The organism is Arthrobacter koreensis (genome assembly GCF_035792275.1).
Taxonomy (GTDB): Bacteria; Actinomycetota; Actinomycetes; order Actinomycetales; family Micrococcaceae; genus Arthrobacter_B; species Arthrobacter_B koreensis_A.
This window is the reverse complement of the sequence record NZ_JAMWKK010000002.1, coordinates 1-230074: the sequence shown is the minus strand read 5'-3', so window position 1 is coordinate 230074 and position 230074 is coordinate 1. Positions and strand designations below refer to the sequence as shown.

The 230074-nt window shown below is 65.9% G+C and carries 211 protein-coding genes, 4 tRNA genes, 1 pseudogene and 1 riboswitch (1 of these 217 cut by a window edge); of the genes and pseudogenes, 67 read left to right on the top strand and 149 right to left on the bottom strand.

Annotation, left to right across the window (positions count from 1 at the left end; genetic code table 11):
• Window positions 1-600, top strand: the 3' portion of a protein-coding gene (locus NGB94_RS02995; protein ID WP_325788985.1) for an alpha/beta hydrolase. 456 nt of this gene lie to the left of the window's left edge; the window shows 600 of its 1056 coding nt (coding positions 457-1056); its start codon lies off the left edge, out of view; it ends in the stop codon at window positions 598-600.
• Here the strand turns inward: NGB94_RS02995 and NGB94_RS02990 are convergent.
• The 8 genes from NGB94_RS02990 to NGB94_RS02955 all read right to left on the bottom strand — a co-directional run bounded on the left by NGB94_RS02990 (window position 597) and on the right by NGB94_RS02955 (window position 9559).
• The gene (locus NGB94_RS02990; RefSeq protein ID WP_325788983.1) at window positions 597-1394 is read right to left on the bottom strand and encodes an isoprenyl transferase; all 798 of its coding nucleotides are present in this window, start codon (window positions 1392-1394) and stop codon (window positions 597-599) included. The two genes, NGB94_RS02995 and NGB94_RS02990, sit on opposite strands and share 4 nt — an antisense overlap.
• Before the next feature lie 2 nt (window positions 1395-1396).
• Entirely contained in the window at window positions 1397-2149 is a 753-nt protein-coding gene (gene recO, locus NGB94_RS02985) for a DNA repair protein RecO (RefSeq protein WP_325788981.1), read from the bottom strand.
• A gap of 85 nt (window positions 2150-2234) precedes the next feature.
• Window positions 2235-3983 carry a 2-isopropylmalate synthase gene (gene leuA / locus NGB94_RS02980; RefSeq protein ID WP_325788979.1) on the bottom strand — a complete coding sequence of 583 codons (1749 nt, stop codon included), beginning with the start codon at window positions 3981-3983 and terminating at the stop codon, window positions 2235-2237.
• 179 nt (window positions 3984-4162) lie between these two features.
• Entirely contained in the window at window positions 4163-5563 is a 1401-nt protein-coding gene (locus NGB94_RS02975) for an LCP family protein (RefSeq protein WP_325788977.1), read from the bottom strand.
• 238 nt (window positions 5564-5801) lie between these two features.
• Window positions 5802-6731 carry a GTPase Era gene (gene era / locus NGB94_RS02970; protein WP_325788976.1) on the bottom strand — a complete coding sequence of 310 codons (930 nt, stop codon included), beginning with the start codon at window positions 6729-6731 and terminating at the stop codon, window positions 5802-5804.
• The gene (locus NGB94_RS02965; protein WP_418910599.1) at window positions 6724-8031 is read right to left on the bottom strand and encodes a hemolysin family protein; all 1308 of its coding nucleotides are present in this window, start codon (window positions 8029-8031) and stop codon (window positions 6724-6726) included. Before NGB94_RS02965 ends, era begins: the two co-directional genes overlap by 8 nt.
• 20 nt (window positions 8032-8051) lie before the next feature.
• Complete coding sequence (gene ybeY / locus NGB94_RS02960; RefSeq protein WP_325788973.1) at window positions 8052-8525, bottom strand: rRNA maturation RNase YbeY; 474 nt, start codon at window positions 8523-8525, stop codon at window positions 8052-8054.
• Window positions 8522-9559, bottom strand: a complete 1038-nt coding sequence (locus NGB94_RS02955) for a PhoH family protein (RefSeq protein ID WP_325788972.1) — start codon at window positions 9557-9559, stop codon at window positions 8522-8524. The genes ybeY and NGB94_RS02955 overlap by 4 nt, the downstream gene beginning before the upstream one ends.
• Before the next feature lie 384 nt (window positions 9560-9943).
• Here NGB94_RS02955 and NGB94_RS02950 point away from each other — a divergent pair, with 384 nt between their 5' ends.
• Window positions 9944-10864 (top strand): GerMN domain-containing protein, encoded by a 921-nt coding sequence (locus NGB94_RS02950; RefSeq protein WP_325788970.1) that lies wholly within the window; start codon window positions 9944-9946, stop codon window positions 10862-10864.
• A gap of 21 nt (window positions 10865-10885) precedes the next feature.
• Here NGB94_RS02950 and NGB94_RS02945 read toward each other — a convergent pair whose 3' ends face one another.
• The 3 genes from NGB94_RS02945 to hrcA form a co-directional block, all read right to left on the bottom strand.
• The gene (locus tag NGB94_RS02945) at window positions 10886-11680 is read right to left on the bottom strand and encodes a 16S rRNA (uracil(1498)-N(3))-methyltransferase (protein WP_325788969.1); all 795 of its coding nucleotides are present in this window, start codon (window positions 11678-11680) and stop codon (window positions 10886-10888) included.
• Window positions 11681-11695: 15 nt separating this feature from the next.
• Window positions 11696-12835, bottom strand: coding sequence for a molecular chaperone DnaJ (gene dnaJ / locus NGB94_RS02940; RefSeq protein ID WP_325788967.1), 1140 nt, complete (start codon window positions 12833-12835; stop codon window positions 11696-11698).
• 91 nt (window positions 12836-12926) lie between these two features.
• On the bottom strand, window positions 12927-13940 hold the full coding sequence (gene hrcA / locus NGB94_RS02935; protein ID WP_325788966.1) for a heat-inducible transcriptional repressor HrcA: 1014 nt from the start codon (window positions 13938-13940) through the stop codon (window positions 12927-12929).
• Between the two features lie 174 nt (window positions 13941-14114).
• Here hrcA and NGB94_RS02930 point away from each other — a divergent pair, with 174 nt between their 5' ends.
• The gene (locus tag NGB94_RS02930) at window positions 14115-14957 is read left to right on the top strand and encodes a DUF3097 domain-containing protein (protein WP_325788965.1); all 843 of its coding nucleotides are present in this window, start codon (window positions 14115-14117) and stop codon (window positions 14955-14957) included.
• 198 nt (window positions 14958-15155) lie between these two features.
• Window positions 15156-15536 (top strand): DUF4870 domain-containing protein, encoded by a 381-nt coding sequence (locus NGB94_RS02925; RefSeq protein ID WP_325789119.1) that lies wholly within the window; start codon window positions 15156-15158, stop codon window positions 15534-15536.
• Between the two features lie 30 nt (window positions 15537-15566).
• Here NGB94_RS02925 and hemW read toward each other — a convergent pair whose 3' ends face one another.
• Entirely contained in the window at window positions 15567-16796 is a 1230-nt protein-coding gene (hemW, locus tag NGB94_RS02920; RefSeq protein WP_325788963.1) for a radical SAM family heme chaperone HemW, read from the bottom strand.
• On the bottom strand, window positions 16793-18646 hold the full coding sequence (gene lepA / locus NGB94_RS02915; protein WP_325788961.1) for a translation elongation factor 4: 1854 nt from the start codon (window positions 18644-18646) through the stop codon (window positions 16793-16795). The genes hemW and lepA overlap by 4 nt, the downstream gene beginning before the upstream one ends.
• A gap of 189 nt (window positions 18647-18835) precedes the next feature.
• On the opposite strand from lepA, the gene NGB94_RS02910 reads away from it, so the two are divergent.
• Window positions 18836-19405, top strand: a complete 570-nt coding sequence (locus NGB94_RS02910) for a type II toxin-antitoxin system PemK/MazF family toxin (protein ID WP_325788960.1) — start codon at window positions 18836-18838, stop codon at window positions 19403-19405.
• 224 nt (window positions 19406-19629) lie between these two features.
• Window positions 19630-19890 (top strand): 30S ribosomal protein S20, encoded by a 261-nt coding sequence (gene rpsT, locus NGB94_RS02905; RefSeq protein WP_055241021.1) that lies wholly within the window; start codon window positions 19630-19632, stop codon window positions 19888-19890.
• Between the two features lie 116 nt (window positions 19891-20006).
• Here the strand turns inward: rpsT and holA are convergent, their stop codons facing one another.
• Window positions 20007-21014, bottom strand: coding sequence for a DNA polymerase III subunit delta (holA, locus tag NGB94_RS02900; protein ID WP_325788958.1), 1008 nt, complete (start codon window positions 21012-21014; stop codon window positions 20007-20009).
• Between the two features lie 243 nt (window positions 21015-21257).
• Here holA and NGB94_RS02895 point away from each other — a divergent pair, with 243 nt between their 5' ends.
• Window positions 21258-22568 (top strand): TetR/AcrR family transcriptional regulator, encoded by a 1311-nt coding sequence (locus tag NGB94_RS02895; RefSeq protein WP_325788956.1) that lies wholly within the window; start codon window positions 21258-21260, stop codon window positions 22566-22568.
• Between the two features lie 42 nt (window positions 22569-22610).
• On the opposite strand, the gene NGB94_RS02890 is transcribed toward NGB94_RS02895, so the two are convergent.
• The 9 genes from NGB94_RS02890 to NGB94_RS02850 all read right to left on the bottom strand — a co-directional run bounded on the left by NGB94_RS02890 (window position 22611) and on the right by NGB94_RS02850 (window position 36028).
• A complete protein-coding gene (locus NGB94_RS02890; protein WP_325788955.1) occupies window positions 22611-25088 on the bottom strand; it encodes a ComEC/Rec2 family competence protein in 2478 nt (825 codons plus the stop codon).
• A 337-nt stretch (window positions 25089-25425) separates the two neighbouring features.
• On the bottom strand, window positions 25426-26382 hold the full coding sequence (locus NGB94_RS02885) for a helix-hairpin-helix domain-containing protein (protein ID WP_325788953.1): 957 nt from the start codon (window positions 26380-26382) through the stop codon (window positions 25426-25428).
• 106 nt (window positions 26383-26488) lie between these two features.
• Window positions 26489-27415, bottom strand: a complete 927-nt coding sequence (locus NGB94_RS02880; protein ID WP_325788952.1) for a DegV family protein — start codon at window positions 27413-27415, stop codon at window positions 26489-26491.
• Window positions 27416-27504: 89 nt separating this feature from the next.
• Window positions 27505-30006, bottom strand: a complete 2502-nt coding sequence (gene leuS / locus NGB94_RS02875; protein WP_418910598.1) for a leucine--tRNA ligase — start codon at window positions 30004-30006, stop codon at window positions 27505-27507.
• 263 nt (window positions 30007-30269) lie between these two features.
• Window positions 30270-31232, bottom strand: coding sequence for an SDR family oxidoreductase (locus NGB94_RS02870; protein ID WP_325788948.1), 963 nt, complete (start codon window positions 31230-31232; stop codon window positions 30270-30272).
• A complete protein-coding gene (locus NGB94_RS02865) occupies window positions 31229-32155 on the bottom strand; it encodes a bile acid:sodium symporter family protein (RefSeq protein ID WP_325788947.1) in 927 nt (308 codons plus the stop codon). Before NGB94_RS02865 ends, NGB94_RS02870 begins: the two co-directional genes overlap by 4 nt.
• A complete protein-coding gene (locus NGB94_RS02860; protein ID WP_325788945.1) occupies window positions 32155-33531 on the bottom strand; it encodes a flavin-containing monooxygenase in 1377 nt (458 codons plus the stop codon). Before NGB94_RS02860 ends, NGB94_RS02865 begins: the two co-directional genes overlap by 1 nt.
• 180 nt (window positions 33532-33711) lie before the next feature.
• Window positions 33712-35238, bottom strand: a complete 1527-nt coding sequence (glpK, locus tag NGB94_RS02855) for a glycerol kinase GlpK (protein ID WP_325788943.1) — start codon at window positions 35236-35238, stop codon at window positions 33712-33714.
• Window positions 35239-35284: 46 nt separating this feature from the next.
• Window positions 35285-36028 (bottom strand): MIP/aquaporin family protein, encoded by a 744-nt coding sequence (locus NGB94_RS02850; RefSeq protein ID WP_325789118.1) that lies wholly within the window; start codon window positions 36026-36028, stop codon window positions 35285-35287.
• A 270-nt stretch (window positions 36029-36298) separates the two neighbouring features.
• Here NGB94_RS02850 and NGB94_RS02845 point away from each other — a divergent pair, with 270 nt between their 5' ends.
• From NGB94_RS02845 to NGB94_RS02835, 3 genes are read left to right on the top strand one after another with little or no spacing between them, the layout of a single operon-like run.
• Window positions 36299-37135 (top strand): aldo/keto reductase, encoded by an 837-nt coding sequence (locus tag NGB94_RS02845; protein WP_325788942.1) that lies wholly within the window; start codon window positions 36299-36301, stop codon window positions 37133-37135.
• Window positions 37135-38055: an alpha/beta hydrolase gene (locus tag NGB94_RS02840; protein ID WP_325788941.1), complete on the top strand. Its 921-nt coding sequence runs from the start codon at window positions 37135-37137 to the stop codon at window positions 38053-38055. The genes NGB94_RS02845 and NGB94_RS02840 overlap by 1 nt, the downstream gene beginning before the upstream one ends.
• A gap of 2 nt (window positions 38056-38057) precedes the next feature.
• Window positions 38058-39152 (top strand): glycosyltransferase family 1 protein, encoded by a 1095-nt coding sequence (locus tag NGB94_RS02835; RefSeq protein ID WP_325788939.1) that lies wholly within the window; start codon window positions 38058-38060, stop codon window positions 39150-39152.
• Here NGB94_RS02835 and NGB94_RS02830 read toward each other — a convergent pair.
• Window positions 39149-40162, bottom strand: coding sequence for an NADP-dependent oxidoreductase (locus NGB94_RS02830; protein ID WP_325788937.1), 1014 nt, complete (start codon window positions 40160-40162; stop codon window positions 39149-39151). The two genes, NGB94_RS02835 and NGB94_RS02830, sit on opposite strands and share 4 nt — an antisense overlap.
• 89 nt (window positions 40163-40251) lie before the next feature.
• Window positions 40252-40773 (bottom strand): DinB family protein, encoded by a 522-nt coding sequence (locus tag NGB94_RS02825; protein WP_325788936.1) that lies wholly within the window; start codon window positions 40771-40773, stop codon window positions 40252-40254.
• Window positions 40774-40897: 124 nt separating this feature from the next.
• Here NGB94_RS02825 and NGB94_RS02820 point away from each other — a divergent pair, with 124 nt between their 5' ends.
• Window positions 40898-41254: an Hsp20/alpha crystallin family protein gene (locus NGB94_RS02820; RefSeq protein ID WP_325788935.1), complete on the top strand. Its 357-nt coding sequence runs from the start codon at window positions 40898-40900 to the stop codon at window positions 41252-41254.
• 30 nt (window positions 41255-41284) lie between these two features.
• Here the strand turns inward: NGB94_RS02820 and NGB94_RS02815 are convergent, their stop codons facing one another.
• The 13 genes from NGB94_RS02815 to pyrR all read right to left on the bottom strand — a co-directional run bounded on the left by NGB94_RS02815 (window position 41285) and on the right by pyrR (window position 56328).
• Window positions 41285-43438 (bottom strand): primosomal protein N', encoded by a 2154-nt coding sequence (locus NGB94_RS02815; protein WP_325788933.1) that lies wholly within the window; start codon window positions 43436-43438, stop codon window positions 41285-41287.
• Window positions 43439-43442: 4 nt separating this feature from the next.
• Complete coding sequence (metK, locus tag NGB94_RS02810) at window positions 43443-44669, bottom strand: methionine adenosyltransferase (RefSeq protein WP_325788931.1); 1227 nt, start codon at window positions 44667-44669, stop codon at window positions 43443-43445.
• Window positions 44670-44813: 144 nt separating this feature from the next.
• Entirely contained in the window at window positions 44814-46100 is a 1287-nt protein-coding gene (gene coaBC, locus NGB94_RS02805; protein ID WP_325788929.1) for a bifunctional phosphopantothenoylcysteine decarboxylase/phosphopantothenate--cysteine ligase CoaBC, read from the bottom strand.
• A 33-nt stretch (window positions 46101-46133) separates the two neighbouring features.
• The gene (gene rpoZ / locus NGB94_RS02800; protein ID WP_055241005.1) at window positions 46134-46394 is read right to left on the bottom strand and encodes a DNA-directed RNA polymerase subunit omega; all 261 of its coding nucleotides are present in this window, start codon (window positions 46392-46394) and stop codon (window positions 46134-46136) included.
• Window positions 46395-46433: 39 nt separating this feature from the next.
• Window positions 46434-47003 carry a guanylate kinase gene (gene gmk, locus NGB94_RS02795; protein ID WP_325788927.1) on the bottom strand — a complete coding sequence of 190 codons (570 nt, stop codon included), beginning with the start codon at window positions 47001-47003 and terminating at the stop codon, window positions 46434-46436.
• Window positions 47004-47067: 64 nt separating this feature from the next.
• Window positions 47068-47385, bottom strand: coding sequence for an integration host factor, actinobacterial type (gene mihF, locus NGB94_RS02790; protein ID WP_325788926.1), 318 nt, complete (start codon window positions 47383-47385; stop codon window positions 47068-47070).
• A 142-nt stretch (window positions 47386-47527) separates the two neighbouring features.
• Window positions 47528-48391 (bottom strand): orotidine-5'-phosphate decarboxylase, encoded by an 864-nt coding sequence (gene pyrF / locus NGB94_RS02785; protein WP_325788924.1) that lies wholly within the window; start codon window positions 48389-48391, stop codon window positions 47528-47530.
• On the bottom strand, window positions 48384-51680 hold the full coding sequence (gene carB, locus NGB94_RS02780) for a carbamoyl-phosphate synthase large subunit (protein WP_325788923.1): 3297 nt from the start codon (window positions 51678-51680) through the stop codon (window positions 48384-48386). Before carB ends, pyrF begins: the two co-directional genes overlap by 8 nt.
• On the bottom strand, window positions 51680-52816 hold the full coding sequence (gene carA / locus NGB94_RS02775) for a glutamine-hydrolyzing carbamoyl-phosphate synthase small subunit (protein ID WP_325789116.1): 1137 nt from the start codon (window positions 52814-52816) through the stop codon (window positions 51680-51682). The genes carB and carA overlap by 1 nt, the downstream gene beginning before the upstream one ends.
• A gap of 38 nt (window positions 52817-52854) precedes the next feature.
• The gene (locus NGB94_RS02770) at window positions 52855-53370 is read right to left on the bottom strand and encodes a hypothetical protein (protein ID WP_325788921.1); all 516 of its coding nucleotides are present in this window, start codon (window positions 53368-53370) and stop codon (window positions 52855-52857) included.
• On the bottom strand, window positions 53358-54701 hold the full coding sequence (locus tag NGB94_RS02765) for a dihydroorotase (RefSeq protein WP_325789115.1): 1344 nt from the start codon (window positions 54699-54701) through the stop codon (window positions 53358-53360). Before NGB94_RS02765 ends, NGB94_RS02770 begins: the two co-directional genes overlap by 13 nt.
• A gap of 50 nt (window positions 54702-54751) precedes the next feature.
• The gene (locus tag NGB94_RS02760; RefSeq protein WP_325788920.1) at window positions 54752-55750 is read right to left on the bottom strand and encodes an aspartate carbamoyltransferase catalytic subunit; all 999 of its coding nucleotides are present in this window, start codon (window positions 55748-55750) and stop codon (window positions 54752-54754) included.
• Window positions 55747-56328, bottom strand: coding sequence for a bifunctional pyr operon transcriptional regulator/uracil phosphoribosyltransferase PyrR (pyrR, locus tag NGB94_RS02755; protein ID WP_325788919.1), 582 nt, complete (start codon window positions 56326-56328; stop codon window positions 55747-55749). The genes NGB94_RS02760 and pyrR overlap by 4 nt, the downstream gene beginning before the upstream one ends.
• 112 nt (window positions 56329-56440) lie before the next feature.
• On the opposite strand from pyrR, the gene NGB94_RS02750 reads away from it, so the two are divergent.
• Window positions 56441-57634 carry a PrsW family intramembrane metalloprotease gene (locus NGB94_RS02750; protein ID WP_325788917.1) on the top strand — a complete coding sequence of 398 codons (1194 nt, stop codon included), beginning with the start codon at window positions 56441-56443 and terminating at the stop codon, window positions 57632-57634.
• Between the two features lie 79 nt (window positions 57635-57713).
• Here NGB94_RS02750 and nusB read toward each other — a convergent pair whose 3' ends face one another.
• The 14 genes from nusB to NGB94_RS02680 all read right to left on the bottom strand — a co-directional run bounded on the left by nusB (window position 57714) and on the right by NGB94_RS02680 (window position 71329).
• Complete coding sequence (gene nusB / locus NGB94_RS02745; RefSeq protein WP_325788916.1) at window positions 57714-58124, bottom strand: transcription antitermination factor NusB; 411 nt, start codon at window positions 58122-58124, stop codon at window positions 57714-57716.
• Complete coding sequence (efp, locus tag NGB94_RS02740) at window positions 58121-58684, bottom strand: elongation factor P (protein ID WP_055240995.1); 564 nt, start codon at window positions 58682-58684, stop codon at window positions 58121-58123. Before efp ends, nusB begins: the two co-directional genes overlap by 4 nt.
• 71 nt (window positions 58685-58755) lie before the next feature.
• Window positions 58756-59877: a 3-dehydroquinate synthase gene (gene aroB, locus NGB94_RS02735; protein WP_325788914.1), complete on the bottom strand. Its 1122-nt coding sequence runs from the start codon at window positions 59875-59877 to the stop codon at window positions 58756-58758.
• Complete coding sequence (locus NGB94_RS02730) at window positions 59878-60393, bottom strand: shikimate kinase (protein ID WP_325788912.1); 516 nt, start codon at window positions 60391-60393, stop codon at window positions 59878-59880.
• Complete coding sequence (gene aroC, locus NGB94_RS02725) at window positions 60386-61597, bottom strand: chorismate synthase (protein ID WP_325788910.1); 1212 nt, start codon at window positions 61595-61597, stop codon at window positions 60386-60388. Before aroC ends, NGB94_RS02730 begins: the two co-directional genes overlap by 8 nt.
• A gap of 32 nt (window positions 61598-61629) precedes the next feature.
• A complete protein-coding gene (locus NGB94_RS02720; protein WP_325788908.1) occupies window positions 61630-62511 on the bottom strand; it encodes a shikimate dehydrogenase in 882 nt (293 codons plus the stop codon).
• Window positions 62512-63873: an endolytic transglycosylase MltG gene (gene mltG, locus NGB94_RS02715; RefSeq protein ID WP_325788906.1), complete on the bottom strand. Its 1362-nt coding sequence runs from the start codon at window positions 63871-63873 to the stop codon at window positions 62512-62514.
• Window positions 63870-64481, bottom strand: coding sequence for a Holliday junction resolvase RuvX (ruvX, locus tag NGB94_RS02710; protein ID WP_325788904.1), 612 nt, complete (start codon window positions 64479-64481; stop codon window positions 63870-63872). The genes mltG and ruvX overlap by 4 nt, the downstream gene beginning before the upstream one ends.
• Window positions 64447-67140 carry an alanine--tRNA ligase gene (gene alaS, locus NGB94_RS02705; protein ID WP_325788903.1) on the bottom strand — a complete coding sequence of 898 codons (2694 nt, stop codon included), beginning with the start codon at window positions 67138-67140 and terminating at the stop codon, window positions 64447-64449. Before alaS ends, ruvX begins: the two co-directional genes overlap by 35 nt.
• A gap of 63 nt (window positions 67141-67203) precedes the next feature.
• On the bottom strand, window positions 67204-67458 hold the full coding sequence (locus tag NGB94_RS02700) for a hypothetical protein (protein WP_325788902.1): 255 nt from the start codon (window positions 67456-67458) through the stop codon (window positions 67204-67206).
• Between the two features lie 31 nt (window positions 67459-67489).
• Window positions 67490-67864, bottom strand: a complete 375-nt coding sequence (locus tag NGB94_RS02695) for a DUF948 domain-containing protein (RefSeq protein ID WP_325788901.1) — start codon at window positions 67862-67864, stop codon at window positions 67490-67492.
• Window positions 67865-68062: 198 nt separating this feature from the next.
• Window positions 68063-68689, bottom strand: a complete 627-nt coding sequence (gene rpsD, locus NGB94_RS02690; RefSeq protein WP_152227785.1) for a 30S ribosomal protein S4 — start codon at window positions 68687-68689, stop codon at window positions 68063-68065.
• A gap of 264 nt (window positions 68690-68953) precedes the next feature.
• Window positions 68954-70351, bottom strand: a complete 1398-nt coding sequence (locus NGB94_RS02685) for a replication-associated recombination protein A (RefSeq protein ID WP_418910596.1) — start codon at window positions 70349-70351, stop codon at window positions 68954-68956.
• A gap of 141 nt (window positions 70352-70492) precedes the next feature.
• Window positions 70493-71329, bottom strand: a complete 837-nt coding sequence (locus NGB94_RS02680) for a PhzF family phenazine biosynthesis protein (RefSeq protein WP_325788899.1) — start codon at window positions 71327-71329, stop codon at window positions 70493-70495.
• A gap of 132 nt (window positions 71330-71461) precedes the next feature.
• Here NGB94_RS02680 and NGB94_RS02675 point away from each other — a divergent pair, with 132 nt between their 5' ends.
• The 3 genes from NGB94_RS02675 (at window position 71462) to NGB94_RS02665 (ending at window position 73615) form a co-directional block, all read left to right on the top strand.
• Window positions 71462-71893 carry a hypothetical protein gene (locus NGB94_RS02675; RefSeq protein WP_325788897.1) on the top strand — a complete coding sequence of 144 codons (432 nt, stop codon included), beginning with the start codon at window positions 71462-71464 and terminating at the stop codon, window positions 71891-71893.
• 124 nt (window positions 71894-72017) lie between these two features.
• Window positions 72018-72137, top strand: a riboswitch (SAM riboswitch).
• A gap of 48 nt (window positions 72138-72185) precedes the next feature.
• Window positions 72186-72692 (top strand): flavin reductase family protein, encoded by a 507-nt coding sequence (locus tag NGB94_RS02670; RefSeq protein WP_325788895.1) that lies wholly within the window; start codon window positions 72186-72188, stop codon window positions 72690-72692.
• Between the two features lie 68 nt (window positions 72693-72760).
• Window positions 72761-73615 (top strand): PhzF family phenazine biosynthesis protein, encoded by an 855-nt coding sequence (locus NGB94_RS02665; RefSeq protein ID WP_325788893.1) that lies wholly within the window; start codon window positions 72761-72763, stop codon window positions 73613-73615.
• Between the two features lie 118 nt (window positions 73616-73733).
• On the opposite strand, the gene NGB94_RS02660 is transcribed toward NGB94_RS02665, so the two are convergent.
• Entirely contained in the window at window positions 73734-76952 is a 3219-nt protein-coding gene (locus NGB94_RS02660; RefSeq protein ID WP_325788892.1) for a M66 family metalloprotease, read from the bottom strand.
• Window positions 76953-77198: 246 nt separating this feature from the next.
• Window positions 77199-78992 (bottom strand): aspartate--tRNA ligase, encoded by a 1794-nt coding sequence (gene aspS, locus NGB94_RS02655; RefSeq protein WP_325788890.1) that lies wholly within the window; start codon window positions 78990-78992, stop codon window positions 77199-77201.
• A 128-nt stretch (window positions 78993-79120) separates the two neighbouring features.
• Here aspS and NGB94_RS02650 point away from each other — a divergent pair, with 128 nt between their 5' ends.
• Window positions 79121-80419, top strand: coding sequence for an APC family permease (locus NGB94_RS02650; RefSeq protein ID WP_325788889.1), 1299 nt, complete (start codon window positions 79121-79123; stop codon window positions 80417-80419).
• Here the strand turns inward: NGB94_RS02650 and NGB94_RS02645 are convergent, their stop codons facing one another.
• The 4 genes from NGB94_RS02645 to NGB94_RS02630 form a co-directional block, all read right to left on the bottom strand.
• A complete protein-coding gene (locus NGB94_RS02645; RefSeq protein WP_325788887.1) occupies window positions 80420-81421 on the bottom strand; it encodes an adenosine deaminase in 1002 nt (333 codons plus the stop codon).
• A 116-nt stretch (window positions 81422-81537) separates the two neighbouring features.
• The gene (locus NGB94_RS02640) at window positions 81538-82572 is read right to left on the bottom strand and encodes an NAD(P)H-dependent flavin oxidoreductase (RefSeq protein WP_325788886.1); all 1035 of its coding nucleotides are present in this window, start codon (window positions 82570-82572) and stop codon (window positions 81538-81540) included.
• A gap of 28 nt (window positions 82573-82600) precedes the next feature.
• Window positions 82601-82807 (bottom strand): helix-turn-helix transcriptional regulator, encoded by a 207-nt coding sequence (locus NGB94_RS02635; protein WP_325788884.1) that lies wholly within the window; start codon window positions 82805-82807, stop codon window positions 82601-82603.
• Window positions 82807-83268, bottom strand: coding sequence for a hypothetical protein (locus tag NGB94_RS02630; protein ID WP_325788883.1), 462 nt, complete (start codon window positions 83266-83268; stop codon window positions 82807-82809). Before NGB94_RS02630 ends, NGB94_RS02635 begins: the two co-directional genes overlap by 1 nt.
• A 404-nt stretch (window positions 83269-83672) precedes the next feature.
• On the opposite strand from NGB94_RS02630, the gene NGB94_RS02625 reads away from it, so the two are divergent.
• The 3 genes from NGB94_RS02625 to NGB94_RS02615 all read left to right on the top strand — a co-directional run bounded on the left by NGB94_RS02625 (window position 83673) and on the right by NGB94_RS02615 (window position 86010).
• Complete coding sequence (locus NGB94_RS02625; RefSeq protein ID WP_325788881.1) at window positions 83673-84059, top strand: GrpB family protein; 387 nt, start codon at window positions 83673-83675, stop codon at window positions 84057-84059.
• Between the two features lie 38 nt (window positions 84060-84097).
• Window positions 84098-85126, top strand: a complete 1029-nt coding sequence (locus tag NGB94_RS02620) for a phosphotransferase (protein WP_325788879.1) — start codon at window positions 84098-84100, stop codon at window positions 85124-85126.
• Window positions 85127-85197: 71 nt separating this feature from the next.
• Complete coding sequence (locus NGB94_RS02615; protein ID WP_325788878.1) at window positions 85198-86010, top strand: GNAT family N-acetyltransferase; 813 nt, start codon at window positions 85198-85200, stop codon at window positions 86008-86010.
• Between the two features lie 19 nt (window positions 86011-86029).
• Here NGB94_RS02615 and NGB94_RS02610 read toward each other — a convergent pair whose 3' ends face one another.
• Together NGB94_RS02610 and NGB94_RS02605 are read right to left on the bottom strand one after the other, a co-directional pair.
• Window positions 86030-86647 (bottom strand): hypothetical protein, encoded by a 618-nt coding sequence (locus NGB94_RS02610; RefSeq protein ID WP_325788876.1) that lies wholly within the window; start codon window positions 86645-86647, stop codon window positions 86030-86032.
• Between the two features lie 114 nt (window positions 86648-86761).
• Window positions 86762-87166 carry a hypothetical protein gene (locus NGB94_RS02605; RefSeq protein ID WP_325788875.1) on the bottom strand — a complete coding sequence of 135 codons (405 nt, stop codon included), beginning with the start codon at window positions 87164-87166 and terminating at the stop codon, window positions 86762-86764.
• A 195-nt stretch (window positions 87167-87361) separates the two neighbouring features.
• Here NGB94_RS02605 and NGB94_RS02600 point away from each other — a divergent pair, with 195 nt between their 5' ends.
• Both NGB94_RS02600 and NGB94_RS02595 read left to right on the top strand, forming a co-directional pair.
• Complete coding sequence (locus NGB94_RS02600; protein WP_325788873.1) at window positions 87362-88042, top strand: hypothetical protein; 681 nt, start codon at window positions 87362-87364, stop codon at window positions 88040-88042.
• A gap of 255 nt (window positions 88043-88297) precedes the next feature.
• Complete coding sequence (locus NGB94_RS02595; RefSeq protein WP_325788871.1) at window positions 88298-89179, top strand: EamA family transporter; 882 nt, start codon at window positions 88298-88300, stop codon at window positions 89177-89179.
• Between the two features lie 178 nt (window positions 89180-89357).
• Here the strand turns inward: NGB94_RS02595 and NGB94_RS02590 are convergent, their stop codons facing one another.
• The gene (locus NGB94_RS02590; RefSeq protein WP_325788869.1) at window positions 89358-89768 is read right to left on the bottom strand and encodes a RidA family protein; all 411 of its coding nucleotides are present in this window, start codon (window positions 89766-89768) and stop codon (window positions 89358-89360) included.
• Between the two features lie 465 nt (window positions 89769-90233).
• Here NGB94_RS02590 and NGB94_RS02585 point away from each other — a divergent pair, with 465 nt between their 5' ends.
• Window positions 90234-90560, top strand: a complete 327-nt coding sequence (locus NGB94_RS02585) for a GNAT family N-acetyltransferase (RefSeq protein ID WP_325789113.1) — start codon at window positions 90234-90236, stop codon at window positions 90558-90560.
• Between the two features lie 2026 nt (window positions 90561-92586).
• Here NGB94_RS02585 and NGB94_RS02580 read toward each other — a convergent pair.
• The 7 genes from NGB94_RS02580 to NGB94_RS02550 form a co-directional block, all read right to left on the bottom strand.
• A complete protein-coding gene (locus NGB94_RS02580) occupies window positions 92587-93729 on the bottom strand; it encodes an ABC transporter substrate-binding protein (RefSeq protein ID WP_325788868.1) in 1143 nt (380 codons plus the stop codon).
• Between the two features lie 74 nt (window positions 93730-93803).
• The gene (locus NGB94_RS02575) at window positions 93804-94655 is read right to left on the bottom strand and encodes an ABC transporter permease (RefSeq protein ID WP_325788867.1); all 852 of its coding nucleotides are present in this window, start codon (window positions 94653-94655) and stop codon (window positions 93804-93806) included.
• A complete protein-coding gene (locus NGB94_RS02570) occupies window positions 94652-95482 on the bottom strand; it encodes an ABC transporter ATP-binding protein (RefSeq protein WP_325788865.1) in 831 nt (276 codons plus the stop codon). The genes NGB94_RS02575 and NGB94_RS02570 overlap by 4 nt, the downstream gene beginning before the upstream one ends.
• On the bottom strand, window positions 95479-96369 hold the full coding sequence (locus tag NGB94_RS02565; RefSeq protein WP_325788863.1) for an ABC transporter permease: 891 nt from the start codon (window positions 96367-96369) through the stop codon (window positions 95479-95481). Before NGB94_RS02565 ends, NGB94_RS02570 begins: the two co-directional genes overlap by 4 nt.
• On the bottom strand, window positions 96366-97382 hold the full coding sequence (locus tag NGB94_RS02560; protein WP_325788861.1) for a TIGR03842 family LLM class F420-dependent oxidoreductase: 1017 nt from the start codon (window positions 97380-97382) through the stop codon (window positions 96366-96368). Before NGB94_RS02560 ends, NGB94_RS02565 begins: the two co-directional genes overlap by 4 nt.
• 9 nt (window positions 97383-97391) lie before the next feature.
• Window positions 97392-98813, bottom strand: a complete 1422-nt coding sequence (gene hydA / locus NGB94_RS02555) for a dihydropyrimidinase (protein ID WP_325788860.1) — start codon at window positions 98811-98813, stop codon at window positions 97392-97394.
• A 41-nt stretch (window positions 98814-98854) separates the two neighbouring features.
• Window positions 98855-99703, bottom strand: a complete 849-nt coding sequence (locus tag NGB94_RS02550; RefSeq protein ID WP_325788858.1) for a nitrilase-related carbon-nitrogen hydrolase — start codon at window positions 99701-99703, stop codon at window positions 98855-98857.
• Between the two features lie 337 nt (window positions 99704-100040).
• Here NGB94_RS02550 and NGB94_RS02545 point away from each other — a divergent pair, with 337 nt between their 5' ends.
• From NGB94_RS02545 to NGB94_RS02535, 3 genes are read left to right on the top strand one after another with little or no spacing between them, the layout of a single operon-like run.
• Window positions 100041-101069 carry a putative F420-0 ABC transporter substrate-binding protein gene (locus NGB94_RS02545; protein ID WP_325788856.1) on the top strand — a complete coding sequence of 343 codons (1029 nt, stop codon included), beginning with the start codon at window positions 100041-100043 and terminating at the stop codon, window positions 101067-101069.
• Complete coding sequence (locus tag NGB94_RS02540) at window positions 101062-102120, top strand: putative F420-0 ABC transporter permease subunit (protein ID WP_418910595.1); 1059 nt, start codon at window positions 101062-101064, stop codon at window positions 102118-102120. The genes NGB94_RS02545 and NGB94_RS02540 overlap by 8 nt, the downstream gene beginning before the upstream one ends.
• Window positions 102117-102917: an ABC transporter ATP-binding protein gene (locus NGB94_RS02535; protein ID WP_325788854.1), complete on the top strand. Its 801-nt coding sequence runs from the start codon at window positions 102117-102119 to the stop codon at window positions 102915-102917. Before NGB94_RS02540 ends, NGB94_RS02535 begins: the two co-directional genes overlap by 4 nt.
• A 217-nt stretch (window positions 102918-103134) precedes the next feature.
• Here NGB94_RS02535 and NGB94_RS02530 read toward each other — a convergent pair whose 3' ends face one another.
• From NGB94_RS02530 to hisS, 3 genes are all read right to left on the bottom strand, one after another.
• Window positions 103135-104073: a coenzyme F420-0:L-glutamate ligase gene (locus NGB94_RS02530; protein WP_325788852.1), complete on the bottom strand. Its 939-nt coding sequence runs from the start codon at window positions 104071-104073 to the stop codon at window positions 103135-103137.
• Window positions 104070-105074 (bottom strand): TIGR03557 family F420-dependent LLM class oxidoreductase, encoded by a 1005-nt coding sequence (locus tag NGB94_RS02525; protein ID WP_325788850.1) that lies wholly within the window; start codon window positions 105072-105074, stop codon window positions 104070-104072. Before NGB94_RS02525 ends, NGB94_RS02530 begins: the two co-directional genes overlap by 4 nt.
• 63 nt (window positions 105075-105137) lie before the next feature.
• Complete coding sequence (hisS, locus tag NGB94_RS02520; RefSeq protein ID WP_325788848.1) at window positions 105138-106481, bottom strand: histidine--tRNA ligase; 1344 nt, start codon at window positions 106479-106481, stop codon at window positions 105138-105140.
• A 193-nt stretch (window positions 106482-106674) separates the two neighbouring features.
• Between hisS and NGB94_RS02515 the strand changes: the two genes are divergently transcribed.
• From NGB94_RS02515 to NGB94_RS02505, 3 genes are all read left to right on the top strand, one after another.
• Window positions 106675-107439, top strand: a complete 765-nt coding sequence (locus NGB94_RS02515) for a peptidylprolyl isomerase (RefSeq protein ID WP_325788847.1) — start codon at window positions 106675-106677, stop codon at window positions 107437-107439.
• Complete coding sequence (locus NGB94_RS02510; protein WP_418910594.1) at window positions 107439-108920, top strand: DUF349 domain-containing protein; 1482 nt, start codon at window positions 107439-107441, stop codon at window positions 108918-108920. Before NGB94_RS02515 ends, NGB94_RS02510 begins: the two co-directional genes overlap by 1 nt.
• An 87-nt stretch (window positions 108921-109007) precedes the next feature.
• A complete protein-coding gene (locus NGB94_RS02505) occupies window positions 109008-109628 on the top strand; it encodes a hypothetical protein (RefSeq protein ID WP_325788844.1) in 621 nt (206 codons plus the stop codon).
• Here the strand turns inward: NGB94_RS02505 and NGB94_RS02500 are convergent.
• The 9 genes from NGB94_RS02500 to pdxT form a co-directional block, all read right to left on the bottom strand.
• On the bottom strand, window positions 109625-112051 hold the full coding sequence (locus tag NGB94_RS02500; RefSeq protein ID WP_418910593.1) for a RelA/SpoT family protein: 2427 nt from the start codon (window positions 112049-112051) through the stop codon (window positions 109625-109627). The genes NGB94_RS02505 and NGB94_RS02500 overlap by 4 nt on opposite strands.
• A 123-nt stretch (window positions 112052-112174) precedes the next feature.
• The gene (secF, locus tag NGB94_RS02495; RefSeq protein ID WP_325788843.1) at window positions 112175-113194 is read right to left on the bottom strand and encodes a protein translocase subunit SecF; all 1020 of its coding nucleotides are present in this window, start codon (window positions 113192-113194) and stop codon (window positions 112175-112177) included.
• Complete coding sequence (gene secD / locus NGB94_RS02490; RefSeq protein WP_325788841.1) at window positions 113194-115041, bottom strand: protein translocase subunit SecD; 1848 nt, start codon at window positions 115039-115041, stop codon at window positions 113194-113196. Before secD ends, secF begins: the two co-directional genes overlap by 1 nt.
• A gap of 88 nt (window positions 115042-115129) precedes the next feature.
• Entirely contained in the window at window positions 115130-115606 is a 477-nt protein-coding gene (yajC, locus tag NGB94_RS02485) for a preprotein translocase subunit YajC (RefSeq protein WP_325789110.1), read from the bottom strand.
• A 176-nt stretch (window positions 115607-115782) separates the two neighbouring features.
• Window positions 115783-116862, bottom strand: coding sequence for a Holliday junction branch migration DNA helicase RuvB (gene ruvB, locus NGB94_RS02480; RefSeq protein WP_325789109.1), 1080 nt, complete (start codon window positions 116860-116862; stop codon window positions 115783-115785).
• Window position 116863: 1 nt separating this feature from the next.
• The gene (ruvA, locus tag NGB94_RS02475) at window positions 116864-117493 is read right to left on the bottom strand and encodes a Holliday junction branch migration protein RuvA (protein ID WP_325788840.1); all 630 of its coding nucleotides are present in this window, start codon (window positions 117491-117493) and stop codon (window positions 116864-116866) included.
• A gap of 84 nt (window positions 117494-117577) precedes the next feature.
• Window positions 117578-118186, bottom strand: a complete 609-nt coding sequence (gene ruvC / locus NGB94_RS02470; protein WP_325788838.1) for a crossover junction endodeoxyribonuclease RuvC — start codon at window positions 118184-118186, stop codon at window positions 117578-117580.
• Window positions 118187-118193: 7 nt separating this feature from the next.
• Window positions 118194-118949 carry a YebC/PmpR family DNA-binding transcriptional regulator gene (locus NGB94_RS02465; protein WP_325788836.1) on the bottom strand — a complete coding sequence of 252 codons (756 nt, stop codon included), beginning with the start codon at window positions 118947-118949 and terminating at the stop codon, window positions 118194-118196.
• 3 nt (window positions 118950-118952) lie between these two features.
• Window positions 118953-119660: a pyridoxal 5'-phosphate synthase glutaminase subunit PdxT gene (gene pdxT, locus NGB94_RS02460; protein ID WP_325788835.1), complete on the bottom strand. Its 708-nt coding sequence runs from the start codon at window positions 119658-119660 to the stop codon at window positions 118953-118955.
• A gap of 66 nt (window positions 119661-119726) precedes the next feature.
• Here pdxT and NGB94_RS02455 point away from each other — a divergent pair, with 66 nt between their 5' ends.
• Both NGB94_RS02455 and NGB94_RS02450 read left to right on the top strand, forming a co-directional pair.
• Window positions 119727-120995: a MurT ligase domain-containing protein gene (locus NGB94_RS02455; RefSeq protein WP_325788834.1), complete on the top strand. Its 1269-nt coding sequence runs from the start codon at window positions 119727-119729 to the stop codon at window positions 120993-120995.
• Window positions 120992-121732 (top strand): glutamine amidotransferase, encoded by a 741-nt coding sequence (locus tag NGB94_RS02450; RefSeq protein WP_325788832.1) that lies wholly within the window; start codon window positions 120992-120994, stop codon window positions 121730-121732. The genes NGB94_RS02455 and NGB94_RS02450 overlap by 4 nt, the downstream gene beginning before the upstream one ends.
• 752 nt (window positions 121733-122484) lie before the next feature.
• On the opposite strand, the gene NGB94_RS02445 is transcribed toward NGB94_RS02450, so the two are convergent.
• Both NGB94_RS02445 and NGB94_RS02440 read right to left on the bottom strand, forming a co-directional pair.
• Complete coding sequence (locus NGB94_RS02445) at window positions 122485-123027, bottom strand: dihydrofolate reductase family protein (protein WP_325788830.1); 543 nt, start codon at window positions 123025-123027, stop codon at window positions 122485-122487.
• Window positions 123028-123283: 256 nt separating this feature from the next.
• Window positions 123284-124534 (bottom strand): CapA family protein, encoded by a 1251-nt coding sequence (locus NGB94_RS02440; protein WP_325788828.1) that lies wholly within the window; start codon window positions 124532-124534, stop codon window positions 123284-123286.
• Between the two features lie 111 nt (window positions 124535-124645).
• Here NGB94_RS02440 and NGB94_RS02435 point away from each other — a divergent pair, with 111 nt between their 5' ends.
• Window positions 124646-126670, top strand: a complete 2025-nt coding sequence (locus NGB94_RS02435) for a M3 family metallopeptidase (protein ID WP_325788827.1) — start codon at window positions 124646-124648, stop codon at window positions 126668-126670.
• Between the two features lie 5 nt (window positions 126671-126675).
• On the top strand, window positions 126676-127389 hold the full coding sequence (locus NGB94_RS02430; RefSeq protein WP_325788825.1) for a GNAT family N-acetyltransferase: 714 nt from the start codon (window positions 126676-126678) through the stop codon (window positions 127387-127389).
• Window positions 127390-127465: 76 nt separating this feature from the next.
• Here NGB94_RS02430 and pdxS read toward each other — a convergent pair whose 3' ends face one another.
• From pdxS to NGB94_RS02390, 8 genes are all read right to left on the bottom strand, one after another.
• Window positions 127466-128377 (bottom strand): pyridoxal 5'-phosphate synthase lyase subunit PdxS, encoded by a 912-nt coding sequence (gene pdxS / locus NGB94_RS02425; RefSeq protein ID WP_325788823.1) that lies wholly within the window; start codon window positions 128375-128377, stop codon window positions 127466-127468.
• 68 nt (window positions 128378-128445) lie between these two features.
• Complete coding sequence (gene pgsA, locus NGB94_RS02420) at window positions 128446-129096, bottom strand: phosphatidylinositol phosphate synthase (RefSeq protein ID WP_325788822.1); 651 nt, start codon at window positions 129094-129096, stop codon at window positions 128446-128448.
• Between the two features lie 3 nt (window positions 129097-129099).
• Window positions 129100-129717 carry an HIT domain-containing protein gene (locus tag NGB94_RS02415; RefSeq protein ID WP_325788820.1) on the bottom strand — a complete coding sequence of 206 codons (618 nt, stop codon included), beginning with the start codon at window positions 129715-129717 and terminating at the stop codon, window positions 129100-129102.
• Between the two features lie 18 nt (window positions 129718-129735).
• Window positions 129736-131748 carry a threonine--tRNA ligase gene (gene thrS / locus NGB94_RS02410; protein WP_325788819.1) on the bottom strand — a complete coding sequence of 671 codons (2013 nt, stop codon included), beginning with the start codon at window positions 131746-131748 and terminating at the stop codon, window positions 129736-129738.
• 77 nt (window positions 131749-131825) lie between these two features.
• On the bottom strand, window positions 131826-135308 hold the full coding sequence (locus NGB94_RS02405; RefSeq protein WP_325788817.1) for a DNA polymerase III subunit alpha: 3483 nt from the start codon (window positions 135306-135308) through the stop codon (window positions 131826-131828).
• 23 nt (window positions 135309-135331) lie between these two features.
• Window positions 135332-135643 (bottom strand): DUF6504 family protein, encoded by a 312-nt coding sequence (locus NGB94_RS02400; RefSeq protein ID WP_325788816.1) that lies wholly within the window; start codon window positions 135641-135643, stop codon window positions 135332-135334.
• A gap of 115 nt (window positions 135644-135758) precedes the next feature.
• The gene (locus NGB94_RS02395) at window positions 135759-137333 is read right to left on the bottom strand and encodes an MDR family MFS transporter (protein ID WP_325788814.1); all 1575 of its coding nucleotides are present in this window, start codon (window positions 137331-137333) and stop codon (window positions 135759-135761) included.
• A complete protein-coding gene (locus NGB94_RS02390; RefSeq protein WP_325788812.1) occupies window positions 137333-139021 on the bottom strand; it encodes an MDR family MFS transporter in 1689 nt (562 codons plus the stop codon). Before NGB94_RS02390 ends, NGB94_RS02395 begins: the two co-directional genes overlap by 1 nt.
• Window positions 139022-139322: 301 nt before the next feature.
• On the opposite strand from NGB94_RS02390, the gene NGB94_RS02385 reads away from it, so the two are divergent.
• Complete coding sequence (locus tag NGB94_RS02385) at window positions 139323-140363, top strand: DUF2776 family protein (protein WP_325788811.1); 1041 nt, start codon at window positions 139323-139325, stop codon at window positions 140361-140363.
• A 21-nt stretch (window positions 140364-140384) separates the two neighbouring features.
• Here the strand turns inward: NGB94_RS02385 and NGB94_RS02380 are convergent, their stop codons facing one another.
• A complete protein-coding gene (locus tag NGB94_RS02380; RefSeq protein ID WP_325788810.1) occupies window positions 140385-140981 on the bottom strand; it encodes a DUF2087 domain-containing protein in 597 nt (198 codons plus the stop codon).
• Between the two features lie 108 nt (window positions 140982-141089).
• Here NGB94_RS02380 and NGB94_RS02375 point away from each other — a divergent pair, with 108 nt between their 5' ends.
• Complete coding sequence (locus tag NGB94_RS02375; protein WP_325788808.1) at window positions 141090-142391, top strand: CoA transferase; 1302 nt, start codon at window positions 141090-141092, stop codon at window positions 142389-142391.
• Window positions 142392-142411: 20 nt separating this feature from the next.
• Here NGB94_RS02375 and NGB94_RS02370 read toward each other — a convergent pair whose 3' ends face one another.
• Both NGB94_RS02370 and NGB94_RS02365 read right to left on the bottom strand, forming a co-directional pair.
• Window positions 142412-142753 (bottom strand): chorismate mutase, encoded by a 342-nt coding sequence (locus tag NGB94_RS02370; protein WP_325788806.1) that lies wholly within the window; start codon window positions 142751-142753, stop codon window positions 142412-142414.
• A gap of 10 nt (window positions 142754-142763) precedes the next feature.
• A complete protein-coding gene (locus NGB94_RS02365; protein WP_325788804.1) occupies window positions 142764-145061 on the bottom strand; it encodes an MMPL family transporter in 2298 nt (765 codons plus the stop codon).
• A gap of 205 nt (window positions 145062-145266) precedes the next feature.
• Here NGB94_RS02365 and NGB94_RS02360 point away from each other — a divergent pair, with 205 nt between their 5' ends.
• A complete protein-coding gene (locus NGB94_RS02360) occupies window positions 145267-145731 on the top strand; it encodes a VOC family protein (RefSeq protein WP_325788803.1) in 465 nt (154 codons plus the stop codon).
• 34 nt (window positions 145732-145765) lie between these two features.
• Here NGB94_RS02360 and NGB94_RS02355 read toward each other — a convergent pair whose 3' ends face one another.
• Window positions 145766-146554, bottom strand: a complete 789-nt coding sequence (locus NGB94_RS02355) for an SOS response-associated peptidase (protein ID WP_325788801.1) — start codon at window positions 146552-146554, stop codon at window positions 145766-145768.
• A 110-nt stretch (window positions 146555-146664) separates the two neighbouring features.
• Here NGB94_RS02355 and NGB94_RS02350 point away from each other — a divergent pair, with 110 nt between their 5' ends.
• The 4 genes from NGB94_RS02350 (at window position 146665) to NGB94_RS02335 (ending at window position 149900) form a co-directional block, all read left to right on the top strand.
• Entirely contained in the window at window positions 146665-147678 is a 1014-nt protein-coding gene (locus NGB94_RS02350; protein WP_325788800.1) for a bile acid:sodium symporter, read from the top strand.
• A 92-nt stretch (window positions 147679-147770) separates the two neighbouring features.
• On the top strand, window positions 147771-148043 hold the full coding sequence (locus NGB94_RS02345; RefSeq protein ID WP_325788798.1) for a mycoredoxin: 273 nt from the start codon (window positions 147771-147773) through the stop codon (window positions 148041-148043).
• Window positions 148044-148173: 130 nt separating this feature from the next.
• A complete protein-coding gene (locus NGB94_RS02340) occupies window positions 148174-149259 on the top strand; it encodes an S-(hydroxymethyl)mycothiol dehydrogenase (protein ID WP_325788797.1) in 1086 nt (361 codons plus the stop codon).
• Entirely contained in the window at window positions 149259-149900 is a 642-nt protein-coding gene (locus tag NGB94_RS02335) for an MBL fold metallo-hydrolase (RefSeq protein WP_325788795.1), read from the top strand. Before NGB94_RS02340 ends, NGB94_RS02335 begins: the two co-directional genes overlap by 1 nt.
• 112 nt (window positions 149901-150012) lie before the next feature.
• On the opposite strand, the gene NGB94_RS02330 is transcribed toward NGB94_RS02335, so the two are convergent.
• From NGB94_RS02330 to NGB94_RS02305, 6 genes are all read right to left on the bottom strand, one after another.
• The gene (locus NGB94_RS02330) at window positions 150013-150825 is read right to left on the bottom strand and encodes a hypothetical protein (protein WP_325788794.1); all 813 of its coding nucleotides are present in this window, start codon (window positions 150823-150825) and stop codon (window positions 150013-150015) included.
• A 290-nt stretch (window positions 150826-151115) separates the two neighbouring features.
• Entirely contained in the window at window positions 151116-151769 is a 654-nt protein-coding gene (locus tag NGB94_RS02325; RefSeq protein ID WP_325788792.1) for a hypothetical protein, read from the bottom strand.
• 8 nt (window positions 151770-151777) lie between these two features.
• Window positions 151778-152140 carry a VOC family protein gene (locus NGB94_RS02320; protein ID WP_325788790.1) on the bottom strand — a complete coding sequence of 121 codons (363 nt, stop codon included), beginning with the start codon at window positions 152138-152140 and terminating at the stop codon, window positions 151778-151780.
• Window positions 152141-152210: 70 nt separating this feature from the next.
• Window positions 152211-153002, bottom strand: coding sequence for a winged helix-turn-helix domain-containing protein (locus NGB94_RS02315; RefSeq protein WP_325788788.1), 792 nt, complete (start codon window positions 153000-153002; stop codon window positions 152211-152213).
• A gap of 63 nt (window positions 153003-153065) precedes the next feature.
• Window positions 153066-153839, bottom strand: a complete 774-nt coding sequence (locus NGB94_RS02310; protein ID WP_325788787.1) for a lipoate--protein ligase family protein — start codon at window positions 153837-153839, stop codon at window positions 153066-153068.
• A 4-nt stretch (window positions 153840-153843) separates the two neighbouring features.
• On the bottom strand, window positions 153844-154629 hold the full coding sequence (locus NGB94_RS02305; RefSeq protein WP_325788786.1) for a thioesterase family protein: 786 nt from the start codon (window positions 154627-154629) through the stop codon (window positions 153844-153846).
• A gap of 167 nt (window positions 154630-154796) precedes the next feature.
• Here NGB94_RS02305 and NGB94_RS02300 point away from each other — a divergent pair, with 167 nt between their 5' ends.
• Window positions 154797-155765: an aldo/keto reductase gene (locus NGB94_RS02300; protein WP_325788785.1), complete on the top strand. Its 969-nt coding sequence runs from the start codon at window positions 154797-154799 to the stop codon at window positions 155763-155765.
• Window positions 155766-155788: 23 nt separating this feature from the next.
• Here the strand turns inward: NGB94_RS02300 and NGB94_RS02295 are convergent, their stop codons facing one another.
• Entirely contained in the window at window positions 155789-156502 is a 714-nt protein-coding gene (locus NGB94_RS02295) for an SOS response-associated peptidase (RefSeq protein WP_325788783.1), read from the bottom strand.
• A 94-nt stretch (window positions 156503-156596) separates the two neighbouring features.
• Between NGB94_RS02295 and NGB94_RS02290 the strand changes: the two genes are divergently transcribed.
• The gene (locus NGB94_RS02290; protein ID WP_325788782.1) at window positions 156597-156959 is read left to right on the top strand and encodes a hypothetical protein; all 363 of its coding nucleotides are present in this window, start codon (window positions 156597-156599) and stop codon (window positions 156957-156959) included.
• A gap of 158 nt (window positions 156960-157117) precedes the next feature.
• On the opposite strand, the gene NGB94_RS02285 is transcribed toward NGB94_RS02290, so the two are convergent.
• The 3 genes from NGB94_RS02285 to NGB94_RS02275 form a co-directional block, all read right to left on the bottom strand.
• Window positions 157118-157744, bottom strand: coding sequence for a TIGR00645 family protein (locus tag NGB94_RS02285; RefSeq protein ID WP_325788780.1), 627 nt, complete (start codon window positions 157742-157744; stop codon window positions 157118-157120).
• A 105-nt stretch (window positions 157745-157849) separates the two neighbouring features.
• Complete coding sequence (locus NGB94_RS02280) at window positions 157850-157999, bottom strand: hypothetical protein (protein ID WP_325788778.1); 150 nt, start codon at window positions 157997-157999, stop codon at window positions 157850-157852.
• Window positions 158000-158116: 117 nt separating this feature from the next.
• Window positions 158117-158782 (bottom strand): uridine kinase, encoded by a 666-nt coding sequence (locus tag NGB94_RS02275; RefSeq protein ID WP_325788777.1) that lies wholly within the window; start codon window positions 158780-158782, stop codon window positions 158117-158119.
• 90 nt (window positions 158783-158872) lie between these two features.
• Here NGB94_RS02275 and NGB94_RS02270 point away from each other — a divergent pair, with 90 nt between their 5' ends.
• The 5 genes from NGB94_RS02270 (at window position 158873) to NGB94_RS02250 (ending at window position 163825) form a co-directional block, all read left to right on the top strand.
• A complete protein-coding gene (locus tag NGB94_RS02270; protein WP_325788776.1) occupies window positions 158873-159286 on the top strand; it encodes a translesion error-prone DNA polymerase V autoproteolytic subunit in 414 nt (137 codons plus the stop codon).
• On the top strand, window positions 159279-160616 hold the full coding sequence (locus NGB94_RS02265) for a Y-family DNA polymerase (RefSeq protein WP_325788775.1): 1338 nt from the start codon (window positions 159279-159281) through the stop codon (window positions 160614-160616). The genes NGB94_RS02270 and NGB94_RS02265 overlap by 8 nt, the downstream gene beginning before the upstream one ends.
• Window positions 160617-160702: 86 nt before the next feature.
• Window positions 160703-161074 (top strand): DUF6507 family protein, encoded by a 372-nt coding sequence (locus NGB94_RS02260; RefSeq protein WP_325788773.1) that lies wholly within the window; start codon window positions 160703-160705, stop codon window positions 161072-161074.
• Window positions 161074-163257, top strand: coding sequence for an alpha/beta hydrolase (locus NGB94_RS02255; protein WP_325788772.1), 2184 nt, complete (start codon window positions 161074-161076; stop codon window positions 163255-163257). Before NGB94_RS02260 ends, NGB94_RS02255 begins: the two co-directional genes overlap by 1 nt.
• Before the next feature lie 52 nt (window positions 163258-163309).
• Entirely contained in the window at window positions 163310-163825 is a 516-nt protein-coding gene (locus tag NGB94_RS02250; RefSeq protein WP_325788771.1) for a hypothetical protein, read from the top strand.
• A 25-nt stretch (window positions 163826-163850) separates the two neighbouring features.
• On the opposite strand, the gene NGB94_RS02245 is transcribed toward NGB94_RS02250, so the two are convergent.
• The 7 genes from NGB94_RS02245 to NGB94_RS02215 form a co-directional block, all read right to left on the bottom strand.
• Window positions 163851-165446: a Na+/H+ antiporter gene (locus NGB94_RS02245; protein ID WP_325788770.1), complete on the bottom strand. Its 1596-nt coding sequence runs from the start codon at window positions 165444-165446 to the stop codon at window positions 163851-163853.
• Between the two features lie 99 nt (window positions 165447-165545).
• Window positions 165546-166139 (bottom strand): GNAT family N-acetyltransferase, encoded by a 594-nt coding sequence (locus NGB94_RS02240; RefSeq protein ID WP_325788768.1) that lies wholly within the window; start codon window positions 166137-166139, stop codon window positions 165546-165548.
• Between the two features lie 51 nt (window positions 166140-166190).
• A complete protein-coding gene (locus NGB94_RS02235; protein ID WP_325788767.1) occupies window positions 166191-166769 on the bottom strand; it encodes a DUF1992 domain-containing protein in 579 nt (192 codons plus the stop codon).
• A gap of 27 nt (window positions 166770-166796) precedes the next feature.
• The gene (locus tag NGB94_RS02230; RefSeq protein ID WP_325788765.1) at window positions 166797-167786 is read right to left on the bottom strand and encodes an aldo/keto reductase; all 990 of its coding nucleotides are present in this window, start codon (window positions 167784-167786) and stop codon (window positions 166797-166799) included.
• 139 nt (window positions 167787-167925) lie between these two features.
• A complete protein-coding gene (locus tag NGB94_RS02225) occupies window positions 167926-168405 on the bottom strand; it encodes a YbaK/EbsC family protein (protein ID WP_325788763.1) in 480 nt (159 codons plus the stop codon).
• A gap of 62 nt (window positions 168406-168467) precedes the next feature.
• On the bottom strand, window positions 168468-169343 hold the full coding sequence (locus NGB94_RS02220) for an aldo/keto reductase (RefSeq protein ID WP_325788762.1): 876 nt from the start codon (window positions 169341-169343) through the stop codon (window positions 168468-168470).
• A gap of 103 nt (window positions 169344-169446) precedes the next feature.
• Complete coding sequence (locus NGB94_RS02215; RefSeq protein WP_325788761.1) at window positions 169447-169980, bottom strand: CGNR zinc finger domain-containing protein; 534 nt, start codon at window positions 169978-169980, stop codon at window positions 169447-169449.
• 26 nt (window positions 169981-170006) lie between these two features.
• Between NGB94_RS02215 and NGB94_RS02210 the strand changes: the two genes are divergently transcribed.
• On the top strand, window positions 170007-170276 hold the full coding sequence (locus tag NGB94_RS02210) for a hypothetical protein (RefSeq protein ID WP_325788760.1): 270 nt from the start codon (window positions 170007-170009) through the stop codon (window positions 170274-170276).
• 81 nt (window positions 170277-170357) lie between these two features.
• Entirely contained in the window at window positions 170358-171191 is an 834-nt protein-coding gene (locus NGB94_RS02205; protein WP_325788759.1) for an SDR family oxidoreductase, read from the top strand.
• Window positions 171192-171413: 222 nt separating this feature from the next.
• Here NGB94_RS02205 and NGB94_RS02200 read toward each other — a convergent pair whose 3' ends face one another.
• The 3 genes from NGB94_RS02200 to NGB94_RS02190 all read right to left on the bottom strand — a co-directional run bounded on the left by NGB94_RS02200 (window position 171414) and on the right by NGB94_RS02190 (window position 174135).
• The gene (locus NGB94_RS02200; RefSeq protein ID WP_325788757.1) at window positions 171414-172103 is read right to left on the bottom strand and encodes a M15 family metallopeptidase; all 690 of its coding nucleotides are present in this window, start codon (window positions 172101-172103) and stop codon (window positions 171414-171416) included.
• 135 nt (window positions 172104-172238) lie between these two features.
• Window positions 172239-172694, bottom strand: coding sequence for a hypothetical protein (locus tag NGB94_RS02195; protein ID WP_325788755.1), 456 nt, complete (start codon window positions 172692-172694; stop codon window positions 172239-172241).
• Between the two features lie 73 nt (window positions 172695-172767).
• Window positions 172768-174135, bottom strand: coding sequence for an NAD(P)/FAD-dependent oxidoreductase (locus NGB94_RS02190; RefSeq protein ID WP_325788754.1), 1368 nt, complete (start codon window positions 174133-174135; stop codon window positions 172768-172770).
• Window positions 174136-174299: 164 nt separating this feature from the next.
• Here NGB94_RS02190 and NGB94_RS02185 point away from each other — a divergent pair, with 164 nt between their 5' ends.
• Both NGB94_RS02185 and arfB read left to right on the top strand, forming a co-directional pair.
• Window positions 174300-174581: a hypothetical protein gene (locus NGB94_RS02185; RefSeq protein WP_325788753.1), complete on the top strand. Its 282-nt coding sequence runs from the start codon at window positions 174300-174302 to the stop codon at window positions 174579-174581.
• A 64-nt stretch (window positions 174582-174645) separates the two neighbouring features.
• Window positions 174646-175068 carry an alternative ribosome rescue aminoacyl-tRNA hydrolase ArfB gene (gene arfB / locus NGB94_RS02180; protein WP_325788751.1) on the top strand — a complete coding sequence of 141 codons (423 nt, stop codon included), beginning with the start codon at window positions 174646-174648 and terminating at the stop codon, window positions 175066-175068.
• 83 nt (window positions 175069-175151) lie between these two features.
• On the opposite strand, the gene nrdF is transcribed toward arfB, so the two are convergent.
• The 4 genes from nrdF to nrdH form a co-directional block, all read right to left on the bottom strand.
• Window positions 175152-176126, bottom strand: coding sequence for a class 1b ribonucleoside-diphosphate reductase subunit beta (gene nrdF, locus NGB94_RS02175; RefSeq protein ID WP_091604277.1), 975 nt, complete (start codon window positions 176124-176126; stop codon window positions 175152-175154).
• A 39-nt stretch (window positions 176127-176165) separates the two neighbouring features.
• The gene (gene nrdE, locus NGB94_RS02170; protein WP_325789108.1) at window positions 176166-178304 is read right to left on the bottom strand and encodes a class 1b ribonucleoside-diphosphate reductase subunit alpha; all 2139 of its coding nucleotides are present in this window, start codon (window positions 178302-178304) and stop codon (window positions 176166-176168) included.
• Window positions 178301-178837, bottom strand: a complete 537-nt coding sequence (nrdI, locus tag NGB94_RS02165; protein WP_325788749.1) for a class Ib ribonucleoside-diphosphate reductase assembly flavoprotein NrdI — start codon at window positions 178835-178837, stop codon at window positions 178301-178303. The genes nrdE and nrdI overlap by 4 nt, the downstream gene beginning before the upstream one ends.
• Before the next feature lie 129 nt (window positions 178838-178966).
• On the bottom strand, window positions 178967-179212 hold the full coding sequence (gene nrdH, locus NGB94_RS02160) for a glutaredoxin-like protein NrdH (RefSeq protein ID WP_091605847.1): 246 nt from the start codon (window positions 179210-179212) through the stop codon (window positions 178967-178969).
• Window positions 179213-179557: 345 nt separating this feature from the next.
• On the opposite strand from nrdH, the gene NGB94_RS02155 reads away from it, so the two are divergent.
• Both NGB94_RS02155 and NGB94_RS02150 read left to right on the top strand, forming a co-directional pair.
• On the top strand, window positions 179558-180502 hold the full coding sequence (locus NGB94_RS02155) for a LysR family transcriptional regulator (RefSeq protein WP_325788747.1): 945 nt from the start codon (window positions 179558-179560) through the stop codon (window positions 180500-180502).
• Between the two features lie 71 nt (window positions 180503-180573).
• Window positions 180574-181668: an FUSC family protein gene (locus NGB94_RS02150; RefSeq protein ID WP_325788745.1), complete on the top strand. Its 1095-nt coding sequence runs from the start codon at window positions 180574-180576 to the stop codon at window positions 181666-181668.
• Here the strand turns inward: NGB94_RS02150 and NGB94_RS02145 are convergent.
• The gene (locus tag NGB94_RS02145) at window positions 181665-182756 is read right to left on the bottom strand and encodes an App1 family protein (protein ID WP_325788744.1); all 1092 of its coding nucleotides are present in this window, start codon (window positions 182754-182756) and stop codon (window positions 181665-181667) included. The two genes, NGB94_RS02150 and NGB94_RS02145, sit on opposite strands and share 4 nt — an antisense overlap.
• Before the next feature lie 151 nt (window positions 182757-182907).
• On the bottom strand, window positions 182908-183978 hold the full coding sequence (locus NGB94_RS02140) for an acyl-CoA desaturase (protein WP_325788742.1): 1071 nt from the start codon (window positions 183976-183978) through the stop codon (window positions 182908-182910).
• Window positions 183979-184205: 227 nt separating this feature from the next.
• On the opposite strand from NGB94_RS02140, the gene NGB94_RS02135 reads away from it, so the two are divergent.
• From NGB94_RS02135 to NGB94_RS02120, 4 genes are read left to right on the top strand one after another with little or no spacing between them, the layout of a single operon-like run.
• A complete protein-coding gene (locus NGB94_RS02135) occupies window positions 184206-185177 on the top strand; it encodes a patatin-like phospholipase family protein (protein ID WP_325788741.1) in 972 nt (323 codons plus the stop codon).
• Between the two features lie 33 nt (window positions 185178-185210).
• Window positions 185211-185996, top strand: a complete 786-nt coding sequence (locus NGB94_RS02130) for a MerR family transcriptional regulator (RefSeq protein WP_325788740.1) — start codon at window positions 185211-185213, stop codon at window positions 185994-185996.
• A gap of 28 nt (window positions 185997-186024) precedes the next feature.
• Complete coding sequence (locus NGB94_RS02125) at window positions 186025-187308, top strand: alanine racemase (RefSeq protein WP_325788739.1); 1284 nt, start codon at window positions 186025-186027, stop codon at window positions 187306-187308.
• The gene (locus tag NGB94_RS02120; protein ID WP_325788737.1) at window positions 187305-188651 is read left to right on the top strand and encodes a D-arabinono-1,4-lactone oxidase; all 1347 of its coding nucleotides are present in this window, start codon (window positions 187305-187307) and stop codon (window positions 188649-188651) included. Before NGB94_RS02125 ends, NGB94_RS02120 begins: the two co-directional genes overlap by 4 nt.
• A gap of 6 nt (window positions 188652-188657) precedes the next feature.
• On the opposite strand, the gene NGB94_RS02115 is transcribed toward NGB94_RS02120, so the two are convergent.
• On the bottom strand, window positions 188658-190307 hold the full coding sequence (locus tag NGB94_RS02115) for an MDR family MFS transporter (RefSeq protein WP_418910592.1): 1650 nt from the start codon (window positions 190305-190307) through the stop codon (window positions 188658-188660).
• A gap of 116 nt (window positions 190308-190423) precedes the next feature.
• Between NGB94_RS02115 and NGB94_RS02110 the strand changes: the two genes are divergently transcribed.
• Window positions 190424-191122: a lysoplasmalogenase gene (locus NGB94_RS02110; protein ID WP_325788736.1), complete on the top strand. Its 699-nt coding sequence runs from the start codon at window positions 190424-190426 to the stop codon at window positions 191120-191122.
• On the opposite strand, the gene NGB94_RS02105 is transcribed toward NGB94_RS02110, so the two are convergent.
• On the bottom strand, window positions 191119-192021 hold the full coding sequence (locus tag NGB94_RS02105; RefSeq protein ID WP_325788735.1) for an NUDIX domain-containing protein: 903 nt from the start codon (window positions 192019-192021) through the stop codon (window positions 191119-191121). The two genes, NGB94_RS02110 and NGB94_RS02105, sit on opposite strands and share 4 nt — an antisense overlap.
• A 141-nt stretch (window positions 192022-192162) precedes the next feature.
• Here NGB94_RS02105 and NGB94_RS02100 point away from each other — a divergent pair, with 141 nt between their 5' ends.
• Window positions 192163-193257 (top strand): saccharopine dehydrogenase family protein, encoded by a 1095-nt coding sequence (locus tag NGB94_RS02100; RefSeq protein WP_325788734.1) that lies wholly within the window; start codon window positions 192163-192165, stop codon window positions 193255-193257.
• A 66-nt stretch (window positions 193258-193323) separates the two neighbouring features.
• On the opposite strand, the gene NGB94_RS02095 is transcribed toward NGB94_RS02100, so the two are convergent.
• The 12 genes from NGB94_RS02095 to NGB94_RS02040 all read right to left on the bottom strand — a co-directional run bounded on the left by NGB94_RS02095 (window position 193324) and on the right by NGB94_RS02040 (window position 205205).
• Window positions 193324-193396 (bottom strand) — tRNA-Ala (locus NGB94_RS02095).
• Window positions 193397-193466: 70 nt separating this feature from the next.
• Window positions 193467-193539 (bottom strand) — tRNA-Ala (locus NGB94_RS02090).
• A gap of 181 nt (window positions 193540-193720) precedes the next feature.
• Window positions 193721-194107 carry a ribosome silencing factor gene (rsfS, locus tag NGB94_RS02085; protein ID WP_325788732.1) on the bottom strand — a complete coding sequence of 129 codons (387 nt, stop codon included), beginning with the start codon at window positions 194105-194107 and terminating at the stop codon, window positions 193721-193723.
• 18 nt (window positions 194108-194125) lie between these two features.
• On the bottom strand, window positions 194126-195463 hold the full coding sequence (locus NGB94_RS02080; protein WP_325788731.1) for a hypothetical protein: 1338 nt from the start codon (window positions 195461-195463) through the stop codon (window positions 194126-194128).
• Between the two features lie 25 nt (window positions 195464-195488).
• On the bottom strand, window positions 195489-196145 hold the full coding sequence (gene nadD / locus NGB94_RS02075) for a nicotinate-nucleotide adenylyltransferase (RefSeq protein ID WP_325788729.1): 657 nt from the start codon (window positions 196143-196145) through the stop codon (window positions 195489-195491).
• Between the two features lie 31 nt (window positions 196146-196176).
• Window positions 196177-196410, bottom strand: a complete 234-nt coding sequence (locus NGB94_RS02070; protein WP_091604235.1) for a hypothetical protein — start codon at window positions 196408-196410, stop codon at window positions 196177-196179.
• 106 nt (window positions 196411-196516) lie between these two features.
• Window positions 196517-197836 (bottom strand): glutamate-5-semialdehyde dehydrogenase, encoded by a 1320-nt coding sequence (locus NGB94_RS02065; RefSeq protein ID WP_325788727.1) that lies wholly within the window; start codon window positions 197834-197836, stop codon window positions 196517-196519.
• Complete coding sequence (gene proB / locus NGB94_RS02060; RefSeq protein WP_325788726.1) at window positions 197833-199074, bottom strand: glutamate 5-kinase; 1242 nt, start codon at window positions 199072-199074, stop codon at window positions 197833-197835. Before proB ends, NGB94_RS02065 begins: the two co-directional genes overlap by 4 nt.
• Before the next feature lie 52 nt (window positions 199075-199126).
• Window positions 199127-200698 (bottom strand): GTPase ObgE, encoded by a 1572-nt coding sequence (obgE, locus tag NGB94_RS02055; protein WP_325788725.1) that lies wholly within the window; start codon window positions 200696-200698, stop codon window positions 199127-199129.
• A gap of 105 nt (window positions 200699-200803) precedes the next feature.
• A complete protein-coding gene (gene rpmA, locus NGB94_RS02050; RefSeq protein WP_055240884.1) occupies window positions 200804-201061 on the bottom strand; it encodes a 50S ribosomal protein L27 in 258 nt (85 codons plus the stop codon).
• A gap of 93 nt (window positions 201062-201154) precedes the next feature.
• On the bottom strand, window positions 201155-201466 hold the full coding sequence (rplU, locus tag NGB94_RS02045; protein ID WP_055240883.1) for a 50S ribosomal protein L21: 312 nt from the start codon (window positions 201464-201466) through the stop codon (window positions 201155-201157).
• A 331-nt stretch (window positions 201467-201797) separates the two neighbouring features.
• On the bottom strand, window positions 201798-205205 hold the full coding sequence (locus NGB94_RS02040; RefSeq protein ID WP_325788724.1) for an Rne/Rng family ribonuclease: 3408 nt from the start codon (window positions 205203-205205) through the stop codon (window positions 201798-201800).
• 422 nt (window positions 205206-205627) lie between these two features.
• Between NGB94_RS02040 and NGB94_RS02035 the strand changes: the two genes are divergently transcribed.
• Window positions 205628-206278 carry a vitamin K epoxide reductase family protein gene (locus NGB94_RS02035; protein WP_418910591.1) on the top strand — a complete coding sequence of 217 codons (651 nt, stop codon included), beginning with the start codon at window positions 205628-205630 and terminating at the stop codon, window positions 206276-206278.
• A 22-nt stretch (window positions 206279-206300) separates the two neighbouring features.
• Here NGB94_RS02035 and NGB94_RS02030 read toward each other — a convergent pair whose 3' ends face one another.
• The 5 genes from NGB94_RS02030 to ileS all read right to left on the bottom strand — a co-directional run bounded on the left by NGB94_RS02030 (window position 206301) and on the right by ileS (window position 212644).
• Window positions 206301-206942, bottom strand: a complete 642-nt coding sequence (locus tag NGB94_RS02030) for a CG0192-related protein (protein WP_325788723.1) — start codon at window positions 206940-206942, stop codon at window positions 206301-206303.
• Between the two features lie 94 nt (window positions 206943-207036).
• Window positions 207037-207456, bottom strand: a complete 420-nt coding sequence (gene ndk / locus NGB94_RS02025; RefSeq protein ID WP_325788721.1) for a nucleoside-diphosphate kinase — start codon at window positions 207454-207456, stop codon at window positions 207037-207039.
• A 52-nt stretch (window positions 207457-207508) separates the two neighbouring features.
• Window positions 207509-207967 (bottom strand): DUF4233 domain-containing protein, encoded by a 459-nt coding sequence (locus NGB94_RS02020; RefSeq protein WP_325788720.1) that lies wholly within the window; start codon window positions 207965-207967, stop codon window positions 207509-207511.
• A gap of 4 nt (window positions 207968-207971) precedes the next feature.
• Window positions 207972-209351, bottom strand: coding sequence for a folylpolyglutamate synthase/dihydrofolate synthase family protein (locus NGB94_RS02015; RefSeq protein ID WP_325788719.1), 1380 nt, complete (start codon window positions 209349-209351; stop codon window positions 207972-207974).
• On the bottom strand, window positions 209351-212644 hold the full coding sequence (gene ileS / locus NGB94_RS02010; protein ID WP_325788718.1) for an isoleucine--tRNA ligase: 3294 nt from the start codon (window positions 212642-212644) through the stop codon (window positions 209351-209353). Before ileS ends, NGB94_RS02015 begins: the two co-directional genes overlap by 1 nt.
• A 499-nt stretch (window positions 212645-213143) precedes the next feature.
• On the opposite strand from ileS, the gene NGB94_RS02005 reads away from it, so the two are divergent.
• The 3 genes from NGB94_RS02005 (at window position 213144) to NGB94_RS01995 (ending at window position 214546) form a co-directional block, all read left to right on the top strand.
• Window positions 213144-213737 (top strand): amidase family protein, encoded by a 594-nt coding sequence (locus tag NGB94_RS02005; protein ID WP_325788716.1) that lies wholly within the window; start codon window positions 213144-213146, stop codon window positions 213735-213737.
• A complete protein-coding gene (locus NGB94_RS02000; protein ID WP_325788714.1) occupies window positions 213656-214066 on the top strand; it encodes an amidase family protein in 411 nt (136 codons plus the stop codon). Before NGB94_RS02005 ends, NGB94_RS02000 begins: the two co-directional genes overlap by 82 nt.
• A 78-nt stretch (window positions 214067-214144) precedes the next feature.
• Complete coding sequence (locus tag NGB94_RS01995; protein WP_325788712.1) at window positions 214145-214546, top strand: amidase family protein; 402 nt, start codon at window positions 214145-214147, stop codon at window positions 214544-214546.
• Window positions 214547-214583: 37 nt separating this feature from the next.
• Here the strand turns inward: NGB94_RS01995 and NGB94_RS01990 are convergent, their stop codons facing one another.
• Window positions 214584-215327, bottom strand: coding sequence for an SDR family oxidoreductase (locus tag NGB94_RS01990; protein ID WP_325788710.1), 744 nt, complete (start codon window positions 215325-215327; stop codon window positions 214584-214586).
• Between the two features lie 1128 nt (window positions 215328-216455).
• On the opposite strand from NGB94_RS01990, the gene NGB94_RS01985 reads away from it, so the two are divergent.
• Together NGB94_RS01985 and NGB94_RS01980 are read left to right on the top strand one after the other, a co-directional pair.
• Window positions 216456-216860, top strand: a complete 405-nt coding sequence (locus tag NGB94_RS01985) for an endonuclease domain-containing protein (protein WP_325788708.1) — start codon at window positions 216456-216458, stop codon at window positions 216858-216860.
• 419 nt (window positions 216861-217279) lie between these two features.
• The gene (locus tag NGB94_RS01980; protein ID WP_325788707.1) at window positions 217280-217723 is read left to right on the top strand and encodes a PGPGW domain-containing protein; all 444 of its coding nucleotides are present in this window, start codon (window positions 217280-217282) and stop codon (window positions 217721-217723) included.
• On the opposite strand, the gene NGB94_RS01975 is transcribed toward NGB94_RS01980, so the two are convergent.
• Window positions 217696-218064, bottom strand: coding sequence for a DUF488 domain-containing protein (locus NGB94_RS01975; protein ID WP_325788706.1), 369 nt, complete (start codon window positions 218062-218064; stop codon window positions 217696-217698). The genes NGB94_RS01980 and NGB94_RS01975 overlap by 28 nt on opposite strands.
• Window positions 218065-218176: 112 nt before the next feature.
• Here NGB94_RS01975 and valS point away from each other — a divergent pair, with 112 nt between their 5' ends.
• Window positions 218177-220792, top strand: coding sequence for a valine--tRNA ligase (valS, locus tag NGB94_RS01970; protein WP_325788705.1), 2616 nt, complete (start codon window positions 218177-218179; stop codon window positions 220790-220792).
• Window positions 220793-220857: 65 nt separating this feature from the next.
• Here the strand turns inward: valS and NGB94_RS01965 are convergent, their stop codons facing one another.
• From NGB94_RS01965 to NGB94_RS01940, 6 genes are all read right to left on the bottom strand, one after another.
• The gene (locus NGB94_RS01965) at window positions 220858-221469 is read right to left on the bottom strand and encodes a disulfide bond formation protein DsbA (protein ID WP_325788703.1); all 612 of its coding nucleotides are present in this window, start codon (window positions 221467-221469) and stop codon (window positions 220858-220860) included.
• A gap of 64 nt (window positions 221470-221533) precedes the next feature.
• Window positions 221534-222826, bottom strand: a complete 1293-nt coding sequence (gene clpX / locus NGB94_RS01960) for an ATP-dependent Clp protease ATP-binding subunit ClpX (protein ID WP_325788701.1) — start codon at window positions 222824-222826, stop codon at window positions 221534-221536.
• A 233-nt stretch (window positions 222827-223059) separates the two neighbouring features.
• Window positions 223060-223731: an ATP-dependent Clp protease proteolytic subunit gene (locus NGB94_RS01955; RefSeq protein ID WP_325788699.1), complete on the bottom strand. Its 672-nt coding sequence runs from the start codon at window positions 223729-223731 to the stop codon at window positions 223060-223062.
• Window positions 223732-223778: 47 nt separating this feature from the next.
• Window positions 223779-224393 carry an ATP-dependent Clp protease proteolytic subunit gene (locus NGB94_RS01950; RefSeq protein ID WP_325789105.1) on the bottom strand — a complete coding sequence of 205 codons (615 nt, stop codon included), beginning with the start codon at window positions 224391-224393 and terminating at the stop codon, window positions 223779-223781.
• 302 nt (window positions 224394-224695) lie between these two features.
• Window positions 224696-226042: a trigger factor gene (tig, locus tag NGB94_RS01945; RefSeq protein WP_325788697.1), complete on the bottom strand. Its 1347-nt coding sequence runs from the start codon at window positions 226040-226042 to the stop codon at window positions 224696-224698.
• Between the two features lie 55 nt (window positions 226043-226097).
• Window positions 226098-226171, bottom strand: a tRNA-Pro gene (locus NGB94_RS01940).
• A 150-nt stretch (window positions 226172-226321) separates the two neighbouring features.
• Between NGB94_RS01940 and NGB94_RS01935 the strand changes: the two genes are divergently transcribed.
• Window positions 226322-226395 (top strand) — tRNA-Gly (locus NGB94_RS01935).
• A gap of 83 nt (window positions 226396-226478) precedes the next feature.
• Here the strand turns inward: NGB94_RS01935 and NGB94_RS01930 are convergent.
• Both NGB94_RS01930 and NGB94_RS01925 read right to left on the bottom strand, forming a co-directional pair.
• The gene (locus tag NGB94_RS01930) at window positions 226479-227369 is read right to left on the bottom strand and encodes an Fpg/Nei family DNA glycosylase (protein WP_325788695.1); all 891 of its coding nucleotides are present in this window, start codon (window positions 227367-227369) and stop codon (window positions 226479-226481) included.
• Window positions 227369-227845: a ribose-5-phosphate isomerase gene (locus NGB94_RS01925; RefSeq protein WP_325788693.1), complete on the bottom strand. Its 477-nt coding sequence runs from the start codon at window positions 227843-227845 to the stop codon at window positions 227369-227371. The genes NGB94_RS01930 and NGB94_RS01925 overlap by 1 nt, the downstream gene beginning before the upstream one ends.
• 707 nt (window positions 227846-228552) lie before the next feature.
• On the opposite strand from NGB94_RS01925, the pseudogene NGB94_RS01920 reads away from it, so the two are divergent.
• A pseudogene (locus NGB94_RS01920) lies at window positions 228553-230074 on the top strand (zinc-dependent metalloprotease family protein); the annotation flags it as partial.

The window sequence follows — 230074 nt, the reverse complement described above, 5'->3', positions numbered from 1 at the left end:
GCGCATTCGACCGGCGGGCTGGTTGCCTCGCTCTGGGCCCACCGGAACCCCGGCAGGATCGCGGCGCTGATCCTGAACAGCCCCTGGCTTGAACTGCGCGGCAGTTCGCTGGCGCGCAATGCTGCCGCCGGCCTGCTGGAACCGCTGGCACGCACCCGCCCCAAGACACGCCTGAAGATCCCCGAGCTGGACTTTTACTGGCGGTCGCTAAGCGCGGAAGCCGACGGCGAGTGGGAGCTTGACCCGGTATGGAAGCCCCCGGGCAGCTGGCCGGTCCGTGCCGGCTGGATCACTGCCGTGCTGGCGGGGCATGCCCAGGTGGCCCGCGGGCTGGACATCACGTGCCCGGTCCTGGTGATGGCCTCGGCACGCTCAACTATCGGGGCCACATGGAATGAATCCATGAAGACCACGGACAGCGTGCTGGACGTCAACCTCATGGTCCAGCGCGCGCTGTTGCTGGGACCGGTGGTAACTGTGCTGCGTTTCGACGGCGCCCTGCATGACGTGCTGCTCTCGGCGAAGCCTGTCCGCCGCCAGGTATATGCCCGGCTGGGCAGATGGGCCGGCGGCTACCTGCTCGGGCAGGGGCGCGGCTAGGCTCCGGCTGCTGCCTGGTCCACCGCTCCCCCGTACCTGCGGTCACGCCGTGCGTAGGTTTCAACGGCCTCCCACAGTGTCCGGCGGTCGACGTCCGGCCAGAGCGTGTTCATAAAGACCATCTCTGCGTAGGCGGACTGCCACAGCATGAAGTTGGAGAGCCGCTGCTCCCCCGACGTACGCAGGAACAGGTCCACATCGGGCAGGTCCGGCTCGTCGAGGTAGCGCTGGATCGTCTTCTCGGAAATGCTGCCGGGGCGCAGCTTGCCGTCCTTTACGTCCTGCGCGATTGCGCTGACGGCGTCGGTGATTTCCGCCCTGCCGCCGTAGTTCACGCACATGTTCAGGGTGCAGGTGGCGTTGTCCTTCGTCTGCTCCTCGGCAACCTCGAGCTCCTTGATCACCGAACCCCAGAGCCGCGGACGGCGCCCGGACCAGCGGATGCGCACGCCCCATTCGTCGAGCTGGTCGCGCTGGCGGCGCAGCACGTCACGGCTGAAGCCCATCAGGAAACGTACCTCTTCCGGTGAGCGTTTCCAGTTCTCGGTGGAGAAGGCGTACACCGAAACGTGCTGGATACCGATTTCCACGGCACCGGCCATGACGTCGAGCAGAGCCGCCTCCCCTGCACGGTGCCCTTCAGTGCGCGGCAGCCCGCGCTGGTTGGCCCACCGGCCGTTGCCGTCCATCACAATCGCTACATGCGCGGGCACCAGGTCACGCGGAACGGGCGGCGGTACGGCACCGGAGGGGTGCGGCCAGGGAGCGGCCGGAGACTTGCGGGGAGGAACCAAAGCTAAACACGCTCCACATGTTGAAGGGACTTCACGACTCGTTCCAGGTGCCACTGGAGGTAGCTGGCCACCAGGCCCGCGGATTCACGCCGGGGCTGCGGCCCGGACGCATCTGCGTATTCCCAGTCACCGCTGAGCAGCGCCGCCAGGAGCAGCATGGTTTCAGCTGACGGGGACGCGGAACCCGGAGGACGGCACGCCGGACAGACTGCCCCTCCAAGCGGGGCCGAAAACGCACTGTGCGGACCTGGAGCCCCGCAGCGGGCACAGTCCGTGAAGGACGGCGCCCAGCCGGCAGTGGCCAGGGCACGCAGCAGGTACGAATCAAGAATAAGTTCCGGCGGATGCGCTCCCCGGCCGAGGGCCGCCATGGCACCGATGACCAGGTGGTAGTGCGCGTTCGCGGACTCGCCGTCGACGTCGGTAAGACGCTCCGCTGTCTCGGCGACGGCCGCTGCCGCCGTATAGCGCGCGTAATCGGCGGCGATTCCCGCACCGTACGCGCCCTTGGTCTGGACCTGGGTCACGATATCCAGGCTGCGGCCGTGGGAAAGCTGCAGGTCAACCACCATAAAGGGCTCCAGCCGGGCGCCGAACTTGCTGGAGGTGCGGCGGACGCCCTTGGCCACCGCGCGTACCTGGCCGTGGTTGCGCGTCAGGAGGATGACGATCCGGTCCGCTTCACCCAGCTTGTGGGTACGCAGGACCACTCCCTCGTCACGGTAGGTCCGTGAAGCGAATGATTTATTGGCCACGAATCCATTTTCCCACGCAGAAGGCGCGCCCGGTGCGCAGCTGCGTACCGGGCGCGCCTTCTGCCGGCCGGAGCCGGCGGGAGTGCTACTCGCCCGAAGCGTCGCGGATCGCCCGGTTCACGGCGGAGATGACGGCCTTCAGGGCCGAGAGCGTGGTGTTGGAATCGATGCCGACGCCCCACAGGACACGTTCACCGACCGCCAGTTCCACGTAAGCCGCTGCCATTGCCTTGCCGCTGGCGGACAGGGCGTGCTCTGAGTAGTCCAGCAGGCGCACGTCCACGCCGTCCTGGCTCAGGATCTGCAGGAGCGCATCAATGGGGCCGGTGCCGGAGGCCACGCGGCGCTGCTGCACTCCGCCGGCGCGCAGGCTGGCAGTGAGCAGGAAGGAGCCGTTCTCCGCGGTATCCGCCGTAACGGAGGTGAGGGCGTAGTGGCCCCAGGGCTCTGCACCGGTATCCGGGGTGGTGGGCAGGTACTCGTCCTGGAACACCCGCCACAGTTCGGCGCCGGTGACTTCGCCGCCCACGGTATCCGTGCGCCGCTGGATGACTCCGGAGAATTCGATCTGTGCGCGGCGCGGCAGGTCCAGGTTGTGTTCGTTCTTGAGCAGGTACGCCACACCGCCCTTGCCGGACTGGGAGTTCACCCGGATGACCGCTTCGTAGCTGCGGCCAATGTCCTTCGGGTCGATCGGCAGGTAGGGAACGCCCCATTCGAGGTCGTCCACCGTCTTGCCGGCTGCTGCGGCGTCCTTCTCCATGGACTCGAAGCCCTTCTTGATGGCGTCCTGGTGGGAGCCGGAGAAGGCAGTGAAGACAAGGTCGCCGCCGTACGGAGAGCGCTCGGGCACCGGCAGCTGGTTGCAGTATTCGACCGTCCGGCGGATTTCGTCCATGTTGGAGAAGTCGATCTGCGGGTCGATTCCCTGGCTGAACATGTTCATGCCCAGGGTGATCAGGTCTACGTTTCCGGTGCGCTCTCCGTTGCCGAAGAGGCAGCCTTCGATCCGGTCAGCGCCTGCGAGGTAACCCAGTTCCGCAGCGGCGACACCGGTGCCGCGGTCATTGTGGGGGTGCAGGGACAGGATGATGGCTTCGCGGTTGGCGAGGTTGCGGTGCATCCACTCAATCGAGTCTGCGTAGACGTTGGGCGTCGCCATTTCAACGGTGGCCGGGAGGTTCAGGATCATCTGCCGGTCGGTGGAGGCCTCGAGGACTTCGGCTACGGCATTGGAGATCCGCAGGGCAAAATCCAGCTCCGTACCGGTGTAGGACTCCGGCGAGTATTCGTAGGTAACGTCGATGCCGCGCAGCTGCTCCTCGTACTTCTTGCAGAGCCGCGCGCCGGTCAGTGCGATATCCACGATGCCGTCCTGGTCCGTGTTGAAGACGACCTTGCGCTGCAGCACGGAGGTGGAGTTGTACAGGTGGACGATCGCACGGTCCGCGCCTTCGAGCGCTTCATAGGTGCGCTCGATCAGGTGTTCCCGGGACTGGGTCAGGACCTGGATCGTCACGTCGTCGGGGATCCGGTCGCCTTCGATGAGCTGCCGGACAAAGTCGAAGTCGAGCCGGGATGCCGAGGGGAATCCAACTTCGATCTCCTTGTAGCCCATGTTGACCAGCAGGTCGAACATCTTGTGCTTGCGCTCGGGCGTCATGGGATCGATGAGGGCCTGGTTGCCGTCACGCAGGTCCACTGCGCACCAGCGGGGAGCCTTGGTGATGACCTTGTCGGGCCACGTGCGGTCTGGGAGATCCACGCTGATCTGGTCCTGGAACGGAACATATTTGTGGATCGGCATGCCGGAGGGCTGCTGTGCGTTTCGCATAATGTCTGGGGTGGCCTTTTCTTTTTAGATCTTTAGAAATGGTGGCCGGGCAACACAAACTCCGCAGCGAGGGTTCGGCCTAAACAGTGGTTTGCGTGGCCTCGCCGCGGCAGCTAAGAAGGAGGTTCTCTGCGCGCACGTGCCCAGACTAGCACGCACGTTCCGGGGTGTTTGAAAACTCAGTAACCGAAGGCCGACTGGCACGTAACCTGCGCCGCGGTCTGCCCGGTGAGGCCGCCAAGGCTTCCGGTGTCCTCCATCAGGTTCCCGTCAGTGAAGTCCGAACCGACCTGCACGACGACGCCGGTCACGGCCGAGCTCGCGGCCACCTGGGCTGCGGGAATGTTCAGGGCCTTGGCGACTTCAAGAGCCATGTCTTCGTAGCCGGGGGTGAAGAAGACCTGGGTTCCGGGGGTGGTGGCAGCTGACAGACCGCCGGCGATTGCCTGGGTGAAGCCCTCGCTGAGCAGGTACTCAGCCAGCTCCGCGTCGCGTCCGCTGTCAGTTCCGTTGATCCCGTCCAGGACGGTAACCGGAATGACGGCAGGGTCGATGGCCGGCTGGGAGGGCTCAGGGCTGGCGGTTCCGGGCGTGTCTGTGCCGGGGGTTTCCGCGGCAGGTTCTTCCGCTGCGGCACCGATCGGCTGGTCAGCGACCAGGGCGTCGAAGAGCGGCTGGGCTGCGTCCTCGTCCAGGACCAGCCGGTTGGGGTCTAGTTCGTAGGGCATGACGGGAACGGTCACGAACGCTACGTTGCCCAGATCCACGTCCTTCAGGCGCCCCGCCATCGCGATGAGGGTCGGAATGTCGGTGAGCCCCTCGTCCACGGTGAGGTTCTTCGTCACGGTGTCCGCAATGGAGTACAGGCGGGGAAGGTTGTTCAGCGTTCCTTCGCCCTGCACCTTGCGGACCATGGAGGCCAGGAAGCTCTGCTGGGCCTTGATGCGGCCTTCGTCGCCGCCGTTGCCGAATCCGTGCCGGGTACGAAGGAAGGCAAGCGCCTGGTCACCCTGGATGCTGGAGACTCCTGCGGGGATGTTCAGCCCGGACAGCGGGTCGTCCACAGGCTGGTTCACGCAGACCTCGACGCCGCCAAGGGTGTTGGACAGTTCCTTTACCGCGTTGAAGTCGGCCATCATGAAATGGTCAATGCTGAGCCCGGTGAGCTGGTTGATGGCAGCTACCGTGCAGCCGGGGCCGCCGTTGCCCAGCGCTCCGTTCAGCTGCGCGAGCCCCATCGCCTGGTATTGCAGGCCCGATTCAGGGTCCGTGCAGGCCGGGAGCGCGACCAGCAGGTCGCGCGGGAAGCTCACCACGGTGACGTGGGAGCGGTCAGCTGCCATGTTCACCAGCATCATGACGTCGGAGTTATTCGAATCCTGGCCTTCGCGGTTATCGGTGCCCAGGACCAGGATCTGCATTGAGTCGGTGTTGGTGTCCGCGGGGACCTCGGGCTGGTCCTGTCCGATGTTCAGCGGTTTGGTATCAAAGTTGCTCTGCAGCCGCAGAAGCTGCACGCCGGCAAAGACGAGTCCGGAAACCAGGGTCAGGGAAAGGAGCACCGCGATGGATGCCAGCACGGGGTGTCCACCGCGCGCTGTTCCGTTGCCAAGGTGACGGCCGCCGGGTACGGCGGCCGTGCGGCGTCGGCTGGTAGCGGCAGATCCGGAGGGACCATGACCTGTAGCGGCACGGCGTGATGGCATAGCCGTTCCCTCCCCTGGTTCTGATACTGATGGCTTGCGAAAATGGATGAACAAAGTGTACGGGCCGCTGCTGGAAAGAACCTTGGGATCCGCTGCGGTACGGCCTAAGCCGCTAGAATCCCAGCTTCACCAGCTGCTTTGGGTCCCGCTGCCAGTCCTTGGCGATCTTAACGTGCAGGTCCAGGTAAACCCGGGTACCCAGCAGCGCTTCGATGCCGCGGCGTGCATTTGTTCCCACTTCGCGCAGGCGTGAACCGCCCCGCCCAATGATAATCGCTTTCTGCGATGACCGTTCAACGTAAAGATTGACCCGCACATCCAGGAGCGGGTTCTCTTCGCTGCGACCCTCGCGCGGCACGATCTCTTCTACGACCACGGCCAGCGAGTGCGGCAGTTCGTCCCGCACGCCTTCCAGCGCAGCTTCGCGGACAAGTTCGGCAACCATGACCGCCTCGGGCTCGTCCGTGAGCTCGCCGTCGGGATACAGCGGCGGGGACGCCGGCATATGGGAGGCGAGGACATCCGCAACGGTGTCTACCTGGAAGCCGTCCGCGGCAGAAACGGGGACGACGTCGGCCCATCCGCCTTCGCCAAGAACCTCGTTGCCCAGCGCGGTTACCGACATCAGCTGCTTGGCCAGTGCCGCACGGTCAACGAGGTCGGTCTTGGTGACCAGGGCGATGACCGGCTTGCGCTTCAGCGCGGCCAGCTGGTTGGCGATGTAGCGGTCGCCCGGGCCCACTGCTTCGTTGGCCGGAAGGCAGAAACCGATCGCGTCCACTTCGGCCAGCGTGTCTGCCACCAGGTCATTAAGCCGCTGCCCCAGCAGGGTGCGCGGACGGTGCAGGCCAGGAGTGTCCACCAGGATGAGCTGCGAAGTTTCCCGGTGCACGATTCCGCGGATGGTGTGCCGGGTGGTCTGCGGCTTCGCCGAGGTGATGGCCACCTTTTGGCCCACCAGGGCGTTGGTCAGGGTGGACTTGCCGGCGTTGGGCCTGCCCACCAGGGACACGAATCCGGCGCGGAACGTGGGTTCAGTCATTTCGGGGTACCAATTCTGTCGTTTTGGGGCGGTCCGGATGGGCCGCCGCCGTAGTATTCGTTTCGCCGTCCTCCGGCTGCCGCCAGGCGAGGACGTGGGAGACACGGTTGCGGCGTCCCTCCAGCCGCTCGGCGTGGAGAACGATCGATTCGACAACCACTTCGCTGCCCACGATGGGAACGCGCCCGAGGGCCTTGGCCAGCAGGCCGCCCACGGTGTCCACCTCGTCGTCCTCGAGGCTGAGGTCGAATAGTTCGCCGAGGTCGTCGATGCCGGCTTTGGAACTGAGCCGGTAGCGGCCGTCTCCCAGGTCTTCGATGTCCGGGCGTTCGGAGTCGTACTCGTCAACGATTTCGCCGACGATTTCCTCGATCAGGTCTTCCAGGGTGACCAGTCCGGCTGTGCCGCCGTACTCGTCGATCACGATCGCGACGTGGGTGGATTCGCGCTGCAGCTCCTGCAGCAGCTCCCCCACGGCCTTTGATTCGGGCACGTAGCGGACTGTGCGGCACAACCCGTCCACGGCCTGGCTGCCGGCCTCCGGCGTGCGGCCGTGCATCTGGGCCGCCACGTCCTTGAGGTAGAGGATGCCGATGATCTGGTCGGCGCTGTCCTCAATGACGGGGACGCGTGAGTAGCCGGAGCGCAGGAACAGGGACATCGCCTGCCGGAGGGTGGATCCCGAATCGATGCAGACCATGTCCGTCCGAGGGACCATCACTGACCGGACCTTGGTGTCGCCCAGCTCGAAGACCGAATGGATCAGCTCGGCTTCCGTGTTTTCGATCATGTCCGCTTCGGAGGCACGGTCCAGCAGCTCCCGGAACTCTTCCTCCGTGAAGAACGCCGCGTCAGGTCCCTGGGTTCCGGGGGCCACGGCGGAGCCAATCTTCACCAGCCACCCGGGGATGGGGCCGAGGATAGTGCGCAGCACGCTCACGAGTCCGGCCGTGAGGACGACGACGCCGGTAACGTGCCGGCGTCCGATCTGCCGCGGGGACACTCCCACGAGGACAAACCCGACGCCGGCCATAGTCACCGTGGCAAGCAGGCCCGCGAGCCAGAGGTTCTCCACCACCAGCTGGAAGGCCATGGCAACGGACACCGCGGTGGCCATTTCAAACCAGACGCGCCAGAACCTGAGCGCGTGCATGTGCGCTACGGGGTGCTGGAGGATCCGCCGGAGCGGCTTGCCGGCACGGCCGCTGAGCAGCGCTTCGGCTTCGTGTCGCGGGAGGTAGCCGTAGGCTGCCTCGGCGGCGGTCAGGAGTCCGGCCAGCACCACAAAGGCGATGGCCATGACAACTAGGACGCCTACGCTCAACTGCGTGTCTCCTTCGGGGCTTCCCGGCCCGTGTAGTCCGACAGCAGGCGGCGCTGAAGCCCGAACATTTCAGCTTCTTCCTCGGGCTCAGCGTGGTCGTAGCCAAGCAGGTGAAGGATGCCGTGGGTCGTCAGCAGCAGCAGTTCGTCTTCCAGGCCATGGCCTGCCGTCTCAGCCTGCCGGGCGGCAACCTGCGGGCAGAGAACAATGTCCCCCAGGACTCCCGCCGGAGTCGGACGGCCAGGGGAACCCGGACGCAGCTCATCCATGGGGAAGGACAGCACGTCGGTGGGCCCGGGAAGGTCCATCCACTCAATGTGGAGCTTTTCGATAGCGTCCTCGTCCACCAGGATGATGGACAGTTCTGCCTCGGGGTGGACGTACATGGCGTCGAGGACAAAGCGGCCCAGGCGGGCCAGTGCTTCCTCGTCAGCCTGCACGGCGGACTCGTTGTTAACTTCGATGCTCATCGTTTCGTCTCCTGCCCGGCACTGCGGGAACCGGTGCGCGAACGGCGTTCTTCATCCCATTCGCTGTAGGCGGTCACGATGTCGCTGACCAGACGGTGCCGGACCACGTCGGTCGCGGTCAGTTCGGAGAAGTGGACGTCCTCGATTCCGTCGAGGATCTCGTGGACGATCCGCAGGCCCGAGGTGGTGCTTCCGGGCAGGTCCACCTGGGTGACGTCGCCGGTGACGACCATCTTCGATCCGAACCCCAGACGGGTCAGGAACATCTTCATCTGCTCCGGCGTCGTGTTCTGCGCTTCGTCCAGGATGATGAACGCATCGTTGAGCGTCCGGCCGCGCATATACGCCAGGGGGGCCACCTCAATGGTTCCGGCTGCCATCAGGCGGGGAATCGATTCCGGATCCATCATGTCGTGCAGCGCGTCATAGAGCGGGCGCAGGTAGGGATCGATCTTGTCGTTCAGCGTGCCTGGGAGGAACCCAAGCCGCTCACCCGCTTCGACCGCCGGCCGCGTCAGGATGATGCGGTTGACTTCCTTCTGCTGCAGGGCCTGCACGGCCTTGGCCATGGCGAGGTAGGTCTTTCCGGTGCCTGCCGGGCCAATGCCGAACACCACGGTGTTGCGGTCAATCGCATCAACGTAATTCTTCTGGTTCAGCGTCTTGGGCCGGATGGTCCGTCCGCGGGTGGAGAGGATGTTCTGCGTCAGCACCTCGGCCGGGCGCTCAGCGCTCTGGTCCCGCAGCATGGTGATCAGCTGTTCCAGGATCTGGGGAGTTACCCGCGTCTGGTGGCGTGCGAGTACCCGGACTTCGCTCACGAGGCGGACGGTCCGCTCCACAGCGGCGGCGGGACCGGAGACGGAGAGTTCATTGCCGCGGACGTGGAGATTCACTTCCGGGAAGGCGTTCTCGATGATTTTCAGGGCCTCATCGTTGGCGCCCAAAGACTGGACCATATGCTCGGTTGAGTCGAACACAATCGTCTGCTGGTCCTCACGGATGGTGCCGATTCCTGCTGAAGATTCGGTCATATATGCGGCCCCTCGGCCTCTCATCGCCCCTTATCGGAAATGTGGATGGAAAGTCTGCTGAAATTTATGGTGCACACAGCCTCCTTAATTCTACTGGATAGGCACACGCACGCGCCTACCTGATTCAGCGAGGACCGGAAGGGCTTCCGGCGTCCGGGACCGTTACGGGTGATGTGATCTGTATTACGGGATTTGTCTCGGCTTGGCATCGTCTGGGTCTCAATCAGGTTTCAGTCCCGCCACAGAACCGTGAACCCCCGGTTTTGGCCTGTTTCACTGTGCCAAGCTTGATCGAATGCTCCGACCGGGATTCCTTCCCCGCCGGACCCCCACAGCATCGCCCGGTCCACGGACCGGCACAGAAAACGGAAGGCAGGGACAGTCATGATCCGGCAGCACACTCGCCGCTCCGGCCGTGTCCGCCTCCTGATGGCAGCAGCAGCGGCTCCGCTGCTGCTTGGCTCGTGCGGCGTGGTCGCGGAACTGCCCACCACCAGCATGCCCAGCTCCTTCAGCGCGGCGACTTCGCCCGAGGGGCGTCCCATGGCGGTCTCGGCGCCGGCGGAAGCCACTGTTTCCAAGGTGGTAATGCCGGTCTACTGGCTGGGACTCAACGGTTCCGATGTGCAGCTCTACCGGGAGTTCCTGCCGTCGCAGAACACCGGGGACCCCATCGGCGAAGCAGTTCTGGCCATGACAACCCAGGCCCCCGCGGATGATGACTACTTCACTCCCTGGTCTCCGGCGTCCAAGGTCACCGCGTCCATCTCCAGCAAGAACGTCATCACGGTGGACGTCTCCTCGGATGCCTTCAAACCGTCCCTCGACGCCGGCATGGCCCACCGGGCCGTGCAGCAGCTCGTCTACACCGCCACCGCGGCCGCCGCGAATGCCGGCCTGACCACCGCCGGCTACAACGCGAGCGTGGTGGTGCTGGTTGACGGCAAGGCCGGCTACCGCGCCTTCGGACACGAGGATCTGGAACCGGCGCTGGAGCGGGACAAGACCATGCCGGCACCCATCTGGATTATCAGCCCGCAGGAAGGCGACGGCACTGAAACATCCCTGACGGTGACCGGATCCGCGGTGGAACGGGACGAGCAGCTGCTCTGGAGTGTTGAGCGCATAGTCAACGGCCGCCCCGAAACCACTGCCCTGAAGTCCGGTGAGATCCGGCTGGAGGCAGAGGCCGGCGAGACGTCGATGTTCGAAGTCGCCATTGAACTGGAACCCGGCGACTACAACGTCCGGGTCTTCCACGGCGAGGGCGAGAACGAGGACTCTAAGCGGTTCACGGTCTACTAGGACCGCTTCGCCGCTGCGGCGTCAGTCCCAGCGGCCCAGCAGGTGGTTCAGCAGCACCAGGGCGGCCGGACCCGCGCTTGAGGACCGCAGCACGTGCGGGCCAAGACGTACCGGTACAGCGCCGGCTGCACCCAGGGCCTGCAGCTCAGCAGGGCTGATGCCGCCTTCGGGGCCTACGACGACGGCGACAGACCGAATACCGGATGTCTCGCCGCCGGGACTCCCGGCAGCAGACCCCTGCAGCAGCGCCGCTTCCACGGCGCCGGCCAGGGCGGTGCCGGCCTCTTCATGCAGGACCAGGACCAGGTCAGTGCCTTCCAGCCGCCTGGACAGCGTCTTGCTGTCCGCTGCGTCGAGCACGTGCGGAATCCTCGACCGGCGTGACTGTTTTGCCGCCGACGTCACCACGGCACGCCACTTGGCCTGCCCCTTTGCCGCTTTTTCGGCCCGCCAGCGGACGATGCTGCGTTCGGACTGCCAGGGAAGCACTGCGTCCACCCCAAGTTCGGTGGCGGCCTCGATGGCCTGTTCGTCCCTGTCGCCCTTGGCCAGCGCCTGTACCAGCGTGATCTCGCAGTCCGGGGCGGGTTCGGCATCCACCTCGCGGACGTCGACTTCAAGCAGTGCCGGGTCAGCGCTGCGGACGGTGCCCCGCAGCCTCGTACCGGCGCCGTCGACGATATCCACGTCCTCCCCCGGCGCCAGCCGCTTGACCGCGACGGCGTGGCGCGCTTCGGGACCGGTCAGTGCGAAAACGCTGCCCGGGACTGCGTCCGCTACGAGTTCAGGGTCGCCAAAGAAGATGGGGCTGGTCACCGTACGCGTCCGCGGTTAGTGGTTGCCGAGGCGGTCGCGCAGTTTGGCGAAAACGCCGGGGCTGCTGGTTCCGCTGATCCGGCCCTCGGCGAATTCCTCGCCGCGCAGTTCGGCCAGGCGGCGGAGCAGTTCCTCCTGCCCCTGGTCCAGTTTCTGCGGGGTCTCCACCTGGACATGGACCATCAGGTCGCCGCGGCCGTAGCCCCGGAGGTGGGTAACGCCGAGGCCCTTGAGCGTGGTGACTTCGCCTGACTGGGTTCCGGCCTTGATCTGGATTTCGCGTTCCCCGTCGAAGGTCTCCATGGTGATCACGGTGCCCAGCGCGGCGGCCGTCATCGGAACCGTGAGTGTGGCGTGCAGGTCGTCCCCGTCCCGCATGAACACCGGGTCGGCGTTGACACGGATTTCGACGTACAGGTCGCCCTGCGGGCCGCCGGCCGTTCCGGCTTCGCCCTGTCCGCTGAGCTGGATGCGGGTGCCGGTTGCTACGCCGGCGGGCACCTTGATGGTGAGGGTGCGGCGGCTGCGGACGCGTCCTTCGCCGGCGCATTCGTGGCACGGGTCCGGGATAACGGTGCCGAAGCCCTGGCAGGAGCCGCAGGGTGCGGTGGTCATGACCTGGCCCAAGATGGAACGGACCGCGCGCTGGACCTGGCCGCTGCCGTGGCAGATGTCGCAGGTGCGCGGGGACGTTCCGGGCTGGCAGCAGGAACCTTCGCAGGTGGGGCAGAGAACCGCAGTTTCGACGTCGATCTTCTTGTTGGTGCCGAAGACAGCGTCCTTGAGATCGATCCGTACGTTGATCAGCGCGTCCTGGCCGCGCCGGGTGCGGGAGGCCGGTCCGCGTCCGCCACCGGGGGCCCCGCCGCCGAAGAAGGTGTCGAAGATGTCCTGGAACCCGAAGCCCTGGCCGCTGAAGCCGCCGCCGAACCCGTTGTCCGTGCCGTTCTCCTGGCCGGTGGTGTCGTACACCCTGCGCTTCTGCGGGTCGGAGAGGACCTCATAGGCGTGGGTCACGGCTTTGAACTCGTCGGCCGCTCCGGGGGCGGTGTTCACATCCGGATGGAGCTTGCGGGCAAGCTTGCGGTAGGCCTTCTTGATTTCCTCGCCGGTGGCATCCCGGCTTACGCCGAGTACCTGGTAGTGATCACTCACTCGTGCACATCGCTTCCTGTGTTGCGTCCCCCGCCTCGGGGGTGATTAGTCTTCCGCATGCCGCCGTTCGGAGCGGCTGCCGGTCAATGGGTCAGTTGTTCAGGACCCGGGAAAGGTAGCGGGCAACGGCTCGAACCGCTGCCATGGTGTTGGGATAGTCCATCCGGGTGGGACCAAGGATTCCTACCATAGCCGAAGCGTCCGGCCCGTACCCAGTGGCTACGACGGATGCCTCGGAGAGGGACCCGTACGGATTCTCGGATCCGATCCGCACCGAGACGCCCCTGGCGTCCTGCTCCATCTCGGAAAGCAGCCGCAGCATCACGACCTGCTCTTCGAGGGCTTCCAGGATGGGTCCAATGGTGAGCGGGAAGTCGCCGGTGGCCCGGGCCAGGTTAGCTGTGCCCGCCATGACCATCCGGTCTTCGCGGTTGATTCCGGCCAGCTGTTCCAGGGCCCGCACCAATGCTGCTGCCGTTCCGCGCAGGTGTGCCGGAACGGTGGCCAGGGTGTCGGTGAGGTGGGACGTGATGCGTGTCAGGGTGGTCCCGGCCAGGGCCTGGAGGAAATGCTGGCGGAGTTCGTGCAGGTCCTGCTCCGTCACCGGTGCGGGAACCGTGATGACGCGCTGCTCGACCCGGCCCGTGGTGGAGATCAGGACTACCAGGACCTGCGCCGGGGCCAGCAGGACAAATTCGATGTGGCGCACCTTCGCGTTCCCCAGGTGCGGATACTGCACGACGGCGACCTGGTTGGTCAGCTGGGACAGCAGCCGGACGGTGCGGTCCAGGATGTCATCGATATCCTCCGCGCCTTCAAGGAGGGTCTGGATGGCGCGGCGTTCGGCGGCGGAAAGCGGCCGAAGGTCCGAGAGCTGGTCCACGAAGAGGCGGTAACCCTTGTCCGTGGGGATGCGTCCGGCGGAGGTGTGCGGCGCAACAATCAGGCCCTCTTCTTCGAGTACGGCCATGTCGTTGCGGATGGTGGCGGAGGAAACCCCCAGGTGGTGGCGTTCGACCAGGGCCTTTGAGCCAACGGGTTCACGGGAGTGGACGTAGTCCTCAACAATGGCCCGGAGCACCTCGAGCCGGCGTGGTTCGCTCAATGGTTTCCTCCTTTGCTGACTGACTTTCGACTGGCACCGTCCTGCGGTCCGGTGTTAGCACTCGGTGTCCCTAAGTGCTAAGTCTAATACCATCCGCTCCCGTTGCTAGCATTGAATCTTCCGTGCCTGCGGCCACCGCGGGCGCTCCTCCGCGTCGTCCAGGAACGAGGTTTCATGCCCAGCTACGAGTGGGGCCCGCAGGACATCACCGCTCCGGCCCGGAAAGCCCTGCGGCAGGTCGGCGCAGAAAAGGGCCTGGTCCTGGAAGAGGTGCAGACAGGCTGGGTCGGAGCCGTGCTCCGCACGGAGAAGTCCGGCGGCATGCACCTGGTGGTGCTCGAGGACTACCGCGGACGGACCCGCTCCTTCGAACTGGGCTTCGGGTTCCTCCTGGAAGGCGAACCGGTAGAGGTGGTACCGGCGGTCAAGGCTTCAGCCCCGGCAACCCGGCGCACCGCGTCCGGGTCGGTCGCCGTCGAGAACGTCCGGGCCCGCACGGCCAGGGCAAGCCGGATCTGGGTCGAGGGCAAGCACGACGCCGAACTGGTTGAGAAAGTCTGGGGAGACGACCTCCGGATCGAAGGGATCGTCGTCGAGCCGCTCCACGGAGTAGACGACCTGGCCGGTGCGGTGCGGGACTTCTCCCCCGGTCCGGGGCGGCGCCTCGGCATCCTCGTGGACCATCTCGTAGCCGGCTCCAAGGAATCGCGAATTGCCGCGGAAGCCATGCGGGTGCCCGGAGCCGCCGGAAACGTGCTGATCGTGGGCCATCCCTACGTTGACGTCTGGCAGGCGATCAAGCCCCATGTCATTGGCCTGCAGGCCTGGCCCGTGGTGCCGCGCCACGAGGATTGGAAGACCGGGATACTCAAAGGCCTCGGCTGGCCGCACCGCGACCACACCGACGTCGCCATGGGCTGGAAGAAGCTCCTGGGTTCAGTCCGTACCTACGCCGACCTGGAGCCCTCGCTGCTGGGACGGGTCGAGGAGGTAATCGACTTCCTGACGGTGCCGTAAGGACCCGTCAACACACCCGTCAGCCTGATCGCAGGGCGGCGCGCTGGACCACCCGGTGCCTGTTCCTGCCGTTGAAGCCAGTACCCTTGTCTAACAACAGGTACCCGCGGGGGGCGAACCCTGCGTCATCTGAGAGTTAAAGGAAGAGCAACCGTGTCCAACCCACGCCCGAACCACCCGCAACCGGAAAACAACGGTTTGCCGGCGCGCCCGGACCTGCAGGGTGCCCCGGCCAATGCCCTCCCGCTGACCGCATCTGAAGACCGGCAGTGGGCAACCCTGTCCCATTTCGGCGGGATCCTCGGATTTGTTCCTTCGCTCATTATTTACCTGGTCTTCCGCGACCGCGGGCCTTTCACTGCCCAGGAATCCAAGGAAGCCCTGAACTTCACGCTGCCGCCCACCATCCTCGCGCTGGTGGCCTGGCTGCTCTCCTTCATCCCGGTGGTGGGCGGGTACTTCGCCATCCTCAACGCGCTCATTTGGATTGCGGTCGCCGTGTTCTCCGTTATGGCCGGCATCGAATGCAACCGCGGGCGGCCCTACCGCTACCGGTTCAACCTGCGCCGCATCCGGTAGTCCCCTGCCCGCGCCGCTTTCCCGGCCGGGCTAGGGCAGCAGCCGGCGCACAACGGCGTCGGCCAGCAGCCTGCCCTTGAGCGTGAGCAGTACGGTGCCGGAAATAGCCGCCCCCGGCTCCACCAGCCCGTCCGCGATCAGCCCGGCAATCTCGTGCCGTCCTTCCGGGCGCAGCAGCTCCCGCGGCAGCCCTTCGGCCAGACGCGTGCGGAGCATCACGTCTTCGAGGTAGCGGGTATCCGCGTCCAGGGTTTCGCGCCCGACGGCGGGTGACTCCTCCGCCGCGATCCGCTGGGCGTAAGCCGTGGGATGCTTGGCGTTCCACCAGCGGACGCCGCCCACATGCGAGTGTGCCCCCGGACCAATCCCCCACCAGTCATCACTGCGCCAGTAGGCGAGGTTGTGCCGGCAGGCGTCCTGCGGAGTGCGTGCCCAGTTGCTGACTTCGTACCAGTTCAGGCCGGCGGCGGTGAACAGTTCGTCGGCCAGCAGGTACTTGTCCGCGTGGTCATCGTCGTCAATCGGCGGCACTTCGCCGCGGCGCATGCGCGCGGCCAGCTTAGTGCCCTCCTCGACGATCAGTGCGTAGGCGGAAATGTGGTCGGGTTGGTAGCTCAGGGCTTCCTCGACCGAATGCTTCCAGTCCGCGAGGGATTCCCCCGGGGTGCCGTAGATCAGGTCGACGCTGACTTTCAGCCCGGCGTCGCGCGCCCACTGCACGGCCTGCGGCACGCGTGAAGGGGTGTGGGTCCGGTCAAGAACCGCCAGGACATGCGGCACCGCGGACTGCATGCCGAAGGAAACCCGGGTGAAACCCGCATCCTTCAGGAGCTGCAGGGATTCCGGGGTGACCGAGTCAGGGTTCGCCTCAGTGGTCACCTCTGCGCCGGGCGCCAGCCCCCACTGTTCGACGGCGGTGCCCAGGATGGCGGCCAGGTCTCCGGCGGGGAGCAGCGTCGGCGTACCGCCGCCGAAGAAGACGGTCTCGATGGGCCGCTCCGGGATGCCGGAGGCTGCCAGGGCCCTGGCGGCAAACCGGACTTCCTGCTGTGCGGTTGAGGCGTACGCGTCCTGCGACGCACCGCCGCCAAGCTCGGTGGCGGTGTAGGTGTTGAAGTCGCAGTAGCCGCAGCGTACGGCGCAGAACGGAATGTGGACGTAGAGTCCGAATTTCCGTTCCGCTGCCGCGGTGGCTGCGTCGGCCGGCAGGATTCCGTCCCTTGGGGCGGGATCCCCGAGCGGAAGCGCGCTTGGTGTCACTTCTTGGCTTTGTCCTTGGACTCGTCGGAAGACAGGGCCGCCACGAAGGCTTCCTGCGGTACTTCCACTCGGCCAACCATCTTCATGCGCTTCTTGCCTTCCTTCTGCTTTTCCAGCAGCTTGCGCTTACGGCTGATGTCGCCGCCGTAGCACTTGGCAAGCACGTCCTTGCGGATTGCGCGGATGGATTCGCGGGCAATGATGCGCGAGCCGATGGCGGCCTGGATCGGCACCTCGAACTGCTGCCGCGGAATAAGTTCGCGCAGCTTTCCGGTCATCATGACGCCGTAAGCGTAGGCCTTGTCCTTGTGGGTAATGGAGCTGAAGGCGTCCACCTGCTCGCCCTGGAGCAGGATGTCCACCTTGACCAGGTCGGATACCTGCTCCCCGTCGGCCTTCCAGTCCAGCGAGGCGTAGCCGCGGGTCTTGGACTTCAGCACATCGAAGAAGTCGAAGACAATCTCTGCCAGCGGCAGGCGGTAGCGGATTTCAACCCGGTCCTCGGAGAGGTAGTCCATGCCGCCCAGGACACCGCGGCGGGTCTGGCACAGCTCCATGATGGCGCCGACGAACTCGCTCGGCGCCAGGATCGTGGCTGCAACCATCGGCTCGCGGACTTCCTTGATCTTGCCTTCGGGGTACTCGCTGGGGTTGGTCACGGTGACCACCTTGTTGTCCTCGAGCGTCACCTCGTACTCCACGTTCGGTGCAGTGGAGATCAGGTCCAGGTTGTACTCGCGCTCGAGCCGCTCACGGGTGATTTCAAGGTGGAGCAGGCCCAGGAAGCCGACGCGGAAACCGAAGCCCAGCGCCGCCGACGTTTCCGGTTCGTACACCAGAGCGGCGTCGTTAAGCATCAGCTTCTCCAGCGCATCGCGAAGCACCGGGTAGTCGGCGCCGTCGATCGGGTAGAGGCCGGAGAACACCATGGGCTTGGCATCGGCGTAGCCCGGCAGCGATTCAGCGGCGGGCTTGGCCAGGTTGGTGACGGTGTCGCCGACCTTGGAGAGGCGGACGTCTTTCACGCCGGTGATCAGGTAGCCCACCTCGCCGACTCCCAGTCCCTTGGACGGAGTGGGTTCCGGGGAGCTGACGCCGATTTCCAGCAGTTCGTGGCTGGCGCGGGTGGACATCATCTGCACGCGTTCGCGGGGCGAAAGCTTGCCGTCCACCACTCGGACGTAGGTGACCACGCCGCGGTACGTGTCGTAGACGGAGTCGAAGATCATGGCCCGTGCGGGTGCGTCGGGGTCGCCGACGGGTGCGGGAATGTCACGGACAATCTTGTCCAGCAGGGCTTCAACGCCCACGCCGGTCTTGCCGGAGACCTTCAGGACGTCCTCGGGATCGCCGCCGATCAGCTTGGCCAGTTCCTCGGCATACTTCTCCGGCTGCGCTGCCGGAAGGTCGATCTTGTTGAGGACGGGAATGATGGTGAGGTCGTTCTCCATGGCCAGGTAAAGGTTGGCCAGGGTCTGGGCTTCGATGCCCTGGGCTGCGTCCACCAGGAGCACTGCGCCTTCGCAGGCGGCCAGGGAACGGGAGACTTCGTAGGTGAAGTCGACGTGGCCCGGGGTGTCGATCATGTTCAGCGCATAGGACGCGTCATCCAGCTCCCACGGCATGCGGACAGCCTGGGACTTGATGGTGATGCCGCGTTCGCGTTCGATGTCCATGCGGTCCAGGTACTGGGCCTTCATGTCGCGCTGCTGAACCACTCCGGTGAGCTGGAGCATGCGGTCGGCCAGGGTGGACTTGCCATGGTCGATATGGGCGATGATGCAGAAATTCCGAATGATCGCCGGATCCGTCGCGGCAGGCACCGGTGAGAAGCGGGCCAGAGGTGACACTGTGGCGGTTCCTTTACTGTTTGCATGGCTTCGGCGCTGTCCCCGGATGCATGCTCCGGGCAGGGCCGCTCGCACGCAGGGATTGTACGAAGTGGACTGGTGTTAACAGTCTCCCACGTTTACCCCGGCGGACCCGAACCGTTCACGGCGGGGAAGAGCGGCGGGGCCGCCCGCACCTAGGATGGCGGCATGGCTTTTTCTTCCCGGAACCTCCTCAGCCTTGCCCGGACCGCCCTTCGCGTTGCCCGCCAGCTGGCCCCGCCCCCTGCGAAGGTGCCCCGGCAGGCCCCCGCGGGGACCAACCGGACGCCGGGGCCGCAGCCATCTTCTCCGCGCCCGGTTCCAGCAGGCACGCCGCGGACCGCCGGATACGCCGGCGACTACACCGGACGCATCAAGCCCGTCTATGCCCCGAAGCCCGACGGCGCTCCCGACCCGGGCGAGGTCGTCTGGGCCTGGGTGCCCTACGAGGACGATCCCTCCCAGGGCAAGGACCGCCCCGTCCTGCTCATAGGACGCAGCGGGTCCCGCCTGCTGGGCCTGATGCTCACCACCCGCGACAGGAACCACGCCCGCGAAACCGATCCGGACTACCTGGATATTGGAACCGGCGCCTGGGACAGCAAGGGCCGGCCGAGTGAGGTCAAGCTGGACCGCATCATCACCCTGGATCCCGCCGATATCCGAAGGCAGGGTGCCGTCGTTGAGCGTTCCGTTTTCGACCGTGTTGCGCAGCGCCTCTCAGACCGCCGCAGCTGAGCCCCCTCCCCCGGACCGCCCAGGCGCCTGCCTGGACCTGGCGGAGGTTCCGTGCCGCGTTCCACACTGCCCCCGAAGTTCTGCTAACATTTATTGCTGTGTGTCCGCGCAGGTCGACGGGCACTTCAGGCCGGGCGCCATTACGGTATCCCCACGCCGCTCAGTCAATGTCTGGTCTGAAATTCCCTCACCGACCAAGTCCGCAATACAAAGAGAGTTTATAAGTGGCCAATATTAAGTCCCAGAAGAAGCGCATCCTCACCAACGAGAAGGCGCGTCAGCGCAACAACTCGGTGAAGTCCGAGCTGAAGACGCTTATCCGCAACGTGGATAACGCTGTCACCGCTGCTGACAAGGAAGCGGCTCAGGCAGCCCTGCAGGCTGCTACCCGCAAGCTGGACAAGGCTGTCAGCAAGGGCGTTATCCACAAGAACAACGCTGCTAACCGCAAGTCGGCCATCTCCAAGAAGGTCAACGCGCTCTAAGCGGGAGCAACACCCATAGCTTTACGAAAACGGCCGGTCCTTCGGGACCGGCCGTTTTTGCTTTGTCCGGGACACGGGCAGGCGGGATACGCGCACGCTCCCGGGGCGGGCCGGAACTACCGTCCGGAGGCCGCCAGGGCGATCACAGTCACCGCACGTTCCACCGCGTAGACCGGGTCGCGGCCGGCACCCTTGACCTGGGCATCCGCTTCGGCGAGGACCTGCACCGCTTTCACCAGCGATTCCGAGGAGAACCGCTGCGCATCGCGCCGTGCCTGGTCAACCTGCCACGGGGCCATTCCCAGATCCTTGGCCAGGGCCGCTGAGGATCCCCGCAGGTCGGCCACCCGGGCCACCGCACGCACCTTCATGGCCAGCGCGGCCACCAGGGGAACCGGATCCACGCCGGTGGCCAGCGCGTGGCGCAGCATGGACAGTGCGGCCCCTGCACGTCCGGCCAGAGCGGCGTCGGCCACCTTGAAGGCAGTCGCCTCTACGCGGCCGCCGTAGTACTTCTCGACCGTTTCCTCGGTGACTTCACCGGACGTATCGTTCATGAGCTGCTGGCAGGCAGACGCCAGTTCAGCCAGGCTCGAACCAACTGCGCTGACCAGCGCACGGACTGCCCCGCCGTCGATCCGGCGTTTTGCGGCCCTGAACTCCTGCGAAACGAAATCCGCCTTGTCGGCGTCCTTCTTGAAGGGCTGGCAGTCGACAACGGGGGCTTTGGCGGCCTTCACGGCGTCGAGCAGCTTCTTGCCCCGGTTTCCGCCCGAGTGATGCAGGACCAGCACTGTGTCCGGCGCGGGATCGGATAGGTAGGCGAGGGTGTCGTTCAGGAACTCCTCGCTCATGTGCGCAAGGTTCCCGGCTTCAATGAGCTTCGCTTCCCCGAAGAGCGACGGGCTGGCGATCAGGGTGAGTTCACCGGCGGTGTACGCGGCCGCATCAATCCGGATCACCTCCGTGTCCGGAGCCTGGCTTCGCTGCTGCAGGCGAATGGTCTCCATGGCGCGCCCGGCCAGGTACTCTTCCGGCCCGGTCAGGAGCACCACGGGAGCCGGAGCAGCCTGCCGCCACGACACGGTACCGGCGGCCGGCTTTGCGGAAGATTTCTTGGGCACGGCCGGATTCACGGATGCACTGCTCCTGGACTGGTAAAAGGGGATCAATCACCCCCAACATTGCCACGGGGCACCCCGCCCGCCAACTTCCGCCGTCGTCGTTTTTGCCACACCCCGCCCGCAGCGCAGGTTCCGGCGTTCCGCCGGGCGGACAAAGGCGCCGGCGACGGCGGAGTCAAGTTTGTCCGTGCCCGCGGGTACCGCTAATGTTGCGGAGGCATACGCCTAGAGGAGAGTGATTTAGTGGCCGCAGCTGACGGCACCCCCTCCCGCCGCAAGCCTTCACGCCGGCAGCCGCCTTCCGTTGTTGCGCGTGCCGCCGTGAGTGCGGCGCTGGAACAGGGCTTTGAACGTGTGACTGTGGAAATGATCTGCTCCCGGGCTGATATTTCCCGGAGCACGTTCTTCAACCATTTTCCTTCCCGCGACGCAGCGATCATCGGCAAACCCCTGACGGTGCCCGGGCCGGAGGTGACGCACCCGATTTTCTCGCAGTATCCGGACGACCTGGTCCGTGGGCTGCTGGAACTGCAGGTTCCCGGCCTTCTGAACCGGACCGCCGATGCCGATGTCCTGCGGGACCGGACCCGGCTGATCACCGAACAGCCAGCCGCCATGAGCCAGTATTCCACCGGACTCATTGGGGTCCAGAACAGCCTCAACGACGCCGTGGAAGGCTGGCTTCGTGCCAATCCGCAGCACGCGCGGCTTCCCGGCAAGCCCCGGACTGAAGCGGTTCTTGCGGTCACATCCGGGTATGCCGCACTGTTCGCGGCCTCCCAATGGTGGAGCATTCCGCTCCGTGACGTTCCCGAGCCGCTGGCAGCCTGCCTTGCAGCTGCCGATGCCCTGCGGGACGTTGTGGGCGTGCACGATCCCAACCGCCCCGAAAGCGTCCCCTGCGGACCGTTTTCCGGGCCCGCGGACGACTCTGGGCGCGTACCCGGACTGCGGGAACGGAAGCGGCGCGATACTGAGAAGCGCATTGAGCTGGCCGCGGTCCGAGGCGCCCTTGAACGCGGATTTGAGTCCGTCACGGTGGATGAAATCTGTGAAGAAGCAGTGATTTCGCGGAGCACGTTCTTCAACTACTTCCCTTCACGGAATGCCGCGATTGTCGGCCGGCCGTTGAAGGTACTGCCGCAGGAGAGCGCTGATGCGGTCCTTACCAAGCACGGCAAGGACACTGCAGCGGGCGCATTCGCGCTCATTTTTGCTTCACTTGCGCACACCGACGCCGAGGTTGCCCGGCTGCGGGCGGAACTGTCCAGCAAGCAGCCGGCGGCCCGTGACGCAGGAACCACAACCCTGGTCGATGCCGGCACGAGGATCATGGCCACCATCCGGAACTGGCTCGCCGCCAACCCGCAGTATTCCAGCATCGACGCTGACCCCGCTTATGAAGCGTCCCTCGCGTCCAACGCCACCTACGCCGCGATTTCGGTCATGGAAGATGGCTGGCTGGGCGCCGCTGCCGATGCACAGGCAAGTGCGAAGGCATTCACCGAAGCCATGGCCGACCTTCGGACACTGCTTTCCAGTCCGGCTGCCTGAGCGTACCTGCGAATTGCGCCGCTGGCCGGGCACACGGGTACGTCAGAATCCGGCGCCGAGTCCGCTGACCAGCAGTCTGCCGTCCTCAAGGTGCAGGAAAAAGCTGCCCAGCTGGTCCGTGCGGGCTATCCGGGAGCCGGCGAGCCCAAGGCTCTTTATGGTTTCAGGTGCGGGATGCCCGTAGGTGTTCTCTTTCCCCACGGAGATAAGCGCCAGCGGCGGCCGCAGCTCTGCCGGCAATAACCCGCCGGAGTTCCGCGCGCCGTGGTGCGCAACCTTGAGTACGTGCACGGTTCCAGTCCGGAGTTCCGGACTGGAACGCAGCATTTGCCTGGCTGCATCTTCCTCCAGGTCACCGGTGAAGAGCAGGTTCATTCCGGCTGCCCTGACCAGCAGGACGGCGCTTGCGTCATTTTCGGTAAGGCCGCCCGGGGTGTCGTTCCCGGATACCCCCGGGAAGCCCTCGGCCGGCGGCCAAAGCACGTTCCACCGCACGCCCCCGTGCTCGCCGTGCCCGCCCTTCACCAGGCGCTGGGGGTGGACGCCGAACCCGTCGGCAAGTTCCGAGATTTCCGCAGGCAGCCCCGGTTCTGAGGATGAGAAGGCCAGCGATTCCACCGTCCTGCCGTCGCCGGCCGCTGGGGCCCCGGCATAGTGGTCCGCATGGACATGCGTAATGACCAGCAGCTCGACGGTGCGGATACCCAGCCGGTCCAGACAGGCATCCAGTGCGGGAGGGTCCGGCCCGGCGTCGATCACGATGGCCGCCTCCGGGCCCGTCCGTACTGCCAGTGCGTCACCCTGGCCCACATCACACGCCGCGGCAATCCACTCCCGGTTCGTCGCATGCGGCTGAATGAGACGGACAGCGGACGCCGTCAGGACCACGGCAAGCACTAGGCCCGCCAGCGCTGCCCAGAAGGCTGTCCGGGACCCGCGTACCGCACCGAACCTTCGAGTGCCGCGGCCCGCCCTTGCGGACACGACGATTGAACGCCCTTCCTGGCCGCCGGGCACGGTTTTGCCATCCGGGCCGTGCCGCACGCGTCCAAGCCGCATTACTCCGAGTGTCAGCAGCGCCGCCGCCCCTGCCATGGCTGCTGCCCCGGCCGGTCCCGGGAGCCAGGGCAGCAGCGCGCCGGGTGCCTGGGCGAGGAACCGCGCGATGCCGGCTACCCATCCTGAACCGGCAGCCGCGCCAAACAGGAAGGGAAGATCCAAAGGCGGCACAAAGTAACCGAGAAGGACTGCCGCCATTCCGGCGATGGTCACGAACGGAACCACCGGGGCCGCAGCGATATTCGCGGGCAGTGAGTAGGCAGGAAGGTTCGGCTGCAGCAGGATGAGCACCGGTGCGCAGGCAACCTGTGCGGCGAGGGGCACGGCGGTGAGGACGGCCAGCGGCTGTGGCAGGAACCGGCCCAGCCCGGCCGTCAGCCGCGGTCCAAGGAAGATCAGTCCTGCCGTTGCGCAGACTGAGAGGATGAAGGCGTAGCTTCCGCTGAGCCAGGGATCCACGGCCAGCAGGACCGTGGCACATAGGCAGAGCAAGGCTGCCGGTACCTTGCCGCGGCCGGTGAGTACCGCTGCGGTTCCTATCGACCCCATCACAGCGGCCCGCAGCACGCTGGCGTCCGGCCGGACTACCAGCACAAAACCTGCCAGGACGAGGAGCGCGGCGGCGGCCGCGGCACCCCGTGGCAGCCGGATCAGACGAGACGTCAGGAATACAAAGGCCAGTAGGTAACTGCAGTTGGCACCGGAGACCGCAGTGAGATGGGTAAGCCCGGTGTCCTGCATGGCTTTCGTCAGATCGGGCGGGGCTGTCGACCTGTCCCCCAAGACCATGCCGGGCAGCAGGTTCGCCGCATCCGAGGCACCGAGTACTTGGGCGCGGCCGGCGAATCCCGTCCGGAGGTCCGTGGCGAGGGCCGGCAGCCCCTCAGCCGGCTGAACATCCGGTGTTCGTGCCGCACGAAGGACGGCTGCGGTGCGCTCACCCGGTTTCGAGGCGCTCAGGGTCCCCGCCGTGGTGAAGGTATCCCCCAGATGGATGTCAGCGTACGCCTCGCCGCCTATGACCAGGACCGGCAGCCGTGCCGAGTGGTGTTCTCCGGCGTGGGTGAAGCTGCGCAGCTGTGCTTCCAGGAGGTATCGGGGTTCGCCGCTGAACCGGTCGGCCGACGCTGGACGGGCATCCGTGCCGGCGACGAACTCCCCGGTGATCGAAGCGCCCGATGCGACTGCGTTCCCGGCCGGGCCCGAAGCTCGGGACACCACGGCGGCCCCCGCTGAACTGGCTACCAGGACCAGCACGGCGAGGGGAACCAGCGCTGCGGCCGCCGGACTGCGGACCCGCGGGGGTCTCTTCCGCCAGGACACCAGAAGAAGCAGCAGCAGGAGCACCCCGCCGGCGGCGGCGGCCAGCAGACTGGCCGTCCCAGGAAGACGGACCGCAGCGGCCGCGCTTGCCCAGGCGCAGACAGCAACGGGAACCAGGCGTAATTCAGTAGGCGGCACGGGGCCGGCCCCGGCAGCACCTCCGGAACGCCCTCGATCACGGGTGTCCCTCCGGGAAAAGGACGCGGCAAGCTGCCGGATCATGGCAGCCAAGACGGTTGACAGACCGTGGAAAGGCCTGCCGCGGCTCCGGTCCCGGGACCGGGCCCCACTGGGACCGTGCTTCTCTTCCACGGCCCCGTTCGCGCGCTGCCCTGCTGCAGTGCTACGGCCATCGGTCGCCGCCGCCGTGTAGCGGGCCCACCGGCTTTGCCGTGCCATCAGGTTCGTCCCCGCTGACAGGTTCCCGCAGCCGCTGCGTTCGTGCAGTCCTGCCCGGCGGCACGCGCCTGCCTGTTCACACGACGACCAGCGGAAGGAGCGCCGCGAGCATGGCCTCCCCGATCCCCGGAACTGCGTCCAGGTCCTCTGCGCGCTGGAACGGTCCGTGCTCGGTGCGCCAGGCGATGATCCTGGCGGCCAGTACCGGCCCGACCCGAGGCAGCGTCTGCAGTTCAGCCTCACCGGCAGTGTTGAGATTAACTGCTCCGGCACCCGTGCCGGCGCCCGCTGCAGATCCCGGCAGTTCCTGAACTGCAGTACCGGGCCCCGGCGCTGCAACCGGGCCGCCAGGATCTCCCTGTGCAGGGATCACGACCATGGATCCGTCGGTCATAGGCGCTGCGAGGTTCACCCGGGTCAGGTCGGCCTGCCCCGTGGCGCCGCCGGCTGCTGCCACCGCATCGGCAACCCGGCTTCCCTCCGGGACGCGCACCAGCCCCGGTGCTGAGACAGCCCCGGCCACGTGCACCACAAGCTCTGTCCCGGCCGGACTCCCCGGAGCGTTTTGTCCGCCGGGTGCGGCAGCTCCACCGGACGGCGCAGCCGTGCTGCCGGACTGCGGCGGATCGCCGTCAGCAGGCGCTGCTTCCTCCGGCCGCTCCCCAGCACTGGTGGCCGCGAAAGTGGATCCCAGCTCCACGCTCAGCACGTCGGAGGAGGCACGGTCGCGGAGCAAAGGCACCGTCGCGGCAACCGCCAGCATCAGGCAGGCTGCGAGGATTCCGGCACGCAGCGGAAAGCTCCAGCGCCGCTGGTTCTCCGCTGAGACGGACTGCTCCAGGCCGCTGGCTTCACGTTCCGGCCCGGCAGGAAGGTCCTTTTCCTCCTCGCCGCTCTCCGGGGCATCGCGGTTGCATTCCATCTGGCCGGGTTCCAGTCCGCCGGATGGGTCGAGGCCGGCAGCCCGGCGCCGCGCCGCAAGCCGGGAGGGCAGTGCTGCCGGCGGTTCGGTATCCCAGCGGTGGTTGGCCATGGCTGCACGCTATGGTCCCGGGGCCGCAGTCAGTGCGCCGGTTCAGGGTCCTGTGCGCATTGCCTTGGCGCGGAGCGGGGTGTGCAGGGAAACTGCGGCGGCGTGCTTAGTCGATGAACTGGTCAGGATCCGTGCCTGCGGGCGCTGCCGGAGAGCTGTCATCTTCTGCGGCCGCCGCTTCCCGAGCCAGAGCCGGGCTGGGCGCTATAGCCACCGCCAGCACTCCCAGGCCGGCATGCGCGGCAAGCACCGCGGGCAGCGGGCAGAGCGTTACCTCAGCTTCAGGCACTTCTCGAATGACTGCTGAGGCCAGGCGTTCAGCCTCCGCTTCGTTGCCAAAATGATGGACCGCAACGTGCACCGGACCGGAACGCCGGGAAAGCTCCTCGCGGGAAAGCTCCTCCAGCCGGGCCAGTGCCTTCGGCGCGGTCCGCACGCGTTCGAGCGGAACCACCAGGCCGTCGCGGATCGCCAGGATCGGCTTCACCGCCAGCAGGGTGCCGAACCAGCCGGCGGCAGCATTGATCCTTCCCCCGCGGCGCAGCTGGTCAAGGCTGGGAACGTAAAAGAGGATGTGGGCGGCTTCGGCACTCGCGCGGGCGGCAGCAGCGACGTCGGCCGCTTCCGCGCCCGCGAAAGCGGCACGGGCGGCGGCCTGCACCGCATAGCCCAGCCCCATCGCGACCGACTCGGTATCCACGACGAGCACGGGAAGCTCAGCGGACCGCGCGGCGAGCCGGGCCGAATCCACGGTGCCGGACAGTTTGGCGGAGAGATGCACTGAAACCACCGCCTCAAAACCTGCGGCAGCGAGCTCGGCGTAAACAGCCTCGAACTGGCCCGGAGCCGGACGTGAGGTGCGGACTTCCTGGCCCTGTGCAAGGGCCAGCGCGAGGGCGCCGATCATCCTGTCGGTGCCCTCGCCGTAAATCTGGTCCCCGATCATCACGGGCATCGAAACAACCCGCACCAGCGAGGCAGGCCCGGGTGTCTCCGCCCACTGTTCAGGCAGGGAAGACGATGAATCGGTCACGACGGCGACGCGCGGGCGGAGAGCGGGTCCACTCCCGGTTTCCCGGGATTTGAACCACCGCCCGCGCAGCGCCGCCCAGTCCATCATGGCTAGGCAGGCACGATGTTCACGAGCTTCGGTGCCTTCACGATGATGGTGCGGATGCCGGCGCCGTCGAGGGTGCGCTGCACCTGCTCCGAAGCAAGCGCCAGCTCACGCAGCGCGTCTTCAGTGATGTCTGCCGGAACCTCCAGGCGGTCGCGGACCTTGCCCTTGACCTGCACGATCGCGGTGACGGTGTCCTGTACCAGCAGGGACACGTCAACTGCCGGCCAGCCTGCATTGGCGACTGATGCCGGGTGGCCCAGCGCGTTCCAGAGATCCTCGGCCGTGTACGGCGCGAAGAGGCTCAGGATCACGGCCACCGTTTCAGCGGCTTCCCGGACGGCGGGATCAGCGGCACCGGCACCGGCGTCGATGGTCTTGCGGGTCGCGTTGACCAGTTCCATCAGCTTGGCGATGACCACGTTGAACTTGCCGGCGTCCAGCAGCTCGGTTGCGTCGGCGATGGTCCGGTGCGTTACCGAACGCAGCTTCTTGTCCCCGGCCGTGAAGTCCACGCCCGGCTCGGAGGCTACGTCCTGGCCCAGGCGCCAGGCGCGGGCCAGGAACTTCGCGGAGCCCGACGGCGAGACGTCCGCCCAGTCGACGTCGTCTTCCGGCGGGGAGGCGAAGACCATGGTCAGGCGCACGGCGTCAACGCCGTACTTGTCCAGCTGCTCGCCCAGGTCAACGCCGTTGCCCAGCGACTTGGACATTGCCTTGCCGCCGTTGAGGACCTGGCCCTGGTTCAGCAGCGCGGTGAAGGGTTCATCGGCCTCGATCAGGCCCATGTCCTTGACCACCTTGGTGAAGAACCGGGAGTAGAGCAGGTGCAGGATGGCGTGCTCCACGCCGCCCACGTACTGGCCCACGGGCATCCAGTTCCGGACTGCCTCGGGATCGAACGGACCCTCGGTGAAGTGCGGGGAAACGAAGCGCATGAAGTACCAGGACGAGTCCACGAACGTGTCCATGGTGTCGGTGTCCCGCTTGGCCGGACCGCCACAGGACGGGCAGGAAACGTTGACCCACTCTTCCACGGAAGCCAGCGGAGAAGTGCCCTTGGGAGCCAGGGCCTCACCCTTCAGCCCGGTGGGCAGGGTGACCGGCAGCTGGTCATCGGGAACCGGAACTTCGCCGCACTTTTCGCAGTGGATGATCGGGATCGGGGTACCCCAGAAACGCTGGCGGGAGAGCAGCCAGTCACGCAGGCGGAAGTTCACGAACTTCTCGCCCGTGCCCTTTTCCTCCAGGATGCGGATCGCTGCGGGAATGGCTTCGGACTTCGGCAGGCCGTCCAGGTCGCCGGAGTTCACCAGGGTGCCTTCGCCGGTGGTGGCGGTGCCGGAAACGGCGGGATCCTCTTCACCTGTGTCCAGGACTGCGCGGACGGGCAGGTCGAAGGTGCGGGCGAAGTCCAGGTCACGCTGGTCGTGTGCGGGCACCGCCATGATCGCACCGGTGCCGTAATCGGCCAGCACGTAGTCGGCAGCCCAGACCGGCAGCTTCTCACCGTTGAGCGGGTTGACGGCGTAGCGGCCGGTGAAGACACCGGTCTTGGTGCGGTCCGTGGCCTGGCGTTCGATGTCGGAGAGCGCCTTGACGTCCTCACGGTACTGCAGCAGTGCCTCGCGGTGCTCGTCGTCCACCAGCTCCAGGGCCAGCGGAGCGTCCGCAGCCACGACGAAGAAGGTTGCTCCGTACAGGGTGTCCGGGCGGGTGGTGAAGACGGTGACCTGCTCTTCGGGCTTGTTTCCGGCAGCCTCGATCGCGAACCGGACGTGTGCGCCCTCGGAACGGCCGATCCAGTTCTTCTGCATGGCCAGCACGCGCTCGGGCCAGTGGCCCTTCAGCTGCTCCATGTCATCGAGCAGCCGGTCGGCGTAGTCGGTGATCTTGAAGTACCACTGGTTCAGGGCCTTCTTGGTGACCTGGGTGCCGCAGCGTTCGCAGGCGCCGTTGACTACCTGCTCGTTGGCCAGCACGGTCTGGTCCTTCGGGCACCAGTTCACCGGGGAGTTCTTCCGGTAGGCCAGGCCCCGGTCGTAGAAGCGGGTGAACAGCCACTGGGTCCAGCGGTAGTACTCCGGATCGGAGGTGTGCAGGCGGCGGGACCAGTCAACGCTGATGGCGTACCGCTTGAAGGAACCGGCCTGGGTGTCGATGTTGCGGTAGGTCCACTCGCTGGGGTGGGCGTTGTGCTTGATCGCGGCGTTTTCCGCGGGCAGGCCAAAGGAGTCCCAGCCGATCGGGTGCAGCACGTCGAAGCCGAGCTGGCGCCAGTAGCGGGCAACGACGTCGCCCATTGCGAACGCTTCAGCGTGGCCCATGTGCAGGTCACCGGACGGGTACGGGAACATGTCCAGGACGTAGCGGCGTTCCTTCGAGCCGTCGTCGGCCGGGGTGAAAACGCCAAGGTCGTCCCAGACAGCCGGCCACTTCTTCTCCATGGCCGAGAAACTGTATACGGCCTCTTCCGACTGGTCAGTCTGTGACTGCGTGCTCACTATGCTTCGCCTCTGTCCTCAAGAAATCCTGGTGATCCGCGGCCTCCGGCGTGCCGCCGGTTCCGCCTGCGCTGTTAACTCTTCCCAGACACACAAAAGCCCCTCGTCAGATGCAAGGGGCTGCCGCGTTTGACTCAAACGCGGCTATCTAAGGAGGAGCAAAGCGGTCATTTCTCCACTTTACAACAGGCAGCGCCCGACGGCGGTGCCCGGAACGGGTGCGCCGCCGCCTCCGGGTGCCGGCCCGGTTCAGGCCGGCACCTCGTTCAGCCGCGTCCCGCTGCCTTCCGCGCCGCGCGGAATTCCAGGAACGCTTCCCGGCTGGTGCGCGTGGGCGTAAACCCGAACTCCTCCTTGAGCGCAGTGTTGTCCAGCACCGGACGGTAGCGGAGGAACCGCAGCTGCTCCGGCCCGTGGACGGTGAGCCTGAGCTTCCGGCCCAGCCAGAGACCGGCGGCAAGCAGCGGTGCCGGCACTGTGAGCGTCCGTTTGCCCATGAGTCCGGCGATCTCCCGGACGGTCAGGGCGCCGTCGCCGGCCACGTTGAAGATTCCGCTTCGTCCGGTGACCACGGCCCGGGCCATTGCGTCCGCGACGTCCTGCTCCCAGATGAAGACGAACGGGGACTCGCTGCCGGCAACCCGCAGCAGCCGGGGTGCGTCGAACAGCGCGGTGATCTGGTTCCGGACCCGCTCCCCCAGGATTGTGCCGATCCGGAAGACGGTCTGCCCCAGTTCCGGATGTTCACGGCGCAGCCTGGCCAGCTCCTCTTCGACCAGCCGCTTGTGCCGGGAGTAGGCGAACTCGTCATTGCCGCGCAGCGGATGGGACTCGTTCAGCCAGGGGGCGTTGTCGGCGTGGTAACCGTAGGCGGCACCGGAGGAGGAAATGATGACGTGCTTGACCCCGGCCTCAAGACAGGCGGCGAGGACATTCCGGGACCCGGTCACGTCCACCTGGAATTCCTGTTCCTGGGTGGTATCGCGGCCCGGATTCACGATTGCCGCCAGGTGGACAACGGTGTCGATCCGGTTATCCGCGAGGAGGGTGCCCAGATACGGCGCACCGATGTCCGCCAGCGCGTACTCGACCCCGTCGATTTCCCGGCCGGGCGCGGGCTCACGGATGTCCAGGCTGAGGACGTGGCTGATGCCGGGGTCCGCAGCCAGCCGCGACACGACGGCGGAGCCCAGGAAACCGTTGCCGCCGGTGACGCAGACCCGGGTCACGCTGCGGCCTCCGTCGGCTCGGATGCCCGCCGGGCATCGCGCCGGCGCCACCACGCGGCCAGCGCCAGGCCGGCCAGAATGTCCCAGATTCCCCACCAGGCGGCGACCATGGCCATGCCGCCCAGCCCGGAGAAGAAGGTCAGGGTCAGGCCGAGCCCCAGCCCGGTATTGCGGGCACCAACCTCGAAGGTCACCGCCCGGCGACTGGCTTCGTCCAGCCGGACGGCGGCTGCAGCCCAGTACCCCACGGCCAGCGCCACGGCGTCGTGCAGTGCAACCACCAGGAAAATGGTCCCGAGGTGTTCACGCAGCGGTCCCAGGTTGCTGGCCGTACCGGCCACGATGAACGCCAGCAGCGCCACCAGCCCAATCCGCTGCACCCACGGCCGCATCCGGTCCGTGATCCCGGGGAAGCGCCGGGCCAGCGGCATGCCGACCGCAAACGGAACACCGATAATCAGCAGGACCTGGACCAGCATGCCGCCCCGGTCCAGCGAGAAGTCGCGCATCAGGGCTGCCGTGGACGGGCTCAGTGCTGCCCAGAACGCCACGTTGAGCGGCATCACGATGATGGCCACGAGATTCGACACTGCGGTCATGGACGCGGAGAGCGCCACATCGCCGTGCGCCCGGTGGGTCAGCACGTTCGAGATTCCGCCCGGCGGGCAGCAGGCCACAAGGATCATTCCCAGTGCTATGGACGCCGGAACCTGCAGGGCCAGGGCAATGGCCACGGTAACTGCCGGCAGCAGCAGATACTGCGCGGCCAGGCCCAGCAGGATGGCCTTGGGGCTGCGGGCAACCGTGCGGAAGTCCGCGGGCCGGACTTCCAGCGCGATACCGAGGATGATCACGGCCAGAACGACGTTGAGGATCACCAGCGAACCGGGCGAGAAACTGAGTACGACGTCGTCAATCGGCATCAGCGGTTCACCTCCGCCGGTGCGGCAGCGGTCTTAGCGGCAGGTTCGGCCAGCCGGGCAAGGTGCGCGTCAAGCTCCGCCCGGTAGGCATCCTTGTTCACGTAGTAGCTCATCCGGTCCAGGCCGAGGTAGCGGTAGCCGCCTGTGACATCGGGAGACGGTCCGCTGACGGCGGCGTCGAACGCGGCTGCTGCCGACGGGTTCTCCTGCTGGGCACCGAGGTACGCCGCGACCAGCTCCGCCTGACGGTATCTGCCTTCCCAGCCCAGGCCGGAGGCTTCCACCATGCCCACGACCATCAGGTTCTTTGCCTGGCGGCTGAAAATATTCAGGTAAAGCTGGGGGGACGCTCCGCGCCAGCCCAGCAGCTCCGGAGCCAGGAACGGGTAGCTGAGCACGTAGCCCGTGGCGCAGAGCAGCAGGTCGTATTCCCCCGACGTTCCGTCCCGGAAATGCACGGTGGAACCCTCCAGCCTGTCGATGTCCGGCTTCACGGAAAGATCCCCGTGCCCCAGGTGGTGCAGGATCAGGGAGTTGACTACCGGATGGGATTCGTAGATGCGGTAATCGGGTTTGGGGAAACCGAAACGCACCGGATCTCCCGTGAACATGCGCAGCAGGCGTTTGTCCAGGAACTGCTTGAGCGGCCGCGGCAGGGGCTTGCCCTGGTTCAGCGTGTCCGTAGGCCGTCCGAAGACGTACTTCGGCACGAAGTAGTATCCGCGCCGGACGCTAATATCCACGGAGGCGGCGTGGTGGACGGCGTCCACGGCGATGTCGCAGCCGCTGTTTCCGGCACCGACGATCAGCACGCGTTTTCCGGCCAGGGCCGCGGCATCCTTGTACTGTGCCGAGTGGCGGATCTCCCCGGCAAAACCGCCCCGGAAAGCCGGAAGAAACGGGGTGTGCAGCGTTCCGGAAGCGACAACCACGGCACTGAACCTTCCGCCCCCGGTACCGCCGGGTCCTTCCCAGGCAAGGCTCCAGGCGCCGTCGGAGTCCTGCGCGGCACTGGTGACCCGCGTGCTGAACCTGATCAGTCCGACGAGTCCGAAGGAGCCGGCATAGCTGCGGAAATAGTCCAGCAGCTGCCGGTGGCCCGGGTAGTCCGGCGTTCCCTGCGGCATCGGGAACTCGGCGAACTCGGTGGTGGTCCGGGAGGAGATCAGGTGCGCCGATTCGTAGACCGTGCTGGCTGGATTCGCGATGTTCCAGAGCCCGCCGACGTCGCTGTGAGTCTCGAATCCGACGACGTCCAGTCCGCGTTTGGACAACGCCCGCATGGCGGCCAGGCCGCTGGGGCCCGCACCGATGACAGCCACCGGCAGCCGTCGTCCGCCCGTGCGGACATCTTCAGAACCTGCTGTTTGGAACACTGGGACCCGCTTTACGTGACGTGCATCACCATTGATGCTGACCGAACGCTACCGGCCGGCGTTCCCGCAGGTCAAACGCGACACCCTCGGAGTCCGGTCACAAAAAAGCAGCTCCCGGATCCGAAGATCCGGGAGCTGCAATGCTGCCTGCTGGAGCGGCTCGCCTGGGGCCGGCGGGCCCTAGATGACGTCCTTATCCACCCAGTCGAAAGTGCGTGTCACGGCCTTGTTCCACAGCCGCATCTGGCGCTCACGCTCGGCCTGGTCCATGTTCGGGGTCCAGCGCTTGCCTTCGTTCCAGTTCGCGGCCAGCTCATCGGTGTTGTTCCAGACACCGACAGCAAGGCCTGCCGCGTAGGCTGCCCCGAGGGCGGTGGTTTCAACTACCTCGGGACGGACCACGTCCACACCAAGGATGTCCGCCTGGAACTGCATCAGGGCATCGTTGGCTACCATTCCGCCGTCAACCCGAAGTTCGGTCAGCGGAACACCGGAGTCGGCGTTGACGGCGTCCAGGACTTCCCGGGTCTGGAAAGCGGTCGATTCAAGCGCCGCGCGGGCAATGTGGTTCTTGTTCACGAACCGGGTCAGGCCAACGATCACGCCGCGGGCATCGGAACGCCAGTGCGGTGCAAAGAGGCCGGAGAATGCCGGAACAATGTAGACGCCGCCGTTGTCTTCCACGGCGCTTGCCAGCGTCTCGATTTCCGGAGCGCTGTTGATGATGCCAAGGTTGTCGCGCAGCCACTGCACCAGCGACCCTGTGACGGCAATCGAGCCTTCCAGTGCGTATACCGGCGCGGCGTCCCCGATCTTGTAGGCGACGGTGGTCAGCAGGCCGTTCTCCGACATCACCTTTTCCTCGCCCGTGTTGAAGATGAGGAAGTTGCCCGTGCCGTAGGTGTTCTTCGCATCGCCGACACCGAAGGCAGCCTGGCCGAAAGTGGCGGCCTGCTGGTCGCCCAGGATGCCGGCAACCGGGGTTTCACGCAGCAGCTGGGACGTGTGAACGGTGCCGTAGACCTCGGACGAGGACCGAATCTCGGGGAGCATCGAGGCGGGAACCCCGAAGACGTCCAGGATCGACTGGTCCCAGGTGAGGGTATCCAGGTCCATGAACATGGTCCGGGAGGCATTGGTGACATCGGTGATGTGCACACCGCCGTCAGTTCCGCCCGTGAGGTTCCAGGTCACCCACGAATCGGTGTTGCCAAACATGAGGTCGCCGTTCTCGGCCTTCTCACGTGCGCCCTCCACGTTGTCCAGGATCCATTTGATCTTGGTTCCGGAGAAGTACGTGGCCAGCGGCAGCCCGACCTTGTCCTTGAAGCGGTCAAGCCCGCCTTCCTGCGCCAGTTCGTCAACGATCGGCTGGGTGCGGGTGTCCTGCCAGACAATGGCGTTGTAGACCGGCTGGCCCGTGTTGCGGTCCCAGACCACAGCGGTCTCACGCTGGTTGGTAATGCCGACGGCGGCGATGTCATGCCGGGTCAGGTTCGCCTTGGAGAGGGCGGTGCCAACGACCTCGCGGACGTTGGTCCAGATCTCCATCGGGTCGTGCTCCACCCAGCCGGCCCGGGGGAAGATCTGCTCGTGTTCTTTCTGGCCGGTCGAAACGATCCTGCCGTCGTGGTCGAACACAATGGCCCGGCTGCTGGTAGTGCCCTGGTCGATTGCGATCACGTACTGCGCTTTACTGTCTGTCACGTGGGTCTCTCCTTCGAGGTCTTGGGTCTTTGCGGACGTGGAACGGCTAGACGATTTCCGGGAGCGGGATGATGCCGCCTGCCCAGCCGCCCAGCGCCCCGCCGATCAGCGGCCCTACGACGGGTACCCAGGAGTAGGCCCAGTCGCTGTTGCCCTTGTTCCGGATCGGCAGAAGTGCGTGGACGATGCGGGGTCCGAGGTCACGGGCCGGGTTGATGGCGTACCCGGTGGGACCGCCGAGGGATGCGCCGATGCCAACCACCAGCAGGGCCACGGCCAGCGGGCCGAGTCCCGAAGGGGTTCCGGCGAAGGCGACGATCACGAATACCAGCATGAACGTACCGACTACCTCCGTGACGACGTTCCAGCCGTAGGAACGGATGGCGGGGCCGGTGGAGAACACACCGAGGATGTTCGCCGGATCCTGCTCTTCGTCGAACTGCTTCTTGTAGGCCAGCCAGGCGACGAAGGCGCCGATGATCGCACCGAGCATCTGCCCGCCGAAATAGGTGAGGGTGGAACCGATGGTTACCGCCACGCCGGGAACGAATTCCTCCGCACCGCCGGTGATGATGCCCACGGTGACGGCGGGGTTGATGTGTGCACCCGACATCACGGAGAGGTAGACGCCGGCAAACACGCCGAGCCCCCATCCCCAGTTGACCATCAGGAAGCCGCCGCCGTTGCCTTTGGTTTTACCCAGGGCAACGTTGGCGACTACACCGCAGCCCAGGACTATCAGCGCTGCCGTACCCAGCATTTCGCTGACAAAAACCTCTCCAAGAGTCACCATCGACTCCTCCGATCCGTTAGTTGTGCTTTTTTTGGGGGTAAAGAGGGATGAAGGACCTGCCACGGGCACCGGCGTGAAGCGGTGGAATCTAACCTGCCGCAAACCTGCCGCGACCTGTCGGCGCACTGTAAGGCCCTATGCAATCAATCTTTTTCAAGAAACGCCATGACTTTGGGAAAATCCTTGTCAGGGGGCGTTTGCAGGCTCTTCACGGTACACGCGGCACGGCAGGAGCGCACCTCCGGCGGACCTCGGTAGAGTTGCATCATGGATCCCGCACCAAAACTGACTTTGAACAACGGCGTGCTCATGGACCAGGCAGGCTACGGGACCTATAAGGTTCCCGCGCAGGACGCAGCGCCGCTGGTCAATGCCGCGCTCTCCCTGGGGTACCGGCATATTGACACTGCCGCGCTGTACGGAAACGAAGAAGGCGTGGGCCAGGCTGTCCGCAACTTCACCGAGGCCGGGCACGTGGTCCGCGAGGATCTCTTTGTCACCTCCAAGGTGTGGAACACGGACCACGGCTACGACGCCGCACTGCGGGCCTTTGAGACCTCGATGCAGAAGCTCGGTTTCGACTATCTGGACCTGTACCTGATCCACTGGCCCTGCCCGGATCGTGGACTTTTTGTCGAGACGTACAAGGCACTCGAGAAGCTGTATTCGGAGGGGCGGATCCGCGCGATCGGTGTCTCCAATTTCAACCGTGAGCACCTTGAGGAACTGCTCGACGCCGCCTCTGTGGTTCCAGCCGTCAACCAGGTTGAGCTGCACCCTTGGCTCCCCCAGCGGGACCTGCGCTCTTTCCACGAGGCCAACGGCATCCGCACGGTCGCCTGGAGCCCGCTCGGGCGCGGCGCCCTGCTGGAGGATCCTGTGGTCCGGGAGATCGCCGGAAGCGTTGGCCGCAGTCCGGCCCAGGTCCTGCTGCGCTGGCACGTCCAGGCCGGACACACCGTCATCCCCAAGGCCAGCAGCGAGGAGCGGATGGCAGAGAACCTGGACATCTTCTCCTTTGTGCTGGAACCCGCGCATGTGGCCGCGCTGGACGGCATGGATTCCGGGCGCAGGACCGGTTCAAACCCCAGTGAGGTGAACTGATGCTGCTGCGGCGCCGGGCTGCAGCGAAGGAAGGGGCACCGGCACCGTTCCAGCGGCGGGCCAGCGTACGGACTGCCGCCGTACACGGGTCCGCGCAGCGGTTCTGGGACTTCCCCGCCGCCAACCCGGACACCGCGGGACCTGCTGTCTTTATGGTCCATGGCTTCCGCGGGGACCACCACGGGCTGCTCCGCCTGGTGGAAGCCCTCCCCGCCAACCGGGTCATCCTGCCGGACCTTCCGGGGTTCGGCCAGGGCGCTCCGCTGCCCGGAACAAACGACGCCGCCGCCTACGCAGACTTTGTGCGCGCCGCCTTCGAGGAGCTGGACCTCGGCCCGGATACCGTCCTGCTGGGGCACTCCTTTGGATCAATCATCGCGGCCCGGACAGCCGCCGAGTATCCGCAGCTGATCAGCGAACTGGTGCTCATCAACCCGATCAGTGAACCTGCGCTGGAGGGTCCCAAGGGTTTCACGAGCAAGCTGGCCGAACTCTACTATCAGGCTGCAGCCAGGCTCCCGGAGAAACCCGGGCGGGCGCTGCTGGCGAACCCGGTAATCGTCCGCGGGATGAGCGTGCTCATGGCCAAGACCAGGGACCCCGGGCTGAGGCGCTGGATCCATGCCCAGCATGACGCGTATTTCAGCGCCTTCTCCTCGCGCGCCGTCGTGCTGGATGCGTTCCGTTCCTCCATCTCCGAAACCGTCCGCGATTTCGCCCCGCAGCTGCAGATGCCGGTGCTGCTGATTGCCGCCGACCGCGACGATCTGGGTTCCGTTCCCGCGCAGCGCCGTCTCGCGGCACTCATTCCGGATTCAGAACTTGACATCCTCGAAGGCGTGGGACACCTGGTTCACTATGAGGCGCCGGACTCCGCGGCAGCCCTGATTACTGATTTCCTGGGCCGGAGGCACCGCTGAGCATGAGAATCGTCTTTGACGCCCGCTTCACCCGCACCGACCAGCACGACGGCATCAGCCGCTACGGCGCGAGCCTCATCGAGGCTGTTTCCCGGCATGCCGACGTACGGATGCTGATCAGCGACGAACGCCAGCTGGCCCTGCTGCCGCCCGTGCCCTGGACCAAGATCAATTCCCCGCTCTCCCCTGCCGAGCTGTTCGTGTCCAGGCACGTTAACCGGCTCGGCGCCGACGTCGTGGTCTGCCCCATGCAGACCATGGGCAGCTGGGGGCGGCGCTATCCGCTGATCCTCACCCTGCATGACCTGATTTACTACCAGAACCCGACTCCCCCGGGATTCCTGCCGCTGCCTGTACGCCTGCTGTGGCGCCTCTACCACCTGGCCTACTGGCCGCAGCGGATGCTGCTGAACCGTGCCGACATCGTCGCCACTATCTCCAACACCACCCGTGCCCTGATGGAGCGGCACCGGCTGACCCGGCGCGGGGTGCGAATGGTGTCCAATGCCCCGCAGCCGGGCACAGTGCCGCGGGATCCGTCCCGGGCTCCGGAGAAGTCACTGCTCTACATGGGTTCTTTTATGCCGTACAAGAACGTGGAGACAATCGTCCGGGCCATGGATTCGCTGCCCGGCCATACCCTGCACCTGCTCAGCAGGATTTCCCCTGCCCGGCGCACTGAGCTGGAGGCACTGTGTGCCGATCCGTCCCGGGTCGTGTTCCACAACGGCGTCACCGATGAGGAGTATGACGCACTGCTGAGGCGCGCCACCGCCCTGGTGTCGCTGTCCAGGGCGGAAGGCTACGGACTTCCGATTATCGAATCGATGGCGGCCGGCACTCCGGTCGTCGCTGCGGATACCCCGATCTTCCGGGAAGTCTCCGGCGGTGCCGCGCTGCTTGTGGACCCGGAGAGCCCGGAGGATTTTGCCCGCGCCGTGGACAGCCTGTCGGATCCGGACCGCTGGAGCGAAGCCTCGAAGGCCGGCCTGGCCCGGGCCGCAGCGTACGACTGGGATGCCTCCGCGAAACAGCTCCTGGATGCGGCGGCGGAAGCGTCCCGGGTGTTTGCGGCCCGGACCGGAAAGAAGCGCTAGGCCAGCCGGACGACCATCTTTCCGGTGTTGGCGCCCTTCATCAGGTCGATGAATGCCTGCGGCGCGTTTTCGAGTCCGTCGACGAACGTCTCGTCGTACCGGACGCTGCCGTCGCGCAGCCAGCCGGCCATCAGGGCAGCGAACTCGCCGGCGTACTGGTTGTAGCTGTTGGCAATGAAGCCCTTCAGGGTCAGTTCCTTGCCGATGGCCTGGAACAGGTTGCGCGGGGCGCACTGCGGCTCGGTGGCGTTGTAGGACGAGATGGCGCCGCACATGGCGACGCGGCCGTACTTGTTCAGCACGGAGATCGCTGCCTCCAGGTGGTCGCCTCCCACGTTGTCGAAGTAGACGTCGATTCCGTCCTGCCCCGCGGCTTCCTTCAGCTGGTTTTTCACCGGACCGTCGTGGTAATTGAAGGCGGCATCAAAGCCGAGTTCCAGCAGCCGGTTTACTTTTTCCGCAGATCCGGCGCTGCCGATGACCCTGGCCGCTCCGAGTGCCTTGGCGATCTGCCCAGCCATGGAACCAACGGCCCCAGCGGCGCCGGAGACGAACACGGTGTCCCCTTCACGGAAGCCTGCCACCTTGGTGAGCCCCGCCCAGGCCGTGAGTCCCGTGAGCCCCATGGCGCCCAGGTAGGCGCTGGCCGGAGCGATTGATGTGTCGATCACCCGGACACGCTTCGCATCCAGGACCGCGTAGTCACGCCAGCCGAGATTGTGCAGGACCATATCCCCGGGCTTGTGCGTCCCTGCCCGTGACTCGATTACTTCACCGACTGCTCCGCCCTCGAGCGGAGCATCGAGCTGGAACGGCGGCACGTAGGATTTAACTTCGTTCATCCGGCCGCGCATGTAGGGATCCACGGACATCATGGTGTTGCGCACCAGCACCTGCCCGTCCTGCAGCTCCGGTACTTCCACCTCGGCCAGCCGGAAGTTCTCATCTGAGGGCCACCCCTCGGGACGTGCTGCCAGCTGGATTTCGCGGCTTGCGGATGGGTACGTCATGGATCTCCTTTCGCGCGCCGGCCCGTGCCAGGCGCAGATCAAACATAAGCAACCTGTCTATCATGCCTGCCTGGACGGAGTGCGGTGCCCTACCTGGGCCGGACGTCCCACAGGTGGTGGGCGGCGTCGTGCATGAAGTACCTGGCCAGCGACTCGACGGTAAAGGTGCTGCCGTCCGAGCGGAGGCCGCGGCGCGAGCGGTCCTGGACCTCGACGGCGGCAAAGGCGTCCGCTGTCGCCTGGGCTTCATCAAGCAGGTCTGCCGCAACCCGGGACGGGTCCTGCTCGCCGTAACGTTCAGCGACCGCCGTGGCGTCCTGGTCCCAGTCCGGGAACTCCGCGCCGTCAGTATCCACCATGAGCAGCAGGCGCATCCGGTAGACGCTGCACAGGTCCCGGACGTGGGCGGCGTATTCGAGCGGCGACCAGGTGCTCTCGTCCGGCCGCACCGCCGCGTCCGGACGGTCCAGGACGTCCTGCCAGGCCTCCGCGTTGTCCAGGAGCAGCTGGGGAACGTCGTCGTAGTCGGTTTCCGAGGCCGTGAAACCGCACTCGGGGCAGGTCCGTTCCAGGACCCAGGTCCAGTTCTTGGTGTCAGGGGTTATGGCCATTGCCACACTGTAGAGGATTCGGATTGCGGGACGCACCACTTCTAGAATTGCTACACCGGAAACCTATTTCTGCCAGGAGATGATCTTCATGTACATGGGGGTTCCGCCCCAGGACCACGAGCGGATGAGAGCAGCACTGGAAGCCCGGAGCCAGGCGCGCGGCGGCACCGCCGTGGACCTGTACCGCCACGGGGGTTTCCTGGTCCTCAACGCGGATCTTCCCGGGATTGATCCTGGTTCCCTCTCCGTGGAGCTGGATGGCAATGCCCTGCTGATCCGGGCCCACCGCAGCCTCCGCGGCCTGGACAGCACGACGCGCTGGGACGTGCGCGACAGGGAGGACGGTCCGATCCTGCGGCGGATTCCCGTAGGCGAGGGCGTGGACGCTGCCGGGATCGCGCCGCACTATGCCAACGGCGTCCTCAGCCTGCACATCCCCGTCCGCACCGGCACACGGCAGCGGAGTGTGCCGGTGCAGTAGGGGAAGCCCGCCGGCGAAGCCGCGTAGGCGCTACAGTCCGTCGGGAGCATCCACGCGGATGTATACCGGATCCCCGGTCCGCTTGGCTGACAGGGCAGCTTTGGCAGCGCGCATTGCCCGGGTGATGGCGGGTGCTTCGCTGTACGGGAAGAAACAGAGCGTCCGCCACCGCTGGCCGGGTTCTTCCGTGCCGTGTCCCATGGGCTCTTCCACGGGGGCCGGACCCACAAGGCGCGCCGTTTCCGGGAGGCCGAGCCGGGACACAAAACCGTCCAGGCCTTCGCGTGAGCCCGTGAGTTCCGCGTAACGGACCGCCGGCGGAAGCCCGAGCTCCCGGCGCAGGGCAAGTTCACGCTCGGCCGCGCCCGCTGGATCCCAGCGGAGCAGATGGCCCACCGTCGCGGCGTCGTCAGCGGTCACCACCACCACTCCCCCGTCCCCGGCCGGGCGGACCAGCGCGGCTGCGGTGAGCCAGCGGCGCAGGGTTTCTTCCTGGGCCCGGAGGGACTGCCGCGAAAGCATGGCCGTTCCATCCAGCAGCAGTGCGGCGGCATAGCCCGACGGCGCCACGGGTTCGGCTCCGGGTGTGGCCACCACCAGGGCCGGGGTGTCCGGGACTTCGGCACGGATGTGGTCTCCCGCGGAGGACACCACGGTCACTGACGGGAAGGCACGGCCGAGCTCCTCGGCGGTCCGTCCGGCGCCGGCAGTCGAGGCGCGCAGCCGGAAGCTGCCGCAGTGCTGGCAGTGCCAGCGCGGCTCAGGGCGTGCACACCAGCGGCAGGCCGGCGGGGAATTCCTCCCGGCCTGCGCCAGCGGACCCTGGCACTGCCGGCAGCGTGCGGGTTCCCGGCAGTCCTGGCAGGACAGGGCCGGAGAGAACCCGGTGCGCGCCACCTGCACCAGCACCGGGCCGCGCTTCAACCCGTCCTGTGCCGCTTTCCAGGCGGCGTGCGGAATCCGGGCGCGGGCAGCCAGCGGGTCCCGTTCCAGGTTGAAGGTGTCAGCAGTGCTCATGACCCGCGCCGTCGAGGCACGCACCAGAGCGCGCTCGGCGTTCAGCGGCGCGGCCCAGCCGGACTCGATCAGGCGCTGCGCTTCGGTGCTGCGGGTATGGGAAGCCACCAGCATCCCGGCGCCGGCGGCCTCGGCGCGCAGCAGCAGCACGTCGCGGGCATGCTGGTACGGGGCACGCTGCTCGGCATGGAGATCATCGGCGTCGTCCCAGATGCATACCAGCCCAAGGTTGCCCACCGGGGCGTAGGCCGCGGACCGGGTGCCCACGGCCACCGAAGCATCGCCGTAAAGCAGCTGCAGGAAACTGCGGTACCGGGGGGTGGGCCCGTCCTCGCCGGTGAGCCGCACCGCGGTGCCCTCCGGCACACGGTCCTGCAGGGCGTCCATGACACGGGCCAGGTCCTTCTGGTCCGGAACCACAACGACGGCGCCGCGGCCCGAAAGCACGGTAGCTTCCACAGCGGCTGCTATCTCCCGGGGCCAGGCGTCCGGACCGTAACCGCGCAGGGAACTCAGCACTGCACGCGGACTGTGGCCGGCCGCGAGGTGGCTGAGGAAGCGGGGTCCGTGCGGGTAGCGCCGGAACGGATTCTCCGCGGGCAGCGCTTGTTCCGGCACGGCGTCCGGCGTTCCTGCCGGGTCTGCTGCTCCGGCTGCTCCGTCCTGGGGCCCGGTGCCTGCCAGCCGGTCAGCAAACTCCTTCTCCACCCTGGCCACGCGCGGGGGAACTGCTACGCGCAGCACGTCATGCACGGATCCGGCGTACCGCGCGGCTACGGACTGCGCCAGGGAGAGCACGTCCCGGCTGAGCACCGGAACCGGAGAGACAACCTTGCCCAGGTTCACCAGCCGCGCGGTGGTGTCCGTGGATTCCAGCCGTTCGATGAGGAAACCAGCCAGTTCCTGCCCGCCAAAACGGACCTTCACGCGCACTCCGGGCACCGCCGCGTCGCTGAGCTCTGCGGGAACCAGGTAGTCGAAAGGCCGGTCAAGGTGCGGCAGGGGCGAATCCAGCAGCACCCGGGCTATGGGCAGCTCAGGTGCAGGCCGGGCCTTGCCCACCGGGGAAGCCGGCGGGCTGAAGCCATGCAGCAGGGACAGCTGCACGGCTTCCTCCGCCGAAGCGCGCTGTCCCTGGGGCGCGCGCTGCGGCGGATGCTCTCCCATGGACCTAGGCGTTGAACCAGCGGCGCAGTTCCTCGACCTTGTCGAGGCGCTCCCAGGTGAATCCCTCGTCCTCGCGGCCGAAGTGCCCGTGCGCGGCAGTCTTCTGGTAGATCGGACGCTTGAGGTCCAGGGCGTTGATGATGCCGAGGGGACGCAGGTCGAAGACCTCGTTGATGGCCTTGGAGATCAGCATCGGGTCGACGGTTTCCGTGCCGAAAGTTTCAACGTAAATGCCAACGGGGCGTGCCATGCCGATCGCGTAGGCGATCTGGATCTCGGCCCGGCGGGCCAGGCCGGCGGCAACAACGTTCTTGGCGACCCAGCGCATGGCGTAGGCGGCGGAGCGGTCAACCTTGCTCGGGTCCTTGCCGGAGAAGGCGCCGCCGCCGTGGCGGGAGAATCCGCCGTAGGTGTCCACGATGATCTTGCGTCCGGTCAGGCCGGCGTCGCCCACGGGGCCGCCGATGACGAACGGTCCGCCGGGGTTGATGATGTGGCGGACGCCGGAGGTGTCCAGCTCAGTTCCCTCAAGCACCGGATTCACCACGTATTCCACCATGTCCCGGTGCAGCTGGCCCTGGTCCAGGTCGGCGGCGTGCTGGGTGGAGACAACCACGGAATCCACGGAGACCGGCCGGTCGCCGTCGTAGCCGATGGTGACCTGGGTCTTGCCGTCGGGGCGCAGGTACGGAAGGGAACCGTCCTTGCGGACCTTGGTCAGCCGCTCGGAGAGGCGGTGGGCCAGCCAGATGGGCGTGGGCATCAGGACGGAAGTCTCGTCGCTGGCAAAGCCGAACATGATGCCCTGGTCGCCGGCGCCCTGTGCGTCGAGCGGGTCCACGGTATCCCCTGAGCGGTTCTCCACCGAGTTAAAGACGCGGGAGGCAATTTCCGGGGACTGCTGGCCAATGGAGACGGAAACGCCGCAGCGTGCGCCGTCGAATCCGTTGGCCGAGGAGTCGTAGCCGATTTCGAGGATGGTGTCCCGGACAAGCTGCGGAATCTCAACGTAGCCTTCAGTGGTGACTTCACCTGCCACATGGACCAGGCCCGTGGTGACCAAGGTCTCCACGGCAACACGGGATTCGGGGTCGGCCTTGAGCAGGCCGTCCAGGATCGCGTCGCTGATCTGGTCACAGATCTTGTCCGGGTGGCCTTCGGTCACGGACTCGGAGGTGAACAGCCGCAGGGCGCTGGAATCGGCGGGGGAAGTCGTATTGCTGGAAGTCACGGGTTTACTCTACTTCGTTCCGGGGACAGTCCCCGTCTGGGCTCATTCCGTGCCACGCACGGTTATCTGGGGTCTTATTGCTGCACGGGAAGAAACATAGCCTCATCCGCACGGTATCCAGGCAGGAAACAGCTGGAGGAGGGCTTACCCGGGCGGTACGGGAGCCGCGGCAGGATCGGGCGCCTGTGCGCCTGCCAGCTCAGCGGCAATCCGCTTCACCAGGTGCCGGGCGATCTCGGTTTTGCTGCCGGTCAGCGCCGGCGGCTCAGCGGCGGGATCTTCATGCGGAGAGAGGATGCGCACCTCGGTGCTGTCCTGCCCAAACACCAGGGACCGTCCCACCTGGTTCAGGACCAGCAGGTCACAGCCCTTGCGTTCGAGTTTGCGCCGGCCGTACTCAAGCACCGAGCCGCCGCCGTCGCCGGTCTCCGCGGCGAACCCGACAATCAGCGCCGGTCCAATACCGCTGGCGGAGCGGTTCTGCACGGCTTCCGCCAGGATGTCAGGGTTGCGCACCAGCGTGATCACCGGGTCGGTGCCGTCGTCGCGCTTTTTGATCTTGGTGTCTGCGTTTTCTCCGGGCCGGAAGTCCGCGACGGCGGCGGACATGACCAGCACGTCCGTGGAGCGGGCCGCTTCATGGACGGCGTCGCGGAGTTCCAGTGCGGTTTCCACCTGGACCAGTTCCACACCCTCCGGGACGGGAACTTCGAGGTGGGCTGCGATGAAGCGGACCTCGGCGCCCTCGGCGAGGGCTGCGGCCGCGACGGCCGCTCCCTGCTTGCCGGAGGAGCGGTTGCCCAGGAAGCGGACGGGATCCAGTGGTTCGCGGGTGCCGCCTGCGGTCACGGTGACGCGGCGGCCGGCCAGGAGGCCCCCCGCCGGAGCGGCGGCAGCGGCCGGAGCTTCGCCGGCAGCGGCCAGCGCCGCGGCAAAGATGTCTTCCGGTTCGGGAAGCCGTCCCGGGCCGGAGTCCTTGCCGGTGAGGCGGCCGGTGGCCGGTTCCATGACGACGGCGCCGCGGGAACGCAGCGTGGCAACGTTGGCCCGGGTGGCCGGATGGTTCCACATTTCGGTGTGCATCGCCGGGGCGAAGAACACCGGTCCGCGTGCCATCAGCAGTGTGTTGGTGAGCAGGTCCGAGGCGAGCCCGGCGGCTGCCCTGGCCAGGAGGTCGGCGGTTGCCGGCGCCACCACGATCAGGTCGGCTTCGTGGCCGAGCCGGACGTGGTTGACGGTGTCCACGGCGTCGAAGACCGTGGTGCTTACCGGGTGGCCGGAGAGGGCCTCCCAGGTGGCTATGCCCACGAACCGGGTGGATGCCTCGGTGGGCACCACCTGGACGCTGTGGCCGGCTTCGGTGAACAGGCGCAGCAGTGACGCTGCCTTGTAGGCAGCGATACCGCCGCCCACCCCCAGGACAATGCGCACGCCTGTCCTACCTCCTAGCCGTGGGTATGTGCCTTATTCGGCGGTTTCGTTGGCGCGGACTACCAGCATGCCGTCGTTGATCTCGCGCAGGGCGATGGACAGCGGCTTTTCGTTGAGCTTGGTTTCAACGAGCGGGCCAACGTACTCGAACAGGCCTTCGTGCAGCTGGGAGTAGTAGGCGTTGATCTGCCGGGCACGCTTGGCACCGTAGATGACCAGGGCGTACTTGGAATCAGCGGCCGTCAGCAGGTCGTCGATCGGCGGGTTGATGATGCCTTCAGGCTGGGTAGACAAAAGATCTCCAAAGTTTTCGTGCGGATCAAGAACAGCAGCTCAGCGTTGGCGAGGGCTGATCCCCATGAGTGAAACGAGCTCTGCTGCAGCCCGCTGAACGTCATCATTGATGACAGTGTGATCGAACTCGGGCTCGGCAGCAAGTTCCAGTTTAGCGGTTTCCAGCCGCCGCTGCTGCTCTTCGGGTGTTTCCGTGCCCCGGCCCACCAGACGGCGGACCATTTCGTCCCACGACGGCGGAGCCAGGAACACGAAATTGGCTTCCGGCATGGACTCCTTGACCTGGCGGGCGCCCTGCAGGTCAATCTCCAGCAGCACTGAACGGCCGTCGGCCATTGCTGCCTCCACGGTGCGGCGCAGGGTGCCGTACCGGTTGTGCCCGTGGACCACGGCCCACTCGAGCATCTGTCCCTCGGAAACGAGGCCGTCGAACTCCTCCGGGGTCACGAAGAAGTAGTGCACTCCGTTTTCCTCACCCGGGCGCGGAGCACGGGTAGTGGCGGACACGGAAAGCCAGACCTCGGGATAGTTATCCCTGATATAGGTGGACACAGTGCCTTTGCCAACGGCGGTGGGACCTGCCAGAACTGTCAGCCGCGGTTGCGACACGTAGACCTCACTTGTTTAGGGAACAGGTCCGACGCCGCCGCAGCCGCGCTGTGCGGCGGCAGGCTTAGTCGGACTCCAGTAATTCGATCAGCGCCTTGCGCTGGTGGACACCAAGACCCCTCACCCGGCGGGTTGGGGCGATACCCACGGTAGCCATTATTCCAGCTGCGCGGCGTTCCCCCACACCGGGCAGTGCACGCAGCAGGTCCACGACCTTCAGCCGCCCCACCGCTTCCTCGGAAGCACGGGAGACGATGACCTCTTCTACCGAGAGTTCACCGGACTTGATCTTGGACTTGATATCGGCCCGCACGGTGCGGGCGGCGGTGGCCTTTTCCCGCGCCCTGGTGCGCTCGGCTTCAGTCAGTGGTTTGAGGTTCAATTGGCTCTCCCGGGCGAAGACTGACCACCCGTCAAACTGGTTGTGACCGGCGGCTTTGCGGTTTCTTGGGCTAGGGTCCGAACCTATCCGCACTATGCGGGCAATGCAATGGAAACCGGTACGGAAGCCGTACCGGTTTCCACTATGGCTTCGGGAGGCCGTCCAGCGTGCGGATCGCGGCCTGCCGCAGCGCCGCGGGTTCCGGCCCGGCCTTGAGGATGTCCCGGCTGGAAGTCGCAAGCACATTGGCGTACGCGGAGCCGAAGGTTCTCCTCAGGTCCTCCCCGGTAGCCCCCTGGGCACCAAGGCCCGGCGCCAGGATGGCTGCGTTGGCCGCCGCCAGGTCGATGTCCAGGTCGGCAAGGGCCGAGCCGACGGTCGCACCGATAACCAGCCCCGTGGATCCGAGTGTTCCGGACTCAGCATTTTCCGCCGCCGTGGCATCAACGATCCGTGCCGCCACGGACCGTTCCGCTCCGACGTGCTGCACGGAGGCGCCTTCAGGGTTGGAGGTCAGGCCAAGGACAAAGACTCCCCTGCCGGTCGCGGCAGCGAGGTCCAGGGCCGGGCGCAGGGATTCGAAACCCAGGTACGGGCTAAGGGTGACCGAGTCCGCAGCCAGCGGCGACCCGTCCCGAAGCCAAGCATCAGCGTAGGCGGCCATGGTGGAACCAATGTCCCCGCGCTTGGCGTCAGCGATGGAGAGAACTCCAGCTTCAGCGCAGGCAGCCAGGAGGCGCTCCAGCACGGCCATGCCGGCGGAGCCGTGGCGCTCAAAGAGCGCCACCTGCGGCTTGACGGCAGCAGCCTGCTCCCCCACCGCTTCCAGGACGGTATGCGAGAAGCGTTCCAGCCCGGCGGCGTCGTCCTTCAGTCCCCAGGCGGCCAGCAGGCCGGGGTGGGGATCGATGCCGACGCAGAGCGGTCCGCGGGTGTCCATGGCTGCCCGCAGGCGCGCACCGAAGGGTGCGCGCCTGCCGGCAGCTTCAGTGCTGTGCTCAGGCAAGGCTGGAAGCCCGGAGCTTGGCCGCGTACTCCTGCAGGGAGCAGACGTCCCACTCGTAGGAGCGCATGGCCTCGATAGCCTGCACTGCTGCGGTGAATTCGGACACGGTGGTGATGACCGGGCAGCCGATCGACGTGGCGGCGGCGCGGATTTCGTAGCCGTCGCCGCGGGCCTGGCCGCCGGACGGCGTGTTGATCACCATGTTGATGTCACCGGCGGTGATGAGGTCCACCACTGTGCCTTCGCCGTCGGGTCCCACGCCCTCGCCGACCTTGCGGACGGTGGTGGCCTGGATGCCGTTGCGGCGCAGGACGTCGGCGGTGCCGCCGGTGGAGAGGATCTCGAAGCCGAGGTCGCTCATCAGCTTGACCGGCATGATGATTGAGCGCTTGTCCCGGTTGGCGACGGAAACGAAGATCTTCCCGGCCGTGGGCAGCGCCGAGTTGGCGGCCGCCTGGGACTTGGCGAAGGCGGTGTCGAAGTACTTGTCGATGCCCATGACTTCGCCGGTGGAACGCATTTCCGGGCCGAGCAGGGAATCCACCACGGTGCCTTCCGGGGTGCGGAAGCGGCTGAAGGGCAGCACGGCTTCCTTCACGGCCACCGGGGCGTCCAGCGGAAGCGCCGAGCCGTCGCCGGTTGCCTTGAGCTTTCCGGCGGCACGCAGTGCCGCGATGGTGGTTCCGGTGCCGATCAGCGCCGCTGCCTTGGCCAGCTGCACGCCGGTGGCCTTGGAGACGAAGGGCACGGTGCGGGAGGCACGCGGGTTGGCTTCGATCACGTAGAGCACATCCGAGGCCAGGGCGAACTGGATGTTGATCAGGCCGCGGACGCCGACGCCGGAGGCGATGGCGCGGGTGGCTTCGACCACGCGGCCGATGACGTCGGTGCCCAGCGTGATGGGGGGCAGCACGCAGGCCGAGTCGCCGGAGTGGATGCCGGCTTCTTCGATGTGTTCCATGATGCCGCCCACGTACAGGTCGGTGCCGTCGAAGAGCGCGTCGACGTCGATCTCAATCGCGTCTTCCAGGAACCGGTCAACCAGCACGGGATGGTCCGGGGTGATTTCCGTGGCATTGGCGATGTACCGGGAGAGATTGGCTTCGTCATAGACAATTTCCATGCCTCGGCCGCCCAGCACGTAGGACGGCCGGACCAGGACGGGGTAGCCGATCTCATCGGCGATCTTCTTGGCATCCTCGAAGGACACAGCGGTGCCGTTCTTCGGAGCGATCAGGCCGCCCTCGTCCAGGACTCGCTGGAAGGCACCGCGGTGCTCGGCCAGGTCAATCGCCTCGGGCGAGGTGCCCAGGATGGGGATGCCGGCGTCGGCCAGTTCCTGGGCCAGCTTCAGCGGGGTCTGGCCGCCGAGCTGGACGAAGACGCCCAGCACGCCGCCGGTGCGCTGTTCGGCGTGGATGACTTCCAGCACGTCCTCAAGGGTGAGCGGCTCGAAGTAGAGGCGGTCGGAGATGTCGTAGTCCGTGGACACGGTCTCCGGGTTGCAGTTGATCATCACGGTCTCGTGGCCGGCTTCGCGCAGCGCCATGGTTGCGTGGACGCAGGAGTAGTCGAACTCAATGCCCTGGCCGATGCGGTTCGGGCCGGAGCCGAGGATGATCACCGAAGGCTTCGCGTGCTGCCCAACCTCATCCTCCTCGTCGTAGGAGGAGTAGTGGTACGGGGTGTACGCGGCGAATTCGGCGGCGCAGGTGTCCACCGTCTTGTAGACCGGGCGGATGCCCAGGACGTGCCGCACGCCGCGGACAACTGCCTCGGACTGGTTGGTGAGCCTGCCGATCTGCTCATCGGAGAAGCCGTGCCGCTTGGCCAGCCGCAGGACGTCCTCGGTGATCTGGGCGGCGCCGCGGATTTCCGCGGCGACCTCGTTGATCAGTTCGAGCTGGTCCAGGTACCACGGGTCGATTCCGGTGGCCTCGTAGAGCTGCTCGGCGGTGGCACCGCCCAGCAGTGCCTGCTGCACCTGGGCCAGGCGGCCGGTGGTGGGCCGCTTCGCGGCTTCGATCAGGGCCGGTACGTCTGCCGGGTCCACCGGGTCGAAGCTGAGCTGGGAACCCTTCTGCTCCAGGGAACGCAGGGCCTTCTGCAGCGCTTCGGTGAAGTTGCGGCCAATGGCCATCGCTTCGCCGACGGACTTCATGGTGGTGGTCAGCGTGGGATCCGCAGCCGGGAACTTCTCGAAGGCGAAGCGCGGAACCTTCACGACAACGTAGTCCAGCGTCGGTTCGAAGGACGCCGGGGTCTTCTTGGTGATGTCGTTGGGGATCTCATCCAGCGTGTAGCCCAGGGAAAGCTTCGTGGCGATCTTGGCGATCGCGAAGCCGGTGGCCTTGGACGCCAGCGCCGAGGAGCGGGAGACACGCGGGTTCATTTCAATGACGACGACGCGCCCGGTGTCCGGTTCGATGGCGAACTGGATGTTGCAGCCGCCGGTGTCAACGCCGACTTCACGGATGACGGCGATCGCGATGTCCCGCAGCTTCTGGTACTCACGGTCGGTCAGGGTCATGGCCGGTGCCACGGTGATGGAGTCACCGGTGTGGACGCCCACGGGATCGAAGTTCTCGATGGAGCAGACAACAACGACGTTGTCGTTCTTGTCCCGCATCATCTCGAGTTCGTATTCCTTCCACCCCAGGATGCTCTCTTCGAGCAGCACCTCGGAGGTGGGGCTGTACTGGATGCCGGCGCCGGCAATGCGGCGCAGGTCCTCGGCGTTGTAGGCCAGGCCGGAGCCCAGGCCGCCCATGGTGAAGGAGGGGCGGACCACCATCGGGTAGCCCAGTTCATCGGCGGCGGCGAAGGCTTCGTCCATGCTGTGCACGATGATCGACTTGGCCGACTCGGCACCGCAGCGTTCGACGACGCCCTTGAACTTCTCGCGGTCTTCGCCGAGTTCAATGGCTTCGATGTTGGCGCCGATGAGCTCTACGTTGTACTTCTCCAGCACGCCGTTCTTGTCCAGCGCGATGGCGGTGTTCAGTGCGGTCTGGCCGCCCAGGGTGGGCAGCACGGCGTCGGGACGTTCCTTGGCGATGATCTTCTCGACCACCTCCGGAGTGATCGGCTCGACGTACGTGGCGTCGGCGAACTCCGGGTCGGTCATGATCGTTGCCGGGTTGGAGTTGACCAGGATGACCCGCAGGCCTTCCTCCTTCAGCACGCGCAGTGCCTGCGTGCCGGAGTAGTCGAATTCGGCGGCCTGGCCAATGACGATCGGGCCGGAGCCGATCACCAGGACGGACTTGAGATCGGTTCTGCGGGGCATTAGCGGGATTCCTTGTTCTTGCTGGAGGCCATCAGGTCGACGAAGCGGTCGAAGAGGTAGGCGGAGTCGTGCGGGCCGGCGGCGGCTTCGGGGTGGTACTGGACGGAGAACGCGGGGATGTCCAGGCAGGCGAGGCCTTCCACCACGTTGTCGTTGAGGCTGATGTGGCTGACTTCCACCTTGCCGAACCGGGCTTCGGGCGCGGTGACGGGACCGTCCAGCGGCGCGTCAACGGCGAAGCCGTGGTTCTGGGAGGTGATTTCAACCTTGCCGGTGCGCCGGTCCAGGACGGGCTGGTTGATGCCGCGGTGTCCATAGGGCAGCTTGTACGTGCCGAAGCCCAGGGCGCGGCCCAGGATCTGGTTGCCGAAGCAGATGCCGAAGAACGGGGTGCCGGTGTCCAGCACGTCGCGCAGCAGCTTGACCTGGTTGTCGGCAGTGGCGGGGTCGCCGGGGCCGTTGGACATAAAGACGCCGTCCGGGTTCAGTGCCTGGACATCTTCGAGGGTGGCGGAGGCGGGCAGCACGTGCACGCGCACGCCGCGTTCGGCGAAGCGGACCGGGGTCATGGACTTGATGCCCAGGTCCAGTGCCGCAACGGTGAAGAGCGGTTCGCCCTCCCAGCCGTGGGCGGAGGGTTCGACGACGTAGCTCGCTTCGATGCTGACTTCCTCGGCCAGGCGGGAGCCTGCCATGGATTCCTGGGCACGGACCTCGGCCAGCAGTTCGGCGTCGCTGCGCAGTGCAGCCTCGCCGGAGAAGATGCCGGCCTTCATGGCGCCGCGCTCACGCAGGTGGCGGGTGATGGCACGGGTGTCCACGCCGGAGATGCCGACGACGCCCTGGGCTGCAAGGTCCTCGTCCAGGGTGCGCTCGGAGCGCCAGTTGGAAGGCTTGCGGGCCGCGTCGCGGACGATGTAGCCGGCCACCCAGATGCGGCGGGACTCGGCGTCGTCGCTGTTCACGCCGGTGTTGCCGATGTGCGGGGCGGTCTGGACAACCAGCTGGCGGGCGTAGGAGGGGTCCGTGATGGTCTCCTGGTAGCCCGTCATTCCGGTGGCGAAGACTGCCTCGCCAAGGGCGGTGCCGGTGGCACCGTAGCTGCGGCCGCGGAAGCTGCGGCCGTCCTCCAGCATGAGGACAGCTGTTCTCGGGGCGGGGGTTTGGTTCACTGTCACAGTTGTTCCTCGCTAGATGTTGCAGATTCCGGCAGCAGCGCCTTGATCGCCGAAACCAGGGGGGTCTTGTGGTCGGCCGCCCGGGTGCGGAACCCGGTGTCGACACTCTTGGGTCCGAGCTGCCAGGTCACCAGGACCAGGCCCTCTTTCTCCACGAACTTTCCGGCCATTCCGCGTTCCAGGCGGACGCCGCGCAGATCCGCACGCGGGATCCAGACGTCCGGTGCACCCTTGCGGGCGAAGAGCAGGCCTTCGCTGAAGACTGCGGCGGTTGCAACGGACTTCACGCCCATTCCGTACACCGCCACGCGGTCGAGCCAGTCTCCTGCGGTGGTGGTGGCTACGTACTGGCCGTCGGCTTCAAACCGGGGCAGGTCCAGGTCTTCGGGCATGGGCCGGGGCCGGGGAATGTCTGCCTGGCGCTGTCGGCGTCCGCGCCAGCCGACAGCAAACAGCGTCAGCACGATGGCCGCGGCCGCGGCGAGTCCGATAAAGAAAATCACCCGATCCACGGTGTCTCCTCTGCAGCTGCGGCGCGGGGACCGTTCAGCGCTCCGTCCAGGACGGTGGGGTGTCCGGCGAAGAAGGCGGCTCGGACCATTCCGGGCAGTTCAAGCCCTGCATAAGGACTGTTCTTGCCCATGGTTGCCATCTTATGGGGGTCCACGGCGCGCCGCGCAGCCGGGTCAACCAATATGACGTTGGCCGGTTCACCGGTTTCAAGCGGTCTTCCCTGTGTTCCCACGCGTCCGATACGTGCCGGCGTGGTGGAAGTCACGCGGGCAAAGCCGGCCCAGTCCATCAGGCCGGTCTCAATCATGGTTGCCTGCACCACGGAGAGGGCAGTCTCCAGCCCGGTCATGCCCATGGCAGCCTGCGCCCACTCGCACTCCTTGTGCTCGCTGGGATGCGGGGCATGGTCGGTGCCGACGATGTCGATCGTGCCGTCGGCCAGGCCGCGGCGCAGTGCCTCGACGTCGGACTCCGTACGCAGCGGCGGGTTCACCTTGTACACCGGGTCGTAGCTGCGGACGGCTTCATCCGTGAGCAGCAGGTGGTGCGGGGTGACCTCGGCGGTGACGTTGATGCCGCGTTCCTTGGCCCAGCGGATGATCTCCACTGAGCCGGCGGTGGAAACGTGGCAGACGTGCAGCCGGGAACCGGTGTGCTGGGCCAGCAGGACGTCGCGGGCGATGATGGATTCCTCCGCCACCGCGGGCCAGCCGGGCAGGCCCAGGACGGCGCTCACGTCACCCTCGTGCATCTGCGCACCCTCGGTCATGCGGGGCTCCTGCGCGTGCTGGGCCACAACGCCGTCGAACGCTTTGACGTATTCGAGCGCTCGGCGCATCAGCACCGGATCATGGACGCACATGCCGTCATCCGAGAAGACACGGACGCGGGCCCGTGAGTCGGCCATGGCGCCGAGTTCAGCAAGCCGTTCGCCCTTCAGCCCGACGGTCACTGCGCCCACCGGACGGACATCGACCCAGCCGGACTTCAGGCCCAGGCTGTAGACCTGCTCCACCACGCCGGCGGTGTCCGCTACGGGGTTGGAGTTGGCCATGGCGTGCACGGCGGTGAAACCGCCAAGGGCCGCAGCACGGGTGCCGGTTTCGACCGTCTCGGCGTCTTCCCGGCCGGGTTCACGCAGGTGGGTGTGCAGGTCCACCATGCCCGGCAGCGCGATGAGGCCTTCAGCCTCGATCACCAGGGCGCCTTCGGGTGCGTCGAGTTCCTGGCCCACGGCGGCGATGATGCCGTCGCGGATCAGCAGGTCGGCGCGCTCGGCGCCCAGCAGCGAGGCACCGCGGAGCAGGTAGGTTCCGGTGGGAGAGAGCACCGGTGAGGCGGCGGGAGCGGGTTTGGCTGGTGTTGCGGGGTGTGCGGTAGTCACTGTGCGGATACTTCCTGTGGTGTGCGCTGGGAGCTGCCTTCACCGGAGAGCAGCAGGTAGAGGGCGGCCATGCGGACCGAGACGCCGTTGCTGACCTGGGCCAGGACGGTGGCCCGGGGCGAGTCGGCCGCGCGTGAGGAGATTTCGAGGCCGCGGTTCATGGGGCCGGGGTGGAGCAGGATCGTGTTGTCCATGCCGAGCGTGTCCAGCCGGTCCAGCCGGACGTCGTCGAAGCCCCACCGGCGGGAGTATTCCCGCACCGTGGGGAAAAAGGCGGAGTGCATGCGTTCGGCCTGGACCCGGAGCATCATGACGGCGTCCGGTTTGGTTTCAAGGGTCTCGTCCAGCGAGTAGCTGACCTTGCAGGGCCAGGATTCGACGCCGAAAGGCAGCAGCGTGGGCGGTGCCACCAGCGTGACTTCCGCGCCGAGGGTCTTCAGCAGCCAGAGGTCGGAGCGGGCGACCCGGGAATGCAGGATGTCTCCCACGATTGCCACGTGCATGCCGGAGAGATCGGTCCCCTGCGAGGGAACCCCGTGCAGCTGCGCCCAGTGCCGGCGCATGGTGAACGCGTCCAGCAGGGCCTGGGTCGGGTGTTCGTGCGTGCCGTCGCCTGCGTTCAGGACGGCGGCGTCGATCCAGCCGGAGTTTGCCAGCCGGGCCGGGGCGCCGGACGCTCCATGGCGGATGACGACGGCATCGGCACCGATGGCGGCCAGCGTCTGCGCGGTGTCCTTCAGCGACTCGCCCTTGGAAACCGAGGAACCCTTGGCGGAGAAGTTGATCACGTCTGCGGAGAGCCGCTTGGCAGCGGCTTCAAAGGAGATGCGGGTACGTGTCGAGTCCTCGAAGAAGAGGTTGACTACCGTCCGGCCGCGCAGGGCGGGGAGCTTCTTGACCTCCCGCTCCCCCACGGCAGCCATGGCCTCTGCCGTGTCCAGGATGGAAATGGCGTCCTGGTAAGAGAGATCCAGGGTGGAGAGCAGGTGTTTCATGCGGCGCCTTCGATCACGACTTCGTCCAGGGCCGGCAGGTCAGTCTCTGCCAGCCTCACCCGGACCTTTTCCACGGCCGCAGTCGGCAGGTTTTTGCCCACATGGTCAGCACGGATCGGCAGCTCGCGGTGCCCCCGGTCAACCAGGACGGCCAGACGCACTGCACGGGGACGGCCAAGGTCGATCAGGGCGTCCAGCGCAGCCCGGATGGTGCGTCCGGAGTAAAGCACATCGTCCACCAGGACAACGACTTTTCCGTCGATGCCGCTGGCCGGAAGCTGCGTGGGATGCGGCGGACGGGTGGGCTGGTGCGCCAGGTCGTCACGGAACATCGTGACGTCAAGCTGCCCGGTGATGTCGTCTGCGGAAACCGTGGGGTCAGCGGCTGCGATCTTGGCAGCCAGCCTGCGGGCCAGTGGATAGCCCCGGCGGGGAATGCCCATCAGCACCAGATCGGTGCCGCCCTTGTTTGCTTCAAGGATCTCGTGGGCAATGCGTGTCAGCACGCGGTCAATGTCAGCTGAAGTCAGAACGGTACGGGCAGGCACGGCGGCCTGCTGGCGATCATTAAGATCCATATTCTGCTTCCTCCTTCCCCGCCTCACAGGACGGATTTAAAGGTTGAATGCCATCCAAAACTATCACAGCAGGTCCCGCGTATATTGTTGGGTCCATGACAGGCATGCGCGCATGACACCGGCCCCCGGCAGCGGGCAGTCCCGGCTCCCCGGACATCCGGAAGAACCGGTGCCCGAACTCAGTGTCCCTGCTTCCCGGCGAGGGGCCTCCGGCATCCTGAACGTGCTGCTGATTGCCGCCGCCGGTGTGGTGCTGGTGCTCGTGGGCCTGTTCTTTTTTGCAGCCCTGGGCAGTGAAGCCTTCATCCTGTGCGGGTTCCTGGCACTGATTCCGCTGGGTATCTGCCTGCTGGGCCTCCACTGGATCGACCGCTGGGAGCCCGAGCCCCGCGGGGCGCTGGTCTTCGCGTTCCTTTGGGGTGCCGGAGTCTCGGTGGCCCTCACGCTGCTGCTGGGCGGAACGGTCAACGAAATCCTGGCCATGCTGCTGCCGCTGACGCCGGCAGAAGTGCTGACCACGGTGATCCAGGCGCCGCTGGTGGAAGAGACCGCCAAGGGTCTGGGGGTCCTGATGCTGGTCTTCGTTCGGCGCAGCCACTTTGACGGTCCGCTGGACGGGATTGTCTATGCGGGCACGGTCGGAGCGGGCTTCGCCTTCACCGAGAACATCCTCTACTTCAGCGCCGCCCTGGCCGAAGCAGGCGGGGTGGGCCTGCAGCTTGGTTTTGTCTTTGTGCTGCGCGGCCTTTTCTCCCCCTTCGCGCATGTGCTGTTCACCGCGGCGATCGGCGTGGCCCTCGGCATCGCCGTCCGCAGGCCCGGCGCCGTACGGATCGCCGGCGGGTTCGCGGCCGGCCTGGCAGCGGCGGTGGCCGGACACATGTTCTGGAACGGCGGCATGGCCCTGGTGGCGGACGACTTCTTCCTTTTCTACTTCCTGCTCCAGGTTCCGCTCTTCGCCCTCGCGGTGGGCGGCGTCACGTGGCTGCGCCGCCAGGAGCAGCGCCTCACCCGGCAGCGGCTGGGTGAATACGCAGCCGCCGGCTGGTTCACCCCTGCGGAGGTGAATCTGCTGTCCACGCCCGCGGGGCGGCGCCAGGCCCTGCACTGGGCGGGAGCATTTGGAGCCAAGGCCCCCATGCGCACCTTCATCCGCGAGGCAACGCACCTCGCCCTCACCCGGCAGCAGCTGGTCAACGGCCGGGAGCCGGAAAAGAACACGGCACGTGAACGCCGGCTGCTTTCGGAGCTGACACAGACCCGCACCGGCCTGCTGGGCGTCGCTGCCGCCGGGCGCCGCTACTAGGCGTGCCAGCCACGCGGGCACGCAAAAGCCCGGCAGGGAAGTCCCTGCCGGGCTTTGTGGCGTACAGTTTCCTGCCGGACTAGGCCAGCAGTGAATCCTTGAGCTGGTGCAGACGGCTCAGCAGTCCGTTAATGAACGCCGGCGACTCATCCGTGGAGAGCGACTTTGCCAGTTCAACGGCTTCGCTGATGGCTACCTTGTCCGGTACGTCATCGTTGTAGAGCAGTTCCCAGCTGCCCAGCCGGAGGATGATGCGGTCAACCGCGGGCATCCGGTCCAGCGGCCAGCCCTGGGAATAGGTGCTCAGGAATTCGTCGATCTGTTCCTGCTTGGCGATCACGCCCTCCACCAGGTCCATGGTGTAGGGGTTGATTACCTGGTCCGTCTTTTCCCGGCGGGAACGGAGGGACTCAAGCGGAGACATGGATCGCTGCTCCGCTTCAAAGAGCACCTCAAGTGCCCGTGTTCTTGCTTTACTGCGGGCACTCACTCGTTAACGCGTCCCAGGTAGTCACCGGTGCGGGTATCAACCTTCACCTTCGTGCCGGTTTCCAGGAACAGCGGAACCTGGATTTCGTAGCCGGTTTCAACGGTGGCGGGCTTGGTTCCGCCGGTGGAGCGGTCGCCCTGCAGGCCCGGCTCGGTGTACGTGATTTCCAGGACCACGGAGGCCGGAAGCTCGATGTAGAGCGGGGCACCTTCATGCATGGCGATGGTGACCATCATGGACTCAAGCATGAAGTTGGCGTAGTCGCCAACGATCGAGCCGGGGACCGTGAGCTGGTCATAGTCCGAGGTGTCCATGAAGACGTAGTCTTCGCCGTCCTTGTACAGGTACTGGTAATCGCGGCGGTCAACCGTGGCGGTTTCGATCTTGATGCCCGCGTTGAACGTCTTGTCTACGACTTTGCCTGAGCGGACGTTGCGCATCTTGGTACGGACAAACGCACCACCCTTGCCCGGCTTTACGTGCTGGAACTCAATGATGCTCCAGAGGTTGCCTTCAAGCTTCAGCACGGTGCCGTTCTTGATGTCGTTGGTCGTTGCCACAGTTTCTCTTTCGTCGTTTCGCTTCTGCTTCGTGTCTGGTCCGTCGACCATTCTACCTGTTCGGCGATTCCCTACAGGCTGAGCCGGATCCCGGTCTCAGGCTCGGAGGCGATCTCCTGGTACGCAGCGAAGAGCAGCGAGGTATCCGGCACCTCCAGGATGGAGGGTTTGGCCAGCCCGTCCAGGACCACAAAGCGCAGCAGGTCGCCGCGGGACTTCTTGTCCCGCCGCATGCCGTCCAGCAGCGCGCTCCAGCGGTCCCGCCGGTAGGTCACCGGAAGTCCAAGCGAGGTCAGGATCTCCTTGTGGCGGTCCGCCGTGGCGTCGTCGAGCCGGCCGACCATACGTCCCAGCTCGGCGGCAAAGACCATGCCCACGGACACCGCGGCGCCGTGGCGCCACTGGTACCGCTCGGCCAGTTCGATTGAGTGTCCCAGGGTGTGGCCGTAGTTCAGGAACTCCCGGCGGCCCGCTTCGTGCAGGTCCGCGGAAACAACTTCGGCTTTAACCCGGACCGCGCGCTCAACCAGTTCACGCACGGTGTCCGAAGCGCCGTCGGCTACCGCTTCAGGGTTGGCTTCGATCAGGTCCAGGATCGCCGGGTCGGCAATGAAACCGCATTTGACCACCTCGGCCATGCCGCTGAGCAGTTCGTTCTTCGGCAGGGAGCCCAGCGCGTCGAGGTCTGCCAGGACTCCGGCCGGCGGGTGGAAGGCGCCCACGAGGTTCTTGCCTTCGGCGGTGTTGATTCCGGTCTTGCCGCCCACTGCGGCATCGACCATGCCCAGGAGGCTGGTCGGGATGTGCACCACCTTGATTCCGCGCAGCCAGGTGGCCGCGACAAAACCCGCCACGTCGGTAACCGCTCCCCCGCCGACAGCCACAACGGCGTCGGACCTGGTGAAGTCGTTCTGGCCCAGGACCTGCCAGCAGAAGGAGGCGACCTGGATGTGCTTGCCTTCTTCGGCGTCGGGGATCTCCGCGGTGAGCGCGGTCAGTCCGGCTGCTGCCAGCTCGTCGCGGACGGTGTCTCCGGTGGTGCGCAGGGCCCGGGGATGGATAACGAGCACACGGCGCACGCGCTCCCCCAGCATGGCCGGAAGCCGTCCCAGCAGTCCGTTGCCGATGACGACGTCGTAATTCTCTGCGGGCTTCTCACCGGTCACCGGGATGATGGTGGCTTCAGCGGGCATTTAGTTCTCTCCTTTGTCCAGGGCTGCGGTGATGCGTTCCACCACCTCGGCGACTGCCAGTCCCCTGGTATCTATGACTATGTCTGCCAGCGATTCGTAAATTGGTCTGCGGAGCTCTGCCAGTGCGCTCCAGCGCTGCGCCGGATCGCCGGCCAGCAGCGGACGGTGGGCCGTACGGGAAATCCGCGGCAGCACCGTGGCGAGGTCGGTATCCAGGAATACAACCGTAGCGTGCTCCAGCAGCTGCTGGGTCCCGGTATCCAGGACTGCGCCGCCGCCCAGGGAGATGACTGAGCGTACGGGTGAGTCCAGCGCTCCGGCGACGGCGCGTGCCTCGGCCTCCCGGAAGAACCGTTCACTGTGGCGCGCGAAGATTTCCGGGATGGGTCCGTGTTCGTCCACTACCAGCTGGTCGGTATCGACGTAGGGCAGGTTGTGGCGGGCAGCCAGGGAGCGGCCGACGACGGACTTGCCGGCGGCCATCAGCCCGATCAGGACCAGGTGCTGCTCAGGCACCTGTACCGGTACCGGTCGAGGAGAGCGATTCGGGAATGCTCTCCAGGTACGTGCGCAGGTTGCGGACCGTCTCGGTGACCGAGTCGCCGCCGAACTTCTCCACCATTGCTTCGGCCAGGACCAGGGCCACCATGGCCTCGGCAACGACGCCGGCAGCCGGGACGGCGCAGACATCCGAACGCTGGTGGTGGGCGCGGGCCGGTTCACCGGTGGATACGTCCACGGTCTTCAGGGCGCGCGGCACGGTGGCGATGGGCTTCATGGCGGCGCGGACGCGCAGCACTTCGCCAATGCTCATGCCGCCTTCGATGCCGCCGGCACGGTTGCCGGAGCGGATGACGCGGCCGGTTTCGTCCTGCAGGATTTCGTCGTGCGCGGCCGAACCGCGGCGGGATGCGGTCAGGAATCCGTCTCCGACTTCAACGCCCTTGATGGCCTGGATGCCCATCAGGGCACCGGCCAGGCGTGCGTCAAGGCGGCGGTCCCAGTGGACGTAGCTTCCCAGTCCCGGCGGCAGTCCGTAGGCGAGGACTTCAACGACCCCGCCCAGGGTTTCGCCTTCCTTGTGCGCAGCGTCCACCTCGGCAACCATCGCTTCGGTGACGGCCGGATCGAAGCAGCGCATCGGGTTTTCATCCAGCGCGGCAACGTCCGAGGGCAGCGGCAGCGCCGACCCTTCCGGTGAAGAGACGCCGGCGATCCCCACAGTGTGGCTGACCAGTTCAACGCCAAGCTGGTTCAGGAAGGCCGAGGCGACGGCGCCCAGCGCCACCCGGGCTGCGGTCTCGCGGGCGCTGGCGCGCTCCAGGACCGGACGGGCTTCGCTGAAGCCGTACTTCTGCATTCCGGTAAAGTCTGCGTGGCCGGGCCGCGGGCGGGTCAGGGGTGCATTGCGGGCCTGGCCGTCGAGGATCTCCGCAGGCACGGGATCCGAGGCCATGATCTGTTCCCACTTGGGCCATTCGGTGTTGCCCACCTCGATGGCTACCGGGCCGCCCTGGGTCAGTCCGTGGCGCACGCCGCCGAGGATGCGGACCTCGTCCTGTTCGAACTTCATCCGGGCACCGCGGCCGTAGCCGAGGCGGCGGCGAGCCAGTGCTTCCTGGATCGACGGGGTGCTTACTTCGACGCCCGCGGGGACGCCCTCAATAATTCCGACCAGTGCAGGCCCATGGGACTCACCGGCGGTCAACCAACGCAACATGGCTTCAATACTGCCACGTTCGGAAGGGCCCTTCAGCGCCTGGGCAGTCCCACTGCGTCACACATCACGTTTATGACGGCGGGCTCGTCGCGGAACGCGCTGCCGGTGAACAGGCGCACCTGTTCCACCGCCTGGTAGAGGAGCATTTCAAGTCCGGGCACAATCGTTCCCCCGGCGCTTTCCCAGACCGCCGCGATCCGGCTGGGCCAGGGATCGTAGGCAGCATCAAGGAGGACTGCTCCGCTGCGGTCAGCAGCCAGGGCATTGAACTGCTCCGCCAGGGCGTCGGCGCCGCGCGGCGGCAGGGTGCAGATAACGACGTCGGCGGCGGCACAGGCGGCTGCGGCATCTTCCCAGGGATTCAGGTTTACCTGCACGCCCAGCCGGCGTCCCACCAGCTGGACGTCTGCCTCCGCTCCGGCGGCGCCCGAGCCGCGGAAGCTGCGGGCATGAACGTCGACGGCGGTGCAGCCCATCCGGGACAGTGCGGCAACTGCTGCGCACGCCGTTCCGCCGGCACCCAGGATGACGCCGCGGGGCGCGTCCCGGGCCCCGGCGTGGCGCAGGGCGTTCACCAGGCCCTGGACATCGGTATTCCAGCCGGTCAGCACGGTGCCGCCGGGCCCGTGCTCAAAGGTGACCGTGTTCAGCACACCGAGGGCCTGGGCAAGGGGATCCAGCCGGTCCACAGCTGCGGCCATGGCCGCCTTCAGGGGCATGGTGACCGAGAGCCCGTTCCAGTCCGGTTCACGCCGGACCGCAGCGGCGAATTCCGCCGCTGCGTCTTGGGGCACGTCTATCGCGTCGTAGCTGCAGTCGAAACCCAGGTACTCATAGGCGGCACGGTGAAGCTGGGGCGACCGGGAATGTCCGATCGGGTGTCCCAGCACCGCCGCGCGTTTGCGGCCGGACAATTAGTCGCACCTTCCGGCTTCCTGGCCGCTGCACCACTGCTGGTATTCGGCAACATAGCGTCCGTGCTCAGCCAGGGTGGAGGAGAACTTCGTATCGCCCGTGTCCAGGTTGACCGTGACCCAGTAGAAGTAAGGCACGTCAGCGGGGTTTGCCGCCGCATCGATGGCCTCGACGCTCGGAGAACCAATCGGTCCCACGGGCAGGCCGGGGTTGGCGTACGTGTTCCAGCGGTTCGAGGTATCCGCCTTCTCTTCCGGCGTGAGGTTGTAGCTCTTCCGGCCGAGGCCGTACGTAACCGTTGCATCCGACTGGATCAGCCCGTTGGTCTCGGTGTTGTCAGCGCGCAGCCGGTTCTCAATCGCACCGGCCACTGTTGCGTAGTCCGCTTCCCCTGCTTCGGCCTGGATGATGCTCGCCTTGGTGAGCACCCGGTACTGCTCGGCAGGGTCTGTCACTCCGGCTTCTTCCAGCGCCGCGAAGGCATTCTGGACCATTTCGGTGATGATTTCCTCGGCAGTCATATCAACCGGCAGCCGGTATTCGCCCGGGAAAAGATAGCCTTCCAGGCTTACAGCCTGTTCCGGCAGGCCGAAGGCCTGCGGATCCTGGGCCAGTGCGGTGAACTCCTCCAGCGGAATTCCGGTGGCCGCAACCAGTTCGTCAAAGGTCTCACTCTGGCGCTGGTCGCGGGGAATGGCGGCGTAGTGGACCGCGGTACCGCCGTCGCCCAGCAGCGCTTCGAGGGCGCCTGCCGAGCTCATCTGGAAGCGCATTTCAAAGGTACCCGGCTGGATTTCCCGTCCCTGGGACTCCTGCTGGAACACTTCGACGAATTTCTTCGAGCTGGCAACAATGTCCTGGCTGGCGAGATTGTTGCCAATGACGAGGGGGCCGTCTCCCGGCTGCACCACGAAGGACACCGTTCCCTCGCCCGGTCCCGGGTAGTCCTTGACGTCGTTCATGCCAAGCAGGTCGCGCAGGAATACCGTCAGTCCGAACACAACCCCGGCGAAGACTGCCAGGACCACCACCATGACCAGTGTCCGGCGGCGCCGGCGGCGCTGCTTTTCCCGGGACGGCCGGCGGCTGCGCCGGCTGGGAGCCGCTTCCTCTTCGGCGAAGAAGTGCTGGACCGCGGGAGCAGCGCCATGGGGCTGCGCTCCGCCGGGGGCAGCTGCGTGGGCGTCGGAATGCCGGGCGTACTGGACGTCCTCGTAGCGGTCGTCCTCGTACCGGTCCGCTTCGAAGAGCGGGTCCGGGTGCCCGGTGTCCTCATACTGGCCACCCGCATAGCCGTCAGCAGCCGGTTCGTGATCCGGGTGCTCTCCCGTTCCGTAGGGGTCGGGGTACCTGTGGCTCACGACGGCGTATCGCTTTCGGGGCGGTGTTCCTCGAAAATAGTTGGCTCCTCGTTCGGGGCCGGAGCAGCAGAATGCGTACTCCGGCGAAGTGTTACCGGCACCCCCACATCGCGTTCCAGTGAACGCTGCATGTCTATGGCCTGCTGCAATATACCCACAGCGGCCACTTGGTCTACCACTCTACGGTGATTTCGGGTCTCCAAGCCAGCTTCGCGCAGGGCGCGGTGGGCACTGACCGTACTCAGCCGTTCGTCGATGAGCCGCACCGGCACAGCGAGTCCTGCCTTGTCCAGTGCCTGGACAAGCGCCTGGGCGTAGTCACGGGCCATCGCCGTGGACGCGGTTTCAGTTCCCTTCATGCTCTGCGGCAGGCCCACGAAAAACTCAACGGTCCCCCGTTCCGCGGCTTCCCGGACCAGGACCTGAATGTCGCTGTTCTTTTTCACATCCCGTTTGAGGGTGCGCACAGGAGTGGCGAGCAGGCCGTCGGGGTCGCACGAGGCGACCCCGACGCGGGCAAGTCCAACGTCGACGCCGATTTTGGTTCCGCGCGGATAGCCGGACACTGTGGCGCTAGCCCCGGTTCGCCACCGCTGCGCGGATGGCATCGAGGGCCTCGGTGATCTTCGAGGCATCGGCGCCGCCGCCCTGGGCGACGTCGTCCTTGCCGCCTCCGCCGCCGCCGAGGACGCCGGCCGCGGTCTTCACCAGGGCACCTGCCTTGACGCCGGCCTCACGGGCGGCCTCGTTCGTAGCCACGATCACTACCGGACGCCCGTTGGCGGCACCGGCAACGGCCACCACCGCGGCTTCGCTGCCCAGCCGGGACCGCAGGTCCAGGGCCAGGGTGCGCAGGTCGTCGGCACCGGAAACGGTTCCGGCGTCGTGGCCCAGCAGGCGCACGCCGTCAATGTCCACCGCAGAGCCCAGCAGGGCTGCTGCGGACGCTGCGAGCTGTTCGCGGCGCAGGCGCTCGAGTTCCTTCTCGACCTGCTTCAGCTTGGCCAGGGTCGCTGCGACGCGCTCCGGAACCTGGACCGAAGGAACCTTGAGCAGTTCGGAGAGTTCGTTCACGAGTGCGCGCTCGGCGGCCAGGTGGCGGAAAGCGTCCATGCCCACGAAGGCCTCGACGCGGCGGTTGCCTGATCCGACGGACTGTTCGCCCAGCAGGGTCAGGGAGCCGATCCGCGAAGTGGAGTCAACGTGCGTGCCGCCGCAAAGCTCGCGTGACCATTCGCCGTCGATCTCCACGACCCGCACCTGGTCGCCGTAGGCTTCACCGAACAGTGCGGTTGCGCCCAGTGCCTTGGCATCGGCCAGGGACATAATCTTGGTTTCGACCTTGTGGTTGCTGCGGATGGCCAGGTTGGAGACCTCTTCGATCTCCGACTTGGCAGCCGCCGAAAGGCCTTCGCCCCAGGAGAAGTCGAAGCGCAGGTAGCCCGCCTTGTTGAAGGATCCGCGCTGGAGTGCTTCCGGGCCGAGGATCTGGTGCAGCGCGGCGTGCACAATGTGCGTGCCGGAGTGTGCCTGCTCTGCAGCGTGGCGCTGCTCGGCGTCGACCGCTGCCTGGGCCAGCGCACCGGCGGAGATTTCACCTTCGCGCACCACTGCCTTGTGGACCGTCAGACCCTTGACCGGCCGCTGGACATCGGTGACCTCGACGACGAAGCCGTCGCCGGTGATGAGTCCGACGTCAGCGGCCTGGCCGCCGGCTTCCGCGTAGAACGGGGTCTCGTTCAGCACCAGCTCAATTTCCGTGCCCTGGCCTGCGTAGGAGACGGACTCGCCGTTGGAGACGATGCCGCGCACGTTGGATTCGGTGGCCAGCTCGTCATAGCCGGTGAAGACGGTGTTTCCGGCCTTGAGCAGTTCGTTGAAGACGGACATGTCCGAGTGCCCGTGCTTCTTGCCGCGGGCGTCAGCCTGGGCGCGCTGGCGCTGTTCCTGCATCAGGGACCGGAAACCGGCCTCGTCCACCTTCAGGCCGGCTTCTTCAGCCATTTCGAGGGTGAGGTCGATCGGGAACCCGTAGGTGTCATGCAGGGCGAAGGCATCGGCGCCGGAGAGCGGACGGCCTGCAGCCTTGGACTCCTGGACAGCAGCTTCAAGCCGCTCGGTGCCGGAGGCGATAGTGCGCAGGAACGCCTTTTCCTCGGCGTAGGCAATCCGGGAGATCCGGGCGAAATCGGTTTCGACCTCGGGGTAGGTGCCCTTCATGGCGTCCCGGGAGACGGGCAGCAGTTCGGGCAGCACGGCGGTCTCGACGCCAAGCAGGCGCATGGCGCGGACCGCACGGCGGATGAGGCGGCGCAGCACGTAGCCGCGGCCTTCGTTGGAGGGGGTGACGCCGTCGGAAATCAGCATGAGGGCTGAACGGATGTGGTCGGCGACGACGCGCATCTTCACGTCGTCGGCATGGTGCGGGTCCGAGGGGTCTTCGGCGGAGGTGTAGGCCTTGCCGGAAAGTTCGGCAGCCTTGTCCAGGACGGGGCGGACCTGGTCCGTCTCGTACATGTTTTCCACGCCCTGCAGGATCATGGCCAGCCGTTCCAGCCCCAGGCCGGTATCGATGTTCTTCTGCGGCAGTTCGCCGGCGACGTCGAAATCGGTCTTGGAACGGACCTCGGAGAGCTGGTACTGCATGAAGACCAGGTTCCAGATCTCGATGTACCGGGTCTCGTCCACGGCGGGGCCGCCTTCGAGGCCGTATGCCGGGCCGCGGTCGTAGTAGATCTCCGAGCAGGGGCCGCCGGGGCCGGCCTGGCCGGTGTTCCAGTAGTTGTCTGCCTTGCCGGTACCGATGATGCGCTCGTTCGGGACGCCGATCTTGTCCCGCCAGATGGAGCGGGCCTCGTCGTCGCGCTCGTCGCCGTCTTCGTAGACGGTGACCCACAGGCGCTCGGGGTCAAGGCCGTAGCCGCCGTCGGCCACGGAGCTGGTCAGCAGCTCCCAGGCGAAAGTGATGGCGTCTTCCTTGAAGTAGTCGCCGAAGGAGAAGTTGCCGGCCATCTGGAAGAAGGTTCCGTGGCGGGCGGTCTTGCCGACCTCTTCAATGTCAGCGGTGCGGATGCACTTCTGCACGCTGGTGGCGCGGCTGTACGGCGGGGTTTCGCGTGCCGTGAGGTACGGGATGAAGGGCACCATGCCCGCAACGGTGAACAGCAGCGAGGGATCGTTGCTGACGAGCGACGCGGAGGGAACGACCGTGTGGCCCTTCCTGCTGAAGAAATCCAGCCAGCGGCGTGCGATCTCGTGGGACTTCATGGTGTTTCTTACCCTTCTGGTAAATCAATTCCGCGCAGGTCAGCTGCGGGGTGGAGGAGAATGTCAGCGGCGGGCTGAGGACATGGTCTGCGCCACCGTGTCCGTGGTGTCCAGGCCAAGTGCGGAGCGAAGCTCGCCTTCGCGCTGGTTCATGGCGCCGCGGAAGGCGTCGGTGAAATCGTGCAGCGCGTCGGCTGCAGTGCCGACGGCGCGGTTGAGCCCGGCCGGGCCGAGGCTCTCCTTGGCGTCGGAGATGCGCCGGACCGCGATGACTCCGATGGTGATGCCGATCGACATCCAAAAGACACGCTTAATCATGTGCTGCTCCTGTGGTGGACTGCATGGCGGACTAGCGGCTGCGGCGGCCGCGCCCGGAGGGACGGCGGGTGGCCAGTGCGGTACGGACTCCGTAGGTGAACGCAGAGACCTTGATCAGCGGCGAACCGACCGTCGCGGCGACCAGGGACGTGAGCGCAGAGACGTTGGCAGAGGCATCGGAGACGTTCGAGGAAATGCCGTCAACCTTCTGCAGCTGCAGGTTCGTGGTGGACACCGTGGTGGTGACCTCGTCGATCAGCGGCGTGGTCTCATCGCTGAGGGTCTTGATGGATCCGCGAAGCTCGTCGAAGACCTTCCCAAGCTTGAGGATGGGGACGGCCAGCAGCGCAACCAGCACGGCAAAAACCCCGGCTGCGATCAGACCGGCAATATCTCCACCTGACATGGTTCTCCTTGGGTTGTTTTCGAAGAGTTTCCGCTATGTACCTTACCCATTGACGGGACAGGACACTTACTTGGCGGCGGCGCGTTCCCCTGCCCGGGGATTGCGCACGGCCCCCGGGAAACGAAACAGCCCGCGGCACTCAGGCCGCGGGCTGTTCCATTTCGCCATACCTCCCGCATACGCGGGAAGAGAGTCGAATTAGCGTGCGTAGTATTCCACCACGAGCTGCTCTTCGCAGGTCACGGGGATTTCCGAGCGCTTCGGGCGGCGAACCAGGCGAGCCTGCAGCTTGTCCAGGGAGACATCCAGGTAACCCGGAACAGCGGGCAGGACGTCGCGGTGGGCGCCGGCAGCGGCAACCTGGAACGGCGTCATGGTCTCGCTGCGCTGGTGCACATGGATGAGCTGGCCTTCGGACACGCGGAACGACGGGCGGTCCACGCGGGCGCCGTCAACCATGATGTGGCGGTGCACAACCAGCTGGCGGGCCTGGGCGATCGTCCGGGCGAAGCCGGCACGCAGCACGAGGGCGTCAAGACGCATCTCGAGAAGCTCGATCAGGTTTTCACCGGTCAGACCGGCGGTGCGGCGGGCTTCCTCGAAGACACGGGTCATCTGTGCTTCGCGGATGCCGTACTGTGCGCGCAGGCGCTGCTTTTCGCGCAGGCGGACTGCGTAGTCGCTGTCCTGCTTGCGGCGGGCGCGGCCGTGCTCACCCGGGGGGTAAGGCCGGCGCTCGAAGTACTTTGCTGCCTTGGGGGTCAAAGCAATGCCGAGGGCGCGCGAAGCGCGGGCCTGACGGCGTGCACGTGTGTTGTTAGCCACGTTCACCTTTCACTGTTTTGGCGGTCTTGCCGCACGCGCCGGGAAATCCCGCCGTGCACGGCTAATACGTAGTCACTGGCCTCCATTAGGGAGAGCTCCGGCCAACCGCTGCCTTCTGCTGCAACGCAGTTACCGGACACAGTTCCACCGCATCCGGAAGTAAATCCGGCTGGTACGTGGGATTGTCCGGCAGTGCGCTTGCCAGTCAACCATCAATCCTAGCACGCACCGGCTTCCAGACGGGCCCTGTTGGGACAGGTGCCTTTACTGTCCGCGGATGATTCCGCGCAGCCGTTCCAGCCGCGCCGCAATATCGCGTTCCGCGCCGTTGGCCGTGGGTTTGTAGTAGTCCTTGCCCACCAGGTCGTCCGGCGCGTACTGCTGTTTGGCCACGCCGTGCGGTGAGTCGTGGGAGTAGATATAACCTTTGCCGTGGCCCAGCTGCTTGGCTCCGGGGTAATGGGCGTCGCGCAGGTGTGCAGGCACGCCGGTGCCGTATCCGGCCCGCACGTCTGCAGTGGCAGCGCCGATCGCCTTGTAGGCAGCGTTGGACTTGGGTGCAGTGGCGATGTGGACCACGGCCTCGGCCAGGATCAGCCGGCCCTCGGGCATGCCGATCATCTGTACTGCCTGGGCGGCCGCGACGGCTGTCTGCAGCGCCGTCGGGTCCGCCATGCCCACGTCTTCCGCGGCGGAAATCATTAGCCGGCGGGAGATGAACCGCGGGTCCTCCCCCGCTTCGAGCATTTTCGCCAGGTAGTGCAGTGCGGCGTCGACGTCTGAACCGCGCAGGGACTTGATGAAGGCGCTGGTGACGTCATAATGCTGGTCTCCTGCCCGGTCATAGCGCAGGGCGGCTACGTCCAGCGCCTGCTCGGCATGCCCTAGTTCCACCGTGGGCACGGTGACGTCCGGGTCCCGCTCGGAGTAGGCGACGCCGGCGGCGGCCTCCAGTGCGGTGAGCCCGCGGCGGGCGTCCCCGGCGGCGAGGCGCACCAGGTGTTCCAGGGCTTCGTCGCTGAGTTCCACGCGGCCCGCCAGGCCCCGCTCATCTTCGACGGCGCGCTGGAGCAGGCCGGAGATATCCGCTTCGGTGAGTGGCTTGAGGGTCAGCAGCAGGGACCGGGACAGCAGCGGGGAAACCACGGAGAAAGACGGGTTCTCGGTGGTGGCCGCGATGAGGACAACCCAGCGGTTTTCGACGCCGGGCAGCAGGGCGTCCTGCTGGGCCTTGTTGAAGCGGTGGATCTCATCAAGGAACAGCACTGTGGTGATGCCGTGCAGGTCGCGGGCGGTCAGCGCATCGTCCATGACCCGGCGGACGTCCTTGACGCCGGAGGTGATAGCGGAGAGCTCAACGAACTTCCGGCCAGGCCCGCGGGCCACCACATGCGCCAGGGTGGTCTTGCCGGTGCCGGGAGGACCCCACAGCATCACCGAGGACGGCCCGGCCGGCCCTCCCTGGGGTGCTTCCGCAAGGGTACGCAGCGGGGATCCGGGCGCCAGGAGGTGCTGCTGGCCAACAACCTCGTCGAGGCTGCGCGGACGCATGCGTACCGCAAGCGGGCTGCGCGGGCGCTGCCGTACGTCGCCCTCCGCTGCGGCGTCGTCGTCGTGGTCCTGCAGGTCCTGGTCCTCGCCGCTGTTGAACAAGTCATTCACGCTTCAAGGCTACCCGTGCCCTCTTCCCCTCGATTCCGTCCCGTGCGGGAACCAAAACCGCCGAGAGGCCAGTTACGGCTCTTTTCAGCCCCCAAAAGAGCCGTAACTGGCCTCTCGATGGGAGGAGGTGCGGGTGTGCGCTTAGAGGGAGACGGAGCCGTCGATGCAGGTGACGGACTCGCCGCCGATCCAGATCCGGCCCTCGCGGGTGAAGACCCGGACCAGGCCGGAGCGGTGGACGGCGGTGCCCTGGGTGACCGTGTAGCGTTCCTCGGCAATGCCGTCGCCAATCAGCCACTGGGCAAGACCTGCGTTGAGGCTGCCGGTGACCGGATCCTCGGAGACGCCGAGTCCCGGAGCGAAGGCCCGGACTTCGAAGTCGGTCTCGGCGGATTCGGGCTGCGGGCCGATCACTCCTACCCGTAGGTCGCCGATGGCAGCGTGGTCCGGGCGCAGCGAGAGGACTGTCTCCGCATCCGGCAGCAGCAGTCCCAGCCAGCCGGGTCCGTTATCCACCCACTGATGGCCGCGAACCTGGTCCGGTGTGAGCCCCAGTGCGGCCGTCACCCGGGCCAGGGTTCCTTCTTCGACCGGCCCGGTGCGGATCAGCCGCGGCGCGGCAAAGGCGGCCAGCCCGGCGTTGACCCGCAGGGGCACCAGACCGATTCCGCATTCCTGGACCACCAGCCCGGACTTCATGGGCGTGTTGCCGGCCTCCGTCCATGCGTGGCAGGTTCCCAGCGTCGGATGTCCGGCGAACGGGATTTCACCCCCGGGTGTGAAAATCCGCACCCGGTAGTCGGCCTCGTCCTGCGTCGCGGGCAGGATAAAAGTCGTTTCTGAGAGGTTCGTCCAGCGTGCGAACTGCAGCATGACATCGTCGTCGAGATCCTCCCCGTCCAGCACCACGGCCAGCGGGTTGCCCTGGTACGGCTTGTTGCCGAAAACGTCTACCTGTTTGAACCAGCGTTGTCTCATGCGGACACTGTAATGGCTCGCTGTGCCGTGAAAGAAAGGCATGCCGCAGTGTCCGCTACGCTCAGCGCAGGAGAAACCGGCTGGGCCTCTTCAGCCGCATCGGAGCACAGGACACTGCAGAGGGGAACACGAGTGAAGCGAAGAATCGAACAGGACTTCCCCGAGGTGATTCCTGACCACTACAACACCACGTGGGTTGCGGGGGGCCTCAGCTACGCCGGTGAGTATCTTGGCCCGGATGATCACAGTCCATTCCCGGTGTACGTTGACAGACACGATCACGGCGACCGGTCGAAGCGCGGCAACGAGTGTGCGATGCCGGCAGATGTGCCGCACCTCGATACCCACCCCGCACGGTTCAGCGACTCCTGCACAGAGGAGGACAAAGCGCGGATCAGCCGCTACATCTATCTGTCGATGACCCGCAGACCGCATAACGGCGGCTGGGACTACAGCGTCCGGAATGAGTTCAAAATGAACCGCGACTGGAACGATGTCGTGGATCTTGTGAACCAGTACCTGCCCGAAGGGTACGTGCTCGACGATTACTGGGTCGGCCTGTAGGCGGCGCTGGGACAATTCCGGGCGCCCACCGGTTAAGTACGCCCGTTACGAACTGTTGCCCGGCATTGCCGATATGTGACGGACGTTTGCCCCGGGACTCTGCGGCTCCTAGATTGGTAGCCAGAATCAAGAGTTCCAGCCACAGGCCCTGGCCGGCTGGACGGCAACCCTCTCGCCGTAGCGGGGTGCTCCAGGTGACGATTCGGCCGTTCCGGTGGATCTCCCGGTCCGGCAAGTACAGCGTCTTCCGCGGTGTTGCGCCGCGGGCTGCGCGTCAGGCAGAGGAATCTCCATGACACTCGAAACCGATCTCCAGCCCAACGCACTGCGCCAGGCCTTCGGCCGTTTCCCGTCCGGAATCGCAGCACTCTGCGCCGAAATCGACGGCGCACCCCAGGGAATCGTTGCCTCCTCCTTCACCGTCGGGGTGTCCATGGACCCGCCCCTGGTCATGTTCGCGGTGCAGAACACGTCCCGGACCTGGCCGTTTCTGCGGTCGGCCGGCCGGATTGGTGTCTCCGTCCTTGGGTCGAAGCACGACGGCGTCTGCCGCCAGATCGCTTCCCGCGACGGCGACCGCTTCGCCGGCCTGAGTCTGCACGAGGCCCAGACGGGTGCCCTGTTCCTGGACGACGCTGCCCTCTGGCTTGAAACGTCCGTCGAGAACGAGGTACCTGCCGGAGACCACGCCGTCGTCCTCCTGCGTGTGCACGGCTACTCAACACACGACGGCGCGCATGAGCCGCTCGTCTTCCACGGCTCGGCGTTCAGGAAGCTCGCGGTTCCGGCCTTCGCCTAAATCGCGGCCGAGCGGTTGAGCACGGACATGGAAACAAATCCCGCCGCTCAAATCACTAAGCTCAGATAGTGACTCCCGAAACTCTATCCGCCCGCCCGTTCGCCCAGGTTGATGTGTTCAGCTCCGACCCCTTCGGAGGCAATCCGCTCGCCGTGGTCCTTGACTCCACAGGACTCAGCACCGCCGGGATGCAGCAGTTCGCGAACTGGACCAACCTTGCGGAGACCACCTTCCTCCTCCCGCCCACGGACCCGCAGGCCGACTACCGGGTCCGGATTTTCACGCCCACCGAGGAGCTGCCATTCGCCGGGCATCCCACCCTCGGCTCCGCCCATGCCTGGCTGGAAGCTGGAGGGAAACCCCGGCAGGAAGGCGTCCTCGTCCAGGAATCAGCCGCTGGCCTGGTGCGGATCAAGGTCGACGACGCCGGCCTGCTGGCCTTCGCAGCTCCGGCGCTGACGCGGTTCGAGCCCGTTGCGGAAGAGGTGCTGGAGCGCGTGGCGGCCGGCCTGGGCCTTCCCCGCCGGGCACTGCGGGATGCCGCCTGGCTGGTCAATGGTCCGGAGTGGATCGGTGTGCTGCTCGACTCGGCAGATCAGGTACTGGCCATCCGGCCCGACTACCCCGCCATGGCAGGCCTGGCCGTCGGGGTCATCGGCCCCCATCCCGCCGGCGCCGCCACCGAGTTTGAAGTGCGCACGTTCATCTCCGATGAGCTTCCCTGCGAGGACCCGGTGACGGGCAGCTTTAATGCCGGTGCTGCCCAGTGGCTGATTGGCAGCGGCCGGGCGCCGTCGACTTACACCGCGTCACAGGGGACGGTTCTGGGCCGGACCGGCCGCGTCCATGTGGAAGAAGGCGGCGGGAACATCTGGGTGGGCGGCGAGTCCACCACCCTCATTTCCGGAACCATCAGGATCTGACGGGCGCGTCGCTCTGTCCGCGGGAATTGTCCGTTTCCCGCACGTCGCGGAGGCGTTTGGACCCTCCGACCCGGCGGTGTGCGTCCCTGCCTCAGGACGCGCACCGCCGGGCGCTCAGCTAGGCATCAAGTCCAATACGGAACAGCACAGCCAGACTGTTGGAATTCAGCGAAGCCAGACCCGGGTTCGCAGCTGTCTGGAGTCCGGTCCAGATCTGGTTCGCTCCCGAATTCTTCGAGTACATTCCGGCAAATCCCTTCTCCCGGTAGAAGTCGAGGTAGCTCGAGACGGCACTCTTGATGTGCCCGTCTGCCTCGGGAAGCCAAACCTGGGCTCCGTCAGCCGGAGAGCATGGGGCTGCCTTAACCGGGGTTGCGGGCAGCAGGCACAGATCGGGGCGGGCCTGGCTGTGAATGGCACCGCGGGCGTCCATGAACCAGCGCTGCGAATCGGTGTCCCCGCAGGCGTTCTTGTTGATGGGAACGGTGATGTCCAGACTGCTGCCCAATACCAGGCAGTGGCCGTTGTTGACCTCCAGGCGGCTGCCTGCCGGCAGGAACTTCTCCGGGCTTTCCATGAATCCGTTCGCGGCCAGGAGGACCTTGAGCTCTGCAATGGCAGCCGGATCCCCAGCTTCGAGGGCTGCTCCGTTCGCCCGGATAAACGCATCCGTCGAGGCAATCGAGAAGTCCAGGCCGGCGATAGCCGCGAGACTGGCTGCGCTTAGCACGGCAGTCCCGGGGCTGCCAGCCGCAGCCATACCGGTCCAGATCTGGTTTGAGCCGTTTGTCCTCCCATACATTCCCGCAGTTCCCTGGTTGCGGTAGAAGTCCAGGTAGCTTGACACAGCGCTCTTCAGGTGTCCGTCAGCTTCCTGGTTCCATACCTGCGCTCCAGCCGTCGGAACACATGGGGAGGTGCTTACCGGCGTTCCGGGCACCAGGCACAGGTCCGGTCGCAGTTCGCTGTGAATGGCTCCGCGTGCGTCCTGGAACCAGCGCTGGGAGGCCGTGTCGGCGCACAGCGTTTTGTCCCGGGGCACGGTGACGCCGAGGTCCTCCCCGAGCACCAGGCAGTGGCCGCCGTCTACCAGCAGCCTTCCGCCCGCAGGAAGTACCTGGGACGTGCTCTCGGTGAAACCGGCTGAGTCCAGCAGCGAGAACAGCTCAGCGGTTACTGCCGCATTCCTGGACTCGAGCGGCTCCTGATTGACCCGTATGAATGCATCCACTGAGGCCGCTGCCTCCATCTGCGCCAGGACAGAACCGGCAATGTCACGGGCGGCCGGGCTGAGTGCCCGCAGGTCGTCCTTCCAGCTCGCCAGGAGGACGGCGCCGTCGGTATCCAGCACCGGGGCCGCCCGGCCTGCGACAGCCTGCAGCTTCGCCTCAAGCTCCGGCAGCTCAACGCTCCGCAGAGCTTCATATCCGGCGTCCTGTCCGATCACCACGGCGGGACGCAGCGGTTCCTGGTTGGCGGCAATTGAAATCGAGTTGCCCAGCTTAGTGGTCGTCCCGTTGGTGCGGCAGTAGATCGACGCCCCCGACGGCTGGTCGGCATGCGCCAGGTTGACGTTGAACTGCTTCACCCCGTCGCTGGCCTGCAGCGCCGTCTTGTCCACCCGGCCGTCGGCGAAAGTGACCTCCAGCCAGCAGCGGCGGGTCGAATCCGTGGTTTCGCTATCCACCTGCGGAAGGCTGAACACATTGCCGTAGTTGCTGCGGAACGCGGGGTAGAGGACTGTTTGCTCCGGCTTCGCCGGGTTGTACCCGCCCAACAGGGTGTAGACCGGAACCCCGACTTCCGTGGGCCGGGGAGCCGAAAATGCCGGTGTCTTCTCCTTCGCGTCGACATACTGGCCGGCGGCGGCGTCCCAGTCCCGGTAACCGCTGGGATAGGCAAGGTCCGGAACCACGGTGCGCAGGGAGCGCTGAGTGATGTCGGTGCTGTAACCGGTAACGTGGGTGTACCGGGAGAGGGTGCTTGAATTGCTGCCGCCGGACATGGTGTCACGGTGGTAGTTGTAGATCCCCTGGTAGTTCTGGCTGAACTTCCCGGCGCTCAGGTCGAATCCCTCAGCGGTGAAGGCCGTGTTCGAGGACAGGTTGGACCGCATCCGGTCCCGGTAGGCAATGTAGCCCCAGCCGCTTTCGCTGTGGTGGCTCGCGTTGATCACGCGGTCGTCGCCCTGCTTTGAGGTGTCGATTCCCGGGTAGTGTCCCAGACCGTAGGAATGGCCGAGTTCGTGGCTGAGCTCATTGCCCACCGAGTCATACAGGGTCGCCATGCCGTTGCCGCCGCTAAGCCCGTGCAGCTGCACCCCGTTGGCGTAGTTGCCGGCCGAGTGGTGGATGATCCGCTGGTTGAACGTGCCGGGCTGCCGCTGGTCCATCGGCCCGCTGGTGGTGCCAAAGTTAGCGAGGTTAATGCCCGTGCTCACCTGCGCCTTGCCGACGCTCTCCCGCAGGTCCCCGGAATAGACGTCACCGTTGACGGAGCTCTTTTCCTCATAGACCGCTCCGGACGCGACAATGACCTTTTCGAGCCGCACCGGTTCATAAATGGCCATCGTCAGTTTTGATACCGGAATAGTCTGGAAGTAGTCGGACCCCGACTTCTCGGGCTCATTGAACATGTAGTGGCCGCTGGATTTCGGATAGTCAGTTAGCATGCCGAGCTGAATTGAACTGATGACCATTTCCGCCGGTGCAGCGAATTCGATGCCGGCACGCTCCAGAACCCCGGCGCCCTTGTCTGTTTCGAAGGTCAGTTCAAGTCCGGGCTTCATCCAGTTCCAGGGCAGCTTGGCGGTCCAGGCTGTTGAGGAATAGGCGACGTCCGGCCTGTTCTGCGTGATGAACATGTCCGAGCGGGGAATCTGTGCCGGGGGTGTCAGCTCCATAGTCCCCTGCGGCACGCCGTTGACTGTCGCCGTGACGCTGGCCCGCGCCGCCCCGGACTGCGGAGAGAAAAGGACCAGTGCAGCCCGGTCCGTCACCAAGGACGGCATTTTCTTTGCGGTGTTGCCGGCAGGGTCGATTGTATGGCTCTGGGCGAACTGGACCTGGCCCTTGAGGACGCCGGTGAGGTCGTTCCGAAGCTCGCGCGGGGCCCCGGATGCCGTCGTGTCGTAGAACCCGGCCAGGTCGAGCGGAAGCTGGTGCACCGCCGAACCGCCGGCTGTCATGTCCTTCCCGGTGGTGCGCGGTATGTCCGTGGCGAATCCGGTGATGCCCAGGACGAGGGCGGCGCCCAGCGACGCCGCGGTCAGGCGGCTGCCCAGGGAATGTGTTTGCGGTGTGATGCGGTGTGGTTTTCGCAGGGGTTGAGACTTCATTCGTATTCCTAGCTGGCCCGCAGTAATTCGACGATGCGGCAGATAGCCGGGTGCGGGCAGAAGATCATCGTCTTTAGGACACTACGAATGAACATCAACTGCGGGAATAGCAAAGGCCGGAATAGCCCCGGCAATAGCCAAATTAGCCATATATGCGAAGCAGACTTTCCATTTTAGCCTGCCCGGAAACGCAAAAACCCGGCCGCACATTTAGCGGCCGGGTTTTTGCAGTGCAGTCTGGCTAGGCTAGGAGGCCGGGGTCTCAGCCGGCTTGTCCTGCTTCTTCTCCGGCTTGAAGTCAACGCCGGCTTCCTTGCGCTGCTGGGCGCTGATCGGAGCCGGAGCGGAGGTCAGCGGATCGTAGCCGCCGCCGGACTTCGGGAAGGCGATGACGTCGCGGATCGAGTCGGCGCCGGCCAGCAGGGCCACCACGCGGTCCCAGCCGAAGGCGATGCCGCCGTGCGGCGGAGCGCCGTACTTGAAGCCTTCAAGCAGGAAGCCGAACTGCTCCTGGGCGGTCTCCTCAGAGATGCCCATGACCTTGAACACGCGTTCCTGCACGTCACGGCGGTGGATACGGATTGAACCGCCGCCAATCTCGTTGCCGTTGCACACGATGTCGTAGGCGTAGGCCAGGGCCGAGCCGGGATCGGTGTCGAAGGTGTCCAGGAACTCGGGCTTCGGGGACGTGAACGCGTGGTGCACGGCGGTCCATTCGCCTTCGCCTGCTGCGACGTCGCCGGCTGCCACGGCTGCGGCGGCGGGCTCGAACATCGGGGCGTCGACGATCCAGACGAACGCCCAGTCCTTCGGGTCGATCAGGCCGGTGCGGTGGCCGATTTCAACGCGGGCGGCGCCGAGCAGGGCGCGGGCTTCATTGGTCTGGCCGGCGGCGAAGAAGATGCAGTCGCCGGGCTTGGCGCCAACCTTCTCGGCCAGGTTTTCGCGCTCGAAGTCGGTGAGGTTCTTCGCAACCGGACCGGTGAGGGAACCGTCTTCCTGGACCAGCACGTAGGCGAGGCCCTTGGCTCCGCGCTGCTTGGCCCATTCCTGCCAGGCATCAAGGGTGCGGCGGGCCTGCGAGGCACCGCCGGGCATCACGACGGCGCCGACGTACGGTGCCTGGAAAACGCGGAAGGTGGTGTCCTTGAAGAACTCGGTGAGCTCGGTCAGCTCCAGGCCGAAGCGCAGGTCCGGCTTGTCGGAACCGTAGCGGGCCATCGCGTCTGCGTAGGTCATGCGGGCGATCGGGGTCTGGATTTCGACGCCGATCAGCTTCCAAAGTGCCTTGACGATCTGCTCGCCGAGGGCAATGATGTCGTCCTCTTCAACGAAGCTTGCCTCGATGTCCAGCTGGGTGAACTCCGGCTGGCGGTCCGCGCGGAAGTCTTCGTCGCGGTAGCAGCGGGCAATCTGGTAATACTTCTCGAAGCCGCCCACCTGCAGCAGCTGCTTGAACAGCTGCGGGGACTGCGGCAGCGCGTACCAGGAACCGGGGGCCAGGCGTGCCGGGACCACAAAGTCGCGGGCACCTTCCGGGGTGGAACGCGTCAGGGTGGGAGTTTCGATTTCGACGAAGCCCTCGTCGTGGAGCAGTTCGCGGGCTACGCGGTTGGCCTCGGAGCGCAGGCGCATGGCGGCGGCGGGTGCCGGACGGCGCAGGTCCAGGTAGCGGTGCTTCAGGCGGGCTTCCTCGCCGACCTCCACGTGCTCGTCGATCTGGAACGGCAGCGGATCGGAAGTGTTGAGGATGACGACGTCGTCGGCAATGACCTCCACCTCGCCCGTGGCCAGGGCAGGGTTCTCGTTGCCCTCGGGGCGGCGCTCCACCTTGCCGGTGATCTGCAGGACGTACTCATTGCGCAGGCCGTGGAAGACGTCCTCTTCGCGGACAACAACCTGGGCAACGCCGGAGGCATCACGCAGGTCGAGGAAGGCAACGCCTCCGTGGTCCCGGCGGCGGGCAACCCAGCCGGCCAGGGTGACAGTCTGTCCAATATGCTCGGCCCTCAGGGAACCAAGGGCATGTGTGCGCAGCACAGCAGTCCTTTCAACTTCGATTGGTTGCGGAAACCACCTGTTTCCGCCCATTGTGAGTAGAGATCTTCTTTGAGTTTACCGGTGTTCCCCGCGCTTCCCGGCCAAGGGCTGACCGATTGGAGGCCCGTTTGTCCGGCAACGCTGCCACTGCCCGCCCGCTGGGCGGCTTCGACGCGACAACTGCCGGCATCGGTTCCATTGTCGGCGCGGGCGTGTTTATTGTCTTCCCCGCTGCGGTGAGTGCCGACGGCGGCCCGCTTGCCATCCCGCTGCTGATTGCCGCCGTCGTTGCCTATGCCTGCGGCGTCGCGATTTTCCAGATCAGTGCGGCGTTGAACGAGGGACAGGCCAATTACGACGACGGCGGCACCCGGGCCGCGCGGGTGATCCTCGGTCCCACAGCGGCGTTCGTTACCGGCTGGGTCTTCCTCTGCTCGCGGCTGGCGGCCGCCGCGGTGGCGGCACTGATGCTGGGCACCTATCTGGCCCCGGACTACGCGGTGGCGGTGGCCGTCGCGGCCGTCGCCCTGACCGCGGTGCTCAACCTGTTTGGGGCGACCCGCAGCGACTGGGTGTCCCGCTTCATCGTGGCCTTCGTTATTGCGGTGCTTGCCTTTGTGGCCGTGGTGGCATTCAACTCCGACCTGCCCGGCGGCAACCCCAAGCTGGCAACCCTGCCCGAGCCGGGGTTTGCCGGACTACTGGAATCCTCTGCGCTGCTCTACTTTGCCTTCATCGGCTACGGGTACCTGGCCTCACTCGGACCGCACGTCCGCTCCCCTGCACGCAACATTCCATTGGCGCTGCCGGCGGCCATCGCCGTCGTGCTGGGCCTGTATCTGGTGCTGGGCCAGTCGCTGCTGAACTTCTTCGGGCCGGCGTCGCTCGCTGCAGAGCCTGCTCCCCTGCTGGTCCCGGCGGCCGAGCTCAGCGGCGGCGTGGGCACCGGCGTGGTGCTGATCGCTGCGGCCGCTGCCGGGCTGGGGGCACTTTCAGCCCTGAATGCCGGCTGCGCCCGGATCGGTGCGGCGATGGCAGCCGAGGGTGAGCTGCCGCCGCTGTTCGGCCGGAAACGCTCCCTGCTGCGCGGCCGGCCCGAGATCGCGTGGGTTGGCGTGGCGGCCGGCGCCGTCGTCGTCATCGCCCTGGTCCTTGCATTCCCTTTGTCCACCCTGCTCGGCGTCGCTGCGTTCACCGGGCTGCTGTATGCCGGAGGTACTGCGGTGATTGCCTTTACGCTGCATAAACGCCGCTGGTACACACCGCGGGTGCTGAACGTGGTCGGAATCGCCGGGTCGCTGCTGTTGGCATTGTCCCTGCCTCTGCTGGACATTTCCCTGGGGCTGATGGCCATTGTTGCCGGCGCCGTAGTGCGGCTGACGTTCCGCCGGGGCCGGAATGACGCCGGCTCCGGCACGCAGCACTGACTAGGCAATTCCCTCCACCAGCAGCCAGGCCTCGACCTCGGCCAGCAGCTCGGCCTTGCGCTCAGGGGACGCGAACGAGGCCGTAATCGAGTTTTCGGCGAGCCTTGCCAGCTGGGCCGGGTTCAGGTCGAACGTCTCGCGCAGGACGGCGAAGTTGTCGTCAACGTAGCCGCCGAAGTACGCCGGATCGTCGGAGTTCACCGAGACGTTCAGTCCCTGTTCCAGCAGGAGCGGCAGCGGGTGGCTTTCCAGCGAGTCAACGGCCTGCAGGCGGACGTTGGAGAGCGGGCAGATGGTCAGCGGAATCTGGTCGCGTTCCAGCCGTGCCACCAGCTCCGGATCATCCATGCAGCGGATGCCGTGGTCGATCCGGTCCACCAGCAGCAGGTCCAGGGCCTGCTCGATGTAGTGCGAGGGGCCCTCCTCCCCCGCATGCGCCACGAGCTTTAGCCCGGCGGCCCGGGCCTGCTCGTAGAGCGGCACAAAGTTCTCCGGCGGGTTGCCCAGCTCCGCGGAGTCGAGGCCAATGCCGATGATCGGCGCGTTCATGGCCAGCAGGTCGGCGAAGACCTCGGAGGCCTCTTCCTGCGGGCGGTCGCGCAGGAACGCCGCGATCAGGGCCGTTGACACGCCGAACTCCGCCTCGGATGTCTCCAGGACGGAGGCCACGCCGTGAATGCAGGTTTCAAGCGCGACGCCGCGGGCCAGGTGCGCCTGCGGGTCCACCATCATTTCAACGTGCCGCACTCCGGCTGCCGCTGCCCGGGCGAGGTAGGCCCGCGTCATGTACGCGAAGTCCGCTTCAGTGCGGAGCACGTCCATGTTGGCGTAGTAGAGGTCAAGGAAGGACTGCAGGTCGGTGAACTCGTAGCGGGCGCGCAGTTCGTCCAAGTCTGCATAGGGCAGCTCGATGCCGTTGCGGGCGGCCAGTTCAAAGATGAGCTCCGGCTCCAGCGTTCCTTCGATGTGCAGGTGGAGTTCGGCGCAGGGCAGCTTGCTCAAGAGGTTCCTCTTCCATGTTCTTCGGACGGCTGCGGCATGCCGCGGCTCACCATTCAGCCTAGGATGCCCCGCGTGCCTGCACCATTCCGGACCCGGTGGCCGGAACGTGAGATTCGCTACCGGGCGGTGTGCGGCGGTGCGGCCAGCCAGCCGATGATCTCCGCTGCGGGGGCTTCCCTGGCGCTGCGCCAGCCGGTTCCGGCCCACAGGTGCAGGGTCCCGGCGTCGCCGGCTTTGCTGGCCGTCTGCCGCAGTTCCCGGGTGAGGTGGTGGACGGCCGGGTAGGCGGTTGGGGCGTGCTGCCCGTGCCTGTCCGCGAAGCTGTTGCGCAGGGCGCGGGCCGGGCGGCCGGTGAACGCACGGGTCAGGATGGTTTCGGAGAACGTGCCGCCGGACAGTGCGGCCCGGTGGGTTGGCGACGTTCCCGCCTCGTCAGCGAGCAGCAGCAGGGTACCGACCGCCACGGCCTCGGCGCCGGCTGCCAGGAGCGTCTGGACAGCTGCCGGGCCGTCGACGCCCCCGGCGGCAATGAGCGGCAGGCTGGTTACTGCCCGCACCGCTTTGACCAGCTCGGCAGTGGGCATCTCATCGATCCTGCGGTCTGCGTCGAAGGTGGCACTGTGACCCCCGGCCTGCGGTCCTTGGACTACCAGCCCGTCGACGCCGGCGGCCTGCGCCTGGCGTGCTTCCGCGGGTGTGGTCACCGAGGCGAGGACGGTGGTTCCGGCCCCCTGCAGGGCGGCGATGTCCGACGGCGCCGGCAGGCCAAAGGTCAGTGAGACGACGTCGGCTGGATCCTGGGTTAGCAGGTCGAGTTTTTCCTGCCAGGCGTCGTCATCGGCTACCGGATGCTCGCTGAGAGTCAGCCCGTAGCGGTCTGCTTCCGGCTGCAGCTGCCGGGCATAGGCCCGGAAGGCGGCTTCGTCGATGGGATCCGCTGACGGAACGAACAGGTTCACGCCGAAGGGATGTCCAGCGGCCCGGAGTTCGCCGATCTCTGCAGCAAGGGCAGGGGGCGTCTTGTAGCCGCCGGCCAGGAACGGAAAACCGCCGGCTTCGGCAACTGCGGCGGCCAGCGCCGTCGTCGTTGGTCCGCCGGCCATGGGTGCGGCGGCGATCGGCAGGCGGGAGGGAAGGAGAGGTCCGGTCATCTGGGTGCCTTTCTGGATCTGCGACAGGTCAGTCGGCTGTGGCCTGCTCGGGAGTAAAAAGGTCTTCGATCCGACAGTCGAAGACGGCGGCGAGCCGGAACGCAAGCGGCAGCGAAGGGTCGTACCGGCCCTTCTCGATGGAGATGATGGTCTGCCGGGAGACTCCCAGTTCGTCGGCGAGGTGCTGCTGGGACCAGCCGCGCTCCGACCGTCGGCGGGTCAGCGAGTTTTCCATCAGGCCGCGGTTTTCTTCTGCCAGAGGTAGCGCACGCCGAAGTCCAGCATCGCGAAAGCGACCACGCCGCCCAGGACCAGGCCGGCAGTGCCTTCGGTTCCCAGGAGTGTCAGGGCTGCGCATCCCAGGCCTCCCACCAGGAGGATGTCCGTGAACGCACCGCTGGCCGCTTTGTCATACCAGGCGGATTCAACGGAGTCTTCGGGCTTCTTGATGGCACCAGTGATGGTTGATCGGTCCACGAGCACCACCCACGCCAGTGTGGCCGCGATAGGCAGGGTGAAGACTGCCATGATGCCGAACTCCAGCAGCGGCCGGTCTCCGTTCCGCAGCACCATGAACAACCAGCCCAAAACGCCCGCTGCCAGTACTCCTGCGGCGAGCGAGGCGGCCAGCAGCTGGGCGGTACTGCCGCCTAACCGCGCCCGCCCCCATTTGCTCCGGGCATTATTCGTGCTCATCAGTCAGCCTTTCCTCGCTTCAACCACCTGTCAAGGAAACTGTACCGTAAAGCGTGCTGTACGTAAAGGTTGTTTGACCACTGGCTCCGGAGCTTCCCACCCGGGCGGGCGGCGCGGTGCCGGCGGGGGATATTCCTGCCACTCGGGACATTCCTGCCGCTTGGGGACCTACGCCGCGCCGCTTTCCCTCCGGTTCGGGACATGCCTGCCGCTTGGGGACAATCCTGCGCGGCGCGCAGGCAGGAGTGTTCCAAACTGGCAGGGATGTCCCAAAGCGGAGGGCCGTGTGCACTCGATCGGGCCTCGTGGTTCTGCCGGAACCTAACCGTCCTGAGTTCAAGCAGTACCCTCCGCTTGCGGCGCGGCCGTACTGTGCAGGTAAACGGAGACCAGAGGTGCACACAATGAGTTCAGTCGAAACGACCGCCCTGCAGGCCGGGGACAGCATCGAACTTGTTTCACCAGATCCGCTGGGGTGGGCCTCAAGATTCGACACCGTGCGCTCAAGACTGCTCACGCTGCTGCCGAAAGCCGAAATAGAGCACATCGGTTCGACGTCCATTCCGCGCCTTCCAGCCAAAGACGTGGTTGATGTGCTGGTAGGCGTCGACCCTCGTCAGTTCTCGGCCGCTGTGAACCTGCTCGCTGCGAATGGGTTCGATTTCGAGGGATGCAGAGAGGACACGCCTGGCTCAGCTCGCCGGACAGAAGCCGCAGGAATGCCATCGTCCACTTGGTCCACCGGCGCGGACGTCAATGGGACGAGGAGCAGGGCAGCGTCGCTCAGCTAGCGTCCGATCCGAAGAATTTGGGGCCCTAGAATGCTGCAATGACTGTCCGGACTGATGCCGCCTCAACCGCGATGGCTGTCCTCAGCGGCATGGATGATGCCGGAGTGCAGCGGCTCATCGAAGGCGCTGACAGCTTTGGCATCGGCATTGGTGGAACAACGAAAACCGTGCGCGTCGGCGAATCCACTGTCTTCGTGAAACAGCTTCCGCTGACAAGCGGCGAAGAAGCAGATCCGACCGCCACTGGCAGCCGGCTCCAGCTTCCCTTCAGCGCCCACTACGGGATCGGGTGCCCCTCCAATTCAGCCGGACGGGAACTGGCGATCCACCAGCTGACAACCCGGTGGGTCCAGGCGGGATTGACCGATTTCTTCCCGCTCCTGCTTGGCTGGCGGATTGTGGACCTAAAAAGCGAAGCAGACCTCAGCGAGTTCGACGGCGATGCCGCATCCCGCCAGTGGGGAGCGCACTGGCCGCAGATGGAGAGCAGACTCGCCGCACTCAAAGCCGCGTCCAGGAGCATGGTGTTCTTCCTCGAATACGTACCTGAAACCCTGGGTGACTTGATCCGCCGCAGTCTCGATCAGGGCACAGGGCCGGAGTTCTTCCCCGATGCTGTCGACCAGATCCTCGAAGCCACCGCATGGATGAACAGCCGGGGACTGCAGCATTTCGATGTGCATCCGGGGAACATTCTCGTCAGGGACGGGCGGCTGCTGTACACGGACTTCGGCCTTGCTCTTCACCAAGGCTTTGAGCTGACTCCGGAGGAAGAATCAGGCATGCGCGCACATGTCGGCTTCGACCGGGATTCCGCCCTGATGCACCTCTTTCACTGGACGCTGTACGAACTCGGTTACAGGTCCGGCGAAGAACGGCTCGGAGTGCTGCGTGCAGCAGCAGCCGACGCATCCACGCCTGCACTTGATCCTGTCCGGGCGGTACTTGGTAACGGCGCGGACCTGATTGCACAGTATGCGGACATCGCCATCTATCTGACCGAACTGTTCGGTGCCCTCAAAAAGGATGCTTTTGCCGCAGAGTACCGCGCGCCCTCCGAACCCTAATCGCACCCAGCGACCGCAGCGGATGAAGATCCGCTCTGGGAAACCGTCGCCCGAGAATGAAAGGAAATCCAGTGGATACAGCCGAGCAGATGCAACCCGCACCGCTGTCCCTCGAATCAGCCATGGACGCCGCCTGGCCTGCACTGGACCGGCGCGAGACCGGCGGGTGGGTTCTCCGGGCTGCGGCAGGCGTAACCCAGCGGGCCAACTCGATCTGGCCAGGCGGCATGAACGGGTGCTCGGACGATACCCTTGCTGCGCTGCTCCGCGAGGCACGGACCTGGTACCGCAGCCGCCGCCTTCCGGTGATTTTTCAGATGACCGACGGCGCCGCTGCGGCAGCGCTGCACGCCCTCCTTGATGCCGAAGGGTTTACCCGCCAGTCCTTGACGCTGGTCATGACCTGCAATGTCACGGAGGTCCCTGACACTTTTACGCTCCCCGGCACCCCCGCGGTGGAACTGTCGTCGGCGCCCTCAGATGACTGGATGCAGGTCTGGTGGCAGGTGGACGGCCGCGGCGGCGACAAGGAACGGGGCATTGCCCTGGAATCCTCTCCGGCTGCCCCTCCGTGTACGCGCTGGCGCGGACGGAATGAGGACGGCCGACCCGCAGCTGTAGGACGCCTCGCCTTACCGGACGGGGAGAGAGGCGGCATCTACTGCATGGCAACGATCCCGGAAGCACGTCGCCGCGGCTTCGGGTCAGCGGTCCTGCGATCGATGCTGCAGGCAGGCAACGACTCAGGTGTGACGGACTTTTGGATACTGGTAACTGCAGCGAATCACCGCGCGCAGGAGCTGTATGCGAGAGCGGGTTTTCGAGAGAACGGCCGCTACGTTTACCGGCAGGAGAAACCCCGGCGTTCGCTGCCGGGGTGCTGAACGGTATACGCCTTCTTCCTCAAGCTCCGTCAGCATCTTCCCCACGTACCCGTTGGTCCAGGCGGCGGCCCGGACCGGAAGCCAGCAGTTCGAGCAGGCTGTCCAGAGTTTCCGGGCTTGCCGCGAGTTGGACTTTGCCCTTGTCAGTGAGCAGGGTGACCACTTCGAATCCGAAATCCCACAGATACTTCCGTTCATCACGGGGAACCTTCCGGCGTTCGGGAAGCACTTCCTGCACCACAAAGTCGGTCGCGCGCCCGGATAACTCCAGGCTGTCATAAACAGCGGGCTGAAAGCGCATGGACCCCTCACCGGGAGCCGCAATCCCCTGGTTCCACATCCCGCTGAGTGATCCCGGTCGCGAATCCGGGTAGCGGATATACACCTTCGACTGCCCGTGTTCATCGAGGCGTTTTTTGGTCCTGCTGAATCTCCTCGACTGGAAAAATGCGCCAAGCCAGTAGATCAGGGAATACATGAGCGCTTGGAGCAGCATCTCCGCTATGTCCGGGGAGCCATAGACAAGGCTCACTGCAGTTGTGACCGCCAGAAAAACCACATATCCGAGAGACACCGCCAGGTATGGATGCTGCCGCATCCAATTCTTCGTAGCGCCCTCACGCCGGGGACCATTCACCCGCGAAGTTTTACAGAGCCGTCCCGCAGGTCAATAGGTAGGAAATGCGGGCTGGAATCCGCTCCTTTTAGGGACATGCCTGCCGATCTGTTGCACCAGGACCTGAATAGTCGATCAGCGGGACTCTGCGATGGCGGCTTCCTGCTGGGCAGCACGGCACAACTGCTCGTCACGCTCTTCGGGGCTGAGCTCATCCCACGCCCGGGCCTGCAGCTCGACGTCGACTGCAGGGATGCCCATGGCTACCAGCTGCTCGGGTGAAACCATCGCACTGTTCTCCGGACCGATCAGGTAGCTCCGGTCGAGGTCAGCGCCCTTTCCATCAAGGTAATCGGCCGAGCATGCGATAAACGGTTCGTACACCGGCGTCGCGGGATCGTCCGCCGGCACAGAAGACGACGCCGAAAATGCGGCAGGTGCCCCTTGACCGGACTCGACTGCGGATCCATCAGGACCGGATTCAGGCATCGTGCCGATCCCGAGGGCGAAGCCACCCACGATCGACAGCCCTACGATCATGCCTGCTGACGGTTTTCTTCTCACGGCGGTCCCCCCGGCCCTGCAGCACCCCAGCGGTGCAACGGCCCCAGCCTAGCCCAGGAATGCGTTTATGCGTTGTTGGTCGTGGCGACGATCCTATTAGCTGCCTGAAAGCCATATTTGACGGGCAATAGACGGCATTTACAGACACCCACTCTTCATTCATAGTGGGGCATGGACTGGATTGGGATACTCCCCGAAGACGCCCCGGACCCCCGCGTCGAAGAGGTCGAGGCCCTGAGATTGATGCCCGTTCCGGTGATTGGGCTTGTGCCCCAGCCGTCACTTGAGGACACGGACTCCGTCAGCCTGAACTCCGTCCTGGATGATCACGGGTACAGCGAAATGACAGCGAGCATCACCTATACACTCTGGCGAAACCCTGATGACCGCTTAGACCCGGTGAACCTCGCAGAACTCGATGAGGAAACCCTCAGAGGAATAGACGAAGTTCCGCCGTGGCCCCGGCCCCGTTGGCTGATCGAACAGGTTGAGCGGATGCGCTACCCGCAGCTGTGGGAAGCCGTGCGGACCACCTGGCAGCGGGAGCCACATGCTTCGCTTCAAGACCTCCTGGCCGACCACGTCAACCACATTCTCCTGAACCAGTACCGGGAGAAGCTCTGGCCGGGCGGCAAACCCTGGGACCAGCATGCACCCGTTGTAACCGCACGGATGATCAACGGCAATGCCTGGACCGTTGTCAACGGAGTCGAGGTTCCCGGTGCGGAAGTTGACAGCGACCCGTTCGTTTACGGCATCGGGGCACGCCTCCCGGACGGCGGCGTCGTGACCGCAGTTCTCCCGCGCGCTGAACTGGAAAGGATCCAGGTTCGGTTTACCACCCGGAACTAACCGCCACACACTCCAAACACCCAGACCCGGGTCCATGACTCCGAAGGTGCTGTAGTCACAGTTGGCCTTGGTTCCGTTCCACAAATACGCTCCTCTTATGGACCCGATGAGCAACCTGGGCTGTTCTGCCCGCCGAGGACCGTCCGCGCGCCGCTGACAGGCATCGCGGATTCTTCTGATTCTTTCTGAGCGGCTGCCTGTCGTCTGACATTCCCGTCAACGACCGGTCTTTCGGTCTGCCCAGAAATGGTTATCGTGTTCCACAATCTTTCTTCGCGTTCGCGCGCCCTGACCGGCGCAGCCTGCGTCCTTATCGGTTCGATCAGCATCCAGATATCTTCGGTTCTGGCCAGCGGCGTATTCGCCGTTGCCGGCCCCCTCGGGACCAGCGGGCTCCGGCTGTGGCTGGCTGCCCTGTTTCTCCTCGCCGTCGCCCGGCCACGGATTCGCTCCCTGGATTTGCATGCCTGGTCCGGGATCCTGCTGTATGGGGCGGCCATGGCTGCCATGAACGTACTGCTCTACAGCGCCCTTGAACGGATTCCGCTTGGCCTGGCGGTTACTCTCGAATTCCTCGGACCGCTGGCCGTGGCCAGCTTCGGAGGAAAGGGGCTCCTGGACAGATTCCTGCCCGTCCTGGCGCTGACCGGTGTCGCCGCCGTCGCGGGAGTCCAGTCCGGGGTCGACGGACTCGGTGTCCTGTTCGGGCTGGGAGCGGCGGTCGCGTTCGGAACCTACACGCTCATGGCGGGCCGGGTGGGTGAGGACAGCGCGGGCATCCAGGGCCTGGCGTTGTCAGTGGCGGTTGCCGCCCTTCTGCTTTCGCCTTTCTCGCTGCCGGCCGTACCCAAGCTGAAAACGGCAGACTGGGTGGCTGTGCTGATATCCGCGCTGCTGGGAGTCGCACTGGCCTACACTCTGGACTTCCTGGCCACCAAACTCACTTCACCGCGTGTAGTTGGGACGTTGTTTGCCATGGATCCGGCGGCCGCTGCCGTCGTCGGGGCCTTGGCGCTGGGCCAGGAACTGCCGGTTTCGGCGGTCGCCGGTATCGGCTTGGTCATCGCGTCGGGAGCGGCCATCATCTGGCGAAGCGGCCGGACTCCCACCACGCAGTCAGAAGACGTTCTGCCGTAGAACTGCGGGTACTGGCTGCGGGCTCCCGGCCAGTACCCGCAGGTCTTGCCCCGCCGGGTCGGGGAAACCCATCAGGCCGGGCACTGTGACCGTATCCGGATCACGGGCCAACTTCGAGGACGACGATGGCCATGTTGCGACGTTCCAGCTTGTAGCCAACACTCCTCACCTACCCCCCCTAATCACGGACCGCCGCGATGGCCTCAACCTCGACTAGCTGGTTGTCATATCCGAGAACCGTTACCCCCAACAGCGTGCTCGGGGGAACACTGTCCGCTCCGAAAGCGTCGCGGACAACCTCCCAAGCGCTGACGAGGTCCGTCTGATTGCTGGACGCAACGAGTACACGAGTGTTTATCACGTCACGCAATGACGCACCTGCCTCGTGCAGTGCAATAGTCATATTCTCGAGGCACTTTGCAGCCTGACCCGCGTAATCACCCACGCTCACAGTGGAGCCGTCCTCACTTAGCGGACACGAGCCGGCCAAAAAAATCAGGCGTGAATCTGCCGGAGCTGTGGCGGCATACGCATACTGCGCCACATTCGTGAGGATGTTGGAACCAATCAAAGTCACAGCTCGAGTCAACAGGATTGTCCTTTGCTTTGTCGTACCAAATAGCAGAAGTCTTTCATCGACGTGATCTTCCGCGCGCCAAACGGGCGCACTCGGCGGAAGGCACGCTGCTGGATCCTTGAGTGGTGGGGTGCCGAACGGAAAAACGTTCGTCCGGACGAGCGTCCTAGGTTTTATATTGCAGGTCCCAAAGCGTCAGCTTCGGCACCGTTGTGGACACTCCAATCAAATGCGGCGAACAACCGAAGCAGCGACAAGGCGGCTCATGAGTCAATGGGAGACTACGAAGATGATTCGTTCTCTGGACCTGCCCGTCCCCCTCCCCGGTACAGAACAGGCCTTAACCTTACGCAGAGCCTCGCAGGATGATCTCCATGCGCTGATGCGCCTGCTTGCTGATGATCCAGTAAGTGCGGGTCGGGGCGATAGAGCCGACGTCTCTGACATCTCGCTGCTTACCGTTCCGCTCTAACAGAGATCATCAATGACCCGGGCAATGACCTCCTCGTTGTCGTAACCGGAGCGAACGAACCCATAGCGACGATGCAGCTCACCCGAATTCCAGGCATGGCCCGGAGGGGGTCCACCCGCCTCCTGATTGAAACAGTAAGGGTTCGCGCTGACTCTCGGTCGAAGGGCATCGGCTCCGCACTGATTCGCTGGGCGATAGACACTGCAGCGCCCGCCATGGCGGCGTCGTTGGTCCAACTTACATCTGACGAGAGGCGACAGGGTGCCCACCGCTTTTACGAGAGGCTTGGATTCGTGGGATCGCACCGTGGGTTCAAGCTCAGGGTGAGGTAGCGCCGCCACCAAGGTATATGCCAGGACTCCACAGGATAGTGAGTAGTCCCCTCACACGGATACTCAAATGGAGACCAGCCCTGAGTTCGGATTCGGGACTCTACAAACTCAGAGCGGCACCCACAATGAGAACTGCACATAGCCCGATCAGCGCTATCCAAGCCTTTCTTTCGCGGCCCAACGGTTTTCCTTTGGTTCTTGGGTGGCGCGCTGCCCATAGTGCGCCGCCCACGATAAGCGTAAGTCCGCCGAAGAAGCATACAAAGAAGAGAATTTTGCCGTAGGTGTCCATCGCCTATGCATCGTACGGTGTCCGCATCATTAATGCCTCGGTCAGCTGTGTCCCGGCAGCCGACTCCTATACGGCGCGAATTGACGGGAAGGACCCAGCTCTCGTCTGGCTACGTTCGATCTTGGTTTCGCAAACTCCAGATACCCAGATACAGCAGCCACGGCATCATGACAAAGAGCGGAAGCCATGAGGCGACTCTGCCTGTGTTAGCGAAAACGTTGAAGACGGCAAGCAACAGCATCACGCTGGCTACGATGATCGCAAGGCGAGCAAAAAACGCGGGCCAGGGACGCATTGGTCTCATAGTCGTGATACTAGTACGCCTAGCGCTAGGTCCCGTAGGCCGGTCCTTCAGTGCTACGCACAGTGGCAGGCGGGTGAGCTCTTGAGGCGTCCCATTAGCCGGTCCCTGACCGCGACGCTCTGCAGCGGCGACGGATGCGATGGGCCGTCCCGAATGAGGATCCCTGAGCGGGACGCATTGCTTTGAATCATTTGCCATCATGGCGACCATTCTCACCATCGTCTAGTCTGTGCGTCAGACCCGGGATTGGGGGACACCAATGAACACCAGCGTGAGGATCTCACTCTTGGCTGCATCGCTGTTGGCAGTCCTTTGCGCGTGCTCAGACCCACAGCTCCCCCGCCCCACCGCCTCAACGGACGCACCGGCAGGAGGGCCTTCAAGCCAACCAATCATGCTTTACACGCACTGTGGCATAGAGGAACTGCGCGTTGACAACACGTTCTTCATTGCAGATACCCCATTGCATGATGGCCAGGGCAATCCCCCACCGGGATGGGGGAACCCCTATCAGGCGGGCACTGTGACCGTATCCGGATCACAAGCCGTCTTCGAGGACGACGACGGCCATGTTGTGACGTTCGAGGCTCGGCCAGGTGCCACAACTTTCGTGAAGACGTGCTCTTGAGAACCGACCGTGCCCACCGAGTAAGGCTCATCCCAACAAGCGGGCACCAGAGCAGCCTTACGACGGTGGTGATGGAGACCGTTTCCTCAGCATCGGGGTTCGTTCCGCTAGCCGGATGAGTTCGCTCTTCCTGGGCTGGCAAAAGGACCAATGGGCTCCTTCCCTAGCGTGAGCTTGCGGATCCGATTACCTCGTTTATTCGCCTTGTGGGGGATGTTCAAGTTGTCTCTTGAACCACCGTTCGGTGCTCACATATCTCAGGATCGCGGATAGTACCGCGACAATACCCAGTCCCAGAACTATCCACATACCCTTCGCTACGACGATATATATGCCTACGCCGGTGAGGGCAATTGCTGCAAGAAGAGCCGCTATGCTGAGGGACCGGGCGCGTCTGTGGTTCGGATGAATCGCTGGCTCAAACAATGCGTATCTCCTTGCATTAGAGGGGTTGAGGTCAAGCTCACAGGAGGCTGCGACATCTCTCTTCCCCGCCTTTTATCAGACGAATCGTTTTGATAAATCCTCCCCGGGGTCAGGGCAGCGGCATTCTGTATCTTTTCGGCCAGCACTCTTGCCAACTCTCAATCCAGGGGCCCCGAGTCGCATATACCCCGCCCGCAAAAATGCCCGGTGAAGGTAGCCCAAACGCGACACCCTTTTACCCGCAAACTCCCGGCCCACACCCGCACGGCAAAAAGCCTGGCCGGCACACCGCAATCAGCCCGGACCACCCAGCGGGCGGAACCCCGGAAATGCCAACAGCGACGCACCGGCCAGGCCGGAACGAGTTCACACCGGGTCAGTTGCCCCCGGGCTGCAGCTCAACCTCAATGGGCGAGAAATCCGAGCCCTTCGTGTCAACACCTTCCTCTTCCAGTTCCGCCAGCGCCTTCTCCACGTATTCGTTGGTGTAAGCGGTGGCTGGCGGCTCTTCGCTGATGATGGTTGCACCGGTCTCGTTCTTGGTGCCGAGGGCGATGTCCACGGTCTGTTCCCACGCAGCTTCATCGATCAGGCCGACGCCGTTGGTCGACGGCCAGATCAGCTTGGACGTTTCGTTGGTCATCCAGAGCTGGTGGCTCGTGCCCAGCGTGGACCCGGCCCCGGTGACGATCTCCGCCGCTTCCTCGGGGTTGTCCTTCGCGTATGCCCAGCCCTTGATGGCCGCCTTGATGAAGGCGACTGTGGTTTCCTGGTATTCCTCGTCGTCTTCAAGGCGCTGGGTGTCCGCCCAGATGGCGTCCTGGAGCATCGCGGTGCCCTCCTCGTTCCAGTCGATGACCGTGAGGTCCTCCGGCTGGTAGAGCTCTCCGGTGTCCGGGTTCTCCGTCTCCAGCACCTGAGCATATTCGTTGTACGTCATGGCCTGCGCTGCATCGATGTCCCCGGCCAGGAAACCGTTCATATCGAAGGCCTGCTGGATCAGTTCAATGTCATCGATTTCGACGCCGGCCTGCTGCATACCGGCAAACAGCTCCCATTCGTTGCCGTAGCCCCAGGACCCAACCTTCTTGCCGGCGAGGTCCTCCGGACCGTCAATACCCGAGTCCGCCATGGCCACCTGCAGGGTGGCACTGCGTTCGAAGATCTGCGCCACGTTGGTGATCGCTGCGCCCTGTTCGATCGAGCCGAGGACCTTGGGCACCCAGGAGATCGCGTAGTCAGCGTCGCCGGAGGCCAGGACGTCCTGCGGCACAATGTCCGCACCGCCTTCCAGGATTTCGACGTCGAGGCCCTCCTCCTCGAAGAAGCCCTGATCCAGTGCCGCGTAGTAACCGGCGAACTGGGCCTGGGCAAACCACTGCAGCTGCAGTTTGACCGGGGTGAGCTCGTCGGCGGCGGCGGAGCCGTCCCCGGTGTCCCCGCCGCAGCCGGCCAGCGCCAGGGCAGTGACGGCCAGGCCCGAGGCCAGGATTGTGAGCGGTTTCCTTCGTGTGTTCATGTTGCTTCCCCTCATACGGGCTTTTAGTGCGGACGGAGTGGTGCGGGTGGAACATCTAGGGAGCGGCGCCGAGCTCAGGAGCCGTCGGAGTGCCGGGAAAAGTACTTCTCCAGTGCGGCGGTTACCGCGTAGAACAGCAGTCCCAGCAGGACTGCGCCCAGCACGTAGGCCCAGGCCAGGGTGTAATTGCTGCTCGACGCCGCTGAGGTCACCGATTTGCCCAGCCCGCCGACCGGCCCGCCGAAGTATTCGGCAATCAGGGCCGACACAACGGCCAGCGACGACGCGATCCGCAGCCCGGTGAACATGTACGGCACGGCACTGGGCAACGTGACACTGCGGGTGACCTGCCACTTCCCGGCTGCGTAGGAACGCATCAGGTCACGGTGCACGGGCGCCACCTGACGGAAACCGCGCAGCGAGTTGACGTAGACGGGAATGAAGACGGCGATGCCTGCGATGATCTGCCGGGTAGCCTGCTGGTCCGCACCGAACATCGTGTAGAGGACCGGCGCCAGCGCCACGATCGGTATCACAGACAGCGCCACCACAAGCGGCGCTGCCAGCCGGTCGAGGGCAGGGACGGCAGCGGCTGCCACAGCAGCAGCGACCCCCAGCAGGGCCCCAACCACCAGTCCGACGGCGGCATTCATCCCGGTGACGACGGCGGCACCCAGCACGTTCGCCAGGTTTTCAAAGAATGACTCAGCTATCGCCAGCGGTCCCGGGACAATGAACGGCTCAATCTGAAGTAACGAGACCGCTCCCTGCCAGAGAACAAGCGCCGCTGCCCCCAGCAGCAGCGGTGCTCCAAGATGGCGGCCCAGGCCGGACAGCCGGCCTGGATCGACTCCGGCCGCACCCCTGGTCTCCGGCGGCGCTCCCGCTGCCGGCACTGCCGGCGGGTCCTGGACTATTCCGCTCATCGGGTTTCTGCTCCCCGGACCGCCGCAGGCTCGGCCCCGTGCAGGGCCTCGCGCACTGAGCGGATCGCTTCGTAAAAGGAAGCCTCTTCCCGCAGCGCGGCGCCGCGCGCACCGGCGGTGCCCAAGGTGATATCCACGATCTCGCGGATCTCGCCGGGCCGCGGAGACATCACCACCACGCGGTCTGAAAGGAAAACTGCTTCCGGAATTGAATGCGTGACAAAGACGACCGCACAGCCCGTTTCGGCGCAAATGCGGATCAGTTCGTTCTGCATCCGTTCCCGGGTCATTTCGTCCAGCGCCCCGAAGGGTTCATCCATCAGGAGCAGCTTCGGAGACTCGGCGAGTGACCGCGCAATGGCAACGCGCTGCTGCATCCCGCCGGAGAGCTGGTCCGGGTAATGCTCGCCGAAGTCGGCAAGCCCCACCATGTCCAGCAGTTCGTCCGAGCGTGCCCGCCTGGCAGCAGCTGAAGCGCCGTGGGTCTGCAGCGGCAGTTCAATGTTGCCGCGCACAGTCCGCCACGGCAGCAGCCCGGCCTGCTGGAACGCGATCCCGTAGTCCTGGTCCAGCCGCGCCTGCCGTGTGCTCTTGCCGAATACCGTGATGGTTCCCGAACTGGGTGAGTCCAGGTCGGCTACCAGCCGCATCAGGGTGCTCTTGCCGCAGCCGGACGGTCCGATCAGGGATACGAATTCCCCCTCGCCGACCGTGAGGCTGACGTTCTGAAGCGCGTGTACCGGGCTGCGTCCGCTGCCGAAGATCCGGGTGACACCGGTGGCTTCAACGGCTGCAGCGGCCGGTTTCTGTGTACTGCGGTTGTTCATGCTGCCTGCTCTCCTCTGCGGTAGCGGCGCAGCAGCGCGCCGATCAATGCAACGAATCCAACGGCGGCCAGTCCCAGCAGCACGGCACCGAAAATCGGCGCCCAGGGTTTGCCCGGGTCTCCCCCGGCTGCCGCCGCGAATTCAACGATCATGCGGCCAATGCCGCCGCGGAGCCCGATTGAAACCTCCGCCACCACGGCACCGATCACCGCGTTCGCGGCAGCGAGCCGCAGCGCGGGAAGCAGGTGCGGCACGCTGGCCGGCAGGCGGAGGCGAACGAAGGTCTGCCACCAGCCGAGGGCGTAGGAGTGCATCAGGTCCACGTGGGCCTTCTCCGGGGCGCCGAAGCCGCGCAGGGCACCGATAGCCACGGGGAAGAACGCCAGATAGGCGGCGATGACGGCCACGGACATCCAGTTCTCCCAGGTGAACGGGCCGAACTCGAGCTGCGATCCCCACCGCCGGACCAGCGGGGCGATGGCGATCAGCGGAACCGTCTGGCTCAGGATGATCCAGGGCAGCATGGCGGAGTTTGCGCTGCGGAAGCGCTGCATCAGCATCGCCAGTCCCAGCCCTACCACGACGCCCAGCAGCCAGCCGGCCCCGGCGATGGCGAGGGTGAAGCCGGCTGCCTGCAGCACTGCAGCCCACATGGGACCGGAGCCCGACGCCGAGGATTCCGCCGCAAAAAGCCGCTCCAGCATGGTCCAGACATGCGGCATGGCCAAGTCCGTTGTCCGGGGCAGCAGCGGCACTCCGCCGACGCTGACCCCGGACGCGGGGCCAACAGCCTTGTACGTCTCCCAGAGAAGAACCGGCAGCAGCACCCCGCCGACCCCCCACGCGGCCGCAGAGGTGCGCCGCCGCCGTCGCACTTCGGTTTTCATGCCTTCGCAGCCACGTGGTCCCGCAGGGCAGGAATCACCGTCTCGCCGTAGACGCGCAGGGTTTCCTCCTTGTTGTCATGCTGGAGGTAGCCCGCGAACTGGGTGACGCCCAGGGCCTTGAGCTTCTCGAGCTTCTCCATATGCTCTTCGGCGGTGCCCAGGATGCAGAACCGGTCCACGATCTCGTCCGGCACAAAGTCGGTGTGGGTGTTCCCCGCCCGTCCGTGCTCGTTGTAGTCGTAGCCCTGGCGTCCGGCGATGTAGTCGGTCAGCGCCTGCGGAACGGAAGAATCCGAACCGTACTTGGACACGATGTCCGCCACATGGTTGCCCACCATGCCGCCGAACCAGCGGCACTGGTTGCGCATGTGCTCCCGGTCCGTGCCGATGTACATGGGCGCTGCCACGCAGAAGGAGATGCTGTCCGGGTCCCGGCCGGCGTCGGCTGCTGCCTGCCGGACCGTGCGGATCATCCACTCGGCAATGTCCACGTCCGCCAGCTGGAGGATGAACCCGTCTCCCACCTCGCCGGTGAGCTTCAGGGCCAGCGGGCCGTAGGCCGCCACCCAGACTTCAAGCTCGGAGCCCCTGCTCCAGGGGAACTGGAGCGTGGCACCGTTGTATTCAACGGGGCGGGAGTTGGCCAGCTCGCGGATCACGTGGATGGACTCCCGCAGGGTCTTCAGCGTGGTGGGAGCGCCGTTGGTTACCCGCACCGCCGAATCGCCCCGGCCGATCCCGCAGACCGTCCGGTTCCCGTACATCTGGTTCAGCGTGGCGTACGTCGACGCCGTTACCGTCCAGTCCCGGGTGGCGGGGTTGGTGACCATGGGGCCCACCTTGATGGACCGGGTCTCCGCCAGGATCTGGCTGTAGATCACGTAGGGCTCCTGCCACAGCAGGTGTGAGTCGAAGGTCCACACGTAGTCGAACCCGTGCTCCTCGGCTTTCTTGGCCAGTGCCACCGTCCGCTGGGCGGGAGGATTGCACTGCAGTACCGCACCGAATTCCATGTTTCCCCCCTAGACCAGGTACTGGCTGGTTGCGCGGCGGACGTACTGCCCGTGGCCCTTGCTGCCCAGGTACTCGTTGTTGTTGACGACCACCCGGCCGCGGGACATCACCGTGTCCACGTGCCCTTCGATCTCGTAGCCCTCCCACGCCGAATAGTCCATGTTCATGTGGTGGGTTTTCTCCACTCCGATCGAGGTGTGGCCGTTCGGGTCGTAAATAACGACGTCGGCGTCTGCTCCCGGGGCGATCACGCCCTTGGTGCCGTACATGCCAAACATGCGTGCCGGCGTCGTGCTGGTGATCTCCACCCAGCGTTCGAGGCTGATCTTGCCGTCCACGACCCCCTGGTACATCAGGTCCATGCGGTGCTCCACCGATCCGATGCCGTTGGGGATCTTGGAGAAGTCCCCCACACCCATGTCCTTCTGGCCCTTCATGCAGAACGGGCAGTGGTCCGTGGCGACCATCTGGATGTCATTGGTGCGAAGGGACTGCCACATGTGGTCCTGGTGGTGCTCATGCTTGGACCGCAGGGGTGTGGAGCAGACCCATTTGGCGCCTTCAAACCCTTCGGCACCAAGCTGGTCCTCCAGCGAGAGGTAAAGGTACTGCGGGCAGGTTTCACCGAAGACGTTCTGTCCGTTGTCCCGGGCTGCGGCGAGCTGCTCCACCGCCTGCTTGGCTGATACGTGGACCACGTAGAGCGGGGCGCCGGTGAGGTTGGCGAGCATGATGGCCCGGTGGGTGGCTTCCTCCTCCATCTGCCAGGCGCGTGCAACGCCGTGGTAGTAGGGATCGGTTTTGCCCTGGGCCAGGAGCTCGGCAACCATCGCGTCAATGGCCGGACCGTTCTCCGCGTGCATCATGGTCATCAGCCCGGTCTCGGCTCCGACGCGCATTGCCTTGTAGATCTGCGCGTCATCGCTGTAGAAGACACCGGGGTAGGCCATGAACAGCTTGTAGCTGGACACACCTTCGTCCGGCAGGGCTTCCATCGCCTTCAGCGAGTCATCATTGACGTCGCCGATGATCTGGTGAAAGCCGTAGTCGACGGCGCACTGTCCCGCGGCCTTCTCGTGCCAGGCGGCGAGGCCGTCCATCACACGTTCGCCGTAGCGCTGGATCGCGAAGTCCACGATGGTGGTGGTTCCGCCCCAGGCTGCTGCCCGGGTTCCGGTCTCGAACGTGTCGGAGGCTTCGGTGCCGCCGAAGGGCATTTGCATGTGGGTATGAGCGTCGATCCCGCCTGGAATTACGTACTTGCCCGTGGCATCCAGGACCGTGTCCACGGACCCGGCCAGATCGTGCCCCAGCAGGGTGGAACCGGGTGCCAGGACCGCGGCGATTTTCTCTCCGTCCACCAGGACATCCGCAGCGCCGCGGCCGGTCGCGGTGACGACGGTGCCACCGGAGATAAGTGTTGTTGCCATAAAGCGTTTCCTTGCCTTCCTCTGTGCCTGTCCGGGTACGGCTACGGTGCGGTGATGGGGTTGTAGGCGTCCGGACGGCGGTCCCGGTAGAACTGCCAGTTGTTCCTGGCGGTGCGGACCAGCTCCAGGTCCAGGTCGCGGATCATGAGTTCCTCCCCGTCCCGGGCCCCAACTTCACCCACGTAGTTGCCCTGCGGGTCAGCGACGTAGGACGTGCCGTAGAAGTCCACGGCTTCCTCGCCAAACTCGTTGGTCTCCTCCCCGACCCGGTTCGGGACCACCACGAAATACCCGTTGGCAGCAGCGGCGGTGGGCTGTTCAAGTTCCCAGAGACGGTTGGAGAGCCCGGGTTTGGAAGCATTCGGGTTGAAGACCAGCTGGGCACCGTTCAGTCCCAGGACGCGCCAGCCTTCGGGGAAGTGCCGGTCATAGCAGATGGTGACGCCGACTTTTCCGACGGCGGTGTCGAAAACCGGCCAGCCGAGGTTTCCCGGACGGAAATAGAACTTCTCCCAGAACTTCTCCACATGGGGAATGTGGTTCTTCCGGTATTTACCCAGGTACGTTCCGTCAGCGTCGATTACCGCTGCCGTGTTGTAGTAAACGCCCGGCTGCTCTTCCTCGTAGACGGGGAGAATAATCACCATGTTGTGCTCGGCTGCGAGTTTGGAGAACCGTTCCGTCAACGGACCGGGCACGGCCTGGGCATATTCGTAGTACTTGCTGTCCTGCACAATGCCGAAGTACGGGCCGTGGAAGAGTTCCTGGAAACAGATAACCTGCGCACCCTCTGCCGCGGCACGGCGGACAAAGTCCTCATGCTTGGCAACCATTGACTCTTCGTCCCCGGTCCACGTGGTCTGGGTAAGTGCGGTTCGAACGATCGTCAAAACATCCTCCACATTCCGGCGGCAGTGCCGCCCGTTTCGCAAAAGGCCGCGAGGGCTTTTCATCATCTTTTGGGCTGAACATTTCTCCTGCGTTTCGGAGGCATTAAAGCTGCGGTGCAGCCCTGTTCTCCGTGCCCGCCATCCTTGGCTACGCGAACGAGTTCTGCAAGAGTGTAGAAATCGCCGCCGGTGCGCTTTCATCCCGGCAGGCGGCAGACGATCTCCGGCCCGATTGGCCGAAGCTCAGCAGGCCTTGATTTGGGCCCAGCCGCACCATTTCTGCGGGCACCCCGCCCCGCGGAACCACCGCCCGGATCACTTACACCTGTGAGGTACCATGCCTGACCCCTCAGCTGCTTCAACCAGGTTCCTGCGCCCTGCAGCGGCCGCGGCCGCCGTCCTGCTGCTTGCCGGCTGTGCCGGGACCCCTGCAGATTCGGCCCGGGCCGACCGGCCGGAGACAACAGGAGCCGGACAGGGAGCCCCGGCTGAAACGGTGTTTCCCCTCGAGCTGGACAACTGCGGCACCACGGTCTCCCTCGACGCGCCTCCGGAACGGGTGGTGACCATCAAGTCCACTTCCACCGAACTGCTGCTGGCCCTGGGTTTGGGCGGGAAGATCGTGGGCACGGCCTTCGCTGACGGACCGGTTCCGGAAGCCTGGGCAGACGCCGAGGTTCCTCCGGTGCTGGGCGAAAAGGTGCCGTCCCGCGAAGCCGTCCTGGCGCTGGCACCGGATCTGGTGTTCGCCGGCTGGGAATCGAACTTCTCTGCCGACGGCGCGGGGGAACGCGGCCAGCTCGAAGAACTGGGCGTAGCCAGCTACGTCTCCCCCGCCGCCTGCCAGCAGGACGGCTACCGTCCTGCACCGCTGACGTTCGACGACGTCTTCTCCTCCATCCAGGAGGCCGGGGACCTGTTCGGCGCCCCGGAGGCTGCGGCAGAACTGGTAGCCGCGCAGCGGGAGGAGCTGAAGGAAATCACCCCTTCCTCCAAGGGCTACAGCGCCCTTTGGTACAGCTCCGGATCGGACACGCCCTTCGTCGGCGCCGGGAGCGGAGCACCGGAACTGCTGATGGACTCCGCGGGGCTGGAGAACATAGCTTCCGGGATCGACGCCGGCTGGAGTCCTTTCTCCTGGGAAGCCGTTGCCGAAGCGGACCCGGACGTCATTGTGCTCGTCGATTCGGCCTGGGGCAGCGTCGAGAAGAAGAAGTCCGTGCTGGAAGCCCATCCGGTGATTTCACAGCTCACCGCGGTCAGGGAAGGCCGCTACCTGGTGGTGCCCTTCGCCGCATCCGAGGCCGGGGTGCGCAACGTGGAGACCGTACGCTCCCTCACCGAACAGCTGGCCGCCCTTGACTGAGACACTCGCCCGTCCGAAAGCCCCCGCCGCGGGCACGGTTCTCCGGAAGCCCCGCCCGCGCCGCCCCTGGCTGGTAGGTGCTGCCCTCTGCCTGGGCCTGGCCGCCGCCGGTCTGTGGGCATTGACGGTGGGGCCCGCCGGTCTGGGGGTCCGCGAGGCCTGGCTGGCGCTGACTGCTCCGGGCAGCGGATCGCTGACCCCGCTGCAGGAGGCGATCGTCCGGGACCTGAGGCTGCCGCGGGTCCTGACTGCTGCTGCCGTGGGAGCCGGGCTGGCACTGAGCGGAGCGGTGATCCAGGCGCTGACCCGGAACCCGCTTGCCGACCCCTACCTGCTGGGCCTGAGTTCCGGCGCCAGCCTGGGTGCCGTCTCGGTGCTGCTGCTTGGCGCCGCCGTCGTGCTTCCGGTCGCCGCCTTCGCCGGGGCGATGCTGGCAATGGCTGGCACGCTGACCCTCGCGGGGGCGCTGGGTTCTATCACCCCCACGCGGACCGTGCTGGCCGGGCTCGCTGTGTCCTCGCTGGCCGCTGCCGCGGCGTCGTTCGTGGTCTTCTGGACGGCGCAGGGTGATTCCTACCGCGAAGTGCTCGGCTGGCTGATGGGATCGCTCGCCGGAGCCACCTGGTCCAGCACGGGGATCGCGCTGCCTGCCCTCGCCGTCGTCGGTATTCCGCTGATGTTCTGCGGCCGGCTGCTGGACGCATTCTCCTTCGGTGACACCGCCGCCTCCGCGCTTGGCGTGCCGGTGCCCGCCGTTCGCTGGACACTGCTGGGGGCCACGGCCCTGCTGACCGGCGCGATGGTGTCCGTGAGCGGGTCCATCGGTTTTGTGGGACTGGTCCTGCCGCATGCCGTCCGGATGCTCGCCGGCCCGTCCCACCGTGCCCTCCTGCCGCTTTCCGCCCTCGCCGGGGCGCTGTTCCTGGTCCTGGCCGACACCGCAGCCAGAACGGTCTTCGATCCGCGGGAGATCCCGGTGGGAATTGTGACCGCCCTGATCGGAGCACCTTTCTTCATCCTGCTGCTGCTCCGCCGGCGGAGCGGGGCATGAGCGCCCGCGCTGCGGTGGCCGCCGGCCTTGGCCTGTCAGCCGAGCGGGTGCAGATAGTCCGCAGCGGACGGGTCCTCGTGGACGGCGTGGACTGCACGCTTGAGCCGGGCACCTTTACCGGACTGCTTGGCCCCAACGGGGCAGGGAAATCGACGCTGCTTCATCTGCTGGCGGGCGTCCTGGCACCGGACGACGGAACGGTAAGGCTGCGCGGCCGGCCGCTTTCCGGTACCCGTGCACGGGAGCGGGCCCGGAGCATTGCCCTGGTGGAACAGTCCCTGCCGGCGGAGACGTCTTTGTCAGTCCGCGAAACCGCTGCCCTTGGCCGGACGCCCCACCGCAGCCTGCTCGCCGGGGACAGCCGGCGCGACCTTGAGGTGGTGGAGCGTTCCCTCGCGGCGGCCGGTGTCCTCAGGCTCGCGGAGCGCTCCTACTCAACGCTTTCCGGCGGTGAACAGCAGCGGGTGCAGCTGGCCCGTGCCCTTGCACAGGAGCCCGCAGTGCTGCTGCTGGACGAACCCACCAACCACCTGGATGCCTCCGCCCAGCTGGAAACACTGGAGCTGTTGGAGAACCTTGCCGCCGCCGGGACTGCCGTGGCAGCCGCGCTGCACGACATCAACCATGCAGCGGCCTCCTGCTCGCACCTCATGGTGCTTAGCGGCGGAAAGGTGGCCGCCGCCGGGCCGGTGGACTCGGTGCTCACTCCGGAGCTGATCCGCCGGGTGTACGGCGTCAACGCGGTGGTGCTGGAGCATCCCCTGACGGGCCGTCCCCTGATTGCGCTGGGCCGCTAGGCCTCCCGCGGCCGGACAGCATCCGGCGCACGGCCGGCGTCCCAGCGCCCGCAGGCGTCCTCGTTTCGCTCCACTTCGGGACATGCCTGCCAGTTGGGGACTCCCCTCCGCGGCGCCGCGGCAGGAGTGTCCCCAGGCGGCAGGAGTGTCCCCAGCCGGAGGGAAATTACCCCCCAGCAAACTGCCCGAACCGCCCGAACTGCCCGGAACCAGCGAACTAGCGGGAGCCGCCCATGCTGCGTGCCCGGCGCCGCGCTTCGGCGGCCGCGGCTGCATAGCCGGCGGCGTAGCCGTCCTCGTACCCGGCCGCGTGCCCGTCGTCGTACCCGGCGTTGTATCCGGTTTTGGTACCGGACCGCCGGCCGTCCTCGAATGCCTCGGTGCTGCCCTGCCGGAACATGTCCTCAGCCGCCGGACGAAGCAAAGCCCGCGCACCGGGGTCCTTATCCATGCCGCCCACTGTGACCAGGGTGTCTAGTCCGCGGACCAGCGCCACGGGCAGCCCGGCCGCCTTGCCCTTGACCAGGTCAGCGGCTGCGGCGATCTCATCGGCCACCGCGGCAACGGTGGCGGACATCGGCCGGCCGGAAGCATCCGGAGTCCCGCGGAGGTCCAGCAGGACGGTCAGTCCTGCCGCTCCGATGGCGGCGTCGGTCTGTCCCTCCCGCCAGGGCCGTCCCAGCGTGTCAGTGATAACGACGCCGATGTCCACGCCGTAGTCCCGTTTCAGGCCGCGGCAAATCGCGCGGGCCGAAGCGTCGGGGTCCTCCGGAAGCAGGAGCACCGTCCCGTCCGCGGTGTTGCTTGCATCCACGCCTGCCGCCGCCGCCACGATGCCGAGCCGGTTCTCAACGATCCGGGTGGTTCCGCCGGCGTGCGTGCGGGTGGCAACCACGCGGACGGTTTCCTGTTCCACGGCCTCCTCCCGGGCGGAGGCCGGCATGGTGCGTCCTTCCGCCTTGGACACGATCTTGGAGGTCACGGCCAGGATGTCTCCGCTGCGGAGGTCTTTACCGCAGGCACGTCCAATCAGCTCCGCCAGACTGTCCCCGGAACGGACTTCGCCGATCCCCTGCACCGGCGTGATAACCAGCCGGCTGGTCGGGGCCGCGAGGGGTCCGGCGTCGGATTCGGTCATGAGGTGGTCCAGTGTCATCGATGCAGCTCCGGCAGTACGGACGTGCCAAAAACGTCTATCCATTCGCGCTGGTTGCGGCCAACGTTGTGCAGGTAGACCCGGTCGAAGCCAAGGTCGAGGAACTTCTGGATGTAGGCACGGTGCACGTCCGGGTCCTCGGAGATGAGCAGCCTGCCTTCGAAGTCCTCGGGGCGGACCAGCCGGGCCATCTGCTCCAGTTCGAAGGGTGAGCGGATATCTGCCTTGGGGAACTTCATGCCGCCGTTGGGCCATTCGGTCATGGCGTTGGCAAGAGCTTCCTCGTACGTAGGTGCCCAGCTCATGTGCAGCTGCAGGACCTTGGGCATAGTGTCCGGATCCTTCCCCGCCTCGCGGGCACCGGCGTCGAACTTCGCAAAGAGCCCCTCGATCTTTTCCAGCGGCGCGCCCACGGTGATGAGGCCGTCGGCATGTCTGCCGGCACGCTTGGCGGTGACGGGGCCCGCCGTCGCTACGAGGATCTCCGGGGCAACTTCCGGCATGGTCCAGAGCCGCGTGGATTCCATCTTGTAGAAGGTGCCGCTGTGGCGCACGTCCTTGCCGGCCAGGGACGCGGCGAAGAGCTTGCTGATGATCTCGATCGCCTCGAACATCCGGTTGATCCGCTCCGGGGCTTCCGGCCAGTACTGGGCGGTGACGTGCTCGTTCAGCGCCTCGCCCGACCCAAGGCCGAGCCAGTGCCGGCCCGGGTACATGGCAGCCAGGGTTGCGGAAGCCTGGGCGACCATGGCGGGATGCCAGCGGAAGGTCGGAGCGGTCACGCCCGGACCGATGTCCCCCTTGGTCCGCTCCCCCAGTGCAGAAAGCACATTCCAGACGAAGGCCGACTGGCCCTGCGCCGGGACCCACGGCTGGAAGTGGTCCGCCGCCATGACGCCGGAGAAGCCGCGCTCCTCCGCATACGCAGACAGAGCGACCGCTTCACTGGGGTGGAACTGCTCGAGCATGGCCGCATAGCCAATCCGCAACGGGGTTTTCATGCAGCCACTATAGGCCAGCAGCATGCCCCAAACGGGGAACGGCGTGTTTCAGCCGTGCAACATTCAGCCGCGTGCGCTGACCTGCGGAAGGAGGTCCTCAGCCGGCGGCGTCCAGACGGCCGGATCAGCCTGCATCTGGTCTCCGGACCGGATGTCCTTCACCTCATGGGTGCCGTCTTCGGCGGTGAACCAGACAAAGGGGATCCCGCGGCGGTCGGCGTACTTGATCTGCTTGCCGAACTTCTCAGCCTTGGCGGCCACCTCGACGGCGATGCCCCGCCCGCGCAGTGCGGCGGCGACGTCCTGCGCGGCGGACCAGGAATCGTCGTCGGCAAGGGTCACCAGGACGGCGGTGGGAACCGACCGGCTGGCTTCGGCGAACTCCTGGCTGAGGATCCGCATCACCAGGCGCGTGACGCCAATGGAGAGCCCGACGCCGGGGAAGGACCGGCTGCCCTTGGCCGCCAGCGAGTCGTAGCGGCCGCCGGAGCAGATGGACCCGAGCTGTTCGTGGCCCACCAGCACTGTCTCGTAGACGGTGCCGGTGTAGTAATCCAGGCCGCGGGCAATGGACAGGTCCGCAACGACCTTCCCCGGCGCGCGGCGGGCCGCTTCGGCGATGACCTGCCGGAGTTCCTCCAGTCCGGTGTCCAGCAGTTCATTGCTCACGCCGAGGGCACGGACCTGGTCCACGAAGGACACATCCTCGGTGCGGATGGAGGCAAGCTTCAGTGCCAGGGACGCCTGTTCCGGCGTGGCACCGAGTTCTTCCTGGAGCAGCTCGGCAACCCGGTCGGCGCCGACCTTTTCAAGCTTGTCGATGCTGCGCAGCACCCCGGCAGTGTCCTCCAGCCCAATCCCCCGGTAGAAACCTTCGGCCAGCTTGCGGTTGTTCACGCGGATGCGGAAGTCCGGGATGGGCAGCGCACCAAGGGCCTCGGCAATCACCAGCGCCAGCTCGACGTCGTACCGGAACGGCAATTCGCCGTCGCCCACCACGTCAATGTCCGCCTGGGTGAACTCACGGGCGCGGCCTTCCTGCGGGCGTTCCCCGCGCCAGACCTTCTGGATCTGGTAGCGGCGGAAGGGGAAGGCCAGGTGTCCGGCGTTTTCAACCACGTAGCGCGCGAACGGGACGGTGAGGTCGAAGTGCAGGGCCAGCTGGTTGGGATCCTGCTTGGCCGGGCCTTCGCCTCCCTCGGCCTGGAGCCGGCTCAGCGCATAGACTTCCTTGTCGATTTCGCCCTTGCGGAGCAGCTGGCCCACGGTTTCAACTGCACGGGTTTCAATGTTCGCGAAGCCGTGGAGTTCGAAGGTGCGGCGCAGCACGTCCAGCACATGGAGTTCAACGAGGCGCTCCTGCGGTAGCCATTCGGGGAAACCGGACAGTGAGGCCTTGCGTGCCATGCGGGCAGACTCCTTTGGGATCAGGCGGCCTGCTGCACGGCGCAGTGCAGCGCGCGGCGGGCCTAATGCTGGGAATGCGCACAAGTTACGTGCCTAAACTGTGTGCGGCACCCATTTTAGCTGTTTTCGGGCTCCGGGCCGCTATTCCGGGGATCCGGGCCCGATCCGCATTCCCTACCCCAGGAGGACGGCAGTGAAAGCCGGCAGTCAAAGCAACCGGACCGCCCGCCAGCGGCTGGCCCGAAAGGAAGCGAAGCAGGCCTTCGCACAGGAACTCCGGCACCGCCGGCTGCGCGACAACGCTTTCGCCGGCGCGGCAGGAGCCCTGGTCCTCGCCCTGGCCGTGGCCCTGCAGGTCTTCTGGTTCTCGTCCAACCCCACGGCCGGGGATCTGGCCGCGCTCAAGCAGGAAGCCCAGGCCGGGGAGGCCGCCTCGGCCATACCTGATCCGTCCCTGGCCGCAGGCAAGACCATCACCGGGACACTGGTCCTCAACGGCGCCGAGGTTGGCGTGGAGCTGGACGGCACGGATGCACCGCAGGCCGCCGCCGTTTTCAAGTCCCTCGCCGATTCCTCCTTCTTCGACGGGAAGGAATGCCACCGGTTGACCACCGGGGAGCCGATGGGCGTGCTCCAGTGCGGTTCCCGGGACGGCACCGGAGCCGGGGATCCGGCCTACCAGTGGGGGCCGGTGGAGAACTCGCCGGCAGACGGCAGCTACCCGGCCGGGACCATAGCCGTGGCCCGCGGAGCAACCGGGGACTCGCACGGCACACAGTTCTTCATTGCCTACAAGGACTCCGTAATAACGCAGGAGACCGGCGGGTACACGATAATGGGTAAGGTAACGTCAGGGCTTGAAGTTCTGGAGGCAATTGCCGCCGACGGGGTGGCAGACGGCTCCCGGGACGGAAGGCCTTCAACCCCGGTGACGATAGATTCGTTTACCCTGAAGTAATGGCTCTGCGGGATTCGCTCAGCGGCCATCCATCGAGTGAAAGACTTTTAGCGGTGACAGACAGTCAGAAATCCGACGAAACCACCGGGAACGCTCCGGAAAACCAGCGGCCCTCAGCTCCCAGCCCGGCAGCCTTTGCGGCCCGGCATCCGGTCCCCGCACCGGCAGCCCAGCCCGGCGCAGCAGCCCAGGCCCCGGTGGTAGCAGCCCCGGCCGCCCACACGACTCCACTGGAAGAAGCCGCACAGTTTGCCCGGGTCGAGGAAGACGGCCACGTCTTCCTGATCGTCAACGGTGAGGAATTCCCCGTTGGCCAGTACCCGGATGCCACCCGTGAGGAAGCGCTGGGCTACTTCGTGCGCAAGTACGACGACGCCGTCAGCCAGGTCATCCTGCTGGAACAGCGTCTCGCGGCCAAGGCTCCGGCGTCGGACATGCACAAGACCCTGAAGCACCTCGCTGCCCAGGTAGCCGAGCGCAAGATGGTGGGCGATGTCCTGGCGCTGGACGCCCGGATCGCGGAACTCCAGGCCGGCATCAAGGCAGCCGAAGCCGCTGAACGCGCCGAAACCGAGGCCGTCCGTGCCCGCGAGCTCGCCGCCCGGGAAGCCATCGTCGCCGAAGCTGAAGAGATCGCGGCCAAGGATCCGGCCGCCATCCAGTGGAAGACCAGCAGCAACCGGATGAACGAGCTGTTCGAAGCATGGAAGGCAGCACAGAAGAACGGACCCCGGCTGGGACGCAGCAACGAGGACGCGCTCTGGAAGCGTTTCCGCTCGGCACGCACCGTCTTCGACCGGCACCGCCGCGCCTACTTCTCCCAGCTGGACAATGAGAACGCCGAGGCAAAGCGTGCCAAGGAAGCACTCATTGCCCGCGCCGAGGCACTCTCCAGCTCCACGGACTGGGGCAACACGGCTGCCGAGTACCGCCACCTCATGGATGAGTGGAAGGCTTCCAAGCGCGCCAGCCGCAAGGACGACGACGCACTGTGGGCACGCTTCCGTGCCGCGCAGGACCAGTTCTTCGCAGCACGGCAGGCCGCCAATGAAGTCATTGACGAGGAGTTCGCCGCCAACCTGGTGGTCAAGGAAGCGCTTTTGAAGGAAGCACAGGAAATCCTTCCCGTCACCGACCTCAACGCCGCCCGCAAGGCCCTGCAGTCCATCCGCGACCGCTGGGAGGAAGCCGGCAAGGTTCCCCGCGCTGACATGGGCCGCATGGAAGCCGGCATCCGCAAGGTCGAGGAAGCCGTCAAGGCAGCCGAAGACGAGCACTGGCAGCGCAGCAACCCGGAGACGAAGGCACGCACCAACAGCGCGCTGACGCAGCTCGAGGCCGCCATTGCGTCCCTGCGCGAGGAGCTTGCCGCCGCCGAAAAGGACGGCAACGCCAAGAAGATCGCCAACGCACGCGAAGCCCTCGAGGCACGCGAGCAGTGGCTGGAGACCCTGCGCCGTTCGGCCCAGGACTTCTCCTAGCACCAGTCAGCACAGGCCCGGGTTCCGCTTTTCCACAAGCGGGGCCCGGGCCTTTTGCTTTCTCCGGCGGGCAGGAAGTCTTGGGTAATGTCCCTTCCCTCCCCCGGCCACGGCGATATCCCCCAGGTCACGTCAACCGGCGGAGCAATTTTCCATGCCGGCGAAGTGTTCAGCCTCCCCGAGCTGCAGGGGATGTGCCGGGACGGCCTGGTCAGCAGGGTCTACGGCTCCACCTTCCTCCGCTGGGATGTGCGCAGCTCTCCGCTGGCCCGGGCCCTGGCGGCGCAGAACAGCCTGCCGGAGCAGGTTCGCGGCCGCTACGCCTTCGGCTGGCTCAGTGCCGCGTGGATCTTCGGCTGCGCAGCTCCTCCACGGCGGCTGGAGCTGCTGGCTGATGCCCGGCGCAGGAGCACGGCCCTGCCGCCGTTCAGCGGAGCCGTGCTGCATGAAGTCGCGCTGGGACCGGCAGACAGGATGGAGCTGGGCCCCGTGCCGGTGACACGCCCGCTGCGGACGGCGTGCGACGTCGCCCTCCACTTTCCGCCGGAGGAATCGGTTCCGGTGCTGCTGGCCATGGCCAGGGAGCCTGGCCTGAACTGCCGTCCGTTGTATGTCCGCACGCTGCTTCAGAGCGGGTACCGGATCCCGGGGACCCGCCGCGCCCTGGAGGCGGTGGAACAGGTGGATGCGGCGGTGCTGGCAGGCTAGACCCGGCGCTGGTCTCCGGTGGTCCGGTACACGTCATAGACGCCGTCGATCCGCCGCACGGCACTCAGGATGTGGCTGAGGTACTTCGGGTCGCCCATCTCAAAGACGAACTTGGACATCGCCACCCGGTCGCTGGAGGTATTAACGCTGGCCGAGAGAATGTTCACGTGGTTCTCCGAGAGGACCCGGGTGACGTCGGACAGCAGCGACTTGCGGTCCAGCGCTTCCACCTGGATCTCCACGAGGAAGACCGAGGACTGGGTGGGTGCCCAGTCCACGGCAACGATGCGGTCCGGCTGGTCGCGCAGTTCCTGGACATTGCGGCAGTCTGTGCGGTGCACGGACACGCCCGAGCCACGGGTCACGAAACCGATAATCGGATCCGGCGGAACCGGAGTACAGCAGCGGGCCAGTTTCACCCAGACATCCCCGACGCCGCGGACAGTCACGCCGGAGTCGGAGAACTTGGGGCGCTTGGCATTGGCTGAGGAAACCGGGGTCTCCGCCAGGTCCTCCTCGGCACCCTGGTGCCCGCCCATGAGGGAAACCAGGTGCTCTATGACGTTCTGGGCTGAGGTGTGGCCGTCGCCGACCGCAGCGTAGAGCGCGGAAATGTCCTGGTGGTGGAGTTCCTGTGCCACGGCAATCAGCGCGTCGTGGGTCATCAGGCGCTGCAGCGGCAGGTTCTGCTTCCGCATGCCGCGGGTGAGCAGGTCCTTGCCCTTTTCGATCGCCTCTTCGCGGCGTTCCTTGGTGAACCACTGGCGGATCTTGTTCCGGGCCCGGGGACTCTTGACGAAGCCCTGCCAGTCCTGGCTCGGTCCGGCGCCCTCTGCCTTGGAGGTGAAGATCTCCACCCAGTCGCCGTGCTGGAGCTCGCTGTTCAGCGGGACCAGCTTGCCGTTCACGCGCGCGCCGATGGTCCGGTGGCCTACCTCGGTATGCACGGCGTAGGCGAAGTCCACCGGCGTCGAACCGGCGGGCAGCGCCATGACTTCGCCCTTGGGCGTAAACACGAACACTTCGCGGGCGTTGATTTCGAAGCGCAGAGAATCAAGGAATTCGTCCGGGTCCGAGGTCTCCTGCTGCCAGTCCACCAGCGAACGCAGCCAGCCCATGTCGGAATTATCCGGGGCCGCGGATCCGTTCTTGGCGCTGTCCTTGTACTTCCAGTGAGCGGCCACACCGTACTCGGCGCGGCGGTGCATGTCATGCGTGCGGATCTGGATCTCAACCGGCTTGCCGCCCGGGCCAATCACCGTGGTGTGCAGTGACTGGTACATGTTGAACTTCGGCATCGCGATGTAGTCCTTGAACCGCCCGGGCAGGGGGTTCCAGCGCGCGTGCAGCGCGCCGAGGGTGGCGTAGCAGTCGCGGACGGAGTCCACGAGCACCCGCACTCCCATGAGGTCATGGATGTCATCGAAGTCTTTGCCCCGCACGATCATCTTCTGGTAGATCGAGTAGTAGTGCTTGGGGCGGCCCGTGATGGTGGCCTTGATCTTGACGCTGTGCAGGTCCTCGGCGATCTGGCTGCGCACCGTGGAAAGGTACTTTTCCCGCTCCGGCGTGCGGTCCCCCACCATGCGGACAATCTCGTCATAGACCTTCGGGTGCAGCGCCGCGAAGGAAAGGTCCTCAAGTTCCCACTTGATGGTGTTCATACCCAGCCGGTGCGCCAGCGGAGCGAAAATCTCCAGCGTCTCACGGGCCTTGCGGGCGGATGATTCGGGCGAGACAAACCGCCAGGTCCTGGCATTGTGCAGCCGGTCCGCAAGCTTGATCACCAGTACGCGGATGTCCTTGGCCATGGCCACGACCATCTTGCGCACGGTCTCGGACTGGGCTGCGTCGCCGAAGGTCACCTTGTCCAGCTTGGTGACGCCGTCCACGAGCATCGCCACTTCCGGACCGAACTCGCTGCGCAGTTCCTCCAGCGAGTAGGCGGTGTCTTCTACCGTGTCATGCAGCAGTGCGGCTGCAAGCGTTGTTCCGGTCATTCCGAGCTCGGCAAGGATGGTCGCGACGGCAACCGGATGGGTGATGTAGGGATCGCCGCTCTTGCGCTTCTGGCCTTCGTGGCAGCGCTCGGCAACGAGGTAGGCACGCTGGATCAGGTCAAGGTCCTCGCGCGGGTTGTTGGCCCGGACGGTGCGCAGCAGGGGCTCGAGCATTGGCGAGTACGCCGTTCCGCGGCCGGCGAGGCGGGCGAGGCGGGCGCGTGTTCCATGTCGGCGAACCGGGGCCGGTTTAGGCGCAGGTTTAGGCGCAGCAGTGATTTCCTGCCCGGGGCCAGGCTTTACCTGGACTGCGGCGGGTGTCTTGCCGCCCGAACCCTTTTCCGGGGAGTTCACCGTTTCCGGGACAGAGGTGTTCTCCCGGTCTTTTCCTGCACTTTCGGCAGGCGTCGCGCTCTCGGCCAACTGCTGCCCTTTCTTTCCAGATATCTGCCCAGTCTATGCCCCCGCACTGCTGCTCTTACACCACCGGTTCCGTTCTTCCCCCGCGGGGAGTAACGGAACCGGTGGCAGCAAAGCAGTCTGGGCTTACGTGGCGGCTGCAGCTGCGGCGGCCGGTGCCTCGTGCTCGCGGCGTTCAGTGACGCGCCGGGTGTGCTTGAGAATCTCGGGTTCGCGGCGGCGCAGCCACGCGTACAGCGGCGCAGCGACGAACAGGGTTCCCAGGGTGCCCAGGATGATGCCGATGAACAGCGCCAGGGACAGGTCCTTCAGGGTGCCCGCACCAAGCAGGTAGGCACCGATGAACAGCACCGATGCCACCGGCAATACGGCGACCACGGAGGTGTTGATCGAGCGCACCAGGGTCTGGTTCACGGCGAGGTTCACCTGTTCGGCGAACGTGCGCTTGGTTTGTTTCTCCAGGTTCGCCGTGTTTTCCCGGATCTTGTCGAAGACCACCACCGTGTCATAGAGCGAATAGCTCAGCACGGTCAGGAACCCGATGATCGCCGACGGCGTCACTTCGAAACCGCTGAGCGCGTACAGGCCCGCTGTGACGACCATGACCACCACCAGTCCGGTGATTGCGGCAAGGGACATCTTCCAGGTCCGGAAGTACAGCGCCATCAGCAGGGCTGCGAGGGCGACGAAGACCACCAGGCCGATCAGTGCCTGGCGGCTGACGTCATTGCCCCAGGTCGGACCGATGAACGTGGACGTCACCTGGTCCTCGTTGACTCCGTAGTTCTCGGCCAGGGCACTCTTGACGGCCAGGGTCTGGTCGTCGCTGAGTTCCTCGGTCTGGATCCGCATGGTGCCCGGGGAAATGTTGGTCACGCGCGGGTCGGATCCCGAAACTATTTCGTTCACGGCTTCTTCGCCTACCGAAACCTGCGTGTCCTCAACACCGGAGACGGTGAACTCCGAACCGCCGCGGAAATCGATGCCCAGATTGAATCCGCCCTTGACGACCGGAATCAGGATCGAGAGCAGGACTGCGGCGGCAGCAACCATGAACCAGAGCCGGTAGCGGCCCACGAAGTTGTAGGACCGCTTGCCGGTGTAAAGCTCATTGCCGAACCTGGCGAACGCGGGAAGCTTACCCATCAGTTGCCCTCCTTCTCCGCGTCGCGGCCGGAGCCTGCCATTGAATCCTGTTTGTCCGCAGCCTCGTCCGGCTTGGCGGATTTGTCACTGCCGTTCCCGGCAGCCTGGGCCGCCCGGCGCTCGGCGATCGTCATGCGCCGTTCGGCTTCACGCGCCGCGCCCTTGTTCTTGGCCTTCGCCGCGGTCCCGGCTTTCGAAGCGCCTGCAGGCTTGCCCGCCGGAACGGGCGACCCGGCGTCGTCGTCAGCGTCGGCCGCTGCCGGCTCGCGCAGGCGACCGGCGCCGCGGTACACGGGGACGGCGCCCAGGCGGGTGGCATCCAGTCCGGACCACTTGTGGCCCTTGCCGAAGAACCTGGTCCTGGCCAGGAGCACCATTACCGGGTGGGTGAACAGGAACACGACCAGGAGGTCGGCAATCGCCGTCAGGCCCAGCGTGAAGGCGAAGCCGCGCACGTTGCCCACCGCGACGAAGTACAGCACGACGGCGGCAAGCAGGTTCACTGCCTTGGAGGCCAGGACGGTGCGCTTGGCTCGCTTCCAGCCGTTGTCCACGGCGGAGACCAGTCCCCTGCCGTCGCGCAGCTCGTCGCGGATTCGTTCGAAGTAGACGATGAACGAGTCGGCGGTGAGGCCGATGGCCACGATGAGGCCGGCGACACCTGCCAGCGACAGGCGGTAGTTTTGCGACCAGCCGAGGATCGCGATGGCCAGGTAGGTCAGGACACCGGCCACGATCAGCGAGGCGATGGTCACGAAGCCGAGCGCCCGGTACTGGAACAGCGAGTAGACCGCCACCAGGATCAGGCCGATCACGCCGGCGATCAGGCCCATGCGGAGCTGGTCGGCACCCAGGGTTGCGGACACCTGCTGCTCGCTCTGGATGTCGAAGCTGATCGGCAGGGCACCGTACTTCAGCTGCTCGGAGAGCGCCTTGGCGGTCTCCTGCGTGAACTGTCCGGTGATCTGGGCGTTGCCGTCGGTGATCAGGACGTTCATCGACGGGGCGGAAATAACCTGTCCGTCAAGCACAATGGCGAACTGGTTCTGCGGAGACCCGTTGCCGAAGCCAAGCAGGCGCTCGGAGACTGCGCGGAACTTCTCGGTGCCTTCACCGTTGAAGTCCAGGTTCACGGCCCATTCGTTCAGGGACTGCCCCTGGCCGCCCTGGGCCATGCCGAAGCTTGCGTCCTCCAGCATTGAACCGGGAACTTCCACCGGGCCAAGGATGTACTTGCCGGCGGTTCCCGGCTCACAGGCCACCATCGGCTGGTCTGCCGGGGCAGGCTCGACCGACGCTTCCAGCGCGGCGGGATCCAGGCAGTTCGTGGACTCGAACTCCTTGTACAGCTCCGGGGTAACCCAGTTCATGTCCGAGCCGTTCTCCGGTTCAGCCGTGGGCTGCGGAAGTGCCTCGTCCGGGGTCGGCGTTTCCGCCGCGGGTGCCTGTCCCGGTCCGCCCATAATCACCGAGCGGAACTCCATGGCCGCGGATGCCTGGATCAGCGCCCGGGTCTCCGCAGTCGGTGTGCCGGGAAGCGAAACGACGACGTTCCGGCCGGACTGCGTGGTGATTTCAGCTTCGGAGACGCCGCTGCCGTCCACGCGCTGGCGGATGATCTCCACAGCCTGGTCCAGCTGTTCCTGACTGATCTGCGAGTCACCGCCCTGCACCTTCGGGGCAAGGATCATCTGGGTGCCGCCCTCAAGGTCAAGGGCAAGCTTGGGGGTCCAGCTGGCGTTGCTCCACATGGAGCCGCCGCCGAGCAAAAGGGCCAGGGCAGCAAAAAGGACGCCCAGCCAAATGAGCGTCTTTTTTGCTGCCGGGCCGGAGCCGGTTCGAGGCATAGGGGTTTTCCTTTAGGGCGTGATCGCCGGAGACAGGTGGGTCCGGCGGGCCTGCATCAACGCTGCTGCCTGCAGGCCCTCGGAGAGTCTAGTTGTCTTTCTTGTTCTCGCGGTCGAGGCGCTTAAGCGTTTCGTCCGGGGTCTCATCCTGAGTTGTTTCAGCGGCGTTTTCGCGCGGACGGTCCTGCGCAATGTCGCCGGTGAGGGAAGAAGCATCGTCGGGAACTACGGCGTCCTCGGTTTCGGCTTCCTCGGGCTGCGTGGTGACAACCTTGGTCAGGGCCTGCAGGTGAATGGTGGCGGTGTTGCCGGGGGAAAGCTCAAGGACGGCCTTGTTCTCTTCCTGGTCCACGGAAACGATGGTGCCAAAGAGGCCGAACTGGGTCATGACCTCGGTGCCGGGAACCATCTGGGTGCGCTGCTCCTGGATGGTCTTCTGGGTCTTCTTCTGCTTGCGGAACATCATAAAGATGAACAGGCCAAGCAGAATCGGCAGCAGGAGGCTGGAGAACGTAAAACCGCCCTGAGCTCCCGTATCGGTGGTCGTCTGGGCCAAGACATTCAAGAACACGAAGGGTTCCGTTTCTGTTGCGGTATGTATCGGTATGCCGGATTCAGCGCACCGGCGGAGCGGACGAAAGATCAGTCTAAGGGGAAAACGGTCCACCGGCCGCTTAAGTTTCCTGCCTGTCCTTTATTGTGCAGGCATCTGCCCGCGATTGCACCCCGGGCCGAAACCGCTCAGGCCTGTTCCGGCTCCCCCGGAACCGGTGCTGCTTCACCGGTGAACAGCGACTCCGGGATCAGCTGGGCAGCGGCGTCGGGCATGCGCAGGCCCAGGTGCTCCCAGGCCGCGCGGGTGGCAATGCGTCCGCGGGGCGTGCGGCCGAGCAGGCCCTCGCGGACCAGGTAGGGTTCGGCCACGGTTTCCACGGTTTCGGGTTCTTCGCCGACGGCGATGGCCAGGGTGGACAGGCCCACCGGTCCCCCGCCGAACTTCGTGACCAGGGCGTGCAGCACAGAGCGGTCCAGCCGGTCCAGGCCGCGCTCATCCACTTCGTACATATCCAGGGCGGCCCCGGCGGAGCGGGCGTCGATCTGGTCGATCCCGTGGACCAGCGCCCAGTCCCGGACCCGGCGGAGCAGGCGGTTGGCGATTCGCGGGGTTCCGCGGGAACGGCCTGCCACCTCGGCGAAGCCGGCGGAGTTGACCTTCATATCCATCAGCATGGCCGAGCGGCGCAGCACCAGCTCCAGCTCAGCCGTCGAGTAGAACTCAAGGTGCCCGGTGAAGCCGAACCGGTCGCGCAGCGGACCCGGCAGCAGTCCGGCGCGGGTTGTCGCGCCCACCAGGGTGAAGGGCGGCAGGTCCAGCGGGATGGCAGTGGCGCCGGCTCCCTTGCCCACCACAATGTCCACGCGGAAGTCTTCCATGGCCATGTAGAGCATTTCCTCGGCCGGGCGGGACATGCGGTGTATTTCATCCAGGAACAGCACCTCCCCTTCGGTCAGGGAGGAAAGGATGGCTGCGAGATCACCGGCATGCTGGATCGCCGGACCGGAGCTGATCCGCAGCGGCGCGTTCATCTCAGCGGCGATGATCATGGACAGCGTGGTCTTGCCCAGTCCGGGGGGACCGGAGAGCAGCACGTGGTCGGCGCTGCGGCCGCGCAGGCGGGAAGCCTCCAGGACCAGTGAAAGCTGCTCACGGACCCGTTTCTGGCCCACGAAGTCATCGAGGTTCTTCGGCCGCAGGGCTGCCTCGATCGCCTTGTCATCGGGATCGGGGGCCGCCGCGGTCAGCGCTTCGGAGGCGGCCACGCTAGCCTGCCCGCTGCGGGGACCGGGCACGGGCGCCGTCCTGGCCCAGTCGGCGCAGGGTCAGGCGCAGGATTTCTGCCACGTTGCCGGTGGCTGCGGCGTCGGGATGCTCTGCAGCCGTGGCCTCGACGGCAGCCGCGGCGTCCTTTTCCGACCAGCCCAGGCCGGTCATGGCGGAGAGAACCTGGTCGTTCCAGGCCGGCACGCCGGCCGGCGCTTCCTCGGTACCGAGTGGCACCAGCTTGTCTGCCAGTTCCAGCACGATCCGCCGGGCGCCCTTGGGACCGATGCCGGGCACCTTGCTGAATGCCTTGTCGTCTCCCGTGGAAGCGGCGATCCTCACGGCTTCCGGCGTGTGCACGGCAAGCACTGCCAGCGCAATGCGCGGACCGACGCCGCTGACCCCCAGCAGCGTCTCGAATACTTCACGCTCCCCCGGTTCGGAGAAGCCGAACAGGGTCATTGAATCCTCGCGGACAATGAGGGCAGTATGCAGCAGTGCTTCGGCTCCCGTCCGCAGGGACATCAGCGTCTGCGGGGTCGCCTGCACGGCCATGCCGATGCCGTTGACGTCAAGAACGGCTGAGGCAGTGCCGACGTAGGTTACGACGCCGCGTAGGGAGGCGATCATGGGGAAACTCCGTGCGTTGATCCGGGAACGAAATAGAACATATCTACGAACAGCCTACTGTCCCGGCCCCGGTTTGCCGGAACTTTAGTAGCGCGCGCGTTTCGCTTTGGCTTCCGCTTCAGCCCACAGCCGCTGGGCAGCGGTAAGCCCCGAGGCAGCAGGCCCCCCGCCGGAAGACGCCGATCCCTGGGTCGCTGCCTGGCCCGGCCCCACGGCTCCGCGCCGCCAGGCGTGGGCGATCGCCAGCGCGAGGGCGTCGGCGGCGTCGGCAGGGCGCGGCATTTCGGTGAGCCGCAGGATCTTGGTGACCATCCGCCCCACCGCTTCCTTGTTGGCCGACCCGGAGCCGGTCACGGCCGCCTTCACCTCGGTGGGGGTATGCAGGGCCACGGGAATCCCGCGCCGCGCCGCGGCCGCAATAACGACGCCGGAGGCCTGGGCAGTGCCCATGACGGTGCTGACATTGAGCTGGCTGAATACGCGCTCCACGGCCAGTACATCCGGGGAATGCGTATCCAGCCAGAGCTCAATCGCTTCGGAAATTGCCAGCAGCCGCGCGTCGAGGGCCGTGCCGGCTTCCGTCCCGGCAACCCCCACGGCCACCATGGTGGCGCGGCGGTTGCCTTCGACGTCGACTACGCCCAGTCCGCAGCGGGTCAGCCCCGGGTCAACGCCCAGGACCCGGAGAGGCACGCGGTGCTCAGTCTTCTTCGAGCTGCGCGAAAACGTCCGCGGAGATGTCTGCGTTGGAGTACACGTTCTGGACGTCGTCCAGTTCTTCCAGTGCGTCCACGAGCTTCATGAACTTCCGCGCGGCGTCGGCTTCCAGGTCCACCAGCATGGAGGACACGAACTCGACTTCGTCGGTCTCGTACTCGATGCCGGCTTCCTCGAGGGCCGCCACCACGGCACGCAGGTCCGTGGGATCGCAGTGGATCTCGAAGTTGTCGCCGGATTCCTTGACCTCATCAGCACCGGCGTCGAGCACGGCCATCAGCAGGTCATCCTCGGTGAGGTCCTTCTTGGGCAGGGAGACAACGCCCTTGCGGTTGAACATGTAGGAAACCGAGCCGGGGTCCGCCACCGAGCCGCCGTTGCGGGTGATAGCCAGGCGGACTTCGGATGCCGCGCGGTTCTTGTTGTCCGTGAGGCACTCGATCAGCACGGCGGATCCCTGGGGTCCGCGGGCTTCGTACATGATCTCCGTGTAGTCGACGACTTCGCCGGTCAGGCCGGCGCCGCGCTTGATGGCGCGGTCGATGTTGTCATTGGGAACAGAGGTCTTCTTGGCCTTCTGCACGGCGAGTTCAAGTCCGGGGTTGCCGGCCATGTCCGCACCGCCGGCACGCGCCGCAACTTCGATGTTCTTGATCAGCTTGGCAAAGGACTTTGCACGCTTGGCATCAATTGCGGCCTTTTTGTGCTTGGTGGTTGCCCATTTCGAGTGGCCCGACATGCTTTACGCGTCTCCTCTGATCATCTGGATAAATAGTTCGTGGATACGGCGCTCCCCCGTTACTTCCGGATGGAACGAGGTGGCCAGCAGTTTTCCCGAACGCACTGCGACAATTCTAGCGACTGAATCTGCCGTGCCGTTTCCAGCGCCTGGTCCGCCGTCGTCCGTTGGGACCTGCGCCAGGACCTGCACGGAGGAGCCTACCTTCTCCACCCACGGTGCGCGGATAAAGACTGCGTGCACGGGATCAGCCTGCCGGGAAGGGTCCTGGCTGGGCAGGGACTGCAGCCCTTCAAACGGAAGGCTGGTCTCGAAGGACTCACGCTGGCGGCCAAACGCGTTGCGCCGCACCACTATGTCCAGCCCGCCCAGGGTTTCCTGCGGTTCCCCGGCGGCGTCCAGCGCCGGGTCGGTAATCCGGTCCGCCAAAAGGATCATTCCGGCGCAGGAACCGTAAACCGGAAATCCGGAGGCAATCCTGGCGCGCAGGGGCTCGGCGATTCCATACAGCCGCATCAGCTTGTCGATCGTGGTGGACTCACCGCCGGGCAGCACCAGTCCGTCCAGGGCGTCCAGTTCCGCCGGGCGGCGCACGAGTGCGGTCCGGGCGCCGGCAGCTTCCAGGGCCTGTACGTGTTCGCGGACTCCGCCTTGAAGCGCCAGCACTCCCACCAGGGGTGCCGCAGGGTCCTGGGGCGTGATTTCGGTCATTGGATCATTCTAGGTTGCCCGGCGCTTCCCGAACCGTTTCGTGACGGTGGGATATATTCGGTATCCATGAGTTCTTTCTCCATTCTGGTCGGCAAACTGGTCCGCGGCGCCTCCCGGCTGCGCGGCGGGGGCTCCGCCCTCCCCGGCCTCGTTGTGGAGAAGATCGACCCGGATTTCATCCGGCGCACGCTCTCCACCCTGCCGCTCGGCGTCGCCGTCGTCTCCGGGACCAACGGCAAGACCACCACCACCAAGATGGTCGTTGAACTGCTGGAGGGCCAGGGCCTGAAGGTCTTCACCAACCGCACCGGCAGCAACTTCACCCGCGGCGTTGCCGCCGCCCTGCTCGGCGAAGTGGACCTCCGCGGCCGCCTGGATGCGGACATCGCGGTGCTGGAACTGGACGAAGCCCATGCCGTGCACTTCGTGAAGCTGATCCAGCCGCGCTACGCCCTGCTGCTGAACGTCCTGCGCGACCAGCTGGACCGGTTTGGCGAAATCGACAAGACCACGCGGCTGCTGGAGCAGATTGCCCGGGCCACCACCGAGACCGTGGTGCTGAACCGCGAGGATCCGCGGGTGGCGTCGATCGCTGAATCCCTCTCCGGGCCGAAGGTTGCGTACTTCGGCCTGGACGCGTCGCTGCGCAGCACGTTCCCCAACGACGACGAGCTGCGCGGCTCCCGCTCCGAAGCGATCGCCGCAGCCCAGCCCGCCGACGTCGTTCTTACCCGGGTTGCCGAGACCGAGGCGGACTTCCTCGTGGACGGTACCCCCACCACTACCGGGCTCAAGCTGCGCGGCGTGTACAACGTGTTCAATGCTGCCGCCGCCCTCACCTTCGCCCGCCAGATCCTGGGTGCCAAGGCGGACCGGACAGCGCTGTTCGAATCGCTCTCCAATGTTGAACCTGCTTTCGGCCGGGGCGAGTCCCTGACCGTCAACGGCGCACCTCTGGAACTCGTGTTGGTGAAGAACCCCTCCGGGTTCCGCCTGGGCCTGAAGTCCTTCGCTGCGCACGGCTACGCAACCATGATCGCCATCAATGACAACTACGCCGACGGCCGGGACATGTCCTGGCTCTGGGACGTGGACTTCGAGACCCTGTCCGGCGGCGTGGACATAGTGACCGGCGTCCGCGCCTATGACATGGCGCTGCGGCTGAAGTACGACGACGTTCCGGTGCGCGAGGTGGTACCGGACATTCCCGATGCACTGGCCAAATTCATTGCCGGTGCAGGCCAGCAGCCCATGCGCATCTTCTGCACGTACACGGCCATGCTCGCCGTGCGGCGCGAACTCTCCAAGATCACGAAGGTTGAGGTGGTCTCATGAGCCGGGACATCCACATCGTCCAGCTGTATCCGCGGGACATGAACATCTACGGCGACTGGGGCAACGTCCTGGTCCTGAAGCAGCGCCTGAAGTGGCAGGGCTACAACCCCGTGGTCACCGAGTACAACCCGGGCGACGAGTTCCCCTCCGACGCTGACCTGATCGTGGGCGGCGGCGGGCAGGACAGCGGACAGGTGGTGATCCAGCAGGACCTGCAGGCGCTGGCACCCACGCTGCGCGCCCTGGCCGACGACGGCCTCCCGATGCTGGTTATCTGCGGGCTGTACCAGCTCTTTGGCCGCTTCTTCAAAACGCACGACGGCGTCCTCATCCCCGGGATCGGCGTCCTGGACATTGAAACGCACGGCGGTCCGGACCGGCTGATCGGGAACGTGCTTTCGGTCAGCGAAGAGTTCGGCGAAATCCACGGCTACGAGAACCACAGCGGCCAGACCTTCCTGGGTCCGGATGCGAAGCCCCTGGCACTGGTCCGCAAGGGTGAGGGGAACAACTCCAAGGACGACACCGAGGGTGCCCGCTACCGGAACGTTGTGGCCAGCTACCTGCACGGTTCGCTGCTTCCGAAGAACCCGGCCATTGCGGACTTCCTGATCGAACAGGCTGCCATCCGCCGCTACGGTTCCTACGAGCCGGCTCCTGTATCCGACGCCGACCTTGCCGAGCTTGCCCGCCTCTCCGAGCTGGCCCGTTCCCACGCTGCCAACCGCCCCCGGTAGTTCTGTCGGCCGGCTCCCTCGTATGGGTGGGCGGCCGTTAACCGACCCCGACGGCGTTTGCCGGCCCGCTATTCCCAGCCTTCGTTGCCTGTGTGGCGGGTGTGACCTCACTAGTTACCACCCGTAACGTTGCGTGGGAAGCGTGGCCACGTCCTACTAAGGGTGGCCCTCCAACGACCGCCGGACGGGCCGGGTTAGGCGGCTTTAATACTCCAAGCGAGCTCTGCGAGCGAAGGAGTTTCGTTGCCGCCGTTCCGGCCCGCCCGGCGGGCCCCCAGCGGGCCGCGGAAACTAACGCAGAACCCGGTACCGCCCTGGCGATTGCTGAACCCGGAGCCGCGCGCGAACCTTCGGGGAGCTCCCGTCCCTTACCAGCCTGCGCGGTCAACTCTCGTTCAGCAGATGCCGTTTTGAAGCGGGCAGAGCGACGTTATCTCCCCGACGGTTTGACGGACCGCCCCAAAGCGACGTTATCTCCCCGAAGGTTCCGTGTCTGGGGAGCACGGCGGCTCTGACGCAAAGATTCCCAGCCGTCGTTGCCGCTGTGACAGCTGTGACCCCACAGCCACCACCTGTAACCCTGTGTGGGAACCTCGGCACATCGCTCCGAACGTGACGCTCCAACGACCGCCGGACGGGCCGGGTTAGGCGGCTTTAATACTCCAAGCGAGCTCTGCGAGCGAAGGAGTTTCGTTGCCGCCGTTCCGGCCCGCCCGGCGGGCCGCACGGACGCAAGGACGCAAGGACGGAAACTAACGAACAACGCGGTACCGCAGATGCACCCCGTCACCGAACGACGCGTCCTCGACCAGTTCCAGGTTCACCCGCTGGTCCAGCCCGGCGAACAGTGAGATCCCCGCGCCAAGCAGTATCGGCACCACATGCAGCTGAATCTCGTCGACGAGCCCGCGCTGCAGGCACTGCCGGGAGATCCGGCCGCCGAGCAGGCTCACTGCTTTATCGCCGGCATCGGCCTTTGCCCGTTCCACAGCGCCGGCGATGTCATCGACCACGAACGTGTACGTGACACCGTCCTTCACCACGGGTTCCTGCGCCTGATGCGTCATCAGGTAGACCGGCACTCCCGGCAGCCCGCCGTAGGGTTCCTCCCCGTCCTCGACAGTCCGGGCCCGGTTGGCCCCGCCCACGACGGCGCCCACCTCCCCGACGACCCGGCTCACCAGTGCGGTGTCCTCGTCCGTCGCATCGACGTCGAACATCCAGTCCACGCCGCCTTCCGGATCTGCCATATATCCGTCAAGCGTCACCGTCGCATGTATCAGTACCTTCGCCATGACGAACTCCTCAGCTGCCGGCTATCAGTCGTGCCGCCGTTCTACCGCCTGCCAGCCTCCCCGTCCACCCCAACCCGACGGACGCTGCAGGCGCGCCTCAGGAAAGCGCCCGGGAACGTGACAGTGCGAACCGGCGGACGGGCCGGGTTAGGCGGCTTTAATACTCCAAGCGAGCTCTGCGAGCGAAGGAGTTTCGTTGCCGCCGTTCCGGCCCGCCCGCCGGCCCCAAGCCGCCGTAAACCCACGCCACCACGAACTAACGCGCAGAAACATCCTCCGACACCAGCCACTCATGCGCCCCGTCCTCGCCTGCTCCCATGGACTCCACCACGGGGATCGTCCGCTGCCGCACCTCGGCCTGCATCGCCTCGGATGCGCACGCGCCCTGCGGCAGGTCCGCTGCCACCGAGCACCAGCGGTACGGGTCCCGCACAATTACCGACGGCGCCCAGGCGAGGTCGCTGACCCGCCAGCCGGCGCCGTCGTTCTCCTGGACGAACTGGGCCCGGACAATCAGGCCCTCATTATTCACCGGGTACCAGGGCGAGAGTTCGGTGACCGCGTTGCCAAGGCCGTACACAATCCAGGTGCCGTTGTAGTTCTCGATCGGCAGCACGGAATGCGTGTGGTGTCCGTAAATCATGTCGAACTCGCCGCTGTCTGCCAGTGCGTGGGCGGTTTCGATCTGCTGGCTGTTCGGCATCGAGGCATACTCGTCTCCGGCGTGGACGGCCCCGATCACAATGTCCGCCCCCTGCTCGCGTGCGGCCTGCGCGCGGGCGATCATGTCCGCGGGATCGAGCATGTCCACCTGCCAGGGGTAGTCGGCGACGAGCCCGTTAAGGCCGTAGGTGGCCTGGATGACGCCGATCCGCGCACCCGGTGTATCCAGAATGAGGGGGATTTCAGAGTCGGCCTCGGTGGCGTAGGAGCCCGTGTGCTCGAGGCCCAGCGAGTCCAGGACGCCCAGCGTCCGGTTCAGTCCCTCGGTTCCGGCGTCGACCGTGTGGTTGCTCGCCGTAGTGCAGGCCTGGTAGCCGACGGCGGCGGCTGCGGTCAGGATCTGCGGCGGCACGTTGAACATCGGGTAGCCGGCGTAGGGACCGTCCGCCTCGGCAACCGGGGTCTCCATGTGGCAGACAGCCAGGTCCGATCCCGACACATACCGGCGCATGCCTTCCAGCAGCGGCTCAAAGTCCAGCGGCTGCTTCCCCGTGGATGCCGCATCAACGCGGGCCTGGTCCCAGAGCTGGGGATGAACCAGCAGGTCACCGGCCAGCATCACCGTCGTGCAGCGAAGCCCCGGACATTCAAGGCCCGCCCCCGGTGTCACAGAGGGTTCGGGTTCGGGTGCGGGCTCGGCGGACGGAGCAGCCGACGACGGCGCAGGCGCCTGCCCTTCCTCCGGTGTGGCAGTGCAGGCCGCAAGTGCCAGCGGGGAGGCCAGCAGCAGCACTGTCAGCAGCTTTGCCGTGCGAGAACCCAGTGTGCGGTGTCCGTTCATCATTCCCCCGAATGCGTAGGCGTCAAGCCGCGTGCCGGCCCAATCTGACCAGGGATGAGCATACGCGGCCCGTCGGCTGGTTGAGCAGGCCACGCTGTGAAAGTCTTTATTTCCATGAGCAATGCCTTACTTTCGCCAAGCACCCTGCCTTACGGCCTGCCGGATTTCACAGCCATAACCACCGCTGATCTTCTCCCGGCTTTCACAACCGGGATGGAGGAACACCTGGCCGAAATCCGCGCCATTACCTCCAATCCCGAGCCGGCCGGCTTCGAGAACACGATCGCTGCACTGGAACGTTCCGGCCAGGTCCTGGCCCGGACGGTGGCCGTGTTTTCAAATGCGGTGATGTCCCATGCCACGGATGAGATTCAGGCCCTGGAACAGGAAATCAGTCCGCGGCTTTCGGCGCACCAGGACAGCATTTACCAGGACCCGGCCCTCTTCGAGCGGGTGAATGCCGTATCCGGGGAAGGCCTGGATGAGGAGTCCGCCCGCCTGCTTGCGGAATACCGCCGTCGCTTTGTGCGTGCAGGTGCGGCACTGGACGACGCCGGCAAGGCACGGATGCGGGAGCTGAACACCCGGCTGTCCGAGCTGGGCACCACGTTCTCCCAGCGGCTGCTCGCGGACACGAACGACTCGGCCCTGGAGCTCAATGACGAAGTTGAACTCGATGGCCTCTCCCCCGATGACGTAGCCGCTGCGGCGGCAGCGGCCCAGGCAGCCGGCTCCGGCGCGAAATACCTTCTGACACTGATCCTGCCGACCCCGCAGCCCGCGCTTGCGAAGCTGAAGAACCGGGACGTCCGGCGGCGGCTTTTCGAGGCTTCGGTCCACCGCGGGTTCCGGGACAACGAGAACTCAACACTGGCCGTTGCAGCCGAGATTGCCGCGCTGCGCGCTGAACGTGCTGCCCTGCTCGGGTATGAGAATCACGCTGCCTACGCTGTGGAGGACCAGACGGCCCCCACGACCGGCGCCGTCGAAGGGATGCTCGCCAAGCTGGTTCCCCCGGCTGTCCGCAACGCCGGCGCAGAGGCCGGGAAGCTCCGGGCCGCGGCGGCACGTGACGGCATCTATGATTTCCAGCCCTGGGACTGGGCGTACTACTCCGAGCAGGTCCGGCGCGATGAGTACGCCGTCGACCTTGAGGCGCTGCGTCCCTGGTTCGAACTTGAGCGGGTCCTGCATGACGGCGTGTTCTACGCCGCCAACCGGCTTTACGGCATCACCTTCACCGAGCGGAATGACCTCACCGGTTACCACCCGGACGTCCGGGTCTGGGAAGTCCGGGACGAAGACGGGAACGGCCTGGGCCTGTTCCTGGGCGACTACTTCACCCGGGACACCAAGAGCGGCGGAGCCTGGATGAACGAACTCGTCTCCCAGTCCCGTCTGCTGGACCACCAGCCGGTCGTGGTGAACAACCTGAACATCTCTAAGCCGGCCGAAGGCGAACCCGCCCTGCTGACCTTCGACGAGGTCGTCACTGCCTTCCACGAATTCGGCCACGCTCTGCATGGGCTGTTTTCAAAGGTCCGGTACCCGCTGTTTTCCGGAACGGCAGTGCCGCGCGACTTCGTGGAGTATCCGTCCCAGGTCAACGAGATGTGGATGCTGGACGACGAGGTGGCTGCGAACTTCGCCCGGCACTACCAGACCGGCGAGCCGCTGCCTGCCGGCACATTGGAGAAGATCCGAAACGCTTCCCTCTGGGGTGAGGGTTTCCGGACCGCAGAGTACCTCGGTGCCACCCTCCTGGACTGGGCCTGGCATATGCTTCCCCCGGGCCAGGACCCCGTAGCTGATCCGGAGGCCTTCGAGCACAAGGCGCTGATCGAAGCCGGAATCGAGCCGGCCCTGGTTCCGCCGCGGTACCGCACCGGATACTTCAAGCACATCTACGCCGGAGGCTACTCGGCCGGCTACTACTCCTACATCTGGAGCGAAGTTCTCGACGCCGACACGGTCCAGTGGTTCACCGAGAACGGCGGGCTGAAGCGTGAAAACGGTGAGGCGTTCCGGAGCAAGCTCCTTTCGAAGGGCTACTCCGAGGATCCGCTGCAGTCCTTCCGCAACCTGCGCGGACGGGATGCGGACCTCACTCCCCTGCTGGAACGCCGGGGCCTGTCCTGAAAACCATGCCCACCATTTCCTCCTGCCAGCGCCTGCAGCACGCCTGGTTCTCGGCCCTCGCCTCGTCGACCGGCGGCCGTTCCTTCGGCACGCACGAATCACGGTGGGTCTGGCTTCCGGCACGCCGGCAGCTGATGCTGATGTTCCCGGAGGAGATTTCCCCTGCGGGAATCCGTCCCGGGCTGGCCGAAGGCTCCCGTCTGGGCGCCTCCTCGGTCACGGCCTGGCTGGGCGGTTCCGTGGACCACGCGCCGCTGGAGACCTTCGGTTTCCGCCGCGGGCCGCAGACCTGCTGGATGACAGCGCCGGTGCGCGCACCGCAGGCCTGGTCCGCGGAAGGAGCGGCGGTGGAGGTCCAGCCGCGCGAGGTGTCCGGGGCGGATGCCGAGGAACTGCGCGTGGGACACTCACAGCCCCGCCAGGCCTGGCATATCGCTGCCCGGGATTCCGCGCGCATGACCGGCCGGGCCTACGCCTTCTATCCGACCGGCATCGCCGGCCTCTCAAAGGTCGCCGGGATCTTCTCCCTGGCGGTTGGGGCGTCCAGCCGGCGCAGGGGCTTCGGAACGGCGCTGCTCAGCGCGGGCGCTGCGGCTGCGGAGGCCGCGGGTGCCGAGCACCTGGTAGTGAACGCCACCGCGGCCGGGCAGGACCTTTGCTCAGCCCGCGGATTCTCGCTGGTGGGCCGGGGCCGGACGTACTCGATGGCACTGGGCTAACAAACAGCTGTGCTGGAAAAACGAAGCGCACCGGCGCCGGGAAATCCCGGCGCCGGTGCGCTTCTTTGGTTCCTGCTTACCAGCCGCGCTCAGCGAGGCGGTGCGGCTGCGGAATCTCGTCCACGTTGATGCCGACCATAGCCTCGCCCAGGCCGCGGGAGGCCTTCGCGATTTCGTCAGGATCGTCGTGGAAGGTGGTGGCCTTGACGATCGCGGCGGCCCGCTGGGCCGGGTTGCCGGACTTGAAGATGCCCGAGCCGACAAACACGCCGTCTGCACCCAGCTGCATCATCATGGCGGCGTCGGCCGGAGTGGCGATGCCGCCCGCCGTGAAGAGAACCACGGGGAGCTTGCCGGCGGAAGCGACTTCCTTGACCAGCTCGTACGGAGCCTGCAGTTCCTTGGCAGCAACGTAGAGTTCGTCTTCGGGAAGCGAGGAAAGCCGGGCGATTTCGGTGCGGATCTGCCGCATGTGCATGGTGGCGTTGGAGACGTCACCGGTGCCGGCTTCGCCCTTGGACCGGATCATTGCCGCGCCCTCGTTGATGCGGCGCAGCGCTTCACCCAGGTTGGTGGCGCCGCAGACGAAGGGGACGGTGAACTTCCACTTGTCGATGTGGTTGGCGTAGTCCGCAGGGGTCAGGACCTCGGACTCGTCAATGTAATCGACACCGAGGGACTGCAGCACCTGGGCCTCAACGAAGTGGCCGATGCGGGCCTTGGCCATCACGGGGATGGACACGGCGTCGATGATGCTGTCAATCATGTCCGGGTCACTCATGCGCGAGACGCCGCCCTGGGCACGGATGTCAGCGGGGACGCGTTCGAGTGCCATGACGGCAACGGCACCGGAATCTTCCGCGATGCGTGCCTGTTCGGCGGTGACGACGTCCATGATTACGCCGCCCTTGAGCATTTCAGCCATTCCGCGCTTCACGCGGCTGCCGCCGGTCGACGCGGCTGGCTGGGACGGAGTTTCTGTAGGCATAGCAGGCTCTCTGATAGTTCGGCAGGAAAGCCAATAATAAGCCCGCGCATCGTTCGGGGACGGATCTGCTACGTATCTTTACCCATGTCCTGGTCCAGGTCCTCGCTTACGACGCCGCCAGCGGACTGCCGCCGCACGGCCCCCATGCGCTGGACGATGGTGACGCAGCTGGCCAGGCAAAGGGCAACCAGGACCACCAGCAGCACCACTTCGGGGATCCCCAGCCCCACCAGCCCGGTGGCGGTGAGCAGGAAGACGAGGCGCTCGGCGCGTTCGGCCAGGCCCACATTGGCGTTGAAGCCCAGGGACTCTGCCTTGGCCCGGATGTAGGAGACCAGCATGCCCAGGACCAGGCAGATGATGGCTGCGACGCCGATCGCGTCGTTTTCACCGCCGGTGAAGAACCAGATGCTCACGCCGGCGAAAAGCGCGCCGTCGGCGAAGCGGTCCAGGGTTGAATCCAGGAAAGCACCCCATTTGCCCTTGCGTTCCTGCTGGCGGGCCATGATCCCGTCAATGACGTCGGAGAACACGAAGAGCACAATGAAGATGGTGCCCCAGAACAGCTGGCCCAGCGGATAGAAGACCAGGCCGCCGATCATGACGCCCAGGGTGCCGATGATGGTGACAGCGTCAGGTGAGACCCTGTGCCGGATCAGCCAGGAGGCAAGGGGAGTAAAAACTGCGGTAAAGAAACCGCGGGCATATTTGTTCAGCACGTTCTAAGCCTCGTTGGTTCCGGCGGCCGGGGCCGGCCCGCCGGAAGAAGTTTCGGAGGCAGGCCAGGCGTCGGCGACCATCTGCCGCACTTCACCCAGGGTCTGCGTAATGGCCTTGGTATGGGCGATGATCGGCAGGAAGTTCCCGTCCCCGCTCCAGCGCGGCACAATGTGCTGGTGCAGGTGGGCGGCAATGCCGGCGCCGCCTGCAGCGCCCTGGTTCATGCCCAGGTTGAAGCCTGCCGGCGCGGAGACCTTGCGCAGCACGCGCATGGCCGTCTGGGTCAGGGCAGCGATTTCCGCTGTTTCCTCGGTGTCGACGTCGGTGTAGTCCGGTACGTGCCGGTACGGGCAGACCAGCAGGTGGCCGGCGTTGTACGGGAACAGGTTCAGGATGACAAAGGCGTGCCGGCCGCGGTGGACGATCAGCGCTTCCTCGTCCGTATGGGACGGGGCAGTGCAGAACGGGCAGTTGTCCTTGGAAGAGACCTGGTCCTGCCCGCCCTTGATGTAGGCAAGCCGGTGGGGAGTCCAGAGGCGCTGGAAAGCGTCCGGCACTCCGGCGAGTTCGAAGTTGTCCGTCACATCGCCGTCGTGCGGATACTGTTCCTGGCTTTCCATCTGGACTCCCCCGTACCGCTACTTGTCCCGGTTCCGGACTGCTTCGACGATCCGCTTCACGGCTTCTTCGACCGGCACTCCGTTGTCCTGGCTGCCGTCGCGGAAGCGGAAGGAGACAGCTCCTGCCTCAGCGTCCTCGCCGCCGGCAATTAGGACGAAGGGCACCTTCTCCTTCGAGGCGGTGCGGATCTTCTTCGGGAAGCGGTCCGTTCCGGCGTCGACCTCGGCGCGGATTCCTGCGGCCTTCAGCTTGTCCACGACGTCGTACATGTAGTCGTTGAACGCCTCGGCAACGGGGATGCCCACTACCTGGACCGGAGCGAGCCAGGCCGGGAAGGCACCGGCGTAGTGCTCGGTGAGCACAGCCATGAACCGTTCCACCGAGCCGAACAGGGCACGGTGGATCATGACCGGGCGCTGACGGGTGCCGTCGGCGGCCTGGTACTCCAGTTCGAAGCGCTCGGGCAGGTTGAAGTCCAGCTGGATCGTGGACATCTGCCAGGTGCGGCCAATGGCGTCACGGGCCTGCACGGAAATCTTCGGACCGTAGAAAGCGGCTCCCCCGGGATCCGGAACCAGATCCAGGCCGGAAGCCTCAGCTACCTCGGCCAGGGTGCGGGTGGCTTCTTCCCAGACCTCGTCGGAGCCGACGTACTTTTCCGGGTCCTTGGTGGAGAGCTCCAGGTAGAAGTCGTCCAGGCCGTAGTCCTTGAGCAGGTCCAGGACGAAGTTCAGGGTCTTGGTCAGCTCGTCCTTCATCTGCTCGCGGGTGCAGTAGATGTGGGCGTCGTCCTGGGTCATGCCGCGCACGCGCGTCAGGCCGTGGATGACGCCGGACTTCTCGTAGCGGTAGACCGAACCGAATTCGAAGAGCCGCAGCGGCAGTTCCCGGTAGGAGCGTCCGCGGGAGCGGAACACCAGGTTGTGCATGGGGCAGTTCATCGGCTTCAGGTAGTAGTCCTGGCCGGGCTTGGTGACCTCGCCGGTCTCCGGGTCGGTGACTTCGTCAACGTGCATGGGAGGGAACATGCCGTCCCGGTACCAGTCCAGGTGGCCGGAGACCTCGTACAGGTGGCCCTTGGTGATGTGCGGCGTGTAGACGAATTCGTAGCCGGCCTCGGTGTGGCGCTGGCGGGAGTAGTCCTCCATCGCCTTGCGGATGATGCCTCCCTTGGGGTGGAACACCGGCAGGCCGGAACCCAGTTCATCCGGGAAGGAGAACAGGTCCAGTTCGGTGCCCAGCTTGCGGTGGTCGCGGCGCTCGGCCTCGGCCAGGCGCTCCTGGTAGGCCTTCAGGTCATCCTTGGTGGGCCAGGCGGTGCCGTAGATGCGCTGCAGCTGCTGGTTGGCCTGGTTGCCCAGCCAGTACGCAGCAGCGGAGCGGGTCAGCGCGAAGGCGTTGGAGATCAGCTTGGTGTTCGGCAGGTGCGGGCCGCGGCACAGGTCGCACCAGACGGTGTCCCCGGACTTGCGGTCAACGTTGTCGTAGATGGTGATTTCGCCGGCGCCGACCTCGATGTTCGCGCCTTCGCCTGCTTCCTCGGCGCCGTCCTTCTTGCCGAGCAGCTCGAGCTTGTACGGCTCGTTGGCCATCGCTTCGCGGGCTTCGTCTTCGCTGACCACGCGGCGGACGAACTTCTGGTTCGAGTTGACGATCTTCTGCATCATCTTCTCGAGGGTCTTCAGGTCCTCCGGGGTGAAGGGCTCGGCGACGTCGAAGTCGAAGTAGAACCCGTCCTTGATGTACGGGCCGATGCCCAGCTTGGCGTCAGGGCGCAGCTGCTGCACAGCCTGCGCCATCACGTGGGCGGTGGAGTGGCGCAGCACGTTCAGGCCGTGTTCGGAATCGATGGTTACGGCTTCGACGCTCTGGCCCGGAGCCAGCGGGGTGTCGAGGTCCTTCAGGACTCCGTCGACACGCATGACCACGACTTCGCGGCGCTCAAAAAAGAGCTGAGCACCGGTGGTGCCAGTATCCACCGTGGTCTCTTCGCCGTCGACGATGAGGGTGAACTGTTCCGGCACTGACACGTTGTCTCCTTGATTCGTTTGTACTGGCGCTTGAGCACGGGTTTGCCCGTGCAGCTATGGTGCGCGCCCTTACGATGTTATCCGCTGTTCTTCAGCCCGACCAACCGGCCGCGCGGCCGGTCCGCCCGGTTTCCGGTGCCCTGCCCGGCTTCTTTTCGGGCTGTCCGCGGCAGGGGCAGGGAGGCGGTGTCCGCCAGGTCCCAGGCCTGGAGTGCCTGCAGGCTCATCCCGCGCGGGCCCGTGCGCCGGGTGAGCCCGCGGATCAGCATCAGTTCGGTGCCGAAGAGCAGCGGACCGGTTTTCTCCTGCGCCTCGGTGAAGAAGGTGCAGTCCACGCAGCCGGTTCCGTCGTCCAGGCTGATGAAGACCACCCGGCGTCCCCCGCGCATTGGCGGGGTCTGGGTGGCCACCCGGATACCGGCCACCAGCACTTCCGAGCCGTTGCGCAGCCCCAGCAGCGATTCGGCCTTGGTCACCCCAAGGGCAGCGAGCAGCGGTTCATAACTGTCCACCAGGTGTGCACTGACGTCGACGGCGAGCAGGTCCAGCTCCGTGCGGACCCGCTCGGGGAGGCTTGGTTCAGGCAGCTGCGGAACAAGGTTGGCCAGTTCGGTGTCCCCCAGCGGAAGCGCCAGCTGGCCCGGAATCGGATCGTATTTCCGGGTTCCGGATTTGCCGGACGTTTCGGCCAGGTGCTGCAGCAGATCCGCCCTGCTGCCGCGCGACCCGGTCTCCCGGGAGAGCGAATCGAAAGCCCCCAGCTGGGCCAGGCGCTGGATCGACGGCCGGGAGAGCCTGGCCCGGGCACGCAGGTCCGCCAGTGAGTCGAACGGCTGCCCGGCGGCGACCCGCCGCACCTCCGCAGCGGAGAGTCCGTAGATCCCGGCGAAGCTGAGCCGGATCCCGAACCGCCCGGGACGCGCCTTGCGTCCGGGTGCTGCAGGGACGGCCGGCACCCATTCCACCCGGTACTGCTCGCCGCTGCGGTTGATGTCCAGCGGGAGGATGGGGATGCCCATCCTGCGGGCTTCGGCCACCAGCAGCCGGCGAGGGTACATACCCGGATCGTGTTCGAAGATCCCGGCGAGGAACGCTTCGGGATGGTGGGCTTTTAGCCAGGCCGACTGGTAGGTGGGCACTGCGAAGGCAGCACCGTGGGCCTTGCAGAAACCGAAACTGCCGAAGGCCTTCAGGGTTCCCCAGACGTTGTCGATGGTCTGTGCGTCGTAGCCGCGCTTTTCTGCTGCCTGCCGGAAGAAATCCTCCACCCCCTGCTCGGCTGCGGGATTGCCCAGCAGCCGGCGCAGCTCGTCTGCTTTGGCCAGCCCGCAGCCGGTGAAGACATCAAAGGTCCGCAGCACCTGTTCGTGGAAGACCGTGACGCCGTGGGTCTCCGCCAGCACCGGGCGCAGGGATTCGTGCGGGTACACCGCCGGGGCCCAGCCGTGGCGGTGCTCCAGGAACGGCCGCACCATGTCCGATTTCATGGGTCCGGGCCGGAACAGGGAAATGTCGATGATCAGGTCGTTGAAGTCCCGCGGGGCCATCTTGCCCACCAGTTCCCGCTGTCCGGGTGACTCGATCTGGAAACAGCCCAGGGTGTGGGTGCTGCGGATCAGTTCAAAGGTCAGCTCATCGTCCAGCGGGACGGCGTCCAGGTCGATCCGCCCGTCTTCGGCAATCCATTCGGGCCGGGGTTCAGCTTCCCGGACGTGCTTTCCGGCTGTGGCGACGTCGTCTCCGCCGGAATGTACCCGGACAACCTCGTTCAGCGCGAAGGCCATGGCGGACTGCATCCGCACGCCCAGCACGTCGAGCTTGAGCATGCCCATGGGATCCATGTCGTGCTTGTCGAACTGGGACATGGGCAGGCCAAGGCCGCTGGGCTGCACCGGGGTGCGGTCCAGCAGGGAGGTATCCCCCAGGATCACCCCGCACGGGTGCATTGAAATATGCCGGGGCAGCCGGTCCAGGCGTTCGGTCAGGTCCACCAGCAGATCAAGCTGCCGGTTCTGCTGTACCGCTTCGGCGACGCCGCGAAGTTCGGGTTTCTCGGCGAGCGCCTCACGGAAGTGGCTCGCCGAGAAGCGCCACAGCGCCTTGGCCACGGCGCCGACCTCCTCTTCGGGCAGGCCAAGGGCCAGTCCGGCATCGCGCACCGCCCCCCGGGCCCGGTAACCGTTCTGCATGCTCATCAGGGTGACGCGCTGCTCGCCGAAGCGTTCGAAGATGCGGTGGTACACGTTGTGCCGTTCAGCGCTTTCAACGTCAATGTCGATATCAGGGAGCGTTGAACGGTCCCGGGAGAGGAAGCGCTCAAAGATCAGGTCGTGCGCCAGCGGGTTCACGTGGCTGATGCCCAGCAGGTAGTTCACCAGGGAGGAGGCGCCTGAGCCGCGTGCCGCTGCCCGCACCCCCATGTCACGGATCATGGTGGAGACTTCGGCGACGGTCAGGAAGTAGGACGCGAAGCCCAGCCGTTCGATGATTCCCAGCTCGTGTTCGAGCCGGTTGCGCATGGCAGCTTCGGCTGAGCCGCCCAGCTGTCCGAAGCGCCTGCCGATTCCTGCTTCGCAGCGTCCGCGCAGTTCCAGCACCGGTTCGGCATCGATCCCGATGACCCCGGCTTCCGGAACCACCGGCTGCTTCCATCCCATGTCTGCCGCAGGGTCGATCCGGCAGGCATCTGCGAGCGCCTCGGTACCGGCAAGCAGCTTTACCGCCCCTGAACGCCCGAAGCCTGCTTCCCCGCTGATCTCCGCTGCGAGCGCTGCCATCTGTTTTCCGCTCTTCAGCCAGCCCTGGCCGTTGGGCTGCAGGTCCTGCAGCTGGGCCATGGAGGTCAGGGCGCGGGCGGCGTCGAGCACGTCCGCTGTGGCGGCGCCGTCTTCATCCACGTAGCGCACCGCGTTGGTCAGCACGGCAGGAATATTCATTTCGTCGGACAGCCGGAACATCCGCACGGCGTGGGCCAGGCTCAGGTTGGTGCCCGGGGAACTGAGGTGGGTAACTACCTCCACGGCGAGCGCAGCGCGCGGCATAACTGCGAGCCAGCGCCGGAACAGGGTGCGGGCGACGGCGTAGCTGCGGCTGCGCATGGCCCGTCCGACGTCGGTATACGGTCCCACGAGCACGGTCAGGACTGGTTCCCCGTTACTGCCGAGCACGCGGGCGGCAAGCTGTTCCAGGGTGACGCCGGGCGGGCGTCCGGTCCGTCCCCGGGACGGTGAGGTGCCGGCGTGGGCATCGGAGATGAGCCGGCAGAGCGCGTGGTAGCCCGCTCCGGCGTTGTGTCCGTGGGCCAGGATGACCGCCCGCCCGGTAACTTCAGCGTCCCTGCCCTCCCCGTCCAGCACAGCCAGGTCCACTCCGACAATCGGGTCGATACCGGCGTCCATGCACGCCTGCAGGTGTTTGACCGTGCCGTACAGGCCGTCGCGGTCGGTGCAGGCGAGCGCATCGGCACCGTCCGCCGCAGCCGCCTGGGCCAGTTCTTCCGGCCAGGAGGTGCCGTAATGGGCGGAAAAAGCCGTTGCGGCGTGGAGGTGGGTGAAACTCATGGCACAGTACTCACGGTTCGGTACTAAGCGCTTTCCCGCAGCGCGTCATGGATCCGGATCAGGCGCCAGGTATTGGAGGCAGCCTGCCGGGAAATGTCCAGCGTGCGCAGCGGCGAGCGCGGGTTCAGGCGTGCCTGGACCCGCCAGATCTCTGAATCCACCAGTCCCGGGCCGTGTCCGCGTTCTGCCCGGGGTTCCTCTTCCCACCAGCGCCGCCGTTCATACCAGCGCACGGGATTGGCGGCGACCTTGTAGGTCCGGCCCTGCCAGCTAAGGCGCAGCGGTACGCCCGCCGGCGAGCACACCACCTCAATTGCTTCAGTGAAAAGTCCCATGGCTGCCCCTCGCTGTGCCTGCTGCGTAATTCGAACATATATTCGAATCTCCAGTGTACGACTGCACTCTGACAATCCGCACGGTGCCCCCTTGGAGACCGGTGTGAGCTGGCGATCATTCAGCCGCAGCTTCCACCCGGGACTGGGTTGAGAGGGGAATCTCACGGATGAACAGGCAGAGCACACCGCCTGCCGCCACCAGCGGGACGCTGAGCAGGAAGATCGGCGGCAGCGCTGTGCCGAACGCCGCGGCGATCGCCTGCTGCACCGGACCGGGCAGCCCCTGCAGTACCGCTGGCGTCAGCGAATTGATGTTCTCCCCGGGCAGCATCCCCGCTGTTCCTGCCGGCGCTGCCGCGAGCTGGTCGGTCAGCCGCTGGATGAAGATCGATCCGAAGGCAGCGATCCCGAAGGAGGCACCGATCTGGCGGAAGTAGTTCACGGCGGAGATCGCCGTGCCCATATTCTGCGGCGGAACACTGTTCTGCACGATCAGCACCAGGTTCTGCAGCAGCGCACCAATGCCCATTCCCAGCACTGCCATGCCAATGGCAGTGAACCAGTACGGGGTGTCCTGGGAGATGCGGGAGAGCAGCACCAGTCCGGCAATGACCACCGCGCACCCGGCAACGGGATAGATCTTGTACCGTCCGGTACGGGAAATCAGCTGGCCGGTACCGATCGAGGTCAGCAGCAGCCCGGCCATCATCGGCAGCATCATCAGTCCGGATTCGGTGGCGGTTGCCCCGTTGACCATCTGCAGGAACGTCGGCAGGTAGGAGATGGTGGAGAACATCGCTATGCCGACGGCGATGCCCGCCAGCACCGGGATCAGGAAGTTGCGCAGCCGGAACAGGCCCAGCGGCAGAATCGGTTCACTGGCCCGGTGCTCCGCCCAGACGAAGGCAGATCCGGCTACGACGGCGGCCGCCGCCAGCCCGAGGATCTGCGGACTCCCCCAGTCGTAGGTGGTTCCTCCCCAACTGGTCACCAGGATCAGGGCAGTGGAGGCAAGGGCAAGCAGCCCGGCACCGGCATAGTCCAGCCGCGGCCGGGACCGGGGAACCCCGGGCAGGTGCAGGGAGGTAATGACGACGGCGAGCGCCACGGCTCCGATGGGCACGTTGATGTAGAACACCCAGCGCCAGGACCACGAGTCGGTGATCCAGCCGCCCAGCAGGGGCCCGCTGACGGAGGCGAGCCCGAACGAGGCACCGATCAGCCCCATATAGCGTCCGCGTTCCCGCGGCGAGACGAGGTCCCCGATGATGGCCTGCGCCCCGATCATCAGCCCGCCGCCGCCAATCCCCTGCAGGGCCCGGAACGCGATCAGCTGGCCCATGTTCTGTGCGAGCCCGGAGAGGACAGAGCCCAGCAGGAACACGGCGATTGCAAAGATAAAGATGTTCTTGCGGCCGAACAGGTCTCCCAGCTTGCCGTAAATGGGCAGCCCGATGGTCGCTGCCAGGATGTAGGCGGTCACCACCCACGAAAGGTGTTCGAGGCCGTTCAGGTCACCCACAATGGTTGGCAGGGCCGTGGCAACGATTGTCTGGTCCAGCGCCGCGAGCAGGACGGAAAGCACCAGTCCCGTAAAGACCAGTACCCGTCCGCGCGGTGCACCCTCCTCCTGCCGGGTCTCCGTACCGCCGCTGTGGACGGGTACGGCAGCATGTGCACCTGAGGCCATTAGCGTTTTGCCTCACCTTCCAGTTGGACGTTGGCTGTCTTGGCCAGCGGGATCTCTTTGATAAAAAGCGTCAGCACGAACGCGGCGCCCAGGGCAGGGATGCCCAGCAGGAAGACCGGCGGCAGCGCGGTCCCGAAGGCGTCGGCAATGAAGTCCCGTGCCGGCGCCGGCAGGCCCCTGAGCTGCTCCGGGCTGATGGAGTTCACTCCCTGGCCGGTCACTCCGCGCACTGCCGCCGGTGCATTGGCCACCTGGTCGTTGAGCCGGGAAATGAACACGGACCCGTAGACGGCGATTCCGAGCGTTCCGCCGATCTGGCGGAAATAGTTCGCGGAGGAGACCCCTGTGCCCATGTTCTCCGGCGGAACACTGTTCTGCACGATCAGCACGACGTTCTGCATCAGCATTCCAATCCCGAGGCCGAGCACGAACATCCCCAGTGCCGTGAACCAGTACTGGGTCTGCGCGGAGATGCGTGAGAGAAGCAGCAGGCCAAGGATCATGATCAGCGCCCCGGCGACGGGATAGATCTTGTAACGCCCGGTGCGGGAAATCAGCTGTCCGCTGCCGACGGATGTGATGAGCACTCCGGCGGTCATGGGCAGCATCATCAAACCCGAGGCAGTGGCGCTGGCTCCGTTGACCATCTGCAGGAAGGTCGGCAGGTAAGAGATGGAGCCGAACATTGCCAGCCCGACGGCGAGTCCCACCAGGGTGCACACCACGAAGTTCCGGTTCTGGAACAGCCGCAGCGGGAGGATCGGTTCAGGTGCCCGCAGCTCAACGGGAATGAAGACCGCTATGGCTGCCAGGGCGGCCGCGCCGAGGCCCAGGATGGTTGGGGAAGTCCAGGCGTAGGTGGTTCCGCCCCAGCTGGTGATGCCCACCAGCGCCGCGCTCGCAATCGCCAGCAGCACGGCACCCGGATAGTCCAGCTTGATTCCCGCGGCGCTGCGCCTTGGCAGGTGCAGGGAGGTAATGATCAGTGCCAGGGCGATCGCTCCGAGCGGCAGGTTGATGTAGAACACCCAGCGCCAGGACCAGTACTGCGTCAGGTAGCCTCCCAGCAGGGGTCCGCTGACGGAGGCAACACCGAAGGCTGCGCCAATCAGGCCCATGTATTTGCCGCGGTCGCGTGCTGAAACGATGTCCCCGATGATCGCCTGTGATCCGATGATCAGCCCGCCGCCGCCAACTCCCTGCAGCGCCCGGCAGGCAATCAGCTCTCCCATGCTGTGGGCCTGGCCCGAAAGCGCTGATCCGAGCAGGAAAACCACAATCGCAAAGATGAAGATGTTCTTGCGCCCCAGCAGGTCACCGAGCTTGCCGTAGATGGGCAGACCGATGGTGGACGTCAGCAGGTAGGCGGTAATGACCCAGGACAGGTGGTCCAGTCCCCGCAGGTCGCCCACGATCGTGGGAAGCGCGGTGGACACGATGGTCTGGTCCAGTGCCGAGATCAGCACCGCCATGATGAGGCCGCTGAAAACCAGGGCAAGCTGGCGCCGGTTATGCGGTGCCGGAGCTGCCTGGCCGGGCTGGGCCGGAGGTTCGGGCGGCGCCGGGGCAGCAGAGGCAGCCGGGCCGGGAGCCGTTCGGTATGAAGACGCCGGCGACCCCAGATCAGTGGCTGCCTGGGCTCCAGGGTGGGTGGCTTCGGCTCCGTGGGCAGTGAATCGAGCGGCCAATGACGCCTCCTAGGGAAGCCATCCGTGGATGGTCCGGAACCAAAACCCACTATCCATTCGACTCCCGCCGTCCGGCCAAGTCAACGGTCCGCGGCGGCCGCCGGGATCCGGATGCCGCCGGACCGGCGGACGCGCCCACGGTGCAGGGCACGAAGTTCCCCGGCCCGCATCTGGTCCCTGCTTCCGGCATTGTTCCGCGGGTGGGACGGGCGCAGACTTGCACTAACCAGGGACCTGCCATGCTGCCGAAAGCCGCACGCTATCCACGATTGCCTTCGGGGTACGCCATGAACTGGACAACATGAACTGGACAATCAGCGTCATTTTCCGCGCCATCCCGCTTCTGATGGGTGCTGTGTGCCTGTCCTACGGCCTGTACATCCTGGCCGGGCCCGATGACGCGAACCACTTTGTTGCCGGCCACGTCAACGTGGGGCCTACTGCCATCTGTTATGCACTGTTCACTACGGCGGCCACCATCATCCGGCAGCTCATCGACCGCTACGGGCGGGTGTGGGGCATCGCCCTGCCGCTCTCCGGCTACGCAGCTGCTGCCGCCGCCATCGCCTGGGGCGTCGTTCTGGCCAACCGGGAGAACACGGCTGAGAACCTCACCGCCGGTTTTGTCGTAATCGGCATCGGACTGGTTGCCTCCTGCGTCAGCACCGTCGCGGCTGCCTCCACGAAATTCACGCTGATCCAGTCGGCACAGCGGCTCGATCCCCTGGACGGCCCGCCGGAAGGCGCCCACACCCGAGCCACCGGCCTCGTGCTGATCACTGTTCCGGCTGCAGCAGCCGCCGCCGGCTTCTCCCTCGCAGCCGGCCTGCTGCTGCGCGGAGACACTCCGGGATTCGTGGCTGGCCATGTTCTGATCGGGCTGGCGGTGATCTGCACCTCGTTGATCGCACTGGTAGCGAGCATCGTGCGCCAAATACGTAATGCTTTCAGCGACAGCGAACGTTTGGTCTGGCCCTGGTTTGTCGGTGCCGCGGGACTGGTCAACCTGCTGCTCGGGCTCTTTGTGCTGCTCAGTTCGTCCGAGCCGTATCGGCTGGCTCCGGGATGTGTGCTGATCGGCCTGGGGCTGATCTGTTTCAGCATCCTGTCCAAGGTGCTGCTCGCCCTCGTCTGGCGCCGCACCTTTGCACTGGCCAACCGGATCCCGCTCATGCCCATCGGAACGGCGCTCACCTGCCTGTTCTTCGCCGCGTTCCTCTTTGAAGCCGCAGGCACGGATCCGTCGTTCCTCGTACCGGCACATGTGCTGGTAGGACTCGGAGCGGTCTGCTTTACGCTCTTCTCCATCGTCTCGATCCTGGAAGCCGGAACCTCGGAGTAGCCGCCGGAACGGACCTGGTCCTCAGCCGGCAAACTCAAGACCGGCAGCCGGCCGCGGCCTGGTGAGCCAGTAGCTTGAGCCGTCCGGGCTGCGGCGGACTATTCCCTCATCCACCATGGCCCGGCGGAACATTGCCGGGTCGTTCGTGAACTCCGACAGCCTTCCGGTGACCTCGGCTTCCGTGAGCCGGGCCCGGCCGGCAGGATTCCCTGCACCGTCCTCGCCGGAACCGAGGACGCCGTGCCGGGAAAAAACCTCTCCGGCCAGGTAGTGCAGGACTTCCAGGCGTTCAGTCCGCCTGGACGGCAAGCTGCCGGAGCGTCCCGGGCCCAGGTGCCGCAGCGGGGACTCGTCCCTGGGCGGGCGGTCCGCAGCCAGCAGGCGGGAGAAAACTTCCGGGACCGGATGCAGGCCGTCCGCCCCGGAGCGGACCAGCCCTGCCCGGGCCAGGGCTGCCAGCGACTTGGTTTCCGCCCGGTCCAGCCCCAGGCCGGAGAGCGGTTCGCCCTGCGCTGCCGCGGTGATTATCCGGGCATACAGCTCCAGCCGGCGGGAATCCGCGAGCGCTGCGGCCACCGCTTTCCAGTTGGAGCTGCCTGCCCTGCCGGAATCTTTCACCTGCTGTGCCTTCCGCGTCGTGTTTTTGTGCCGGCTGCGCCTGTCCGGGCCCCGGACCCGTGACGTAGCCTACTGCAACAGGAAACCGGACTGAGGGGAGCTGACCGAATGGAGTCGTGCTATCCCGTGCGCTCTTTCGCGGCGGCCTCCGTGGCGGCGGCGGGCAGCGCGGTCGCGGAACTCGCCTCGCGGCTCTCCGGGATGCCGGTGCACGCCGAAGCCAGCCCGGATCTTTCCCGCGCCTGGTTCGGCATGTCTTTCCGCCCGGCCGGCTGGGAAGTGCCCCCGCCGTGGGATCCGCTGTCACGCGACTATCCCTGTGCCGACGGCTGGATCCGCCTGCACACCAATGCCCCGCACCACCGCCGGGCTGCGCTCGCCGTCCTGGGCCTTCCCGAAGATGCCGGCCCCGAGACCGCCGCTGTGGCCGTCCGGGCATGGAAGGGCGGAGAGCTGGAAGAGGCTGTGGTGGAAGCAGGGGGCTGCGCGGCCCGGCTGCGGACAGTCGACCAGTGGCGGTCCCACCCTCAGGGACAGGCTGTCTGGGGCGAACCCCTCTTTGGCTGGACCCGGCGCGCGGCCCGGACCCCCGCGCAGACGTATGGAACTCCCGAACGGCCGCTGGACGGGGTCCGGGTTCTGGATCTGACCCGCGTTATCGCAGGCCCGGTGGCTAGCCGCTTCCTTGCCGGGTTCGGCGCCCGGGTCCTGCGCATTGACCCTCCCAGCTGGCAGGAGCCGTCCCTGGAAGCGGAAATGACAGTGGGCAAGAGCTGTGCCCGGCTGGACCTGCGCTCACCCGACGGGGCGGCGAAGATCCGTGAACTCATTTCTGCCGCAGACCTGGTGGTGCATGGCTACCGTCCCGGTGCCCTCACCGGGCTCGGACTGGACGAACACCGCCTCCAGCAGCTGCGCCCCGGCGTCGTGACCGTGGCGGTCAACGCCTGGGGATGGACCGGCCCGTGGCGCGGACGCCGGGGGTTCGATTCCCTGGTGCAGACGGCCTCGGGCATTGCCGACGCCGGCATGGCCTGGGCTGCGGCGGACGCACCGCTGCCGCTGCCGGTCCAGGCACTGGACCACGCCACCGGCTATTTGGCTGCTGCGGCAGCCGTGCGCGCGTGGACCCGGCGGCTGGACGGCGAGGTGTACGCGGCGAGGCTCTCCCTGGCCCGGACTGCGGTCGAACTGCAGCGCGCTGCGGACGTGCGCCGGCCGGTTCCTCCGCCCTGGGTCTCGCCGCAGGAGCCGCCCGCCCCCGCCCTGCCGCGGAGCGCGGAACAGACGTACTGGGGTCCCGGCGAGCGGCTTCTGGCTCCGTTGGCCTTCAGCTCTGAAGGACCGGTTCCCGGCATGGCGTGGGATGTGCCCGCGGCCCCGCTGGGATCGGCTCCCGCTGCCTGGTAGCCGGTTTGCCGGGACGGGATTTAGCTGCGGCTGAAGGCGTCCAGCCGTGCCTGCGCTTCATCCTCATGCCTGGTGCGGAGTTCGTAGTCAATGAACGCGTCGATCATGGCGCGGTAGGTTTTCTCCACTACCGTGGAGTCCTGCTCCTGCGCCTCGGCGGCTTCCCGCACGTGGTTGATCACTTCCTCGACCCGGCCCCTGGCGCGGACCTGGGCGTCATCGTCCTTCAGTCCCCCGGCCAGGCGGACCAGGCGCTCCCGGCGCCAGATGAGCGCCACGATTTCTTCGTCTATCTCGTCAATGGCCGTGCGTACGGCCCCAAGCTGTTCGGTAGTCGGGTCTGTTTCCACTGTTTCTCCCATGGCTTCCAGTTTACCGGGACCGTGCGTCAGCCTTTTCCGGTTCCTCCGCCCGGCCCAGTTTTGAAGGCCACCAGATACGCGGGCCGATGTCGTAGGAGAGCGCCGGAACCAGCAGCGAGCGCACCACCAGGGTGTCCAGCAGGACGCCGAAGGCAACGATGAAGGCCAGCTGCGCCAGGAACAGGACCGGGATCACCCCCAGCGCCGCGAAGGTCGCAGCGAGGACGATGCCGGCGGAAGTAATCACTCCGCCGGTGATCATCAGCCCCCGGATAATCCCGTCCCTCGTGCCCAGCAGGATGCTCTCCTCCCGCACGCGGGTCATCAGGAAGATGTTGTAGTCAACGCCCAGGGCCACCAGGAAGATGAACCCGTACAGCGGCACGGCAGGATCGGCTCCCGGTAAGTCCAGCACGTAGTTGAACAGCAGCCCGGAGATGCCCAGCGTCGCACCGAAGGACAGCATGACGGTGAGGATGAGCAGGAAAGGCGCCAGCACGGCCCGCAGCAGGAGCATCAGCAGGAAGAAGATCACCACCAGCACCACCGGGATGATGAGGTTGCGGTCGTGTTCGGCGGCGTCGTTGGTGTCCACGGTGGTGGCGGTGGTGCCGCCCACCAGGACGTCGGGTGTGTCCGCCAGTTTCCCCCGCAGCTCACGGACCGTGTCCTCCGCCGCGGTCGAGTCCGCGTTCTCAGTCAGGGTGGCCTGCAGCAGCACCTGTCCGTCCACGGTCTTCGGGGAAGCATTTTCGGCCCCGGGGATCGGCGGGACCTGCACTCCGTCCTCCGTAACGGGCAGGGAACCGGACGGGGTGCCCTGTGCCACCACGGTGACGTCGGAGATGCCGCTGGTTCCCAGTACCGTGTCCGCGACGGACTTCAGTTCCGATTCGGGGGCAACGATCAGCACCGGGCTGCCTGATCCGGAGGGGAAATGCTCGCCCAGCTCCGTCTGGCCTTCCTTGGCTTCGGTCTGACCCAGCACAAAGTCGCTCTGCGGCACGCCGGAGGCGCGGAAGTCCACCACGGCTACCGCGGCGGCGGCCAGTACGACGGCGCAGATCAGCCAGGTGCGCCGGGAATGGTTCCGCACGGTGCGGGCCACTGCCGGCCAGAAGCCGCGTGCCTGGTGGTCGCGGTCCGGATGCGGGGACCCGAAAGCGGGGCGGCGCGGCCAGAACGCCGCCCGGCCAAAGACGAACAGCAGCGACGGCAGCAGTGTCATCGCGGCCAGGTAGGAACAGACGATCCCGAGGGACGCCACCGGGGCCAGGGCCTTGTTCGAGTTCAGGTCGCTCAGCAGCAGGCACAGCAGCCCGGCCACCACGGTGCCGGCGGAGGCGGACACCGGTTCAAGGGTGCCCCGCAGCGCTGCCCGGGTCGCTCCCCAGCGGTCCGCGTGGTCCCGCAGTGCTTCGCGGTAACGGGAGACGTAGAGCAGCGAGTAATCTGTTGCCGCGCCGATGCCGAGGATGAACAGGATGCCCTGGACCTGCCCGTTCAGTGTCACTGCACCGGCCTTGGCCAGCCAGTACACGGCCAGGATCGCGGCCGAGAGCGCCAGGATGGAGGTCAGCAGCACCAGGATGGGCAGCAGCGGCGAGCGGTAGACAATCACCAGGATCACCAGCACGGCAACAACCGCCACGATCAGCAGGGCACCGTCAATTCCCCCGAACGCCTGGGAAATATCCGCCAGCTGCCCGGCCGGTCCGGTCACGTACGCCGTGAGCCCCTCAGGCAGCCCGTCCTTGGCCACGGTGCTGAGGTTCTCCACGTTGTCGGCGGCGGCGTCGTCGTCCGTTATGGGAACAAAGACCTCCGCAGCTTTCCCGTCCTCCGAGTACTGGGCCGGGGACACCCCGCCGCTGACCCCGGGAGCCTCGGCAAACGCCTTGGTCCGCTCTTCGATGAAGCTGCGGTCGGCGTCCGTGAGGCCGTCATTGCTGACGTAGAGCACGACGGCGGGGACCGCGTCGCTGTCCGTGAATTTCGGTTGGAGTTCGCTGACCTTCGTGGAGGCGGAACTGGCCGGCAGGTAGGACGCCTGGTCGTTCTGCTGGACTTCGCTGATCTTGCCGAAATACGGTCCGCCCACTCCGCCGAGGCCGAACCAGTTGATGATCAGCAGCACCGGGATCACGATCCGCAGCCAGGCCGGCGGGCCTGCACTCTGGCCGGCCTGCTGCGGCGGGCCGTCCCGGGGCGGGCCTTCCCGGTCCGGAGGAACGGCGGAGGCGCCGCCGGCAGAGGATGGGCGGGAGGGCCTGGGCTGGCCCGAATTCGGAGGGATCGCTGTGCTCATGGGCCTCGTCGCATTCTGTGCGATAGCGCGGGCTGACCCTGGCCGGTCTAACCCGCCCCTGGACGTGCATGCACTGCCGCCTTCAATGAGAGCCCCGGGCAACCGGCCGCGTCAACGGCGTCCGCCAAGGACCGGCCAACGCGGCGCGAAAATCCGGTCAGGTCATGTTCTGGGTTTGCCGGAGGTTCGGTGGGAAGATTCCTACATGCTGCCCCAGTTGAGCGTCGTCACCCTAGGCGTACGCGATGTCGAAGTGTCCTACGCCTTTTACGGCCGCCTGGGCTGGGATCCTCTCCAGTACGTGCCGGGAGAAGTGGTGTTCTTCCAGGTGGGCCATGGAATACTGCTCTCCTTCTTCCGCAGCGACCACCTCGCCGCGGAGTCCGGAGCAACCGGTGCTGCCAGTCTGGCGCCGTTCACGCTGGCCCACAATGTTGACTCCCCGAAGGACGTGGATGCGATCCTGCATGAGGCGGCTGCGGCCGGCGGATCCATCGCCGCCCCGGGGACGCAGATGAGCTGGGGCGGTTACTCGGGCTATTTCACCGACCCGGACGGATTCCGCTGGGAAATCTGCCACAACCCCGGACTGCAGGTTGCCGCGGACGGCAGTGTAAGCCTCTCCGTCCTGGATCCCGGCGACCCGGGCGCAGCGCTTCCCACAGCCTGAGCCTTCCGTGCCCGCGGGGTTCTGGTACCCCCGCCTAGAACAGCGCTGCCTCCGCAGCCGGTCCAGCGCCGGGTCCTGCACCGGCCTCCAGCAGCCAGGGTCCGTCATGGCGCACATTGCCGACAGCCGGGTTCGCCGGTTCGATCTTCCAATCGCCTGCCGCTGCATAAGCATTGCCCAGCGCCGTGCCCAGCAGCGACAGCGCTGCGGTGGCGGTCAGGGTTCCCGGCGCGATCCACCGGCCAAGGTCCCCGCCGCCCAGGGGCAGGGGCATCCGGTCATGCAGGGCACCGAGCCGGGACAGCACGGGGCCGGAGTCTTCAGGGTCCGGTGAAGCCAGCGTGATCACCGAGGCCGAGAGCAGCCAGCGGGCCGGGTCATCCGCAGGCAGGGCAGGATCCGCCCACCATTCGTAGAGCCCGGCGAACCAGTGCAGCCTGCCGTCAGACCGGCGGACAAAAAACGGCTTCCGGGTACCGCCGGGACCCGCCTGCCACTCGTAGTACCCCTCCATGGGCACTGCGCACCGGCGGGCCAGCACCGCGTCGCGGAATGTCGGTTTCTCCAGCAGGGTTTCGCTGCGGGCGTTGAAGGCGCGGACTCCCACGGAAAGATCCTTCGCCCAGCCCGGCACCAGCCCCCAGCGGGCCACGTGCACCTGGCGCACCGCAGCGCCGTCGAGCACCCGTTCAAGAACCACCGGGATGTCCGTGGTGGGTGCGACGTTCCAGGACCGGCGCAGCTCAAGGTTCGCGTCGGCCTCGGCTTCAGCCTCCGCCACCAAGTCACCGACAGCCCTGGCCATCACGTATCGTCCGCACATGCCTCCAGTCTGCCCTGTGCGTCCGCCGCGGGACCAACCCGGGGCGCTGCTTCCCGACGCCGCTTCCCGGCAGCATCCGGCAGCGCCGGCCGCGAGATAGTCTTCCAAGCATGGACAGCAGGGCCGGCACGCGCCTCCGGGAGTCACTCGAACGGCGCCAGATCGCGCTTTACCTCGCCGCTTTGGCAGCGGGGTTCCTGGCCGGCGCTGCGGTCCCGGGCAGCCAGGCCCTTGACCTCTTCATCAGCCCCGCCATCGCCCTGCTCCTGTACGCCACGTTCCTGGCCGTGCCGTTTACCCGAATCCGGGCGGGCCTGCTGGACCTGCGGTTCCTGGGACTGCTGATGGTCCTGAACTTCGTACTGGTCCCGGTGCTGGTTTTCGCGCTCTCCCGGTTCGTTGCCCACGACGCGGCCCTGCTCACCGGCGTGCTGCTGGTCCTGCTGGCGCCCTGCATCGACTACGTGATCGTCTTTTCGGCACTGGGCGGTGCCGCCCACGGGAAGCTCCTGGCAGCCACGCCGCTGCTGATGATTGCCCAGCTGCTCCTGCTGCCGTTCTTCCTCTGGCTGTTCACCTCAGGCTCGGTCACCGGGATCATTGCCCCCGAACCCTTGCTCGAAGCCCTGGTACTGCTCATCCTCCTGCCCCTGGCTGCGGCGGCAGCAACCCAGCTGCTTGCGGACCGGCGCCCTTCCTTCCGCAGGGCTGCAGCCGCAGGCAATGCCGCCATGGTGCCGCTGATGCTTGTTGTCCTGTTCACGGTGGCCGCGTCCCAGGCGCGCCGGGTGCTCGACGCCGGTGCAGCGCTGGCAGCGCTGGTCCCGCTGTACGCGGTGTTCCTCGCCGTCATGGTCCTCATCGGAGCACTCACGGGCCATGCCGGCGGGCTGGATTACGGCAGTGCCCGTGCCCTGGCATTCAGCGGCGCCACGCGGAATTCGCTGGTGGTGCTGCCCCTGGCCCTCGCCCTGCCTGAAGCCGCCGGGACCGCTGCTGCCGCCGTCGTCACCCAGACCTTCACGGAGCTGGCCGGGATGGCGCTGGCCATCCGGTGCATTCCCCGGCTGCTGCCGCAGCCGGCGGGCCGTGCCTCCGGTCCGGACCTCCCCGCCGGGGCGTAAACCGGCGCCTAGCCCGGGAATCAAACCGGCGGCGCCGGCGTTGACTCCTGCAGCGAACAAGCACTGCCGTGTATTGACCCCAAGGAGACCACATGTCCGTTACTGCCGAAGCCTTCACCCCCGAGGCCGGAACCATCACCATGTTTTCCACCAGCTGGTGCGGGTACTGCCGCCGGCTGAAGTCCCAGCTCGACTCGGCGGGCATCGGCTACACCGAGGTGAACATTGAAAACACCGAAGGCACGGCTGAACTGGTGGAGTCCCTCAACGGCGGCAACCAGACCGTTCCCACGGTGATCTTCCCTGACGGCTCGGCAGCCACCAACCCGTCCGCCGCCGAGGTGAAGTCCCGTCTGGGCCTCTGACCTGACCTTTTCTGTGATCCGATGCCGGGAGCCGCGAAAGTGACTCCCGGCATCGGCGTACCTAGGATGGAACTGTAGCCCCGGAACGCCGGGGTGCCCCCGAGACATCACCGAGAGGCAGCCCTCCCCCATGGTTCACAAGGTCCAAGCTGTAGTAGTCAAGGAAAAGAACGCCCCGGTCTCCCTGGAGACCATCCTGGTACCGGACCCCGAGCCCGGTGAAGCACTGGTGGACATCCTCACCTGCGGCGTCTGCCACACGGATCTGCACTACAAGCAGGGCGGCATCAGCGACGACTATCCGTTCCTGCTCGGCCACGAAGCAACCGGCGTGGTTTCCGCCGTCGGCCCCGATGTCACCGAAGTGGCTCCCGGCGACCGCGTGATCCTGAACTGGCGTGCGGTATGCGGCGAGTGCCGTGCCTGCCGGAAGGGCCAGCCGCAGTACTGCTTCAATACGCACAACGCCACCCAGAAGATGACGCTGGAAGACGGCACGGAGCTTTCCCCGGCACTGGGCATTGGAGCGTTCGCGGAGAAGACGCTGGTTGCTGCCGGCCAGTGCACCAAGGTGGACGACGACGTCGATCCCGCCGCGGTGGGACTGCTCGGCTGCGGTGTCATGGCCGGCATCGGTGCCGCCATCAACACCGGTGAAGTTCAGCGCGGCGAATCCGTGGCCGTAATCGGCTGCGGCGGGGTGGGCATTGCCGCCATTGCCGGCGCCAAGCTGGCCGGTGCCACCACCATCATCGCCGTGGACATCGACCAGGCGAAGGTTGACCTGGCCCTGGCCAACGGCGCCACGCACGGCATCAACTCCCGCGAAGAAGATCCCGTGGAAGCGATCCGCGCGCTCACCGGAGGCAACGGCGCCGACGTCGTTATTGAAGCCGTGGGACGCCCCGAAACCTACAAGCAGGCCTTCTACGCCCGCGACCTCGCCGGCCGCGTGGTGCTGGTGGGTGTGCCGACCCCTGACATGCAGATCGAACTGCCCCTGGCGGACGTCTTCGGCCGCGGCGGATCGCTGAAGTCCTCCTGGTACGGCGACTGCCTGCCCAGCCGCGACTTCCCCATGCTGGTGGAGCAGTACAAGCTCGGCCGCCTGGACCTGGACGCGTTCGTCTCCGAGCGGATCGGGCTCGGCGACATCGAGGAAGCGTTCACCAAGATGCATGACGGCAAGGTCCTGCGCTCGGTGGTGGAGCTCTGATGGCGGCACGCATCGACAAGGTTGTCACCTCCGGCACCTTCAGCCTGGACGGCGGCACCTGGGACGTGGACAACAACGTCTGGATCATCGGCGATGACCTGCAGGTCATCATCATCGACCCGGCCCACGACGTCGACGCGATTGCCGAAGCCGTCGGCGACCGCGAAGTCATGGGCATCCTGCTCACGCACGGCCACGATGACCACATCCGAGCCGTGGCCGAAGCGCAGGACCGGTTCAGCGCCCCGGTGTTCCTGCACGAGGCGGACCGGATGCTCTGGGACGCCGTGTTCCCCGATGAAGCACCCGACGACGTCATCGAAGACGGCGACACCTTCGAGATCGCCGGCGTCACCCTGGAGGCACTGCACACCCCGGGCCACTCCCCCGGCTCGGTGTGCTTCCTGCTGGAAGACGAAGAAGGCAGCACACCGGTGCTCTTCTCCGGCGACACACTGTTCAACGGCGGGCCTGGAGCCACGGGCCGTTCCTACAGCGACTTCGGCACCATCATCGACTCGATCCGGGAGCGCCTGCTGACCCTGCCGGCCGAGACCACGGTGAACACCGGGCACGGGGACTCCACCACGATCGGCGCCGAGGCACCGCACCTGGACGAATGGATCGCCCGGGGCCACTAGGCCAGCACAGTTCCACTCCCGAGAGGGCAGTTACGGCTCGTATGACGCTTCAAAGCAGCCGTAACTGCCCTCTCGGCGTTGTGTGGAGACGGCGTTCGCGGCCGGAGGCTGATCAGGAGGCTGCAGCGGCCTGGACCTGCCAGCCGTGGCGGCCCGGGGCGGCAGTCCAGTCAACCGGGTCTCCGGCCGGAGCCAGGACATCGTTGAGCCACCAGGTCTCGGCCGGAGCCCAGCCTGCCAGCATGGTCTTGGCGCCGGCGGCGTCAAGCACGCTCCCCGCGGTCCGCAGGTACCCTGCGACGCTGAGGTGGACGCCGTCGTAATCCCGGGCCACTGCCTGCCAGTCCGGGATGGCCCAGTGCCAGGTATTAGCTTCCGCGTTCCCCGAGCTGACCGCCCAGCTGCGTCCGCGTGAGCGCGTGACGTCCAGCGGATAGGTGGAGACGAGGTCCTGCCAGCTTCGCGCATCCCGGATCTCGTAAATCCGCGACCCCTCCATTGCCTTCAGCGGGTAGGTGCGGGCCATGGTCCACGGCAGCGGATCCTCGACCATGCGCAGTCCCGCCGGACCGTTCCCGGGAATCGCCGGGGTGGTGGCGGGAACGTCCGAGAGCGCGGGGATGGACCACCAGCGGCCGGTCCAGTTGGCAACCAGGGGTGTATTGCCTTCTTCAGCCGCAATGGATTCGCGCCAGCGTCGCAGTCCCGCAGCACTGCCGGTCAGACTGGGCGGGTCCGTCCCGGGAACGGTGGTGCTGGCTATCCACTGGACGTAATGCTGGGTCATCGCGCCGGGGGCCAGCCACCACTGCGGCCGGGCGCGGACGACGGCGATGGCCAGCGGAAGGAGCAGATCCCTGGGTTCGGGTTCAGCCAGCACGCGTGCGGTATCCGACGGCGGCTTCCAGTACGAAGCACCTTTCACAACGCGGTCCAGGCTGGAGAGTACTAGGGCAACAGTTATCTCCGGCCGGTGCGGCAGGGCCTCAAGCAACTGCAGAACTCTCCTGGATTCCTGCGATATGCCCCCGGACAGCGGGGTGCTGCTCCCGCAGGAGAACGACCGCTGTTCCGGGACAAGGGACCGGGCAAGGTCCAGGCAGAGTTCCCGTCCGCGGGGTCCAGCCAGCAACAGCCGTGCGGCGGGAAGTTCTTCCATACTTATCAAATTACCAGCGCCGCCGAACCTGCGTACCGCGGGACGTCCCGATTGCCTCAGCGCTTCCCCAGACGGGTCGCCGAACGCAGCACGGACCTGTCCCGGACGGTCACCAGGGCGCGCCGCAGGGACGCCCAGTCAACGGCGTCCAGCGGGAGCGCGGCCAGGGTGCCGGGGTGCCGGAAGCCGTACTGGAAGCGGGCCCGCACCACCAGCAGGGTCTGGTTTGGGCGCAGCGGCTGCAGCAGCCACAGCCAGGTGGAACGGCCGTCGCCGTCAGCCCAGAGCATCCAGTCCCGGGGCTGCACTTCCTTGATCCGCAGCCTGTGACCGGTGCCGGTGGTCAGGAGGTCACCAATGTCCAGGTCCCGCAGCTGGGGCACGGCGCGGTCCGCCTCGCGCTGGTCGGGAAGGCCCACCCGGTCAAAGATGTACCAGCCCGCCCTTCCGTGGCCAATCCTGTTCATAAAGGGCCAGATGTCTGCCGCAGGTGCCGGAATGAGGATGCTTCGGGTGTACTGCAGCACCGGTCCGGTCAGGACGGCGTCCCCGGGCATCCGGAGTCCGTTGCCCGGTTCGGCGCCATTCCTGCGAAGCGGCCGCACCACACGGATATAAACCCCCGCTGCGGAACCGGCTGCCGCGGCTGCCGCCAGCATCCGCCGGTACGGCCTGCCCGCCGGGCCGAAGGCTTCGCGCCACCCTGCCACGAAGTGCGCTAGTCCTGTTCCAGGACGGAAAGAATGTTCCCTGACGGATCCCTGAACCACGCCATGGCGGCACCGCCGCGCCGGAACACCCCGCCGCCCGCGCCATCAAGGTTTTCGAAGACCACTCCCCTGCTGCTCAGTTCCTCGACCGCCGCCTCAACGTTCGGCACCTGGAAGTTCAGCACTGTGTAGGCGGCCGGGGCGTGGCCGGCCTTCTCATAGACCAGCACATGGTTGTCCCGGGCCAGTTCCAGCCGGAACCTTCCCTGCTGCTGCGTGATCGGGAGCTGAAGCGTTGTCCCGTAGAACCGCCGGGCGGACTCAACATCGTCTACGGCGAATCCGCTGAACGCTTTGCCGTACTCGAACATGGGCACTCCTTCGGGTGGCCGTGCCCTCGATGATAGTCCCCGGGGCGGGCGTACGGCACCGGCTGGCCGGTTACAGCCCGTCGGGTTTTGTTACCACCGTGTGGGTGGCATGGTCATACAGGAAGGTCACCGGCCCGCCGGAGTGCCCTAACCGGTAGTTCGCGCCGTCGAAGTGCGCACCCTCGCCGTAGTTCTCGTCCCAGCCGCGGTTAAGCGCCGCCTTGAACTCATATTCCCCGGCCGGCAGGTCGACACTGAGTTTCCACAGCTCATCGCTGCGGTCAAAGCCCAGCTGAACCGCCTCTGCCGCCGGATCCCAGTCGGAGCCGCCCAGTGCAGATCCGAACGTACCCGGCACGGCGACGGCGGACGGCTGGGGAAAGGACGGGCCGTCGTAACGGTCCTCGGCGTGCGCACCGTGGATCCGGGCGGCAGGTTCAGCCGCGGCATCGGATTCCAGGAGCGCTTCCTCAAGCACGGCTTCGCTCCGCGCTTCGGCGCTGGTCACGGCCGAAACTGACTGCTCGCTGCCGCTGAGCGCGGCGTGCAGGTCCTCGACGTCGGGGAAACTGGACAGCGCGGACCGCCCCTGGGGAGTGATGCTCCACCCTGCCCGGCCCTCCTTCAGGATCCAGCCGGCCTTTACCAGCTTGGTGCTCGCGGTTACCAGGGCACGTTCACCGCGCGCGACGCCGCTGGCAAGCAGCTGCGCCTCGGGGCCGTCCAGCGGCACCTGTTCCAGGGCCTGGCGCAGCACCTCCGCCCGGGACGTCTTCTTATCGGCGGAGGGGTCCTGCCGGGCCAGGACTTCGAGAATGGCCTTCAGCCGCAGGGCAGTGTTTTCGACGCTCTTCTTGGGCAACGTGCGCTTCCTTTGCTTGATGGGTCTGAGGCGGGGGTGCGCGCCTGCTTCCGCTGCCCGAGCCTAACGGGATCGGGCAGCGGTTGGAAAGACAGTTCCACCGCCGCCGGCAATCTGCTTCATCCGTTCGGGATCTCCGCGGCGGAGGCTGGCATAACGCCCATAGGCTGCCAGCAGGGCTGCCTCGGCCGCGGCCGTGGTGAGTCCTGGGCGCAGATCCTCGGCGGCCCCGGCTGTGGCGGGGTCCCAGTCCAGGCCCAGCGCCTCATACACGGCGGTGAGGACTTCCCGCAGCGGAGCAGAGTCCTCGACGACCACCACCGAGGAAAAAAGCCAGGCACCGGAAACCACGCGCTGCGCTGTGCCTACCAGCTTGATCCGGGCATCCGTGCCGCCGTGCACGCTGTATTCCCCCGGACAGTACTCACCGGGGATCTCGCCGACGCCGGCCGGAACCCCGGCGTCGGACAGGGCGCCGGCGAGCAGCTGCGCGAAGCCGGCGAAGCGCGCCAGCGACTGCGCAACGGCGTTGGGTTCGGGCTCAATGTGGTCCAGGATCAGGCAGCCCTGGTGATAGGCCGCCGCCCGTCCGCCGGCTTTGCGGACCAGCGGCTCGAAACCCAGGCCGCGGCAGGCGGCTGCGGCGGCAGCGAATCCGGGAAGGCGGGCATCGCGCTGCCCGAAGGCCACGGTGGGGCGCGGACGGTAGATCCGCAGGGAGGGGCCCAGCTCTCCGCGCCGGGCGGCTGCCAGCAGCTCCAGGGCGTGCTGCAGGTCTTCTGCAGCGCCAAAGGACTCCTCCTGCCGGTAGACGTCCAGCACGCGCTCCGTCGTCACAGGATCAGCTCCTGCCCAGAGGGCGGACGGTGAGGATCTGCTCGCTGCGTCCAAACGGCCCGGATTCGTCATGCAGCACGGAAGAGGTCAGGCCGATTCCGTCCGCGCCAAAGCTGACCCTGGTGTCCAGGCCCAGCCATTCCCCCTCCGGCCGGCGGTGGAGGTGGATCTGCAGGTCCACGTTGGGGAACATCCAGCTGTCCCCGCCCGGCGGAACCCGTGCCGCTATGCCGTTGGCGGCGTCTACAAGGCCCAGCAGGCGCACCGTCGGCGGCGTGCCGGCGCCGTCGAGCATTTCAAACGGCGAGCGCACCCACACCTGGCCGCGTCCGGGACGCAGCCCCGGAACCGCGCGGAACTCAAGGCTGTTGATGAAGTCCCCTGGCCAGGCCGTCATCCCGTCGAAGCCGTCGGCCTGCTCCGGGCCGGGCATTGGTTCATCTTCCACAGCCGCCACCTCGGTGGTGTCCCCCTGGGCCAGGCGCCAGGCAGTGGCCCGGACGGCGGTGCGCCCGCCGGCTGTCAGTTCAGCTTCCAGGAGTTCTATGGTGCGGCCGGCGCGGATGACCTTGGTGGTGACATCGAAGACTCCCTGCGGAATGATCCCCAGGATTTCGAAGCTGACGCGTGCCAGGCGCATCCCGGGGCGCGGGTCCGCCTCTTCGAGGCAGTGCACCAGCAGCCCGGCCACCGGTGCCATGTGCTGTTCGTCTTCGTTCCAGGCCCCCTGTGTGTGACGGGTTGATTCAAAGGTCCCCTCACCCAGTGAGCGGTAGTACGATTCGGCCACTTATCCTCCCGGCGCGTCCTGATTGTGCCGTCTCAGGCTATCCTGCCTGCGTGCCGGAGACGGACTGACCCCTTCCCCGTGTCCCGCCCGCGGTGTTGAATGGCCCGTGGAGCAATCCCAAGCAAGCCTGAGCATCCCCTTTTGAGCAAACCAGGAACCGAGGAACCATGAAGTACACGCATTTGGGCCGTGCCGGCCTGCAGGTCTCGCGTCTCTGCCTGGGCACCATGAACTTTGGCCCCAAGACTCCGGAGCCTGAAGCCCACGGCATCATGGATGCGGCCCGGGAATCCGGCATCAACTTCTTCGACACCGCCAACGTCTACGGCTGGGAAAACAAAGGACTGACCGAGGAGATCATCGGCCGCTGGTTCGCCAAGGGCGGCGGACGGCGTGAATCAACCGTCATTGCCACCAAGCTCTACGGTTCCATGGGCCCCGGCCCCAACCAGACCTATCTCTCGGCACTCAACATCCGGCAGGCTCTGGACGCCAGCCTCAAGCGGCTGCAGACGGATTACGTTGACCTGTACCAGTTCCACCACATTGACCGGAACACCCCGTGGGACGAAATCTGGCAGGCCATGGAAACCGCGGTGGCCCAGGGCAAGATCATCTACAACGGCTCCAGCAACTTTGCCGGCTGGAACATTGCCCAGGCACAGGAGAGCGCCCGGCGCCGCCGGTTCGCGGGGCTGATCTCCGAGCAAAGCATCTACAACCTGATCAACCGGTCCGTGGAGCTGGAAGTGATTCCGGCTGCGCAGCAGTACGGACTGGGACTCATCCCCTGGTCCCCGCTGCAGGGCGGGCTGCTGGGCGGCATCCTGAAGTCCCAGGAAGAGGGCGGACGGCGGGCCGAGGGGCGGGTCCAGGAGCTGCTGGCCAAGCACCGCGGCCAGATCCAGGCCTACGAGGACCTGGCAGCGGAACTCGAAATCGAACCCGGGATCCTTGCCCTCGCCTGGCTGCTTCACCAGCCTGCCGTCAGCGCCCCGATTGTGGGCCCGCGGATCATGGGCCAGCTCGACGACGCCCTGGCGGCCCTGGAGGTGGAGCTTGACCAGTCAACGCTGGAGAAGCTGGACGGGATCTTCCCGGGACACAAGCCGGCTCCGGAAGACTATGCCTGGTAGCCGGACACTCCGCCCGGCAGGCTTCAGCCCGCAGCGGGTCCGGCGGGTTCGATAAGCTGCGGGCCGTTGTTCCGCACCGAGTTGACCTCGCTGGACACCACACGCGGGCTGAGGACCGGATCCGGGATCGCATCCAGCAGGGTCGCGATGGCCTCTGCATCCGTCAGCTGCGGATCCAGCCATTCAGCGTAGAGGTCCGGAGGCACCACCAGCGGCGTGCGGTCGTGGATGTGGCCGAGCTCGTCAGCCGCCTCGGTGGTGATGATGGTAACGCTGAGCAGCCACTTGTGCTCGTCGTCGTCGGGCCGGTTCGGATCCGGCCAGAATTCATACAGGCCCGCGAAGGCAATCGGATCAGCCACGGTGGGGTGCAGGTAGGTCGGCACTTTCCCGTCCTCGGTCTTTTCCCACTCGTAGTACCCGTCCGCCGGGACCAGCGCCCGCCGCTTCACTGCTGCCTTGCGGAACGCCGGCTTCTCCAGGATGGTTTCCCGGCGCGCATTGATCATCCGGGCACCGATCTTGGGGTCCTTGGCCCAGACCGGCACCAGTCCCCATTTGGCCGTGGCGAGGCGGCGCACCGTGCCATCCGGGTCGCGGCGTTCCGTGATGATGCGCACGTCGTCGGTTGGGGCAACGTTCCAGGAGGGTTCAACGTCTTCCCCCACCACCTGGTCAGCCGCGAAGGCCGAAACCAGGTCTGACGTGGCCCGGGCCATTACGTATCGTCCGCACATGGACAGCATTGTGCCGCAATCCGGCCGGGGAACCCAGACCATGCTGTCCATCCGGACCCGCCACACTGTTTCGAACATATGTTCTACTTGGATTATGGATCCCCAGGCTGCGGCGCGCCTCGCGGCCAGGTACGCCAGGCGCGCGGAACCCATCGGGCTGACCCCCGAAGAACTTGATTTTGACCACTTCCCGCCCACCACCGCCATGCCCGCCATCCCGGTCTGGGCCTGGATCCGGTTTCCCGGCTGCGCCGAACATGTTGCCGGCGAAACCTGCACCTGGTCAGCGAAAGCAGTGCAGGTGCTGTGGGAAGACGCCGGAACCCGGCGCGCCACCTGGGTCTGGGCATCGGCTGTTTCCCGGCGTTCATCCGGCCGGTCCCGGACAGCCCTCGGCGAGAGGACGCCGGCACCGGGGAGTAAAAATGGAAGCACCCAGTTCCCTTCCCAGCAGTAGAAAGGTTCAAGGCACGTGAACGCCCCGTGCACCTGCATCCGATGCGCCGATCCCGCAACCGGCCGGATCGGCGTCGCCGTTTACGACCCGTTTTGCCGCCAGCGGATGCACCGCATCAGCGGCTCCACCCTGAGGGAACCCAGCTACGGTTCCCGGCACTAGCTCTCGGCGCCGGAGTCCCTGCGGGAAACTGCCGCATGCGAGGCGATGCTCAGCTTGTCGATCCAGGCGAGCGCCATGGCGGAGAGGATGAACGCCACGTGGATGAGCGTCTGCCACATCAGGACGTCCCCGGCATGGCTGCCCATGACCGGATCCTCGAAGTAGGTCCGTGCTTCCACGAAAGACTTCAGCAGATGCACGGAGGAAATTCCGATGATCGCCATGGCCAGCTTCACCTTGAGGATGTTGGCATTCACCTGCGACAGCCACTCGGGCTGGTCCGGGTGGCCGTCCACGGACAGCCGCGACACGAAAGTCTCATAACCTCCGATCGTGACCATGATGATGAGGTTGGCAACCATCACCACGTCCACCAGCCCAAGAACCATCAGCATCATCTCGGCCTCGGTCAGGACCATGATGTGCGTCCCGAGGTGCCACAGTTCCCGCATAAAGGTCACCACATACAGCATCTGGGCCACGATCAGCCCAAGATACAGGGGTGCCTGCAGCCAGCGGCTGGCGAACATGACCGCCCCGAGGTAGCCGCGCGCACTCCTCCTGCCGGCCGGGGGCAGCGGGCCGGACACACCGGACCGGATTTGTTCCTGCAGAACGGACACTGGTTCTCCTCACCTATTACCGGTGAGGACTGTCGGCAGCCGGCTGCCAGCGGTCATGGCGCCGCCCTGTGCAGTGAATCACAGCAGGATGCGGGACGCCCGGGGCTAGGACTGGACGTGGTTGCGGCGGTTGCGGTGCTCCAGCAGCAGCCGGGCCCCGTTGAGGATAAGGGTCTCCACCGGAACTTCCTGTTCCGCAGCCAGCTCTTCCAGCTCCCGGCCGAGCTTGGGCGGGATGTACACCTCAACGTTCATGCGCTTAACGGTATCGCCGCAGCGGACCCAGCCCGAACCGGCTGCGCTCCGGGGCCGTTCGCCAGGCCACTCCTCCCTCCGGCAGGCGCGGCTGTGCCCGGCTCTTCGCAGCCGCTTTCACGGGACGGGACGGACCAGCCGCGGAGCTGCTGCGTCGTTGTAATCCACCACCACAGACGCGGCGGCACGCGGATTACAGGCAGCCAGGTACAGCTGCTGCCCGCCGACGTACCGGCGGTTCGAAGGTGCCGCCGGATCGGGATCGGCCCCGTCCCGGAGCTCCATCCTCCGGCAGGATGTCTCGAAGGACACATCCAGGAAAACCGTTGCGTCCCAGATGCCGGACAGCTCAGGCCTGTGCAGGAAGAGTCCATCCACCAGGACCACGGCCGGTTCAGGCGCGGAGAGTTCCGGACCGAAGACCGGCTGGTCGGAGGCAACGTCATGGCTGGCCGCACGGTACAGCCCCGAACCGCCGGGACGAAGCGGATCCACCACCAGCCGCCGGAAGGCAGCGTAGTCATAGGAGTCTTCGAAGAATCCGAGCGGTGAGAATCTGCCCTGCCGGTAGCGCTCGCGGCTGGGCCGGTGGAAACCGTCCAGCGAAATCCGGATAACGGGCCGGCGGAGGCGGGCACCCAGGGCATCGGCGAAGGTGGTTTTGCCGGCGCCGTCCACCCCGTCCACGCCAATAAACACGCGCCGGCCTGCCGGCGGGCCGGGCAGCATCGCGGCCACCCATTCGAGCACCGCGTCCGCCTTCGCCGTGAATAGTGGTTCCACAGCACGCCACCCTATCTCCCGCATGCCCATCCGGTGCTAGTGTTGAGTAATCGAAAGTATGTTCTAAACAGCAGCGGAGGTGCCCGGCGGATGCCTGTATTCAATGTCTCCGGCAGTTCCCGCTCCGCTGCGGCGTCCGACGCCGACGCCGCTTCCGGTTTCCCCAGCCCCTCCCGCGATTATTTCGACGGGCGCATTGATCTCAACCGGCACCTGATCAGGGACGTTACTTCCACCTACGTCGTCCGGGTCTCCGGCGACTCAATGTCCGGCGCCGGTATCAGCGACGGAGACGAACTCATCGTTGACCGCTCCCTCACGCCCCGCGACGGGTCAGTGGTCATCGCTGTCCTGGACGGAGAGCTGACGGTGCGCAGGCTCCGGCTCACCGGCCGGGGAATTGTCCTGGCCGCGGAGAACCCCGGGTACCGGGACGTGGGCGTTCCGGACCCGGCTGCGCTGACCATCTGGGGCGTCGTGACCCGCTGCCTCCACCATGTCTGATCCGGCTTTCCCGCCTGGTGCCGTTGCCCCTGCCGGTTCCCCCGCTGGACAGCTGCACCGGATTGCCCTGGTGGACGTCAACAGTTTCTATGTCTCCTGTGAGCGCGCCTTCGACCCGAGGCTGGAAGGACTGCCCGTCGTCGTGCTTTCAAACAATGACGGCTGTGTGGTGGCACGCTCCGATGAGGCGAAAGCCCTTGGCATCAAGACCGGAGAGCCCTGGTTCAAGCTGGCCGAGGCCGCTCCGCGCGTCGGCCTGATCCAACGGTCAAGCAACTACGAGCTCTACGGCGACCTGAGCTCCCGGGTCATGGAACTGCTGGGCCGGTACGCGCTGTGGCAGGAGGTCTACTCGATCGACGAATCCTTCCTGGGCCTGGCAGGTTCGGCACGGGAACTGGATACGCAGGGGGCGCGGATCCGCGCCGCCGTGGCGCGCAATACCGGGCTGCCGGTCTGCGTGGGGATCGGGCCCACCAAAACGCTGGCCAAATTCGCCAACCGGATTGCCAAGCAGAACAGGCACCTGAACGGGGTCTGCAACCTGGACACCATGGACCCGGGGACCGTGGCGGCGATCATGTCCCGGGTGCCGGTCACCGGGCTCTGGGGCGTAGGTGCCAAGCTGGGCAAGCGGCTCGGTGCCATGGACATCCGGACCGTGGCCGACCTCAAAGCCGCCGATCCTGCGGAAATCCGCAGCCGCTTCTCCGTGACGCTGCAGCGGACCGTCCTGGAACTCAACGGCACGCCCTGCCTCCCGCAGGAGGAGGAACGCGCTGACCGGCAGCAGCTGATTTTCTCCCGCAGTTTCTCCGTTCCGGTGACGACGGCGGCCGAGATGCGGCAGGTGATGAGCATTTACGCCCAGCAAGCCGCTTCCCGCCTGCAGCGGGAACACCAGCAGGCACGGGTGCTCACCGCCTATGCCGGGACCTCGCACTTCAGCTCCAAGGCGGCGTCGTTCCCTTCCATCACCGTCAAGCTGCAGAGCCCCACGTCCGATCCGGTGGTGCTGACCCGCGCGGCGGTGGGCGCGCTCGAAGACCAGATCGTGGAGGGCGTCCCCTACACCAAGGCGGGGGTAATGCTCAGCGGCCTTTCCGATGCAGGAGCCCAGCCGGTCTTTGATGCCTTCGTCCCGGAGCAGGAACACCGTCACCTCGGCGAGCTGCTGGGCAAGGTGGCGGACAAGTACGGGTCGGCCAGCATTGGACTGGGTGTGGCAGGGATGCCGAGTGCGTGCCCGGAATGGACCATGTCCCGGAAGTTCTCTTCCCCCCGCTACACCACGGTGTGGGATGAGCTTCCCGTGGTTAAAGCCCGCTGACTCCAGGCTCCCCGGGCAGGCGCCGCTATCCACATGGGGAGTTGTACCCATGGACCTGCCGGGCTGATGCCCGTACGGTTCCGGGCATGGGGGAAAACCGATGGGACATCCAGGAGCAGGGAACACGGTCGCTCCTGCGCGACTGCCAGGACCTGCTTGCCGAATGCGAGCCGGCTAAGGACTCCGCCCAGGCGGCGCTGAATGAACTCGAAAACGCCTTGATCTCCTGCCCTGAGGTGGCCGGCGCCGTAGACCGGCTCAGGTTCGATGTCATTGCCAACGACATGACGGACATCATGGTCCGCTGCAACAACGCCATCGAAGGAACCCGGGAGAGCGTGGACGCCTATGCTTCCGGGGATCTGGATATGGCAGATTCAGCACGGAAGACCGCGTCCCTTGCGGAGTCCCGGTACGCGCCGGCTCCAGGCGGCCCGGGACGCTGGCTGGTGCGCTGATGGGTCTTCTGCAGCTTGATCTCTCTGCCACCGCGAAAACTCCGGTCCCGGACGTTCTTGCTGTCCAGGCAGAGCGCCTGCGCTTGGCAGGCGCCGGCTTCAAGGCTGCCGTCGAGGATACGGCAGGCAGATGGCCGGCGCTGGATGGGCTGTACGACACGCCCCAGAAGCATCTTGTGCTGGCAGCCATGAAGAAGCCCGCCAGCCAGGCCGTAGTCCTTGACCAGGGCACGTCGTCCGCTGCGGCTGCGCTGGAAGACTTCGCCGAATCGGTCCGGCTGCTGCGCAAGGCCCGGGAGAGCCTGCAGACTGACATCGCCGCTGCTGAAGCTGAGCTGGTGGACCTGCTGGGCGAACCCTCGTCCGGCCAGCAGTTCCAGGACTCGCTTGTGAGGTACCAGTGGAATCTGCAGGATCGGGCAAATGCCCTGGCCCGTGACTATGAGGAGGCCCGCCAGGCGTGCGTCGCTGCCCTCGCCTTGATAGGCCGTGCCTCCGCTGATGTTCCGTCCTTCTACAGTGGCGCCGCAATTGACCTGCAAAGCCATGATGCCGAGCGCCTTCACCGGCAGGCAACGTCTCCCGGTGCCACGTTGGAGGATGTTCAGCGCTACTACGATTTCCTGGCCGGAATGAGCGCGGGGCGCTACGCGGAGTTCGCTGCGGATTATCCCGAATCGGCCGTCTATCCGCCGCGGTTGGGCATACCGGCAGAAGACCAGGCCCGGTTCTGGAATGGCCTCGCCGCTGAACAGCGTGAGGCGCTCGCAGTGCACCTGCCCGCCGTCGTCGGCAATACCGAGGGCGTCCCGTACAGCCTGCGGGCGGCAGCCAATGCTGCCGTGCTGGCCCTGGTCCTAAAGCCGGCGTGGCGGGCCACGCCTGAGCAGCGGCAGGCCTACAAGAACATCCAGGCGGCACTCGCCCAACCGAACAGCAAGCGCCCGGAAGGGCGCGGCCTGATTTCCTTCGATCCGGGAGAACCACCGCTGGCCGCGGTGGCGATCGGAAACATGGACACCGCCGAAAACATCACCATTAATGTTTCCGGCATGGGCAGTTCGACTACGGACATGGAGGGGGCTGTCTGGGCAGCCAACAGCATCTACCAACAGCAGATGAGGTTCGCTGACAGCCACGCGGTTGTGGCGTGGATCGGCTATGACGCACCCGATATGCCGCCATCAGCTGAAGTCCTGTTCTCCGACAAGGCACAAACCGGGGGTAACAAACTGGCGACCGTGATTGATGGTGTGTACAACACGAGAACCGCCGACGTTCCCCGGGTTAGTGTTACGGCACACTCCTACGGCACCACAACCGCAGCGTTCGCGCTGAGCCAAACCTCGCATACCGTGGACACGGCGGTGTTCTTCGGATCTGCCGGGATCGATGAGCAGGCCGCACGGACCGCCGCCGACCTGAATGCCCGGGAGGTGCTTGCAACACAGGGCGACGCTGATTTCGTGGCCCCCGGCGGGATCTTCGGGTCCCGGTTCGGTGATCAGCGGGTGAGTCCCAGCACCGAGTCGTGGGGTGCGGAGGTTTTCAGCGCCGAAGCGCAGACCCTGGGTGGCCAAGACCTCAAAGCCAACGGCGGGCATTCCCTCCAGGGCATGGATGAGGGCGCGGGGATCATGGAAACTGAGCTGGGACGCGGGTACCTCGACAGCGGGACGGCAAGCCTGTGGCAGATTGCCGCTGCCAGCACGGGCAACAGCCATCTGCTGGAAACCTCCGCACAGTCAGCCACCGATGCGCGGATCGAGGCCGCCGCCCGGAGGGCAGCTGACATCTACTATGCTCCGGGACGTGCGGTCGACGGCATGCAGTCTGCCGGGTCCGGCCTGGTAGACCGCCTGCAGGCGGTTCAGGACACTGCGGCGGACTCCATTCAGGCCGGCGCCGGAATAGCCGCGGATGTGCTGCAGGAACGGTTCCTGCCGGATATCGGACCCTACGAACACCCTCTGGGCCCCGTTGCGGACCGCCTTCAGCGAGGGGCGGACGCGGGATTCGACGAGGTTCAGCGCCGCGTCAATGAGGGCATTGACCTTTCCCAGACTATTTTTGACACAGTTGTAGATGCCAACCAGAAAGCAGCAGATGACTACTTCAAAGAGCAGTGGCGCATGCTGGAGTTCAAAGCCGGCGAGCTGGTTAGGCGTTTCGGCACTGACTAGTGCCGGACTGGCTGTCCTGCTGACCCTTTCCGCGTGTGCCCAAGGAGATTCCATGACCCCGTCCACCGCTGACGCAGGCACGGGCAGTGCCAGCCCCGCCTCCAGCCCGGAAGGCCGGCCGGCCGGCGCCATCTTCGCGGATTTCACGGCGATGGCCGCTGAAGCCGTGGACGCCACCGAAACCGCCGGCTGGACCTATGCCGACGGTTCCCCGTGGGATCCCGCCAACCCGGACATCGTCTTCACGCCCACTCCCTGCCAGACCTCCCAGGGGAGCGGCGAGGACCGGTACATGCAGTTCGAACTCTCGGGACCAGCCCCGGAAGACTCCCTGGCTGCCCGTGACCGGATGCAGGCATTCCTTGAGGAGCGTGGTTACCGGATTACCCGCTCGATCGATGCCCCTCCGGAGAGCAAACCGAAGAGGACCCACCTGGTGACTGCGGAAAGCCCCGGCGGAGCGCTAATCGACTACGGCGCCAACGACGAAGAGCAGCTTTTCTTCTTTGAAAGTGAGTGCTCGGACCACCCGTCAATGGAAGGCGACGTGAGCGCCGAGACCCCGTAATCCGGGCGCGGTCCCGTCGGCGCCATCACTCGTCGCGGTCCGGCTGGGTGAGGCGCAGTTCTTCCACGTCGAGCCGCGTCTCCAGCAGCCGCAGCACGCGGTCATCGATGGTGCGCTCGTCACGCAGGGCCAGGATCACCGTGCGTTTGCGGTCGAGGAGCGCCAGCCGCAGCTCCGTCTCCTGCTGCCAGCGTTCCAGCGCCGGGGCCGGTTCTCCCTGGGACTGCGCAGCGTTATTGGCCCGCAGCACCTCCAGGTGATGCCGGTACTCATGCTCCAGGCGTTCCACCACCCGTCCGTCCGTGCCCAGCCGCGCCGCCAGTTCCGGCAGCAGCGACAGCCCGTCCTCGGCGGAGCGCATCTCTGCCAGGCGGCGTTCCTCCTCCAGCCGGGTATCCTCCGGCAGCTTCGCCCAGCGGACGATCACCGGAAGCAGCGGGCCCTGGACGGTGAGCGTCACCAGGATCACGCCTGCCGTCACGAAGATGATCTGGCCCCGGTCCGGGAACGGGGTGCCGGCGGCCGTCAGCGCCGGAACGCCGAGCGCTGCAGCCAGGGATACCGCTCCACGGAACCCTGCCATGCCGCTGAGGATGCGGGAGCGGTTGCTGACCCTCCGCAGCTTCTGCGACGGCCGCCGGTCGATCAGCCGGATCAGATAGGTGGTGGAAAACAGGAAGGCGATGCGCACCAGCACCAGGACCACGGACACCGCTGCCACCGCCACCAGCCCGACGGCGATCTGCGGTCCGTTCAGCAGCCGCACCGCCACATGCAGCTCAATCCCGATCAGCACGAACAGTGCCGCGTTGAGCATATAGGTTGAAAAGGACCAGAAGGCCTGTGACTGGCGGCGGGCCAGTGCCGCCGTCACCCTGGGTCCTGCCTGGCTCATGATCAGGCCCACGACGACGACGGCGAGCACTCCCGACCCCCCGGTTTCCTCAGCCAGCAGGAAGGCCGCGAACGGCGTGACGAAGGTGGCTACGTTGCTCAGCATGGGGTCCTGGATGCGCCTGCGTACCCAGATCCCGGCCCACGCCGCCAGCAGACCGGCAACAATGCCGCCGCCGTAGGACAACGCGAGGATTCCTGAAATGGACAGCGGTGTGTACCCGCCGTCTCCAGTCACGATGCCGACCGCGACGGCGTAGATAACCAGTGCCGTGCCGTCGTTGATCAGGCTCTCAGCACGCAGCACGGTGACGTTGCGGTGAGGCAGGCTCCGGGCGAGGGCCGCCACCGCGGTGGCGTCTGTCGGGGCCAGGGCGGCGCCCAGAACCCAGGCCGGCCCCCAGGGCATGCCCAGGGCATTGGCCGTATACGCGACTGCTGCCGCAGTCACCACAACAAGTCCGGTTCCGGTCAGGACAATGCCCCGCAGGTTGCTTCGGATCTCCCGCAGGGACGTTGTCAGGCTTTCCCAGTACAGCAGTGCGGGCAGGAACAGCAGCAGGACCACCTCAGAAGGCAGTTCCACCTGCCGGAACGCCGGAATAAACCCCAGGGCCGCTCCCCCGGCCAGCAGCAGCAGCGGCGGGGCGATCCGAAGCCTTTGGGCGCCCAGCGAGCAGGCCAGAATGGCGACCCCGAGTGCCACTACAAGTTCCAGACCGAGCACGGGCCAACCTTCCGTCGGGCAGACTTTGCGGCTGGGCAGCCTCCTTAAGTGTGCCGAGCACGGGCAGCTCCGTCGAGGGTGGACGGCAGCCGCACAGGCTCACCCCGAACCGGGTCCGTCAGGATCGCGCAGCATCGACCAGACCGGCGGTCCGCCACCGGGCATCTCCGAGACTGCCCAGACCTCGAACCCGAACCGGCGGTAGAACGCCACGTTTGATTCGGCGGAGGTCTCCAGCGCTATGGACCGGTCCGGGCCGGCGGCCAGCATGGATTCCATCAGCCGGGTGCCCAGGCCGCTGCCCTGCACCTGCGGTGCGACGCCGATGGTAGCCAGCGTCCATGATCCGGCGGGCGGCTGAGGCAGGGGGAATTCGAGGTTGCGGACGGATTCGCCGTGGAGGAATGCAAGTCTCTCCTGCAGCTCCGGTGTCAGCGGCGCAGGGGTCAGCTCTGCCAGAGAGGGAGGGAGCAGGACGGCGACGGCGCAGAGGTCCGCGTCAGCCCATACTTCGCCGTGCGGAAGGGCGAGGTGTTCCAGGTAGATCCGCTGGATGGCGCCGATCCGGGCCTCCCGGCGCTCGCTGTCCACGGTCCAGCGGGTCCAGGCGTAGCCGGCGAATGCCTCCGCCAGCACCGCGGACAGGGCCGCGATCTCCGCCGGCGACGCGTGCTCCAGCCGTGCAATCCCCATGTTTTCGTCATCTCCAGGTCTGTGTTTCAAATCCGCTCCGGCAGGACGAGCCTACCCGGAGCGCTTCCATGCCCTGCGCCACCACGGCCTGCGCGGCTCCGGCACCGGATCCGGAGCGGCATCCCCGGCCCGGCGCTCCCGCCAGCGCTGCACTTCCAGTTCCACGTCCCGCAATTTAGTAATGACGGGCGGACCGCCCAGCAGCTGCCGCCGGGCCTCAATGATCCTGCGGTTGAAGTCTTCCACTGCTTCACGCACCTGCGCTGCGGAAGGCTTGGCGTCCAGCACGCCGTCGAGTTCCGTGTCCTCCACCCGCAGCAGCAGCGCCGGAGGTCCCAGGCCGCTGATGTTCTCGCGTTCGATCAGGCCCTTGACCCACCAGTCGGGATCATTGGCTTCCGCAAGGTTGGGGATGGGTTTGCCTGCGTACTGCAGGTTGTCGAACTCCCCGCGCATCATTGCGTCCCGGATCAGGTAGTCCGCTTTGCTGGCCGGATCAACCTGTTCCTTCCGACGCCGGAGCGCAGCTTCTTCTGCTGTCTCCTCAGGTTGCTCCGGTGTACCGGCCGCCCGGATCCTTGCTGCCCGTTCCATCCGACGCCGGTAGGCGTCAGCCCCGCGGTTGCCCATTGCTGCGTATCCTCCCAGCCCCAAGGGCTAGCGGTCGATCGTCTTCTCCAGTTCTTCAGGGTAGCGGGCACCCTCAATCGGAATCCGGGCAGCGGCGTCGTCGAGCGCTTGAAGGTCCTCCTCGCTGAGGGTGACGCTCGTGGCTTCCAGGTTCTCCTCCAGCCGCTCAAGTTTCCGTGTTCCCGGAATCGGCACAATCCACGGTTTCTGTGCCAGCAGCCAGGCCAGGGCGATCTGGGCGGGCGTTGCGTCCTTGGCCTGGCCGGTTTTCTCCAGCAGGTCCACCATGGCCTGGTTCGCCTGCCGGGCCTGCGGCGTGAAGCGCGGCATCCTGCCCCGCATGTCTCCGGGAGCGAATTCGGTGGAGGAAGAGATCTTTCCGGTGAGGAAACCCCGTCCCAGCGGACTGAACGGAACGAACCCGATCCCCAGCTCCGCGCAGGCCGGCAGCACGTGTTCCTCCGGTTCGCGCCACCAGAGCGAGTACTCGCTCTGCACCGCCGTAACAGGCTGGACCGCATTGGCCGCGCGGATGGTATCCGCCGAGGCCTCGGACAGGCCGAAGTGCTTAACTTTGCCCTCGGCGATGAGGTCCTTCACCGTTCCGGCTACGTCTTCAATTGGCACGCTGGGATCGACCCGGTGCTGGTAGAGCAGGTCGATCGACTCCGTCTGCAGCCGCCGCAGGGACCCCTCCACGGCTTCCCGGATGTGCTCGGGGCGGCTGTCCCGGCCCACCTGGCGGCCTTCCCCGTTGATCGTGAACCCGAACTTGGTGGCCACCACCACCCGGTCCCGGAACGGTGCCACTGCCTCACCCACGAGTTCTTCGTTGATGTAGGGACCGTAGACTTCCGCCGTGTCGAAAAGCCGCACCCCGCGGTCAAAGGCGGTGCGGATCAGGCTGATCGCATCTTCGCGGCTCCCCGACGGCCCGTAGCCCTGGCTGAACCCCATGCAGCCCAGGCCCAGCTCCGACACTTTCAGGCCCGCCATCCCCAGTTCACGTGTTTTCATCCGTTGTCTCCCGTCACCCGGACGCTCAGCGCTCGACGCCGGATGGGCTGGCTGGGGTCCGTTCCACTGGTTTTGCCTTCCACCCTGCGCCCGGCCGGCCGCGCCGTCAACAGCTTCGGCGACGTGCCCAGGGAAATCCTCAGTCCACCCGGACTACCGCGCCTCCGGTGATCCGGACAAGTTCGTCCAAGTCTGTCCGGAACACGGAGTACGGCGTTCCGGCTGCCACCCACACGTCCGGGTAGCCGCCCAGGTCACGGTCAATGACGGTCTCCACGGGCGCGGGATGGCCCACCGGAGCCACACCGCCGACCTGCTGGCCGGTCGCTTCGTATACCTGCTCCGCTGAGGCGCGCTTGATCTTCTGCTTGTCCAGCCGCTGTGCCAGTGCCGCGGTGTCCACCCGGTGGGCGCCGCTCGTGAGGACCAGGAGGGGAACGCCGTCGGCCATAAACACCAGCGAGTTGCCAATGGCTCCGACGTCGCAGCCCAGGGTCCGGGCCGCCTCGGCCGCCGTCCGTGCCGAACCGTCCGTGACAATCACCCGGGCCGCGGATCCCAGGTGCGCCAATGCCTCCTTGACGCGCGCTGCCGCCGTTTCCCATGCCGGATTGTCCATGACGGTGACACTAGCAAAACCGTGCCCAGCGGCGTCGTCATATTGAGGACGGTACGCCCCGCCTAGCCGCGGGTAATGGTGTCCGGCTCCGGTCCGGAGCGGATGCCGGTGTCCAGGGCACTGATGCTGGAGAGTTCCTCGGCGCTGAGTGAGAAGTCGAACAGGTCGATGTTTTCGGCGATCCGCTTGGGCGTGACGGACTTGGGGATGACGCAGATGCCCAGCTGGATCTCCCAGCGGAGAATCACCTGCGCCGGGGTCTTGTGGTGGGCCGCGGCGATGCCGACGATCACCGGATCGTGCAGCGGATCTTTCGGCGCCGCGCCGGAACCGTGTTTCCAGTAGCGGGTAACGCCGCCGATGGGTGACCACGCCTCAGTGAGGATGCCGTTCTCCAGGTTGAAGGAGCGCAGTTCCGGTTCGCTGAAGTACGGATGGACCTGGATCTGGTTCACCGCCGGCACGACGTCGCTGCGCGCCAGCAGATCGCCCAGCTCCGCAGTGCTGAAATTGCTGACTCCGATCGCCCGTACCCGGCCCTGCTCGTAGAGCGTCTGGAGCGCCTGCCAGGAGGCTATGGTCGCCTGGAAGTCGGAGGGCAGCGGCTGGTGCAGCAGGTAGAGATCCAGCACGTCCAGGCCCAGCCGGGCCATGCTGGCGTCGAAGGCGCGGAGAGCGGAGTCATACCCGTAGTCATCCACCCACAGCTTCGTGGTGATGAAGAGTTCGGCGCGGTCGACGCCGGACTGCGCCAGGGCTGCGCCCACCTCCGTCTCGTTGTGGTAAGCCGCTGCGGTGTCGATCAGCCGGTAGCCGTTGGCGAGAGCGGTCTCCACCGCAACCGTCGTCTCTGCCGGAGCGCTGCGGTACACCCCGAATCCCACGGCATCCAGGGTGATGCCGTTGTTCAGTGTCAGCTTGGGCATGATGGCGTTCATCGCAGCTCCTAGCGCGCAATTGCTCGGTCTTCCAAGAATCCCGCAGTCTGCCCATGCTGCACAGCCTTCGATGCTCCCGCGGCTGCTGCATGGGCGACGCCGGTCAGGCCCGCGCCGACCGGTGCCGGCGTACGGCAGCGCGGTTGCCGCAGCGGACGGAGCAAAAACGCTGCCTGCCGTTGCGGGTAACATCGGCCACGACGTTCCGGCAGGGATCCCCGGGCGCCTCGCCGGCCTCGCAGCGCCGCAGCCGGGACATGCCCCGGGTGGTCAGGTGCAGTGCCGTGCCGACGCTGAACACTGCCAGCAGGACCTCCGCCAGCGACTGCCCGCCGTCCCGGTAATGCAGGTGCCAGCCTTCCTGGTCGTGGTCCGTGAGCCGCGGGTAGGCCGCTGCGTCCTTCATCAGGTCATTGAGCAGCGCGGCACGGCCATCGGGGGCGGCTGCGTCTACAACCTCCAGCCAGCGCTGGATAACCCTGTGTACCTCCCGGTGATCTTCCGGGGCCTCGGGAAAGGCCATGGTCATCCCGAACTCGCGGGTGCGTTCGATGATTCCTGCCCGGGAGTCCGGCCAGTCGTTGGCCAGCGAGGCGGCCAGCAGCACGGCGTATTCGCCGTAAGGGTTGAGATGCATAAGAGCATTACAGCATGCTCGGGGACATGAACAGTGATTTGGACCCCGGATACGGGCCGGCCACGCCGGCGTACCCCTGCGAGCATGCCTGGGTTACGGACTCCCGCCACCGGACCTCGCAGGGAATCGTTGCCTACGTGCGGTGTGTCCGCTGCCCCGCGCTCCGGGTGGAGCTGGGCGCACCCGCTTCCACTGTGCCTGCCAGAGCGGTGAGCGTTCCCGTAGGGGTATTCGCCGGCACCAAGGCCGCAGCGCCGTCGTACTTCCTTCCCGCACGCCTGCCAACCCGGCCGTAGCCGGGACCATCGACCCGTCCGGCGTTGTTCGGCGGCCGCCGGCGGGGAAGACTGGGACCAACCTAGGGAACGGAGCGGATCATGGCTGCTGACGTTTTGGTCGTCATCGGAGCTGGAGGCATGGGGCTGGCGGTGGTGCGCCGCTGCGGAGCCGGGCGCAAGGTCCTGCTGGCCGACTTCAACGAAGCCCTGCTGCAGGACGCCGTGGATACGGCCCTCGGGGAGGGATACGACGTTGAATCCTCCGCAGTGGACGTGTCCTCGCGGAACTCGGTGGCTGCACTCGCGGCCACGGCCCGGGAACTGGGCCGGGTGACCGGCGTAGTGCATACCGCTGGCCTCTCCCCTGCCCAGGCACCGGCAGAGGCGATCTGGAGGGTGGACCTGTACGGGGTGGCGCTGGTGCTGGAGGAATTCGAAAAGGTCATTTCCGCCGGCGGAGCGGGAGTGGTCATCTCCTCAATGTCCGCCTATATGGCCGGCGGCAGCATTCCCCCGGATGCGCTCGCCGAGCTGGCTGCCAAACCGGCCGATGACCTGCTGGGCCTGCCGTTCGTGGCCGGCATCGATAATCCGGGATATGCGTACTCCGCCGCCAAGCGCGCCAACCAGGTGCGGGTGCAGTCCGCCAGCGTCCGTTGGGGCGCCCGCGGCGCGCGGGTCAACAGCATCAGTCCGGGTGTCATTTCGACGCCGATGGGCCAGCAGGAACTTGCCGGCGAATCGGGGGCGCAGATGCGGGCCATGATCGACGGCTCGGGAACCGGCCGGGTGGGAACCCCCGGCGACATCGCCAACGCTGCCGCGTTCCTGCTCAGCCCGGATGCCTCGTTTGTGACGGGTGTGGACCTGCTGGTCGACGGCGGCGTGGTGGCGGCTCTGGAGGCCGGGCGGGCTGCGGCGTCGGCCGGGTAGTTCCGGTTTGCTGGCGGGCCGGGGCGGGCGCCGGAACGGCGGCAACGAAAATCCGGCGCTCGCAGGGCTCGCTTGGATTATTAATGCCGCCTAACCCGGCGCCCCTCCCCCAATTTCGGGCGTCGGCTGCACGGATTCCCAGCTCTAGTTACGGATGATGCCTCGTGAGACCCCAGCAGTGAACAGGCTTAACGAGGGGCGGGAAGCCGCGCGCAGGGAAGCTCAGTAGCTGGGGGCCGGGGGAAGGCCGGCGAATTCTTCGAGGGTCCGGCCGCTCTCGTACAGCTCCGCGGCCAGTTCAGTGCCCACGAAGCGCAGGTGCCATGGCTCGTAGGCGAACCCGGTCACCGTCTCCCTGCCTGCCGGGTACCGGATCACGAAGCCGTACCGGTGGGCGTTCTCCGCTGCCCAGGCACCGGCAGGCGTGGCCTCGAAGCAGGCCTCCAGGGCACAGGAACCATCCGCGTTGCCAATGTCCACGGCCAGACCGGTCTGGTGTTCGCTGTGGCCCGCCCGCGCCGAAATCCCGTCCGCTGTTGCAGTACCGTAGCTGGCAGAGTACGACTCGTGGATGTGCGCCTGGTCCGCTGCCGTCCGGTAGCCGCTGACCGCGGTGATACCGACGCCGGCGCCGGCCGCATCAGCGCTCAGCCGCCCGTACGCAGCCGCTGCCTCGGGGCGCAAAAGCACGCCTCCGGCGTCGTGCAGTTCCGCCGGAACATAGGCAGGATCTGTCAGCGGCCGGTTCTTGTTGACCACGACGGCGAGGCTGTCCGGGGAGTCGAAGTCCAGCTGCGCGGTTTGCGCGGACGCCTGCTGGGCCTGCGACTCGAACCAGGAAAGATACCCCAGCAGGCAGAGGCAGACACAGCCGATGAGGGCGATGTGTGTCTTGACTAGCTGGCGCGGCATTTGGATCCTCCACGCCAACTTTCCCATAATTCAGGTGCACGCAGCAGTATCGACGCGGAAATTCAAGGGCCGGCAATCGAGCCGGGACATTCCCGGGCACCCGCACGGCGACAGAACCCGTTGGGTTGCGGCGGCTCAGCCCGCCGGCAGCTCCAGGTAACGCCCGCCGAGTTCATAGGCGAGGTCCCGCATGTCCTCTTCCGACGGGACCGGCCCGCGGAGCAGCGGAAGCACATACCAGTTGCTGCCTTCAGCGATACCGGCCGGCCCGTTCTCCGTACCCTGGGCCAGCTTGCCGGTCACGGTGAGACGGTCCTCAACGCTCGCGAAGCGGATGACCTGCAGTGTGTCGGTGCAAATGGCGTACTCCGGCGTGGAAATCTCCTCGAACGCCATGATCACCGGCTCGGCGGACGTTCCTGCATCGCACCCGTGCAGGCCGTTGACTGCGGCCAGGAGTTCCTGGGCCGACGTGAAGCTGGACAGTTCAGCCGGCTCGGGCGCCTGCTCGCGGCTGCTTCCGCAGCCAGCGGCCAGGACGACGGCGGCCGTCCCTGCCGCCAGCACAAGTTTCCGGTTGCTCTTTTGCATTTGTCCCCCACGTTCCCCAGTGCCCGGGATGGGCAGCACCTCATCCTTACATGCCGGGGACACGTTCGGCAGATTAGACCTGTTCAGCCAGTACCGAGTAGGAGAGCTCCACCCCGAGGACCCTTTCCGCCGCACGGTGCCCGGAACACAGGGCCGCGTTGACCGTCGCGGGGTCCGCTTCCCAGGTTGCTTCCCCGGCCAGATGCAGGACGGCGTCGATCGGCTCGGCGATACGGGTGTGGTCCTCGGCTGTGCACCCACGCGCCATGTACGCATAGGCTCCGCCGGCCCACTCGTCGCCCTGCCAGTCGGTAATCCTGGCGTGTACCGGCTCGAGGGTCCGCTCGTCGTAGATCTCCCGCAGCGACGCCATGACAGACTCCACGACGCGTTCACGGGGCCAGTTCCGGATCTGCTGCGCGCACTCCCCTGCCGCGAACGTCAGCAGCGTGGGCTCGCCGCTGAGGTCGGTGAGGTCGTACCAGGAATGCCACCACGCCGCGGCGTCGCCCTGGCGGCGGATCGCGTATACCCCCTCGTCCCAGAAACGCTCCGGAAAGCGCAGGAAGATTTTCTCGAAGGAGTTCATTCGGAAACGCGAGACCGCACTGGTCACTGCTTCCGGCAGGGGCGGGTCAAACGCGATGCGTTCCGACTGCAGGACACCCACTGGAACCGTCACGACAGCCTGCGCGGCCGTGAAGGACCCGCGGTCCGTCTGCACGACGACGCCGGTGTCCACCCCGGCGGCTCCCACCCGGGCCACACGGGTCACCACGTGTTCAAGGCGCACATCGAGCCCCGCCGCGAGGTTTGACGCCAGCTGGTCGTACCCGTCCGGGAAGACCACCTCATCCCCAACGATCACCTCGTCCTCGAGTCCGTGGGCGTCGAGGAGGCGGGAATCAGCGCCGTACTGTTCCTCGGAACGGTGGTCGAGGTACTCAACCACCCGCGCCGAGCGTTCCGCGTCCCAGCCCTCAGCTTCCGCCACCTGCGCGACGGCGGTGCGTGCCGCTTCCGCGTAGCTGTTGCCCGGCGGCATGGCCTCAATGACAGCAGTGAGCCGGACTTCCACGCGGGCGGCGTCGGCAATGAACTGTTCGGCGGCACTCTCCGAGAGCCGGGCGCCGTCGGGTCCGTAGTAGGCGATCGGCCGGCCGCCGGGCTGGTAACTGCCCACTGTGAACTCGACGTCGGCCAGCCCAAAGGAGCGGGTAAGTTTATGCAGCGGACCGCCGTCGATCCCGTGAATCCAGGAGGCCCCGAGGTCAGTGACCCGGCCGTCAAGGCGCTCGGTGTGCAGGCGGCCGCCGATGCGGTCCCTCGCTTCCAGCACCACTACTTTCTGCCCCTGGGATGCAAGGGCACGGGCAGCACTGAGGCCCGAGACTCCGGCGCCCACCACAATGGTGTCGAATTCCTCCGCAGCAATATTCACCGTTCAACTCGCTTTTCAAATAGCGGGAAACCTTGTCGGTTTTTACATTAGTGCGACGTCGTTATACCCATGATTTCTGCGTCATCTCGGAGGTGTTCGACTTCACAGAGGGCCCGGTGCCCGTTCACGATGTCTACTGGATGCCATTCGGAGGAGCCGAAACCATGACAGACCTTCAGTGTCCGGCCATCGTCGTCCTCATCGAGGGTGATGCTGCAGCTCCGTCCTGGCTCAGCCGTGTCGCCGCCGAATTTGTGGTGGACGGGGACGCTGCCGACCTTGGACGTTTGGTCGAAGAGTCGACAGATCTGTTTCGGGGCGAGACCTTTGTTGTCCGGGCAGCGCGCTCTGGAATCCGTGAGGTCCTTCGGAAGCGCGGCATTCCCGCGGACCCGCCTGTCGCAGTGGAAGTTGATTCCAGCGGGTGGCGCCTGGCCCCTCCCTAGAGGAGCTGCGTCTGCGCGGCTCACCGGGCATCCGGGCGAGGCATTTTCGTGGGAGGCTGGTTCCATGGACCTCGTGGTAACACCGGAGCTGACGATTCCGGCGCCGGAGCTTGAATGGCGCTTCTCCCGGTCGTCCGGTCCGGGAGGCCAGCACGTCAACACCACGGACACCCGCGTTGCCCTGTCCTGGAACGTTGCCGGCTCAGCGGTGCTGTCGGATGAGCAGCGCACGAAACTGCTCCAGCGCCTCAATAACCGCCTGATCGCCGGCGCGGTAGTTGTCACGGCTTCCGAGCAGCGTTCCCAGCTCCGTAACCGGGAGATTGCCCTGGCGAAACTCGCCGAAATGGTGGCGGACGGTCTGACGCCGGCCCCCGCCGCGCGCCGCCGGACCAAACCCACGCGAGGATCCAAGGTCCGCCGCCTCGATGCGAAGAAGCAGCGCTCTGCCACCAAGCAGCTGCGGCAGAAACCGCCCAGGTACTAGGGCTTCTTCCTGCACCGCGGTTAAACAGCACCGCCGCAGCAGGCCCGAAGGCCCGCCGCGGCGGTGGTGGTAGAGACCAGGAACTAGAAGTCCCAGTCCTCGTCTTCGGTGTTCACGGCCTTGCCGATCACGTAGGAAGAGCCCGAGCCGGAGAAGAAGTCGTGGTTCTCATCCGCATTCGGAGACAGTGCCGACAGAATGGCCGGGTTCACATCCGTCAGGGTGGACGGGAACATTGCCTCGTAGCCCAGGTTCATCAGGGCCTTGTTGGCGTTGTAGTGCAGGAACTTCTTGACGTCCTCTGCCAGCCCGACGCCGTCGTACAGGTCGTGCGTGTACTGGACTTCGTTCTCGTACAGTTCGTACAGCAGTTCGTACGTGTAGTCCTTCAGCTCCTGGCGGCGCTCTTCGGAAACAGTCTCCAGGCCGCGCTGGAACTTGTAGCCGATGTAGTAGCCGTGCACAGCCTCATCACGGATGATCAGGCGGATCAGGTCGGCAGTGTTTGTCAGCTTGGCGCGTGAGGACCAGTACATCGGCAGGTAGAAGCCGGAGTAGAAGAGGAAGGACTCCAGCAGGGTGGAGGCAACCTTGCGCTTCAGGGGATCATCGCCGCGGTAGTAATCCGTGACGATGTGGGCCTTCTTCTGCAGGTTCTCGTTCTCAGTGGACCAGCGGAAGGCTTCTTCGATCTCCTTGGTGGAGCACAGGGTGGAGAAGATCGAGGAGTAGCTCTTGGCGTGGACGGACTCCATGAACGCGATGTTCGTGTAAACCGCTTCCTCGTGCGGGGTGAGCGCATCCGGGATCAGAGAGACGGCACCGACAGTTGCCTGCACGGTGTCCAGCAGGGTCAGGCCCGTGAACACGCGCATGGTCAGCTGCTGCTCTTCCGGAGTCAGCGTGTTCCACGACTGGACGTCGTTGGACAGCGGCACCTTCTCAGGCAGCCAGAAGTTGTTCACCAGGCGGTTCCAGACTTCTACGTCCTTATCGTCTTGGATGCGGTTCCAGTTGATCGCCTGCACGTGGTCGATCAGCTTAAGCTTCTCGGTCATTGTTTTCCTTGTCTTGAAGAAGTCGAAGCGGGACGGCGGCTACAGCATGCAGCTGACGCAGCCCTCAACTTCGGTGCCTTCCAGGGCGAGCTGGCGCAGGCGGATGTAGTAGATGGTCTTGATGCCCTTGCGCCAGGCGTAGATCTGCGCCTTGTTGATGTCGCGCGTGGTGGCGGTGTCCTTGAAGAACAGCGTCAGGGACAGGCCCTGGTCCACGTGCTGCGTAGCAGCGGCGTAGGTGTCGATGATCTTCTCGTAGCCGATTTCGTACGCATCCTGGTAGTACTCCAGGTTGTCGTTCGTCAGGTACGGAGCCGGGTAGTAGACGCGTCCCAGCTTGCCTTCCTTGCGGATTTCGATCTTCGACGCCACCGGGTGAATGGAGGAGGTGGAGTTGTTGATGTAGGAAATCGAACCGGTCGGCGGAACAGCCTGCAGGTTCTGGTTGTAGATGCCGTGCTCCATGACCGAGGCACGCAGTGCTGCCCAGTCAGCCTGGGTGGGGATGTGCACGTTCTCGAACAGTTCCCGCACACGCTCGGTCTGCGGAACCCATTCACCGTTCACGTACTTCTCGAAGAACTCGCCGGAGGCGTACTTGGACTTCTCGAAGCCGGCGAACGTGCGGCCGGTTTCAATGGCCAGCAGGTTCGAGGCACGCACGGCGTGGTAGACCACCGTGTAGAAGTAGATGTTCGTGAAGTCGATGCCTTCTTCGGATCCGTAATGGACCCGCTCACGGGCCAGGTAGCCGTGCAGGTTCATCTGGCCCAGGCCAATGGCGTGCGACTGGTCGTTGCCCTTGGCGATGGACGGAACCGAACCGATGTGGCTCATGTCCGAAACAGCGGTCAGGGCACGGATCGCGGTCTCGATGGTCAGGCCGAAGTCCGGGGAATCCATGGTCTTCGCAATGTTCAGCGAGCCCAGGTTGCAGGAAATGTCCTTGCCAGTCTGGTCGTAGGACAGGTCATCGTTGTACGTGGTGGGCTGGGAAACCTGGAGGATCTCCGAGCACAGGTTGGACATGATGATCTTGCCGTCGATCGGGTTTTCCCGGTTCACCGTGTCCTCGAACATGATGTACGGGTAGCCGGATTCGAACTGGATCTCCGCAATGGTCTGGAAGAACTCGCGGGCCTTGATCTTGGTCTTCTTGATCCGGGAATCGTCAACCATCTCGTAGTACTTCTCGGTGACCGAGACGTCGGAGAACGGCATGCCGTAGACCTTTTCGACGTCGTACGGGGAGAAGAGGTACATGTCTTCGTCCCGCTTGGCGAGCTCGAAGGTGATGTCCGGAATGACGACGCCGAGGGAGAGGGTCTTGATGCGGATCTTCTCGTCCGCGTTCTCCCGCTTCGTGTCCAGGAACCGGTTGATGTCCGGGTGGTGGGCGTGCAGGTACACGGCACCGGCACCCTGGCGGGCACCGAGCTGGTTGGCGTAGGAGAAGGAATCTTCAAGAAGCTTCATCACGGGGATGACGCCGGAGGACTGGTTCTCGATCTGCTTGATCGGCGCGCCGACCTCGCGGATGTTGGTCAGTGCAAAGGCCACGCCGCCGCCGCGCTTGGAAAGCTGCAGTGCGGAGTTGATGGAACGGCCGATCGACTCCATGTTGTCTTCGATGCGCAGCAGGAAGCAGGAGACCAGCTCGCCGCGCTGCTTCTTGCCGGCGTTCAGGAAGGTGGGGGTAGCGGGCTGGAAACGGCCCTCGATGATCTCGTCCACCATCTGGGTGGCCAGCTGCTCGTTGCCGCGGGCCAGGTGCAGGGCAACCATGCACACGCGGTCCTCGTAGCGCTCAAGGTAACGCTTGCCGTCGAATGTCTTGAGCGTGTAGGAGGTGTAGAACTTGAACGCACCAAGGAAGGTCTCGAAGCGGAACTTCTTCTTGTAGGCGCGGTTGTAGAGCTCACGGATGAAGTTCATCGTGTACTGGTCGAGCGTCTCACGCTCGTAGTAGTCGTTCTTGACCAGGTAGTCCAGCTTCTCTTCCAGGTCGTGGAAGAACACGGTGTTGTTGTTGACGTGCTGAAGGAAGTACTGGCGCGCAGCCGCACGGTCGGCGTCGAACTGGATTTCACCGTTCTTGCCGTAGAGGTTCAGCATGGCGTTGAGCTCGTGATAGCCCAGGTCCTTGTAGGCTTCCGGCAGCTCCTTGGAGTCCGTCATGCCGGCTTCTGCGACTGATGTGTCCAAAACTCTTCCAATCCTTGGTTTACCTTGGCAGCGTCCTCCGACGTGCCCATGAGTTCAAACCGGTACAGAACGGGAACCCGGCATTTGGCGGAAATGATGTCCGCCGCCAGGCAGTAGTTCTCCCCGAAGTTTGTGTTGCCTGCGCCGATGACGCCCCGGATAAGTGCCCGGTTCGCTTCGACGTTCAGAAATTTGATGACCTGCTTCGGTACCGCACCCTTGGCCGCGGCTCCCGGCTGCGCGGCCGTTCCGCCGTAGGTGGGAAGCAGCAGCACGTACGGCCGCCGTGCAAGCAGGGTCGGCGCCGAAGTCAGCAGGGGGATTCGTGCGGACGGGCGGTCCAGTTTGGCTGCGAACCGTCCGGTGTAGCCCGACGCCGAGGTGAAGTACACGAGGTCTGCCTCAGTGACAGGGTTGTGCTCGGGGGCCGCCGGGTGGCCCGGGCTGTGCAGTGCACCGGAGCCGGCTGCGGCTCCGGTTCCCGGAATCACTGTTCCCAATGTCATTGCATCCTGCTTCTTTGACAACGGTCTGGCTGCTTCTTGCTGTGCTGTCCCGGTACTGCGGGCCGGCTGGCTGTGCCCTGCACGAAGCCGGACCCGGCCGGGTCCGGCGGCTGGTGGCTAAAAGCCAGGTTAGGCGACGGAGGTGACGCTGGCCTGTGCCAGTTCCTCGATCTTGTCCGGGCGGAAGCCGGACCAGGAGTCCTGATCAGTGATGACCACGGGAGCCTGCATGTAGCCCAGTGCACGCACGCGCTCGAGGGCCTCCGGATCCTGGGACATGTCCACACTCTGGTAGGCAATACCCTTCTTGTCGAGGGCGCGGTAGGTGGCGTTGCACTGTACGCACGAAGGCTTGGTGTAAACCGTAACGGTCATGATGGTCTCCCCTAGGTGAAGCTGAAGTCTGTCCATTGATACTACATCCAGCCACTACATCTAGTGCGACAGCGGATGCCCTACCCCAAGATGATGTATTACAAGTATGTCATTCGACACGCCCGTCGTCCACAGTTTCTGCACAGGCAAGGGCGTTGATTTACGTGGATTTCCGCAGGGATTCCAGCACTTCTCCACAGCCTGTGGAGACCGGGTGCACAGGCTGTGGTGCGGCATGAATAATCGCGTGTCGCCGTTGCTGGGCGTGTCGCGCGTAGTACCTGCCACCACTAGATATTGTGGTCGACGTCGATTCAGCGCACCACAGAGGGGAAAACGGCCGCCGTGGTCAACCCGATCCACCTCAAGACACTGCTCGAAGTGATGCGGTGCGGTTCTTTCGCTGCCGCGGCTGTGCACCTCGGCTACACCGCATCCGCCGTGTCCCAGCAAATGTCAGCACTGGAACGGGAAACGGGAACCACCCTCTTCGAGCGGTCGGCGCGGGCGGCAGTGCCCACTGAGGCCGCTGCCGTGATGGCCCGCCACGCTTCGAAAGTACTCACGGATATGGACGCCCTGCTCGCTGCAGCGGCCCGTGCCGAGGCCGGCACCGGACACGAACTGCGCCTGGGCATCTTCCCCAGCCTCGCCACCTTTGCACTGCCCCGGCTGGTCGGTTCCCCGGACTGGAAGGATCTGGGAATCGACCTGAAGATCTTCGTGGCCGAACCCGGCCAGACCATCCAGGGCCTGCGCGCCGGGGGCGAACTGGATGTAGCCCTGGTGTTCCAGGTGGGGCAGGGCGGCCTGGCCTGGCCTGCCACGGTGAGCCGGCAGTGGCTCGGGGATGACAATTTCCGCGTGGTGCTGCCCGAACAGTGGGGCATCCGCCCGGGAGCCAAGGTCACCGCCGAACAGCTTTCGGACATGCCGTGGATCATGCACCACCCCGGCACCCCGGACGCCCTCGTCATCGAAAGGCTCTTCGCCAGCTGCAGCCTGCATCCAAGGGTTGCCGCCTACTGCGACGACTTCAACGCGAGCCTGGAGATGGCCGCAGCCGGCATCGGGGCCGCCCTGGTGCCCGAACTTGCGATGCTGAACCACAGCCGCGGCGTCGTGGTCCTCGACGTTCCGGAGATCCGCCTGGCCCGCAGTATCTTTGCCCTGCTCATCAACGACAGGCAGGGCCCGCGCACCCGGGTCTTCCTGGACCGGCTGGCGGAGGTGCTCCAGGGCATCAGCATCTCCCCCTCCCCAGGCCCTCCGCCGGCACCGCGGGGATAAGGGGAAGGAACCCGGCAGTGGGCCGGGTCGCATAAATCGACGCACCCGCAGGCAGCAGGCATACTGGCCGGATGGCACTGCGAGGAAAGACCCTCCCCAAACCATCCCTGGCTGCCGTCTCCAACCGGCTCACCGGGATGCTGAGGTATACGCGATTCCAGCTGGCGGTGAAGGCCGCAGTTGCAGTCGGGATCGCCTGGACCGTTGCACCGCTTGTGCCCGGAGTTGCCTCCGAGTACCCCTACTACGCCCCGCTGGGGGCGCTGGTCAGCATGTACCCCACCGTGGCGGGCACTGCGCGGGCCGGGATCCAGACCCTGATCGGGCTGGTAGCCGGAATCGGGCTGGCGCTCATCGCCCTGCTCTTCGGCGGACCAACGGTATGGACGATCGCCCTCATTGTTGGCCTGGGAGTGCTGCTCGCAGGCATCCCGCGGCTCGGCGCGGGACGGGACTATCTTCCGGTTGCGGCGCTGTTTGTGCTGGTCCTCGGCGGCGATGACGCGGACGGCTACTCCTACGGGTATGCCGTGCAGATGTGCGTCGGCGTGCTGGTGGGACTTACCGTCAACGCTGTGCTCTATCCCCCGCTGCACCTCAACGGCGCAGTGGACGGCCTGGCCTCGCTTCGGCTGACCCTCGCCCGCCAGCTGCGGGAGATGGGGATGGCCGTTGGCGAGTCCTGGCCCCCGGAGCATGAGGACTGGTCCAACCGCCGCACGGAGCTCATCACCTTCAGCCGCGAAGTCCGCGAGGCCGTACAGCTTGCCGATTCAAGCCGCCACGGCAACCTGCGGCGGCGGCGCCACCAGCGGGACCTCAATGCCGACTTCCGGGCGCTGCGTGCCATGGAGCGCGTCACCCTATATGTGGAGGATATGACGGAGGTTCTTGCAACTGCCATCTGGACCTCCCCCGAGGAAACGCCCGTGCCCGGATCCGTGGCCGATGCCCTTGAACGGGCCATGCTCGCTTCCGCGGACGCCGTTGAAACCTGGGACGCGGACACCGAGGAATACACCGAGGCCGTCAACGCCGTTCAGGAGCTTGTCACGGCCATGAACGGCAAGGCGTCTCCGGACACTCCCATGGATGCGACGGCTTCGCTGGCCATGAGCCTGCGACGGATCATGCGCACGATCCGCACCGAGGAAGACCAGCCCTAACCCGCGTCGGGCAGCAGTCCCTTTTCCATCAGCTGCCGGGACATGCCGGCGCCGTCCGGAGCATAGATCCAGGGAATGTCCCGAGGCGGAGCACCCGGTCCCGAGGATCGCCCGCCGGCCAGCACGGCCTCGCTCGGGGAGAGCTCGCGGATGGCCACGGCCCGGACGTTGCCTGGATGCGTGCGGCTGAAGTCCGCGTAGATCGCTTCGTCGTGCTGCCCGTTGTCTCCGATCAGCAGCCAGCTGATATCGGGGAATTCCCTGGCCAGGCGTTCAAGCTGGGTGCGTTTGTGCTCCGGTCCGCTCCGGAACCAGCGGTCGCGGGTAGGACCCCAGTCGGTAAGCAGCAGCGGACCGGCCGGATACAGGTTCCGGGTGATGAAGCGGGTCAGCGTCGAAGCGACGTTCCAGGCTCCGGTGGACAGGTAGAAAACCGGACCGCCGTCGTTCTCCCGCACCAGACGGTCCATGAGCACTGCCATTCCCGGAGTGGGAGTGCGGGCATGCTCATCGAGCACAAAGGTGTTCCAGGCGGCCAGCAGGGGCCGCGGAAGTGCGGTGACCATGATCGTGTCGTCAATATCGGAGATGACACCGGTTTTGGCCGCCGGGTCCACTATGTAGACCGGCGACGCCACGGACGCGGCATCGGGTTCGGCCTCCGGCCGCAGCGTGACGCTCTGCCATCCCGGCGCCAGGGAAACAGGAATGACGACGTCGATGACTCCCCCGCGGTCAGCGGTCACCAAATGCTTCTCCTCGCCAACCTCGATGCAGACGACCGCGTCGTTGACGGGCGGGCTGATGAAGTTGCGCCAGCCGCGCACGCCGTCCCGAAGTGCCTGCGCCGAACCTCCGCTGGGTGCCGACAGCTTGCCGGGCTTGGCAACGACCACCCTTCCAAGCACCCGTACCCAGGACGTTGATCCGTAGCCCGTGAAGGAGAGCACCGTCTGCACTCCCCCGTGCTTGCGGGCAGCATTCATCCGGTAGGAGTGGATCCGGTCCTCCAGCCTGGCACCAATATGCATTGCCTGGTCCTTGGTCCGTTTCACAGCGGGCAGTCCGGGTACTGATGTTGAAGGCATGCCCCCAGTCTCGCAGACACGCCGGACACTTGATATTCGGCACTCGGCCGCACAACCTGCCCGGGTCGGGCAAAGCAAAGGACGGCTCCCGGATTCGGGAGCCGTCCTCTGGCTGTGTTTGGTACTGGTTGCTTTACCGGTACTCGTTGCCTTACCGGTACTGAGACCGCACTGGGCAGTCGAACGGATCACGGGCGGAGAGGCCTACGCGGTTCAGGTACCTGACCACGATTCCGTAGGACTCGGTGAGCGTCGCCTCGGTGTACGGGATCTTGTGGTTGGCACAGTGTTCCTTGACGATTTCCGAAGCGCGGGCCAGGTGCGGGCGGGGCATGCTCGGAAAGAGGTGGTGCTCCACCTGGTAGTTCAGTCCGCCCATGAACGTGTTCATGCCGCGGCCGGTGATGTTGCGCGAGGTGAGGACCTGGCGGCTGAGGAAGTCCACGCGGGAATCCTTCGGGATCAGCGGCATGCCCTTGTGGTTCGGCGCAAACGAGGCACCCATGTACACGCCAAAGACACCGAGCTGGACGCCGAGGAAGGCAAACGCCATGCCGACCGGCAGGAAGAAGAACACCGCTGCGACATACAGTCCCAGCCGCAGGAAGACCATGGTGATCTCGGTGTAGCGTCCCTTGACCTTGTTCTTGGAGAACAGGTGCTTGATGGAGGTTGCGTGCAGGTTGATGCCTTCAAGCAGCAGCAGCGGGAAGAACAGCCAGCCCTGGCGGCGGGTCAGCCAGGCCATGATGCCCTTGCGGGTCTCGGCCTGCTCCGTCTGGAAGGAGATGGTGTCCATCTCGATGTCCGGGTCCTTGCCCACGGTGTTCGGGTTGGCATGGTGCCGGCTGTGCTTGTTCATCCACCACTGGTAGCTGATACCTACGACGGCGTTGGCGAGGAAGCGTCCGGCGCGGTCGTTCGCGGGGCCGGACTCGAATACCTGGCGGTGGGAAGCTTCATGGGAAATAAAGGCAAGCTGCGTGAACAGGATGCCCAGTGCTGCAGCGATCAGCAGCTGGAACCAGCTTTCTCCAATGAGGAAGAAGCCGGTGCCGGCGGCGATGAGGCCGGCACAGAGGAACACGAAGGTGGTGATGTAGAAAGCACGGCGCCGCTTGAGCAGCCCTTCGTCGCGGATGATCTTCAGCAGGGCTGAATAGCTGCTGGTAACAGCGTTCTCGCGGTTCCTGGTGGGACGTGGTTGTGCAGCAATGCTCATAAGCGCCTCTGGGGTCTCTTCGACTTCCCAGCCGCGAAGTAGAGCAGTTGCTCCGTAGATGTGGCAAGCGTAACCCGGATTACTGGCAATACGCTGTGACCGGCCCGTAACAATCAGGTTCTGCCCGTGGCTGCCGGGTTCGGTCCCGCACCGTTGACCGCCGCCGGAGGGGGCAGGAAGCATGGCTCCCACAGACCGCTACGCCCGCCCACCACACGGGAGCTGCAATGATCCGAGTCCTGTCCATCGACGGCGGCGGCATCCGGGGAATCCTCCCCGCCACTTGGTTGATGACCCTCGAGGAGCAGACCGGAAAACCTGTCTCGGAACTCTTCGACCTGATCGTGGGGACATCAACAGGGGGCATCCTCGCCCTGGGTCTCACCAGTCCGGCACAAGACGGAAAACCACACAGCGCCGCAGACCTGCGCAGCCTGTACGTGGACCACGGGGCGGAGATCTTTTCCGGTGCGGGTCCGGAACCTGCGGCCGGCCCGGCGCCGGAAACACGCGCCCGCTACTCAAACGAACCCTTGCGCCGCTACCTGGGCGGGTTCTTCGGGGCACGTCCGCTCTCCGCCGCCCTGAAACCCGTCGCCGTGGTCACCGTGGACGTCCGGAACTTCGCTGGCCTGCTCTTCAGCGGCGGAGGGCTGGGACAGGAGCCGCTGGGAGACGCACCGATGCAGCTTGCCGCTCTGGCGACGTCGTCGGCCCCCACCTACTTCGAGCCCGTTCCCTACACCGGGCCGGACGGCGTGGAACGGGTCCTGGTCGACGGCGGACTGGCTGCCAACGATCCCGCGTTTGTCGGTTTCTCCATTGCCCTGGTGCAGCAGCGCCTGACACGAAAGGGTGAGGAGATCCTCCTGGTCTCCATGGGCACGGGCCTTCAGCACAGCGGCGATTCGCTGGAATCCAATTCCGTTTCCCAGCTGGCCCATCCGCAGCAGCTGGCTGCCCTGGAACCAATCATCGAGTCCCTGTACGGCGCACCGGGCCGCCTCACCCGCAGACTGCTTCGCCTTGCCCTGGGAGAACGGTACGTACGCGTGCAGACTCCCCTGCTGCCCGGCGTCGACTATGCGCTGGATGATGCCAGCCCGGAAAACACCGAGGGGCTGCTCAGAACAGCCGAGGCGGTGGTAGGGACCGGCCAGCTGCAGGACCTTGCGGCCCGGCTCACCAGCCCGGATTGACATTGACGCAGCGTCAACCTTTAGCGTTGCGGTATGAGGTCCGTAAATCGGGAACCGGCCAGGGAGTTCTCTGTCCAGGACGTGGCACGGCAGGCCGGAATCACCAGCCGCACGCTTCGGCACTATGACGCGATTGGCCTGCTGCCGCCGGTCCGCACCGGCGCCAACGGCTACCGGTACTACGGCCGGGACTCGCTGGTTCGTCTGCAGCGCATCCTGCTGCTGCGTGAACTGGGGCTGGGCCTGCCGGAGATTGCCGGGGTCCTCGAGCGCCGGGAGGATCCCGCGGAGGCGCTGCGCAGCCACCTGGCGTGGCTGGAAAAGGAACGGGACCGTCTGCTGAGGCAGGCCGCCTCGGTACGAAAGACCATCACAGCTTTGGAGAAAGGAGAGCAGATCATGCCCGGTGAAACCTTCGACGGATTCGATCACAGCCAGTACAAGGAAGAGGTTGAAAGCCGATGGGGCAAGGAAGCATACGCCCGTTCGGATGAATGGTGGCGGAACATGGACGACGGCGAGCGCACCGCCTGGCAGGAAAAGACCGAAGAGCTCGGGCGGGCATGGTCCGACGCCGCCGCCCAGGAAACGGATCCCACCGGCCCCGTGGCCCGCGGACTGGCCGAAAGGCACGTCGCCTGGCTGAAGGAGGTTCCGGGAGCTCCCACCGGCGAGGACCAGCTCGAAGGCTATATCCGGTCCCTGGCGGAAATGTACGTGGCTGATCCGCGATTCGCCGCCAATTACGGAGGCCCCGACGGGGCAGCATTCGTCCGGGCCTCGCTCCTGGCCTATCTTGGGGCCGCACCTCAGCCTTAAACACCCCAGCCGCCGCTAGTATCCAGGCATGGAAAACACCGGCCCCGCCGAAAGGCTTCCCGCCCGGCCGCACAGCGCCCTGCTGGATCTGTCCGGCGGCTCCGCCGCCGAACCCTGGCAGAATCCGGGTGCGTACTGGGCCTCGCTGTCCAGGGCTGTCGAGGAAGTCCCGGCACCGGCGGCGGTGCTCGAGCTCGACGCCCTGCGCTGGAATGCCCGGGACCTGGTGCGGCGCGCGGGAGGGGTGCCGCTGCGGGTGGCAAGCAAGTCCCTGCGGGTGCGCGGCGTCCTGGAAGCACTGCGCGGGGTTCCGGGCTACGCCGGCATCCTCGCCTTTACCCTTGCGGAAGCCCTGTGGCTGGCTGCCGCTTTTGACGACGTCGTGGTGGGTTACCCAACTGCTGACCGGCAGGCGCTGCGCCGTCTCGCCGAGGATGACGTGCTGGCATCCCGGGTGACGTTGATGGTCGACGGCGAGGAGCAGCTTGACCTCATCGATGCTGTGGTGCCGCCCGGCAGGCGCCCGGAACTGCGGGTCTGCCTCGACGCCGATGCGTCGTGGCGGTCCCGGGTACTGGGTTTCATCGGGACACGCCGTTCCCCCCTGCACACCGCGGAGCAGGCCGCGGAGCTTGGACGGGCGATTGCCGTGCGCCCCGGCTTCCGCCTCGTGGGCCTGATGATGTACGAAGCGCAGGTGGCCGGCGTAGGAAACGCCGTCCCCGGGGACGCGCTTCATAACCAGCTGATGCGCGTGATCCAGCACCGGTCCATCGCCGAGCTCACCGCACGGCGGGGGCATATTGTGCAGGCGCTGGGCGAAGTCGCCGCACTGGAGTTCGTCAACGGCGGCGGCACCGGGTCGGTTGAGACTACCGCTGCCGACCCCGCGGTCACGGAAATCACGGTCGGCTCAGGGCTCTTCGCCGGGCACCTCTTTGGCAGCTACCGTTCCTTCTCCCCCGCCCCGGCCGCCGCCGTCGCCTTGGATGTAGTCCGGCGCCCGGGACCGGGTTTCGCCACGGTGCTGGGGGGCGGCTGGATTGCGTCGGGCCCGCCCGGTCCCGGCAGGGTGCCGCAGATCGCCTGGCCGCAGGGCCTGCGGCTGCTGCCCCGCGAGGGAGCGGGTGAAGTCCAGACGCCGCTGGCCGGCCGGGCGGCAGGCCGGCTGCATCCCGGAGACCGGATCTGGCTGAGGCATGCGAAATCCGGGGAGCTTTCCGAACGTGTGAACGAGTTCCATGCCGTCCAGGATGGCGAGGTAGTGGCTGTCCTGCCGACATACCGCGGCGAGGGGAAGGCGTTCCTGTGATCCGCAGTCCATTCGGTACCGTCCTTTCTCCGCGTGCGCAGGCGGGCAGGACCTGGCAGAACTGGGCCCGGACTGTCCGGGTTCATCCCCGGCGGACCGAATCCCCGGCGTCCGTCGCTGACCTGCAGAGGGCCGTCGCTTCGGCGGCTGCAGCCGGGCTGCGGGTGAAGGCCGTAGGCGCGGGGCACTCCTTCACCGGCATTGCGGAAGCTCCTGACCTTCTGCTGGATCTCTCCCGGCTGCAGGGACTGGTCGCGGCGGACCCAAATACCGGACGTGTGACGCTGCTGGCCGGCACCCGCCTGCATACCGTGCCCCGGCTGCTGGCTCCCCACGGCCTGGCGATGCCCAATCTCGGGGATATCGACCGGCAGTCAATCGCCGGCGCCATTTCCACCGGAACCCACGGGACCGGGGCCACGTTTGGCGGGCTGTCGACACAGGTGAGCGGTCTTGTGCTTATCCAGCCCGACGGCGGCCTGCTGACCCTGGCGGACGGGGACCCGCTGCTGCCCGCTGCCGCCCTGGGACTCGGGGCGCTGGGCGTGATCGCCGAGGTCACCCTCCAGTGCGTCCCGGCATTCCTGCTGCGGGCTGAGGAACGGTCCGAGTCCCTGGAATCGGTCCTGGCCGGCCTGGCGGACCGCGTCAAGGAAGCGGACCACTTCGAGTTCTACTGGTTCCCCCATACCGGCCGGGCAGCCACCAAGACCAATACCCGGCTGCCTGCGGCGTCCCCCCAATCCCCGCTGCCGCCGCTGCGCCGCTGGGTTGATGACTCCCTGCTGTCCAACACGGTGTTCCGCGCCACCTGCGCCGCCGGCACCGCCTTCCCGGCAGTCATACCGGCAGTCAACAGGGTGGCAGCCGCTGCGCTCGGCGGACGGGAGTACACGGACCGCTCCCCCAGGGTGTTCAGCCAGGACCGCGCCGTTCGCTTTCGGGAAATGGAGTATGCGGTCCCCGCGCAGCTGCTGCCCGCGGCCTTCGCCGGGCTGCAGCGGCTGCTCGAAGAGAATCCGCGCTGGCGGGTGTCCTTTCCGGTGGAAGTCCGCTGGGCAGCGGCCGATGACCGCTGGCTGTCCACGGCGCACGGCCGGGACACCGCCTACGTTGCCGTGCACCGGTACTTCCGCGAGGACCCAACCGAGTACTTCGCCGCGTTCGAACAGCTCATGCTTGCCCACGGCGGACGGCCGCACTGGGGCAAGGAACACAGCCTTGGGTCTGCCGAGCTGGCAGAACGATATCCATTCTTTGACCGGTTCCTGGAACTGCGCGGGCAGCTGGACCCGGACCGGGTCTTCGCCAACGCATACCTCGACAGGGTGCTGGGACCCTAAGCGTGGCTAGTGGATCGCAGGCGCGGCACCTGGAGCGGCATTCTTCGGGCGGCGGACCAGGAAGGACACGGCCAGCGCGCCCAGTGACACCACTGCTCCCCAGAAGAAGGCTGTGTGCACGCCCGCGGCCGCTGCCTCAATGGCATCCGCTCCGTCCCTCAGTGCTGCCGCGGTTCCAGTGGTCATCAGCGTGATGAACACGGCCGTTCCGGCACCGCCGGCGAGCTGCTGCAGCGTATTGAGGATGGCGCTGCCGTGGGAATAGAGCGAACGGTCCAGTGATCCAAGCGATGACGTGAACAGCGGGGTGAAGATGAACCCCAGGCCCGCGTTGAGCAGGCAGTGCAGGGCGATCACCATCGCGACCGGTGTGTGCTGGTCAAGCATGGTCAGTCCCCACAGGGCCGACGTCAGCACCACGGCGCCCGGAATCACCAGCGGCCGTGGTCCGATCCGGTCGTACAGCCGGCCGACGACCGGAGACAGGACGGCCATGACGACACCGCCGGGCAGCAGCAGCAGTCCAGTGTTCAGGGCGCTGAGGCCCAGCACGTTCTGCAGGTAGAGCGGCAGCACGATCAGCGCGCCGAAGAGGGCCATCATGCTGATCAGGACCATCACGATTGCGACGACGAAGGGCCGGCTGGCGAACGTGCGCAGGTCCATGAGGGCCCGGTCGGTGCGCTGCAGGACCAGCTGCCGTGCAACGAAGGCGCCCAGGGACACAGCGCCCAGCGCCAGGGGAATCCACACCGGCATGGGTGCTTCACCGGCGGCGGCTTCTCCGATGCTGCTCAGGCCGAAGATCAGGCCTCCAAAGGCAACCGTGGAAAGCAGGATGGAGAACACGTCAAACGGGGTGCGCCTGGTTTCTGTCAGGTTCTGCACCTTCATCGCCCCGACGCCCAGCGCCAGGAGGGCGATCGGCAGGACCAGCCAGAACATCCACCGCCAGTCCAGCACGCTGAGGATCAGGCCGGACACTGTGGGTCCGATTGCAGGTGCCACGGCGATAACAATAGAGATGGTGCCCATGATGGTGCCGCGGCGGTGGACTGGAACAGTGTTCAGCACGGTTGTCATCAGCAGCGGGATCATGATGGCCGTTCCGCTGGCCTGGATGATCCGTCCGCTCAGCAGCATGCCGAATCCCGGGGCCAGGGCAGCCAGGAGTGTACCGGTGCTGAAAAGCGACATGGCGGACAGGAACAGGGCACGCATGGTGAAACGCTGCAGGAGGTAGCCCGTAGCCGGAATGACCACGGCCATGGTCAGCATAAAACCGGTGGTCAGCCATTGGGCGGTGGCGGCAGTAATCTGCAGGTCAGCCATCAGCCGGGGCAAAGCCACACTCATGATGGTCTCATTCAGGATCACCACGAAGGATGAAACCAAGAGCAGCCCGATCACTGTCTTGGTGCGTGCATCCAGGCGGTCTGTCCCGGGACTGCGGTCTTCTGCCGGACGCGGGGCCGGGACAGGGCGTGTTTCGGTGCTCAAGGGTGGAAATATCCTCTTCGGGGTACTTGGTGTCGGGGTACTTGGTGCCGGCTGACACAGCTGGGAACGTCCCGTGCTGACAGCAGAAAATGCGGGCGGTGTCCGGCCGTTCCGGCCCGGGCTCCTCAGGAGTAACGCCCGTATCAGTTCTTTCATTCCTGGGTTCACCGGGCAAGTTGTGAGCCGTGCGAACCTGGCACCCGCCGTGGCGGAGCACGCTCCGGCGCCGGGGCGCCCATAGGATGCTCAAAAGCCGATCCAAAGGAGTGCCCGTGTCTACTGCCCCCGTCCGCGACCAGACGCGGGTACTGCCGCGTCGCTGGTGGTGGGGATTCGTTCCCTTCGCCGCCATGTCCGCTGTCCATGTGGCTGCCCGCGCTGTAGAGGCGGACTGGCTGGCCGGCCCAGCCAAGCTAACCCTCATGCCATTGCTGGCCGCTGCCGCCCTCTGGGGCCTGCGGGGACGGTGGCGGAACGGTCCTGCGGTCCTGGTCCTGGCGGCGCTGTTCTTTTCCTGGATTGGCGACGGCGCGGCCGCGTTCCTTCCGGCCCTTCCCGAGCTGCCGGTAATGCTCGGAGCCTTTGGTATTGCGCACCTGTGTTACATCAGGCTGCTCTGGAAATACGCCTCAGTACATGGCTTTCCCCGCTGGGCGCTGGTTTTCCCGCTGTGGTGGGCCGCCATGCTGGTGGTCCTCTGGCCGGCGCTGGGTTCCCTGGCCCCTGCCGTAGCGCTCTACGGACTGGTCCTGGGCGGGACTGCCGCAACAGCGGCCAGGTGCAGCCCGCTCATCGCGGCCGGCGGCCTGCTTTTCCTGGCCTCGGACACCATCCTGTCCTTCCGGATCTTCATGCCTGAATCAATGCCGGACATCACCAGCGCGCTGGTGATGCTGACCTACTGCGCCGGGCAGGGAATGATCATCGCCGGTTTCCTCCGCGCATTCCGCGGGACCGGGGACGGCACCTAGCCGTCCAGCAGGGCACGCAGCTCTCCGGCACCGGTCACATGCGCCCCCAGGCTGCGGCAGGTTCCGGCCAGCGCCCGGTCGCTGGTCGCAACACTCACCATGTGACCTGCGGATTCGAGCCTGCTAACGGCCTCCGCCACGGCGTCGTCACCGGACCCGGCCGCCCGGATGATCTCCAGGCCGCCGATGTCCTGTGCGGCGCGGGCCCGGCCCTCCAGCACCACCGTGATGTCGGGATACCAAAGGTCCTCCGGAAGCCCCAGGAAGGCGGCCGGGATGCCGGAATGGACAGTGTCAGCCAGGGATGAAAGCAGCCTCCCGGCTGCGGCGGCCCGGTCCTTCCACCAGCCGTCGGGAACCGCGCCGATCACATTGGCGGCGTCGACCACGAGCACCGGACGGATATCCAGGAGCGGCCGCAGGCGCTGCCATGCCTGTTCGAATGCGGGGTGCAGGGGAAGATTGCCCACTTCCTCCGGTTGCACCCAGGCGAGCTCAACACTCTCCTGGTCGCTGATAACGGGCTCGAACGGTTGCTCAACCTCTGCCACGAGCGTGGCATAAGACCAGATACCGAGGTCGAGGATGCTCATGAACCGCGGCTTTAGGGCACCCGCGGGAACACCCGCTTCCTCCGCGGACTCGCGAAGCGCGGCATCCAGGGCGGACTCCCCCTGGTGCCGTGCCCCGCCAGGGAGGGCCCAGGTGCCTCCATGGTGGCTCCATGAAACACGGTGCTGCAGCAGGACGCCGCGGTCCGGGTCAAAGGCCAACAGCCCTGCCGCGCCAAACCTGCCCCAGTACCGCTGCCCGTCCGGGGCCACGACCCAGGCATCTCCCGGGTCACGCGGTCCATGCGGCCGGCGCGGCTCTCCGGGTGCAGGGGGTTCAGTCTTCATCTGACCTACCCTGCCATATCCGGCCCCCAGGGGCCGCCGCGGCCGGCGCACCGGGGATCCGCCGGTGCTCTGCGGCTAGACTGCGCTGTACTCTCCGGAGGCAGCTCCGGAGCAGGCACCGACTGCAGCCCGGAGGACGGCATGACATCCAAGATCGTGGTTTTCGGAGCTACCGGCTACACCGGCCGGCTGGTGGTCAGTTCACTCCTGGGCCGGGGCGAACGTCCCGTGCTCGCCGGCCGCAGCGAGGACTCACTGAAGTCCCTGGCGAATCCGCACGGACTCCAGTACCTCAGAGCCGATGTCTCCGATCCCTCCACGGTGCGTGCCCTGGTGCAGCCGGGCGACGTGCTGGTCTCCACCGTCGGGCCCTTTAACAGGCACGGCTACGCGGCTGCCGCAGCCGCAGCCGATGCCGGCGCCCACTACCTGGATTCAACCGGAGAAGTCGACTTTGTCCACCGCGTGCAGCAGGAGTTCAGCGCCCGCGCCGAGGGCAGCGGAGCGACCATGGTTCCCGCTTTCGGCTACGACTATGTGCCGGGAACCCTGGCCGGAGCCCTGGCGGCACAGGGGGCCGGAACACCCGGCGGGTACCTGCGCATTGGGTACTTTGCCCTAGGCTCCCTCCGGCAGGGAATCAGCGGAGGAACGCTGGCAACACTCGCGGACGCTTTCGGCCGGCGCATCAGCGTCTACCGCGCCGGTTCACTGCATAGCCGCCTGCTGGGCAGCACCACGTACGCGTTCAGGGTCCGGAACCATGCCCGCCGGGCTTTGCTCGCGATGGGCACCGAGGTGCTCTTCCTCCCCGAAACCTACCCGGGGTTGTCCGTCGTCGAGGTTTATAACGGGTGGTTCCCCCGGTTCAGCCGCGCAGCAGGAGCGGTGAGCTGGGCCGCGGCCGGCCTGAGCCGCCTGCCCGGCGGCCGGAACGCCATGGCCAAAGCGGTGTCGCTGGTTGCGGCGCCCGGCAGCGGCCCCAATGAACAGGTTCGTTCCCGGTCCGGCAGCTACGCGGTGGCGAACCTATCGGACAGGCACGGCTACACCGTTGTCGAAGTCCATGTGCAGGGCCCAAACGTCTACACTCTGACCGGAGAGCTGCTCGCCGAAGCCGCAGTGGCCCTGAGGCGTGGAGACGCCGTTAGCGCAGGAGTGCAGGGGCCGGTGGGAGCATTTGGCCTCGACGGGCTGACCGCACTGTGTGCGCGCGCCGGGCTGCGGGTTGTCTAGGCTCGCCGGGTGCTGGGTGCCGAGTTAACTAAAAACACCCCGGTCCGCAGACCGGGGTGTAAAGGGTGGAGCTGAGGGGACTCGAACCCCTGACCCCCTGCATGCCATGCAGGTGCGCTACCAGCTGCGCCACAGCCCCAATTCAGTTTTATGTTCCGCCGGATGATGAACAACCAGCCCTAGGTACCGGCTGCCCGGTGACCTATCGGTGGAGCTGAGGGGACTCGAACCCCTGACCCCCTGCATGCCATGCAGGTGCGCTACCAGCTGCGCCACAGCCCCGAATTGCCCGCAGCAAGTACAGGCACTGAATCGGATGTTTCCCTCAGTCCGGATTTTTCCCTCCGGGCCGAAGCAACTCCTCTACTTTAGTACAGATGCGCCACAGTGCAAAATCAAACTACATCGGTGGAATTCAGCCGGTGCGGAGCAGTACGGACGGTCCCGCCCCGCACCCGGAAGGCTATTCCTGCCCGGATGCCGATTCGGCATCAGGCAGCTGCAGGTCCACGGAAGGGCAGTCCTTCCAAAGCCGTTCGAGGGCGTAGAACACCCGGTCTTCTTCGTGCTGGACATGTACCACCACCGTGGCGTAGTCGAGCAGGACCCAGCGGCCCTCACTGCGCCCCTCGCGGCGGACCGGCTTCAGGCCTTCCTTGGCGAGTTCCTCTTCGATGCCGTCAACGATGGCGTTGACCTGGCGTTCGTTGGAGGCGGACGCGATGAGGAAGATGTCCGTGATGGCCAGGCGTTCGCTCACATCGATGGCAACGATGTCATCTGCCAGCTTGTCCGATGCCGCTTTGGCTGCGGTCCGGGCAATGTTCATGGATGATTCGGTGGCGCTCACGTGTCTCCTTGTTTGGTATCAGCTGCCAAAGCCGCCGACGATCATTAATAGTCCGAGGGTGAGGGCAATGAGGCCCACGCCCACGATTCCCAGGGATACAAACCGTATCCTCCGGGTGCGGCCGAGGCCTGCGGTCATAACATCCAGGGGATCCAGGCCAAAGGCACTCCGGGCGCCTACGGGCTTGGCACCCTGGTCAGCTTCCAGCGGTGCGTTCACCAGGGCGTCGGCGCGGGCCAGAATCTTGGAATGGCGCACTTCGGCGCGCGCTGCCGGGGAGGACTCAGCCGGCAGCGGCGGGCGGCCCTCGGGTCCTGAACGGCGTGCCGCCGGAACCCATCCGGTGGCCGGCTGCCTGCGGGCGGCGGGGTTCGGCGATGTCACTACCGGCACATGGGATGTGGGCGGCGGTTTCATCACCGGGCGGTCCAGCCCGGGGACCTCCACGAATTCAAGCGGGGTCACCATGGCGAGGTTGTGGGCCGTGGTGGGGTCCGACGGTGCCGAGCGGCGCTGCTCGTTTTCCTGCGCCAGCCGCTGGATATTCTGCGTCCTGCGGTTGAGCACTGCGGCACGCTCAGCCAGCGCCCGCTGCTGTGCAAGCAGTTCGAGATCCACTGCATGGGGATCCGACTGCTGGAGCGCTTCCATCGCGGCAACCTGGTTGCGGGCCTGGTGCTTCAGTGCTTCCCGCGCCGCAAGTGCCTGCTCCACGCTCATGTTCTCGATGTCCGCGTTCGGCTCGGACCGGGTTTGCTTCTCCTCGGCCGCGGCTTTCTGCGTTTCCGGACGGCCGTGGACCTCGGGAGCCCTCTGCGGAGCCGGAGTCAGCGGTTTAACGACGGGGGCTTCGGGAGCAGGCGCCGCCTGGGCCGGGCCGCCGGACCCGGAGGGAGCTGCTTCCGCGGCGGCCCGCCTGCGTTCCCGCCGGGTGCCGGGCTGCGATGCGGATGCGGTACCGTCGGGCGCGGCGGACCGCTGCGCCGGAGCGGAGTCGACAGGGCCCTGGGCTGCGCGCTTCGCCTGCCCGGCCGGCGCGGTACCGGCATCTGCCCGCGCTGCGCGCTTCGCCTGCCCGGCTGGCGTAGTACCGGCATCTGTCTGGGGAGCCTGCTGGGCCGCGGCCTGCTGGGCTGCAGCCTGCTGGGCAAGGCGGAGCTGCCGGCGGGTCGGCGGGTTGGCATCGGCCGGTTCGGGCCGGGGCTGGCCGTCTGTCAGCGCCTTGTAGGCTCGCAGGGCCTCACGGTCCCTGGCCCTCTGCTGGGACTCCCGCTCCTGCGCTCCGGCAGCAGTCCCTGAGCCTGCCGCACGGCGGCTGCGTCGGGGTGCGTCTGCGGACTCTGGACCGTTCGTCATTTCCTACCCATCAGGTGTTGATCGCTCAGGCTACGGGCTCAGTGGTGGCGGGCCTCGTCTGCTGCTGAGCGGGGGTGTACAGGTTGTGCTTGGCGATGTACTGCACTACGCCGTCCGGCACCAGGTACCAAACCGGCTCCGATGCCGCCACGCGTGCCCGGCAGTCAGTGGAGGAGATGGCCATAGCCGGGACCTCCAGGAGACTGACATCATCGCGGCCCATGTTCTGCAGTTCGTGCCCGGGCCTTGTGACGCCCACGAAGTGAGCCAGGGACCACAGTTCCTGGACGTCTTTCCATGAGAGGATCTGCGCCATCGCGTCAGCGCCGGTGATGAAGAACAACTCGGCGTCCGGACGCGCACGGCGCAGATCCCTCAGCGTATCAATGGTGTAGGTGGGTCCCGGACGGTCAATGTCCACGCGGCTCACCTTGAAGCGCGGATTCGAGGCGGTGGCAATCACCGTCATCAGGTACCGGTGTTCTGCAGGCGTGACTTCCTGCGCCGATTTGTGCCACGGTTCCCCGGTGGGCACGAAGACAACCTCATCGAGGTCGAAGACAGAGGCCACTTCGCTTGCGGCCACTAGGTGGCCGTGGTGGATGGGATCAAACGTCCCGCCCATCACACCCAGCCGGTAGGGACGCGGGCTCTGCGCCGCGTCCTGCTCTGTGCTATCCATGGTCCCAGCCGGTTCCACCTACAGGGGCGGCCTATTCGGGGATGCCCTGGCCGTGGTCGTGCTTGTTCGGGAACTGGCGCTGGGGATCAACGTGCTCCGGCACTGCCTCGTGGCGGTGACCCAGGCTGGTGAAGGCCATGGTCGCGAACATCAGCACCATGAAGATAGCGAAGATAACCCCGCCGTAGACGAACGGCGACGTTTCTGCATGTTCTTCGGCAACTTCGGCCGCCATCAGCGCAGCACTTGAAAGCTGGATCAGCATGAATCTCCCTAAATCAACCGCCGGGCAGCCCGGCGGAGCATCGTTTCTAGATCAATGGTACGCGTACGCGGCGCGAACACCGCAGTCTGCGCCCGTGCGCCCGGCTCTAGGCGCGTACCTGGCCGTCTCCCTGGATGATCCATTTGGTGGTGGTCAGTTCCTTGAGTCCCATGGGTCCGCGCGCGTGCATCTTCTGTGTGGAGATGCCCACCTCGGCGCCAAGTCCCAGCTCACCGCCGTCGGTGAAGCGGGTGGAGGCGTTGACGATCACTGCCGCGGAGTCGATCTCCGCGATGAAGCGCTCGGCATTTGCCAGGTTGTTGGTGATGATGGCCTCGGTGTGGCCAGTCGAGTAGGTGCGGATGTGCTCCAGCGCCTCGTCCATGGTGTCCACCATGGCCACCGCCAGATCCAGGTCCATGTATTCCCGGCCCCAGTCGTCTTCTGTGGCGTCATGCACAGGGGTGCCCTCCGGGAGGATTCCCCGGATCCGCTCGTCGGCGTGGAGGCGGACTCCGGCGTCGGCCAGGACCGCCAGGACTTCGCGGGCAGCACCGGAACTGCTGTGGACCAGCAGCGTTTCAACGGTGTTGCAGACGCTGGGCCGCTGCGTCTTGGCGTTGAGGAGGATGTCGACCGCCATCTCCTCGGGCGCCGACTCATCCAGGTAGATGTGGACGTTGCCTTCCCCGGTTTCGATGACAGGGACCGCAGCATTGGTAACGACGTTCTGGATCAGGTCCCGGCCGCCGCGCGGAATGAGCACATCCACCCGGCCGCGGGCCTTCATCAGGAAGTTCGCTCCGGGACGGCCGTACTGGTCGATTGTCTGGACAGCATCGGAGGGCAGCCCCACGGTGTCCAAAGCGTCGCGGATCAGGTTGACCAGGACGTGGTTCGTGGCTGCTGCCGCGCTGCCGCCGCGCAGGATGACGGCGTTGCCGCTCTTCAGCGCGAGGCCGGCAATGTCCAGGGTCACGTTGGGACGGGCCTCGTAGATTGCTCCGACGACGCCGAGCGGCACGTGCACCTGCCGCATCCGGAGCCCGTTGGGCAGGGTCTGGCCGCGGGCAACGGAACCAACGGGATCAGGCAGCCCGGCGAGGTTCCGCAGGGCCGAAGCCAGCGCATCGATCCGCGCGGGGGTCAGGGTCAGCCGGTCGAGGAGGGCCTCGGACGTTCCGTTCTTCCGGCCGCGCTCAACGTCTTCCGCGTTGGCAGCCAGGACGGCATCCCGGCGCGCCACCACATCCTGGGCGATCTGCTCCAGGGCCAGGTCCTTCCAGGCACGGTTGGCGCGTGCCATGCGCCGGGAGGCGGCGCGGGCCCGGTCCGCGATGCGGTGGACGCCGGCTTCGACTTGCTCCGGCGAGGGCGCGGTTTCAGCGTCGTTGCGGTTCACGGAAGGGGTGTCTTGGACGGTCATGCTCCCAGTGTAGCGGCGGCGCCGTCGCCCTGGAGGGTACGTGACGCTGCCTGAACGGCCGACGATCCGTGCGGCTGGAGGATCACCAGGTCATTGACGTGCACCACGGAGCGTTCGTAGCCGCGGCCCAGTTCCTTGGCCAGTTCCCGGGTGGAACGGCCCAGCATCCGGGGCAGCTCGTCAGAGGCATAGTTGGTCAGGCCGTGGGCCAGCACCCGGCCGGAGGTATCAGCCAAGGCCACCGGGTCCCCGGGCTCAAAGTGACCTTCAACGGCCACGATTCCGGCGGGCAGCAGCGACCGGCGCCGCTCCCCCACCGCGCGTGCAGCGCCGTCGTCCAGCACAAGCGTGCCCTGGATGCGGGCCAGGTGTGCCAGCCAGAGCAGGCGGATGGGCTGGCGCACTCCGCGCGTGGTGAACCAGGTGCCCACGTCCTCCCCGGCCAGCGCTGCCGCGGCGTTTTCAGTGGAAGTGACCAGGGCGGGAATGCCGGACTGGGCCGCGATGGTGGCTGCCTCAACCTTGGTGACCATCCCTCCGGTTCCTACGCCGGCTTTGCCGACCTTCCCGATCCGGACGTCTTCCAGGTCCTTCATACCGGTGACCTCGGGAATGCGGCGTGCGCCCGCAGAGGGCGGTCCGTCGTAGAGCGAATCTACGTCGGAGAGCAGGATCAGGGCATCGGCTTTTACCAGGTGGGCCACCAGCGCGGCGAGGCGGTCGTTGTCGCCAAAACGGATCTCGTGGCTGGCCACGGTGTCGTTTTCGTTGACAATGGGCACGACGCCGAAGTTCAGGAGCCGCTCCAGAGCACGGTGGGCGTTGGCATGGTGGGTGCGCCGCATCAGGTCCTCAATGGTGAGGAGCACCTGGCTCACCGTGACACCGTGCCGGCCGAAGGCTTCCGTATAGCGCGCCATCAGCAGGCCCTGGCCAACGCTCGCAGCGGCCTGCTGGGTGGAAAGCTGCGAGGGGCGCTTTGAGAGCCCCAGCGGCGCCAGGCCTGCGGAGATCGCGCCGGAGGACACCAGGATGATCTCAGTCCCCTGCCGGCGCCGTGCTGCCAGGACATCAGCCAGCGAGGTCAGCGCCTCGTCGGAGATGCCGCCGGCGACCGAGGTCAGGGAGGAGGACCCTACTTTGACTACTACGCGGCGCGCCCGGGCAAGGCCTGCCCGGGACTTCAGCGGGCGCTTGGGTGCGGTGGTGGTCTGTGCTTCAGCGTTTTCTTTACTCATGACCGAACCAGCCTATGCCCAAGCCCGCCCGGGGCCCGCGTCTGTGAAGCGGCTAGTCGTCATCGCCCGAGGTCGGACGGGTGTGCTTGTAGTTCACCGACTCAGTCCAGATTCCGGCCTTGCGCTCGGCTTCCAGCTCGGCGCGGGCTGCCGCGCGGGCGTCCTTGCGCTGCTGGTGGTCCTCGCGCTTCTCGCTGCGCGTGGGGCGGGAGAACTCTTCGATGCGGATGTCCGAGCCGCGCGGGGACGCAGCAAGCAGTTCCGCACCGCCGATCATGGTCGGCTCCCAGTCGAAGACGACGCCGTCGCCCTCGCCAATGACCACGGCATCGCCGGGCTTGGCACCTGCCTTGAAGAGCTGGTCTTCGACGCCCAGCTTGGCCAGGCGGTCGGCCAGGTAGCCCACTGCTTCGTCGTTGGTGAAGTCGGTCTGCTGGACCCAGCGAACCGGCTTGTCGCCCAGGACGCGGAACAGCGGTTCGAGGTTCCGTTCTTCGCGGCGGATGGTAAATCCACCCTTCGCGTTGACGGAGCGCGGCCGAACCACGGGCGCGGCGACGCGCGGCGGAGCTGTCTCAACGGCCTTGCGGGCCCCGGCGACGATTGCCGCCATGGCGAAGCCCAGTTCGCGCAGGCCTTCATGGCTGGCAGCGGAGACTTCGAAGACGCGGTAGCCGCGCTTTTCGAGTTCCGGCCGGACAAACTCGGCCATGTCACGTCCGTCGGGAACATCCACCTTGTTCAGCGCCACAAGGCGCGGACGCTGGTTCAGCGGAACGACGTCGCCGTCGGCCCCTGCGTAGCTCATGTCTACTTCGTACTTCTCAAGTTCGGCCTCGATGACGTCAAGGTCGCTGAGCGGATCACGGTCTGCTTCAAGGGCGGCGCAGTCCAGCACATGGACCAGCGCGGCGCAGCGCTCGACGTGGCGCAGGAAGTGGTGTCCAAGGCCCTTGCCCTCCGAGGCGCCTTCGATCAGTCCGGGCACGTCCGCAACAGTGAAACGGACGTCTCCTGCCTGGACTACGCCCAGGTTCGGAATCAGGGTGGTGAAGGGGTAATCGGCGATCTTGGGCCGCGCAGCTGACATCGCAGCGATCAGGGAGGACTTGCCTGCCGACGGGAAGCCGACCAGTGCGATGTCGGCGATCGACTTGAGTTCCAGGACAATGTCCCGCTCCTCGCCCGGGGTGCCCAGCAGCGCGAAGCCGGGGGCCTTGCGCTTCTGTGAGGACAGCGAGGAATTGCCCAGGCCGCCCTGTCCGCCGGCTGCGGCGACGAACTCTGCGCCCATGCCGACCAGGTCGGCCAGGACCTTGCCGTCCTTCGACTTGACGACGGTTCCTTCCGGAACCGAGAGCACGAGGGTCTCCCCCGTCTTGCCGGCGCGCCAGTCGCCCATACCGGGTCCGCCGTTGCCGGCGTGGCGGTGCGGCGCGTGGTGGTAATCCAGCAGCGTGGTGGTCTGGCCGTCGACGCGGAGGATGACGTCGCCGCCGTCGCCGCCGTTGCCGCCGTCGGGTCCGCCCAGGGGCTTGAACTTCTCACGCTTTACGGACACGCAACCATGGCCGCCGGCACCGCCTGAAACATGCAGTACAACACGGTCTACAAAGCTGGCCATGGTTCTCCTTGTTGAAAATTTTGGATCAAGCCAAGTCTACTCGGCTTAAAAAAGAAGTGGGGCGGGCCATCTGGCCCGCCCCACCGGAAAAGCTGTGTGCCGAAATTACTCGGCGGCTGCGACGATGTTCACGACGCGGCGGCCACGACGGCTGCCGAACTCGACAGCGCCTGCCTCCAGGGCGAACAGCGTGTCGTCTCCACCGCGGCCAACGCCTGCGCCGGGGTGGAAGTGGGTGCCGCGCTGGCGAACGATGATCTCGCCGGCCTTGACGACCTGGCCGCCGAAGCGCTTCACGCCCAGGAACTGAGCGTTGGAGTCGCGGCCGTTGCGAGTAGAGCTCGCACCTTTCTTATGTGCCATTTTCTAATCCTGCCTTTGCTATGACTGACTTTGATGCCTAGGTGCGGGCACAACTCCCGCGGTCTGGAACCAAGCGGTTCCGGACGTTAGGAATCAGGAGTTGATGGAGGTGACCTTGACCTTGGTCAGCGAGGAGCGGTAGCCCTGACGCTTCTTGTAACCGGTCTTGTTCTTGAACTTCTGGATGACAATCTTCGGACCCCGGAAGTTTTCGATAACTTCTGCCGTAACCGTAACCTTGGCCAGGTCCTTGGCGGCAGAGGTGACCTTGTCGCCATCAACCAAAAGCAGGGCAGGCAGCTCAAAGGTGCTACCGGCTCCACCGGGGACGCGGTCCAGGGTTACGAGGTCTCCGACGGAAACCTTTTCTTGGCGGCCGCCAGCGCGGACAATCGCGTACACCACTTGGGAACTCACTTCTCTCGACGTTTAATACTTGGATGCGCACTTCCCCGGACCTTCAATGTGTCCGGCTTGCGCCATGCAGTCACGCCCTGTACCGAATAACGGCTTAGAAGGCGTTCGCACCGAAGTTCAAGGCTACGCTAAGGGACCCATATGCCGCAAATGCACGGCAGGTCCAGCGTGCCATCCTCCGGCCGTACTGGGGACGTCACTGCGCTTATTACCATTCTATAGCACTCCCGGACCGGCCCGGACCGGGACTGCTGACAAGACCGTTAAGCAGTTCAGCTCCCGGCCGCAGCGGCCGGGAGCTGAACTGCTTATGAAACTGCTAGAGGTCCGATGCCGGAACGCCGACGCCGAGGATCACCGGCGCCGCAGACTCAGTCCGCGGGGCGGCAGCGGGTGCAGCGGCCACTGCGGTGGTGCTGCTGCCCCGGGCACCGGAGGTGTCCTCCGGGCCTGCCTTGATGATCTGTGCATCTGCTGAGCCCTGCGGGCTGCGGGCTGCACGGCGGCGGCGCGGCCGGCGGGCAGGTTCTGCGGTGCCGGCTCCGGTCTCCTGCCGGGTTTCCCCGCCCGAGTCCCTTCCGTTGCCGCCTGCCTGCGTGCCGGAGTCACCGGCTGCCGGCTCGGCCTTCCGGGCCTGCGGCTCGCGGGAAACCGGGGAGACTTCGTTAAAGGCCTCGGTCAGGCTCTCAAGCGTCAGCTGCACGTCATGGCGGACAGGGCGGCGGCGTTCGCGGCGCGGAACCACAACCGTCTCCCCCTGGATGCGCAGCACGGCGCCGGCTTCGGCCGGCACGTCATCCTGCGGTTCCCTGATGAGCGGCTTCTCCTCCGCAGGAACGCTGCTGCCTGCCTCCGTGCCGGGCACGGACTCCGGGGAGGTGTCCTTGCTTCCGTGCTCGGAGGTGCCGGCGTCGTGCGCTGCGGCGGTGGCGGCAGCAATGGTCGCGAGGGCTGCCCGTGCTGCCTCCGCCTTGGCGGCGCGCTCAGCATCGTCTGCCTGCGGCTCCTCAGCCTTGGGCTGCTCCACCGGCACGGCAGGCTGCTGCTGGTTCTGGCCCTGGTTCTGGTTCTGGTTTTGGTTCTGGCCTCCGCGGCTGCGGCGCTTGCGCTCTCCGCGGGAAGCCTTCTCCTGCTTCAGGTGCTGGGAGTGGTTGTCGTCCGAGACTGCGTGGCTGGTGCTGCGGCGGTGCTCCACGGGAATGTCGTGGGTGATCACGCCGCGGCCTGCGCAGTGCTCGCACTCTTCGCCGAAGACTTCCAGCAGTCCGGTACCCATGCGCTTGCGGGTCATCTGGACCAGGCCCAGCGAGGTAACCTCGGCGACCTGGTGCTTGGTGCGGTCCCGGCCGAGGCACTCGACCAGGCGGCGCAGCACCAGGTCACGGTTGGCTTCAAGCACCATGTCGATGAAGTCGATGACGATGATGCCGCCGATGTCCCGCAGGCGCAGCTGGCGGACTACTTCCTCAGCCGCTTCCAGGTTGTTCTTCGTGACAGTCTCTTCGAGGTTGCCGCCGCTGCCGGTGAACTTGCCGGTGTTGACGTCCACCACGGTCATTGCTTCGGTGCGGTCGATGACCAGCGAACCGCCGGAGGGCAGGAACACCTTGCGGTCCAGTGCCTTGGCGATCTGTTCGTCGATGCGGCTGGCCGCAAAGATGTCCTCGTCCTTGGTCCACTTCTCAAGCCGGCCAACCAGGTCCGGGGCCACGTAGGTTACATAGGCCTCGATGGTGTCCCAGGCTTCCTCACCGGAAACGATGAGCTTGGAGAAGTCTTCGTTGAAGACGTCGCGGACCACCTTGATGGTCAGGTCCGGTTCTCCGTAGAGCAGTTCCGGAGGGAGGGTCTTGGTGGACTTGGCTTTCGCCTCGATGTTCTCCCACTGCGCACGGAGGCGGTTGATGTCATTCATCAGCTCTTCCTCGGAAGCGCCTTCAGCCGCGGTGCGCACAATGACGCCGGCGTTCTGCGGAAGGTGGTCCTTGAGGATCTTCTTGAGCCGATTGCGCTCCACGTCCGGAAGCTTGCGCGAGATACCGGTCATCGATCCGCCCGGGACGTACACCAGGTAGCGGCCGGGCAGCGAGATCTGGCTGGTCAGCCGGGCACCCTTGTGTCCCACCGGATCCTTGGTGACCTGGACGAGGACTGAATCCCCGGACTTCAGGGCGAGTTCGATACGGCGCGGCTGGCCGTCCAGGCCTGCGGCATCCCAGTTGACTTCACCGGCGTAGAGCACGGCGTTGCGTCCGCGGCCAATATCCACGAAGGCAGCTTCCATGCTCGGCAGCACGTTCTGGACCTTGCCGACGTAAACGTTGCCGATCAGGGAATCCTGCTGGGTGTTGGAAACAAAGTGCTCGGCCAGGACGCCGTCCTCAAGGACGCCGATCTGGATCCTGTCATCACGCTGGCGCACGATCATCTGCCGGTCCACCGACTCGCGGCGGGCCAGGAACTCGGCCTCGGTGATGACGTGGCGGCGGCGTCCGGACTCGCGGGATTCGCGGCGGCGCTGCTTCTTGGCCTCAAGACGGGTGGAACCCTTGACGGAGGTCACACGGTCGCTCACCGGGGCATCCGCGTGCGCCCGGGGGGCACGGACACGGGTGACGGTGTTGGGCGGATCGTCGTCTGATCCGCCGGTGAGCTCAAGGTCGGCGTCACCGCGGCGACGGCGGCGGCGTCGGCGGGAGGTTACGCCCTCTTCGTTTTCTTCCGCTGCGTCGGCAGGCTCGGCGCTCTCACCGTCCGCGGCTGCCTCACCTTCGGTGCGGGACCGTCCGCGGCTCCGGCGGCGGCTGCGGCGGGACCGGTTCGAATCGCGGCCTTCGTCCTCGGAATCGTCGTCATCATCGCCTTCAGCGGCGGCGGCCGCAGCCGCAAGCGCCTGCACCGCGGTGAGATCCGGTGCATGGAAGAGCACCGACGTGGGCGATTCAGGAATGGCGAAGGGGTCAAGGACCGAGGACTGCTCCGGCTTGGCCTCCGCGGGTTCTCCCTGTATCTCAGCGGCAACGTCATCGGATGCGGCGGCTGCGGTGTCGGGGCCGGCAGCTGCGGCGGGAACTTCAGGGTTCACCGCGGCCTCGTCTGCGGCCGGCGCGGCTGCGGCGGAACCGGCTTTGGAGGTGGCGCGGCGCCGGGTACGTGTCCTGGCCGGGGCGGGCTCGGCAGCTTCTTCGCTGCCTGCAGCTTCAGCCGGGGCACCTGCGTCCTGGGCGGCAGCAGCGGCGGTGTCTGTTCCCGCACCCTCTGCAGGGGCGGATTCGGCTGCAGCCTTCTTCGCCGGTGCGCGGCGGCGTCGTACCGTCTTGGCGGGTGCTTCAGCCGGCTCTTCAACTGCGGGGAGCTCTGCTTCGGCGCTCCCGGCGGCAGCTGCACTGTCAGCGGCAACAGCGCTCCCGGCGGCAACAGGGGCTTCTGCTGCGGCCGGGGGTTCTTCAGCGCCGGCGGCTGGCTTGCGCCGGGGTGCTCGTGTCCGCTTCGGTTTTGCCGCGGGCTCTGCCGCTGCTTCGGCGGATTCGGTTTCCGTTCCGGTCTGGATCAGGGCCGGTTCCTGTGTTTCTTCCGCCCCGACTGCCGCTGCAGGCTTGCGGCGGGCACGCGGTGCGCGCTTAGCCGGCGCTTTCGTTGCCGGTGCGGCTTCGGCCTCTACTTCAGCGGGTGCGGAGACCCCTGCGGCGGGATCGACTGCTTCTTCTGTCGTGCGATCAATATTCATATACAGCTATGCTCCGGCCCCCGCGGCACTGGCCACATTCCAATGCCCGGAGGGCAATGTATCGGCTGTGCGGGGGCATCGGAGCCTGCGCCAGCCGGAAGTCGTCTAAATGTCTTCCGAGGTCGCACCATCGTGAGGGCGCGGCATCACTCGCAAGACCAGCGGCGCTTTTCCTGCTACCTGCTCGGAACGGCTAGGCGTTTGGGCTGTGGTAGGGCTGTTCGGCGGATTCCCCGGCCCCATCCGGATTGATGGGCATTCCTTCTTGGGAAGCGTCGCCGACAGCACCGGAAGCCTGTCGCTGGACCGATGACGGAATGTGGATCCGACACCAGCCAAAGCCATTATCTCACACGGAGGTCAAATAGGTCTCTAGCACCACATAGAATCGGACCACCGATACCCGGCAAAAGGAGCAGCACGTGCCTTCCAGTTCCACCAGCAGCACCAGCGGAGCCGATCTGGGCGGGAGGACAGGCGAAGCTGGACTTGCCCGCTCCGTTCAGCAGAAACCGTTCGCCTGGCTGGTGCTCATCACCTCGGTCATCGGCTGGCTGGGCTCGGCCATCCTGGTCATCGAGCGCCTGAAAGTCTATGCCGACTCCAGCTATATTACGAGCTGCGACATCAGCCCGTGGGTTTCCTGCGGAACCGTCTTCCAGACCTGGCAGGCTTCACTCTTCGGTTTCCCAAATCCGCTGATCGGCATCGTTGCGTTTGCCGTCATGATCACCGTAGCCATGTCCATGCTCGCCGGGGCCCGGTTCAGCCGCTGGTACTGGGCTGCGGTACAGGCCGGCGTCACGCTGGGCATGGTATTCGTGGTCTGGCTGTGGAGCCAGGCACTGTTCGACATCTATGTGCTGTGCATCTACTGCATCGTCGTGTGGACCGCCATGATCCCGCTGTTCGTCTTCACCACCGTGCGCAACCTGGCACATGGAGTCATTCCCGCGCCCGCCGGGATGGTCCGCTTCCTCTCGGAATGGGCATGGGCCATTACGGCGCTGCTGTGGGTCGCAACCGCAGCCTCGATCTTTTTCCGGTTCATGAACGCGTTCCTCGGCAGCTAGCCGGCTCCCGCCGGGACCTTCCTTAGCCCAAGGGCAGGCCCCAGCCGAGTACGACGGGTTCACGCTGCCCATCCCAGGTGCCTACCAGCGACGGCGGCGGCGCAGCCCGGCCACCCAGGTCAAGCACACGGACCAGGGACAGTTCCCAGCCGTCGCGGTGCATCCGGGTGACCGTCCAGCCGGCCGGTTCGCGTTCGGGTGCTTCCACCAGCTCTTCACCGTCGGGCATGCCGCTGGTTTCCAGTTCCATTGACTGCGGCAGCTCGCGCCGCACACCGTCTTCCTCGACGTACAGCGGCGCCTGGCCCACGCCGTCGACCACTGCTGCAGCGAAGGCACTCACGTACACCGGGTCGCCGCAGGCGTCATAGACCCAGCGCCGGCCCAGCACCGAATGTTCCATGGTGCCCACCAGGTAACCGTCCCCGCCCTCCAGCGGTTCGGGGCGGTAGGTCAGCGGAACCTGCAGGGCGCTCTCCCCGCTGCGCACGATATGCGTTTCCATGCCCACCTGACCCTGGGGATCGTCGAAACGGTAGGCTGCCAGCGGTTCTGCGCGGACTCCCGCGGCACCGCTGTGCGGGAACCAGGGGGCCGCTGGAAGCCAGCTGGAGATCAGTTCCATCTTTGTCGGATTCAGCTCTGCCTTGTGGATGAGTGCCATGGCCCCCAGCCTAGCCAGCACGCCCCGAATGTACAGGAGGCCGGCACCCGTGGCGGGTGCCGGCCTCCTGCCTGCATGCGGTGAAGCGGATCGGCTAGTTGCCGAACCAGATCCCGATCTCGCGTTCGGCGGATTCAGCGGAATCGGATCCGTGGACCAGGTTCTGCTGGACCTTGGTGCCCCAGTCGCGGCCGAAGTCGCCGCGGATGGTTCCGGGTGCCGCCGTGGTGGGTTCGGTGGCTCCGGCCAGTGAACGGAAGCCCTCGATGACGCGCTGGCCTTCGAAGACGGCCGCAACAATCGGACCGCTGAGCATGAACTCGACGAGCGGCTCGTAGAACGGCTTACCGACGTGCTCTGCGTAGTGCTCTTCGAGCAGTTCCCGGGTTGCGTCCATCTTCTTCAGTTCGGCCAGGGTGTAACCCTTGGCCTCGATGCGGGCCAGGATGGCGCCGGTCAGGTTCCGCTTGACGCCGTCGGGCTTGATCAGGACGAGAGTGCGCTCGGTGCTCACGCTTGGTTTCTCCTTGGAGGTTGGGGTGGTGCGGTTTCGGCTTTTCCTAAGCCTAGCTGCTGGTTTCGCCGGAATCGGTACCGGCCGGGTTGGCGGCTTCCCACTCTGCCTGTTCCCGGTCGCGCTGGCGGTTTTCCCGGTCCAGGCGGGCACCGGCGCGCAGCCCGTACCACCAGGTTCCGGCGAACAGCGCGCCCACCAGGAACATCATCGGTTCCAGGAAACCGGTGGCAATGATCGCAAGCTGCAGGATCCAGCCGATCCACGGGCCGGCAGGCTTGGACAGGAACGCGCAGGCCGCAACCAGGGCAGCGGCGAGAACGATCCCCCCTACCAGGATGGCCACCGGCGCGACGCGGTCCCGCTGCAGTCCGAAGACTGCCAGGGTGCCGAAAAGGACCACGAAGGCCTCCAGGCTCAGGACGGTGGACGCGAACATCACGCGGATGGACCGGCGCTTCTTGGGCATGCCCGGGCGCCACTCGCGCTGGGCCTTGGTCATTCGTGCCATGTGCTTACTTTCCGAGAAGGGTGCGCGCTTCCGCGACCACGGTGATGGAGCCGATGACCAGGACGCCGCCGGCGAGGTCGTTGTTCTCCTCTGCCTTGGCGACGGCCCACTCGATCGCATCATCGAGGGCCGGCTCCACCTGGATGTCTTCGTCCGCAAAGCCGGCGTCCACCGCGTCCTGCACCAGTTCGTCGGCCGGAATGGCGCGCGGCGAACTGGACTGGGTGAGGCAGATGCCGGTGACAATGTCGCCGAGCACTTCCCGCAGTTCGGACAGGATGCCCACAGCATCCTTCTCCGCCAGGATTCCGGCGACGATCACCAGGGAGGAGAGATTGAAGGATTCGAGCACTGCCTGGGCGCTTGCCCTGGCACCGGCGGGGTTGTGCGCGGCATCCACGATGATGGTCGGCGCCGTGCGGACCACTTCCAGCCGTCCGGGAGAGGTGACGGTCTGGAAACCGGTGCGCAGCAGTTCAGCGTCCAGTTCCTTGGCCCCTCCCCCAATGAAAGCTTCCAAAGCGGCGACGGCGACGGCCGCGTTCTGCGCCTGGTGTTTACCGTGGAGCGGAACCAGCAGGTCCTCGTAGCGTCCGGCGAGTCCGTTTACCGTGACCATCTGCCCGCCGACCGCCATGGTGCGGGATTCAACGCCGAATTCGATGCCTTCGAAGCGGTACGGGACCCCGGCCTCGTTGGCCTTCTCCAGCAGCACCTGCGCGGCTTCCACCGGCTGTGCTGCGCTGATAAGGAACCCGTTTTCCTTGATGATGCCGGCTTTCTCCAGGGCGATGTCAGCGACGTCGTCCCCCAGCAGCTCGGTGTGGTCCAGGGAAATCGGAGTCACCACGGAGACCGTTCCGTCCCCCACGTTGGTGGCATCGGTAATTCCACCCAGGCCGACCTCGATCACGGCAACGTCCACCGGCTCATCCGCGAAGACAGCGAAGGCCAGGATCGTCACGCACTCGAAGTAGGTCAGGCGCGGCTCCCCCGCGGCGTCCAGTTCGGCGTCGACCATTGCCAGGTAGGGGCGGATTTCGTCCCAGATCCGGACAAAGGTCTCATCCGCGACCGGTTCGCCGTCGATGCTGATCCGCTCGGTCACCTTGCTCAGGTGCGGGCTGGTGTAGCGGCCGGTGCGCAGCCCGTAGGCGCGCAGGCCGCCCTCGATCAGCCGCGCCGTCGAGGTTTTGCCGTTGGTTCCGGTGATGTGGATGATCGGGAACGCCTTATTGGGCTCGCCCAGGATTTCCATGGCCCGGAACAGCGGAGCCATGCGCGGTTCCATCTTGTTTTCCGGGGCACGGCTGAGCAGTTCGGCGTACACGCTTTCGACTGAGAAGCCGTCGATGGAGCCTGAGGGGCTGTCTTGGGTGGACATCAGATTTTCTCCACAGTCACGGTGAATGAATCGTTCTTGTCCCCGGAGCCATCGACCACCAGTTCCCCGGTCAGGGTTTCGGCCTTGACCAGGTCTGCGTTGGCTTCCAGCGCTGCCGCGCTCTCCGACGCGGTAACCACCGTGGTGCGGATGCGGTCACTGATGTGCAGATCGGCGTCGCGGCGGGCCTGCTGGATGGCGCGGATGGCATCGCGTGCGGTGCCCTCTGCGGCCAGCTCCGGGGTGACCTCAGTGTTCAGGACCAGGAAGCCGCCGCCGGGCAGGACTGCCACGGCCTTGGAGGACTCTCCTTCGCCGGATTCAACCACGGTCTCCAGGGTGTATTCGTGCGACTCCAGGGCCAGGCCGCCGGCGGTGACCGTTCCGTCTTCAGCCACGGACCAGTCCCCCGACTTGGACGCCTTGATGGCAGTCTGCACGTTCTTGCCCAGCCGCGGACCGGCTGCCCGGGCGTTGACGACGAGCTTCTGCGTGATCCCGAACTCGGCGGGGTCGGCGGAGCCTGCGTCCACGAGGCGCACGGACTTCAGGTTCAGCTCATCGGCGATGATCGCCGCGAAATGCCCTTCGAGTGCCTCGGCATCCGGTGCCACGACGGTCATTTCGGACAGCGGCAGCCGCACCCGGAGGTTGGCGGCCTTGCGCAGCGAGGAACCCACGGATGCGATCTTCCGGGTCAGGTCCATGCGGGCCACCAGGTCCGGATCGCGCGGGAACGCGCCTGCTTCGGGCCAGTCGGTCAGGTGCACCGACCGGCCGCCGGTGAGACCGCGCCAGATCTCCTCGGAAACCAGGGGCAGCAGCGGGGCTGCGACCCGGCAGAGCGCTTCGAGGCAGGTGTAGAGCACATCGAAGGCCTGGGTGTCTTCGTCGAAGAACCGGGTGCGGCTGCGGCGGACGTACCAGTTGGTCAGCGTGTCCATGTAGGCGCGCAGCATCTCGCAGGCGACGGAGACGTCATAGGTGTCCAGCGCCGTCGTCATGTTCCGGATGAGGTCGCCGGTAGCGGCCAGCATGTACGTATCCAGCGGCTCGGTGGACTCGTGGCGCAGGGTGGCCTCGTAGCCGGCACCGTTGTTCGCGGCGTTGGTGTAGAGCGTGAAGAAGTGCCACACGTTCCACAGCGGCAGGATGACCTGCCGGACGCCGTCGCGGATGCCCTGTTCGGTGACGATCAGGTTGCCGCCGCGCAGGATCGGCGAGGCCATCAGGAACCAGCGCATGGCGTCGGAACCGTCGCGGTCCAGGACCTCGGAGACGTCCGGGTAGTTCTGCAGCGACTTGGACATCTTCTGCCCGTCGGAGCCGAGGACGATTCCGTGGCTGATCACGTTGCGGAACGCCGGCCGGTCGAAGAGTGCCGTGGCCAGGATGTGCAGCGTGTAGAACCAGCCGCGGGTCTGGCCGATGTACTCCACGATGAAGTCGCCCGGGTTGTGGTGCTCAAACCAATCGGCGTTCTCATGCGGGTAGTGCACCTGGGCGTAGGGCATCGAGCCGGAATCGAACCAGACATCCAGCACGTCCTCCACACGGCGCATGGTGGACTTGCCGGTGGGATCATCCGGGTTGGGGCGGGTCAGCTCATCGATGAACGGACGGTGCAGGTCCGGCTGGCCTTCCTTGTTCAGCGGCAGGCGGCCGAAGTCGGCTTCCAGTTCCGCGAGGGAACCGTAGACGTCGGTGCGCGGGTAGTTGGGATCGTCCGAGACCCACACCGGGATGGGGCTGCCCCAGTACCGGTTGCGGCTGATGGACCAGTCGCGGGCGTTTTCAAGCCACTTGCCGAACTGGCCGTCCTTGACGTTTTCCGGGATCCAGTTGATCTGCTGGTTCAGCTCGATCATGCGGTCCTTGATCTTGGTGACCTCCACGAACCAGGAGGAGACAGCCTTGTAGATCAGCGGGTTCCGGCAGCGCCAGCAGTGCGGGTAGGAGTGCTCGTAGCTGGCCTGGCGCAGCAGCCGTCCCTCTGCCTTCAGCTCGCGGGTGATCGGCTTGTTCGCGTCGAAGACCTGCAGTCCGGCAATTTCGGACAGCGGCCCCTCACCGAACATGGGCAGGAACTTGCCGCCCTCGTCCACGGACAGGATTACCGGGATGCCGTTGGCTTCGCAGACCTTCTGGTCATCTTCGCCGTAGGCCGGTGCCTGGTGCACAATGCCGGTGCCGTCGGTGGTGGTGACGTAGTCGGCCACGACGAAGCGCCAGGCGTTTTCTGTGCCCCACTTCTCGGCGTCGGCGTAGTAGTCCCAGAGCGGAACGTAGCGCAGGCCTTCAAGTTCCCTGCCCGAATGCACGGAGGTGACGGCGGCGCGGGCGGCATCGGCGTCGTCGTAGCCCAGGTCCTTGGCGTTGGAGGCGACCAGGTCCTCGGCGAGCAGGAAGCGGTCTCCGCCGGCAGCTTCCGGATTCAGCAGGGTCCCGTTGGGGCCGGCGGGCACGACGGCGTAGCGGACCTCAGGTCCGACGGCGAGGGCCATGTTGGTGGGCAGGGTCCACGGCGTGGTGGTCCACGCGACGGCCTTGACGCCTTCAAGTTCGGCGGAGAGCACGTTGTCTCCGGCGATGACCGGGAAAGTCACGGTGACCGTCTGGTCCTGGCGCATCTTGTAGACGTCGTCGTCCATGCGCAGCTCGTGGTTGGAGAGCGGGGTTTCGTCCTTCCAGCAGTACGGGAGCACCCGGAAGCCGCTGTAGGTCAGGCCCTTCTCATGCAGGGTCTTGAAGGCCCAGATGACCGACTCCATGTACTCAACGTTCAGAGTCTTGTAGTCGTTTTCGAAGTCCACCCAGCGGGCCTGGCGGGTGACGTAGTCCTGCCACTCACCGGCGTACTTCATGACCGAGGCGCGGCAGGCATCGTTGAACTTGTCGATGCCCATCTTCTCGATCTGGACCTTGTCGCTCATGCCGAGCTGCTTCATGGCCTCGAGCTCGGCGGGCAGGCCGTGGGTGTCCCAGCCGAAGCGGCGCTCAACGCGGTGTCCGCGCTGGGTCTGGTAGCGGGCCACCAGGTCCTTGACGTAGCCGGTGAGGAGGTGGCCGTAGTGCGGCAGGCCGTTGGCGAAGGGCGGGCCGTCGTAGAAGACGAACTCGTTGGAGCCGTCCTGCCCGGCGGGCCGCGAATCGATGGAGGCCTGGAAGGTGCCGTCCTCATCCCAGTACTTCAGGACCCGTTCTTCGATCTCGGGGAACCTGGGTGAGGAGGCTGCTGCTTCGGCGGAATCGCCCGTGGAGGCCTTGGGGTAGATCTGTGGCATGTTCGTCATCCTGGTAGCGGCAAGTGAATCTGGCTGTAAATACAGGATGCAAGGGCGAACTTCCCTGACCGGCGTGAACGCCGGAGTCAAGCCGCGGTACCACCTCGCTTGCCGCCGTCGTACGCCCTGGACCGGGTGCGCGACGGCTGCCGCTCATTGACTGCTGTGACGGGCTTACCCGTCCGGTTCTACTGGGCGCCCTTAGCTGGTGCACCGTTCTTCCGGAAGCTCACCGGTGATGGCCGGGTCAAAGCTGCTTGAGCCAGTTTAGGCCACGGCCGGGGCGGATGTCGAAGCCCCGGCCGGCGGGTGCCCGGCTGACGCTGCTGATCAGGGTAAATCAGCCGAATCTACCTCAGCTTTCCGGCGTTCCGGCCACCGCGGCTGCTCCGGGGCCTACTTTTGGTAGAGCGGGCCAGAGCTGATCCAGCCCCGCAGTTCCGGGCTCATCCATGGGCCTCGAGGACGCGTCAGCCCTTGAGCGGTTCGCCAACCGAAAGGAACCGTCATGACAGAAGCCCCTGCCCCTCGTGACGCTATCGCGCTTGCCGCCGACATCCGCTCCGGGGCCGCCGATCCCGCCGAGGTCCTTGAACAGTCGATCAGCCGCATCAAAGAGCTCAACCCCGCACTCAACGCCGTGGTCGCCACCCGCTTTGACGAGGCACGGGCCGAGGTCGAGGCAGGCCTGCCGGACGGGCCGCTGCGGGGAGTGCCGATCCTGATCAAGATCCTCGGCACGGATGTCAAAGGACTGCCCGCCACGGACGGATCAAGGCTGTTTACGGACGTGATCGCTACCGTCGACAGCACCGTTGTGCAGCGCTACAAGGCCGCGGGCATGGTGGTGGTGGGTATGACCAACGCGCCGGAGTTCGGCAAAACCACCACCACCGAGCCGCTCCTGTACGGCCCGTGCCACAACCCCTGGAACACCGAGTACTCCACGGGCGGCTCCAGCGGCGGTTCGGCGGCGTCCGCGGGACCGACGGCGGCGGGTCCATCCGGATTCCTTCCGCCATGTGCGGGCTGGTGGGCCTCAAGCCGAGCCGTGGCCGGGTGCCTGCCTGGCCGAATCCCATCGCGCTGGCCTCACCCGTGACCTACCACCATGCCCTGACGACCACGGTTCGTGACAGCGCCGCCCTGCTCGACGCCGTCGCCGGCCACCATCCGGGCGATTCCTTCGGCGCGCCCACCCCTCTACGCCCGTTCCTGGAGGAGGTGGGCGCCGACGCCGGCCGCCTGCGGATCGGGCTGATCCGGATCGCCCCGGGCCCGTTCCCCGCCGACGCCGCCTGCACAGCCGCCGTCGACCATGCTGCCGCACTGCTGAGAGACCTGGGGCACGAGGTGCGCGAGGTCCACCTGGGCCTGGACATGATGGAGGTGCTCGCGGCAGGCGGAACCATCATGGCCGCAGAAACGTAGGCGCAGATCAACGACCGCCTCGCCGCGCTGGGGCGGGGACTGGCCTAGGACGACATCGAGCCGTGGACCCGGGCAACTTTGGACAGCGCCGCGAACAACAGAGCCTCCGACCTCGCCAAGGCTCTGCAGACGGCGCAGCGCACCGGCTGGCGGGTCGCCGAGCAGTTCGGGCCCGGCGGCGTGGACGTGATCCTGCTGCCCACCCGCGCCCAGACCACGCGGAAGCTGGGTTATCTGGACGTAAAGGACCCGGAGACGATGGGGCCTCGGACCTCGCGCTTTGCGGTCTGCACCAACATGTTCAACCTCTCGGGGCAGCCTGCCATCTCGCTTCCAATCGGTACCGATGACAACGGAATGCCCGTGGGTGTGCAGCTGATGGCCGACCTTGCGCGTGAGGATCTGTTGCTGCGGCTGGCGGGCCAGCTCGAGGCCTCAGCGCCGTGGCAGCGGGTAGCCACCGGTTACCAGGGCTGGTGACAGGCGCGGTGCTGGCTGGCCTCTGCCGGGCGGCGCTCTAGCGGCGGATCACCTTGTGCTGCGCTGCCTGCGCCACGGGACGGATGACAACCTGGTCCAGGTTGACGTGATGCGGGGCGTTCAGGGCGTAGGCCATAACGTCCGCCACGTCGTCGGCGGTCAGAGGCTTTTCGACGCCGGCGTAGATCTTTTCTGCCGCGGCGGCGTCGCCGAGCCGGTTCAGGGAGAACTCCTCCGTCTTGACCATGCCCGGCAGGATCTCGATGACCCGCACGTTGTGTTCGGCTTCTTCGAGGCGCAGTGCCTGGGTCATGGCTTCCTCGCCAGCCTTCGCGGCGCAGTAGCCGGCTCCGCCTTCGTACGCTGCGAGCGCCGCAGTCGAGGTCAGCATCAGGATGGACCCCTCACCGTTTTCCCGCAGTGCGGGCAGAAAGGCCTGCGTGACGTTGAGCGCTCCGAGCACGTTGACGTTGTACATCCGTACCCAGTCCTCGGGGTTTCCGGTTGCCACCGCATCCATGCCGAACGCGCCGCCGGCGTTATTCACGATGGCGTCCACTCCCCCGTCGGCCAGCACCTCCCGCGCCATGGCGTCCACTGACTGGCGGTCGGTGACGTCGCAGGCGATGATCCGGGCGCCGGTTTCCTCCGCGAGCGCCTGCAGCCGGTCTTCCCGGCGGGCTACGGCGACTACGTCCCAGCCCGTCTTCCGCAGGGCGCGGACCGCTGCCGCACCGATTCCCGAGCTTGCTCCGGTCACAACTACGCGCTTATTCGTCATGACCGCTACCCTAGCGAACTGCTCCCCGGTGGCCGGGCTGCGCGTCGTGCTGTGTCGCTGCGGCGACGGCAACCGCCCTTCCCACATTTGGTGGCCCGAGTGACGGATGAGGTCCCATTGGTTGCCACCCGTCACTGTCCATGGGAAGGGCGGCAGGTTTCGGCCTCGGCTTACCCAGGAACGTCACCATGAACAACCGTGCACGGATCGGATGGGCTGACTCTGCCCCATTCGGTACGATCGGCCGTAGAGTCGATCGTCGGCGGTCCAGTCGTCGAGGCTCACTCTCAGGCCGGAGGATATTCTCCGGGATGCGCAGACCGCGTCATAACAGCCGGCGGGCTCCGTGCCTTCGTGAAGGCGGTCAGCGGGTCCCTAAACCAGGCAGAGCTCCGCCGGGTATTCGCTTCCTGTGAACGGGAGCAGGTGAACGCCGTGCTCGCAGGGCTGGCCGGATACTTTCTCGACAGCGCGCGGAAGCCCCCACCACCCGGGCTGCCCACCCTGCGTGCTTTCCAACAGGCAGAAGGAACCGTCTGTCTGTCTTGGCTCCATGAGCGGCTGGAATCAGCGCCAGGTTAGGAACAGCCGTGCACTGCTTCAGCTGTTTCCGAGTTGCCGGGCACTCCTCCACAGGCGCAGCGGGCAAGCCGGCTGTCCCCTGAGCGAACCGTTACAGGACCAGCTTCTGGCCCGCGCGTTGACGCTGGCAGGGTGGACCCGATCGAGGCGTTCTGCAGAGCTCACCACGGGCTGCTTAGCCGCAGTGCCCTAGAGGCGAACGGGTTCAGCCGGGCACAGCTAGAAGCAGCTGAGCGCCGCGGCGTAGTGCAGCACAAGCTGCCGGGCTACTACGGGTTGCCTGATTGCCGGGAGGAACTGGTGCTGGCCGCATCCCTGGGATCGTCGCTCACCTGCGCTTCTGCGGCGGAGATTAGAGGCTGGTGGGTCCTGGAGAGACCGAAGCCTGTACATGTTCGTGCAGACAGGTCCCTCCAGCATCCCGGCATTAGCCTGCACCGGGGCGGCAGAACGAAGGGGCGGCTCATCGCAGCCCCAGCCGAGGTCGTGCGCGACGCATTCCGGTGCCTGCCACCACTGCAGGCCCTGGTCATCGCGGAATCCGCTGTGGCACACAATGCCGTCTCGGCACGGACCCTCCAGCAGGCTTTGAGCCGGACCCGGGATTGGCAGGCCCAGAGGTTGCTGGAGGGAATAGGCAGGCCCAAGGCATCGCCGCTGGAAGTCTGCGCCCGCTACCACCTGATGGCCGCAGGACTGGAAATCCAGGAGGAAGTGCTGGTGCCGGGCGTAGGCCGGGTGGACTTTCTGGTCGCCGGGCGGCTCATCGTAGAGATCGACGGCTACGAGTTCCACAGCAGCCGGAAGCACTACCGTCAGGACCGGGCCCGCTGGAACGCCGCAACCGCACAGGGATACCAGACCCTGCGCATCACGGCCGAGCTGCTACTCGGCAATCCTGAACGGTTCGTCCGGCTGGTGAAGGAGTCCCTGGCGGACACCAGCCGTTGATGTCAGGTGCCCGGGCGTGTCGGCCTGTCGGGGCATGTGCACGTACAGGTGCCGGCAGTCGATCAGGCCGGTGCCGGGGCGTGGAGCCCGCCTTCGGACCAGCGTTCCGCAGACCCAGACCTGTCCGGCCGCCTACCCCCTGCCGAGACGCCGGAATGAGATGCGCAGCCCTTTGGGCAGTCCGTTCTGCCTACGCGCGCACCGCCCTTCCCACGTCATGTGACAGGAGTCAAGCCGTGTGACCTCACAGGCCTCACCCGACCCAGTTTGTGGGAACCGTGGTTCGTCGGCGAGTGCCCGCCGGGTGGACGGGCGGCCCACAGCTCGGCACCCCACCTCCATCCGGCAAGAAAGCCGGAAAGCCCCACGGACCCGCCCGCAGGTGTCCTCCGGGCGGGACGTTATGCCAAGCTGGAAGCATGCCGCGCGCCGACCGAATCCCAGCATGGGTCCGACGCACGGGCATTGAAGTGGCCGGCTGGACCCTCATTGTGCTCGGAGTGGCTGGCCTGGTGCTGCCGGGGCCGGGTCTGCTGCTGCTCGTAGCCGGCCTGGCGATCCTCTCCCTGCGGTACGACTGGGCCGACCGCTGGCTGCACCCGGTAAAAGTCCAGGCCTACCGCGCGGCCGAGCAGGGCGTGCAGTCCTGGATCCGGATCGCCATCGCGCTCACCAGCGCTCTGACCCTGATCGCCGCCGGCATTACCTGGGGCCTGTGGCGGACGGTTCCGACGTGGTGGCCGCTCGAGGAGGACTGGTGGCTTCCAGGTGGATGGACCACCGGCAGCGCGCTTATCCTCTCCGGCTGCATTGCCATCGCCCTGATCGTCTACAGCTACGTGAAGTTCCGGCCCAGCAGATAATCCCGCAGCACCACGGCCTCGTTCTCCTGCTCGTTCCGGGCGCCGAAGAGCAGCACCGTGTCCGGCCGGGCCGCGCACTGGGCAGCGAAGTCCGCCACGGCCCCGTTGTCTTTCAGCTCACGGATGTAGCGCTCGGTGAAGCCTTCCCAGCGTTCCGGCCGGTGGCCGAACCACTGGCGCAGTTCGGTACTGGGCGCCGCTTCCTTGAACCATTCATCCAGCTCAGCACGCGCTTTGGACACCCCACGGGGCCAGAGCCTGTCCACCAGCACCCGGAAGCCGCCGTCGGGCGCTTCATAGATTCGCCGAACACGGATCTGGGACGCATCGATTCCAGCCATGTACCGGATGCTAGGCGCCGGCGGCCGCCCCCGGAAGAGACCGGCTGCCAGTGGCGTCCGCCGGCCGCGACACAGATGACGGCGGTACCGGCACCCGTGGGAGAATGGCAGCATGGCTGACAATATCCCGGGCACAGACACGCCCGCTGCGACCGTTTCCGTTCCTGACAAACCTGCCCTCGAAGGGCTGGAAGAGACCCTGAGCCGCCGCTGGCGCGAAGAAGGCACGTACGCCTTCAATGCCGACACGGCCCGGGACGAGGTCTACTCGATCGACACTCCTCCGCCGACCGCTTCGGGCTCCCTGCACGTAGGACACATGTTCTCCTACACGCAGACCGACGTCCTGGCCCGCTACCAGCGGATGAAGGGGAAGAACGTCTTCTACCCCATGGGATGGGACGACAACGGACTGCCCACTGAGCGCCGCGTCCAGAACTACTACGGCGTGCGCTGCGACCCCACCAAGCCGTACGATCCGGACTACCAGCCGCCGGCAACGGCCCCGAAGAACCAGCGCGACTTCGACGTCATTTCCCGCCGCAACTTCATTGAGCTCTGCGAAGAACTGGCTGTGGAGGATGAGAAGGTCTTCGAGAACCTTTTCAGCACCCTCGGCCTGTCTGTCGACTGGACCCGCACCTACCGGACCATTGACGACCATTCCCGCGCCGTCAGCCAGCGCGCGTTCCTGGAGAACCTGAAGGCCGGCGATGCCTACATGGCCGAAGCACCGACCCTCTGGGACGTCACGTTCCGCACCGCCGTTGCCCAGGCCGAGCTTGAAGACCGCGAGCAGCCCGGCGCCTACCACCGGATCAGCTTCCACGCGCCCGACGGCGAGAAGGTCTTCATCGAGACCACCCGCCCGGAGCTCCTCCCGGCCTGCGTGGCACTGGTGGCACACCCCGACGACGAGCGCTACCAGCGCCTGTTCGGCACCACCGTGAAGTCCCCGCTCTTCGACGTCGAGGTCGAGGTCAAGGCGCACCCGCTGGCCAAGCCGGACAAGGGCTCGGGCATCGCGATGATCTGCACCTTCGGCGACCTGACCGACGTCACCTGGTGGCGCGAGCTGAACCTGCCCACCCGTGCCGTGATCGGCCGCGACGGCCGCATCCTCGCGGACACCCCGGAATGGATCACGACGCCGGCCGCGCAGGAAAACTATGCCGCCGTTGCCGGCAAAACCGTCTTCAGTGCCAAGGAAGCCGTCGTGGAACTGCTCCGCGAAAGCGGCGACCTGGACGGCGAGCCGAAGAAGATCACCCACCCGGTGAACTTCTTCGAGAAGGGCGACAAGCCGCTTGAGGTTGTCACCAGCCGCCAGTGGTACATCCGCAACGGCGGCCGCGACGCCGAACGCCGCGAACGCCTGATTGCCCGCGGCAGGGAAATCGACTTCCACCCGGCGTTTATGCGCTCCCGCTACGAGAACTGGATCGAAGGCCTCAACGGCGACTGGCTGGTTTCCCGCCAGCGCTTCTTCGGCGTTCCGGTTCCGGTCTGGTACCCGCTGGACGCGTCCGGCAACCCGGACTACGACAACCCGATCCTGCCGGCTTTCGAGTCGCTTCCGGCCGATCCGGCCGCTGATCCGGCTCCGGGTTACGAGGAGTCCCAGCGCAACCAGCCCGGCGGCTTCATCGGCGACGCCGACGTGCTCGACACCTGGGCCACCTCCTCCCTGACTCCGCAGATCGTTGGCGGCTGGGGCGTGGATGAAGACCTGTTCTCCAAGGTGTTCCCGTTCGACCTGCGCCCGCAGGGCCACGACATCATCCGGACCTGGCTATTCTCCTCCGTAGTCCGTGCCGACGCGCTGCAGCATGCTGCTCCGTGGAAGCATGCGGCAATCTCCGGCTGGATCCTGGACCCGGACCGGAAGAAGATGTCCAAGTCCAAGGGCAACGTAGTGGTCCCCACCGATGTGCTGAACGAGTACGGGTCCGACGCCGTCCGCTACTGGGCTGCCTCAGCCCGCCTGGGCGCGGACACCGCCTACGAAATCGCGCAGATGAAGATTGGCCGCCGCCTGGCGATCAAGCTGCTCAATGCCTCCAAGTTCGTCCTGAACCTGGGCGCTACCGAAGCCAACGTCGTCGGCACGGATACCTCGGCGATCACCAACCCGCTGGACCAGTCGCTGCTGGTACAGCTGGTAGACGTGGTCAACAACGCCACCAAGGCGTTCGAGAGCTACGACTATGCCCGGGCACTGCAGATCACCGAGTCCTTCTTCTGGTCCTTCACGGACGACTACGTGGAGCTGATCAAGGACCGCGCCTACGGTGCTGCGGGCGAGGCCGAGCAGGCTTCGGTGCTGGCGACCCTGGCCACCACCCTGGATTCGCTGCTTCGCCTGTTCGCACCGTTCCTGCCCTTCGCGACGGAAGAGGTCTGGAGCTGGTGGCGTGCCGGATCCGTGCACCGCGCTTCGTGGCCGGCCGTTGACGGCCTGGCAGCGGGCGTCTCCGGTGCCGATGCCGCAATCCTGGGAACCGTCGCCCAGGCGCTGGGCGGCATCCGCAAGGCCAAGTCCGAGGCCAAGGTCAAACAGCGCACCGAGGTGCTCAACGCTTCCGTGACTGCACCCGCAGCCCAGGTGGAACGCCTGCGCGCCGGCCTGCCGGACCTGCTGGCAGCGGGCAACGTGCGGAACCTTGAACTGGTGGCCGGCGACGGCGAGCTGACCGTCAGCGGCGTCGAGCTGGCTCCCGCGGAGTAATCAGCAGCGGCATAAAAAGTGCCCGTCCGGAATCATCCGGACGGGCACTTTTTCGTTGCCTGTGCTTAGTCGAACTGCGGGTTCTCGGTACGGCTGCGCTTAATCTCGAAGAAGTACGGGTTCGAAGCCAGCGCGAGGGCACCGTCGAACATTTTGCCGGCTTCCTCGCCGCGCGGAATCCGCGTGAGCACCGGGCCGAAGAAAGCGGTGCCGTTGAAAGCGACGACGGGAGTGCCGACGTCGTCCCCCACCTTGTCGATGGCTTCTTGGTGGGAGGCACGCAGCTGGGTATCGAACTTATCCGTGGCAGCGACGTCTGCGAGTTCCGCCGGCAGTCCCGCCTCAGCGAGGGACTCGGCGATGACGGCGTCGTAATCCTTCATTCCCTGGACGTGGATCCGGGTGCCCATCGCGTCATAGAGCTTCTTGATGTTCTCCGGGCCGTGCAGTTCCGCTGCAGCGATGATCACGCGGACGGGTCCCCATGCCTTGTCGATCCGGGCGCGGTAGTCCTCAGGAAGGTCACGGCCTTCGTTGAGCACGGCAAGGCTCATGACGTGCCATTCGGTGCGGACGTCGCGGACCTTTTCGACTTCCCCCATCCAGCGCGAGGTGACCCAGGCGAACGGGCAGGTGGGATCGAACCAGAAATCGGCAACAGCAGTGTTTTCGGGCACAGGCTTACTCCTCGTCAAGAATATTGTGCGGTCGGGATCAGATCCCGTTAGCGGCAGCGCGAAATCAGGCTGACTTATTCCGCCGCTTGGCGATTACGTCATGGGAGATCAGGGTCGGTTCGGCCTTCTCGGTGACGGCTTCCCTGGTGATCACGACTCGGGCGACGTCCTCGCGGCTGGGAAGGTCGAACATGACCGGCAGCAGCACTTCTTCGAGGATGGCACGCAGCCCGCGTGCCCCGGTGCCGCGGCCCAGCGCCTGGTCCGCGATCGCGTCCAGTGCCTCGGGCTCAAAGACCAGTTCGACGCCGTCGAGCTGGAACATCTTCTGGAACTGCTTGACCAGAGCGTTCTTCGGCTCCGTAAGGATCTGGATCAGGGCCTTGCGGTCCAGGTTGGAAACCGTGGTGATGACCGGCAGACGGCCGATGAACTCAGGGATCAGGCCGAACTTCAGCAGGTCCTCGGGCATGACGTCAGCGTAGGAATCAGTGTCCTTGCTGGTTTCGTTCAGCGGAGCACCGAAACCGATGCCCTTGCGGCCCGAACGCGACCCGATGATCTCCTCGAGCCCGGCGAAGGCGCCGGCCACGATGAACAGCACGTTGGTGGTGTCGATCTGGATGAACTCCTGGTGGGGGTGCTTCCGCCCGCCCTGCGGCGGCACGGAGGCAACCGTGCCTTCCAGGATTTTCAGCAGGGCCTGCTGCACGCCCTCGCCCGACACATCGCGCGTAATGGAAGGGTTCTCGCTCTTGCGGGAGATCTTGTCGATCTCGTCAATGTAGATGATGCCCTGTTCGGCCTTCTTGACGTCGTAGTCAGCGGCCTGGATGAGCTTCAGGAGGATGTTCTCCACATCCTCTCCCACGTACCCGGCCTCGGTAAGGGCCGTGGCATCGGCGACGGCGAACGGTACGTTCAGCCGGCGTGCCAGGGTCTGCGCCAGGTAGGTCTTGCCGCAGCCGGTGGGGCCGATCAGCAGGATGTTGGATTTGCCGATCTCCACGTCCTCGGTGCCGACGGCGTCGCTGAGGTTCGCCGTACCGCGGGTGGCATGGCCGGACTGGATGCGCTTGTAGTGGTTGTAGACGGCGACGGCGAGGGAGCGCTTGGCTGGCTCCTGGCCAATGACGTATTCCTGCAGCGAATCGAAGATCTCACGCGGCTTGGGAAGGACGAAGGAGTCGCCCTCAGTGGTCTCGGAGAGCTCTTCTTCGATGATTTCGTTGCAGAGCTCAATGCACTCGTCGCAGATGTAGACGCCGGGACCGGCGATCAGCTTGCGCACCTGCTTCTGGCTCTTTCCGCAGAAAGAGCACTTAAGCAGATCTGTGCTCTCACCAATGCGAGCCATAATTCAGTCCCCTTTAGATGGTCCTCGGCGGCGGTCGCCGTGCCGAAGAAAAAACGTGCCGTAAGGAAAACCATGCCAGTCAACCATGTTCCACTCTAGGACACTTGGGTGAGGTAATCAGCAATTACGGGCCCGTGGTGCGCCTTTTTACCCGCCCGCACGTCCGGCCCGCCCGGAGAAACAGCAGCCGTCCCCGCCCAGCGAAGGACGGGGACGGCTGCGAAGTGCCCCTGCTAGCTCTTGTTGATAGCCGGGGTCTTGATCTTGCGGGAGTCAAGGACCTGGTCAATCAGGCCGTATTCCAGCGCGGAAGCGGCCGTGAGGATCTTGTCGCGCTCGATGTCCCGGTTGACTTCCTCAGACGTCTTGTTCGAGTGCAGGGCCAGAGTGTCCTCCAGCCAGGTACGCATCCGCATGACCTCTGCGGCCTGGATTTCGAGGTCCGACGCCTGTCCGCGCTCTCCGCCGCCGAGTGCAGGCTGGTGGATCAGCACGCGGGCGTTCGGCAGCGCCAGGCGCTTGCCGGGGGTGCCGGCGGCCAGAAGCACGGCAGCCGCGCTGGCAGCCTGGCCCAGGCAGACGGTCTGGATTTCGGGGCGGATGTACTGCATGGTGTCGTAAATCGCCGTCATGGCAGTGAACGAACCGCCGGGAGAGTTGATGTACAGGGTGATGTCGCGGTCCGGGTCAGTGGACTCAAGGACCAGCAACTGGGCCATGATGTCATCTGCGGAGGCGTCGTCCACCTGCACGCCCAGGAAGATGATGCGGTCCTCGAACAGCTTGGTATAGGGGTCCTGGCGCTTGAAGCCGTACGGCGTGCGCTCTTCGAACTGGGGCAGTACGTAGCGGCTGGACGGCATCTGGGATGCCGTGCTGCCCGGGGTTCCGAAATTGTGGTTCATTGCTTTACTCCTGAAGTCTGTGGTGCGCTGGCCGGCCGAAAGCTGGACTATTCCTGCTCGCCGTCCTGGTCGTGGTTGGTTCCGCCGCCACCGGTGACGCCGCCGGCGTGAGCGGAGATCTTGTCGAAGAAGCCGTAGGCGAGGCCTTCTTCTGCGGTGAACCACTTGTCGCGGTCGTTGTCCTTCAGGATCTGCTCCACGGTCTGTCCGGTCTGCTCAGCAGTGAGCTCGGCCATGACCTGCTTCATGTGCAGGATCAGCTCAGCCTGGATCCGGATGTCCGACGCGGTGCCGCCGATGCCGCCGGAGGGCTGGTGCATCAGGATGCGTGCATGCGGGGTGGCGTAGCGCTTGCCCTTGGTCCCCGAGGACAGCAGGAACTGGCCCATGGAAGCGGCCAGGCCGGTGGCGACGGTAACGACGTCGTTCGGGATGAACTGCATGGTGTCGTAGATCGCCATGCCGGCGGTCACGGAGCCGCCGGGAGAGTTGATGTAAAGGAAGATGTCCTTCTCCGGATCCTCGGCGGAGAGGAGGAGCAGCTGGGAGCAGATTGCGTTGGCGTTGTCGTCCCGGACTTCCGAGCCGAGCCAGATGATCCGTTCCTTCAGCAGCCGGTTGTAGATGTAGTCATCCCGGCTGGCCGGGTCCACAGTAGCCATAGTGGGTGTGCTGGGTGCATTTGCCATACTGAGTGACCTCTCGCTCTGGCGGAAAGGGTCCGGTTAGGTGCCTTTGATGCACCGCTCCAGCTCCCGCCGTTTATCTCTTCTTGGACACTAACCTTTCCTGCAGTCCTTTTGCTCCCGTTACGCGCGCTGTTCGCTGACGGCGCACGTTGCCGGCGTTCAGGGAATGGCCGCAGGAATCGGCCCCGGACCGGGGCTTAAACACAGAGGAAGCACTGCAGCGTGCTGCAGTGCTTCCTCTTGCTGCTGCACCGGGGATGCGGCGCAGCTAAGGACTAAGCCTTCTCTTCGCCGGCTTCTTCAGCGGCCTCAGGAGCTGCTTCTTCGCCTTCGGGGCGAACGAAAGCGGTCAGGTCAACCTCGGCACCGGTGGTGTCGGTGACCTTAGCCAGCTCGAGGACCTTGGCGAGGGCCTTGCGGCGGCGCACTTCGCCAACCATCATCGGAACCTGGCCGCCCTGGTCGATCAGCTGGGCGAACTGGTTCGGATCCATGCCGTACTGGCCGGCCATGGAAACGATGTAGTCGATGAGTTCGTTCTGGTTAACGCCGACTTCTTCCTTGTCAGCGACTGCGTCCAGGATGATCTCGTTCTTGAACGCCTGTTCGGTGTTCTCACGGATTTCTGCGCGGTGCTCTTCGGTGTCGTGGTCTTCACCGGCGGTGTGAGCCGACTCGGAGTTGAAGTGCTGGTCCAGCTGCTCTTCAATGACGGATTCCGGAACCGGTACCTCGATCATTTCGAGGAGCTTCTCAAGGACCTTGTCGCGGGCTTCGACGCCCTGCTCCATGACCTTTGCTTCAGCGGCACGCTTCGCGAGGTCTTCGCGCAGTTCAGCGATGGTGTCGAATTCGCTGGCCAGCTGGGCGAAGTCATCGTTGGCTTCGGGAAGCTCGCGCTCCTTGACGGCCTTCACGGTGACGGTAACCTCGGCGTCGGCACCTGCGTGCTCGCCGCCGGCCAGCTTCGTGGTGAAGGTGGCGGACTCGTCGGTGGACAGGCCGGTTACGGCTTCGTCCATGCCCTCGAGCATGGTTCCGGCGCCTACCTGGTAGGACAGGTCCGAGGCCGAGTCGACTTCTTCGCCGTCAACCTTGGCAACCAGGTCCATGGTGAGGAAATCGTTTTCTGCGGCAGGGCGGTCAACGCTCTTCAGCGTGCCGAAGCGGCCGCGCAGTTCGTCCATGGCCTTTTCGACGTCGGCGTCGCCGGCTTCGGCGGGCTCAACGGTGACCTCGATGCCGGCGTAGTCCGGGAGCTCGATCTCGGGGCGGATGTCCAGCTCAACGTTGAAGACCAGCTGGCCTTCGTCGGAGGTGGGGTCCGGAACTTCGCTGATCTCGACCTCGGGGCGGCTCAGCGGACGGATGCCGGTTTCCTGGACTGCTGCCTGGTAGAAACCGTTCAGGCCGTCATTGATGGCGGTTTCGAGGACGTAGCCGCGGCCAACGCGCTGATCGATGAGCTTGTTGGGGACCTTGCCCTTGCGGAAGCCCGGGACCTGCACCTGGGTGGCGATGGTCTTGTAGGCCTCGTCGATGCTCGGCTTCAATTCCTCAAGCGGAACTTCTACGTTGAGCTTTACCCGCGTGGGTGTGAGGTTTTCTACAGCGCTCTTCACAGCGTTAGTTCTCCTGAGGGTTCTGGGGTTGGTCTGCACCGTCGTTTATACAGAGTCGGGGTGACAGGATTTGAACCTGCGACTTCCTGCTCCCAAAGCAGGCGCTCTTCCAAGCTGAGCTACACCCCGTCAGTGCACCTGACAGCCTACCGGCATTGACTTCCACATGCACAATTCCGAGGCGCCCAGCCCCTCCGTAGCTCCTGATGGGCGAAGGGAAGCCGCCGATTATTCATCCGCCAAATTACCGTGCTAAGGTAAAACCTGCCTTACGGCGCCGGGGATGTAGCTCAATGGTAGAGCCTCAGTCTTCCAAACTGATTACGCGGGTTCGATTCCCGTCATCCCCTCCACGGATTTTATCTAAGAAGGCCCCCGTTCCTGCAGCTTGAAACCTACGTTTCGGCTGCGGGAACGGGGGCCTTTTTGCTGTCCCTTAGCCGGCCTGGCAGGACGGACACCAGTACAGTTTCCGGGCTGCCATCTCGGTGAGCGCGATTTCGGTGCCGCAGATCCGGCAGGGCAGGCCCTGCCGTTTGTAGACGTAGTGTGCTTCGGAAGCGGGTACCGGCTCGGTGCGCACGGAACGGTGTTCCGGCAGAGTCGTCACTATGCGGCCTTCAGCGACGCCGTCGGCCATGACGGACACGACGTCGTCCCATAGCGCCCGCGCCTGGTCGGGCTGCAGCGCCCTGCCGGTAGCCCAGGGAGAGATCCGCTGACGGAAGAGCACCTCCGCCCGATAGACGTTGCCCACGCCTGCGAGGACTTCCTGGTTCATCAGCAGCGCGGCAACCGGCGAGCCGCGGCTTGTCAGCCGCTGGACGAAGTCTTCTGCTCCGTCCCCTGCCTGCTGCAGCGGATCCGGACCCAGCCGTGCGAGCACCGCCCTGCGTTCTGCATCCGTGATGACTTCACAAGCCGTTGGGCCACGCAGGTCCGCCCAGCCATGCGGCGAAACCAGCCGAACCCGTACCGCGCCCCTGGGCGGCGGAGGACCGGTGTAAGTGCCGGCGCCGGCGTCGTCAGGGGCTTCCTGCTCCCCCACCCGGCGAGGCGCGCCGATGCTGGAGGCACCGCGGAAGGTTTCGTCGCCGCCGAAATCGAAGGCACCGTAAAGTCCCAAGTGGATCCGCAGGAACAACTCGTTGTCGAACTCCAGGAAGAGCTGCTTGCCGTGGGCCTGCGCCCCGGTCAGGACGTGGCCGTCCAGCTGCGCGGCGCCGGCCGCAAACCGGCCCTGGGGGCTGGAAACCGCCAACGCCTGCTCGGCAAACACCGAGGTGAACTGCCGGGCAAGGCGGTGGATTGAATGCCCTTCAGGCATTAGCCGGCCGCGATGGAGCCATTGGCTTCATATTCGGCAATCTGGGCGATCCGGCGGACATGGCGTTCCGCATTGCTGAACGGCTCGCTAAGGAAGGCGTCGATGATCTCTGTCGCTTCGGCGAGAGAATGCTGCCGGCCCCCGACGGCGACCACGTTGGCATCGTTGTGCTGGCGGGCAAGCCGTGCGGTGTCCAGGTTCCAGGCCAGGGCGGCGCGGATGCCCCGGACCTTGTTGGCCGCGATCTGTTCGCCGTTGCCGGAGCCGCCCAGGACGATGCCCAGGGCATCGGTGCCGGTTTCCTGGTCAGCGACGACTGCCTTGGCTGCGTCGATGCAGAACCCGGGGTAGTCATCTTCGGCGTCGTACGCCTTGGGTCCGTGGTCCACTACGTCGTACCCGGCTGCTGCGAGGTGTTCCTGCAGGTGGGCGCTGAGTTCAAGTCCGGCGTGGTCTGTGGCGATGTGGACGCGCATGATTTCCGTTCATCAGTAATTGGATGGTTCTGTTGCCAGCACCAGCTTAACTTTTTTGGCGCTCCAGCCTCCAAACGTGTAACGCTGTGCGCAAGTCTGCCGATAGCAGGGAGTGCAAGTGGTTTCGCTGGGAACGGGCCTCGTCCGTCGGCAGGTCCGGCATTGGAGGGTTCCCGGCGGAACCACGCCCACTGCCCCGCGCCGTTTAGCTATGCAAGGATCCACCATTGAAAACCGGAAAACTCGCCCTTCTTGCAACCCTGACGGCGGCGCTTGCCTTCGGCGGGATCTCCCCGGTGGGTGCAGTCAGCACTGCGCCTCCAAACCCTGTCACTGAAGAAACCGTGCAGGCTCCGCAGGTCCTTCCCCCGGTTTCCGGAGAGGAGCTGTCAACAGCGGAACTCCCCGCTCCTGTTCCCACCGAATCCGTACCGTCGCCCACCACAAGCGCACCTGGTGCGCCTTCACCCGACGGCACTGAGTCTCTCGAGGCGCTTGAGGAATCAGATGCGGAAGACGACGGCTATGAATACGTTCCTGTTGGCGAGGGGCACGTCGTTCCTGGACCCGAGACTCCGCTCATTACGGAGGCGGACGGCAGTATCCGGTCAGCGGTGGACACTGAGCACGAATACGTGGAGCCGATGCTGGCTCGGGGAGGCGCCGCGAGTATGCTCGGAGCGCCTTCGAGGGCCGGGAACATCAAGGTGACCCTGGTCCGGGCCACCGTGCAGGGCAACGGCAGCCTTGTCGACCTGGGCGCGGCACGAAATTCGATATACAGCGCCAACACTTACTGGCGCACAATGTCCGACAACCGGCTGTCCATGTCCATTGCTTCCGAGCGCGTCCATTACAGCACTTCTGCGCACGCACTCGATGACTACGCAACCATGATGAACAAGATCGCCAAAGAACTGAGATGGGTGGACAACCCCTACACGGCACTCGTGGTCTTTGTGCCGACTGCTGATCTCCGGTCCGGTGGCTACGGCGGGATCCTGGGCGGCGGCTGGACCGTTGGAGGTACGGCTGGACGCATCCTGATGCCCGCACCGTCATCCTTCACCAATAATGTCGTTACCCACGAAGTCGGACACGTGCTGGGACTGCTTCACGCGAACAGTCTCCAGTGTTCGAACGGACGCGCAGACGTAGGGACCGGCGCCAATGGCCGCTGGACCGACGGCGCGTGCAGCAGCCGCGAATATGGCGACACAACTGATCTCATGGGATCAGCTCAGTACAACCAACCGGTGATCAACTCCTATTTCTGGGATGCCGGCAGCTTCGGGCGGGGTAATGAAATCACAGATGCGGGCAGAGCCGGTACGCCAAGGACCTTCACTCTCCGTCCGTGGGGCGGCACTGCGGCCAACCGCGCCGTCAAGTTCACAGATCCCCAGTCGGGGGAAGTGTATTATATAGAGCTGCGTCAGCCCGCGGGATACGACCAGCACCTGCAATGGGGACCGTCCGGAAACCGCGGCATAAAGATCGTCAAAGCTGACAAGGCAAATTCCTGGGCTGTGAACTCCCTGATCATTCCGCCTTCCACCCGGCCATTCGCCGGGTACTACAACAGCAACCACACATGGCAGGCTGGGCAGACGTTTACGACCTATACCGGCACAACGGTAAAAATCAACTCAGTCACTGCATCTTCCGCCTCCGTCACACTCAGCTCATGGGTCGAGGCCGCGGTTGCTCCCATTGCTGCCGTCCGGGCCGCCTATCCCGAGTTGGGCAGTGCTTCTTCGGCCGTAACTGTTATCTCTTCGCCGAGAGGCGCCTACCGCAACTTTGAGAGAGGAGCCGTCCTTTGGTCCCAGTCCACCGGCGCGAAGGCCTCGCCTAACGGACCCATCAGGGATGCGTATCGCAGTGCAGGCTTTGAGGCTGGAACACTTGGCTATCCGACTTCCGACGAAGTCACTATCCCTGGCGGCAAGTACCAGAACTACCAAGGCGGAGCCATCCTCTGGTCCAAAACCACCGGAGCACAAATCTCCCCCACAGGCCCCATCCGCACCGCCTACCAGAAACAAGGCTTCGAAAACGGCCCCCTGGGCTTCCCCACCAGCGGCGAAGTCACTATCCCCGGCGGCAAGTACCAGAACTACCAAGGCGGAGCCATCCTCTGGTCCAAAACCACCGGAGCACAAATCTCCCCCACAGGCCCCATCCGCACCGCCTACCAGAAACAAGGCTTCGAAAACGGCCCCCTGG

Excerpts from the sequence above, each read along its gene's own strand:
- leuA (WP_325788979.1), bottom strand. The coding sequence starts at position 3,983 with ATGCGAAACGCACAGCAGCCCTCCGGCATGCCGATCCACAAATATGTT.
- era (WP_325788976.1), bottom strand. The coding sequence starts at position 6,731 with ATGACTGAACCCACGTTCCGCGCCGGATTCGTGTCCCTGGTGGGCAGG.
- NGB94_RS02965 (WP_418910599.1), bottom strand. The coding sequence starts at position 8,031 with ATGGCCATCGCCTTTGTGGTGCTGGCCGGACTCCTGACCGCCGCCGAG.
- ybeY (WP_325788973.1), bottom strand. The coding sequence starts at position 8,525 with ATGAGCATCGAAGTTAACAACGAGTCCGCCGTGCAGGCTGACGAGGAA.
- NGB94_RS02955 (WP_325788972.1), bottom strand. The coding sequence starts at position 9,559 with ATGACCGAATCTTCAGCAGGAATCGGCACCATCCGTGAGGACCAGCAG.
- NGB94_RS02950 (WP_325788970.1), top strand. The coding sequence starts at position 9,944 with ATGATCCGGCAGCACACTCGCCGCTCCGGCCGTGTCCGCCTCCTGATG.
- NGB94_RS02930 (WP_325788965.1), top strand. The coding sequence starts at position 14,115 with ATGCCCAGCTACGAGTGGGGCCCGCAGGACATCACCGCTCCGGCCCGG.
- NGB94_RS02910 (WP_325788960.1), top strand. The coding sequence starts at position 18,836 with ATGGCTTTTTCTTCCCGGAACCTCCTCAGCCTTGCCCGGACCGCCCTT.
- NGB94_RS02885 (WP_325788953.1), bottom strand. The coding sequence starts at position 26,382 with ATGGCCAACCACCGCTGGGATACCGAACCGCCGGCAGCACTGCCCTCC.
- NGB94_RS02865 (WP_325788947.1), bottom strand. The coding sequence starts at position 32,155 with ATGCCGATTGACGACGTCGTACTCAGTTTCTCGCCCGGTTCGCTGGTG.
- NGB94_RS02845 (WP_325788942.1), top strand. The coding sequence starts at position 36,299 with ATGGATCCCGCACCAAAACTGACTTTGAACAACGGCGTGCTCATGGAC.
- NGB94_RS02840 (WP_325788941.1), top strand. The coding sequence starts at position 37,135 with ATGCTGCTGCGGCGCCGGGCTGCAGCGAAGGAAGGGGCACCGGCACCG.
- NGB94_RS02835 (WP_325788939.1), top strand. The coding sequence starts at position 38,058 with ATGAGAATCGTCTTTGACGCCCGCTTCACCCGCACCGACCAGCACGAC.
- NGB94_RS02830 (WP_325788937.1), bottom strand. The coding sequence starts at position 40,162 with ATGACGTACCCATCCGCAAGCCGCGAAATCCAGCTGGCAGCACGTCCC.
- NGB94_RS02825 (WP_325788936.1), bottom strand. The coding sequence starts at position 40,773 with ATGGCCATAACCCCTGACACCAAGAACTGGACCTGGGTCCTGGAACGG.
- NGB94_RS02820 (WP_325788935.1), top strand. The coding sequence starts at position 40,898 with ATGAGAGCAGCACTGGAAGCCCGGAGCCAGGCGCGCGGCGGCACCGCC.
- NGB94_RS02815 (WP_325788933.1), bottom strand. The coding sequence starts at position 43,438 with ATGGGAGAGCATCCGCCGCAGCGCGCGCCCCAGGGACAGCGCGCTTCG.
- carB (WP_325788923.1), bottom strand. The coding sequence starts at position 51,680 with ATGCCCCGCAGAACCGATCTCAAGTCCGTCCTGGTGATCGGCTCCGGC.
- carA (WP_325789116.1), bottom strand. The coding sequence starts at position 52,816 with ATGCTGGAGGACGGCCGCAGCTTCCGCGGCCGCAGCTACGGTGCCACC.
- NGB94_RS02760 (WP_325788920.1), bottom strand. The coding sequence starts at position 55,750 with ATGAAACACCTGCTCTCCACCCTGGATCTCTCTTACCAGGACGCCATT.
- pyrR (WP_325788919.1), bottom strand. The coding sequence starts at position 56,328 with ATGGATCTTAATGATCGCCAGCAGGCCGCCGTGCCTGCCCGTACCGTT.
- NGB94_RS02750 (WP_325788917.1), top strand. The coding sequence starts at position 56,441 with ATGACACCGGCCCCCGGCAGCGGGCAGTCCCGGCTCCCCGGACATCCG.
- aroB (WP_325788914.1), bottom strand. The coding sequence starts at position 59,877 with ATGCCCGCTGAAGCCACCATCATCCCGGTGACCGGTGAGAAGCCCGCA.
- aroC (WP_325788910.1), bottom strand. The coding sequence starts at position 61,597 with ATGTTGCGTTGGTTGACCGCCGGTGAGTCCCATGGGCCTGCACTGGTC.
- ruvX (WP_325788904.1), bottom strand. The coding sequence starts at position 64,481 with ATGCCATCCGCGCAGCGGTGGCGAACCGGGGCTAGCGCCACAGTGTCC.
- alaS (WP_325788903.1), bottom strand. The coding sequence starts at position 67,140 with ATGAAGTCCCACGAGATCGCACGCCGCTGGCTGGATTTCTTCAGCAGG.
- NGB94_RS02700 (WP_325788902.1), bottom strand. The coding sequence starts at position 67,458 with ATGATTAAGCGTGTCTTTTGGATGTCGATCGGCATCACCATCGGAGTC.
- NGB94_RS02695 (WP_325788901.1), bottom strand. The coding sequence starts at position 67,864 with ATGTCAGGTGGAGATATTGCCGGTCTGATCGCAGCCGGGGTTTTTGCC.
- NGB94_RS02680 (WP_325788899.1), bottom strand. The coding sequence starts at position 71,329 with ATGAGACAACGCTGGTTCAAACAGGTAGACGTTTTCGGCAACAAGCCG.
- NGB94_RS02670 (WP_325788895.1), top strand. The coding sequence starts at position 72,186 with ATGACACTCGAAACCGATCTCCAGCCCAACGCACTGCGCCAGGCCTTC.
- NGB94_RS02660 (WP_325788892.1), bottom strand. The coding sequence starts at position 76,952 with ATGAAGTCTCAACCCCTGCGAAAACCACACCGCATCACACCGCAAACA.
- NGB94_RS02640 (WP_325788886.1), bottom strand. The coding sequence starts at position 82,572 with ATGACCGGACCTCTCCTTCCCTCCCGCCTGCCGATCGCCGCCGCACCC.
- NGB94_RS02635 (WP_325788884.1), bottom strand. The coding sequence starts at position 82,807 with ATGGAAAACTCGCTGACCCGCCGACGGTCGGAGCGCGGCTGGTCCCAG.
- NGB94_RS02630 (WP_325788883.1), bottom strand. The coding sequence starts at position 83,268 with ATGAGCACGAATAATGCCCGGAGCAAATGGGGGCGGGCGCGGTTAGGC.
- NGB94_RS02625 (WP_325788881.1), top strand. The coding sequence starts at position 83,673 with ATGAGTTCAGTCGAAACGACCGCCCTGCAGGCCGGGGACAGCATCGAA.
- NGB94_RS02620 (WP_325788879.1), top strand. The coding sequence starts at position 84,098 with ATGACTGTCCGGACTGATGCCGCCTCAACCGCGATGGCTGTCCTCAGC.
- NGB94_RS02605 (WP_325788875.1), bottom strand. The coding sequence starts at position 87,166 with ATGATCGTAGGGCTGTCGATCGTGGGTGGCTTCGCCCTCGGGATCGGC.
- NGB94_RS02600 (WP_325788873.1), top strand. The coding sequence starts at position 87,362 with ATGGACTGGATTGGGATACTCCCCGAAGACGCCCCGGACCCCCGCGTC.
- NGB94_RS02580 (WP_325788868.1), bottom strand. The coding sequence starts at position 93,729 with ATGAACACACGAAGGAAACCGCTCACAATCCTGGCCTCGGGCCTGGCC.
- NGB94_RS02575 (WP_325788867.1), bottom strand. The coding sequence starts at position 94,655 with ATGAGCGGAATAGTCCAGGACCCGCCGGCAGTGCCGGCAGCGGGAGCG.
- NGB94_RS02570 (WP_325788865.1), bottom strand. The coding sequence starts at position 95,482 with ATGAACAACCGCAGTACACAGAAACCGGCCGCTGCAGCCGTTGAAGCC.
- NGB94_RS02565 (WP_325788863.1), bottom strand. The coding sequence starts at position 96,369 with ATGAAAACCGAAGTGCGACGGCGGCGGCGCACCTCTGCGGCCGCGTGG.
- NGB94_RS02560 (WP_325788861.1), bottom strand. The coding sequence starts at position 97,382 with ATGGAATTCGGTGCGGTACTGCAGTGCAATCCTCCCGCCCAGCGGACG.
- hydA (WP_325788860.1), bottom strand. The coding sequence starts at position 98,813 with ATGGCAACAACACTTATCTCCGGTGGCACCGTCGTCACCGCGACCGGC.
- NGB94_RS02545 (WP_325788856.1), top strand. The coding sequence starts at position 100,041 with ATGCCTGACCCCTCAGCTGCTTCAACCAGGTTCCTGCGCCCTGCAGCG.
- NGB94_RS02535 (WP_325788854.1), top strand. The coding sequence starts at position 102,117 with ATGAGCGCCCGCGCTGCGGTGGCCGCCGGCCTTGGCCTGTCAGCCGAG.
- NGB94_RS02530 (WP_325788852.1), bottom strand. The coding sequence starts at position 104,073 with ATGACACTGGACCACCTCATGACCGAATCCGACGCCGGACCCCTCGCG.
- NGB94_RS02525 (WP_325788850.1), bottom strand. The coding sequence starts at position 105,074 with ATGAAAACCCCGTTGCGGATTGGCTATGCGGCCATGCTCGAGCAGTTC.
- hisS (WP_325788848.1), bottom strand. The coding sequence starts at position 106,481 with ATGGCACGCAAGGCCTCACTGTCCGGTTTCCCCGAATGGCTACCGCAG.
- NGB94_RS02510 (WP_418910594.1), top strand. The coding sequence starts at position 107,439 with ATGGCTCTGCGGGATTCGCTCAGCGGCCATCCATCGAGTGAAAGACTT.
- NGB94_RS02505 (WP_325788844.1), top strand. The coding sequence starts at position 109,008 with ATGTCCCTTCCCTCCCCCGGCCACGGCGATATCCCCCAGGTCACGTCA.
- secF (WP_325788843.1), bottom strand. The coding sequence starts at position 113,194 with ATGGGTAAGCTTCCCGCGTTCGCCAGGTTCGGCAATGAGCTTTACACC.
- secD (WP_325788841.1), bottom strand. The coding sequence starts at position 115,041 with ATGCCTCGAACCGGCTCCGGCCCGGCAGCAAAAAAGACGCTCATTTGG.
- ruvA (WP_325788840.1), bottom strand. The coding sequence starts at position 117,493 with ATGATCGCCTCCCTACGCGGCGTCGTAACCTACGTCGGCACTGCCTCA.
- NGB94_RS02465 (WP_325788836.1), bottom strand. The coding sequence starts at position 118,949 with ATGTCGGGCCACTCGAAATGGGCAACCACCAAGCACAAAAAGGCCGCA.
- pdxT (WP_325788835.1), bottom strand. The coding sequence starts at position 119,660 with ATGACCGAAATCACGCCCCAGGACCCTGCGGCACCCCTGGTGGGAGTG.
- NGB94_RS02455 (WP_325788834.1), top strand. The coding sequence starts at position 119,727 with ATGAGTTCTTTCTCCATTCTGGTCGGCAAACTGGTCCGCGGCGCCTCC.
- NGB94_RS02450 (WP_325788832.1), top strand. The coding sequence starts at position 120,992 with ATGAGCCGGGACATCCACATCGTCCAGCTGTATCCGCGGGACATGAAC.
- NGB94_RS02445 (WP_325788830.1), bottom strand. The coding sequence starts at position 123,027 with ATGGCGAAGGTACTGATACATGCGACGGTGACGCTTGACGGATATATG.
- NGB94_RS02440 (WP_325788828.1), bottom strand. The coding sequence starts at position 124,534 with ATGATGAACGGACACCGCACACTGGGTTCTCGCACGGCAAAGCTGCTG.
- NGB94_RS02435 (WP_325788827.1), top strand. The coding sequence starts at position 124,646 with ATGAGCAATGCCTTACTTTCGCCAAGCACCCTGCCTTACGGCCTGCCG.
- NGB94_RS02430 (WP_325788825.1), top strand. The coding sequence starts at position 126,676 with ATGCCCACCATTTCCTCCTGCCAGCGCCTGCAGCACGCCTGGTTCTCG.
- pdxS (WP_325788823.1), bottom strand. The coding sequence starts at position 128,377 with ATGCCTACAGAAACTCCGTCCCAGCCAGCCGCGTCGACCGGCGGCAGC.
- NGB94_RS02415 (WP_325788820.1), bottom strand. The coding sequence starts at position 129,717 with ATGGAAAGCCAGGAACAGTATCCGCACGACGGCGATGTGACGGACAAC.
- NGB94_RS02405 (WP_325788817.1), bottom strand. The coding sequence starts at position 135,308 with ATGAGTTTCACCCACCTCCACGCCGCAACGGCTTTTTCCGCCCATTAC.
- NGB94_RS02400 (WP_325788816.1), bottom strand. The coding sequence starts at position 135,643 with ATGGGACTTTTCACTGAAGCAATTGAGGTGGTGTGCTCGCCGGCGGGC.
- NGB94_RS02395 (WP_325788814.1), bottom strand. The coding sequence starts at position 137,333 with ATGGCCTCAGGTGCACATGCTGCCGTACCCGTCCACAGCGGCGGTACG.
- NGB94_RS02385 (WP_325788811.1), top strand. The coding sequence starts at position 139,323 with ATGAACTGGACAATCAGCGTCATTTTCCGCGCCATCCCGCTTCTGATG.
- NGB94_RS02375 (WP_325788808.1), top strand. The coding sequence starts at position 141,090 with ATGGAGTCGTGCTATCCCGTGCGCTCTTTCGCGGCGGCCTCCGTGGCG.
- NGB94_RS02370 (WP_325788806.1), bottom strand. The coding sequence starts at position 142,753 with ATGGGAGAAACAGTGGAAACAGACCCGACTACCGAACAGCTTGGGGCC.
- NGB94_RS02365 (WP_325788804.1), bottom strand. The coding sequence starts at position 145,061 with ATGAGCACAGCGATCCCTCCGAATTCGGGCCAGCCCAGGCCCTCCCGC.
- NGB94_RS02360 (WP_325788803.1), top strand. The coding sequence starts at position 145,267 with ATGCTGCCCCAGTTGAGCGTCGTCACCCTAGGCGTACGCGATGTCGAA.
- NGB94_RS02355 (WP_325788801.1), bottom strand. The coding sequence starts at position 146,554 with ATGTGCGGACGATACGTGATGGCCAGGGCTGTCGGTGACTTGGTGGCG.
- NGB94_RS02350 (WP_325788800.1), top strand. The coding sequence starts at position 146,665 with ATGGACAGCAGGGCCGGCACGCGCCTCCGGGAGTCACTCGAACGGCGC.
- NGB94_RS02345 (WP_325788798.1), top strand. The coding sequence starts at position 147,771 with ATGTCCGTTACTGCCGAAGCCTTCACCCCCGAGGCCGGAACCATCACC.
- NGB94_RS02340 (WP_325788797.1), top strand. The coding sequence starts at position 148,174 with ATGGTTCACAAGGTCCAAGCTGTAGTAGTCAAGGAAAAGAACGCCCCG.
- NGB94_RS02335 (WP_325788795.1), top strand. The coding sequence starts at position 149,259 with ATGGCGGCACGCATCGACAAGGTTGTCACCTCCGGCACCTTCAGCCTG.
- NGB94_RS02320 (WP_325788790.1), bottom strand. The coding sequence starts at position 152,140 with ATGTTCGAGTACGGCAAAGCGTTCAGCGGATTCGCCGTAGACGATGTT.
- NGB94_RS02300 (WP_325788785.1), top strand. The coding sequence starts at position 154,797 with ATGAAGTACACGCATTTGGGCCGTGCCGGCCTGCAGGTCTCGCGTCTC.
- NGB94_RS02295 (WP_325788783.1), bottom strand. The coding sequence starts at position 156,502 with ATGTGCGGACGATACGTAATGGCCCGGGCCACGTCAGACCTGGTTTCG.
- NGB94_RS02290 (WP_325788782.1), top strand. The coding sequence starts at position 156,597 with ATGGATCCCCAGGCTGCGGCGCGCCTCGCGGCCAGGTACGCCAGGCGC.
- NGB94_RS02280 (WP_325788778.1), bottom strand. The coding sequence starts at position 157,999 with ATGAACGTTGAGGTGTACATCCCGCCCAAGCTCGGCCGGGAGCTGGAA.
- NGB94_RS02270 (WP_325788776.1), top strand. The coding sequence starts at position 158,873 with ATGCCTGTATTCAATGTCTCCGGCAGTTCCCGCTCCGCTGCGGCGTCC.
- NGB94_RS02265 (WP_325788775.1), top strand. The coding sequence starts at position 159,279 with ATGTCTGATCCGGCTTTCCCGCCTGGTGCCGTTGCCCCTGCCGGTTCC.
- NGB94_RS02260 (WP_325788773.1), top strand. The coding sequence starts at position 160,703 with ATGGGGGAAAACCGATGGGACATCCAGGAGCAGGGAACACGGTCGCTC.
- NGB94_RS02255 (WP_325788772.1), top strand. The coding sequence starts at position 161,074 with ATGGGTCTTCTGCAGCTTGATCTCTCTGCCACCGCGAAAACTCCGGTC.
- NGB94_RS02250 (WP_325788771.1), top strand. The coding sequence starts at position 163,310 with ATGACCCCGTCCACCGCTGACGCAGGCACGGGCAGTGCCAGCCCCGCC.
- NGB94_RS02240 (WP_325788768.1), bottom strand. The coding sequence starts at position 166,139 with ATGGGGATTGCACGGCTGGAGCACGCGTCGCCGGCGGAGATCGCGGCC.
- NGB94_RS02235 (WP_325788767.1), bottom strand. The coding sequence starts at position 166,769 with ATGGGCAACCGCGGGGCTGACGCCTACCGGCGTCGGATGGAACGGGCA.
- NGB94_RS02230 (WP_325788765.1), bottom strand. The coding sequence starts at position 167,786 with ATGAAAACACGTGAACTGGGGATGGCGGGCCTGAAAGTGTCGGAGCTG.
- NGB94_RS02225 (WP_325788763.1), bottom strand. The coding sequence starts at position 168,405 with ATGGACAATCCGGCATGGGAAACGGCGGCAGCGCGCGTCAAGGAGGCA.
- NGB94_RS02220 (WP_325788762.1), bottom strand. The coding sequence starts at position 169,343 with ATGAACGCCATCATGCCCAAGCTGACACTGAACAACGGCATCACCCTG.
- NGB94_RS02215 (WP_325788761.1), bottom strand. The coding sequence starts at position 169,980 with ATGCATCTCAACCCTTACGGCGAATACGCCGTGCTGCTGGCCGCCTCG.
- NGB94_RS02210 (WP_325788760.1), top strand. The coding sequence starts at position 170,007 with ATGAACAGTGATTTGGACCCCGGATACGGGCCGGCCACGCCGGCGTAC.
- NGB94_RS02205 (WP_325788759.1), top strand. The coding sequence starts at position 170,358 with ATGGCTGCTGACGTTTTGGTCGTCATCGGAGCTGGAGGCATGGGGCTG.
- NGB94_RS02200 (WP_325788757.1), bottom strand. The coding sequence starts at position 172,103 with ATGCCGCGCCAGCTAGTCAAGACACACATCGCCCTCATCGGCTGTGTC.
- NGB94_RS02195 (WP_325788755.1), bottom strand. The coding sequence starts at position 172,694 with ATGCAAAAGAGCAACCGGAAACTTGTGCTGGCGGCAGGGACGGCCGCC.
- NGB94_RS02185 (WP_325788753.1), top strand. The coding sequence starts at position 174,300 with ATGACAGACCTTCAGTGTCCGGCCATCGTCGTCCTCATCGAGGGTGAT.
- arfB (WP_325788751.1), top strand. The coding sequence starts at position 174,646 with ATGGACCTCGTGGTAACACCGGAGCTGACGATTCCGGCGCCGGAGCTT.
- nrdF (WP_091604277.1), bottom strand. The coding sequence starts at position 176,126 with ATGACCGAGAAGCTTAAGCTGATCGACCACGTGCAGGCGATCAACTGG.
- nrdE (WP_325789108.1), bottom strand. The coding sequence starts at position 178,304 with ATGACGGACTCCAAGGAGCTGCCGGAAGCCTACAAGGACCTGGGCTAT.
- nrdI (WP_325788749.1), bottom strand. The coding sequence starts at position 178,837 with ATGACATTGGGAACAGTGATTCCGGGAACCGGAGCCGCAGCCGGCTCC.
- nrdH (WP_091605847.1), bottom strand. The coding sequence starts at position 179,212 with ATGACCGTTACGGTTTACACCAAGCCTTCGTGCGTACAGTGCAACGCC.
- NGB94_RS02150 (WP_325788745.1), top strand. The coding sequence starts at position 180,574 with ATGGCACTGCGAGGAAAGACCCTCCCCAAACCATCCCTGGCTGCCGTC.
- NGB94_RS02145 (WP_325788744.1), bottom strand. The coding sequence starts at position 182,756 with ATGCCTTCAACATCAGTACCCGGACTGCCCGCTGTGAAACGGACCAAG.
- NGB94_RS02140 (WP_325788742.1), bottom strand. The coding sequence starts at position 183,978 with ATGAGCATTGCTGCACAACCACGTCCCACCAGGAACCGCGAGAACGCT.
- NGB94_RS02135 (WP_325788741.1), top strand. The coding sequence starts at position 184,206 with ATGATCCGAGTCCTGTCCATCGACGGCGGCGGCATCCGGGGAATCCTC.
- NGB94_RS02130 (WP_325788740.1), top strand. The coding sequence starts at position 185,211 with ATGAGGTCCGTAAATCGGGAACCGGCCAGGGAGTTCTCTGTCCAGGAC.
- NGB94_RS02125 (WP_325788739.1), top strand. The coding sequence starts at position 186,025 with ATGGAAAACACCGGCCCCGCCGAAAGGCTTCCCGCCCGGCCGCACAGC.
- NGB94_RS02115 (WP_418910592.1), bottom strand. The coding sequence starts at position 190,307 with ATGAAAGAACTGATACGGGCGTTACTCCTGAGGAGCCCGGGCCGGAAC.
- NGB94_RS02105 (WP_325788735.1), bottom strand. The coding sequence starts at position 192,021 with ATGAAGACTGAACCCCCTGCACCCGGAGAGCCGCGCCGGCCGCATGGA.
- NGB94_RS02100 (WP_325788734.1), top strand. The coding sequence starts at position 192,163 with ATGACATCCAAGATCGTGGTTTTCGGAGCTACCGGCTACACCGGCCGG.
- NGB94_RS02080 (WP_325788731.1), bottom strand. The coding sequence starts at position 195,463 with ATGACGAACGGTCCAGAGTCCGCAGACGCACCCCGACGCAGCCGCCGT.
- nadD (WP_325788729.1), bottom strand. The coding sequence starts at position 196,145 with ATGGATAGCACAGAGCAGGACGCGGCGCAGAGCCCGCGTCCCTACCGG.
- NGB94_RS02070 (WP_091604235.1), bottom strand. The coding sequence starts at position 196,410 with ATGCTGATCCAGCTTTCAAGTGCTGCGCTGATGGCGGCCGAAGTTGCC.
- NGB94_RS02065 (WP_325788727.1), bottom strand. The coding sequence starts at position 197,836 with ATGACCGTCCAAGACACCCCTTCCGTGAACCGCAACGACGCTGAAACC.
- proB (WP_325788726.1), bottom strand. The coding sequence starts at position 199,074 with ATGAGTAAAGAAAACGCTGAAGCACAGACCACCACCGCACCCAAGCGC.
- obgE (WP_325788725.1), bottom strand. The coding sequence starts at position 200,698 with ATGGCCAGCTTTGTAGACCGTGTTGTACTGCATGTTTCAGGCGGTGCC.
- rpmA (WP_055240884.1), bottom strand. The coding sequence starts at position 201,061 with ATGGCACATAAGAAAGGTGCGAGCTCTACTCGCAACGGCCGCGACTCC.
- NGB94_RS02040 (WP_325788724.1), bottom strand. The coding sequence starts at position 205,205 with ATGAATATTGATCGCACGACAGAAGAAGCAGTCGATCCCGCCGCAGGG.
- NGB94_RS02030 (WP_325788723.1), bottom strand. The coding sequence starts at position 206,942 with ATGGCACTCATCCACAAGGCAGAGCTGAATCCGACAAAGATGGAACTG.
- NGB94_RS02020 (WP_325788720.1), bottom strand. The coding sequence starts at position 207,967 with ATGGCACGAATGACCAAGGCCCAGCGCGAGTGGCGCCCGGGCATGCCC.
- NGB94_RS02015 (WP_325788719.1), bottom strand. The coding sequence starts at position 209,351 with ATGTCCACCCAAGACAGCCCCTCAGGCTCCATCGACGGCTTCTCAGTC.
- ileS (WP_325788718.1), bottom strand. The coding sequence starts at position 212,644 with ATGACGAACATGCCACAGATCTACCCCAAGGCCTCCACGGGCGATTCC.
- NGB94_RS02005 (WP_325788716.1), top strand. The coding sequence starts at position 213,144 with ATGACAGAAGCCCCTGCCCCTCGTGACGCTATCGCGCTTGCCGCCGAC.
- NGB94_RS02000 (WP_325788714.1), top strand. The coding sequence starts at position 213,656 with ATGTGCGGGCTGGTGGGCCTCAAGCCGAGCCGTGGCCGGGTGCCTGCC.
- NGB94_RS01990 (WP_325788710.1), bottom strand. The coding sequence starts at position 215,327 with ATGACGAATAAGCGCGTAGTTGTGACCGGAGCAAGCTCGGGAATCGGT.
- NGB94_RS01980 (WP_325788707.1), top strand. The coding sequence starts at position 217,280 with ATGCCGCGCGCCGACCGAATCCCAGCATGGGTCCGACGCACGGGCATT.
- NGB94_RS01975 (WP_325788706.1), bottom strand. The coding sequence starts at position 218,064 with ATGGCTGGAATCGATGCGTCCCAGATCCGTGTTCGGCGAATCTATGAA.
- valS (WP_325788705.1), top strand. The coding sequence starts at position 218,177 with ATGGCTGACAATATCCCGGGCACAGACACGCCCGCTGCGACCGTTTCC.
- clpX (WP_325788701.1), bottom strand. The coding sequence starts at position 222,826 with ATGGCTCGCATTGGTGAGAGCACAGATCTGCTTAAGTGCTCTTTCTGC.
- NGB94_RS01955 (WP_325788699.1), bottom strand. The coding sequence starts at position 223,731 with ATGAACCACAATTTCGGAACCCCGGGCAGCACGGCATCCCAGATGCCG.
- NGB94_RS01950 (WP_325789105.1), bottom strand. The coding sequence starts at position 224,393 with ATGGCTACTGTGGACCCGGCCAGCCGGGATGACTACATCTACAACCGG.
- NGB94_RS01930 (WP_325788695.1), bottom strand. The coding sequence starts at position 227,369 with ATGCCTGAAGGGCATTCAATCCACCGCCTTGCCCGGCAGTTCACCTCG.
- NGB94_RS01925 (WP_325788693.1), bottom strand. The coding sequence starts at position 227,845 with ATGCGCGTCCACATCGCCACAGACCACGCCGGACTTGAACTCAGCGCC.